This window comes from Vagococcus luciliae, assembly GCF_024637875.1.
Lineage (GTDB): Bacteria > Bacillota > Bacilli > Lactobacillales > Vagococcaceae > Vagococcus > Vagococcus luciliae.
Window position 1 is genome coordinate 1,009,387 of sequence record NZ_CP102451.1, and the last position, 230,686, is coordinate 1,240,072.

Here is a 230,686-nt window from a genome sequence, read left to right on the forward strand (position 1 = left end):
AAATGTTAAATTATTAAAAGAAGTGGTAGAGCGCTTGAATTTTTCTTATCCTGAAAAAGATGCCACTATGACGGCAAGTTATCAATCTGTTTCTGAGGTTAAACGATTATTTGAAGATCCTGACATGAAGGATGTACCAACACTTAATTTCTCAAAAGATAAACAAATAAAAGCACATAGAGAAATATTGAGCGATAGTGCTAAGCCTAAATTTATGGAAGGTGATATTCAAATTAAATCTACAGATATTGGTTCAGCAGTACATTTATTGATGCAATTGTTACCTCTTGATAAAAAGCCGACAGAACAAGATATAAAGGAACAAATAGAGATAATGGTACAAAATGGTGTTTTTACAGAAAAATTAGCAGCTATATTACCTATCAATATAATAAAGTCATTTTTCGATACAACGTTTGGTGCATACCTATTAGCACACCATGAATTTACTAGAAGAGAACAACCGTTTTCATTGCTACTACCAGCTAAAGAGTTGTATCAAGATTATGTAACTAAAGAAGAGGATACTGTATTGATTCATGGGATTATTGATGGATTTGTCTTAACAGATTCAGAGCTTATTTTATATGATTTTAAAACAGATTATGTGCCTAAAGGTGCTACTATTGAAGAATTAGAAAAATTAAAACAGCGTTATGTTGGGCAATTAACTCTTTATCAATTAGCATTGGAAGAAATCTATCAAAGAAACGTGACGTCTTCCAAATTGATTCTATTAAATAGTGGAGACATCATTGATATGATATAAATGTTGTTCATAAAAAAAAAAACATGATAAAATAAGTATCAATAAAAGGAGAGGGATGTGATATTATGTATAAATCCTCTAAAGAACTTAAAATGCAAGCAAAAGAGTCACTCAGAGGACGATGGAAAGAAGCAGTAATATTGAATTTGGTACCGTCAATTATTCAAATGATTTCAATGTTTTTTATTACAATAACAGTATTGGTGTTTGGATTATTTATTGGCACGATGGCAAGTGATCAAACAAATTACTCAAAAATAGCGGGAGACGACTATGATAGTATTCAACATGAATATACATGGGAGGAAAACTTGGATGATGAATCACCTGCTTCAGGCGTAGTAGCGGCAATTGCTTCAGCAGGATCTGCTCCATTAGCAGGACCTATATTTAGCTTTGTTATGACATTTTTAACAATTGGTATTTCATTTACTTTTTTAGATGTCATAAGGCGTGGTAAATCACAAAATATGTCATTTAAAGAATCATTTAGATTGTTTAATGGAAATGATTTTGTTCCAGTATTATTGATTAATATTTTGACATATATTTTCCAATACTTATGGACTTTATTATTTATTATTCCAGGTATTGTAAAAGGATATTCTTATTCACAAGCAAACTTTATTTACAAAGATTTATCTTCAACTCGTGACACAAGGAGTATGGGCGCTACAAGTTTTATAACTGAAAGTCGTGAATTAATGGATGGGCATAAAGGTCGATTATTTTGGTTAGATATTAGTTTTATTGGGTGGTATTTTGTGGGAATGCTAACAATGGGAATAGGATTATTATGGATTAATCCATATATTAATGCGACGAAAGCAGCGTTCTATGATGATTTATCTAAAGGAAAATTTTTAGAGCAAGAAGTAATGGAAGAGGATGAAATTTGGACAAGTTTTTAAAGAATGAGATGATTCTCATTCTTTTTTTATTATATTGATACCATAAAGTCAGATAAATTTAATGCATAAGTCGTATGATGAGTGGCATACCAATTATCCCGAATTGGTTTTTGAATTCTATTTATTTGTAAATAGAATCATTTACAACCTTCATTTCCACTAGAGCGACGGCTTTGGTGGTTTTTTTGTGTCTTCATGATATAATATAAGCGAACGTACATTCTTTTTTGGAGGTTAGTTTATGTCAAATGGTTTGAAATTTCCGTTAATTAACGATTTATCTCGAAAAATTATCCATGTTGATATGGATGCTTTTTATGCTTCTATAGAAGAAAGAGATAATCCCAGTCTAAAAGGTAAGCCATTAGTCATTGCCAAACACCCTAATGATACAAATGGACGTGGTGTTGTCACCACAGCAAATTATGAAGCAAGAAAATATGGCATTCATTCAGCAATGAGTGCAAAAAAAGCATATGAACTTTGTCCACATGCGATGTTTGTCTCAGGTAACCGGGAATATTATGCTGAAGTTTCTAAACAAATTCATGAAGTTTTTAGAGAATACACTGATGTAGTTGAACCTCTTTCTCTTGATGAGGCTTATCTTGACGTAACGCATAATAAACAAAATATTAAAAGTGCAATAAAAATAGCCCGACTTATTCAATCCAAAATTTATGAAAAAGTTGAATTAACCAGTTCAGCAGGAGTCAGCTATAATAAATTTTTAGCTAAAATTGCGTCAGACTATGATAAACCAAAAGGATTGACCGTTATATTACCAGAAGATGCGCAAGAATTTTTGTTTGAATTACCAATTGAAAAATTTTATGGTATTGGAAAAAAGACGATTCCACTTATGCACGAAATGGGTGTATACACAGGCAAAGATTTGTATGATATACCAGAAATGACGTTAATCGATTTGTTCGGTAAAAAAGGATATAGTTTATATCGTAAAGTTCGAGGTGTTCATAATGATCCTGTCGAAAATAATCGAGAGAGAAAATCAATAGGTAGAGAAAAAACGTTTGGAAAAATACTTATCCAAGAAAGGGATGTACTAAATCATTTAAGAGAATTGTCAGAAGAAGTTAGTCGAAAACTATTGAAAAATGAATTAAAAGGAAAAACAATCGTTCTAAAGGTAAGGACTAATTCTTATGAAACAGTTACAAGAAGGATGACATTAAATAAATATATTTGTCAAACGGAAGAAATTTATTTTTATGCTAATCAATTATGGGAAGAATTAAATTGGAGCAATAGCGGTATTAGATTAGTAGGAGTAACAATCACAACTTTAGAAAAGTCTGTTTACGAAGCAATAGAATTACCATTATTCATTAAAAAAGGACAGATAAATAAGTAATATTGAAAAAAATAAAAAAACTATTGACGAATTGTGACATAATTGTTATATTAGTAAATGTCCTTGAGACACAGATTTTGAAATACTTGTTTTTTAATATTAGATGATAGGATTTATTTTATTAGGAATGAATTTTCAGAAAAATTAAAAAATAAAAAACTGTTGACAAGTTATTATAAACTTGTTATGATATAAAAGTTGTTACGGCAACAAAGTTTAGACCTTTGAAAACTGAACAAAGTAAGACGAACCAAATGTGTAGGGCGTTTCTACTATGTAGAAACAAACCATATTTAGTGAATACAATTCGCTAGCAAGTTTTAAAACAAATGAGCTAAACATCGTAAGATGTTATCAACTTTTTATTGAGAGTTTGATCCTGGCTCAGGACGAACGCTGGCGGCGTGCCTAATACATGCAAGTCGAACGCACTTCTTCTCACCGGAGCTTGCTCCACCGAGAAGAAGTGAGTGGCGGACGGGTGAGTAACACGTGGGCAACCTGCCCATCAGAGGGGGATAACACTTGGAAACAGGTGCTAATACCGCATAATTGCTTTTGCCGCATGGCAAAAGTATAAAAGACGCTTCGGTGTCACTGGTGGATGGGCCCGCGGTGCATTAGTTAGTTGGTGGGGTAACAGCCTACCAAGACCATGATGCATAGCCGACCTGAGAGGGTGATCGGCCACACTGGGACTGAGACACGGCCCAGACTCCTACGGGAGGCAGCAGTAGGGAATCTTCGGCAATGGACGAAAGTCTGACCGAGCAACGCCGCGTGAGTGAAGAAGGTTTTCGGATCGTAAAACTCTGTTGTTAGAGAAGAACAAGTGATAGAGTAACTGTTATCACCTTGACGGTATCTAACCAGAAAGCCACGGCTAACTACGTGCCAGCAGCCGCGGTAATACGTAGGTGGCAAGCGTTGTCCGGATTTATTGGGCGTAAAGCGAGCGCAGGCGGTCTTTTAAGTCTGATGTGAAAGCCCTCGGCTCAACCGAGGAAGGTCATTGGAAACTGGAGGACTTGAGTGCAGAAGAGGAGAGTGGAATTCCATGTGTAGCGGTGAAATGCGTAGATATATGGAGGAACACCAGTGGCGAAGGCGACTCTCTGGTCTGTAACTGACGCTGAGGCTCGAAAGCGTGGGGAGCAAACAGGATTAGATACCCTGGTAGTCCACGCCGTAAACGATGAGTGCTAAGTGTTGGAGGGTTTCCGCCCTTCAGTGCTGCAGTTAACGCATTAAGCACTCCGCCTGGGGAGTACGGCCGCAAGGCTGAAACTCAAAGGAATTGACGGGGGCCCGCACAAGCGGTGGAGCATGTGGTTTAATTCGAAGCAACGCGAAGAACCTTACCAGGTCTTGACATCCTTTGACCACTCTAGAGATAGAGCTTTCCCTTCGGGGACAAAGTGACAGGTGGTGCATGGTTGTCGTCAGCTCGTGTCGTGAGATGTTGGGTTAAGTCCCGCAACGAGCGCAACCCTTATTGTTAGTTGCCATCATTTAGTTGGGCACTCTAGCGAGACTGCCGGTGACAAACCGGAGGAAGGTGGGGATGACGTCAAATCATCATGCCCCTTATGACCTGGGCTACACACGTGCTACAATGGACAGTACAATGAGTTGCGAGACCGCGAGGTTTAGCTAATCTCTTAAAGCTGTTCTCAGTTCGGATTGTAGGCTGCAACTCGCCTACATGAAGCCGGAATCGCTAGTAATCGTGGATCAGCATGCCACGGTGAATACGTTCCCGGGCCTTGTACACACCGCCCGTCACACCACGAGAGTTTGTAACACCCAAAGTCGGTGAGGTAACCTTTTGGAGCCAGCCGCCTAAGGTGGGATAGATGATTGGGGTGAAGTCGTAACAAGGTAGCCGTATCGGAAGGTGCGGCTGGATCACCTCCTTTCTAAGGATAATTACGGAAAACACATTACGTTTTTACTTTGTTCAGTTTTGAGAGGTTTACTCTTAATAGGGGCCTTAGCTCAGCTGGGAGAGCGCCTGCCTTGCACGCAGGAGGTCAGCGGTTCGATCCCGCTAGGCTCCATTGATGAGAAATCATCATATAGATTGTTCATTGAAAACTGGATAGTTGAAGTTAGACATCAACATAAACCGAGAACACCGCGTTGAACAGTTTCTTTTAAAGAACTGTGAAATGTATTAACTATTATCTATCGCTAGTTAATAGTTAATGAAAAAACAAGCTAACCGTAAGGTTAGAAAAGGTTAAGTGAATAAGGGCGCACGGTGGATGCCTTGGCACTAGAAGCCGATGAAGGACGGGACTAACACCGATATGCTTCGGGGAGCTGTAAGTAAGCTATGATCCGGAGATTTCCGAATGGGGGAACCCAGTATCTTTTATAGGATATTATCTAGTAGTGAATACATAGCTATTAGAAGGTAGACGCAGAGAACTGAAACATCTAAGTACCTGCAGGAAGAGAAAGAAAAATCGATTTCCTTAGTAGCGGCGAGCGAAACGGAAACAGCCCAAACCAATAAGCTTGCTTATTGGGGTTGTAGGACTCAGCTGTGGTAGCTGTTGTGGATAGTCGAATCGACCTGGAAAGGTCAGCCGTAGCGGGTAAAAGCCCCGTAGATGAAATTGACAACACACCTATGAGTATCCTGAGTACGGCGGAACACGAGAAATTCCGTCGGAATCCGGGAGGACCATCTCCCAAGGCTAAATACTCTCTAGTGACCGATAGTGAACCAGTACCGTGAGGGAAAGGTGAAAAGCACCCCGGAAGGGGAGTGAAATAGAACCTGAAACCGTGTGCCTACAAGAAGTTAGAGCCCGTTAATGGGTGATAGCGTGCCTTTTGCAGAATGAACCGGCGAGTTACGATAGCATGCGAGGTTAAGCTGAAGAAGCGGAGCCGTAGCGAAAGCGAGTCTGAATAGGGCGAATGAGTATGTTGTCGTAGACCCGAAACCATGTGACCTACCCATGTCCAGGTTGAAGGTGTGGTAAAACGCACTGGAGGACCGAACCCACGTACGTTGAAAAGTGCGGGGATGAGGTGTGGGTAGCGGAGAAATTCCAAACGAACTTGGAGATAGCTGGTTCTCTCCGAAATAGCTTTAGGGCTAGCCTCGGATTTGAGAATGATGGAGGTAGAGCACTGTTTGGACTAGGGGCCCGTCTTGGGTTACCGAATTCAGATAAACTCCGAATGCCATTCATTTATATCCGGGAGTCAGACAGTGAGTGATAAGATCCATTGTCGAAAGGGAAACAGCCCAGACCACCAGCTAAGGTCCCAAAATACATGTTAAGTGGAAAAGGATGTGAGGGTGCACAAACAACTAGGATGTTGGCTCAGAAGCAGCCACCATTTAAAGAGTGCGTAATAGCTCACTAGTCGAGTGCCCTTGCGCCGAAAATGTACCGGGGCTAAACATGTTACCGAAGCTGTGGATAGAACCTTTGGTTCTATGGTAGGAGAGCGTTCTAAGGGCGTTGAAGCTGGATCGTAAGGACTGGTGGAGCGCTTAGAAGTGAGAATGCCGGTATGAGTAGCGAAAGACAGGTGAGAATCCTGTCCACCGAATGACTAAGGTTTCCTGGGGAAGGCTCGTCCTCCCAGGGTTAGTCGGGACCTAAGCTGAGGCCGATAGGCGTAGGCGATGGACAACAGGTTGAGATTCCTGTACTCGTTTGTTTTGTTTGAACAATGGAGGGACACAGGAGGCTATGAGATCGTGCGACTGGAAGTGCACGTTCAAGCAACGAGTTTTGATAAGAGTCAAATGCTTTTATCTTTAAGAACAAGTTGTGATGAGTAGGGAAATAAAGTACCGAAGTCTCAATGTCACACTGTCAAGAAAAGCTTCTAGTTAGAAACAAATGACCCGTACCGCAAACCGACACAGGTAGTCGAGGAGAGAATCCTAAGGTGAGCGAGAGAACTCTCGTTAAGGAACTCGGCAAAATGACCCCGTAACTTCGGGAGAAGGGGTGCTGAACGCAAGTTCAGCCGCAGTGAATAGGCCCAAGCGACTGTTTATCAAAAACACAGGTCTCTGCAAAATCGAAAGATGACGTATAGGGGCTGACGCCTGCCCGGTGCTGGAAGGTTAAGAGGATGGGTTAGCAATAGCGAAGCTCAAAATTGAAGCCCCAGTAAACGGCGGCCGTAACTATAACGGTCCTAAGGTAGCGAAATTCCTTGTCGGGTAAGTTCCGACCCGCACGAAAGGCGTAACGATTTGGGCACTGTCTCAACGAGAGACTCGGTGAAATTTTAGTACCTGTGAAGATGCAGGTTACCCGCGACAGGACGGAAAGACCCCATGGAGCTTTACTGTAGTTTGATATTGAATGTTTGTGACACATGTACAGGATAGGTAGGAGCCGTAGAAATCGGAACGCTAGTTTCGATGGAGGCGCTGGTGGGATACTACCCTTGTGTTATGACCATTCTAACCCGCACCACTTATCGTGGTGGGAGACAGTGTCAGATGGACAGTTTGACTGGGGCGGTCGCCTCCCAAAAGGTAACGGAGGCGCCCAAAGGTTCCCTCAGAATGGTTGGAAATCATTCGTAGAGTGCAAAGGCAGAAGGGAGCTTGACTGCGAGAGTTACAACTCGAGCAGGGACGAAAGTCGGGCTTAGTGATCCGGTGGTTCCGCATGGAAGGGCCATCGCTCAACGGATAAAAGCTACCCTGGGGATAACAGGCTTATCTCCCCCAAGAGTTCACATCGACGGGGAGGTTTGGCACCTCGATGTCGGCTCGTCGCATCCTGGGGCTGTAGTCGGTCCCAAGGGTTGGGCTGTTCGCCCATTAAAGCGGCACGCGAGCTGGGTTCAGAACGTCGTGAGACAGTTCGGTCCCTATCCGTCGCGGGCGTTGGAAATTTGAGAGGAGCTGTCCTTAGTACGAGAGGACCGGGATGGACATACCTCTGGTGTACCAGTTGTTCTGCCAAGGGCATTGCTGGGTAGCTATGTATGGACGGGATAAACGCTGAAAGCATCTAAGCGTGAAGCCCCCCTCAAGATGAGATTTCCCATTCCTTTAAGGAAGTAAGACCCCTGAAAGATGATCAGGTAGATAGGCTAGAAGTGGAAGTACAGTGATGTATGGAGCGGACTAGTACTAATCGGTCGAGGACTTAACCAAGATAGCGGTGGACAATTATATTGATACTAACTTAACATCCAGTTTTGAGTGAATCATCACTCAATAAAAAACAGATAAGTGCGGTGACGATGGCAAGAAGGATACACCTGTAACCATGTCGAACACAGAAGTTAAGCTTCTTAGCGCCGAGGGTAGTGAAGGGTTTCCCTTTGTGAGAGTAGGACGTTGCCGTGCTTTTTGTATTAATTCAAATATAAATGAAAAAGGGAGGTACATTTAATTATGTTATCTCCTTTTTTTTGTTATAATATACATGTTTTATAATAATAAAGTGAGAATAAGTAATGAAATTACACAAATCATTATAAAATATAGTGAAAATATGATAAACTCATATATGAGGTTTTTTTAAGATTTGATTGTTATTGTTGACGTAGAATAGTATTTACAATAAACTAGTCAAAGATTTATAAGTAAAAATAGGTCTCAAGTCCTATTATAAATTCAATCATATGCTTGATATAATTTAACTTAAATGATTGTAAAATGAGTTGAAAGTAAAGGAGTGCTATGTATGGAATTAAAAAAAATTGAAGTGCCAGAAAATACGAAAAGATGGATGAGTTTCGTTGGAAGAACACTTTTTTATGCAGCCATAATACTTGTATTAATTTATTTGTATCAATATAGCCATGTGGGTGGGGGCTCTTTCATATATAATCAATTTTAAAAAGGAGCTAGTAAATAATGTTAAATGAAATTGTAGAAAAAATTAAAGATATTTCATTAAATAGTGAAGAAACTATCTTTTTTGAAGAAAATAATCGTCAATACTCTTATAAAGAGTTAGATAAATTGTCAGATTCTCTTGCTGGATTTTTAGAAGAAAGATATCCAGTGAAAACGCCTGTTATTGTTTATGGGGCTCAAGAAGCTTTAATGATTATCTCGTTTTTAGCTTGTACTAAATCGGGTCATTCATATGTACCTATTGATGATCACACACCTAAAGAACGAGTATCAATGATTGTTGAAGAAGCAAATGCTTCTTGTGTTTTATCTTTGTCTGATTGGCCATTAGATACAAAAGAAGTTTATGATAGACAAACAGTTATTTCTTTGATGAATGATGAAAAAGAATATTTAGCAAAACAAGTGGTGTGTGAAAATGATGTGTATTATATTATTTTTACATCTGGAACAACTGGGAAGCCAAAAGGGGTGCAAATCACTTATAATAATTTAATTAGTTTTACCAATTGGATGTTGAGTGATTTTTATTTGAAAAAAAATCAACGTTTTTTATGTCAAGCACCATTTTCATTTGATTTATCAGTGATGGATTTGTATCCTGCTTTATTATCAGCTGGAACGCTTATCCCAATGCCGAAAACAATGATTGAAAATTTTCCGTTATTATTCAAATCAATTCCAGAAATGGCCTTGAATGTCTGGGTGTCAACTCCTTCATTAATTGAAATGGTATTATTGAATCCAGAATTTGATTCAAAACATTTACCAACATTAGAGAACTTTGAATTTTGTGGTGAAGAATTACCAAAAAATACTGCTCAAAAATTGTTGGACCGTTTCCCTAATGCTAAAATTTATAATACATATGGTCCAACAGAAACAACTGTTGCAATTACGAATATTATAATTACGCAAGATGTTCTAGATAACTATGAACGAGTACCACTTGGAAAAGTTAAAAGTGATACAACAATTCATATTTTGAATGATAAGGGTGAAAAATTACCTAGTGGTGAAATTGGTGAAATTGTTATTTCTGGTCCAAGTGTATCTATAGGTTATTTTAATAATCCTGAAAAAACAAAAGATGTGTTTTTTGAATTTGAAGGGGTACCATCCTATCGAACTGGAGATGCAGGTCTGATCAAAGACGATTTGTTATTTTATAAAGGAAGAATGGATTTTCAAATTAAGTTAAATGGTTATAGAATGGAATTAGGTGATATTGATCACCATTTAATCACTCTTCCAGAAATTCGTTCTGCATGTTCTGTTCCAAAATATAACAAATCTGGTAAGGTACAACAATTATTAGCTTATGTAGTTTTGGAAACACCTATTGAAAAAGCAGATGAAAAAAGTTTGACTCAAAAATTAAAAGAGGACTTAAATAAAACAGTGATGGATTATATGGTACCACATCGTTTTGTCTTTGTTGAAAGTCTTCCAATGACACAAAACGGAAAAATAGATCGTAAACAATTAATAAATGAGGTGAATAGTTAATGAGTCAGCTAGCACAGTTGATCCCATACTTGACTCCTTATGAAAAACCTTTTTATTTTATTATATTAGGTGTGTTGTTTATCCCATCGATTCTTTTATCATTAAACGGTAAAAGAATGATGTGGTATCAAAACTTTTTAACTATTTTCTTTTTATGGATTAGTTTTGGTGGCCCAAATTCAAAACAGGGACTGGCTTTAATTGCTTATATGATTTGGCAAACACTATTAACAGCTATATACTTTAAATATCGACAAAAAGATAATAAAAGTAGTGTTTTTTACTTAGCAGTTTTGCTAAATTTATTGCCGATGTTTATTATTAAACTTTCACCATTTTTTGGTTCTCAATCGATTTTAGCTTTTCTAGGTTATTCTTATTTAACCTTTAAATCTGTTCAAGTCGTGATGGAAATACGTGATGGAATATTAAAGGAATTTAATATTAAATATTATATTCAATTTTTAATTTTCTTTCCAACTATTTCATCTGGACCAATTGATCGCTATCGCCGATTTTTAAAAGATTATTTAAATCCGCCAGACAAAGAAAAATATGTTGAGTTATTACAAAAAGGTATTCATTACATATTCTTAGGTTTATTATATAAATTTATTATAGGATATGTTTTAGGTAGTCAATTATTACCAACAGTTCAAGGATTTGCACTAGGTGGAACGGCTCCTGTTCTTGGAACGATTGGATATATGTATGTGTATAGTTTTTATTTATTTTTTGATTTTGCTGGTTATAGTTTGTTTGCAGTAGGGACAAGTTATTTACTTGGTTATGAAACACCTATGAACTTTAATAAACCATTTATTAGTCCCAACATTAAAGAATTTTGGAATAGATGGCACATCACTTTATCATTTTGGTTTAGAGATTATGTTTACATGAGATTGATGTTTACGTTATTAAAGAAAAAAGTATTTAAGAGTCGTGTTGTGGCATCAAATGTTGGGTATTTCGGCTTGTTCCTATTAATGGGATTATGGCACGGATTAACCTGGTATTACATTGTATATGGTATTTACCATGCTTTATTAATTTGTATTAATGATGCTTGGTTGAGATATAAAAAGAAACATAAAGACAAATTGCCAAGTAATCGTTGGACGCATGCTTTAGCAATCTTTATTACATTTAATGCAGTATGTTTTAGTTTCTTGATTTTCTCAGGATTTTTGGATACATTAATTAAACAATTTATCTTAGTATAGGAGATGGCTAAAAATGAACGTAAAAGACACAGTATTAAGCATTTTAGAAGATTTAACAGGAAGTGATTTTTCAGATCAAATGACTGTTGATTTATATGAAGAAGGTATTTTAGATTCAATGGCTACTGTTCAAATGTTAGTAGAAATTGATGGTCAATTAGGTATAACTGTTCCTGTTTCGGAATATGAAAGAAGTGAGTGGGCGACTCCTGAACAAATTATTGCACAGGTTGAAGCTTTACAATCATGACACTAAAGAAAAAAATATTTTTCGCCGTTGGCCCGTTTGCAGTAGCAGCTTTGTTCATAGTAGCTTTATTGTATTCGCCACTAGAATTTATTAAGGAACCTTCAGAAAAGAAAGTGCATGAAGCTGCATCGTCTATGTCTGTTAATGTATTAAAAGGCTCTGAAATAAAAAGAGAAGCAATGGAATCTGGAAAGTATTTACCATTCTTTGGTTCATCTGAATTAAGTCGTGTGAATCCTTTTCATCCATCTGTACTGGCAAAAAAATATGATAGATCTTATGAACCGTTCCTCTTAGGAGCGCCAGGAACGCAATCTTTAACGCACTTTTTTATGTTAAATTCTGTTAAAAAACCATTAGAAAATAAAAAGGTTGTATTTATTATTTCTCCACAATGGTTTGTTAAAAAAGGTGTATCAGATCCCATGTACTCTCTTTTTTATTCACCGATTGAAACGTATGAATGGTTAGTAGATTTAGATGAAACAGATCAAACAGATCAATATATTGCTGGTCGGTTGCTTGAATTTGAAAGTGTAAAATCTGATACTCAGTTAAAGAAAATGTTGTTAAAAGTAAAAAATGGTGAAGAACTATCAAAAGCTGATAGAAGAAAAGCTTATTATAAATATAAACGTCTTAAAAATGAAGATTTACTATTTGGTCAAATTGGAATTGTTTCTAAAAACAAACGGATTGATAAACAAGCAACATATTTACCAAATCAATATAATTTTAATGAGCTTGATGCATTAGCTTATAAAATTGGACAAGAAAAAACAAATAATAACCCATTTGAAATTTCAAATGGATTCTACTCAAATAGAATTATGCCGATGAAAGGGAAGTTAAAGGATTCTCAAAAGAAATTTAACTATATCTCTTCACCAGAATATGCTGATTTTGAAGCATTTTTGGAGTTACTTGCTAAAAATAATATTGATGCCATGTTTGTTATTCCACCTGTGAATAAGTTGTGGTCTGATTATACAGGATTATCAACTGAGATGTTAGATGATTTTTCTAAAAAGATTAATTATCAATTAACCTCACAAGGCTTTAATAATATTGTAGATTTTACTGATAAACGTGGTGAAAAATACTTCATGGAAGACACGATTCATATTGGTTGGCGTGGATGGTTAGAAATGGATACTCAGTTACAAGAGTTTTTAAAATCTGATTCCAAACCTGATTATAAAATGAATCCAGAATTATTCTTTAGTAAAGAATGGCAGACAGAACAATATAAATAAACAAAAACTCCATTTACCTAAACAGTAAGTGGAGTCTTTTTATGCTCTTTTAAGGAATCTAAAAAGAATCGTGTGGAGGCATTGATTGGTTGATTTTTATTCATCACAACATAAAAATTTTGATGTAAATCAATGTCTTCTAGATGAATTTGGCTAATAGATTGATTTATTAGTTCTAAATTGATGGATGATGCATAGATAAAACTAATTCCTCTATTGTGTAAAATCATTTGTTTAATTAAATTAATATTACCGACATATTGTTTATGAGAAAAGTAATCGAGTGATAGATTTTGTTTATCTAATAATAGCATCATAGCATCACTGATACCAGATCCTTTTTCTCTAAAAATAACGGTTTCATTTTCTAAATCTTTTAGAGAAACTTCTTGGTTTGCTAGTGGATGGGAATTTGAGCAAATACAAATAATACTATCTTTAAAAAAGATTTCTTTTGCTAGTGATTTATCTTCAATCGGACCTGAGATGAGGGCTAAATCAATTTTGTGAGCATGAATCAATTTAAGCAATCCTTTTGTATTATCAACCATTAGAGAGATAGACGATTTTGGGTAGCGGTTTGAATATTCGGTAATATATTGTGGAATCCAGTATTCACCAATGGTTTTACTAGCACCGATGCGAAGTGAGACAGTGTTTGTCAAATAAGAATTAATTTGTAATATCTCACTTTTTAGATTTTTTATTTTTTTATAGAGATAAAGACCTTCAGGGGTAATTGTTAAGGTTTTATCCTGATACTTAACAAGGGAAACCCCTAACTCTTTTTCTATATATTGTATATGCTTTGTCACAGCTGGTTGAGTAAAGTTTAAAATTTGGGCTGTTTTTGTATAATTTTTTGTTTCTACTAAAACTAAAAACGTATCGTAACGATAATCCAACATTCCTTTAACCTCCTTATACCTACCCCCCTATTATACATTATTTTTCCATAAAAAGAATTAACTATGACAATTTAGTATAGCACTATAACAAAGTGTTATTTTATTTTTGTGATAATTTGCACTAATATAGATTGTGTAATAAGTAACAAGAAGGAGGAAATAAAATGGAAAATGTCAATATCGATGAAAGGGAATCGTTTAAAAGATTTCAGCCACTCATAGCTATTATTATTGTGATTTTATTATTAATGTTTGGTAATTATCTAGGAAATCAGAAAGCGGTTTTACCCATTCAATTATTTTCGGGTGTTTTATTAGGGGCAACATTAACAAGAGCGCGTTTTGGGTTTGCCGGTGGTATCAAACGAATTTATGTTAGAGGAGAAGGCAGTTTAACGAAAGCGCTATTAATTATGTTGTTTGTTACGATGTTCTTATTTATGGGAATACAATGGTATGCAGCGCAAAATGGAGCTGTTCCAGCATTTTTAGCTGCTGAAGGTGAAGCCATTATTCCAGGTACACAAAATGTGTACATGGCTAATTTAGCAACTATACTTGGTGGAATATTATTTGGAATGGGAATGATATTTGCCGGAGGGTGTGCTTCAGGGACGTTGACTGATATGGGTGAAGGAGAAGGACGTGCGATGTTTGTCTTTTTATTCTTTATACTAGGATCAGCACCTGGAGAGTTAGCTAGATACAAATTTGACCAATCATCATTAGGTAAAGTAGGGGTACAAAGTTATTTACCTGATACATTTGGTTACATTGGAGCATTAGCCGTATCTGGTTTAATTTTATTATTTATCTATTGGTTAGTTTTAAAATACGAGAAAAAACGTAAAGAAGAAAATACTTATATGGATCCTTTAGGTGATTGGGAAGACTTTGAGAAACCTTTAGCTATTGAAACCTCTGAAGAAACATCATTGTTTAGTTACAAAACATATCATAAATTGTTTATTGAACGTTGGAGTTTTAAAACAGGTGCCGTTGTAATTGCTGTTATTTGTACATTTATATTGTTAACAACGAATAAAGCTTGGGGTGTGACAAGTGCTTTTTCAAAATTAGAAATCGCTTTATTACAGCCGCTAGGAGTTGAATTTGCTTCTCCTGCATTTGATAAATTAAATATGTCTGTCAGTGAAGGGTTATTAACAGATGGTGGAACGATTCGAAATTTAGGGATTGTTGTTGGAGCGGCTTTATCATTTTTAATGGCTGGCAGATTTAAATTTGCGATGAAATTAAATAAACGAGATATCCCTTACTTTGTTGTTGGTGGTTTATTAATGGGATTTGGCGCAAGACTTGCTAAAGGATGTAATGCTGGGGCAATGTATTCAGCCATCTCGACATTCTCAGTATCAGGTTGGGTCTTTACAATTGCAATGGTCGTTGGCGGATTAATTAGTCTAAAACTTTTTGCTGGTAAGATGTCTTTAATACCAGCAAGTAGAAAAAAATAGAAAATATAGGAGGAGTTTTATCATGAGTAAACGCGTATTAATTATCGGTGGGGTTGCAGGGGGAGCATCAACTGCAGCACGAGTTAGAAGAATAGATGAATTTGCAGAAATTATTATGTTTGAAAAAGGGCCTTTCGTTTCATTCTCAAACTGTGCTTTACCATTTCATTTAAGTGGTGTAGTAGCTGAGGCAGATGATTTAGTTTTAATGTCTCCAGAGGTTTTCCATAAACAATATAATATTACGGCAAAAGTGAATCATGAAGTGATTGCTATCCATCCAGAAGAAAAGAAAATTACAGTAAAAAATGTGTTAACTGGTGAAACAATGGATGAAGAATACGATGAATTAGTATTATCACCAGGAGCAAATCCTATTCTACCAAAAAGTATTAAAGGAATTGGATCAGATCATGTCTTTACTGTGAGAAATGTTCCTGACATTGATGCTATCAAGCATTATATTGATGACAATCATATTAAAGATGTTGCAGTTGTTGGTGCTGGATTTATTGGGATTGAAGTGGCAGAAAACTTACAAATGGCTGGAAAACATGTCACCATTATTGAAGCAGCAAATCAAGTCATGGCACCGTTTGACTATGATATGGCTCAGATTTTACATAAAGAAATTATTGATAATGAGGTTGACTTAGTATTAGAAGATGGCGTGAAAGAAATCTTCTCAGATAGAGTGGTATTAGAGTCTGGTAAAGAAATACCTGCGAAAGCAGTGATTATGGCAATTGGGGTAACACCTGAATTAACATTAGCTAAATCAGCTGGATTAGAAATAGGAGAAACTGGCGGTATTAAAGTGAACCATCATTATTTAACATCTAAACCACATATTTATGCAGTTGGTGATGTGATTGAAACAACTCACTTTATCACTCAAAAACCAACACGTTTAACTTTAGCAGGACCAGCTCAACGTCAAGCAAGAGCTGCGGCAGATCATATGTATGGTAAAACTTATCGTAATACAGGCGTTATCGGTTCATCAGTGATTCAATGTTTTGGTATGAATGCCGCGTCAACTGGTCTAAATGAAAAAGATTGTCAACGAGAAGGTATTGCTTACCAAACGGCATATGTTATCCCTAAAGATCGTGTAGGTCTTATGCCTAATGCGAAACCATTATTCTTTAAACTAATCTTTGCAGATCCTTCTGGACAAATTTTAGGCGCTCAAGCAATGGGACAAGGAAATGTTGACAAACGAATTGATGTCATCGCAGCAATGATTATGAATCATGCGAATATCGAAGATTTAAAAGAATTGGAATTATCTTATTCTCCAATGTTTGGTACAGCCAAAGATGTGGTTAATATGGCAGCACTTGTTGCGATGAACGTTCTAAATGGAGAGTACAAACAAGTTCCCGTAACCGAAATTAGAGAGTTAGTGGAAAAAGATGCCTTTATTATTGATGCACGTGAACCACATGAATATGCTGAAGGGCACATTGTAAATGCAGTAAGTATTCCATTTAGTGAATTCCGTCAACGTTTGGATGAAATTCCAAAAGACAGACCAGTTTATGTCCATTGTTTATCTAGTCAACGTAGTTATAACATGGTAAAAGCACTACAAGCACATGGTTTTGATAATGTCTTTAACTTAATGGGGTCATTCTTAGGTGTTTGTATGTACGAATATTTCAATGATCAACAAACAGGTCGTAACCCAATTGTGACAAATTATCGTTTCGACTTATTATAAAATTTATTGGGGCAAAACAGTAAGGGATTTTGCCCCAATCTTTTTAAATTAAAAAAGGTTGGTGAAGATATGAAAAAGAAACAAACCAAGAGTTATAAAGGATATACCTATGCCACATGGCTCATTATTTTAGTTGCATGGCTAATTGTGACAGAAACAAACTTGGTCTCTTCACGATTGATTCCTTCACCAATTCAAGTGGTCAAAACAGCAGGTGATATTTTTATTAATGGATACAATGGTATGTCCTTTTGGCAACATATAGGGATTAGTTTATATCGCTTAATTGTATCTAGTTTTTTAGCTGTATTAACGGCTATTCCATTGGGATTAATGAGTGGCTATTTTCCAAGATTTAGAGCAGTGGTTGATTCCCTTGTTCAATTTTATCGTCCACTACCACCACTTGCTTATTATACGTTATTAATTTTATGGTTAGGAATCGATGAGTCACCAAAGATTATGTTATTATATTTAGCTGCTTTTGCCCCAATATATCTATCATGTGTTTCAGCAGTGAGGAAAATTCCAATTGATTACATCAATAATGCTGAGTCATTGGGTGCAAGTAAGAAAGATATTTTCTTTACCGTCATTTTACCAGGGAGTTTACCTGATATATTTACTGGGTTAAGAACAGCTGTTGGAGTTGCATATACTACGCTTGTATCAGCAGAGATGGTGGCTGCAACAAGTGGTATTGGTTGGATGGTGATTGATGCATCAAAATATTTAAAAAGTGATGTCATGTTTGTCGGGATTATTTTTATGGGGTTAACTGGCATTTTGATTGATATGGGACTGCGTTTAGTTGAAAAGCGTGTGGTCTTTTGGAAGGGAAGAGATGAATCGTGACAAGAAGAAAAAAAGGTAGGCTAATATTACTACTTAGTATCATTATTTTAGTATTTACTGGATGCTCCTCTAAGTCAAAAGATGAGGAAGGTGCTTTACCAAAAGAAGTAAAAATCGGAATTATTCGTGTACCAAATGATAAGCAAGTGGCGATTTCTCAAAAGTATTTTGACGAATTTTTTAAAGATAAAGGAATTAAAACAAAATTTATGTTTTTTGATTCAGGTGTAGCGGCAAACAAAGCTCTCTCATCAAACAGCATTGATTTTGCAGAGATGGGTTATACCAATGGGGTTGTTGCTTTAGCGACAGATATCCCGGCTGAATTGATTTGGATTCATGAAGTATTGGGAACCAATGAAGCATTAGTGACACCAAAGGATTCTAGTATTACAGATATTAAACAACTTAAAGGGAAGAAAATAGCTACACCTTTTAGTTCGACATCTCATTTTAGTCTCTTACAAGCATTAAAATTAGCTGGTATTGAAAAAGAAGTGACGCTACTTGATATGGAAACGAATGATATTGTGGCAGCTTGGGAACGTGGTGACTTAGATGCTGCTTATACATGGGAGCCTACATTATCCACTTTAAAAGAGACAGGAAACGTATTGATAGATAGTGAAACATTGGCGAACAAAGGATTTATGACGGTTAATATAGATTTAGTGAATGCAGAATTTAGTAAAAAATACCCTGAACTTGTTCAAGAGTATGTTAAAGCTTTAAACAAAGGGGTAGAGTATTATAATGAAAATCCTGATGGAGCAGCAAAAGGCGCAGCGACAGAATTAGGAATTGAAACCAACGATGCTTTAACACAAATGCAAGGAACAACTTGGTTAATGATGAATGAACAAGTATCTCCAGATTACTTAGGAACAGAAGCAACACCGGGTAAATTTCATCAAGTATTTAAGGACACAGCAGAATTTTTAGCTGAGCAAAAATCTATTTCTAATGTACCAAGTGATGAAGATATTAATCATTTTATCAATACGACTTACATCGAAAAAGCGATGGAAAAATAGGGAGGAATTTATATGCCACCAATTAAAGAGCCGTTAATTGAATTAACAGAGGTAACACAAGCATTTAACTCGGTCGAATCAAAATCGAATCCAATAATTAATCATCTTAATTTATCTATGCATGACGGCGAATTTGTTAGTGTGGTGGGTCCCTCAGGGTGTGGAAAAAGCACGTTGCTTAATTTAATAGCAGGTTTTCTCATTCCAACAAGTGGAAGTATCAAGATGAGAAATCAAGTTATCGCAGGGCCAAATAAAACTAGAGGTGTAGTCTTTCAATCTCCGACATTGTACCCTTGGCTTTCAGTAGAGCAAAATATTGCGTACGGGCTTAAAAGGCAAAAACTACCGACTAATGAGATAAATGAAGCAGTTAAAGTATTAGTGGAAAAAGTTGGATTAAATGGATCGGAAAAAAAATATCCTTTTGAATTATCTGGAGGGATGAAACAGCGAGTATCTATCGCTAGAGCCATGGTCAATGAACCTGACTTATTACTAATGGATGAGCCGTTTAGTGCATTAGACGCGATTACAAGACGAAATATGCAAGGGTTATTACGAAAGTTATGGAAAGAAAATCATCAAAGTATTTTTATGATTACTCATGATATAGAAGAAGCACTTAAATTAAGTACAAGGGTATTAGTTTTTCCTAAAAATAATCCTGGTAAATTAAAAGAATATCAATTTGATTTTACAAAAAAAATAGCGCAAGATTCAACATATGAACCTGATACAGATGAGGAATTTCAAAAAAATAAACTGATGTTATTAAATGATATTATGTAATTTATTAAAATAAGCCTAAACAGTCAATCAATGACTTGATTATTAAATCATAATATGACAAAATTAATGCTACCTTGATTGTAAGGAGCAGTGCATGAGTGAGTAAAAAAATTATAAAACGTTGTCTTTTATGTCTAATCCTTTTATTTTTGATTGCGTGTAGTTGGTATGTTTGGCAGTTGAAAAAACATGTCACCCAAACTCTAAAATGGGAGCCCTTAGTGAAGACTGTTTTGGAAGAAGAAGGCATGGATCAATATGAGGATCTTGTATTAGCTATCATATTTACTGAAACAAAAGGAAATAGTGTTGATGTAATGCAAAGTAGTGAAAGTAAGTATGGAGAACAAAATAAAATAACGTCAGAAAAAGAGAGTATTACGAGTGGCGTGACACACTTGGCAGAGGCCATAAAATATGCACTTGATAATGATTGTGATACTTGGACGGGGGTTCAAGCATACAATTTTGGTACAAGTTATGTTGATTATGTGGTTAATCATGGGAAGAAGAATTCTCTAGAGTTGGCAGAAACCTATTCTAAAGAGGTGTTAGCACCAATGTTAGGCAATTCAACAGGTGCTACCTATCATTACTATGAACCAATTGCATTACTTCATAATGGTGGTAAATTATATCAAAATGGTGGAAACTTCTTTTATGCTGAACTTGTTAAACGAAATATGAAAATTATTAACATATTATCATAGAAAACTCCTAATGGCTGGTGTCCATTAGGAGTTTTCTTTATATATACACATTATAATCTACATTATTTTCTTAAATACATACGTTACGTGTTATAAATTGTTTAAATACAGTAAAAGTGCATATTATGATGATTTAATTGTTTATTATCATTTGTAATGTATTGGAAAGATTATTTAGGAGGAACATGTTAATGTATAGGGATAAATTTTACTTGGTTATTAAAAACATTAAGAATTATGCTTTTAATAATAAAAAGGTGTGTATAGGATTAGGGATTATTGTTATGTTGATTGTGGCTAATGTAGTTACATCATTAACAGCAATATCAAATATTTCAACAACTTTAGAAAAAAAGAAAGAGTATATTCAAGAAACAAAAAATATACAAAATAGAATTAGTGATATAAAAAAAGAAACAAATCAATTGACTAGAAAAAAAGTGGAAGTAGAGAATGACAATAAAAAAGGTGATGAGGAGATTCAAAAGAGTCAAAAAATTTATGAACAATTTGACTCACTTATTGAAGAGAGTAATCGTTTAGGTGAACAGAGAATTCGAGAAAGTAGTCATAAAAAGAAAAAAGAATTAACAAAAGAAGAAATCATAGAGATGATTAATTTAGCTGAAAATAAACAATTGGAAGAAAAAAATATAAACATATTTTTCTCAAAAAATAAACTTGAGGCTGTTGTAAGAAATGATAAATTAAATTTTGTTGTCGTAAAACCAGATGAAAATGATTATATATTTGTTATGAGGTTGAGCCATGACAAACAACTTGAAAAGGTAAGTGTGATTAATTTTAATGAGAAAAAAATAGAGATGGTAAAAGATTATAGTGATAGAGAGGTAGGTATTTAAATGAAGGAAGAAAAAGTATTTAAATACATGTCTATTATTTTAAAAGTATTATGTATTTGGTCACTGACGATATTTGCTTTAAGGATATTAGAGTATCAAGAAAAAAATGCTAGTAAGAAATTATCAGATATAAGAGCTCAAGAGACTGAAGAAATATCAAAATATCAGGAATTACAAAATGAAATAGAAGAATTATCAGACCAAAATAGAACGCGTAACGTGATGCATGGAACAGATGATTTATTGTATTGGTATAATGAACAAACGTATAATGAATTTAAAAACAATATAAAAGAAATGAAAAAAAACGAAAAAGTTTATTCGGCTTTACCAAAGGATACACAAATTTTTAAAGTGATGAGAGATGTATTACCAGAACATGAACAAATTGGTGGGATTCAATATCAAACGTATTTTACTAAAGATACTAGTGTGACAGACGATGTGATTTCTTTACACAAATCATTTGGATCAAAAGATGGATACGATCTTTTTATGTTTGGACCGTATGCTTTAGTTCTTAGCTTTGATGACAACTCAAATAAATTTAATAGTGAAGTGTTGATGACAGGAATTGATGATAATTTAAATATTTCCCCCAAAAAATATAATATTAATCAGATAATGATGCGAGGAGACGAATAATGAATAATCTAATAGACCACTACAAACAAAATAGCTTAGTCATTTTATTTTTTTTAGCAACTACGCTGACATGTTTAAATATATCAAGTATCTTGTTTATCTTATCATTAATCTTAACAGTATTGACTATTACGATACCTATTTGGTTTTCAAAAAAAGATGTATCATTATATGATGAAATTGCAAGTATAGTTAATAAATTATTACTTAAAATGAAAAGTTATAATGAATCATATAAACAAAAAAGAGCAAATGATTTTAAACAACAGTTGAGAGATATCGAAACAGCGCAAAAAAACAATACGATGCCTTATTAGAAATGGCTATGCTTAATATACCTCTTGAAAAACGAGATGTTGTTTTGAATATCATTGATTCTCTAGAAAATAATGAAGGGAAAAATCTTATTATAGCATTAAGTGGTGGTAATGTTGATAGAATGGCAGTTTATAAGATTTTAAATAATCTAAATAAAGCAGATAGAGATATATTACAACCCATTATTGATAAAATAAACACCGAAAAAATGCATGATAATATAATGAATCAAAATATATCGAACTCTGATGTTACATATCAAGGCTTTTCTATGCAAAAAAGTGGTGTGTGGTTAAATATTTTAATCATTTTATTAGGGACAATTTTTTTAGTATTTGCATATAAGTTTCTTTTAAGTATGGGCATAGGTATTGGGTTATCAACTTCGATGGTGGGTATTATCGCTATTGCTTTTTTCTTTAGTTTACTTCATTATTTACCTACTTTTATTTATCATGCTTCACTAGGTGGGAAAATATTAATGTTTATTGCCAATTCGTTAATATCAGTCTTTTTAATTGCAACACCTATTGCTTGGCTGATTTTATTAGTAATCGCAAATTCTCAAAATAAAAAAGAACGATACAAACAAGAAGTAAGTCATTTATTAAAGAATATGAATCAAAATAAGAGATAAAGGAAATTAGGTTTATGAAGAATTAACGTTTTTTTATTTAGGAAAAGAAAACTAGATACTAGGAAATAAGTCAAAATTAAAAACTCCTAATGGACATCTGCCATTAGGAGTTTTTATTGAATGATTTAAATAAGACTTTTCGTCCGTTTAATGGTTGCGTATGACGAGAATTGTTAGCATGGAAATGTTTTAATGTGTTGATTTGTTCAGCCGAAATTTCCACAGTTTCTTTAAAAAGATACCATTCCACATTTTCAGTTAGTGGTGGAGTAGTTAAAGATCCTAGATAATGATAATAATCAGAAATTTTAGGTAATAAGTCGTATAGATAAACATTATGAATAGATTTATTTGTGTTAACAGCATCTAATAATGTTTGTAGAGTATTATTATGGGCTCCCTCAACTAAAAAAACACCTAAAACAGCTAAACGACCATTTTGAGCCTCATGGACAAAATGAAGCTCTGCATCAGATATTTTTCCATCAATTTTATGTTCGCTATGAGTATGAAAATGGAATTGTTGTAGATTGAAAAACCGATTGTTAATATTAGCGGCTCCAGTTGCTAATCCTTGAATGGCAGATCCAGTATCAAAAATAGCATCAACAGTACGAGAATAGGTTAGTTGCAACTTTCCCATATCCATCATTGGTTCTAAAAGACTTGTGTCTATATCAATAGGTGATTGTGACATTGAATGTTCACAACACCAGTCATGCTGATTTGCATAGTTCCAATCAAGTATGGGGGCATCAAAATGTTTCATCTAAAAACTCCTTTTTCATGATTCATTAGTATTATCAAAATTTTATCTGATATTCCTTCTTTTCACCAAATCAGATGTCTTGAAAAAGAGTATTGTAAAGAATGTTTTATGTTTAATGATATAAAAATGAACAAGAAGTTTATATAACAAAAATATCACAGAATAAATAAAGTATTGACACGCATTTATGACATATCTTAGTATATAATACTAAGAGTGAGGTGATATAATGTACAAAGTAAAAAATAGTATAAAAAAATCACTCGAATTCATAAAAGATGGAGTACGTTCATCTAAAAGTGTTATATTAGCCAACGTTATTATATTGTTTATCATGACACCACTGATGGTCACATTAACTCGTTTTATTTTAAAAATGGGTGATATACCTTATTTGTCTTATGATACAGTGGGTTTAATTGTTTTTCACCATCCTATTGTACTTTGTTTACTTATTATGATGTTGTTTTTACTAGTGTTTACGATATATTTTGAGTACACTTTTCTACTATTAACAATGTATTTTATCAAGAATAAAGTAGCGATATCGTTGAGACAATTGGCTAAAGAAACCATTTTTCAGATGAAAAAATTAAAAATTAGCAACTTTTTATTTTTTTTGTGTTACTTTATTTTATTAAGTCCAATAGGGGCGATTAGATTTCATTCAGATTTGTTGTCAAAATTTAAAATTCCGATTTTTATTGTGGATTTTATTTTTGAAAATCGCATTATCTTTGTCGCACTATTTATTTTGGCTTATGTGAGTTTAATTGTGGTAGCGATACGATTAATGTTTACATTACCACTAATGATTTTTAAGGATTATACATTCAAAAAAGCAAGCAAAACAAGCTGGCATTTAACGAAAAAACATTTTAAGTCAATTAGTATTCAATTTATCATGGTGATGGGTTCGATTGCTATAATCGCCACAGTGATTAATGGGTTATTAATTGGGATACAAGAGATGGTAGACACATATGCTCAGTCATCTAGTTTTTATGTTGCGATTGTGTTATTAACACTCCTTCAATTTAATTGGGTATTTAATTTAGTTTTAACGACGATTGGAATTTTCTTTATTACGATTTCATATTTAGATAAATTAGATTATTTACCAAGTATTAGTGATATTTTTCCATCAATCAATAGAACAACTTTTAGAAAAGTAACGTGGCGGCAAAAAATGATGTTTGCTTTTGGTGGAATTTGGTTAGTAGTCAGTGTCTTGTCCTATAATTATTTATTTTTAACGCAACCAAGCATTCATCGCCCATTAACTATCTCGCATCGAGGGGTCGATAATGCCAATCATGTTCAAAACTCTATCGAGGCATTAGAGCTGACGAGCAAGAAAACACGACCTAATTTTATCGAAATGGATATACAAGAAACAAAAGATAAAGAATTTATTGTGATACATGATTTTAAATTAAATCAATTGGTTCAAGAAAAGGGTCGTCCAAATGAATTCACACTAAAAGAATTACAACACATGACAGCCAAAGAAAATGGTCGCCAAGCACATTTAGTGTCTTTTGATGATTATTTAAATCGAGCTAAGGAATTGGACCAAAAATTGTTGATAGAAATCAAAGCCACAAAGCGAGATAGTCCCGATATGATTGAGCGATTTATCGAAAAGTATTACGATATCATAAAAGAAGAGGGACATGAAATACAGTCACTGTCTTTTGATGTTGTAAAAGAGTTGAAAGAAAAGAAACCTGATTTATATGTGGGCTATATAATGCCATTTACTTTAGCAGGACCACCTGAAGGAGATATGGATTTTTATTCGGTTGAATACACAACACTTACAAAAAATTTGGTTCAGTCTATGCATAATCAAGAGAAGAAAGTTTATGTGTGGACATTAAACGATACAGATACTATTAATCGTATGATTTTTTATGGAGTAGATGGAGTAATTACTGATAATATGACGTTATTAAATACTGTACTGTCAAGGGATATTAAAGAAACGACTTATGCTGATAAGTTATTATATTTCTTGGTAGGAATTGGTTAACTCATTTGTTTCAAATAAAAATGGCGTAATAGCCATTTTTTTTATATAATGAAGTGAGAATTGATTGGAGATGGAATGAATGAGTGTTGTTGTATTTGATGTGGATGATACGTTATATGAACAGCGTATACCATTTGAGATGGCGATAAAGGCTAATTTTGGAACAAAATCTTGGTTTGATGATACGATTTTTTTACCAACATTGTATCGACTATTTAGATACCATAGTGATATAGCTTATGCTAATGTTATAGCAGGAGTATTATCATTACACGATATGCGTGTTTTACGTATTAAGCAAACATTGAAAGATATTGGTGTTGAGATAACAGACTCAGAATGCGAGTCATTTCAAGCCTGTTATTTGCATGAACAAACTAAAATAGTGGTTCATCCAGAAATGATAAAATTACTTAATATATTGAAAGACAAAAATATTTCAACAAGCATTTTAACAAACGGGCCAACTGATCATCAAGAATTGAAACTTTCACGACTAAATTTAGTAAAATGGATTGATGAAGAAGCTCATCATATTTCAGAAAGTATTGGTTACAGTAAACCAGATGCTACAGCTTTTAAAATGGTTGAAAAATCTCATCCTAATGAAACTGATTTTTTATATGTCGGAGATTCATATGATAATGACGTGGTCGGTGCTAAAAGTGCCGGTTGGAAAGTTATTTGGTTAAACAAAAATAATAAAAGGCTGACACCAGAAATGTTTGAACCTGATGTTGAATTAGATTCGTATGAAAACATTATAGAAACAGTGTTAGGCTTATTACAAGAGGAGTAAACACATGAATGTAAATCATGCTGATATTGTCATTAGCGCGGTACAACCAGAGCAATACCCGAAAACAAATTTACCTGAAATAGCGTTAGCAGGACGCTCGAACGTTGGAAAGTCATCATTTATTAATACGTTAGTAAATCGTAAAAATTTAGCTAGAACATCAGGGAAACCTGGGAAAACGCAAACGCTAAATTTTTATATCATTGAAGATAGTCTGCATTTTGTTGACGTTCCAGGATATGGTTATGCAAAAGTATCAAAAACTGAGCGTGCCAAATGGGGAAAAATGATAGAGACTTATCTAACGGAAAGAGAACAGCTAAGGGCTGTTGTGTCACTTGTTGATATGCGACACGCACCTTCTACTGAAGATATTCAAATGTATGAATTCTTGAAGTACTACGATATACCAGTTATTGTTGTAGCAACAAAATGCGATAAAATTCCTCGTGGAAAATGGAACAAGCATGAATCAATGATTAAGAAAAAATTGAATTTTGATCCATCAGATGATTTCATTATTTTCTCTTCTGAAACAAAAGAAGGAAAAGATAAGGCGTGGAAAGCCATTGAAAGTTATATGGATTAATTAAAATAAGTAGTTAAAATGGAGTATGCTCAGCATGCTTCATTTTTTTATGAAAAAAGTAACAAATTGTTAAGTAATTTCATTAATTTTAGGTTTAGAATATTCATAAAATGTCTTATCTATGTTAAAATTTAGTAGATAAGGTTTGTGAAATAATTAAGTTAATCATAAGTGGAGGAAAATAAATGGCTTTAGTTAAAATCGTATATGCTAGTATGACTGGAAATACAGAGGGTATTTCTGAAATTATAGAAGATCAGTTCAGTGATGCAGGATTAGAGGTAGAACGTGAAGAATGCACAGAAGTTGACCCGGATTTTTTTGAAGATGCAGATATTTGTATTGTCGCAACATACACTTATGGAGATGGTGAATTGCCATTTGAAATGGAAGACTTTTTTGCTGATTTAGAAGAGGAAGATTTAGAAGACAAACTATTCGGCGTTGTCGGATCTGGTGATACAGAGTACGGAGAATATTTCTGTCAATCAGCTAGAGATTTTGTGGAACAATTCAAAAAAACAGGTGCCACAGAAGGTGCTGAAATGGTTGAGATTGAAAACGAAGCAGATGGTGAAGATACTGAACGTCTTCAAGCATTTGTTGATAAATTAGTTAGTAAAGTAGAGTAGACAATTAGCAAGGGGGATACCTTGCTTTTATTTTTATCAATAGAAAAGGATGTAACGACAATGACAGAAAAAATTACCATGGATGGAAATACAGCGGCTGCTTATATATCTTATGCGTTTACTGAATTAGTGGCAGTTTATCCGATAACACCAAGTTCTACAATGGCAGAAGTGGTAGAAAATTGGTCAGTAAAACATCGTAAAAATATTTTTGGTGAACCAGTCAAGGTTGTAAATATGCAATCAGAAGCAGGAGCAGCAGGAGCAGTACATGGGTCTTTAAAAGCTGGAACATTGACATCAACCTATACAGCGTCCCAAGGGTTATTGTTGATGATACCAAATATGTATAAAATTGCAGGGGAGTTACTTCCAACTGTTTTTCATGTGGCCTCTCGCGCGGTCACAACGAACGCGTTAAGCATTTTTGGAGATCATGGAGATGTGATGGCAGCCAGACAAACAGGCTTTTGTATGTTAGCTGAGAGCTCTGTTCAAGAAGTGATGGATTTATCTGCGGTAGCTCACTTAGCTTCCATCGAAGCAAGTTTACCATTTATGAACTTTTTTGATGGGTTTAGAACCAGTCATGAAATTCAAAAAATTGATGTGATTCCATATGACGTGTTAGGAAATTTGGTGAACCAGGAAGCACTAGATGCTTTTAGAAATCGAGCAATGAATCCAAATCACCCAAGTGTGTCAGGAACAGCACAAAATCCAGATATTCATTTTCAACAAAGAGAAACAATTAACCAATACTATGAAAAAGTTCCTAGTATTGTTCAAAAATATATGCAAGACATTAATGACATACGTGGGACAAATTATGATTTGAGTACTTATTATGGTCATGAAGAAGCAACAGAAATTATCATTTCAATGGGGTCAGTTGCGCCAACTGTTAGACAAACAGTTGATTATCTAAATAATCAAGGTCGTAAAGTAGGGCATTTAAATATACATTTGTATCGCCCATTTCCAACTGAAAATATTTTACAAAATATTCCAGATACAGTAGAGCGAATTGCCGTTTTAGATAGAACCAAAGAACCAGGAGCTGATGGCGAGCCACTTTTACTAGATATTCAAAGTGCGATGTATCGTCATAAAAATCGTCCAATTGTCATTGGTGGACGATATGGGTTAGGTTCAAAAGACGTACCACCAAATCAAATCAAAGCGATTTTTGATCACCTTGGTGGGCCAGTCGATAAACTATTATATCGTTTTACAGTAGGTATTAATGATGATGTGACACATCTGTCACTACCAGTAGGGCCATTACTTGACTTGACACCAAAAGACACCTATCAAGCAAAATTTTGGGGATTTGGGTCTGATGGAACAGTAGGAGCAAATAAACAAGCCATTAAAATTATTGGAAATCATACTGATTTGTATGCACAAGGCTATTTTTCATATGATTCCAAAAAATCAGGTGGATTAACAACGTCTTATTTACGTTTTGGGAAAGAACCAATCAATTCACCTTATTTAATTGAATCAGCAGATTTTATTGGGTGTCATAATGGCTCATACATTCATCAATATGATCTATTAAAAGGGTTAAAAAAAGGTGGTACGTTCCTTTTAAACACCACTTGGGATATTGAAAGAGTCAAACGTTTATTACCTAAACGATTAAAAAAAGAACTAGCACAAAAAGAGGCAAGGTTTTATATTATTGATGCCATATCAATTGCACAACAAGTTGGCTTAGGCCGACGAATTAATCAAGTCATGTCGACTGCATTTTTTGAATTGAATCAACTCATGACAAAAGATAAATATATCAAATATTTAAAGGAAGAAGTAACTACAAATTACGGGAAAAAATCTCAAACGATTGTGGATAAGAATCATAAAGCTATTGATTTAACATTATCTGATCTTGTAAAAGTGGATATACCAAACGACTGGTCAGATATTGAACTTGATGAGACAATTATCGACAAGTCAAAGCCAAAATATGTCAGAGAAATATTAGAGCCTGTTAATGCTCAAAAAGGAGACTCCTTAAGTGTTAAAACATTAATAGATAATAATATGACAGATGGAAGTATTCCAATGGGGACAACTTCATTTGAAAAACGAGGTATTGCATTAGAAGTGCCTGAATGGATACCGGATGCTTGTACGATGTGTAATGAATGTGCCTTTATTTGTCCGCATGCTGCGATTCGACCATTTTTAGCCGATGATGATGAGATGAAAGAAGCACCAGAAGGGTTTATTGTTCGTGAGATGAAAGGTGCAGATGGCTTGAAATACCGTATTCAAGTGTCATTGGAAGATTGTACGGGTTGTGGATTATGTGTGGATGTGTGTCCGGCAAAAGAAAAAGCTCTTGTGATGAAGCCTTACGAGGAACAAAAAGAAGAAGCGATTAACTGGGCATTTGCTATGACGCTGAAACAAAAAGCTAATCCAGTGAAGAAAAAAGAATCAATTAAGGGATCACAGTTTGAACAACCCTTAATGGAATTCTCGGGTGCGTGTTCAGGTTGCGGAGAAACAACTTATATCAAACTATTAACGCAACTTTATGGTGATCGTATGTTGATGGCAAATGCGACAGGTTGCTCTTCCATTTGGGGAGCCTCATCCCCAGCAACACCTTATACAACCAATTCAGAAGGACAAGGTCCTGCTTGGAGTAATTCGTTATTCGAGGACAATGCTGAGTTTGGTTTGGGAATGTATCTAGCTAATAAAACGCAACGAGATAGCGTGAAACATTTACTTGAACAAGCCATTAAAGAAAAGGTTGGTTCTAAGTCGTTAAGAGAATTAATGGTCGACTGGATTGAACACAAAGATGAAGGAAATGGGTCAAGACAAAGGTCAACAAAACTTGAAGCAGCTTTGTTAGAAGAGATGGATGGTGTCGAATTACTCGAAGACATCTATCGAAAAAAAGATTTGTTTGTCAAACCTAGCCAATGGATTATTGGTGGTGATGGTTGGGCTTATGATATTGGCTTTGGTGGGATTGATCACTGTTTAGCTAGTGGTGAAGACGTGAATATCTTTATTATGGACAATGAAGTTTACTCAAATACTGGTGGTCAAACATCAAAAGCAACGCCAACTGGTGCGATTGCAAAATTCTCATCAGAAGGTAAGAGAACACCTAAAAAAGATTTAGGATTAATTGCCATGACATATGGTGGGGTGTATGTCGCACAAATTGCGATTAATGCCAACCCTACCCAAGCAATCAAAGCAATTGCTGAAGCAGAAAGGTATCCAGGTCCATCCCTTATTATTGGATATGTTCCTTGTATCAATCATGGGATTCAAGGTGGAATGAGCCATGCCGTTGAAGTAACTAAACGAGCTGTCGAGTCAGGTTACTGGCCGCTTTATCGTTATAATCCTGAGCTAGTGGATAAAGGAAAAGAGCCATTAAAAATAGATTATAAAAAAGCTAATTTTGATAATCTAACAGAATTCTTTAACTATCAAACTCGTTTTTCTGCATTGGAAAATGTATTAGAAGATGAAGCAGAAGTAGCAACATTACTTGAAAAATCAGCAGATGATGCGATTGAAAAGGCACAAACTTATAAGAGATTATCTGGGAAATAGAAAAAGAAGCTGACTAATCAAAATTGGATTTGTCAGCTTCTTTTTTGTTAATCAAATTAAAAATATTATCAGCTTCTTTTTCTTTTAGTAAAGAAGTTAACGAAGAAAATGAAGTGTCAATACAATTTAGTGGAAGTATCATCACATTTTCTTTTTTTAATTCTTCATGAAAATTGAATGATTTTGTAAATACTAAGATATTATTTTCGTGGTTTTTAAGCGTATTGATTGGCTCTGCACCTAACAGGAATTCTTTTATCATAAATTTATTGAAAGAAAGGTTATTATAGAGCAAATGTTTCATTAACTTATGATCAGCAATGGACTCGCTGACGATGGTTAGCGTCAAAGTAGGTGTGAGAAAACGTAGTAAATTCGTTAACAACATAGTGAAGTAATTTAGTTCACTATAGGAAACAGCTTCTATAATATTAAGTTCCTTTTCACAGTTTATTTTTACTTGAACTAATCGATTGTATATTTCTTTGTCCAGGTCAGACTTTAGAACATTGCAATCATAATTATTTATTTTTATTAGGTGATGTAAATTAAATAAATAGCGTTTATATAAATAAAAAATACCTGTTTTAAAATCTGGTAGTTTGACAATATCAGAGCCAAAATAGTGTTCAATTAAATTAATTAAATAGGTAACTCTATCTTGACTATAGACTATTTCTTTAACTTGTATTTTATCTTGTTCAGACCATTGATTTGAAAAAAGTGGATTTTTGGTGGAACAGTAAACTAAAAAAATATAATCATAATCAGACTTTGACCAGTTAAGTGGTCCAAATAATTGGTCGAGATATGATGGTAACATTTTATAAATAAAAATAGTTTTTAATTCTTCAAATTCTTCATTATCAGGTAACGAATAATCAGGGTTATATCGAATCCATGAAAGCATAATTAGATGTTCGAAAAAACCATATTCTTCTTGTGAATGTTCAAGAAAATCGAAAGAAATGAAAGAATTAGTCTCGCAAATAAATTGACGTACTTTATAAGTATCTTTGGGAGTGATCTCGTAACAATGTATCCCATAGTTAAAAGCTAATGTTGAAATAAGATAACGTATTCTGTATTCGTCACCTTTTATTTTATAGTTATGGGTTTCCAGTCCAATATAGTGTAAAAAGGATTTACAAGAATTAATGACTCTATAGGCATTTGCTTTTGAAATATAGATGGAATCAATAAAGTCATTCAACGTTTGGTTAGTATTTGTCACTAAAAATTTTAAAGCAAGTAAAACATTAGATTGTTGATAAATAATATGTTGTATCTGTCGGCAAGATAAATCGCATAATGAAGTTAGTGAGTAAACATTGGGTTTTATTTCATTAATGGAAATGTATGTATCTAGAAGTCGCTCCAGTTCTTTTATAGTATTTAATATTTTTACTTTTGAGAATTGAGTGACTTCAATTAAATCATTCATATGACTGTATTTCTTATTAAATAAAATTTTAAATATTAAAATCTCATCTTTTACTCTGTTTTCAATATGATTATCTAACAGCATAAATGCGCCCCTTCCCTAAATAGCTATAATCTATTATATTCTAATTTGTTTAAAAAAGAGAAGACCTGTTATTATATTTTTCTCAAAAAAATTTTATTTTAAAAAAAATAATGAGAAAAAAATGAAAAATAATTTGTTATTCTTTAAATTGAAATAAGTTTGGAAGGGAAATAAAGGTATGAAAATAAAGAAAATAAGCCATTTTTTAATGGCAGTTATGGTGTTACCTTATTTTAGTGGATTAAGCGTTTTAGCTGAGAAAAAGCCGATTAATGATGCTTATGATAAGCAAGAAGAGGTTGTCAAAGAAACAAAATGGTATAAGGAAAAGAAAATAACGTTAAAAGCAAAAAAAAGCCAGGAATTTGTAGAACCAACACCAATTGATTATGAAATTTTAATCGATGGTTCAGGCTCTATGCGTGATACTGGTAGTTTGGAAACAACAAAAGCTGTTTTAAAAGACTTTATTAACACGAGAAATAAAAAGACAGATAGAGTAGGATTATCGGTATTTAGAGGACCTGGTTATGATACAGTAAATAATACGATGTTATATGAAGTTATAACAGATACTATTAGTGATTATGATAATAATTTTGATGAACTAAACCAAAAAATTGATGGGTTAAAATCAGGAGGATTAACACCTTTACTTGATGGGCTTAACCATTCATTAAACAAAATGAATACTACAAGTCGAAAAGATGCGAGAAAGGTATTAATCGTTTTTTCTGATGGGCATCCTAATATTGGACCCAAGAGAGATTATGTTATTACTAAAAATGCTTTGAGAGGTGCTGAGCAATATATAAATCCCCAAGTGAATTATCCAGGAAATAAAGCAATCGAGTTAAGAAAAGAGATTGATGAATTTTATGAAAAGGGAGATATTGAGTCAGATTTATATTTACAAAAGGAAAAAGAATTAAATGAATTAGATAATAAGTTTCCATTGGGATACAAAAATGTAAATTTTGATAACCCTTCAGATAGAGTTAATAAAGATTTTGAAGGAAGACGTTATGAAAATCATATACAAGAGTTTTATGATTTAGCAGACATGATCACGAAAAAAGCAACAGATATAAAAAAACAAGGTTATGAAGTGTATACCATTTATTTAGATAACTCGAAAAGCGATTCTTACTCAAAGATTATTAATAAAAATGGTGAAGTAGAATCATTATTTAAGAATATGGCACAAGATTCTAATCATTATTTTTCTGCAAGCAATGTCAATTTATTAAGCCAATCTTTTAAAGAGTTGGATAATACCATTAAAAAATATACTTATGAAATTCATGATGACATCGAACAAGGATATACATTAATGCCAGAGACGATTAAATCAGATAAGGATAATGTGTTAGTTAATCATGATGATAAACAGATACAATGGACATCATCAGGAGTAGATTATGAAGAGTTAACTGTTTCATATCATATATATAAGGAAATTTCTGAGGGAAATGTCGTGGTGAAACACGTAGATGAATCAGGCAAAGAATTGGTGGAACCTGAAACAAAAACTGATACAGTTGGCGAAAAATATGAGACAACGTCAAAAGAAATTCCAGAATATGAGTTGGTAACAACGCCAACTAACGCCAATGGTGAATTCAAAGAGGGCACACAAGAAGTTATCTATGTGTACAAGCCAAAGGCAGATGTACCGTCTGTTGTGGAAGGCACCATTGTGGTGAAACATGTGGACGAAAGTGGCAAAGCAGTCGCAAAACCTGAAACAAAAACCGATGAAGTGGGTAAAAAATACGAGACTGAATCAAAAGAGATCCCAGGTTATGAGTTAGTGACCACACCAACTAACGCCACTGGTGAATTTAAAGAAGGCACACAAGAAGTTATCTATGTGTACAAGCCAAAGGCAGATGTACCATCTGTTGTGGAAGGCACCGTTGTGGTGAAACATGTGGACGAAAGTGGCAAAGCAGTCGCAAAACCTGAAACAAAAACCGATGAAGTGGGTAAAAAATACGAGACTGAATCAAAAGAGATCTCAGGTTATGAGTTAGTGACCACACCAACTAACGCCACTGGTGAATTTAAAGAAGGCACACAAGAAGTTATCTATGTGTACAAGCCAAAGGCAGATGTACCGTCTATTGTGGAAGGTACCGTTGTGGTGAAACATGTGGACGAAAGTGGCAAAGCAGTCGCAAAACCTGAAACAAAAACCGATGAAGTGGGTAAAAAATACGAGACTGAATCAAAAGAGATCCCAGGTTATGAGTTAGTGACCACACCAACTAACGCCACTGGTGAATTTAAAGAAGGCACACAAGAAGTTATCTATGTGTACAAGCCAAAGGCAGATGTACCATCTGTTGTGGAAGGCACCGTTGTGGTGAAACATGTGGACGAAAGTGGCAAAGCAGTCGCAAAACCTGAAACAAAAACCGATGAAGTGGGTAAAAAATACGAGACTGAATCAAAAGAGATCCCAGGTTATGAGTTGGTGATTACACCAACTAACGCCACTGGTGAATTTAAAGAAGGCACACAAGAAGTTATCTATGTGTACAAGCCAAAGGCAGATGTACCATCTGTTGTGGAAGGCACCGTTGTGGTGAAACATGTGGACGAAAGTGGCAAAGCAGTCGCAAAACCTGAAACAAAAACCGATGAAGTGGGTAAAAAATACGAGACTGAATCAAAAGAGATCCCAGGTTATGAGTTGGTGATTACACCAACTAACGCCACTGGTGAATTTAAAGAAGGCACACAAGAAGTTATCTATGTGTACAAGCCAAAGGCAGATGTACCATCTGTTGTGGAAGGCACCGTTGTGGTGAAACATGTGGACGAAAGTGGCAAAGCAGTCGCAAAACCTGAAACAAAAACCGATGAAGTGGGTAAAAAATACGAGACTGAATCAAAAGAGATCCCAGGTTATGAGTTGGTGATTACACCAACTAACGCCACTGGTGAATTTAAAGAAGGCACACAAGAAGTTATCTATGTGTACAAGCCAAAGGCAGATGTACCATCTGTTGTGGAAGGCACCGTTGTGGTGAAACATGTGGACGAAAGTGGCAAAGCAGTCGCAAAACCTGAAACAAAAACCGATGAAGTGGGTAAAAAATACGAGACTGAATCAAAAGAAATCCCAGGTTATGAGTTGGTGACCACACCAACTAACGCCACTGGTGAGTTTAAAGAAGGCACACAAGAAGTGATCTATGTGTACAAGCCAATTAAACAAATTATTACTAAAGAGGGTAATTCTAATGAAACGAATACGATAGAAAAACCATCAAGTAAGCCGATATCACAAGATGTAATAAAATATGAAAAGAAGAATAATAATGTCGTTTCAAAAAATGAACTAACGAAAACATTACCTAAAACAGGTGATATAGAAAAAATAAACTATCTATTAATGGGATTAATATCAGTAATTGGTTCTTTTGGAATGTTAATTTTAAGAAGAAAAAAATAAATGCTATAAAACCATAGAAAAACAAGTGAAATCCATTTATATTATGTATAGACATAGTATAGGTGGATTTTTTTATCCTAAAAAGGAGTTTCAATATGAATCATAAAATATTTATTGTAGAAGATGATCCGATTATTAGTCAAGGTTTAAAGACACATCTATCTCAGTGGGGGTATGAGTGTTTTAGTGTAGACAATTTTGAACGTGTGTTAGATGAAATGTCAGATTGCCAACCAGATATGGTGCTAATGGATATTTCGTTACCCTATTATAATGGTTTTTATTGGTGTGAACAAATACGACAAACATCGGAAATCCCGATTATATTTCTCTCGTCAGCCAGTGATAATATGAATATGGTCATGGCGATGAATATGGGAGCCGATGATTTTATTGCCAAACCATTCGATTTTTCTGTTTTAGTTGCAAAAACCCAAGCATTGCTCAGACGAAGCTACCAGTTTGGAAATGTAACGTCGTATCAAATGGGTGCGTATCAATTATTATTTCAAGATAATCGAGTAAAATATAAGGATGAAGTAGTTGATATATCACCAACAGAGTGCAAAATTTTATCTTTATTATTTCAATATAAAAATCAAGTAGTGACTAAAGAGATGATTATGGAAAAACTTTGGGAGGGTGACGACTTCATAGATAGCAACACACTCTCAGTTAATATGACACGTCTAAGAAAGAAATTATCTGTGATTCAACTTGATGACCATATTCAAACAGTGAAAGGGAAAGGCTACTTGTTAGATGGGTTAGATAGATGACACAATTTTTAAAACATTATATTAAGGGAAAATGGGTCATTTATGCGTTGTTTGTTATGATGAGTGGCATGTTTTTGACGACGTTCTTTTTATATGACCTAACTTTAACTCCTTTTATGGATGGGTTATTATTCGTGTTCTTTATTTTAGTGATTTGGACACTAGTGGATATGAGAAAAGTATATAAAGAACACGAGATGTTGCAAGATATCATCGAACAAGAATCAGTCGATAATGTGTTGTATCAGCAACTTGATATAGGTGAAGATATGCTAAACAAGGATTATCAAGCATTGTTGAAAAAAGTAAGTTCCGAAAATCAACACTTAGAGAACCAACTAGTTAAGGAACAACAATTACTATTAGATTATTATGCTATGTGGAGTCACCAGATAAAGACACCTCTAGCGGCCTTACAAGTTTTAGTCGAAACAGAACCAGAGTCAACGACCAAAATAAAAAATGAAATTTCAACGATTGATGGCTACTTATCTATGATGCTTCATTATTTAAAAATGACGAATTTAGAAGATGATTTAGTTTTAAAAAAAGTAGAACTATCAGGTGTTGTTAAAAAAGTAATCAAAAAATACCGCATGTTCTTTATACAAAAAGATTTGAGTGTGGAGTTGGTTCCATTTGAAAAAGAGATTGTCACAGATGAAAAATGGTTATTGTTTATTTTAGAGCAATTAATCTTTAACAGTATCAAATACACAAAAATTGGCGGAATAAAAATTGAAATGAATAATGATACTCTAACTATCACTGACAGTGGGATTGGTATCTTACCACAAGATTTACCACGGATTTTTGAATCAGGCTATACAGGATTTAATGGACGAGGACACCAAAAAGCAACAGGATTAGGACTTCATATGAGTCAAAATATTGCGACTCATTTAGGGATAATCTTAGAAATATCATCTGAAGTAGGAAAAGGAACAGTGGTTAGTATGACTTTTTCACAATTTGATAGTATGTATGATTAGCCAAACTTACTAAGTTGTAAGTTTGGTTTTTTATCTGTAAGTGTCCATGTATGGCAATGTTTTGTATCATAGAGATATCAAGTAAACAAGAAATAAGGAGAACGCAGATGAAAATTTTAGAAGTGAATAATGTCAAAAAAACATATCATACACGTTTAGGGGGAGCGAAAGTTGAGGCGTTAAAGCAAATCAATTTTTCAGTGGAAGCTGGCGAATATGTTGCCATAATGGGAGAATCAGGTTCAGGAAAAAGCACACTGTTGAATTTATTAGCAACATTAGACAAACCAACTTCAGGTGATATTTTACTAAATGGTAAAAACATGAATGACATTAAAGAAAAAGAAGCAGCTGCTTTTAGGCGAGAACACTTGGGATTTGTATTCCAACAGTTTAATTTACTGGACACTTTTTCGGTTCAGGACAATATTTTATTACCATTAGTTTTAGCTAAAACACCCCTTAAAGAGATGATGTATAGATTAGATAAACTAGCACCACAACTTGGGTTGAATAAATTGTTGGAAAAATATCCTTATGAATTATCTGGTGGACAACAACAACGTGTAGCTGCAGCAAGAGCATTGATTACACAACCGGATATTTTACTTGCAGATGAGCCGACAGGAGCACTTGACTCGAAAACTTCTACTCAACTTTTATCATTGTTTCAAGAAGTAAACAAACAAGGACAAACAATCGTTATGGTGACACATAGTGTGGTAGCAGCAAGTCATGCGAATAGAGTATTGTTTATCAAAGATGGTCAAGTATATAATCAAATATACCGTGGCTCACAAAACAATGATGATTTTTTAAATCAGATCTCTGAAACGATGACGGTTTTGTTAACAGGGGAGGCGTAAGATGTTTTATTTAAAATTAGCCTTAACAAATTTAAAGAAAAATAAGCGAGCATATGCACCATTTATCTTATCGATGATTTTTTTGGTCAACGTCAATGTAATTATGCAAATTTTATTAAAAAATGATGGAATGAATTCTTTACCAGGAGCAGATTCAGCAAAATCATTGTTTGGATTTGGTTCAATCGTCATCTTAATCTTTACAACTATTTTTTCATTGTACACCAATAGTTTTTTGCTCAAACAAAGAAAAAAAGAACTAGGGTTATACAATATATTAGGGATGGGAAAACGTGAACTTGGCAAGATTTTATTTATCGAGACTATGTTGGTGTCTTTGTTTTCAATAGTAGTTGGATTATTTACGGGGATTATTTTTTCAAAATTATCGTTTCTAATTTTGAAAAAAATGACAGGATTTGGTGAAGGATTTACTTATAATTTAACGATGACGAGCTTAGGTTATGTAGTAGTATTTTTTATCGGTATCTTTTTATTACTTTATGTGATTAATATGATTCAGTTAAAACTAGTCAATCCTTTAGAATTATTAAAAGGCACTCAAACAGGAGAAAAAGAACCAAAAGTAAAATGGTTAACAGGTATATCAGGGATTGTCTGTATTGGTGCTGGGTACTATATGTCAGTTACGATTGAGTCCCCTTTAAAAGCAATCAGTCTATTTTTTATTGCGATTTTACTCGTGATTTTTGGAACGTATGCCTTATTTATGGCAAGTAGCATCATGATTTTAAAGGGGTTAAAACGGCGTAAAAAATATTATTATCAACCAACACATTTTATTGCGATTTCAAACATGATGTATCGAATGAAGCAAAATGCGGTTGGGTTAGCAAGTATCAGTATTTTAAGTACGATGGTACTAGTAACACTTAGCACAACAGGTAGTCTATTTTTTGGAATGGATAATGTCATAAAAAATCGTAATCCATATGATATGAGTCTGATTGTGCCACAAGACAAAGTAAAAGAAGTGGAATCATTATTTAAGTCAGAGGCTAAGAAATATGATGTTACATTAAAAGAAGTTGATCATGCAGATTTATCTGATGGATTAATGGTAATAAAAGACAATAATGATTATCAGTTATTATCTAAAGAAGCTAAAAATCTAAACGACTTTAGCAAATCAGAGTCTTTAAACTTTATGACACAAGATGAGTACAATCGTTTGGAAAAAACGAATTTAAAACTATCAGACAATGAGATTGCTTTTTATAGTATGAATGGTAAATTTGATGGAAAGTCAGCGTCGTTTGGTAACAAAGAATTTAAGGTTAAACAAATTATTGATAACATTACATTTATTCCAAGAGTAAGTGGTATTTCAAATATGTTGTTTGTTGTTGTGGCAAATCAAAAAGTGATGGAAGACACAATAAAGGCTTTGGCACCAAATGACTATACAAATTATTTGGAAATCAGTCCGACAGTATACGCTAATTTTACTGGGGAAAGTGATAAACAGTTAGCTTATGCTAAAGAGATGAAAAGCAAATTGAAAGAGATGGGACTAACTGACAGTTTCTCTGCAGCTGCGATTGACAGAGAAGAATTACAAGCATTCACAGGTGGTTTCTTATTTTTAGGTATGATTTTAGGACTTAGTTTCACTTTAGCCACAGGGTTAATCATCTACTACAAACAAATATCAGAAGGTATGCAGGATGAACATCGCTATGATATTATGCAAAAGGTTGGCATGAGTCATCAAGAAGTGAAACAAAGTATTAGAGGACAAATCATTATGGTATTCTTTTTCCCGATTATCCTCGCGACACTTCACTTAGCTTTTGCGTTTCCTTTGATGAGTAATTTACTGATGTTATTTGGATTGAGTGATAAAGTGTTATTTATGATAATTTGTATCATTATGGTAGTAATCTTTTTGATGATTTACCTTGTGATGTATGCTCAAACATCTAAAGTCTATTATCGATTAGTTGAGAGAAAAGTAGTATAAGAAAAAACAGCGACGCAGAATCAAACTGTGTCGCTGTTTTTATTTATCATGTTTATCTATTTGTTTTTGTAATTTTTCTATTTTTTTCTTCTTTTGTTCAATTGATTTTTTTTGTTGCGTTTCTTTTATTTGTTTTATTCCTTCTCCTGTTTTACTTAGTATTGCAGAGGAGGTATCAACAGTTTTATTAATAGCTGTTGATGATATTTTTTTGGTTTTCTTTAATACTTTCCCGGCTGTAATAGGAATGATCCTTGACTTACAGTAGCTACATCTTTTTTGATTTGGGTTTATTTCACGACCACATTCTTTACAAGTAATCATGTTATATGTTCCTTTCTTAATTAATGAGTTTGTTCTAAAACAAGTGTTTCATTCATGGAAAGAAAATCATTTGTTTGACTTACGCTTTCCAAAACATCAGTCACAGCATGACTGAAAGGATTTGTTGCTTCTTTGAAGTACCCATCCACAGCTAGCTGGACATCTTTAGTTAATACAGTGTCCATTTCTTTATTGTACATATCAAGCGCATGGCTTAGGGCATAATGTTCTTCAAGTTCAGTATAACACTGAATCTGAATTTTAAAGCACTCATTGAATAAATATAAGTTTTGAAGTGACTGATTTGCTAAATCAATTGTTGATTTATCTTTAAAACGCGTTTTAGTATTGATTAATTTATCGACTTTATCTGTGAGTTGTTTATATAGCATGTGTTTTGTGTTTGTGACATCACTTAATATAGCGAGTAAGAATTCTTGTTTAAGTTTTTTATCTGAGAAAAGTAAAGCTTGTTCTAACTTCTCCTTTGCAGCAAAAGCTCTTGCATATCGATCGTTTTCAAAGTTTTGCAAAATATCACTAATTCCTTGATTAAGCTCCTCAATTCCTTTTTCAATTTTTTGAAGTTTAACAAATAGTCCGGCAGCTAACATAGCAGGTCCTAACATAGGGGTAGCAAGTTCAGCTTTTATTGGTAGTTGTTTTACCATTTTTTTTGTTTTAGGATCTCTCACAATGGCTAAAGCATCACCATCAGCTTTTTGTAGAAATTCAAGTGAGCCATCTGTAAGTTTTTTACCAATATCGGTAGAAATGTCTACAACATATTTTGTATCTGTTTGTAGACTTTCAACTAAACCAGGAATCATTAAAGAGATTTCTGCTAAATAATTCAATCCTTGTTTGCCTTTTGAAGGAGATGTCTTTTTGAAAAGAGGGCTTTTATTAATATTTAAATCTTTCGTAATTGTGTCTACTTCTTTTATTTCCATCGAATCACCTCAATTAAATAATTTACATATATTTTATCACTTATGTTAGATTTAATATATAATAAACAAAAAAATAAAGTAATTTAACTAAAAAACATTGACGGATGTTTTTTCTTGGAGTATATTTAGTGAGTAATCAAATTAATACAATTTAACTAAATTACTTTAGGGAGAGGTGAAGAAATGAAATTAGAAAATGTTTTAACAATTAAGTTAGGTTTAAACTTATCTCGTCAAAAAGATAAAGAAGATATCCCTATATATGCTAATAAAGATATGTTGGACGATTTAGAACAATTAGACATTAATCCGCCAGAAAAAGAGATTATTCCATTTGATGATGGGACACATACTGTTAGAACAGGTGATATTGTTTATAATTTTATTAATACAGTATGTGGCATTGTCAGTCCCAAACACGATGGAAAAACAATTAATCAAAATTTTGCTAAGATCATTATAGATGACGAAAAAATAGATGCGAAATTTTTATGCTATTTATTAAATGAATCATCCGAAATTGAGCGACAAAAATTTATATCTTTTCAAGGGACAATAATAAAAAAACTATCGCCTAGTATGATACAGGCTTTTGATGTCACGCTACCACCACTGGAAGCACAAAAAAAGATTGGACAATTATATTTTGATTCATTAAAACGGCGAGCTTTAAATAAAAGAGAGCAAGAGTTAGAAACTATTATAATAAAAAATGTATTAGATAACATGATGAAAGTTAAAAGGTGAATATAAATGGGAAAAGAATTAAATAGTAAATTATACGGAGCAGCAGATAACTTAAGAAGTAAAATGGATGCATCAGAATATAAAAACTATTTGTTAGGACTAATTTTTTATAAATACTTATCAGACAAATTATTATTAGAAGTTGTTGAACAAGCAGGAGAATCTATAGAGGACTATCCAACACAAACAGAACAAACAGAACTTTATAAGTCATTATTAGAGGATGAAGATACAAGAGATGATTTGATTGAAACATTGGAAGATATTTTGAATTATGTCATTGCACCAGAGTATTTATTTAATGTGTTAACGGCTCAAGCCAAAGCAAATACCTTTCAGTTAAATGATTTGAAAAAAGCATTTGCTAACTTGTCTAATACATATGATCAATTTATTGGTTTATTTGATGATGTGGATTTGTCTTCGAGAAAATTAGGAAATGATGAACAACAACAAAATATCACCATCACGGAAGTCTTAAAAAAATTGGATGACATTGATGTGCTTGGTCATGAGGGTGATGTGATTGGGGATGCGTATGAGTTTCTGATTGGGCAATTCGCCTCAGAAGCTGGTAAAAAAGCCGGGGAATTTTACACACCAGCTGAAGTATCAGTGATGATGGCTCGTATAGCTGCAATAGGACAAGAAGATAAAAAATTATTCAGTGTATATGACCCAACAATGGGATCTGGCTCGTTGATGTTGCATATTCGTGATTATATCAATCATCCAGATAATGTGAAATACCACGGACAAGAGTTAAATACGACTACTTTTAATTTAGCAAAAATGAATCTTATCTTACATGGTGTGGATAAAGAAGATATGAATCTTAGAAACGGTGATACTTTAAATAAAGATTGGCCTACTAATGAGCCTTACACATTTGATTCAGTTGTGATGAATCCTCCATACTCAGCAAAATGGTCAGCCGATGCAACTTTTTTAGATGATGCACGTTTTAATCGTTATGGAAAATTAGCTCCAAAATCAAAAGCCGATTTTGCCTTTTTATTACATGGTTTTTATCATTTAAAAGATACAGGAACAATGGCGATTGTGTTACCTCATGGTGTGTTATTTAGAGGAGCAGCAGAAGGTGTGATACGTAAAAAATTATTAGAAGACGGTAGTATTGATGCTGTGATTGGTATGCCGGCTAATCTATTCTTTGGGACCTCTATTCCAACGACTGTTATCATCTTGAAGAAAAATAAAACGACCAGGGATGTATTGTTTATTGATGCCAGTCGAGAGTTTGAAAAAGGAAAAAATCAAAATAAACTATCTAATGAAAACATCGATAAAATAGTCGAAACATATAAAGAGAGAAAAAATATCGATAAATACTCTCATGTAGCGACATTTGATGAAATCAAAGAAAATGACTATAACTTAAATATCCCTCGCTATGTTGACACATTTGAAGAAGAAGAGCCAGTCGATATGGAAAAAGTTGGACAAGAATTAAAAGAAATACGAGAAGAAAAGAAAAAACTTAACAGTGAACTTGAAAGCATGATACGCTCACTAACATATAGCAAGGAAGATGAAGCGTGGATAAAAGGGGCATTAGAGGTGTTTAGTGATGATAAATAAACAAGTACCTAGTATTCGTTTTAGTGGATTTACTGACGCTTGGGAACAGCGTAAAGTTGGAGATATTTTTGATGTAACTAGAGGTAAAGTATTATCCTCAGATAAAATTAGCGAAAAATGTAATATAGAAATGAAATATCCTGTATATTCTTCGCAGACTAAAAATAATGGATTGATGGGTTATTTTAATGAGTATTTATTTGATACAGCGATAACATGGACTACAGATGGAGCAAATGCAGGTACTGTAAATTTCAGAGAAGGCAAATTTTATAGTACAAATGTAAATGGAGTTCTATTATCTGATAAAGGGTTTGCAAATAATACAATTGCAGAGATATTGAATTTGGAGGCATGGAAACATGTATCTAAAGTTGGAAATCCTAAACTAATGAATAATATTATGAGTGAAATAAAGATACATATTCCCAAATGTATGCAAGAACAAACTCATATCGGCAACTTCTTCAAACAACTTGATGACACTATCGCACTTCATCAGCGTGAGCTAGATTTACTCAAAGAACAGAAAAAAGGATTTTTACAAAAAATGTTCCCTAAAAAAGATGAAACTGTACCTGAAATTCGATTTGAAGGATTTACTGACGCTTGGGAACAGCGTAAGTTAGAAGATGGTGTTACCAAAGTTGGTGATGGACTTCATGGAACCCCTAAGTATTTTGATAATGGAGGTATTTATTTTCTAAATGGTAATAACATTATAGATGGTAAAATAAAAATTACTCATGAAACTAAACAAGTCACAAAAGAAGAACAATCAGTTAATGATAAGTTGCTGAATAATAAAACTATTTTAATGTCTATAAATGGAACAATTGGTAATTTAGCATTTTATAACAATGAGCCTGTTATGCTAGGGAAAAGTGTAGCTTACATTATTGTATCTACATATGATAAATACTTTTTATATTATGTTCTACAAACAAATAACACTCTAAAATTTTTTTTAAATCATCTGACAGGCACTACAATTAAAAATTTAGGATTAAAGACAATTAGAGAAACTCCAATAAAATCACCTAAAAATGTTGAAGAACAAACCAAAATTGGTAACTTCTTCAAACAATTAGATGATACTATCGCACTTCATCAGCGTGAGTTGGAAGAGTTAAAAGAAATGAAAAAAGGATTTTTACAAAAAATGTTTGTATAAAAAGCGTCGATAGGTGTTTATCGCCTATCGACAACTTATCAAAATTGTTGGTTAAAAAGGAGTGAAAAAATGGATTATGGATTAAATGAATTAGAGGTTGAAGATAGACTGATTTCAGTTCTTGGTGAGGGACATAACCAGTGGAATTATCGTCCTGATTTAAAAACGGAACAAGATTTATGGGATAATCTACGTCAGAAAATCAGTCAAAATAATGTCGCAGAATTACAAGATGTTCCACTGACAGATGATGAGTTTGATCGTATTAAGGTTGAGCTACTAAATAAAACACGTACACCTTTTGATGCGGCAAAATGGCTGAAAGGTGAAAATGGGATAGCACGTATTTCGATTGAGCGTGATGATGATTTAGGGAGTGCCTCTTTGATTTTATTTACCAAAGATTATACTGGTGGGTTATCAAGTTATGAGGTGGTTCATCAGATAGCGACTCAACCAAGTGAAGACGGTGGACGAAATCGCCGTTTTGATGTGACACTGCTAATCAACGGGCTACCGATTGTACAGATTGAACTAAAACAAGTTGCAGCAAAAGACGGTATATTTCAAGCATTTAATCAAATAAAAAAATACGCAGAAGAAGGATTATTTCGTAATAACATTTTTTCAACGTTGCAATTATTTGTCGTATCTAATGAAACGACAACACGATATTTTGCGAATGCATTACCAAAAGATTTACATCATAAATTCATGTTTAGTTGGCGAACAAAAGACAATCAAAAAGTGGATAATATCTATGAGTTTAGTAAGCAAATGTTAAATATCCCTGATGCTCATCGACTGATTGCTGATTATATGATTGTGAGTGAAGATCAAGATAGTAAAGTGTTGATGGTATTACACCCATATCAGATACATGCGTTTGAAGCAGCTTTTAAAGCAGCAGTTAAACATCAATCTGGTTATATTTGGCACGCGACTGGTAGTGGGAAAACAATTACCAGTTTTGTCACGACAAAGTTATTAGCAAAAAAATCCGGGATAGATCGGACGATTATGTTAGTAGACAGGACAGATTTAGACAATCAGACAACCACAGAATTTACTAAATTTGCTTCTGAATACAATACTGGGATATCAAGTGGTGAAGCCAAAAGTAATGCTTTAATAGTTGGAACAGATAGTGCACGTGACTTAAGTGATGAGCTACTATCGGGAGAAAACAGCAATACAATTATCATTACCACAAGACAGAAATTAGAAGCAGCACTAAGATATGCTGAGAAACAAGAACAAAAAAAAGGAAGCAATAAATTTCAAAAACTCAAATCTCAACATATTGTATTTGTTGTAGACGAGTGTCATAGAGCGATTAGTGCTGAGGGAATGGAAAATATAAAAGAGTTCTTTCCAAATTCAACGTGGTTTGGTTTTACGGGGACCCCGATATTTGACGTTAATAAAAAACAAGCCAAAGGGCAACTTGCAAGAACAACTGATGATCAATATGGCGATTGTTTACATACTTATACCATCAAAAATGCCTTAGAAGATAAATCAGTATTAGGATTTCAAGTGGAGCATAGTGATACCATTGATCAAGATAGTCTACACTCTCATATTTTTTCTCAATTAAGACAAAAAGATGAATCAGGTAAGTTTGATGATGAGACATTATCAAAGAGGATTGATGAGATGGATGGTTTGAAAAAAGAAACATATATTAAACCATCTACCTATGAAACAGATGAGCATATAGATGAAGTGATTAAAAAGATTTTTAAACCAAATGATGCTTATACAAAATTCGATTTTCGAAATGGGCGTCCTCAAAAGTCAGCTATTTTAACCACCAGCTCAATTGAGATGGCAAAACGTTTTTATCATAAAATCAAAGAGCTAACTGCTGATAAAGATTGGATGACAGAACTTTTTGGCGAAAAAGGTTTAAGACAAGGTCGAACAATGGCTGATCCTGATTTTCCACGCATTGCAATTACGTATTCGGTTGATGAAAATGATGTGGACTCTCACGACAATCAAAAAGAAATGTCAGAAATTATTTCTGATTACAACGAATATTATGGCACGTCTTGGAGTATAGCAGATATTAAACGATACAATGGAGATATCAATAACCGTTTAGCTCGTAAAAAAGGTGAGTTTAAAGAATTTGGTAATCACTTAGATTTAGTGATAGTTGTTGATAGATTATTAACAGGATTTGATGCACCTACTATCCAAACACTGTATGTTGATCGAACACTAAGTTACGCTAATTTGATTCAAGCTTTTTCTAGAACGAATAGAACGTTTCCAGAAAAAACAAAAGGAATGATAGTGACGTTTCGTTATCCACATACAATGGAGAAGAATGTAGAGGAGGCCACAAAACTCTATTCTCATGAACAAGAAAAGACAGATTTAATCTATCCGACTTATGATGAATCTAAAGCAAAGTTTAATGAGTCATATAAAGAACTAGAGGAAATACTGTTTGATTATCCTGAGGGGATCGACGAAAAATCAGAAGTTGAAGCTAAAATAACCTATGTGAAAAGTTATCAAGCGTTTAACAATGCCTTTGAGTCCTTAGTAACATATGACGAATATAATGATGAATTAACGAATGACGGCATTAAATATGATCCGACATTACAAGAAAAAGTTAGTTTATTGGAAGAACAGTTGGGACATTATGAAACAATCAAAGGCTCTCTTATAGATGAAACAACGCCACCAATGTTACTAACAGATGTTGAATTTTTTAGCGATTATGGTTCGAAATTGTATGATATTGATACAGCATATATTAATAAACTATTAGGAACGTATGCGCCACATCGTACAGATATTCGTGAAGAGTTTGAAGAAGCCCTTTCTAAAATGAATAAATCAGATGTTGTCAAAGAAATTTATTATCAAATGTTAAATGATGTGGATAGCGGTAAAATTTCTCCGGATGAAGATTTATTTAGCGTGAAGCGGGAATACTTTACGAAAGAACGTAATCATTTAATTGAAGAATTTTCTAATGAATGGTGTGTATCATCAAATGAATTGAAAACATCAGCTATGCAATATGAGATTGGTATGAAAGAGATACCTAACATTAAAAAGGTAAATAAAAGTAGAGATTTGGATACTTACAGGTTGAAATATCCTGAAGTAAAACCATTAAAATATAATGGCATGTTAAAAAATGCTTGGCTTGAGTTACTTGATACAAGAGTTATTCCATTAACAGAAGAGTTGAGATAGAGAAATAAAGGTGTACACAAATGAAGAAATTTATTTGTGTGAAAATAAATGGTAACGGTTTAAAAAGGGGTTGTAGGTGTTGGGAAGTAGTATTATGTTTATTGGAAATGCCCATCCGGTGTATTTACCGTATTGGCAAAATAAGAGAAAAGTAAAATACATTGACAAAGAAGAGTTTTATCAAGATTTATTGACCTATTGTCAAACGGACATAAACTCAAAATCTAGTGTAATTATAAATAAATTAGAAAATAAATATAAGACAAAAAGGCTGAAAGATGAAACCATTAAACGTATTCACATGTCTTATCGTGACATATTATCCGGTCGAAAAATAAATAAGCGTTCTATTAAGTTGATATTAAATAATGAACTTGTGGCAAGTTTGGAGAAGCATGATGTGGATGCCCGTGTCATCAAAAGTATTTGCCAATATCAATTATTAAGAACATATAAACCGAAGAATAAAAATAATACTCGTGAAAAACATATTAACCAAAATACTCGGAAAAAGGAAGAAATAAGTAATCAGTTTTATTTTGATTTGAGTTTATTTGGGAAAGAACAAATAGAATTATTAAAACTAGATACTGATACACGGATACTTCATTTTAATAAGCGGGTGAAACGTTTTGTTCAAACATATCCTAATGAGTTATCTGAAAAGAGTATACGGAATATTTTAAGAGCTTATCGATTAAATTTAAGGAAAGTAAATGATCAACATGAACCATTGCTATTTATAGAAATGCTTGAAAAAGAGTTGATATATTGCGGTGTAAATAAAAAGGTACGTACACTTATTTTAAATGTTGAGCAGGAACTCTATAAAAGAAAAGAACAGGCAAGTAAAAAGAAACATAGTGAGGTAAGTAAACCTAAGAGAGAGATAAAAAATAAACATAAAGTTATTAATAAAAAAATTAGTAAAAAGCCAGCCATGACAAAAGAGTACTATACAAGAGTGACTGATATGGTAAGAGATGAAGCTGAAAAAGCCATAGATGATACTCATATTTTAAATCATAGTTGGATAATTAAAGACTTAACACGTGATTATAACACTAGTAGTTTAGAAAAAAATATGGTATTCCTAGTAGTAGCGTATCAATATTATGTATATGAATTAGAAAAAGATTTAACTAATAATATGGAAGAAAAGCTACTTATTTTACAAACTAATTTAATGGATTGTGGGGTAGAGGAAACTTTTTATAAAGGAATACTTGATGCAGAGAGAAGTCATTTAGAGAAAAAAGAAAATGAACTGCTTAAACAACATTGTAAACAAATAAATGAAACGAGAAAGTTTACATATAATGTTGTAGAAAGTGACATCTCACAGCAAGTTAGTGTAGATGATAACTTGTTAGAAAAGTACTATAAAGATTTAAGTAGGTTACTAATCAAGGCATATTGTTATGAAAAACAAGATATTATTAAAGCGTTAAAACGAAAATACAAGCAAGATATTTTAGATGAGAGTGAACTAATATTATTGATTGATACTTATAAGTATATGACAGAACCACTTAGCAATATACAAGATGATAGCAAGAGGCTTCAAATAATAACCCCTCATTTGAAACAATGCTTACAATTAGTTGGGTTAAAAGAAGATGTTATTAAAAGAGTTATGGAAAATAAGTATAATTTTTAAGTCATAGCCTATTACAACATATATTACTTTCAACGTTAGTTTTAACTTAAGTAGATGACTAACGTTGAAAGAACTCACTATAATCCCTTTTTTCCAATAAAAGGAAAGAATTTTGAAGTGTGTTGTGCATAAGATTGAAAATCTTTTCTAGTTTTATATTTATTTTCTAGTAAGGGAACACCTGACACAAATAATATTAAAAGGGTAATAGTAATGGGACCAATGATAATCCAAAGATTAGTCCAATGTGATAAAGATAAAAGAAAAATCCCCCACCAACTTGTGACTTCTCCAAAATAATTTGGGTGTCTAGTAATAGACCAAAGTCCAGTTGTTAATAATTTTCCTTTATTACTAGGATTTTCTTTAAATTTAGTCAATTGATGATCTCCAATGACTTCAAATAAAAATCCAATAATCCAAATGAATACACCAAGTATTTGCCACCAACGTAAAGTATTATATACCTGTTGATTAGTAAAAGTATGTGTAACAGGTAGTGCAACAATAAATAATAAGATGCCTTGAAGAAGAAAAACATTGATAAATGCTTTTAAGTGAACAAATTGATTTCCCCAACGTTGTTTGATTTTAACGTATCGATAATCTTCAGGAGCATTCCAATTACGTAACCCTAAATGCCAAGCAAGGCGACCTCCCCAAAGTGTAACAAAGAGTAGAACAAGTATCTGTTGAATGGTATGCGGAGAGGCCATTAAAAAGCCTACCCAAGCCACCACAACAAACCCTCCCCCCCAAGCAATATCAACTAAGGAATAGTTGGATTTAATAGTTGATATAATGAACCAAATAATAAAATAAGCAAATAATGCTAGAATAATTGTAAGATACATTTAACTTCCTCCTTTTTTTAAAATACCTGCAATGGCGATACTATCTTTTCCGGCGCTGATAGCAATAGATGTTGAACTGGCTACTGAATAGTCAATTTTATCAGTATAATCTTTTAAATAATATTTTAGTAATTCAACTTGATTTTCCGAGTAAACATATGCGATAGCTAAACGATCAATTTGATGATGTCGAAATAGTTTTTTTATTTTGTTTGCTATTTTTTTAATACTTTGTTTTTGACTAAATGAAATAGTCATTAGTTTTCCTTCGCCAAATGAATCCAGACTAACAATTGGCAAGATGTGGCAATTTTGAGCAATTTTTCCAAGAGATAAAGGAATTCGACCAGACTGTAACATCGGCGATAAATCAGCGACAGCTACGTAGATAAATAACCGATGAATAGTATCTTTTAGATTAGTTATAATGTCATTAAAGCTCAAGGATTTTTCTACTAATTCTGCGGCTTTCATAACTAATAGACCTTGCGCTACTGAGTTAGCTTTTGAATCAATAACTGTTATCCATTGAGATGCCAATTTTTTAGTTTGTATTCTTTGGTTGACTAGTTGATAAGTACCACTGAGTTTTGAAGAGACTGTAATAACAATCACATGGTCATATTTTCCTTGTAAAAAAGATAGGAGGTTATCAATTGATTGAATAGTAGGTTGCGATGTACTACATTGACTCGTTTTTATACCCTTTTCAAAAATAAGCTGTGAATCAATACTTAATTTATCGAGATAATTATTAGACTCGCTTTGAATGGGCATTGGAATGACATGTATTTGATATTTCAGTAATAAGTCACTTGGTATATCAGCAACAGAATCTGTCACAATAGCGATAGATGATACAGGTTTGGTATTAACTTCATATTGAAGAAGCATATCATCTATTTTTTGATAAGATATACGACCGTATTGGCTTAATAATGATAGAACGTCTTTAGGATTATTAGTATGGATATGAACTTTTAACTGTTGTTTATTTCCAATAACAATAACAGAGTCACCTTTATTTAATAGTTTACCTTTCAATTTTTTGTCGGAAATACTTGGTTGAGTAATAATAAACTCCGAGCAGTATCGATAAGAAGGCTTTTCAGATATGATATGATCAGATGATGTCAAGTTAGATGGATAGTTAGTTATAGAAGAAGGTATTGTTTCTTCTATCAACTCTTGTGGTAAATTTTGAGAGAAGGCTTCAGTCAAACCAGTAATAAAATAATAAAAACCTTTTGCTCCAGCATCCACCAACTTATTTTCTTTAAAAATTGTCATTTGAAATTGTGTCTCTAAAACGGCTTTTTCTGCTATCATCTGTGCTTGTGATAAAGATTCTTCCAATGATTGTGTTTTTGTATAAGTATCAACAAGTTTTTCAGACCAAGAGGAGATAACTGTTAGTATGGTTCCTTCTTTTGGATCTAGCAACGAATCATATACTTTAACAAGAGCTGTTTTAAAAGAAAAAACGAGTTGTTCTGTTGATAAATCACTTTGGGCATAATCTTCTGCTAAGGCATTTAAATACTGTCCTAAAATCATTCCAGAGTTACCACGAGCTCCAAGTAAAGCGGCTGATGCTACGTTAGTTAATAGAGAATTTACCGTGTCATGATGACTAACAAGGTTATCCGTAATTGATTGCATAAGAAAGGCCAAATTACTACCAGTATCACCATCTGCAACAGGAAAGATATTAATACGATTTAATTCGTTTTTATTCTTTATAACTAAGTTAGCACCTGATTTGATACTGTTAGCTAACTTTTTAATATCAATTTCGTCCAAATTAAATTACCCCTTCAAAAAATTAAAATTAATAAAATAAACAATTGCTGATGTAATAGCAGTAACGGATGTTCCCCATACTAAGTCAATAATTGTCATCGTTACTGGCCAATTTTTAATAGTGGCTAAATTGGTTAAATCATAGGTACTATAACAAATAAAACCAAATAGAGCCCCAGAAAAAATTGTGTAGAAAATACTTTGTTTGTCAATACCAGGTATTAGGACAAAAAATACAACCCCAACAAGGTAGACAAAATAAAAAATAATAGCGGGAGTTACCTTTACATCACCGAGTAACTCTCCTATGAAAGTTTGGTACAAATTTTTTGATACAACTAATAGCCAAAATAAATCAAAAATTAAAAAGATAACAGCACTTATACCAAACAATTTTAAAAACTGATTCATAATTACTCCTCCATTCTAATTAAATAAATAGTATCATGAAAAAAAATTTTATTAAAAGGATTTACCTTGATTAACAAAAAATATACTTTAAAAAAGTATTTTTACCACTATTAACTAAAAGTGTATAGTTTATTATAAGATAGTTGATAGGAATGAAAATATAGGAGGAAAAGATGAAGAAGAAAATGAAAAAGTGGGCGTTATCTGCTCTGTTATTGACAGGGTTAATAACTTTTGGAGGATGTGCTGCTGATAAAACAGTGGAAACAAGTGATACATCAGTATCATCAAGTGTTATAAAAGAAAGTACAGTAGACACATCAAGTAAAGAAAAAGAAGAATTAGCTAAAAAAGAAGCAGAAGAAAAAGCAAAACAAGCTGAACTGGAAAAAAAGAAAAAAGAGGAACAAGCCTCACAACTTAAAAATCAGGTCAGTGATTTGGCTAACTTAGAATATGAAGGCACCCAAACGATAAAGGTTAATGATGGTATACCAAGTTTTAGCAACGACGATTTATCGTTAAGTAATGGAGCTTGGGAAATTTATGGTGATTTAGATGGGTTAAATAGAGCAACAAGTGCAAATGCTATGTTAAATCAATCATTAATGCCAACGGGAAAAAGAGAAAGTATTGCGTCTGTTACACCAACAGGTTGGAAAAATAAAAAGATTGAAGGTGGGTATTTATTTAATCGCTCACACTTAATTGGTTGGGCATTAGCTGGTGAAAATGCTAATTGGAAAAATTTAATTACAGGAACACGGCAATTAAATAGTCCAGAGATGTTACGTCATGAGATGGACGTTAAACATTATCTTGAACAAAATCCAGATAATTATGTAAGATATCGTGTGACACCAGTTTTTAGAGGGGAAGAGTTACTGGCTCGTGGTGTTCAAATGGAAGCACAATCTATTGGAAGTGATGCTATAAAATTTAATGTTTATATTTTTAATATTCAAGATGGGATTGACTTGAATTATGCAGATGGTAGCAGTTCAATAGGAGAGAGAGCTCAAGAAAATGAACCATCACAAGAAGAACAAAATAACACGAATCATGAATCATTAGCTAATGATAATGATTCATCTGATGATATGACTCAAGTATTTGTTACACCTACTGGAAAAAAATATCATACTCATGCTCATGGGCGCGGAAATTTCACTCCTTCTACATTGGGTGAAGCCAAAAAGAAAGGGTTAGAACCATGTAACATTTGTTATTAAGTTAAAATAAAAAAGAAACGACTTTTTTGTCAGTTTCTTTTTTTTCTTGTATTTATGGATGACTTTTTAGAAATAAAACCTAAAGATATAACAGAAACGTTGGAACAATTTTCTAAACTAATTGTTGAATTAGCTGATGAGTTAGATTTTTTTATCACGAAAAAAAAAACGTTGGTTACGTGGTAAGTGGTTTATGTTTAATGTTGAATTAGATAGTCATGGAAACATTAGTAAATTTACCCGCAAAAGAAAAATATGATGTCTTATGATGATAAAAATGAGCATGATATAGAAGCAAATCCTACCTATCCGATTGAGGTCGTGTACGATTTGACAGTAAAAAATGATAATAAACTTATATTGGGAGAAGGAGATATAGCAAAATTAGTTATGGTGTTAGTTGATTATCAATATAAGAAATTAAAAAAATAAGATATTAACAAGATATTATAGTAGATAAAAACTGAATAAATTGTCAACATAAAATATGTTGATAACCATTTTAAAGACATTAATCATGCTAAAATAATGAACATAAAGAAAATAATCGTTTTTCTGGTATTAAATCCAGAAAAACGATTTTTAGAAAGAAGGAGATGCTTGAAAAATGAATCAGTTAGGGAGAGTGGTGATATAAAAATATATAAATGAGAAGAAAGAACTGCTTGGAAAGGATAAATACAATGACGATTTTTACAAAAGAAATATATCAAAAATTAGAAGATGCTGATTTATTGAAGTATGGAAGCTTTGCAGTTTATGAGTTATTAAGAGGAGATTTTAATCAAGAGTATACAAGAAAAGAGACAGCGACACGAACAACGCCAGCTGTCTTTAAAGACTTATTAAATCCAGTTGATGAACAATCAAAACAATCATTTATTGAGCAATTAAATTCAAATTATATTATTTATGGACTAAATCGGGCGGATGCTGGATCAACTGAGTATGGTGAATTAAGTGATTTTCATTATGTAAAAGAAAGAGATGTCACAACGGGCAAGTCACCTAGAGCCAATACGAAAATTGTTGGATTAGCTAAGTCTGTGTTTAGCACACCAGTTGCAAATAGCTTTATTTCTGATATTGTCAAAGGATTTCCACAGACAGACAGTTCTAAGATTAATCGAAAAAAAATCTCTGAGAATGAAGAGGTACTAAATTTTTCATTAAAAAAAATGCAACAAGAATTGGACATCATCAAACCTAAAGGATTAATTTTTTTACATAGTAGTTGTGAAGGGATTTTTAATTTATTTAAGGAAAATGGACTAGTCGTGCCAGAAAAATTAAAAACTACTACTATTTATCATTATTCTGGTTACACAAAAAACTTAATTTCTTTGAATAGAAAAAAGATTTTCCGTTTTACAGATGAAATGGAGAATCATCATTTATTAGATCCATTCGATTGCTTATACAGTGTAATGGATAAATCAAGATAATATTGGAGGAATAACAATGAAAAGATGTAGTAATTGTGGAAAAGAAATAAAGGATCATGTGAGATTTTGTAACTTTTGCGGACAAGAACAAAATCATACTATTACAGGATCTATAGAAGAAACAGTTGTCAGTCATGATGATATGTCGGAAATTCATGGAGAATCCTATTCTAATACTAACAAACAAAAAAATTCAACGGATCAATTTCAACAAACATCAAATAGTCAACAACAGTACACCAAAGAACCAATCATTAATCAACAAGCTGTCAATCAATTATCTAGAAGAAGTAAAAATTATTTTTCTTACGTAAATAAAAATATTAAAAAACCCATTATTGGAAAAGTGAACCAAGACGGTTATTTTGGGCTAATTAGTTATATCTTAATTTGTGTGTTTACAGGATTAGCTATCAGTCATGCCATTGGGAAAGTGATTGGGCTCACAGGATATTCTGAATCAAGTTTTCCAATGTTTCTACAAATTACTTTGCTATTATTATGCTCACAATTAGTTAATGTGTTTACTGTTTATTTGCTATCAGGTAAAATTTTTAACAATAAGCTATCATTTATGGATACATTTGATAGAATGTATGCGCCTATTGGATTAGCTATTTATGTTAGTTTGGCAGCACTTATTTTATCATTTATCTCAACGATTGGAATAGGGTTATTATTTTTTATTTGTTTGATTTTTACATTCTTTTTAACAGGTGTGACTTATGTGGCAAATCTTTGGGTAACGACTAATCAAACACATAAGCGAAATACTTTCTATTGGACGATTGGAGCAATTATTTTGGGAGGATTGTTACAATTATTAGTGTCTATTGTTTTAAGTGATATTTTAGGAACAAGTATGATGAGTGTCATTCAACAGATGATTGATTCATCGGTAGGTAAATTCTTTTAATGAAATCAAGGCGACTTTTGTTATTGCTTTTAGTAATAAGTCAACTCAGTGCTTGTGGGAAAAAAGTGGAACAAGAAGAAGTAAAAGCATCAGTGAGCTCATCATATGAATCAACTAGTAGAATCACCTCTACTAAAGAAAGTGTTTCTAAAGAAGGGACAAAAACCACTGAGACAAGACAATCACAAGATGAGTTAACAAACTATTTACAACAATTTATTAATCAAAAAATAGGTATATATATTGAGGATTTGACTACTGGAAATACCTATGGAGTTAATGAGAATAATATGATGTATGGTGCTAGTATTGCTAAATTACCTATTATTTATTATACGCAGTTAGAGTTATTAAAAGGGACTATTTCTATGGAAGAGACATTTCCTTATATTGATGAAGTTAATGATATACCAGGAGCAATGGTTCGAGGAGGAACCGGAATTATGCAGCAATCAGTGCAAGAACATAGTAATTATTCCTTATCGCAATTACTTGAATGGACTATTCGTTATTCTGATAATCTAGCAAGTAATATGTTAGGTTATTATGTTGCAGATAAAAATTCAGGAGATTTTTTGATGACGATTTCTCCTTTTTATCCTCAGCCTTTATCAGTTTACTCTAAAAATATTTCAGCAAAAACAGCTGGCATGTTTATGAAAGAAATTTATCAAAATAAGATAAAAACATCTGATTTTTTACAGACACAGTGGCAAAAAGAAAAAATAGGTTATTTAGATGCAGATGTTTACCATAAAATTGGTAAAAATGATAATTATAATCATGATGTCGGAATCGTTATGGCAGATAAACCATACGTCATTAGTATCATGACAGATGGATGGAGTAATTCAGAGATTGAAATGGTCGTAAAAGAAATAGATGCATTAATGAAAAAGGAGTGATTTTTGTTGAATACTTGTTCAAACTGTGGGCATGAAAATGAAAAAGATGCCCTATTTTGTGAATCATGTGGGAAAAAATTATCATTAGAAAAATCGTCAAAAGAATGTCGAATATGTCATCATTTGAATGATGAAGATGCCCTATTTTGTGAGTCATGTGGAAGCAGCTTAGATGAAGACATAGTTGAACAAGGTAAGCACTGTCCTTATTGTAATCAACTAAATGATAGTAATGCCCAATTTTGTGAAAATTGTGGGCAACCTATGACGATTAATCCAGAAATTGCAAGACAAGGAATTTATGATGAACCTATCAGTAATGTGATACCTGAGACCGTTGTGGAGACGCAAGAGGTTGTTGCACCAAAACAACCTATGTCTAAGAAAGCTAAAATAACGATGACATTATTAGGGATCCTAGTTATTGTTTTTGGAGGAACTTATGCTTTTTTGGAAAGAAAATATAGTAAAGAAAATCAAGTAGAAGCAATTATTGTGGCAATTAAAGACCAGGATGATAAATTTATTGCTAAAAATATGGTCTCTGATGATCCAAGCTTAGTAATAACATCATCAGATGTTAAACCAATGCTAAAACTGTTTGATGACAATAAAGAAAATGTCACGAATTTAAAAGCTGCGTTAGAAGCTAACAGTGAATATTTAGGATTGTCATTGAAAAAAACAGGAAAAACAGCATTATTTTTCCCTCACTATGAATTAAATGTGACACCAGTTTATACGAATGTTGTGTCCAATATGGCGGATAGTACCATTAAAATGAATGGGAAAAAGATTATCGAAACAGATAGCGATAATTATTCAAAAAAAATCGGCCCATTAATAATAGGGAAATATACATTTGATGCATCAATTAAAGGAAAAGATGAAACAATCAAGGAATCTTATACGTTGTTACCAGGAGATACCACACAAGTTGATATGGGGTTTGTGACAGTGACCATCCCTATTCGTTCCAATGTTGATGATGCTACAGTTTTGATGGATGATAAAGAAGTTGGAAAATTAACAGATGGAAAACTTGAGGTTGGGCCAATACTTTGGAATGGACATGCTACTTTTCAATTAGTAAAAAAATCAAAAGATGGTGAGTTGAAAAGTGAAGTCAAAGAATTAGCCAATGAAGATGTCAATAGAGATGGTGGAATAATTAATACTATTGAATTAAATTTTCAAACGGCTGATAAATATGAAGTGAGTGAAGGATTGAAATCATTTTATAATCGTTTCGAGCAGTCAGTTATTTCAAGTAATAACTACAATGCTGATGACTTTGCTAAAGCCTTTTACATCGATGGTAGTAAAAATTCAGCATTTAAAGGGATTAATGACTATATTTCATGGTGTCGTGACCGATCTGCTAGCGGTGAGTATAGTGGTGTTGATTTTAGTATTGTAGTGAAAAGTGTTGAGCCAATGACGAATAATCAATATAAAGTTAATTACAACGTTACATATCATACAACTTATCCTTCTAAAACAAATAAATCAAAACGTGTAGAAGGCTTTGATTATTCTAATGTAGTTGTTCAATTAGAGATGAATGACAAAAAAGATATTACAGATTTTAAATTTGTTGATATGGGTGATGGCGGACAAAAAGTTTCTGATAATCATGCCAATGAATAGTTACAAAAAATATGACTATGATAATTCATTCATTTACTTATATTTACATTCATTCTCGAAAATTTAATTAATGATAGTTTTAGAAAAGAAGAAGTTATTACGATTAAATTAATTTTGTTGACAAGATTAAAACCTGATGATAAAGTTATTAAAAACAATGAACAGAAAAAGTAACTTAAATGACGTTTTATAGAGAGCCTTTGGTTGGTGGAAAAAGGTAGACGAGTTAAGTGAATCACATCTGGGAGTTAACTTTTTGAAATTATCAGTAGAAAAGTTCGTTTGAGTAACGTTATGAGCTCGAAGTTATAAACTTCATGAGGTTATTGTTGTGAGACAATAACAAATAAAGGTGGAACCGCGAAAATTTTCGTCCTTTGGCTTCTATAAGCCAAGGGACTTTTTTTATATCAAACAATCAATGACTAGACAAGTAATGTATTAAGTTCATTTTGACAGAGAATTTTTCAATAAGCTGAGAGAAAAATCAAAATGCTTTTACATGAACACAACTAGAAAGATGTATTTCTGAACAACAAAGTAGGAAATAACGTTTTATCCGCGTTAAGGATGAGTGTTTAAAATATTATTTTAAACATCATGAGATTGTTATTGTGAAATAGCAATAAATTGAGGTGGAATCACGGTTTATCGTCCTCTTGGGTTATACCAAGGGGATTTTTTGTACCAATAATTAAAAATAAACGATAGGTAAATAAAAATTATCTTGTTTAATGATTGAAAATGGAGGGATTTACCATGGAATACATAATGAAAGTTTTACCATCACTTATTGATGGAGCAGGCATGACGTTAAAAGTCTTTTTCTTTACACTATTAGGATCTATCCCATTAGGAGTACTCGTTGCATTTGGTTTACGTGTGAAATTTAAACCATTGACCTTTATATTAAATATTTATATTTGGTTAATGCGAGGGACACCGCTATTATTACAACTCATCTTTATCTTTTTTGGTTTACCAGCAATAGGTATTGTCTTTGAACGATATGATGCTGTGATGATTGCCTTTATTTTAAATTACGGAGCTTACTTCGCTGAGATATTTAGAGGAGGGTTACAGGCTATACCAAAAGGTCAAATTGAAAGTGCACAAGTGCTTGGTTTAACACCGTTTCAAACGGCCTATAAAATCGTCTTACCACAAGTGATAAAAATTATTCTACCATCCATTGGTAATGAGGTGATTAACTTAGTAAAAGATACTTCGTTGATGTATGTGTTGGGATTAGGTGACTTGTTACGAGCAGGTAAAATCGCGACAAATCGCGATGTAACACTTGTACCACTCGTTATGGTTGGGGTGATTTATCTCTTTTTCACCGCCGTTTTAACTGGTTTAATGAAATACCTTGAAAAACGATTTAGCTATTATAAATAAGGAGTGATGAGAATGCTTGAGATAAAAAATGTATCCAAAAGTTTCGGAGGAAAGAAAATTTTAGATGAGGTATCTTACACGTTTCCAATGGGAGAAATTACTGTTATCCTAGGCCCTTCAGGTGGAGGAAAAACAACTTTATTGAGATGTATTAGTGGGTTAGAAACATTCGATAGTGGCACACTACTACTTGATGAGGAAGATTTAACAAAAAAATCCCATCAAGCCATTAATGGAAAAATTGGTGTTGTATTTCAAGATTTTCAGTTGTTTCCTCATTTAAATGTATTAGATAATATTGTATTAGCACCGACAATGGTCTTAAAACAATCAAAAGAAGAGGCTGAAAAAACCGCTAGAACATTATTAGTAACTTTAGGATTAGAGGATAAAGAAAAAGCTTATCCTTTTGAATTATCTGGTGGACAAAAACAACGTGTGGCAATTGCACGGGCATTAGCTATGAAGCCACGTGTATTATGTTATGATGAGCCAACAAGTGCTTTAGATCCAGGTCTTAGTGGTGATGTAGCAGAAGTCATTTTAAATTTAAAATCACCAGATGTGACGCAAATTGTGGTCACACATGATCCAACTTTTGCAGAACGTATTGCCGATAACACTATTAGAGTAGAACCAATAAAATAAAAGGATGGGATGACAATGAAAAAAAGAAATGTATTAATCGTGATGTTAGGAATTATGTTATTAGCCGTATCAGCTTGTGGGAGTAAAAAAAGTAGCAATGACTCAAGTTATACCAATAAAGACAAGTGGAGTGAAATCGAAAAAAACAAAAAAGTTGTGATAGGGTTGGATGATACGTTTGTGCCAATGGGATTTCGAGATGAATCAGATAATATTGTGGGATTTGATATTGATTTGGCTAAAGCAGTATTTGCAGAATATGGAATTGAGCCTGAATTTCAATCAATAGATTGGTCAATGAAAGAAAATGAATTAAACAATGGGACAATTGATTTAATTTGGAATGGGTATAATATTACGGATGAAAGAAAAGAAAAAGTCGCCTTTAGTGAGCCTTATATTACTAGTCGTCAAGAATTAGTCGTGATGAAAGATAGTGGCATAACATCATATAAAGACATGAAAGGCAAAGTCTTAGGAGCTCAAAATGCGTCAACAGGACAAGATATGATTGATAAAAATCCTGAAGTATTTACAGATGTGATCGCCGATAATGAGCCAGTTTTGTTTGATACTTTTAATGAAGCGTTTATTGATTTAAAAGCTAAACGAATTGATGGATTGATTGTAGATAATGTGTATGCTAATTATTATATAGCGCAACAAAAAAATTCAGATGATTATGCCATTGTTGAAACACCATTTGAAAGTGCAGATTTTGCTGTAGGTATTCGTAAAAGTGATAAAGAATTAAAAACAAAAATAGATGAAGCTTTTAAAAAATTAAAAGATGAAGGAAAGATGAAGGAAATTAGTGAAAAATGGTTTGGAAATGACCAAACGATTCAATAAAAAAGAGCCTATAATCGGGCTCTTTTTGTTTATTTAGTGGACAGATAACTTGTATCGATTAATGAGAAGAGTTCTGTTGTATCATGTAGAGAGGATAAATCAATGCTAATCCAGTGTTCTTTATTCATGTGATAAGCTTTATAATGGATAAGGAGTCCGATTAATTCGGTGTCTACTTTAACGTCAATAATGATTGTGTCTGATGATTAATCTAATCTTGATTTAGGAGCACTGATGTTAGTATCAGAAGATAATAAAAATATCTTTATTTTTGGGCACTTGGAATATGATGTTAATACGTTATATGAAGAATATTTATGTGATAAAGAAAAAGGATTAGAGCCTAACTTTCCTGAAAATTATGCTCGAATTGAAGATAAAAGATTTAAGCAAATATGGCGTTCAGAAGCAAGTGTATTTTTTCAAAATTGAATCAATGATGTTTATCAACAAACGCTATATGATTGGGTTTTATAATATAAGGTTTTTCTGAAAATAGTAAGTAAATTAACATGTAAAGTTGTTTGCTTTCCTATAAATATGATAAAATGTGCTATGTTTTAAATTTATCATTCGTTAATTCATAATGAAAATTTACTATAGATGAATTAACTTAAAAGGAGAGAAGTATGTCAAATAAAGAGGAATTTATAGTTGAAGATAGTAATCAGTTAAATCGAACGATGACGTTCTTTCCTGCTTTATCTACCGTTATGGGGACTGTTATAGGTGGGGGAGTGTTCTTTAAAACAGCAAGTGTGACACAATCGACAGGTTCGGCTAGTCTAACGTTACTTTCTTGGTTTTTAGGCGGTGTGATTAGTATCTGTGCAGGATTAACAGCAGCAGAACTCTCGGCTGCTATCCCAGAAACAGGTGGGATGGTTCGTTATATTGAACGAGCGTATGGAAAATTATGGAGCTTTTTACTTGGTTGGGCATTGATTATTATTTATTTTCCAGCAAACGTTGCAGCATTATCTATCGTTTTTGGCACACAATTTAAAAATTTATTTGGACTATCTAATTCAGTTGTGGTACCTATAGCTATTTTAGTTGGAGCGTCCATCATGTTAATTAACTTTTTAGGAGCCAGAGCTAGTGGGATATTTCAATCAATTACATTGGTTTGTAAGTTAATACCACTTGCCTTAATTGTGATTTTTGGATTACTGAGACAAGGTGACGTAAGTGTCAGTTTATTTCCAGTAACTGCAGGGGCACAAACATCTGGTTTTTTCCCAGCATTAGGTGCCGGCCTTCTTGCTACTATGTTTGCATATGATGGCTGGATTCATGTAGGAAATATTTCAGGGGAGTTAAAAAATCCTGAGCGAGATTTACCAAGATCAATTGCCGGTGGATTGTTTTGTGTTATGGTGATTTATTTATTAGTTAACTTTGTTTATTTAAAAAGTTTACCCATCGAATCATTAGCAGGGAATGAAAATGCTGCGATGGATGTATCAAAACAAATATTTGGTGACTTTGGTGGGAAAATTGTTACAATCGGAATCCTAATTTCTGTATACGGCGCAATTAATGGCTACACAATGACTGGTATGAGAATCCCTTATACTATGGGATTAGATAAACAATTACCATACTCAAATCAATTAGCAAAATTAAATCGTAATAAAGTGCCTTTTATTGCAGGACTTTTTGAGTTAGCAGTAGCAGTTGTCATGATGTTATTAGGTGGATTCGATATTTTAACGGATATGCTAGTATTTGTTATTTGGATTTTTTACACATTGGTTTTTTGTGCTGTGATAAAACTTCGTAAGAAAGAACCTGATTTACCAAGGCCGTATAAAGTTCCGTTATATCCATTTATCCCCATTATTTCCATCATTGGAGGAGTATTTATTTTATCCATGACGTTGATTAATCAATTATCTCTTGTCATAACAGGTTTAGGACTAACAGCTTTAGGAATTCCATTTTATTTATATGCGAATAGAAAAAAAACTAGAAAGTGAGTACTTTCTAGTTTTTATTCGTCAAATAAGATAAATTCGCGATATTTTTGAGATAAGATGGATAGAATGATATTGAGTCCAATCATGTTAGTACAGTTTTCTGATATAGGGCTTGGAACGTTGCTAATTTCGTAAAACAACTGATAATTCGAATAATCAGTTAAAAAATTCTTTCCAAAAGATGTGACAGAACAAATTGGAATTTTGTTAATATTAAGGAATTTAACAGTGTTTTGAATCGATTCTGTATTTCCACCTAGAGAAGCAATAAAAACTAGGTCATTTTGGGTTAAAGTTTGACTAATAATTTCAAAAGAAGTCTCTCCAGAAATTAAAAAGTTAGGTCTATTTGATAAAAATAATTCATTTGAGAAGTCTTTTGAATAGTTATTTTGTGTGAATCCAGTAGCATAAATTAGGATATTTTTTGCGTTTTTCATTTGAGACAATAATGGTTGAAAATTTACTTGTTCAGCATACTGAAATGTTTTATCGATATTTTGTCGAATATTATCGACAAGGTCAAAAGGTGCCACTATAGCTTTGTTTAAATCTTGTTCAATTGCATATTTCATTTCAGAAAAACCTTTATAGTTTAATTTTTGAGCTAATCTTGATATTGAACTCTTTGAAGATAAGACTTTTTCAGCAAAATCAACAGCTGATAGGTTAACGACTTCTTGTTTATGATTTTGGATATAATAAATGATTTCTTTTTCACTAACTGACAAAGATTCGAAATATACTTGTATATGTTGATCAAAGTTCAAAATAACTCCTCCTTTTGCATAATAGTATTATACAACAAAAAAAGAGGAATGCTCCTCTTTTAGTTTTTGATGTGATATATTAATGCTTCATAAGGATTTAATGTAATATTTTGAGTTAATTGATTACTCGAATCTTTATAATTGGATAAAAGTAGTTTGAATTCATCATTGTAAACATCCTCTGGACAAGTATAGTTAATTTTATAAGGAGAAAACGAGCAAATCACTAATAATGTTTCATCCTTATATTTTCGTGTGTAACTATAAATATCAGAATCATTTTCGTTGATTAACTGATAATCTCCATGAACAATAACTTTATACTCTTTTCTTAATTGAATCAATTTTTTATAGTGATAAAAGATTGAGTTTTTATCTTCTAAAGCATCTTTTACATTAATGATATCATTATCATGAGAGTAATTAATCCAAGGTTTTGCATCAGAAAAACCGTAATTTTTAGAATTATCCCAAGGCATAGGAGTTCTAGCATTATCTCTTGATTTTAAGTAGATTGCTTTATTGATGTATTCTTCTGATTCCCCATTTTCTTTCATCTCTTGATAAAAATATTTTGTTTCAATATCTTTATATTCATCGATTGAAGAAAACGGAACATTTTTCATGCCGATTTCTTCTCCTTGAAAAATATATGGAGTTCCTTTCATCATATGTAGTAAGCTTCCTAACATCTTTCCAGATTCAATTCTATATTCATTATCATTACCAAAACGTGTAACAGCACGTGGTTGATCGTGATTGCTCCAGTACAACGAGTTCCATCCATCTTTAAGTTGGTATTGCCATTCACTAAGAGTAGCTTTTAAATCACTTAATTTGAAACGAACATCCGAAAATTTACCATATTTACCATAGTCGAGATGCATGTGGTCAAAATGGAACACCATGTTTAATTCTTCTCTTTCAGGTTGTGTATATAGTTTTGCTTGCTCACTGTTTGTATTTGGAGTTTCACCAACTGTTAAAATATCATATTTGCTTAAAACTTCTTGATTCATTTCATGAAGAAATTCATGAACTCTAGGCCCATTTGATGCACCAGCATAGTATGATTTAGTATATGCTAAAGAGGGGTCTTCGGGATAGTCTTGACGTTTACTGATTAGACTGATAACATCCATTCTAAATCCATCGATACCAAATTCAAACCAGTCTTTCATCATATCATAAATATGTTCTCTAACTTTAGGATTTTCCCAATTTAAATCTGGTTGTTCTTTTGCAAAGCAGTGTAGGTAATACTGATTTCGACTTTCTACATATTCCCATGCAGGACCTCCAAAAGTAGCTCCCCAGCTATTAGGAGCAGAACCGTCTTCTTTTGGATCTTTCCAAATGTAAAAATCAGCATAGTCGTTATCTGTATTCTCTTTAGATTTTAAAAACCATTCATGTTTATCACTTGTATGATTTACAACAAGATCAAGAATAATTTTAATTCCCATATTATGAGCAGCATCTAGTAAAGATTTGAATTCATCAATTGTCCCATATGAAGATAACGTTTTTTTATAATCACTTATATCGTATCCATTATCTATAAGGGGGGATTCAAAAATCGGGTTTAACCAAATCACATCAATACCTAGATTAGATAGATAAGGTAATTTTTCTTTAATTCCGTTAAAATCACCGATACCATCATCATTTGAATCTTTAAAACTTTGTGGATATACTTGATAAACAACACTTTCTTTCCACCATTCATTACTCATTATTCATCCTCCATATCTATTTCTTGATTATTAAAATACTCATTAACATAAATGATTTGTTGTTGGCCTTCGTTAATAGCTGTATCAATTTGTTCTTTCGTAATTTTATTGTCAGTTAGACTTAGAAGAAGTGTCATGACAACTGGTACATTCATCCCAGTTATAATGTGAATATTAGGATTGTTAATAAATTTGATGAAGGCTTGATTTACTGAACCACCTAACAAATCAGTAAAAATAATAGCTTCATCATTGTCTTTTAAGGATTCTAAAGCAATATCAATTTCATCTTCTACAGGAACGTTAGATGTGTAGGCAGAGATTGCCGTGATATCTTTTATACTTGGAATAATATATTGAATAGTGTCTTTTAAGCCATCTGCTAGATTAGAATGACTAGCAAAAATTATTTTTCGCATTTTTTTCCTCCTAAACTGTTAATACACCGAAAAATGATAGTACTAGTGAGATTCCAATCACTAAGAAAATAATGGAAGTAACACTCATCTTTTTGTTGGCGATAATTTTATAAATCAATATTGTTAACGCAACAGGTAATAATGCTGGCATGATTTTATCTAGAATTTCAGTTTGTATAGGCATTTCCACATCTCCAGTTTTAAAGACAATCCCTGTATTTATTTTTACAACTGATGGGATTAGTGCACCAACCACTGTTAGTCCCATAACAGAAGCTGCTTCTGTAAATACAGACAGTTTATCACCTAGAGATGTTATCAGTTTAAGACCTGAATCGTAACCAATTGAAAATAGTTTAATACGGAAGAAGACGAAGAAAATATTAAAAAGTAACCAAATAATAGCACCTGTTGGATTTCCTTCTAACCCCATGTAAGCCGCGATTGATCCCATAATAGTAGGATATAGAACCCAAATTAAAGTGTCCCCAATCCCGGCTAAAGGCCCCATCATCCCTGTTTTAAATGCTTGGACAGTTTCCAAAGAATCGGTACCATCTTTTTCTTCCATTGCTAAACTAGCTCCAAGGATAATATTTGCCATCCATGTTGTTGTATTAAAATACTTGTAATGATTATTAAGTGATGCTACATAATCATCGTCATCTGGATATATTTTTCTTAATGATTTTTCTAATCCAAAAACAATGGCAGGTCCTTGTTGTGTTTGGTAATTAAAAATATTACAAGCACTGAACATGTATCTAATTGCCGCTTTATTGATATCTTTTTTAGTTAATACTAATTCTTCATTACTCATCAAATTCATCTCCTTCATCAAAGTCAACTGATTCATTATTGACACTAGCAACTGATTTTTTCATGTTAGTAGTGAAGAAATAGTATGCCAATGCAAATCCTAATAATGAAATACCAAATATTGGCATTTTAAGGTATGCAGAGAATATGAAACCAATAATAAGCATAGTTAAATATTTTTTGGCTGGCATTACTTGTAATAATAATGCGATACCAACAACTGGCAGCATGTTGCCTGCTATTGATAAGCCATCTGTAAACCATTGTGGCACAACGTCTAAAATAACATTTACAATTTTATCACCGAAAATGACACATAAAGCTGTTGGTATGGCTGTTGATAGACCAAAAATTAGTGGACCAACCATGAGTATGTGATTCATTTTTTTGAATTTTCTTTCGTTCAATGCTTTTTGAGCAGCTTGAGCAACGTATGAATTTAATATTTTAGCTAATACATCTAGTTGAATTCCTAACATACCAACGGGAACCCCTACAGCTAATGCCACAGCTTTTGCTTCTTCTATATTGTTAGTTGTTCTGATGGCAACATAGATACCAACTAGCGCAGCAAGCCCCCAGTTAGGAACAGAGGAACCTCCAATATTTGCAACTCCTAAAGCCATTAATTGGAATGTACCTCCAATAACCATGGCAGTTTGCATGTCTCCCATAATTAATCCAGCAAATAGTGCTACCATTATTGGGAACCAAGTAACAATAACTAATCCTTGTTGATCTATAACCATCCAGAAAGAAAGCAGGATGATTAGTAGTCCTTGTATAATCTCCATGTCAATAATCTCCTTCTAATGTTACTTAATATATTTTTCTAATGGTTCTTCATTATCACTAGGAACGAAATGGAATGTGACAGGTATTCCCATCGCTTCTAATTTTTTTAAATCTGCCACTTCTTTTTCATCGACAGAGACCATTTTTTTTACCGTTTCTTTATTTTCACCATCAAACATGATTCCTATATTTACTTTAGGAATTTTTACGCCACCTTCACTCAGCTTAATAAGTGTTTCAGGTTCTTTAACAATTAAAAATACATTATGATTATCATATTTTCCTGCATTAAAATTTGTTATGGCAGTTTGAGTGTCAATGATTGACATTCCTGTACCAGCTGGTTTACTCATTCTCATTGCCGCTTTTTGCGTTTCATCTTTACTAATCTGATCGTCAACCACCATCAATCTTTTTGCCTTAACAGCTCCGGCCCATTGTGTGACAACTATTCCATGAATTAATCTTTGATCTATTCTTGCTAATACTAATGACATATAAATCTCTCCTTTGTTTTCGTTTACAAAAAAAGTATATGTCTAGTGTTACATAGATACAACGCTTTCAAGTGAGTATGGTCAATCGTTTCAAGTATTGGTCTGCGTGCCAAAGTAATGGGCAAATTCCCATAAATAAAAAGCACTCGATTTTGAGTGCTTTTTATTTCTTTAATCTAATATGTCTAGAAAAATATAAAGCTAGTTGTAAATATAATGTATAGTCTTTTTCAGATAAAGAATGAGATAAAAAAAGTGAGTCTATTTTTTCAATTCGATATAACAGTGTATTACGATGTATAAACAATTCTCGTGATGTGCTAGCAATATTTTGATTATTAGCAAGATAGCTATCTAGTGTTTCTAGTAATTGGCTGTCTCTTTTCTTATCTACCTCAATTATTGAACCAAGATAGTGCTCTACAAATAGTTGTGCAGATAATTCATCAACTCGCTTTGTTATAAAGAGATCAAAAAAGTAATCGTCTGGATAGTAAATTGGCTGGCCTTTTTTTGTTTTGAATGCCATTAATTGTTTTGCAACATCATAACTTTTTTGAATTTCTGAAATTGATTCATTTGTTCCCACAAAAAAAGAAATACTAGTTTTTTCAATATGCATTTAAGAGATTATTTAAATCATACACACATCCAGAATACTTTGATATGGCATATATAGGGCCGAAAAAAGATTGTGATAAGCATTGGGCGATATTTCAAGAAATGAACATAGAAGATAAATAAAAACTCTATGACTTAGGAATGTTTTCTAAGTCATAGAGTTTTTACAATTCTCCTGTTAGAAACTGTGCTTTACCAAATGCAAAGCTCCAATCTTCATCAGCATTAACAACTAAGTTAATCATAATATCTTCTTTTCGAATACCTAATTCATCATTTAAAGCAGTCACCAAATTGTGGTAAAACTGTTTTTTTTGTTCAGTTGTTCTGGGGCGAGTAATAAGACTAAATAGAAGAACATCTTTTGTTCGTTCAAATCCTAAACCAGTATCTAATATTTGCATTTCATATGGTTCGTGTTGGTTGACTATTTGGTATCTATCTCCTACAGGTGCATCAAAGGCTTCTAACATTACTTTATATGAAATATCTAAAATTGCTTGAATATCTTCTGGCGCGCGACCTTTAATCATATCTATTTTCATTAATGGCATAAATTTTATTCTCCTCTTAACTTAATTAAGGAAAGTATCTCAAAAATTTACAATTAAATCAATAAAAACACCTTGAGTTAACTAAAATATAACAAATAAATAACTATATTATATTTAATAATAGTCAATTGATAAAGAATTTAAATAATATAGAGTTGATTAAATATAAAAGTAATTGTTATTTTATTATCAATTTCAGTTCGTAAATAGTGGTTTATCTAGTAAAAATAACTATACCTATTGTAAATGAGAAAAAAAATAGTCATAATGAGAAAAACTTAATAAAAAATAAACAATATTCTCATTGTATTATTGTTATTAAATAATAAAAGGGGTAGGTAAATGAAAAAGTCGGTTGTTAAAAAATCTGCAGTACTTATGAGTAGCTTATTATTGTTGTCCACGCCAATTTTAGATGCAACAATTGTATTGGCACAAGAAAATGAGAAAACTAGCGACAAGCAAACAGGGAAAAAGCAGATAGAAGAGAGTTTGAAGAAGTATTTATTGGAGGAAAATGCTTCTGCAAATAAAGCGTATTCTAAAGACTTTTACGCTAGAGTCAATGAACAATTAAAAAAAGATGGGTTAATACAGGAAAAATCATCAGAAACAACAGTCGATAATAGTCAGCGTATTAGAGTATTAATTCAACTTGATAAAGAAGTAGCTGTTGATCATGTTGATTTACCAACAGGCTCTAAGTCTTCTGTTCAATCAATTGAAAAAGCAACAGAAAAAGTAGTAAAAAAACAATCGTCTTTAAAAACTAAAATTGAAAAAATATCCGGTTCTCAAGCTAAACGATCGTTTGGTTATTTATTAAATGGTTTTTCAATTGATGTCAAAGTAGGCGATATTGAAAAAATTGAAGCGTTACAAGGTGTCATTTCAGTCACACCAGCTCAAGTCTTTTATCCAACAGATACGCATGCGAATGCTATTGCTGAAGTTCAAAAGGTCTGGGAAGAAAGAAAACTTCATGGTGAAGGAATGGTCATCTCAATTATTGATAGTGGGATTGATCCGAGTCATAAAGATTTGTTTTTGTCTCATCCAGAGAGTGGAATGTTAAAAAAGGATAGTATTAACAAAATGGATAAGGGCTCTTATTTTAGTGAAAAAGTTCCATTTGGTTATAACTACGCAGACGGTAGTGATGATATCGTCGATGTGGGTGATGCTGGGATGCACGGTCAACACGTTGCAGGAATTGCAGCATCAAATGGTGATGTAAAAGGAGTGGCACCAGAAGCACAATTACTTGCGATGAAAGTTTTTTCAAATAATAAAAACATTCGAGGCTGTTACAGTGATGATGTCATTGCTGCGATTGAGGATTCTGTCAAATTAGGGGCAGACGTTATTAACATGAGTTTGGGTTCCGTTAGTGCTAACACCGATCCAGAAGATCCACAAAATCAAGCCATTAAACGAGCGAGTGATGCGGGGGTTATTTCAGTTATTTCTGCTGGGAATAACAGTGTTAGTGGAACAAATGACATGCATGATACACCAAAAAATTTACTTGATACATCAGATATGAGTACTGTTGGAAGTCCTGGTGTAACGACAGAGGCATTAACAGTTGCTTCATCTGAAAATTCGATTGTGACAATGGAAACGCTACAGGATAAATTAGGACATGCTGTTTTCAATTCAGTACCTGAACTAACAGATGGATCTACCACTATTTTTAGTAAAGTAGAAACAAATTATGATGTGTTAAATAGTGAGCGTCAATTAGTTGACGTAGGTCTTGGACGAAAAGAAGACTACACAGACGATATTAAGAAAGTACTTAAAGGAAATATCGCTTTAATTAAACGTGGTGAAATTTCTTTTACCAATAAAGCAAGATTAGCTAAAGAAAATGGAGCTGTTGCTGCTTTTATCTATAATAATACAGATGGTGTCGTTCAAATGTCTCTAGAAGATGCTGAATACCCAACGATTGGTCTATCTGATGTAGATGGAGAGGTACTACTTCAAGTCGCTAAAGATAAAAAGCCTGTTGCTTTTACGCTTGGTAAGGCGGAAGTTGATAACAAAATGTATGGTAAAATGTCTGATTTTAGCTCATGGGGACCAACACCTGAATTGAATTTTAAACCAGAAATTTCAGCACCAGGTGGAAATATCTACTCATTAGCTAATGGTAATAAATATCAAACAATGAGCGGAACAAGTATGGCATCACCATTTGTCGCAGGGTCACAGGCATTGATTTTACAAGCAATTAAAGAGAAAAAATTAAATTTAAGTGGAAAAGAATTAGTAAAATTTGCAAAAGACTCAGCTATCAGTACTTCTGTGCCAATGCTTGATGTGGCACATACGAAAGAAATTATTTCACCTAGACGTCAAGGTGCTGGTGAAATAAATGTGGCTTCAGCTATTGAAAATGAAGTGAGTCTTCATTACGCACCAACTAAAGATTCAACCATTGCATTAAAAGAAATTGGTCGTACAACAACTATCAATGTCACATTAACAAATCATGGAAACAAAGAAAAAGAGTTTACTATTAATGATTTTGGTGGTGTATACACTCAAGCAACAGATGCTAATAAAGAAATCTATGATACAAAGATTGAAAAAGCATCTCTGTCAACAGATAAACAAACCATTAAACTTGCAGCTGGAGAAAGTAAAGAAGTAGTATTCCAGTTAAGTTTACCTTACTCTTTTGAAGAGCAACAATTCGTGGAAGGATTTATTGGTTTTGATGGAGTAGATACACCAAATCTTGTGATACCTTACATGGGATTTTTTGGTAAATACTCAACTGGACACACAATTGATCCGTTAATTTACCAAGATGGACATAGTGCTCCTACTGCGTCAGGTTTTCTAGCAAGTAATAATAACTTTATTTTAGGAATGCTTAAAGATGATCAAGGTCAATCAGTTGTTTCTCCTGATGCGATGGCCATCTCTCCTCAAAATGAAGATAACATTCAAGATTACAGTATTCCTTATCTATTTTTCAATCGTAATTTTGCTAAGGCGACTTATGATATTGTAGATGATAAAGGGGAAACGATAAAAGAGTTATATATTGCTAAAAATGGACGAAAAGATTTTTACAATACAAGTTCTGGAAAATGGACAACTCATGTCGTATCTCAAGCAAAATGGTCAGGAACTCAATACGATAAAAAATCAGGAAAAGAAGAAGTAGTTCCAGATGGTCGTTATCAATATAAAGTTACGGTATCATCACAAAATGATAACTCCGATCAAGTAACGTATATCCCTGTCACAGTCGATAACACAAAACCTAAGATAGAAAAAGTTGAGGTAACAAAATCAGGAAAACTATTAGTAGATGCAAGTGATAAGTTATCGGGGATTAAGCAAGACGTTGTAGCATTAAGCGTCAACGGTAAGAATTACAAAGTAGCACTTAGACAGATACCAAAAGGTGAGGAAAATGCAGGGAAATATGAAACGGTTCAAAAAATTTCAAGTGTCTTTTCACCAGGGAAAAATCAAATAATTCTTGCATTGAGTGATCATGCAGGTAACGTTGAGTTTTCTTCAACAATCGAAGAACAAGGGAACCAAGATAATTTATTAATTTACAACGTGTCTCCAAATCAAACCATTAGCCAAAATACAGTAGGGTATAACAAAGAGGACAGTACGTTTACTTTAATAGGAAGTTATGCAAAAGATACGTTACTTTATGTGGATGGTATAGAGGTTAAAACATCAAATAAAGGATTATTTGAAGTGAAGGTTCCAATTACTAAAGACAAGACGGATTTTAACTTTACTTTAGACAAAGAAGGAAATGAACCTTTAGGGATATTACCTATAAAAGTAGATATCGAAGCACCAATTATTCAAGTGCAGGACTTGACAGATGGTGTCATTAATACAACAAAAAATAATTATACAGTAACTGGACAGATAACAGATGCAAAAGAAGCTGTTATATATGATCCCAAAGAAGACGTTTCGATGCCACTTACATTAGATAATGGGGCATTTTCATATGATTTATCGCTTGTTTACGGGGATAATTTATACTTTGTTATTGCTGCTGACGATGCTGGTAATGAAACCGTTCAACAAGTTGTTATTCACTCATCTGGTACGATAAAATTAGATGATACTTTCATTAAATTTGATAATATCGAATCAAGTTTATCTATTATTAATACAGAGAGTCCTGGCTATGATAAGGAAAATAAAGTGTTAACCATAACAGGTAAATTAGCTTATCCAGTTAAACAGTTTACATTAAATGGAGAGAAAGTTGATTATGATCCAACGACATTAGCGTTTAGCTACCAAATGAAAAATATTTCAACAGGTTCTTATCGATTAACTGCTTATGCACAAGATGATGATTTAAATAATGGTCGACCTGTTGTTAATTATGGCTATACGATTTGGGTAGATGACAAATTACCAACGTTAACGTTAGATAATGTGGAACAAGATGAGTCAGGAAAACTTGTAGGGTTTACTAATCATAATCCATATGTAGTAAAAGCAACGATTACAGATAACTTAGCTGGGTATAACTTAAGTATCAATCATAATCACGTTCATACTGATTCAGATTATGATGTGTTTAATGAAGCATTTTTTGCTAATCGACCTGCTGTTGATGTAGCATATAAAGTAAAAATATTACCAGAAGAAACATCAAAAATGACAGCAACACTAACAGATTTAGTTGGGAATAAACAACAGTTAGATTTTGATATTAATCATCATAAAGATGAGTCTATTAGTGCGCCAGAGATTACGTCCAATGAAACATCATTAACCAATAAACCAATTATTCTAACACCAAAAAATAAAGAGTCTGTCATTAAACATGCTGGGAAATTCAGTGCGCCAGAGTTATATTATTCAACTGATCAAAACACTTGGACACTTGTGCCAGATACGATAACAGTCAGTCAAAATGGCGATTATTTCTTTAAATACAGTGACAAATATGGTAATGAATCTCCAGTGACTCAAACAGTAATTCAAAATATTCGTTCTGAAATTAAAGCTCTCCCAACTGTCTCATTAAGCTCATATGGAGGAAAAGAAAAGCAAGTAACAGTTACTTTAGGTATGACGGCAAAGGATGAGCATACAAGTATTAAGTATAGTTTGGACGAAGGAAAAACATGGGAAGATTATAAAGATGCCTTTGTTGTTACAAAAAATAGTGTGTTACAAGTGAAAACAGTTGATACAGCATCTAATGAAAGTCCAGTATTTTCTGAAAATATTATGGTAAAACCATCATCTGTCGAAACGACTGATAGTGGTACACAAACAGATTTGCCAACTAAAAAAGAAGATGAATTAACGGAGGATAATGATAAAAAGGGAACAGACTCTGATGATAAATCAAAAGAGGAAAAACCACCTTTTGAAAAAAATAAAGATAACTCAGAAAAAGATAAAGAAGATAAAAAATCTGAAAATAGCGTGATATCGCAAGCACCTATTGGATTTATTGATGGAAATGTAAATAAATATAGTGCTAAATCAAATCAATCATCAACACAAAATACGCAACAAGGATCCAAAGCAACAAAAGCATTACCTAAAACTGGAGAAGTAGAGAATAAAAAAGTATTCATTTTAGGATTGTTAATGTTGTCATTACTTGCTATTAGCTGGTTTGGTAAACATAGAAAAGATAAAAAAAATAGTTAATACATCAAAAAGAAGAAGGATGGGAATTCCTTCTTCTTTTTTAATACTTTGCAAATAATCTAGCATAAAATGAGAGTCTTATGTGTTATTGTGGTATAGTTATATCATAAAATACTATAAAAGTGGGGAAGATGTCTTTATGATAAAAGCAGTTGTTAAACAAATTGGTGAGCATTCAATGGATGCAAAAGATGAAATGATTATTTTATTTGGAGAAAAAGTAACAAATGAATTAGAAAAATTTTCTGTTATTCAAACAATTGAAACAGATGAACCGTTTAACATTGAAGTTGGTGGGACTATTTCTTTTGATGATCAAGAGTACCATGTTGTAAAAATTGGTCCTATAGCTAACAGACAATTAGACTCTATGGGCCATGTTTCATTAATGTTTAAAAGTCCAGAAGGAATGGATGAATTATCTAACGCTATCTATTTAGAACCATATACATTCCCTGTCATTAATGAAGGGACTATTATTACATATCGTTAGGGGGAAAGTAGTTGAAAGTAAAAAAAGAAGGAAATACCAAATCTTTATTTTATCGTTTATTTTTAAATAATAAACTTATCACTGGGTTAATGGTTATATTGCTTGTATTATTGATATTATTAGTGTTTACACAAGTATCAAACTTATTTACACCAGTTGCACAATTTTTAGGTATTGTTGGTGTGCCAATCATTATATCGGGATTATTATATTATTTATTAAATCCAGTCGTAAATTTTTTTGAGAGACGTGGTATTAAGCGTGTTTATACGATAAGTGCTCTTTTTATTACCATTCTAGGTTTAATTATTTGGGGAATTGTCATCTTGATTCCTAAAATTGAATATCAGACCAAAAGTTTTGTCACAGAATGGCCTCATTATTGGGATATTATTGAACAAAAGACGACAGAATTTTTAGCTCTCCCAGCTTTAAGTGAGTTTAGTGAACCATTTGAAAAATATTTTAATGAATTAACAACATCTATTAGTAGTTTAGCTAAAACTATTTCAAAAACAACGTTTAATAGTCTTGGTAATATTGTGGGAGCTGTTGCGAATGTTGTTGTTACTACAATTACTGTTCCGTTTATTTTATTTTATTTATTAAAAGATGGAAAACAACTTGTACCATACATTACACCTGTAATACCAACTAAAATGAGAAAACCAACGCTTAAAGTGTTGGAAGATATTAATAAGCAATTATCTTCTTATGTTAGAGGTCAAGTGACAGTTGCCTTTGCAGTAGCTGTTATGTTTATGATTGGTTTTAGTGTAATAGGATTGGAATATAGTGTGACGTTAGGTATCTTGGCTGGTGTACTAAATCTCATTCCTTATATTGGTTCAGCTTTAGCAACTATCCCAGCAATTGTTTTAGCGTTGGTAAATGGTCCTAAGATGTTAATAGCTGTGATTATTGTTTTTGTTTTGGAACAAACAATTGAAGGTAGAGTCGTATCGCCACTTGTTTTAGGTAGTCAATTAGATATTCATCCTATTACCATTATTTTTGTATTATTATCAGCTGGTAAACTATTTGGTGTACTGGGCGTTATCTTAGGGATTCCTGGATATGCGGCCATTAAAGTTATCGCAATCCATTTATTTACTTGGTACAAGGAAGTGTCAGGATTATATGAAGAAGAAAAAGAGGATACAACTTTAGTGTAATAAAAAAGTCACCAATTAATGATATTGGTGGCTTTTTTCTATTGTTAAAGAGATTTTAAAATTTATGACAGTATTTTTCACATTTAGTTACAAAAAGAGTCATAAATAAATGATTTAATAAGAGTGCTCTTAGCTAAGAAATATTTTAAAGAATTTTTAAACGTAATATGTCATTCATCAAATTTATATGAGTTGTTTCTTTAATTTTAATTTGTTATTAAACTAATCAAAAAGTATTTTTTAAATGATTAAATATAATTAAAATGATAACAATTCGGTCATAATTTGTGGAAAATATCGATGTTTTAGATAAATCCATTTATAAGAATAATGTAACTTTGGATGGGTAAGTTTATGGACATGAATACTTTTGGGCAATTCATTAAGTAAAAATTCTGGAACAAAACTGATACATTGTTTAGTCTTTATAAGTTGTAAAAGTAATTTAACATCTGTACAGCTTGTTATTTGTTTTTTGCTATTAGTAGTAAGATTTAACCAAATAACAAGATCCTTATAAAGTTCTTCTTCTTTATGCAATGGTAAAATGATATCTTTTGATTGATTAAGAATTTCATTCATTGTCCAATGTTTGTCATAGTTCTCAGAGTAAACGAGGTAAACAGGAACCGTTTCTTTGTGAGCTATAGTATATTCTTCTTGATCAAGAGTGTAGTGAGTCAAAGCTACATCGATTTGTCTTTCATCCAGCATTTCTTTTAATGTGAATTGATCATTTTGAAAAAAATTGAGTTTAATATCAGGATATTTTTTTAAATAGTCTTTAATGTTTGTATATAATACTGTAGATAAGAGTGAATCCACTCCGATGTTAAGGGAGCCTAGAGTTCCTACTGTACTATCGTGAATACGTTGTTTCGCTAAGTTGATTTGGGCAATAATAGATAACGCCTCGTTATACATAATACGACCACTAGGGGTAAGATGATGTTGTTTTTTGTGACGTTCAACTAAAATGGTCCCTAATTCAGTTTCTAATTGTTTAAGCATTTGACTTAATGCTGATTGAGCAATATTTAATTTTTTAGCAGCGTCGGAAATCGTATTTGCTTCGGCAATTGCAACAAAATAAGTTAGCTGTCTTATGTCCATGTGATTTCCTCCTTCCTGATTATAAAATAATTAAAAAATGAGATTATTCTAATGATATCAAAAAAAGAGATAAACGTCATTACTAAATTAAATAGAAAATAAATTTCTTTGTCATTGTACAATTAATAAATAATAATGGAGTGTTTAAAATGGAAATTAAAGAAAAAAAAGAAGAAAAAGTTATTCATAATATTGTAAAGAGTATCGAAAAAATGGATAAGCATTTAGATGATATAAAACAAGAAGGAAAATTGACACAAACAAGGTTAAAGGAATGGTTTTTTGAAAAAGAAGTATTATATGATATTAGACATATACTACATGAAATTGACAAATATGATGGCTATAATCTAAATAAAATTCAACCAATCGATGAAAATTTTTTGGAACTTGGCTTAGATTCAGAAACGGCTTCTTTTATGAGGGATTACTTTGGTTAAAATAAAAAAGATGAACTTGATGATGTAATCAAGTTCATCTTTTTTATTATAATAATTCTTTTTCTCTATACCATTGATCAGGTTCCCAAACCCATGAACGTCCATCGTTTTCAAGTAAGTCGAAGGCTTCTTTAGGTCCCATCGTCCTAGCAGGATACGTTGGGATGTTAGAATTGTCCTTGTCCCATACATGTTTAATAACATCGACAATTTTCCATGATGCTGCTACTTCATCCCAATGAGTGAAGTTAGTGGCATCTCCTTTTAGGCAGTCTAAAAGTAATTTTTCATATGCTTCAGGACTGTTTTCTAATGTTTCACTTGAGTGACGGTAATTTAGTTTAACAGGATCCATTGCAAAGCCTGATCCGATTTCTTTTCCATTTAATGTTAAAGAAAATCCTTCAGTAGGCTGGATATAAATGGTTAAAATATTTTCAGGAATATCTTCTGTTTGATCTGCTGAACGGAATACGTTAATTGGTGTTGTTTTAAAGACAATATTAATACGTGTTCCTTTTTCAGTTAGACGTTTCCCAGTACGAATATAAAAAGGAACACCTGCCCAACGAAACGTATCAATCATTAATTTTCCGGCCACAAATGTTTCAGTTGAAGAGGTAGGGTCGACATCTTTTTCTTCATGATACCCTGGGAATTGATTACTACCAAGATGACCTTTAGAATATTGTCCTCGTACAAAATTTTCTTTGACTTCTTTTTCGTTGTAGATACGAATAGATTCTAATGCACTAATCTTTTCAGTTCGAATGGCGTGATCAGAAAAGATGGTTGGTGGTTCCATAGCTAAAAGGGCGACTATTTGTAGAATATGATTTTGTACCATATCCTTTAATGCACCACTCTTATCATAATACCCTCCGCGCTCTTCTACACCTAAAGATTCTGCCAACGTGATTTGAACATTATCAATATAGTAGTGATTCCATAACGATTCAAAAATATTATTTCCAAAACGAATGGCAGAAATATTTTGAACCATCTCTTTTCCTAAGTAATGATCAATACGGAAAATCTGATCTTCAGTAAATGCGGCAGAAATAGAATCATTTAATTCTTTTGCTGTTTGATAATCTGTTCCAAATGGTTTTTCGATAATCAAACGGTTGAAACCATTCTCACTTAAAATATGCTCAGATTTAATGTGTTGAGCAATTGTTCCAAAGAAACTTGGTGCCATAGCTAGGTAAAATACACGATTACCATCCAATTGGTAAGTATCATCTAGTTCACTAGCAAGTTTTTCAAGAGTGACATACTCTTGTGTGTTGGTAACATTATGTGCTTGATAATAAAAATGTGATGTAAAAGAATCAAGTTCTTTTGGGGTAGGATTTAATTCTTGAATACTGTCTGTTACGACTTCTCTAAAGTGCTCATTTGTCCATTCGCGACGAGCTGTTCCTATAACAGCAAAATGTTTGTTGATAGCTCTTTTACGAAATAAACGAAAAAGAGACGGATAAAGTTTTCTTTTAGCTAAATCTCCAGTTCCCCCAAAGATGATGAATAATGCTTTATTGTCTTGTGTCATCTTATTTCCTACTTTCCTAACAATATATCTGAATAATCTTATTATTGGTCTTATTTTACTTGTAAAAGACGGACAAATCAATAAATTAGAGTTTTATGAGAATCTTTTTTACTTAATCGCCATGATAAGATAAACAGTATTTTTATGATATAATTGATTAAAAACATATGAGAGGTTGATAATATGATAAATACGTTTACTGAAAAGTACACAATTCCTTATTATGATTGTGATGCTGAAGGGTTATTAAAAGTTCCAACACTGATAAAGATGATGATACGTACTTCTGGTAATCAAAGTGATTCTTTAGGTGTTAATGAGATGTTACTTCAAAGTTTTAATATCAATTGGATTATTACTGAACATGATTTAACCATACATTCTTTACCAGTTTCTGGAGATGATGTTTTTATAACGACTCAAGCTGAAAGTTATAATAAATATTTTTGTTATCGAAAATTTTGGTTACACGATAAAAAAAACAATGAATTGGCTTTTATGGAGTCAACCTTTGCACTAATGGACAATACCACCAGAAAAGTTCATGCCGTTCCAGATGAGGTTATTTTACCATTTCAATCTGAAAAAACAAAACGAATAAAACGTGGAGAAAAAATTCCAACATTACAATCGGAATCAATCAATCGCTCGTTTGGTGTGAGTTTTTGGGACATTGATGATAATCATCATGTTAATAATGCCACCTACCCTGCTTGGATGATGGATAGTATGTCTTATGATTTTTTGATTAGTCATGTTCCAAGTCGAGTAATCATTAAATTTAATAAAGAAATTCGCTATGGGGAAGCAGTGGATAGCTATATTGAGGAAATAGATGATAATAAAACACTTCATCAAATAAAATCTGGTACAGATATATGTGCAGATGGTTTGATAAAGTGGGAAATACGATAGTTTTATGATCAGGATAAATGAAATTTGCATATTGAGTTAAAATCGTTCACACTTAAATAAACTAAATAAAAAGGAGTTGCAAAATTTTGATTGAATTTCAAAATGTATCGAAAATTTATAAAGGAAATAAAAAGGCAGTATCTGACATAAATTTATCATTTGGGGATGGTGAATTTATTTGTTTTATCGGAACAAGTGGTAGCGGTAAAACCACTGCAATGCGTATGGTTAATCGTATGATTGAACCAACATCAGGAAAGATTTTAATTGATGGAAAAGATATCACAAAAGAAAATCCTGTTGATTTAAGACGTAGTATTGGATATGTCATCCAAAATATTGGCTTATTACCTCATATGACAATCCGAGAAAATATTACATTGGTACCGAAATTATTAAAATGGCCAGAAGAAGAACGTGATGAAATCGCTGAAAGATTGATTACATTAGTTGAATTGCCAAAAGAAATGTTGGATAGATATCCAAGTGAATTATCTGGAGGTCAACAACAGCGTATCGGTGTTATAAGAGCTTTAGCAGCTGACCAAAATATTATCTTGATGGACGAACCATTTGGAGCACTTGACCCAATTACTCGTGATTCTTTACAAGACTTTGTTAAGGAACTTCAAGAAAAGATGGGTAAGACGATTGTCTTTGTTACTCATGATATGGATGAGGCTTTAAAATTGGCTACAAAGATTGTTGTCATGAGTCACGGTAAAGTTGTTCAATGTGATACCCCAGAAAATATTTTACGAAACCCAGCTAATGATTTCGTTCGTGAGTTGATAGGAGAAGAACGTTTGATGCATAGCCAACAAGATTTTATTACAGTTGGTGAAGTGATGATGAAACGAGCTATTTCCATTACGCCAGAAAAATCATTATCTCAAGCGATTCGTTTGATGCGTGAAAAACGAGTAGATACTTTACTTGTTGTTGACGGAAATAACGTATTAAAGGGATTTATTGATGTGGAATCAATAAATGATAAGCGTGGGTATTCAACTAGCGTTGGAGATATTATGGAACTGGATGTGTTTTACATTAAACAAACAGCTTTACTAAGAGATGCGATTCAACGTATTTTAAAACGTGGGCTTAAATATGTTCCTGTTGTTGATGACAATAAAAAATTAGTTGGCATTTTAACACGTTCTTCTCTAGTGGACATGGTTTATGATACGATTTGGGGAGAAGAGGAATCATCAGCCGATGATACTCCAGTGGAAAAGGAGGAAGCATAATGAATACCTTTTTATTGGAGAATGGAAACGAATTAGTTGTTAAGACAATTGAACATATTTATATTTCAGGCATTGCGCTATTATTAGGGATTATTGTAGCCGTTCCTCTAGGTATTGCATTGACGCGAACCAATAGACTAGCTAATATTATCATTGGCTTGGCTAGTGTATTACAAACGATACCATCTTTAGCTTTACTTACGATGTTTATTCCATTATTTGGTGTAGGAAAAGCAACGGCTGTTGTGGCTCTATTCATTTATTCCCTCTTACCTATTCTAAGAAATACGTATCTGGGCATTAAGGGAGTTGACCCAAATATGGTGGATGCAGCAAAAGGTATGGGAATGACAGATTTTGAGCAAATACGTTTAGTAGAAATTCCACTTGCTTTACCAACTATCATGCGTGGCATTCGTTTAGGGACAGTTTATGTTATCGCTTGGGCAACGCTTGCGTCTTATATTGGTGGTGGAGGACTGGGAGATTTAATTTTTAGTGGTTTGAATCTTTATAAACCAGATTTAATTATAGGTGGTACTATACCAGTTGTTTTACTCGCTTTAATCAGTGATTTTTTATTAGGTTTACTTGAGAAAAAATTGTCTCCAAAGATGAAGGAGGCAAGTAATTAAATGAAAACTAAAAGAAATAAACTAGTATTATTTTTAATTGTTGGACTATTATTTTTGACTGGATGTGAATTACCTGGTTTAGGTGGAGGAAAAGGTGATAATCAAACCATTCGTGTTGGTTCCTTAGCGACTACTGAAAACCAAATTTTAGCTAATTTGGTCAAAGAAATGATTGAACATTATACAGATGATAAGGTCGTTCTTATCAATAATTTGGGAACAAGTACAGTGGCACACAATGCGATGGTGAATGGAGATATTGATATTTCTGCAGGTCGCTATACAGGGACAGATTTAAGTGGAACATTAAATTTGCCCGCTGAAAAAGATCCAGAAAAAGCGTTTGATATTGTTTCAGAAGAATTTAACAAGCGATATCATCAAACATGGTTACCTTCTTATGGATTCGCTAATACTTATGCTTTTATGGTATCAAAAGAAACAGCTGAAAAATATAATTTGAAAAAAATTAGTGATTTGAAGAATGTAGCCGATCAATTAACAGCTGGTGTTGATACTTCTTGGATGAAGCGTGATGGAGATGGTTACAAAGCATTTTCTGATACTTATGATGTTGATTTTAAAAAAGTTTATCCTATGCAAATTGGTCTTGTGTATGATGCAGTTGCTGCTGGTAAGATGGATGTTGTCTTAGGGTACTCTACAGATGGACGTATCGCAAGTTATGATTTAGTTGTGTTAGAAGATGATTTGAGATTCTTTCCACCTTATGATGGTAGTATTGTGATTGATAATGATGTGATGAATAAAAATCCAAAATTAAAAGAAGCATTGCTTAAATTGTCTGGGAAAATAGATACAAAGACCATGCAAAGACTCAATTACGAAGCAGATAATAATCTATTAGAACCTGAAACAGTCGCAAAAAAATTTTTACGAGAAAATAACTTTTTTGAGGGGGAAAAATAATGCAAGATATGAATATAATGCAACAGTTCTTTTATTATTTACAAAACAATAGTGGTTATGTTCTCTCTCAATTTGTTAGACATTTTCTTATTTCAATTTACGGTGTCTTTTTTGCGGCAATTGTGGGTATCCCTATTGGAATTTTTATTGCAAAAAAGAAACATTTAGCTGATTGGGTGATTGGAGCTGCCAATGTTATTCAAACTGTTCCATCACTGGCAATGGTCTCTTTATTAATGCTTGCCTTTGGTTTAGGGGTGAATACGGTTATTATTACGGTATTTTTATATTCTCTCTTACCAATTATTTCTAATACTTATACAGGCATGACACAAGTCGATAAAGACATACTTGATGCAGGAAAAGGAATGGGAATGACGTCTTTCCAACGTTTATGGATGATTGAATTGCCATTGTCTATTTCTGTCTTGATGGCAGGAATTAGAAATGCCCTTGTCGTAGCAATAGGTATTACAGCAATTGGATCATTTGTTGGAGCTGGTGGTTTAGGAGATATTATTATCCGTGGAACAAACGCGACTGATGGAACGGCTATTATTTTGGTTGGGGCATTACCAACAGCTTTAATGGCGATTGTCACAGATTGGGTACTAGGATTGGTGGAAAAACGACTGGATCCAGCTGGAAAACTAGTTGGTGCGTCAACGGCAGTAGAAGGAAAAGACACACCATAAATAATTTAAAGAAAAATTAACTTGTCTTTCATTGTTTCTAGGTGTAATTTAGAAAAAATGAAGCAAGTTTTTTATTAGGGGGAAAGTCAGTGAGACAATTTAAAAAATCGTCAAAATTAGATTATGTTAGCTATGATGTAAGAGGTCCTGTATTAGAAGAGGCAGATAGAATGACAGCTAGAGGGATTGATGTATTAAAATTAAATACTGGAAATCCTGCTGCGTTTGGCTTTAAAGCTCCTGATGAAATTATTCATGATTTAATAACCAATGCTAGAGAATCTGAAGGCTATTCAGATTCAAAGGGAATTTTTTCGGCACGAAAAGCGATTCAACAATACTGCCAATTAAAAAAAATACCAAATGTTACGATTAATGACATCTATACTGGAAATGGTGTTAGTGAATTAATTACATTATCTATGCAAGCCTTGATTGATAATGGTGATGAAGTGCTTGTTCCAATGCCAGATTATCCATTATGGACAGCAGCGATTACTTTATCAGGAGGTCGAGCTGTACATTACGTATGTGATGAACAGGCTGATTGGTATCCTGATATTGATGATATAAAAAGCAAAATTACGCCAAAAACTAAAGGGATTGTGTTGATTAATCCTAATAATCCAACTGGAGCTCTTTATCCAAAAGAGTTATTATTAGAAATTGTAAAAGTAGCAAGAGAACATGAACTAATTATTTATTCAGATGAAATTTACGACCGATTAGTGATGGATGGTTTAGAGCATGTATCTATTGCTAGTTTGGCTCCTGATTTATGCGTTGTAACGTTTAATGGGTTATCTAAATCTCATCGTGTTGCTGGATTTCGATGTGGTTGGATGGTCATTAGTGGTGAGAAGAAACATGTTCAAGGATATATTGAAGGAATCAACATGTTAGCTTCCATGCGACTTTGTTCAAATGTATTATCTCAGCAAATTATTCAGACTGCTTTAGGTGGTCATCAAAGTGTGGACCAATTACTATTACCTGGTGGTCGAATTTATGAGCAACGTGAGTTTATTACGGAGGCTTTGAATGCCATTCCTGGTATAACAGTAAAAAAACCACAAGCAGCCTTTTACATTTTCCCAAAACTAGATATACAAAAATTTAATATCCGCGATGATGAAAAATTTGTGTTAGATTTTTTACATGAACATCAAATTTTATTGGTTCATGGAAAAGGATTTAATATGTCTACTCCAGATCATTTTAGAATTGTTTATTTACCGGAAATGGAAGAACTAAAAAAAGCAACGTTGAGTTTAGAAACATTTTTATCGACATACAGACAGAAATAAAAAGTAGCTAGCCTAACAGGCTAACTACTTTTTTAATCTTTATTTCTTTTTAATCTCTTTTTTACTCACGACGATTCGACCTAAATACTTATCTTTTAATTCATCATCGGGATTATTGACTTCAATTAAAACAGAATTCTCATATTCTTTTTCAATGATGCCTTCATAGCGTCCACCTTGCCATTTAAAGAACACTTTTTCTTTAGTATCCATACTAATCTCTCCCATATCATCCAAAAATAAAAAGCATAGTAATAATATTTCTGTATTATAACATTAAACTTTCTAAATGTGGAATAAAAACCCTTTTATTTTTCTTCTATTATTCATAAAAAAATATACAGTCCATTAATAAACGAAGTGTTTATGAAATATCTAGACCAATTATTGACTAATGAATTAAATAATGATAATTTTAAGATATACAAGAAAAGAAAGAAGTGTTAGCAATGAAAAAAGTAATCTACGCTGATAAATTTTTTTTGGCAAGTGGAGAAGTCGGACCAGGCTATTTGGAAATAAATGATCATGTTTTTGGAAACGTTACAAAAGAGAGCCCTAATGAGTATGATGAGTTAATTGATTTATCTGGTAAATGGGTAGCACCAGGACTGGTAGATACTCATATTCATGGTTTTAAGAACCATGATGTCATGGATAACGATGCTGACGGATTAAAAGTCATGTCAGAAGCCCTTTTATCATGCGGAGTGACTTCTTTTTTACCAACAACATTGACGTCTGATCACAAGAGATTAAAAGAAGTGGCGACAACAATTGGTAAAGTAAAAAATCAAGTCGATGGAGCTAAAATCCAAGGGATTTATTTTGAAGGTCCGTTTTTCACGGAAGAACATAAAGGAGCTCAAAATCCTGGTTACTTTTCAGACCCAAGTATTGAAGTATTTCATGAATGGCAAGACGCTTCTGGTGGCATGATTAAAAAAATAGCATTGGCTCCTGAAAGAGAAGGCGTAAAAGAATTTGTTCGACAAGTGACAAATGAAGGAGTTGTTGTGTCTCTTGGTCACAGTAATGCCACACTTGCTCAAGCTAAAGAAGTAGTTGAGTCAGGTGCAAGTGTCTTTGTTCATACTTATAATGGTATGCGCGGTTTAAATCACCGAGAGCCAGGAATGGTAGGAGCAGCCCTTAGTTTGGAACATGTTTTTTCAGAATTGATTTGTGATGGCCATCATGTTCATCCTGCAGCTGCTGAAATTTTAATGGATTCAACTGGTCGAGATCATGTGGCACTAATCACTGATTGTATGATGGCTGGAGGAATGCCTGATGGAGAATATATGTTGGGTGAATTTAAAGTGACGGTTAAAGATGGCACTGCCAGAATGCAAGAGGGAAATCTAGCTGGTAGTATTTTGAAATTAAAAGAAGCTGTTAAAAACGTGGTAGAGTGGGGGATTGCGACACCTTCTGAAGCCATTATGATGGCAAGTTATGTTCCCGCTGTTAGTTGTAAAATAGATGACGTATGTGGCATGATTAAGCCAGGTCGTGCGGCTGACTTTATTGTTTTAGACAAATCATTAAATTTAGAAGCAACTTATCTAGACGGTGAATGCCGTTATGAAGTACAATAAAATAAGTGAAACGGTAGAGTTTTCTACCGTTTTTTTATTCAAGAAAAAGGAGACGAAGTTTAATGAATAAAGAACGAATGAACCGTGTGTTACAAGAGATGGAACGACAACAGTTACCCCAATTAATCGTATCGGATCAGGCATCAATTACCTACTTGACAGGACAATCCATTGATCCAGGAGAACGTTTAGTTGCTTTAATTATTAGAGAAGATGGCCACCATGTAGCTGTGATAAACAGATTGTTTCCTGTTTCTGAAGAATCATTAGGAATGCCAATTATTTTTGTTGATGATACTGATAAAGGAATGGGTGTTTTAACATTAGCTAAAGAACTAGATTCTAACAAACCAATAGCAGTTGAAAAAAATTGGGCAGCTCATTTTTTATTAGATATTATGAAAGAATTAGATGCACCAATTAGTCAATATACGTTAAGTTCCAATGTCATTGATAAAGTGAGAGCAGTTAAAACTGAAGAAGAAATAGAAAAAATGTTAGAAGTCTCTCATGATAATGATTTGGCAATGAATCAATTAATTGGTTTAATTCCAGAAGAATTAACTGAATTAAACATGACGGAACGATTAGAAAAAATTTATCATAAATTAGGTAATGACGGCTTCTCATTTGAACCAATTGTTGCTTATGGTGCTAATGGAGCTGATCCGCATCATATGAATGACGATTCAAAGGTAAAACCTGGTGATAGCATTATTTTAGATATCGGTGGTGTGAAAAATGGCTATTGTTCTGATATGACGCGAACTGTTTTTTATAAAGAGGTATCTGATAAAAGCCGTGATGTATACGAAACGGTACTTGAAGCAAATAAGCGAGCAATTGAAACAGTTAAACCTGGCGTTCGTTTATGCGATATTGACGCAGCGGCAAGAGATTATATTGACTCAAAAGGATATGGCGAGTACTTTACTCATAGGACAGGACATTTTATCGGTACAGAGGTACATGAGGCTGGAGATGTGTCAGCAAGTAATACAGATATAGTTGAAGAAGGAATGATTTTCTCAATTGAACCTGGTATTTATATTTCTGGAGAAGTTGGTGTTCGAATTGAAGATTTAGTTGTCGTAACAAAAGATGGCTGTAAGATTTTAAATGAGTATCCAAAAGAATTAATTGTAATAGATTAAATGTGATTAAAACTATGAATTGGAGGAATAAGCTTCAGTTCATAGTTTTTATTATTATGATTAGGTGAATTGATTAGATAACGATATCATTTTTTATAAAATAAAAATGTTCTTAGTTTAATTAGTTTTTCTAATGTCATTATTTATTTTTTCGTTTATTTAATGTAATAAAAAAAGTGAGTGTCGTTTTTTGAAAAGCTTTAAGTAAGATTGTTATGAAGGATAAGTATATAGTCATAAAAGGATTGTATCAGGGAGAACAGGATGGAAAAAAGTAAAAAATATATAATAGCATATCTCAATTGAAACGCGTTATATCATTTTAATAAAAATTGTTTTTTGTTTCTTAATAGTGTTTAGCATTTCATGCTTTATATGGGATATTATGTAATACTATCATATTAGTATCATTGTATTGTTGGTTTTTGGTAATTCACTTTTTGGTTTGGGGTTATTAACAGATTTAAAAAGTATATCAATTAAACGACTGTCTTTTTTTACTTTAATTTGCGTTATGGTTTATTTTGTTTAGTATGTCACTGTAAACGATGTGTTACTACGAAAATTTAGTAAATGAAAGTATAGAGTGACATTGTTAAAATATAGTATTTTTAATGTAAAAAATAGACTAGCAGGAACCTATCCTCTAGTCTATTTTGGCGATGATTTTTGAGTGTAGTTCATTATCCTCAACAAGTGAAAAAAAGGTGAAGACAGATACATCAAATGTCTCACTATCAGATTGATAACAAGAATAAGGGATAACCAATGTTTGGTCATCTGTTGCGACAATATAATCATTGTCAATGGTTTGCGCAATAAAGGTGTAGTCTGTTAAGTCTTCTTTTGTCCAAATACCATCCTCTGCTAAAAAGTCCAATGTTTGATAAAATTGTTGGCTATTTTTTTTATTGTTAAAAATGAAATAGTCTGTCATCTCTTGTAGATTTTTTTCTTTAATGAGATTTAAAAAATGTGTTGGTGAAGTATTTGTTGTCATTAGTGCTAGTTGTTTAAACGTCTCCATTAACCTCAACTCCATTATTGTTTGTTTTCAATTGTTACATAGAAATCAATGTTTGATTGTTTACTTAAACCTTTACCTTCTATATCGACTGCAATAGGCATAGGTTCTTTTCCATTATACACCGGCTTCACTCGATATCGAATTGTTTCCCCATCATCAGCGGCTTTTCGAACCATATTTTCATATTTTGTCATGAAGGGCGTATTAACTGGATTTTGATAAAGCGTGACTAAGTTTTCTAACTTGTCTCCTGTTCCACCAAGTTGCCTTCCAATCAAATGGCCACGCGAATGATTATAAGGTTCTAAACCAGAAATAAAACCTGGAGGACGAATACTTTGATTGGCAGATGTTCCTGTATTGATCATATTGGGTTTAATAAGGGCATTCGCGGTGGTAGGTCTACCTAGTTTATCTAACTTACCATATTCTATCCATCCTTTTGAACTATTTGTCAATTCTTCTGCTGTAAACCTTGCTTTACCATGTTCAACTGGACCTGGATTATCCTTTTGAATTGAGCTATTAGTTTGTTCAGTTTTTGTGACAGAATGATTTTGCTCAAATGGTAAAAACTCCATTAATGTTTCAGGTGATTTTACACCTGCTACTACCAATATAATACAAATCACTAACCCAATGATATATTGACTAGGTGATGATTTTTTATTCTTGTTTTTCTTAGTCATGTTGTACTCCTTTTTTGTAGTCGCTTGTCATTATACGATATTACCATAAAAAGAAAAAGCGTTCTTTTTTAAATGTTATTAATGTTTAAATAATCTATCTTTTGTTATAATAATAACTGAGAAAAAGGGGGGATTAGATGAGTTATGTGGAATTAAAGAATGTGTATAAACGTTATAAAATGGGAGATAGTATCATTGTTGCGAATAATGATATTAATTTTTCAATTGAGAAAGGTGAGTTTGTTGTAATACTAGGACCAAGTGGCGCAGGAAAATCAACTGTTTTAAATATTTTAGGTGGTATGGATAGTTGTAATGAAGGACATGTTATTGTGGATGATACAGATATTGCAACATTCAATGCAAAAGAATTGACACAGTATCGTCGTGTAGATGTAGGATTTGTTTTTCAATTTTATAATTTGGTACCTAACTTAACAGCTAAAGAAAATGTTGAGTTAGCATCACAAGTCTCACCAAAGGCATTAGATGTCGATAGTGTGATTGAGATGGTTCAATTGGATCATCGTAAAGATAATTTTCCTGCCCAATTATCTGGAGGTGAACAGCAACGTGTAGCCATTGCTAGAGCACTAGCTAAAAATCCTAAATTATTGTTATGTGATGAACCCACTGGAGCTTTGGATTTTGAAACAGGTAAGCATATATTGGCTATTTTGGAAGAAACTTGCCGAAAATATGGTACAACTGTGATTGTGATTACACACAATTCAGAAATTGCAAAAATGGCTGATCGCGTTATTAGAATTAATGATGCAAAAGTAAGAAGTATTGAAAAAAATGAACATCCAGTAAAAGCCAGCGAGCTAGAATGGTAAAGGGAGGTTCAGCTAAATGAAAAAGAAAAAAGCATTATGGACATCTACTTTTCGAGAAATGTATCAATCTAAGGCGAGATTTATCTCAATCCTATTAATTATTATGTTGGGTGTTGGATTTTACGCGGGTATTAAAGCAACAGGCCCTGACATGTTAAATACAGCAGACACATATTATAAAGACTATAAATTAATGGATACAAAACTTGTGTCAACAACAGGATTAGAAGACAAAGACATTGAATTAATCAAGGAAGACAAGACTGTCAAAACAGTTGAACCTTCATATAGTTTAGATGTTCTTACAAAAGAAAATAATCATGTCTTAAAATTAATGTCCTATGAATCTGGAAAAAATGAACTTAACAAACCAGTCCTTGTAAAAGGAAAATTACCAGAAAAAGATAATGAAATTGCACTTGATACTCAAGTACAAGACAATCAATATTATAAAATCGGTGATACATTAACGATTCAATTGGACGATAAGAAAAGTGTCTCACAAACTAGTTATAAAGTTGTTGGATTTGTGAATAGCCCTATGTATATAGATAAAGTTTCCAGAGGTTATACAACAGTTGGTAAAGGAACCATTGACTATTTTGGTTACATAAAAGAAGATGTATTTACATTACCCGTTTACACAGAAGCGTATATTAAATATGTTAATACTGAAAAGACAGCAAGTTATAGTAAAGCTTATAATAACTACTATGATAAAGATGTCAAAAATTTAAAAAATACTTTGAAAAATCGTCCATCAGAACAACTAGAAGCAATGAAAAAAGAAGCAAATGAGTCATTAGCTGAAGCTAAAACACAGATAACTGATGGCAAGACACAATTAACAAATGGAAAAAAACAATTAGCTGAAAAAGAAAAAGAATTAAATGATAATAAACAGTTAATTGAAACAGCGAAACAGCAAGGATTACCTGTAGATGAAACACAGGAAAAAACATTACAAGAAGCTAGTAATACATTAAATGAAGAAAAGAAAAAAATAGAACAAGAAGAACAAAAATTAGCAGAGTCAAAAGAAGAATTAGCAAAAAATCAACAAACCATTGATGACTTAAAAGCACCAACTTATCATTATTTTTCAAGAGAAGATAATCCTTCTTATGCAGAATTTCAAGATAATGCTGATCGGATTTCTTCCATCGCCACAGTATTTCCGGTATTTTTCTTTATGATAGCTGCTCTTATTTCTTTAACAACTATGACACGTATGGTGGATGAAAAGCGTGGAGAGATAGGAACACTAAAAGCCTTAGGTTATACAAATTGGGAAATTTCACAAAAATATATTGTTTACTCTACAACAGCCAGTATTATAGGAAGTTTAATTGGATTGGCAATAGGTTATTATTTATTTCCAACAGTTATTTTTGATGCATATGGTAGTATGTATAACTTGCCATCTGTGATTATTACCTATTATCCAAGTTACACCATTCAATCAATTATAGTAGCTTTACTTTGTACGTTATTAGCATCACTTCTTGTATTAAGAGTTGATTTATTGAGTACTCCAGCTACATTGATGAGACCAAAAGCACCTAAACCAGGTAAGCGTATTTTATTAGAAAGAATATCTTGGTTATGGTCTAAATTTAGTTTTAATCAAAAAGTAACGGCTAGAAATCTATTTCGTTATAAACAACGTATGTTGATGACAGTCTTAGGGATAGCAGGCTGTACAGCAATGATTTTAACTGGATTTGGATTGAAAGATTCAATAGGTGATATTGTTAATCTTCAGTTTAATAAAATATGGCATTATGATGCAACAGTAACCATTAATGAAGATAGTACGACTCAAGAAAAAGAAAATTATGAGAAAATAAAAGCAGATGCTAGTCAGATTAAAACAAGTTTAAATTTATCTCAAAATAATATGACCGTTGTCAAAAAAGGATACACAAGTCGAGAAGTGACAGTGGATGTTCCGCAGCAAGAGAAGAGGTTAGCAGAATTTATTACATTCAATGACCGAAAATCTGGTGAAACATACACGTTATCTAATGATGGAGTCATTATTAACGAAAAGTTAGCAAACTTCTTTGATGTAAGGGATGGAGATGAATTGACCATTAGAGATACGGACAATAAAGATGTGACGGTAAAAGTTCAAGAGGTTGTTGAAAACTATGCCATGCATTTTGTGTACATGACACCAAGTTATTTTGAAAAAACATTTAATAAAAAGCCTGAATATAATGTGGAATTGCTGAAATTTGATAAGTCATTAAGTGACAAACAAGAAGATAACTTAGCTGATAAATTAATGAAAAGTAATTATGCTGCGAATGTTTCCTTTACCAGTCAAATAGGTAAAACGATGGATGATACGATGTCTAGTTTAAATATCGTGGTATGGGTATTAATTATTTCTGCAGCGTTGCTTGCGTTTGTCGTGTTGTATAATCTAACCAATATTAATATATCTGAACGTATACGTGAATTATCTACTATTAAAGTATTAGGATTTTACGATAGAGAAGTGACCATGTATGTGTATAGAGAAAATAATATTTTAACTGTTTTAGGGATTTTACTAGGATTTGTATTAGGGGTCCTTTTACATGGTTATGTTCTTAAAACAGCAGAAATTGATATGATGATGTTTCCGACAACCATTCATCCAATTAGTTATGTGTACTCAGCATTACTAACGATTCTATTTTCATTTATTGTCATGTTAATTATGCATCGAAAATTAAAACATGTGGATATGATTGAAGCACTAAAATCAACTGAATAATCTTTTTAGACAAAGGAGGAAAGTCCTTTGTCTTTTTTATACCATTTTCGAATATCGGTTGGAAAATATACGATTTTTCTGTTGTTTTGATTGAAATATTGGTAAACTAATAATAATAAGGTGGGAAGGAGAGTGGGAGAGATGTTTGGAATACAATCAATTGAACAAGTGTATTTTTATATTTTAATTTTTTGTACGATACTGTCTGTTGTTTTATTTTTAGTCGGTGACATCTTACAGTTTGATGGGCCAATTGATCCAGTATTAATTGTACCTTGGATTGCATTTGTTTCGCTTTTTGGCTATCTAGGGGAAACGCTATCATCATTAGGTAGTGGATGGGTATTAATTATCGCCATTTTACTATCATCAGTTATTGTATTTTTATTAAACTTTTACATATTAATTCCTCTAAAAAATTCTGAATCAACCCTATCTGTATCAGAAAAAACATTAGAAGGAAGAGTTGCGATAGTCATTACGCCAATACCTGTTAAGGGAATGGGAGAGATTACCATTAGCAATGTTACAGGTACGATGAGTCGTCCTGCGGCATTTTATAAGGAGCAGGAAACACCAATTAATAAGGGTGAGGAAGTTCTTATTATCGAAATTAGGGAAAGAGTATGTTATGTGGTACCATATGTTGAAAATTTTTAAAATAAAAGGAGAAATGTAAATGAATTTAGGGATTATTGCGATTGGACTTGTGGTGTTTATACTGATCATGTTATTGATTGTATTTGTATCAAAATATCAAACAGCTAAACCAGATGAGGCATTGATTATTAGTGGGAGCTATTTGGGAAATAAAAATGTTCATGCAGATAATGAAGGCAATCGTTTGAAAATTGTTCGTGGTGGAGGAGCATTTGTTTTACCAGTGTTTCAACGAAGCAATCGTTTAAGCTTACTATCTAGTAAATTAGATGTGTCAACACCTGACGTTTATACTGAACAAGGTGTACCAGTTATGGCTGATGGGACATCCATTATTAAAATCGGATCATCTGTTGAAGAAATTGCAACTGCAGCGGAACAATTTTTAGGTAAAACACGTGAAGAATTGGAAAATGAAGCTAGAGAAGTGTTAGAAGGACATTTACGTTCGATATTAGGATCAATGACAGTGGAAGAAATCTATCAAAATAGAGATAAGTTTTCTCAAAGTGTGCAAGAAGTTGCTAGTGTTGATTTAGCTAAAATGGGACTTGTGATTGTGTCATTTACTATTAAAGAAGTTCGTGATAAAAACGGCTATCTTGATTCATTAGGTAAACCTCGTATAGCTCAAGTTAAACGAGATGCAGAGATTGCTGAAGCTGAAGCAAGCAAAGAAACACGTATTAAAAAAGCTCAAGCAGAAAAAGAATCTCAAGAAGCAGAATTACAGCGCCAAACAGAAATTGCTGAAGCAACGAAAGAAAAAGAATTAAAATTAGCAGCTTACAAGCAAGAACAGGATATTGCTAAAGCCAAAGCTGATCAAGCCTATAACTTAGAAAGTGCCAAAGCACAACAACACGTTATCGAACAAGAGATGGAAGTTAAAGTCATTGAGCGTCAAAAACAAATTGAATTAGAAGAAAAAGAAATTCAACGCCGTGAACGTCAATACGACTCAGAAGTGAAGAAAAAAGCCGACGCTGATCGTTATGCTAAAGAACAAGAAGCACTAGCAGAAAAAGCAACAGAAGTAGCTGAAGCCGAAGCACAACAATTTAAAGTGGAGGCAATGGCTAAAGCAAATGCTACTCAACTTAGAATGGAAGGTCAAGCTGAAGCGGATGCTATTTTAGCTATAGGTGAAGCTGAAGCGAAAGCGAAAGAGCAAATTGCTGAAGCCTTTAAACAATACGGGGAAGCTGCTGTTATGAGTATGATTATTGAAATATTACCTGAATTAGTGAAACAAGCAGCACAGCCATTAGGAAATATAGAAAAAATCTCTGTTGTGGATACTGGACAAGGTGGAGAAAATAGTGGGGCAAATCGTGTCACAAATTATGCAACCAACCTTTTAGCGTCTACTCAAGAAACACTAAAAGAAACAACAGGATTAAATGTTAAGGATATGTTAGAATCATTTGTCGCAAAAAAAAGTGAATAAGAAAAAACACCCTTAGGTATTTTTACTAAGGGTGTTTTTTGAAAAATAAAATAGTATATTATATAATATTTTTAGTTTTTTTGCTATTTTTTTGTTTGTTATTTTTTTTAAAGCACATTTATAGAGTATATTTATAATAATTATTAGATTATATAAAAATTAGTTAGTATGAAATGCTTCTTATGTAATTTAATAATCAATTTTATTATAAATTATCTATTAAATTAAAAAATAACAAACATAATAAGTAATCCTTTCTCTTTATTAAGAGTTAGATTTTTAATAATTCTCTCATATTAATTTGTTTGTGAAAAAAATATTAATATTTGGGTCTTTTTTTACCTATAATTAAGAAAATATTGGTCTAGAGAGATACCTTGATATCTTTATAATTATATTTACATAAGTAAAGATTTAAGGGGAGAGGGAAGTATGAATTTAATAAAGGAAAAACAATTTGGTTTTTGGTTGAGCTTGATTTTGATCATACCATATTTTTTACAACCAGTTGTAGCAGTCGCTGAAGGCTTGTCGAAGAGCATAAATGAGACAAGTATTAGCTTAAGAGATTTTAAGTTTGCAGATATTGAACGATCAAATCTTTCTAAACTATCATTTAATATAACTAAAGAGAGTGAAGTGAAAGAAGAATTTATCATTAAAAGTTCTGAGCCGTTAAAAAAAATCATAACAAACAATGGTGAGGAAGGTATTTCGACAGAAATAGTTAATGAAGGGTTTAAATTAACACTGTCTAGTGAAAATAAAAGTTTACTTGATTTTCAATTAGAAACAGTAAATGAGAATGTTGATACATGGGTGATTACATTACCGAGTGGGGAAACAAAAGAAATACATAAAGAAACAGCAGAATCATCGCTTAAGAAAGAAGAAGTGGTTGAAGCTGACAATCCTTCTGAAAATGAGTTGGGTAAAACGATTAACCCGTTAAAAGAAACAAGAGAATTAAGAGAACCAGGAAACATTAAACCATTGCTTGATGAGTTGAATGGTGGGAAAAGTTTAATAGAAAGTTTATCTGTAACGCTTGATGGAAAACAGCCACTTCCCCCTGAGGGTATAAGAGCCGATCAATCATTAAGATTAGCAATTAAGTGGGCAATTCCTGAAGATGTAGCGCAAGAAATGATTGCCGGTGACTATTACGAATTTAAATTACCAGAAGAATTACAAGTGACACCAAGAACAGGTAATTTAACTGGACAAGATGGTGTGGTTTTTGGTAAGTATAAATTGACTTCAGACGGAACTGTTCGTTTTGAATTTAACGAAGAAATTTCTCAACACGGTTTTATTGAAGGAGAGTTTATTCATAACCAACAATTAAAAAATATTACTAAACCAGGTAAAGTTGAAATTCGTTTACCTCACGAACAAGGATTACCACCAGTTGAAGTCTTAGTAAAATCTAATACAGATAGTGTTATTGAAAAAAGTGGACAAGTTGATAAACAATGGGGAGCCAATAATATTGATTGGACAATTGATGTAAATAAATCATTATCAACACTTAAAGATGTTAAAGTCGAAGATGTTTTACCAGTAGGTCTATCAACAGAATCGATTAGTGTGGTTCCGATTGATGTCACATTAGATGGTGAAGTCATAGGTGAAAAAGGTCCAGCTTTAGTTGAAAATATTGATTACGAAGTGAAACAAAATACGGTTATCTTTTTAAAAGATGTGACACAAGCTTATCGTATTAAGTTAAAATCAAAGATTGGTGTTGAAGCCAAAACACCTAAAGAGAATGAAGAGAGCGTTAGTTTTACAAATAAAGCTATTTTACATATTGGAGAGAAGAAAAAAGAGACTTCTGCAACAGTAGAAGCATACTATCATAAAAATTTAACAAAAACAGGTCCCTATCGTCATGATGACGGTGGACAAGTCTATGAATGGGAAGTAAAAGCAAATTATCTTGAGAACACAATGAAAGCAGGCACAAAAATTCAAGATAGATACAAAGTACCAAAAGATGTATCTTATTCACTAGGGCTTGTTCCAAATAGCATCAAAATAGTCACTGTTACGTTTGACGAGAGTGGAGAAGAAGTATATGGTAAGACACCACTTTCATCTAATGATTATGAAATAGTAGATAAAAAAGAAGATGGTTTTGATATTGTCTTAAAAAATGATATAAAAACAGCTTTAAAAATTATTTACAAAACTAAAGTAGATGGGTATATTTCTGGATCTGAACAGATAGGAAATGACGTGTCAATTGATGGAGAATACACAGAAGGAAGTATAGGGGTCACTGAGAATCAAAATCTAATCAAATGGCCTGGAGAAGTAAATTATGACGCTAAGACGATTGATTGGGAGCTTATGGTTAATAAAGCACAATACAACATGATTGATTGGGTGCTGACAGATACTATGTCACCAGGGCAAGAATTATTAGCAGAAACAATGAAAATTCATGAAGTAGGTGGTAGTGAACTTATTGTTAATAAAGACTACAAAATTGAAGTCGATGGCCAACAGTTTAAAATTATCTTTTTAGGAGAGTTAGCTAAAGGAACAGATAAGACTTATCGAATTTTCTATACAACTAGTTTTGATTTAGAAAAAATTGATCAAGGTCATGAAAAGGAACATGAGAATACGTTTTGGAACGAATCTTCACATGATTGGATAGACAAAACTGGAAAAAAACAACATGCAGAAACAACTAAGGTGGGCCCTAGAATACAAGATCATTTTAAATACAATGGGTCTAAGCATGTTAGCTATAAAATGAAAGATAAAGCTTATGATTGGGTAGTTGATGTCAATGTAAATCGCCATAAATTAGTAGATGCTGTGGTTGAGGACGTGATAAAAGGGCAACATGAATTAATAGAAGATAGTATCAAAATTTATGAATTAAAAGTCTATTCAACTAGTGCAACAGATAGAGAAACAGATGTGACATCAAGTGTGACACATAAAGTGATTCAAGAAGGTGACCATAAAAAAATAAGAATAGAGCTACCAAAAGATAGTATGAAAGCTTACCGGATTGAATACCGTACAACACATGAAGGAAAACTCGTAAAAGATGAGAAAATATCAAATAAAGCTGTATTTGAAAATAATCATGTGAAGCACGAACTCTCAGCTGAAATTCAGCCATATTTTGCAGGTGAAACCATTCAAAAAACAGGTAAAGTTAACCCAGAAAATGGTAATGAAATTATGTGGGATGCTCTTATTAATCCTTCTCAATCACATTTAGAAAATGTTGTTATAACAGACAAACCATCTTCAAATCAAATCTTGAATAAAGAGTCTTTTAAATTGTATTCAACAACCATTGAGAATGAAAATGACTATGATATTTATCAAGATAAAGAGTTAGTTCAAGGGAAAGACTTTGAGGTAGCAATTGAAACGAATGATTTAACAGGAGAGCAAGTTGTTAAAGTAAAATTAATTGGTGATTTAGCTAAAATTGATACGTCATATATGTTAAAGTATGTCACAACGTTAAATAATACAACGGATAGTTCAGATGTAGAGGTGTTTAATAGCATTAAATTAAATGCAGATCACGTTGAAAGTATGAATACAGAAACGTCTTCTACTGTTATGGTTGTGGATAATGAAGCAACAGCTACGGGTAAAGCGGGTAAAATTCGTATTAGTAAGTATTCTTCGTTTGATAATAAACCGCTTGAAGGAGCCCATTTTGAGATTTGGAAAACCAATCGTAATAAAGAGAAGAAACAATTATTACGTTCTGGAGTGACTAATAAAGAAGGACAATGGGATTTTGGAAATATTCGTCCAGGCAGTTACTTATTAGTTGAAACAAAAGCACCAGATAATTTCTTGATTAGTCCAGAATTAAAAAATGGTCGATTAATTGAGGTTAAAGCACAAGAAAATATAACAGACATACAAGAAATTAAAGAAGTCAATGATCCAAATGAAGTGGTTGTCACAAAAGTATCTAAAGATGGCAAACCATTATCAGGTGCCACGTTTAATTTATTAGATGAATCAAAACAATTAGTTATTAATCAAACGCCTCTTGTATCTGATGAAGATGGACAAATTCGTTTAAGTGAGTTAAAAGAAGGTACATATTACTTAAAAGAGTTATCTGCTCCATCAGGATATATTAGAAATGATGAATTATTACCAATTTATGTTACAAAAGAAAAAAGCAAGCCATTAACATTTACTAATTATCAAGGTAGTGTGTCATTTGATAAAATAGATGGTCAAACAAATCAACCATTGTCAGGCGCAACGTTTGATATCTTATCATTAGATAATCCAGATTTATCTGTAAAAGGAATTACGGGGGATGAAAACGGGCATTTTAATGTGAGTGGTTTAGCTCCAGGTAAATACCAATTAGTCGAAACAAATGCACCGACTGGATATGTGCTAAATACTAAAAATATGTCATTTGACATTCCAGAGCACGCATCAACTGAACCAGAAACAATAAACTTAGGACAAGTGAAAAATGTTAAAGGGTCAGCTAAATTTAAAAAAGTATCAGAAGATGGTCATACATTAAAAGGTGCAACTTTCAGAATTAAAAATAAAGACACTCAAGATGTTGTGATAGATCAACTGACAGGTAATGACAAAGGTGAATTTGAGATAGAAGGTATTGCACCAGGTGAGTATGTGTTAGAAGAAACGAAAGCACCGATAGGCTATATCAGAAACACAGAAGAAAAAACATTCTCTATTGATAATAAGGGTAATGGAGAAATCAACTCAACCGATATTGGAAGTATCGTTAATTACAAAGGTAAAATAACATTTGACAAAGTAACGGAAACTGGCGAAAAATTAGTCGGAGCCAAATTCCAAGTAGTAAATAAAGAGACAAAAGAAGTTATCGTAAAAGATGTTGAATCAGATAATAAAGGCCATTATGTTGTAGACGGATTGGCTCCAGGAAATTATGAGTTAGAAGAAACTCAAGCACCTGAAAACTATATCCGAAACAAAGCTGTTGTTGCCTTTACTATTCCTGCAGAAACCAATGGGAAACCTGAAGAAACTCATCTATCAGATGTTGTGAACTATCAAGGGGACGTTCATTTCAAAAAAGTTGATGAGACGAATCAACCACTAAATCACGCCGAATTTAAATTAAGTGATAAAAACTCAGGAAAAGTCATTAAACAAGATATTAAAGAAGTAGCGCCAGGTGAGTTTACGATTAGTGGATTAGCACCAGGCGAGTATGTTTTAGAAGAAACAAAAGCACCCGAAAATTATATTTTAAATACAGAACCTTATGAGTTTACGATTCAAAAAGATGAGTCAGGTAAACCTGTTGTGACTAAAATAGATAACATTGTAAATTATCAAGGCAGTGTCTCATTTAAGAAAACAACAGATAAAGGTGAATTATTAGGTGGTGCAGTATTCTCATTAAGAGATGCTAAAACGAAACATGTTGTAATAGATAATATTAAAGAAACAACTAAAGGTGAATTTACACTAACTCATTTAGCACCAGGAGATTATGAGTTAATTGAAACACAAGCACCAGAAGGCTATGTGTTAAATACTAAGCCAATGACGTTTAGCATTGATGGTAAACAAAAAGGTCAACCAAAACAATTAGAATTAGATAATGTTGTAAACTATCAAGGTAGTGTGTCATTTTCTAAAGTAGATGACAAAGGTAACCCACTTTCTGGCGCAACATTTAAATTGTTTAATAAAGATTCAGGTGAAGTTGTAAATAGTGAGATTACTGAGGCAAGTAAAGGACAATTTACTATTACTGATTTAGCACCAGGTCATTACTCATTAGAAGAAGTTACAGCTCCAACTGGATTTATTAAAAATAATCAGCGTATTGATTTTACAATAGACAATCAATTAGAAGGTAAACCAAGTGTTGTTACACTAGACGCGTTTACTAATTATCAAGGTAGTTTATTAATTAAGAAAACAAACGAAGAAGGAACATTACTGCCAAATGCAGTATTTGAATTAAGTCGTATTATTGATGGCAAACCACAAGTTGTGGCGACAGATTTAACAACAGATTTATTAGGACAAGTATCTGTAACTGGACTAGTTCCAGGTGAATATGTTGTGAAAGAAGTTAAAGCACCAGTTGGTTATAAAATAAATACGCAAGAGTTTAATGTAATTATTGCAAGCAGTCATTTAGGTATGCCAGAACAGTCTGTCATATCAGTTACTGATTATCAAGGTAGTATTCAAATAACTAAAACGGATAAAGAAGCACATTTATTATCAGGTGCAGTATTTGCCATAAGAGACGCTGTTTCACACCAAATCGTAAAAAATAACTTAACAACAGATAGTACTGGTAGAGTGATGGTTGGTCAATTAATGCCAGGAAATTATGAATTAGTTGAAACCCAAGCACCAACAGGGTTTGTGAGAAATGAAAAAGCATTACCTTTTGATGTGTCATTTGAAGATAATGGGCAACCAAAAGCATTGGAATTGACTATGATTAACTATAAAGGAAGCATGTTACTAGAAAAAGTAAATGCCTCTAAAGAACCACTTTCGGGAGCTGTATTTAATTTACTTGATGGAGTGACAAAGGAAGTTCTAAGAGAAGCACTTTCAGTAGATGAAAAAGGAAAACTTTCTATTGAAGAACTAGCGCCAGGAAATTACGAGCTAGAAGAAGTCAAAGCCCCAACAGGTTATATGATTAATAAAGAAAATGTAGAATTTACTATTTCTGATAAATCAGTTGACCAACCAGAAACAATAAAAGAAACATTTGTAAACTATAAAACTCAAGTAGAATTTAAAAAGACTGATGTAGATGGCCAACCTTTAAAAGATGCGACATTTGATTTATATGATAAAGCAAATGGAACAAAAATTAAGGAAAATCTTGTGTCAGATCAAACTGGAAAAATAGCTTTAGACAACCTATCACCAGGCGAGTATGAATTAGTTGAAACCAAAGCCCCAACAGGTTACATCTTAAATACTGAAAAAGTATCTTTCAAAGTAGAAGCAACACATAAAGGTCAACCAGAAGTTCTGACACTAAAAGATGTTGTAAACTATCAAGGAACTGTGGAATTTACCAAAGTAGATGAAACAGGAAAAGGCTTAGAAGGTGCAATCTTTGAAGTAGTAGATAAAGATGGAAAAACAGTTCAAGAAAATATTACCGGAGATAAAGACGGTAAATTTGTCGTCGAGCACTTATCACCAGGCGAGTATGAATTAGTTGAAACCAAAGCCCCAACAGGTTACATCTTAAATACTGAAAAAGTATCTTTCAAAGTAGAAGCAACACATAAAGGTCAACCAGAAGTTATAACATTAAAAGATGTTGTAAACTATCAAGGAACTGTGGAATTTACCAAAGTAGATGAAACAGGAAAAGGCTTAGAAGGTGCAATCTTTGAAGTAGTAGATAAAGATGGAAAAACAGTTCAAGAAAATATTACCGGAGATAAAGACGGTAAATTTGTCGTCGAACACTTATCACCAGGCGAGTATGAATTAGTTGAAACCAAAGCCCCAACAGGTTACATCTTAAATACTGAAAAAGTATCTTTCAAAGTAGAAGCAACACATAAAGGTCAACCAGAAGGTCTAGTATTAAAAGATGTTGTAAACTATCAAGGAACTGTGGAATTTACTAAAGTCGATGAAACAGGAAAAGGCTTAGAAGGCGCAATCTTTGAAGTATTAAATAAAGAGGGTAAGACAGTTCAAGCAAATATTACGGGTGATAAAGATGGTAAATTTGTAGTCGAGCACTTATCACCAGGCGAGTATGAATTAGTTGAAACCAAAGCGCCGACAGGTTATATCTTAAATACTGAAAAAGTATCTTTCAAAGTGGCAGATAGTCAAAAAGGTCAACCAGAAGTTCTGACATTAAAAGATGTTGTAAACTATCAAGGAACTGTGGAATTTACTAAAGTCGATGAAACAGGAAAAGGCTTAGAAGGCGCAATCTTTGAAGTATTAAATAAAGAGGGTAAGACAGTTCAAGCAAATATTACGGGTGATAAAGATGGTAAATTTGTAGTCGAGCACTTATCACCAGGCGAGTATGAATTAGTTGAAACCAAAGCGCCGACAGGTTATATCTTAAATACTGAAAAAGTATCTTTCAAAGTAGAAGCAACACATAAAGGTCAACCAGAAGTTCTAACATTAAAAGATGTTGTGAACTATCAAGGAACTGTGGAATTTACTAAAGTCGATGAAACAGGTAAAGGCTTAGAAGGTGCAATCTTTGAAGTATTAAATAAAGAGGGTAAAACAGTTCAAGAGAATATTACGGGTGATAAAGACGGTAAATTTGTAGTCGAACACTTATCACCAGGCGAATATGAATTAGTTGAAACCAAAGCCCCAACAGGGTATGAAAAATTAACAACAGCCATTAAATTTACAGTAAATTCAAAAGAAGAAGGACAAGTTAAGCCAATCCAATTGGAAGATATTGTAAATAAAAAAATTGTACCTAAACCAGATATAACTGAACCAAGTACAAGAGAATCAAGTATAAATAAACCAAGTACTAGTGAAACTAGTCGTCCTAATAGTTCAGACAGTACGAAAAAATCAGATGCAACACATTTACCAAAAGCAGGTGAGGATAGGGTGAAACATTGGGTTGTTTCTATTATTGGTTTAATGCTAATCGCGAGTATGTTAGTTATTTATAAAAAACGACAAAAATAGATAGACTAGGCAAGAGATATTTTCTCTTGCCTTTTTAAAATTTTATGAAATAAAATCTATTGTTTGATATTTTATGTTATACTAGAGCGTGAATTTCTACTAAATTAGTAATATAAATACATAGAAAATTAAGAGGAGTCTATATATGGGATTTGATCAACAAAAAGAAGTCGATAGAAGAAGAACATTTGCTATTATTTCGCATCCGGATGCTGGTAAAACAACAATTACGGAACAGTTACTATTGTTTGGTGGTGCAATTAGAAATGCGGGAACTGTAAAAGGAAAAAAATCTGGAAACTATGCTAAATCAGACTGGATGGATATTGAAAAACAACGTGGGATTTCAGTTACAAGTTCTGTGATGCAATTTGATTTTCAAGGCAAACGCGTGAATATTTTAGATACACCAGGACATGAGGATTTCTCGGAAGATACTTATCGTACATTGATGGCAGTCGATAGTGCTGTCATGGTAATTGATAGTGCTAAAGGGATTGAAGCACAAACAAAAAAACTTTTCCAAGTATGTCGAATGCGTGGGATTCCTATTTTTACCTTTATCAATAAATTAGATAGAGATGGTCGTGAACCACTTGATTTATTGGAAGAATTAGAAGAAGTGTTAGAAATTGATTCTTATCCAATGAACTGGCCAATTGGTATGGGAAAAGGTTTTGAAGGATTGTATGATATTTACAACAATCGTATTGAAATCCATCGTCCTGATCGATTTGATGGCGAAAGATTTTTACCGTTGAATGATGAAAGAGAATTGGCAATGGATCATCCATTAAAAGAGCAATCTATTTTTTCTCAAGTGATGGAAGAAGTAGAGTTATTACTTGAAGCCGGAAATGAATTTTCAGAAGAAAAAATTGCTAAAGGTGAGTTAACCCCTGTGTTTTTTGGTTCTGCTTTGACGAATTTTGGTGTGGAAACATTTTTAGAAACCTTTTTACAATTTGCACCAAAACCAAACGAGCATGAAACGAAAGATGGTGGAGAAATTAGTCCTTACGATAAAGATTTTTCTGGATTTGTCTTTAAAATTCAAGCAAATATGAACCCAGCTCATAGAGACAGGATTGCATTTGTTCGTATTTGTTCAGGTAGCTTTGAAAAAGGTATGGAAGTCAAGTTAGCGCGTGAATCGAAAAAAATTAAACTAAATAATTCAACGCAATTTATGGCTGATTCACGTGAAGTGGTGGAAGAAGCTGTTGCAGGTGATATTATTGGGTTATATGATACTGGGACATATCAGATTGGTGATACTTTATTTACTGGTAAAGATAGAATCGAATTTGAAGATTTACCACAATTTACACCAGAATTATTTATGAAAGTCACAGCTAAAAACGTGATGAAACAAAAATCATTCTACAAAGGGTTATATCAATTGGTTCAAGAAGGAGCTATCCAATTATACAAAACTTATTTAACAGAAGACTTTATTATTGGAGCAGTCGGTCAACTACAGTTTGAGGTATTCAAACATCGTATGTTGAATGAGTACAATACTGAGTTAATCATGGAACCAATGGGAACAAAAATTGCTCGTTGGATTGACCCATCTCAGTTAGATGAAAAAATGAGTTCAAGTCGAAATATCTTAGCAAGAGATCGATTTGACCAACCATTATTCTTATTTGAAAACCAGTTCGCGATGCGTTGGTTTGCAGATAAGTATCCAGATGTAGAATTGAAAACATTGTTATAAAAATAATTTGTTGGAGATTTTTCCTATAGTTTAGGAAAAATCTCTTTTTTATGTTAAAAAGGTGTCACAAATTAGTTACTTGAAACGTTATATATTATGAGAGTAAATATGGAAGGAGTTTATCATGAAAAATCACAGGACAGATAAAGAATTTTTTGAGTATGTATATGATATATATGAACAGAAAATATTTTATCAAGCTTTATCTATATTGAATAATAAAGAGCAAGCAGAAGACATTACTCAAGAGGTTTTTGAACAATTATATTCAGATTTTGAAAGTATAAAAAAATTTAATGATCTACATTTAAAAAAATTTATTATCAAAACAACAAAGAATAAATCGATTGATTTGTATCGTAAAAACAATACTCGGATAAAATATCTTGAAACTTATAAAACTAAAAAAAATAACAATGAAGAAGATAATAATGTGAATGATTATGTAGATAAAATGATATCTGAACAGGAAATACTAGATATTAGTAAGCAATTAAAAGAACCATATCTTCATGTTTTTTTGTATAGAGTTTATTATGGATTATCAAATAAAGAGATAGCAAAAATAATGGATTCAAAAGAAGCAACCGTACGAAAACAATTTGAGAGGGCTAAAAATATAGTGAAAAAAGTGATTGGAGGGATTCATTATGGAAAAGAATGAAAAACATGAACAGGAGATATTAGAAGAAGTAGCAAATAGAATAGCTGAAGAAGAGTTTGATAAAGAACAAGAGATACATCATTTTTCTTCAACCTATCAATCAAATAAACAAAATTTTTTAAAAAAGGTGTCAACAAAAAAATCAAAAACCAAATTTGGATTAAAACGTGTGTTGATGATAGCCATTATATCAATAGTTTTGATTCCAACAACTATTTATGCTTCAAAAGAAATTTATCAATGGATAGTAACTAAAAATAATTATGAATTAAATCTCTCTTTATATGATAATAAGAAATATAATCATGATCATTTTTATAAACTAAAATTTGATTATATTCCAATTGATATGATAGAAGATGGGGATTCAAATAAATTTAGTTATAAAGGCAATTTAGATAGTGGAGGAATTAGTTTTGTTTTATGGCAATTATCTGGGAAAGATGATTTTAAAGAACTTTATACAAAAGACTATAAGGAATTAACGATTAATCATCATCCTAGTATTGTCATTAAAAAAAATATGATGAATTCAGGAGATATTCAATTTGATACGATTGTTTATCTATTTTTTGAGAAGGAAGGTTATGTTTTACAAGCCTATATTTCAAATGATGTTAAGGAATCAGAATGGAAAAAAATGTTAGAAAAAGTATCTTTAGGAGAAACCAATGAAAAGGATGCTACTCATTATGGTATTTTAAGTAAAGACTTATTCAAAGGTAAACAACCAGAAAAAAATTACTATTTACCTAAAAATAGTTCTAATATCCATAAGATAGGTGATGCAGTAAATACTAAAGTTTATGACACGCAAGAGGTTTTATTTACCGTTAAAAGTGCCACTGTTATGGATAATATAAAATTATTAGATAAAAATAATTTTAATAGTAATTCATATGAACAGCTTAAAGACAAACAGTTAATAGCAAATGATGGTGAATTATTGCCATTTAATCAAAAAATAATCAAAAAAGGAGATGGCATACAAACACTTGATGAAGTAGTAGGAGAAAGGAAAGTAAAAACTAAATTTGTTTATTTGACAGTTACTATAGAAAATAAAAGTAAAAAAACTATTAAAGACTTATATTTTCAAAATAGACTGTATCTTTTAGAAGATAGTAAAAAAGGGTTGAGTGTTGCTAAAGAAGAAGTTGATTTCACTCCATATTCAGGAGAAGTAGATTATTTAGATAGACATGGTGAAGGAAAAAGTTTTTATAAAATGCCAGATATTAAACCTGGAGAAAAAAGAGCAATAAAATTAGGTTATTTTGTTGACAGTACACAACCAAGTAAGATGTTTTTACCAGTTTTGTACTATGATGATATTGAAAAGTTGGATGCTAAAGGATTAGAATGGATAGACATTGGACAGTAAAAAAACAACTTCCTTCAAAAAATTTTAATTAATTGAAGGAAGTTTATATTATTCTAACATCTTCTCCAAATCAAGTGGCACGACATAATTCACGACAGTCAGTCCTTTTTTATCTCTGAAACGTTGCGTACCAGATTCAAAAATAGTGTAAAGTTTTCCATCTGATACAGAAATTTGTTCTAAGTAGGGTGGTGCTTCAATCATATTAATAGCATCTTTTTCTAGAAAAAGATCCCCATCACCTAGTTTATAAACTAGTATTTTTGAGTTATCGTCACCATAAGAACGAGATAATAGCATATAGTCTTTGTAAAAAGTAATCCCTTGAATTTGGGTTCCTACGTGCATTTTTTCTTCAGGATTTAAAGATTTATCGTCATCTATTAATTCTTTTTTTCCTTTTAATGTTGTATCAAATACACCTTTTCCATTAAATAAATATTTTTCTAAAATGGCTTTATGATCAATTGAGAAATAACCAACATAAAGGGCTTTATCGTGATAAGTGACGTAAGATGAACGTTTAATACCATCTAATGTGATTTCTTGGTCATAGACAATGGGTTCATAATGTTCTTCCATGTTGTATGCTTTTAATTTATCCATTGAAAAGGCCACGAGTTCAGCTTTATTAGAATCTGTTGAAGAACATACCCAAATATTTTTTGCAATAGGATCATAGGTAATGCCTCCTACATGGGGGTGACCTTTTAAAATAATGGTTTTAATGTATTTGTGAGTGTTTTTATCTAGAACATAGACAACAGAATGGTGGGTATCATCATGACTATAAGATGAAATTAATAAATAATCCTCTGAAATCGTCACACCTTGGGGATCCATAGACTTACTGACACTTTTTTTACCAGGTTCATCAAGTAATGGAACAATCGTTTCATTGAGCCCAGGTACAGGATAGGTATCACCATTTGATATGTCAGGAAAATAACTTAAGTTATAAAAATCTGTATAGTTTTCTTTTAACTCTTCGGCTTGTTTAGCGACATCTTTTTGTTCAGATTCTTTAGAAGAAGATTGGCAAGCACTAACAAAAAATAATGCAATCGTTAGGATAGTTAAGGATAGTTTCTTCATTAAATATCGTCCTTTTTTATATGATATTTTTAGCATAACGGATAGATATTTGAAACACAATGTATTTTTTATAGGTAAATAAAAAGGACTGGATTGATTAACAGTCCTTTTAGTTTTATTTTACTAATTCACATTGTTTATGTTTAAGTTCATAGATAGCATCACATTTTTTGGCAACATCATTTAAGTGTTCTAAAGCATACTCTTTTTTATTATCTACTTGAGTTTAAATGTACATATCAGTTAAAACTTTATCTAAGACAGACAGGTAAGGTAATAAATTGTACGATTGAAAAATGTTTGCTACATCATTTTTGGATAGTTTTTTTATTTGTCTTATCCAATTATTTTTAATCCGATTGCCGATAATAGAATGACTAAGATACACAATAATCGTTTCCAATTTTTTGATTCGTTAAAATAAATCATCCCTATAAAGGTACTCCCAATAACACCAATACCTGTCCAAATAGCATAACCAGTTCCCATGGGAATGGTTTTTAATGAAAGACTGAGTAAGAAAAAACTAAAACTAAACCCTATAATCATTAGTAAAATAGTCGAAAAAGTTCGTTTTATTGACAAGCGATTAATCATTGCGACACCAAACATTTCAAATATCCCTGCGACAATCAATATTATCCAATCCATTTTATTTTTCCTCCGTAACGTTTTTTTCTGGCGTTAAAAGTTTTAGACCAACAACACCACTAACCAATAATAAAATAAGTAATAATTTTAGCCAATTTAGTGTTGCTCCGAAAAATAGAGCGTCTGATAAAACAATTCCTACTGTTCCAAGTCCGACAAATACAGCATAAACTGTTCCAGTAGGTAGTTTAGAAGTTGCTGAAATCATCAACCCATTACTGATAATAATGAGTAAGATAGTCAATCCCCACTGAAAAAGAGTTGTTGAGTGAGTTAACCCAATGACCCAAAATATTTCTAACATTGCGGCTGTTACGACCTTTAACCATTCTTTTTTCATTTTCTTTCCTCCTAACTAAAAATAAAAAAGCCTGAAAGACACTGTAAAAAAACAGTATCTCCCAGGCTTTTGTCCTTCCGTGACATAGATAAATTATCTATGAGTTTTCTCTTGGACCAGTCTAATACAAGTGTATTACGGAACCCTAGAAAACTTAAAATATGTAATTGTTTGTCATTTTATCAAACTATGAATCACTCGTCAACTAAGGTTAAAGTAATAGAATGTATCGTTTGTTTCCTTCATTCATGGTAATATGGATTAAAAAGGAGACCTTTATGACAAAATATTTAACATCGGAGTCCTTAGAGAATCTGTTTTCTTATCATACATCAGTTTATTTACATCCTGATATGTATCAGTTTTTAGATGATGGCTCTTATAACGAAGACATGTTTTTCTTAATATATACAAAATTGAAACGTATTCTATTGGATTTGTTATCTGAAGACGATAAAGTGATTCTTCTGATTAATAAGTATCCGATAAATAGTAAAAAAAGAGTCGATAAAATCATGCATAAATGTATCAAGCATGTTAATAAAATAAAGTTATCTGAACAAACATGTAGCTATATAGAATACGGTGTAACTAAAGTTGTCCATCAATTGAAAGTAGAAACGACTTGTAACAATATAAAATGGAAACAACTAATCCTTAGTCTGATTAATCAAGATTTTCCAGATAGAAAACCACAGTTTAAAATAAAGAATTCTTTTGAAATGCCTGAAATATACATCATTAGCCCGACAAGTGACACGATGATACATATATATGATGATAGGGGTTATGACTTATATAGTCATGATAAGAAAAGAATCGAGCAATTAATCAAATAACGAGGTGACTAAAATTGAAGAAAAAAGTAATGTTAGTGTTTGGCACACGGCCAGAAGCCATAAAAATGTGCCCACTTGTTAATGAATTAGAAAAACAGGATGATTTTGAAACGGTCGTCTGTGTGACAGGACAACATAGAGAAATGCTGGATCAAGTATTGAGTGTGTTTAATGTGGTACCTCAATATGATTTGAATATTATGAAATCACAACAAGATTTATTTGATGTGACAACAAATATTTTAGAAAAAATTAAACCAATATTGTTAAAAGAAAAACCTGATATGGTATTGGTTCATGGTGATACGAGCACATCTTATGCATCATCTTTAGCATCATTTTATTTACAAATTCCTGTTGGGCATGTCGAAGCAGGACTTAGAACGCATAATATTTTTTCTCCATTTCCTGAAGAGTTTAATAGACAATCAATTAGTTTGATGTCATCAGTTGATTTTGCGCCAACCAATCAAGCAAAGGAAACGTTGCTTAAGGAAGGGAAAAAAGAAGACACTATATTTGTCACTGGTAACACGGCAATTGATGCATTGAAAACAACTGTTAAAGAAGAATACACAAGTGACATTTTAGATTGGATTGGTAATAGTCGCTTGATTGTATTGACAGCTCATAGACGAGAAAATCAAGGAAAGCCAATGAAAGAAATGTTTCAAGCCATCAAACGAGTGGTCGATAAACACGAAGACGTTAAAGTGGTGTATCCAATTCATATGAATCCATCCATTCAAACCCTTGCAAAAGAAATATTTGGTCAGACAAACCGAATCAAATTAATTCCGCCAATGGATGTGATTGATTTTCATAATTTACTTGCTAAAAGTTATTTGATTATAACCGATAGTGGTGGAATACAAGAAGAAGCCCCATCGCTTGGTAAACCTGTATTAGTCATGCGTGACACAACAGAAAGACCTGAGGGAATAAAAGCAGGGACATTAAGATTAGTTGGGACAAAAGAAGAGGTCATTTATGAAGCACTGGATGACTTACTAACAAATGAAGAGACTTATGTAAAAATGTCGACTGCGAGCAATCCGTATGGTGATGGGACAGCTTCACAACAAATTGTAAGTGTCTTAAAGAATAAACTATAACAAACAAAAGTTTTAGAGATTTCTCTAGAACTTTTTTTATGCGTTTAAGGAATTTAAGAAAAATCATTGTACTGTAAGTGAGAAACAAAAGGAGGAGATAACATGACAGATGAAGAATACCTGACTAGCTTGCTTAATAAAGATGAAGAAGCATTGAGTCAGTTGATGGATACATGCACGAAGCTATTGTGGGCAGTTGGTTCAAAATATTTAAATCATCAGCAAGGAATGGGGATTCAAGACATTGAGGAATTAGTCAGTGATGTATTTATTAGATTGTGGAAAAATCCAAAGGGGTTTGATCCAAGTAAAGGCACGTTAAAAACGTATCTATGTATGATGACACGAAGTATGGCATTAAATAAACTGAAACAAGTAGCTAAAGATGTGACAGTAGAGTTAGATGATAGTATCACAGCCACATTAACAAAAGAGGAAAGTAATATGGATTGGCAAACTTTTTATCAAGCAATTATGACACTTGGAGAACCTATGCGTGAAATTATTATTAAACGTTATTTCTATGAAATGAAACCAAAGGAGATTCAGGAAAAAACAGGTTATGACTCAAAACTAATTGATAATAAATTGTATCAAGGTAAGAAACAACTACAAAAACAGTTTAAAGAATTAGGAGGAGAAATCGGATGAATAAATACCAAAAAGAACCATTTGAAGAATTAACAGATGAGCAGTTAGATGAGTTGTTAGCACAAATGAATCAAGAGATGCCACACGATTCGAAAGAAAAAATCAAACAAACAGTGTTTGAAAACATTAACAAAGAAACAGAAAAAATCAAACCATTAAAACCTAAAAAGAAAAAATGGGCAGCTATCCTTGGGGCAGTGGCGGTGCTTAGTTTAATGGTTGGTTATACGCAGTTAGATACGATAAAAGCAGCTTATACCAAAGTTTTTGGTACAGAAGCAGATAAGATATTAGTAGAGGCAGAAAAACTTAATTATTCAGTAGAAGATCAAGGATTGAGATTAACAGCAAAAAATACCTTCAAAGATGGTAATACTACCTATGTTTTAATGGAATTAAAAGATTTAACAGGAGATAGATTATCAGAAGATACAAGTATTGAGGATTGGTCAATGTTAAATGGTGGAAACACCCGTGTCATTAATTATGATGAAAAAACAAAGACAGCGACGTTATTAGTAAGTTCTGTATCATGGGAAGAACATAAGGATACAGGGTTTATGTTGAAACGTTTTGTCTCACATCGTAAGGAGATGAAAAATACTGTTGCGATTGATTGGCAAAAAAAATTAGTAACAGATGTTAAATGGAAAAAATATGATGGAGAGAAAGGGTATGGGGGAGGATATGATGAAGACGCGTTGAAAAAGGTGAATAAAACTCTTGAGGAATTAAATTCTGAGTACTTACCTGACAATGGGTTATCTATCGGGTTAATTCCGAATGAAGATGTATTTGTTGAAAACATGGCATATAAAGATGGTCTATTACATGTATTAGCAAAATATCCAAATACGGCAGAGTTTAGTTATTTATTTTTAGAATTACAGTCAAAAGATAGTAAAAACGTGATATCTTCTGTCGCAAGTTATTCAGTTTATAGTAATGAAACCCATAATAATGAAACAGGACGAAGTGATTATGAGGAATTTGTTTTTGATATAAAAGAATCAGATCTACAAAATTATGATTTAACAGTAGAGGTTGGAAAAAATCAGACAGTTGTTTCTGGTAATTGGGCGATAAAATTAAAAGAACCAAAAGAAATAGAAAAAAAAAGCATTAAAAGATATGACACTTAAAAAAGATAATGTAGCATTATCTAATATCAACCTATCAGGTTTATCTTTAAACTTTGATGTAAAAGATTATTCTGCAGAAAAAATGCAAGAGTTGACTTTAGATGTGAAACTAGTGAAAAAAGATGGTAAGGTCATTGATGTAACGAAAGATGGAAGTGATAATATTTATATTGAAAATGTGGAAAGCCAAGTTTCTCTGATGTATGACTACACTCAATTAAGTGATATTGACTCAATTGTTATAAATGGTCAAACACTTAAAGTAAAATAAAAAATAAAACCATTCCTGTGCAAACGACAATTAAAGCATAGGAATGGCTTTATTTAACTAATTTTTTTTGTTTTTTTCGGTTTGACAGGAATTTCAACTTCTACAACACCGTGTGTTCGAATGATTTCTAACTCTGGATTATCCATTGTGGTATGTAATAGTTCTTCTAATACAGCATTTAGTTCTAAATCTTTAATATCACGTGTCTTATTAACTAAAACAACATCGATATGAGTGTTTGCTGTACTGTGAATCACTAATGTTTTACCTAATGAATAGACACTGACAAATCTAGCATCTGTGTTTTCCAATTGTTTAGAAACCAAAGTAGCATAACTGTTTGTAACGTCAATCAATTTCATTAATATCACCCCAATTTAGTTGTATCCTTTTCTATAGATTAATTATACCACACTGATTAAAAATTAAGGAGAAAACCCTCCTATATAATAGGAAGATTTTTCTCCTTAAAAAATTTATTATTTAATTTGTTCAGTTATTGTAATAGTATCATCCACTAAATCAGCAGATAATTTTTTTGCATGAGGATTATCTAAATAGCAATCAGCAATTCCATCTTCAATATACTCTTGAATGGTACGTCTTAGTGGTCTTGCCCCCATATTAGCATCATATCCAAGCTCAACTAGTTTTTCTTTTGTTTCTTCGGTTGTTTCAATATTGATACCTTGTTCTTGTAATTTTATGTTTATTTCATCAAGCATTAAGGACACAATAGACAACAGATTTTCTTTACTCAATGGTTTAAATTCGACAATGCCATCAAATCGGTTTAGAAATTCTGGCTTAAAGTAATGGGTTAATTGATTTAGGACTGATTGAGTCGTACCTTCTTTTATAGCACCAAAGCCAACACTTGCTTCAACATGTTGTGTTCCAGCGTTACTTGTCATAATAATGAGAGTGTCTTTAAAGCTGACAGTTCTACCTTGAGCATCTGTTAAACGGCCATCTTCTAGTATTTGTAAAAAGAGATGTAAAACATCAGGATGAGCCTTTTCTACCTCATCTAATAGAATCAAGCTATAAGGATTTCTTCTCACTCTTTCGGTTAGTTGACCAGCTTCGTTGTAACCAACATATCCAGGTGGTGAACCAATTAATTTTGATACACTGTGTTTTTCCATGTATTCACTCATATCAAAACGAACCATATTTGTTTCATGTCCAAATAGTTCTTTAGCAAGTTGTTTAGCTAATTCTGTTTTACCGACACCAGTTGGACCGACAAAAAGGAATGATCCAATTGGTCGATTTTTATTACCTAGACCAATACGATTTCTTCTAATAGCACGTGATACTTTATCAATAGCCTCATCTTGTCCGATGACATGTTTTTTCAAGTCACTGGCTAAGTGTTTCATCTGCTGCTGCTCGGTTTCTTTTAATTTACCTACTGGAATACCTGTCATCACTTCTACAGTTTGCTCCATATCAGCAATCGTAACAACAGGCATACTATCTTCAGAGACTTGATGGATTTTTAATTCTTCTAATTTTTTTATTTGATCTCTGTAGTAGGCTGCTTTTTCAAAATCTTCTTCTTCCGAAGCAATCTGTTTATTAGCCTCAGCTCTTGCAATTCTTGAATCAAGTATTTTAGGATCGATTGAAGGAATGGTTAAATTCTTCTTAGAACCAGTTTCATCGAGCAAATCAATTGCTTTATCAGGTAAATGTCTGTCCTGTATAAAACGATTTGACAAATGAACTGCTCCTTCAATAGCTTCTTCTGTGTATTTTACATGATGATATTGTTCATATTTTTCTTGAATTCCTTTTAAAATATGGATAGTCTCGTCAATAGTAGGCTCATCTACTGTAACAGGTTGCAAACGTCTCTCAAGAGCAGCATCTTTTTCAATGATTCGATATTCATTAAAGGTTGTTGCTCCAACTAATTGTAATTCCCCTCTAGCTAAAGCAGGTTTTAGGATATTTCCAGCATCCATTGAACCATCACTAACTGATCCTGCTCCAACGATTTCATGGATTTCATCAATAAATAAAATAATATTTTTTTGTGATTTTAATTCTGTAATCAGTTGTTTCATACGTTCTTCAAATTGACCTCTAATACCGGTACCTTGTACGAGAGAGACAACGTCAAGTCGAATAACCTCTTTATTTTCTAATTTACTTGGAACATCACCACTAATAATACTTAATGCTAATCCTTCAACGACTGCTGTTTTACCAACACCAGGCTCTCCAATTAATACAGGATTATTTTTTGTTCGTCTATTTAATATTTCTATGACGCGTTTTATTTCATCATCACGCCCGATAACGGGATCAATTTTTCCCTCACGCGCAAGTTGTGTTAAGTTTTCCCCGTATTCTGCAAGGATAGAAGAATTTCCTCCACCACCTTGTTGGGATTTCATAGTTGGTTGTTGTTTCATTGATTGTTGTGCCAATTGTTTAAAAAAGTCATTAAGTTGACCAAAGCCATAAGGATCTTGAGCAAATTTTTCTCTGTTCATTTGATCTTCTTGGGATTTTAAGTCACGATAACATTGTTGACATAGATCTATTTGTTGTTGCTCTCCATTAAGTGTAGCGTGCAAATGGATAGTTGCATCATTTTTTTTACAATTTTTACAAAGCATAGGCAAATCCTCCTTTATCAAATGATACTGCCAAAAAGGTTTGACCTGTTTTGACCTATTTTTATTATATAAGTTTTAATTGTAAGAAGCAAAAATTATGCTTAACTTTTTTAGATAAAAAATGAAAAAATCGTGATGTTTATTTTTATAAAAAACGTTTTTTAATAAAAAAGTTTAAAATAAAGAGTAAGTGGAAAAAATAGTGTCTACATCAAATTATTTCTCAAATAAACTTGCAGTATTTTCTGAAATAGAGATGAAAAGTTTATAAAAGGTTTTTAAAGTTCTTTATGGAACATGGGAAAAAAGTTGTAAGTAATAGAAAAACATGGTATTCTTTATCATTGAAAGGGTTATTTTTTTGAGTTATTATTTAATTAAATAATCCATCATAAAAATTTTTCACATGACAAAGGAGAAGATAATTATGGAAAAAAAAGAATTTCACGTAGTAGCAGATACAGGTATTCACGCTAGACCAGCAACTTTATTGGTACAAACAGCTAGTAAATTTAGTTCAGATGTAAATTTAGAATACAAAGGTAAATCTGTAAACTTAAAATCAATCATGGGTGTTATGTCATTAGGTGTTGGACAAGGTGCTGATGTGACAATTACAGCTGAAGGTGCTGATGAAGCAGACGCAATCGCAGCCATTGAAGAAACAATGAAAAAAGAAGGGTTATCTGAATAATGACAAAACAATTGAAAGGTATTGCCGTTAGTGATGGCATTGCAGTTGCTAAAGCATATCTTTTAGTTGAACCGGATTTATCATTTGAAAAACGTTCAGTTGAAAACGTCGAAGCCGAAGCAGCGCGTCTTTCAGATGCTCTTAGTCAATCAACTAAAGATTTGCAAGCAATTAGAGACAAAGCGGTAAAAAGTTTAGGTGAAGAGGAAGCACAAGTTTTTGATGCACATTTAATGGTTTTATCTGACCCTGAATTGATCAGTGCAATTGAAGGAAATATCAAAGATAACAAAGTTAATGCAGAATCTGCATTAAAAGATGTAACGGATATGTTTATCGGTATGTTTGAGGCTATGGAAGATAACCCTTACATGAAAGAAAGAGCTGCTGATATTCGTGACGTAACAAAACGTATTATGAGTCATTTACTAGGTGTCAAATTACCTGATTTATCAATGATTGATGAAGAAGTTATTATTGTTGCTGAAGACTTAACACCAAGTGACACTGCTCAATTAGATCGTCATTTTGTTCGTGCGTTTGTTACAAATATTGGGGGGCGTACATCTCATTCCGCTATCATGGCACGTTCTTTAGAGATTCCTGCTGTTGTAGGTACAAAAGAAATTACTGAGTATGTTGTTGAAGGTGATATCTTAGCTGTTGATGGTAGTGAAGGTGATGTTATTGTCAACCCTACTGATGAACAAGTTGCTGATTTTAAAGCAAAAGAAAAAGCATTTAATGAATTAAAAGCTGAATGGGATAAATTGAAACATGCTAAAACAGTAACTGCTGATGGCAAACACTTTGAATTAGCTGGAAACATTGGAACACCTAAAGATTTAGATGGTGTGTTAGGTCATGGTGGAGAAGCAGTTGGGTTATACCGTACTGAATTCTTGTACATGGATTCTCCTGATTTTCCGACTGAAGATGAGCAATTTGAAGCCTATAAAGCTGTTTTAGAAGGTATGGAAGGTAAACCGGTCGTGGTTCGTACGATGGATATTGGTGGGGATAAAGAACTACCTTACTTAAAATTCCCAGAAGAAATGAACCCATTCTTAGGTTACCGTGCTATTCGTATTTGTTTAGCAGAAGACCAAATGTTCCGTACTCAATTACGTGCATTGTTACGTGCATCTGTTTATGGAAATCTACGTATTATGTTCCCAATGATTGCTACTTTAGCGGAATTTAGAGAAGCTAAAGCTTTATTGGAAGAAGAAAAAGCTAAATTAGTTGCTGAAGGTGTGGACGTTTCTGATGATATCCAAGTAGGTATTATGATCGAAATTCCAGCCGCGGCGGTAATTGCTGACCGCTTCGCTAAAGAAGTTGATTTCTTTAGTATTGGAACAAATGATTTAATTCAATATACAATGGCAGCAGACCGTATGAACGAACGTGTTTCTTACTTATATCAACCTTATAATCCTGCAATTTTACGTTTAATTAAAAACGTTATTGATTCAGCTCATGCTGAAGGAAAATGGGCTGGTATGTGTGGGGAAATGGCTGGCGATCAAACCGCTGTGCCATTACTAGTTGGTTTAGGATTAGATGAGTTTTCTATGAGTGCAACAAGTATTTTACGTACTCGTAGCTTAATGAGTCGTCTTGATTCTAAAAAAATGGCTGAATTAGCTGCAAAAGCAATTACCGATTGTGATACAGCTGATGAAGTTGTTGCTTTAGTTGAAGAATATACTAAATAATTAATATTAAAAATCATAATTTACTGTTTTTATACAGTAAATTATGGTTTTTTTTTATTGTAACGTGTTAAGATATATACTAGTGTATACATTTCGTATTAAAAATGCGACTGTAGTATGATGTATTGTGAAATGGATTTACGTATTATAGTAGATATTAGGAGTGGATTTTTTGTTAAGGATAAATATGTTTTCATCAGCTGATAAAGTGAAAGGCCAAGGGGTTGGAAGTGCCTATATAGAATTAATTAATATGCTCAATAAACATTTTTCAACTGAATTTGATATTTCAATTAATAAATTTAAGCAATCAGATATTTCACATTATCATACTGTGGACCCACAGTTTTTTATTTCGACTTTTTTTAAAAAGAAAAGAGGAACAACGATAGGATATGTTCACTTTTTACCTGAAACGCTTGAGGGGAGTTTGACACTTTTTTCACCATTTAAAAAAGTATTTGATTGGTACCTTATACGTTTTTATGGGAGAATGGATCAATTAGTAGTTGTTAATCCAACCTTTATTCCAAAGTTAGTGGATGCAGGATTAAAAGAAAAGAGAATTACTTATATTCCAAACTTTGTATCAAATAAAAAGTTTTACGAAGCGACTATAGATGAAAAAAATAATTGGCGAAAAAATTACCATATTTCAGAAGAAAAACTGGTTATTTTAGGAACTGGACAAATTCAACAGCGAAAAGGAATTGATGATTTTGTTCAGTTAGCTATTGATAATCCAGACGTTCAATTTATTTGGGCGGGAGGATTTTCATTTGGAAAAATGACAGATGGATATGAACGTTATAAAAAAATATATGACAATCCACCTAAAAATTTATTATTTACTGGAATTGTAGACAGAGAAGAAATTATGAAATTGTATAACTTAGCGGATGTATTTTTATTACCATCATATAATGAACTATTTCCAATGAGTATTTTAGAAGCATTTAATTGTGGTACACCTGTTATGTTAAGAGATTTAGATTTATATCATGCCATTATTGATGAACAGTATATATCAACGACAAATATTTCTGACATGAATGAAGCAATTAAAAAAATCAAAGATAATCCTGAAATATTAGAAGAATATAAGGAGAAGTCGAAAAAATCAGCTTTGTATTATAGTGAAGAAAATGTTGCTAAAATTTGGTATGACTATTATAAAAGAAGTGCTAAGGAGGAGAACTAAGTGAAAATAGGTTTTTTTACAGATACATATTTCCCTCAAGTTAGTGGTGTATCAACATCTATTAAAACGCTGAAGCAAGAACTTGAAAAATTGGGGCATGACGTGTATATTTTCACCACAACAGATCCTGATGCAAAAGAAGTAGAGCCACGCATTATACGTATGCCTAGTATTCCGTTTATTTCTTTTAAAGATAGACGCGTCGTTATTAGGGGAATGTTGTATGCTTATCATGTTGCAAAAGAAATAGATTTAGATATTGTTCATACACATACAGAATTTGGTGTAGGTATTTTAGGGAAACAAACAGCAAAAGCGCTAGATATTCCAGTCGTTCATACTTATCACACTATGTATGAAGATTATCTCCATTACATTGCTAAGGGAAAAGTGTTAAAGCCAGTTCATGTTAAGCAATTATCTAAATTATACACTAATCATATGTCTGGTATTATTTGCCCAAGTCAAAGAGTTGTTAATAAATTAAAAGAGTATGGGATTGAGCGACCAATGTCTGTTATTCCTACAGGAATTGATGTATCGCAATTTAAACCTGCTGAAGAAAAGCTTATTGAGAGTATACGAGAGACTTATAAAATTGATAATGATGCATGTCTATTATTATCTGTGAGTCGGATATCTTACGAAAAGAATATTCAAACTTTGCTTAAAGGTATGCCTAAAGTAGTGAAAGAAATTCCAAATGTTAAATTATTGATAGTTGGGGATGGTCCGTTTAAGACTAAATTAGAAAAACAGGTAGATGAATTAGGATTGTTGGAACAAGTGATTTTTACTGGTGAAATACCTAATAAAGACATAGCTCCTTTTTATCAAGCAGCAGACTATTTTGTTAGTGCATCGGATTCTGAAACACAAGGATTAACTTATACAGAAGCAATGGCGGCAAAAACAAAGGTTGTTGCAAAAGGAAATGATTATTTGGATAACTTATTTGATGATGAAAGTTTAGGTGTAACATATGCTGAAAATGAAGATTTTTCACAGACGTTAATAGATTATATTAAAAAGGATGTTTCAACAAAACAATCTATTTTAGAAAATAAATTATATGATATCTCAAGTGAAGCATTTGGTAAACGAGTAGAAGAATTTTATCAAAAAGCTCTTGTATATTTTGAAGAAAATCATCAGGAGTATGAAGATGATAGCAATTTATACTCATTAAAGTTATTTAAAAAGTAGTGCGTTAGGAGGAACTCTATGACCAAAAAAAACAAATGGTATCTACTTTTAGCTGTTTTATTAGGGTTGATGGTGATTGGTACTGAAATGAAAAAGGTCAGTTTGCAAGATATGGCTACGGAGTTTTCCACAATAAATTGGTGGTGGATAGCTGCAGCAGTTGCTTGTATCTTAATATATTGGGGAATTGAAGCAAAAATTGTTCAAGTGCTGCTAAAGCGAAGTAATCCCACCTTTAGATTTACATCAAGCTATCGAATACCGTTGATTGAACACTTATTTAATGCTATCACACCATTTTCAACGGGTGGGCAACCAGCGCAAATTATTGCATTATCTAAGTCAGGTGTTGACACTGGAGTAGCAACATCTGTAAGTTTGATGAAATTTGTTGTGTATCAAGTGTGGATTGTGATTAATTTTTTAATTTGTTTGGTAGGTGGGTATGGTTATTTATCAAATAATTTATCTAAATTAAAACTATTAATACTGCTCAGTTTTATTATTCACTTTGTGATTGTTATTGCTTTATTGATGATAATGTATTGGTATAGTTTTACAAGAAAGTTAGTGAATATTGTATTTAGGGGAATTTATTTATTTAAGAAAGGTGAAAAAGTTGATCAGTTATACCAACGAACGATTGAAAAAATGGATACTTTTTATGAAGAAAGTAAATATATGAGAGATCAGCCCATTTTAATGATTAAAGTAAGTGCATTAACTGTTCTTCAATTGGTAGCTTATTATATTATTCCTTATTTTGTTTTACACGGGCTAGGTATTCATAATATCAGTATTTTTCATATTGTTGTTTTACATGCGTTTATAACAATGATTATTTCACTATTTCCTATTCCTGGTGGAACTGGTGGTGCAGAGTACAGTTTTAGTTTATTATTTGGAACGTTTACTTTATCACAAAGTAAATTAGTTTTAGCTATTTTTTTATGGCGCGGGGTGACCTATTATTTAGGTATTATCTTAGGTCTTGTTGCATTGACTTTTCATCAAAAAAGAACTCAATAATATTAAGACATTTAAGTTTCTGACTTAAATGTTTTTTTATTTAGACATACATGGAAGTGCTATGACTTTATTTAATTGTTTCCTTTTCCTATAATAAGAGTATCAAAATTATTTATATGAGGTGAATGGCATGGAAAAAATAGGATTTATTGGAACAGGTGTGATGGGTGCATCAATAGTTAAACATTTATTAACATCTGGTTATACAGTAAATGTGTATAATCGTACGAAATCTAAGACAGATGAATTAGTCAAAGAAGGAGCTATTTGGCAAGATACACCAAAAGATGTGACTAATAAAAGTGATATTATTTTTTCAATGGTTGGTTATCCAAAAGATGTTGAAGAAATATATTATGGAAAAAATGGTATATTTTCTGCAGATATAATAGGAAAAATACTAATTGATATGACAACAAGTACGCCATCTTTAGCACAAAAAATTTCACAAACAGCTAGAGAAAAAGGAGCATATAGTTTCGATGCTCCAGTATCTGGTGGTGATTTAGGAGCTAAAAATGGTACGTTAACTACAATGGTAGGTGGGGATGATGCCATTTTCGATAAAGTGAAACCAATTTTAAATGTGTTTAGTAGTAAAGTGAATTTACAAGGAAAAGCTGGTAGTGGGCAACATACTAAGATGGCTAATCAAATCATGATTGCAGGCACTATGACAGGAATGACTGAGTTACTTGTTTATGCTAAATCAGCAGATTTAGACTTAGAAAAAGTTATTGATACAGTCGGTGGAGGAAGTGCAGCAAATTGGTCACTCACCAATTATGCTCCAAGAATTTTGAAAGAGGATTTTACGCCTGGCTTTTTTGTTAAACATTTTTTAAAGGATTTAAACATTGCATTAGAAGAAGCTGAGAAAATGTCCATTGACTTACCCGCAACTAAAGAAGCAAGAAATCTTTACCAAGCATTAGTAGACAAAGGGTTTGAGGATGATGGAACGCAAGCTTTGATTAAACTTTGGTGGGATATTTAAAAAAGTTAAAAAAAGACACAGTTTTTCAATGCATGTTAGGAGTGTTTCTGTTACAATATAACAGAAGAAATGCGAAGGAGGCTAGCTCTATGAAAAGTTCACAGTTAGCAGCAATTATTAAACGATTAAATGCAATGGTGGAATCTAGCGACAATGAAGTACAAGTTCGTCGATTTGAAAGAGAAGGACAAGAGCGATGCATCGTGACGTTTGATGGGAACAATGAGATGTTTGAATTAACTGAAACAGGTTCTCAAGAAGTCTATCAATTTGATGACATTGATTTAGTCACTCTAGAGATTTTTGAATTATTACAAGACTAACGATTAAAAAGTGCGCACTGATGTGTGACGCTTTTTTTTTATAGTGTCAACAGAATGATAAGAATATGTGATGGAGGAAAGATGATGGGAGAGATGATAGAATTTCCAGCTAATGAAAATAGATCGCTTTATTTAGGAAAAAAGAGTAGTGAACAGGGTGATTATTTAAAAGCAATACAGTATTTTAACGATAGTTATGAAACTAGTCAGTCTTTAGAAGTGAATTATTTGTTAGTTAAAGCATTAATCGATGTTGGTCGGTTAGAAGAAGCTTATATATATATGAAAGAATATGAAGATGATTATCAAGAACAGTCGGAATTACAGCCACTTTATTTTGATATTTTATTAAAAAGGAAGCAGTTTCTGATTCTAGAAAAATGGCTAATGAAGTTTGATAGAGCATCTCATTTAAGCGAGGAATTCAAACAGATATTGAATCAAACCCAAAAGTATTGGACGCTTGTTGATAAAACGGATTATACGAATAGATTATTAAGAATAAAGTCAATAGAAAAAGCTTCTTTTATGAAGCAAAGGGAATTATTGCAAGAAATGAATTATTTAACTAAGGTAGATTTTTTTAGGTTATCATCTGAACTATTTTTGATTAGTAAAAATATTTCACCACTTATACGTTCTCAAGTCATTGATGAATTGGTGCAATTAAAGTATGAAGGAACAGTCAGTATTTTAGATGTATTTGGTCAACTACATCATCATGCTAAACTTAATGAAACGAATCGACTAATGCCTAGTGTCAAAAATAATTCTTTATATAAGGATTTGTCAGAATACATGGAAAATAATCAACCAAGTCAAGAGACTCTAGTTTTAAATATTGTTAAGACGCATTTAGGTATAATGTATCCTTATATTGATGATATAGTAACTGACATAAAAAGTTGGAATAAAGCCTATCTAACTTATTTTGGGTTTGATATAATTGAGAATCAGGAAGTTAAAAAAATCAACCAACAAATTCAATTACTCGATCATATCATGATGAATACGATGACAAAATAGTGAGTTGTTAGTGAAAAATGTTTACAATTAAAAGTGTTTAGTGTAAGATTGTATGGTATGAAATAGTATAAAAACTATTAATGAATAGATAACTTGGAGGTACATTATATGTCTACAAAATGGGAAAAAAAGGGAACAAACGATGGTGTTTTAACGTTTGAAGTTTCTACAGAACATATTGAAAAAGGGTTAAAAACTGCGTTTGATCGCGTGAAGAAAGATTTAAACGTGCCAGGATTCCGTAAAGGGAAAGTACCTCGCCAAATGTTTAACCAAATGTATGGTGAAGAAGCATTATATGAGGATGCTTTAAACGTTGTTTTACCTGAACTTTATGAAGCAGCAATTGAAGAAGCTGGAATTGAGCCAGTTGCTCAACCAAAAATCAATGTTGAATCAATGGAAAAAGGTCAGCCATGGGTTATCACAGCTGAAGTTGTTGTAAAACCTGAAGTTAAATTAGGAGATTATAAAAACTTAACAGTTCCTAAGCAAGACCGCTCAGTCACTGATGAAGAAGTTGAAGAAAATTTAGCTCAAAAACAACAATCTCAAGCTGAATTAGTGATTAAAGAATCAGCAGCTGAAAATGGTGACACAGTTGTTATTGACTTTGAAGGTTTCAAAGATGATGTGGCCTTTGAAGGTGGAAAAGGTGAGAACTATTCATTAGAATTAGGTTCTAACTCATTCATTCCAGGCTTTGAAGAACAACTAGTGGGAACTAAAGCTGGAGACGAAGTGGAAGTTAAAGTAACTTTCCCAGAAGAATACCAAGCAGAAGATTTAGCTGGTCAAGAAGCAGTTTTCAAAGTAACTGTTCATGAAGTAAAAGCAAAAGAATTACCTGAATTAGATGATGAATTTGCTAAAGATGTTGATGATGAAGTTGAAACATTAGCAGAATTAAAAGAAAAAATCAAAGCTGAATTAGTAGCTTCTAAAGAAGCAGCAGCTGAAGCTGCAATCGAGGAAGCAGCAATTTCTCAAGCAGTTGAAAATGCTGAAATCGTTGAATTACCAGAAGTAATGGTTCATGATGAAGTTCACCGTGGTATGAATGAATTCTTATCAAACATGCAAAACCAAGGTATTTCACCTGAATTATATTATCAAATCAGTGGAACAACTGAGGAAGACTTACATAAACAATTTGAAGGCGAAGCAGAATCACGTGTTAAAACTAACTTAGTGATTGAAGCAATTGTTGAAGCTGAAAACTTTGAAGTAACAGATGAAGACATTCAAGCTGAGATTGATGATTTAGCATCTCAATACAACATGGAAGCTTCAGCTGTAAGAAATGCTTTATCTGATGTTATGCTAACTCATGATATCAAAATGAAACGTGCAGTTGATGCTATCGTTAAAACAGTTAAAGAAGAAGCATAAGAAAGACTAGAAAGACAAGGTAATATAGCCTTGTCTTTTGTTTTCTTTTTTAATGCATTGTCTAGTATAGTATGTTATTATAAACGAGATGATTAGACTTTTGGTGAATTAGGCCGTATAGGTCTTTTTTCAATTAGGAGGGAAAACATGTACGACAATACAGGTGAAAATAATGAAGTTCGCTGTTCATTTTGTGGAAAGTCACAAGATGAAGTGAAAAAATTAGTCGCAGGACCTGGAGTATATATATGTAACGAATGTATCGATTTATGTAAAGAAATTATTGATGAAGAGATGCAAGATGAGATGGTATCTGATTTAATTAATGTATTAAAACCAAAAGAAATTTTAGATGTGTTAAATGAATATGTTATAGGACAAGAAAGAGCCAAAATCGTCTTATCTGTTGCAGTATATAATCATTATAAGCGAGTGCAACAAATGGCAATCGACGAAGAAAATGAAGAAGTTGATGAAGTAGAACTTCAAAAAAGTAATATTTGTTTGATTGGACCAACAGGATCTGGGAAAACATTTTTAGCCCAAACTCTTGCTAGAACATTAAACGTTCCATTTGCGATTGCAGATGCAACTAGTTTAACTGAAGCTGGATATGTTGGGGAAGATGTTGAAAATATTCTTTTAAAACTATTACAAGCAGCTGACTTTAATGTTGAAAAAGCACAACGTGGGATTATCTATATTGATGAGATTGATAAAATTGCTAGAAAAAGTGAAAATGTATCTATTACTCGTGATGTGTCGGGTGAAGGGGTTCAACAGGCTCTTCTTAAAATATTAGAGGGAACAGTAGCCAGTGTGCCACCTCAAGGAGGTCGTAAACACCCACAACAAGAATTGATTCAAATCGATACATCTGAAATTTTATTCATCGTAGGTGGAGCGTTTGACGGTATTGAAACAATCGTTAAAGAACGTCTAGGTGAAAAAGTAATCGGATTTAGTTCAACAAATAAAAATAAACGTGACGAAGAAAAAAGTATTATGGCACAGATTATTCCGGAAGATTTATTAAAATTCGGATTGATTCCAGAGTTTATCGGACGATTACCAGTGACAGCATCTCTTGAAAAATTAACCCGAGAAGATTTGGTAAGAATTTTAACTGAACCTAAAAATGCATTAGTGAAACAGTATAAGAAACTCCTATCTCTAGATAATGTGGAGCTTGAATTCACACCCGGAGCATTAGATGCTATTGCTAATCAAGCAATTGAACGCGATACAGGTGCTCGTGGTCTTCGTTCAATCATCGAACACGTGATGATGGGAATTATGTATGAAATCCCAACCCGAGAAGATGTTGAAAAAGTTATTATTACTAAAGAGGCTGTTGAAGGCAATGGAGAACCAGAATTGAAATTGCAAGAAAGTAAATAATTAAAAGAGAGTAGAATTATTCTACTCTCTTTTTTGTTATATTTGTTTTAATTGATGTATATCTGTTATAAAGTTTACATTGTTTTGAAAAATGAACCAAGATAATCTTATGTTTAGATGATTTACGTTCATTTTACATTTATAAGACTATAAATTTTACAAAAACTTGATACACTCTGTGTGTAATAAATAAATCAAACAAATAACTTTTAAGGAGTTTTGAAAAAATGAAAAAGAAATTATTATCTGTCATTACAGTAGGCGTATTATTTACATTAGTGGGCTGTGGTGGTAGTGGTTCAACTAATAGTAGCAGTGGGTCAAGTGGTTCTGAAAAAGCAAAATCTACTGAAAAAGTAGATATTACATCTGTTGGATCAACAGCTTTACAACCATTAGTAGAAAAAGTGGCAGAAATTTATATGACTGATAATCCGAACTATACTATTACAGTTCAAGGTGGTGGTAGTGGAACAGGGTTAACGCAAGTATCAACAGGTGCTGTTGATATTGGAAACTCAGATGTTTACGCCGAAGAAAAAGATGGAATTGATGCGTCGAAAATCGAAGACCATAAAGTAGCAGTTGTAGGAGTGGCTCCTGTTGTTAATCAAGAAGTAGGTGTTAAAAACCTTACTTCTGAGCAGTTAAAAGATATTTTCACTGGTAAAGTAACCAACTGGAAAGAAGTAGGTGGAAAAGATCAGAAAATTGAATTAATTAATCGTGCATCAGGAAGCGGAACTCGTGCAACTTTTGAAAAATGGGGAATTGGAGGTGCAAAAGCGGCTAAAGGACAGGAACAAGATTCATCTGGTACTGTCAGAAAAATCGTTTCTGAAACGCCAGGAGCTATTAGTTACTTAGCCTTTTCTTATATTGATGATAGTATTATCGGCCTTTCTATTGATAATGTGGAACCAAAAGATAAAAATGTATTAGATAATTCTTGGAAAATTTGGGCATATGAGCATATGTATACAAAAAAAGATGCAAATGCTAATGTTACAGCTTTTCTTGATTATATAAAATCTGATGATGTACAAAAAAATGTAGTGAACAAGTTAGGCTATATTGCTATTTCTGATATGAAGGTTGAACGTGACTTAGATGGAACTATTAAATAATTGACTCCACGCTCATTGTTATTCTGTGTTCATCTATTTATATTAACTTGTGGTATAATGGAACAAACTAAACAGGATAGGGAAGGGACATTTAGCTATTATGAAGCGAATTTTAGTAGTTGATGATGAGCAATCTATTACAACACTCTTAAAATATAATCTAGAAAAAGAAAACTTTGAAGTTGATGTTGTACATGATGGTGAAGCTGCTATTGATTACGCTATGTCTAATCAATACAGTTTCATTATTTTGGACTTAATGTTACCTAAAATTAACGGATTTGATGTCACAAAAAAATTGCGTAAAGAGAAAATTAGTACACCAATTATTATGTTGACAGCAAAAGATGAAACGATTGATAAAATCGTTGGTCTGGAGATAGGAGCAGATGATTATGTGACTAAACCATTTAGTCCACGAGAACTCATTGCAAGACTTAGGGCAGTGGAGAGGCGTTTGGATATTCAAACAACAGATGAAACTGAAGGTAGTGTTGGAAGTAATCATTTAAATGTAGGTAATATCACAGCTTATCCAAATGATTACAAAGTATTTAAAAGAGGAATGGAAATCTCTCTGACGAAAAAAGAGTTTGAATTACTTATTTATTTTATGAAACGACAAAATCGTATCATCGGACGTGATGAATTAATGTTATCAATTTGGAAAGACGATATGTATCATTTATCTCGAACAGTTGATATTCATGTTAGTCATTTAAGAGAAAAAATAGAAGACGATACAAAAAATCCTAGATATATAAAAACAGTCAGAGGGTTTGGTTATAAATTTCAGGAGCCAGAGGAATGAAAAAGTTACAAAAAATAGTTAATCCTGTTTGGATTGTTGTGATAATCATTATATTAGTATTAATAGGTGGGTATTATACCACCTATTTTTTTAAGAAAGATGTTATTGATCAACAAACAAAACAATTATCAAAGGAAATTGATTTGCTAATACCTTTTGTTGTACAAGACAATGGATTAGTATTGGATGAAGAAAAACTTGATAGAAGTGTTGGAGAACATGAACGATTAACCGTTTTAGATGAATCAGGCATGATTTTATATGATTCATCTAAAGAGTCATTGGCAAAAGGTTCTAGAAAAAATCGACCGGAAGTTAAACAGGTATTAGAAGAAGGGAAAACTGAGGGAGTTTCTATTAGGGACAGTCAAACAGTTGATGAGAAGTTAATTTATGTTGCTAAATTAGTGTACCAAAATAATCAGTTAATAGGGGTTATTCGTCTGTCAGAAACATATCAAGGTATTTCACAATATGTTGAGAATTTTCAGCGAATTGTGATAACAATCATGGCATTATTATTTGTCGCAATCTTTATTATGGGATATTACATTCATCGTCAGTCAAAAAAACCAATTCAATTTATGCTACCAATTTTAAGACAAGCAATTCAAAACCCTGAGAAAAAACAAAAGGTTATAGATGCGCCTGGAGAATGGCGTGAACTCTATCAAACGGTGTATAAATTAATGGAAGAAACGAATTTACTTTATTATAAGCAGTTAAAGAATGAGGAGACACTTCAATTTTTATTTGAGAACTTAGATATCGGTATTTTTATATTGAATGATCGTCTAGAATTGACATTAGCTAATCAGACGATAGAAGAAATATTCCGTAAAAAATGGACGATTACCCCGTATGATGAATGGTTTACTGAGCCAACATTAAATGTGTTAATTAAACAAGCTGTTGAAACAAAAGAAGCAGTTCAAGGGGAAATTCGTATAGAAAAACCAAGAACGCAAGATTTAAAAATTGTTATTCGACAATTATCAATAGACAATAATGAATACGTTGGGATTATTTATGATGTTACGGAAGTCCGACAAATTGAACAAGTACATGAGGATTTTATTAGTAATATATCACATGAGTTAAAAACGCCAACGACATCTATTATTGGTTTTTCTGAAACCTTATTAGCAGGAGCAAAAGATGATCCAGAGGCTAGTAAAGAATTTTTAACGATTATTGAGCGTGAAGCACAACGGTTGATGAGTTTAATTCAAACAATCTTAATGTTATTAAAAACAGAAAAAGATATTTATATGATGGATTCTTTTGTTGTTCATCCTAATCTAGTGATAGAGGATGAAATTGATCGTTATCGATACAAAGCTTTTGATAAAGATATATCTGTTACTTTTGAAAGTGCAGTAGGAGAAGATTTAGTTATTCCTAATGATTCATTTCAAATAATTGTTAAAAATTTGTTAGAAAATGCTATTGAATACTCTGAAGAGCATGGTAAAATATTTATTTATTTAACACAACAGAATAATGAGGTAACGTTAAAAGTTGAAGACACTGGTATTGGTATTTCTGAAGAAGATCAAAAATGGATATTTGAGAGGTTTTATCGTGTGAGTCATTCAAGACAGAGAAATAATGGAGGCTCTGGGTTAGGGTTGTCACTTGTTAAACATTATGCAGAAATACTTGGTGGACGGGTTAAATTAGTAAGTGAATTAGGAGAAGGAACCACTGTTATTGTTAAAATAAATTTAGATATTCTGTCTTCAAACTATGAGAATAAACAATTAAAAGAGTAGCTAATCGCGAGCTATTCTTTTTTTGTTTTGTCGTTGACAAATGTAGACGATGAAGTTATAGTAAATTTATCAATGAAGGAAGAGGTGTGACTGAATGATTCAAAAAGAGAAGTCTTTTTCTATTACGCAAGCAGAGTTTGAGATAATGAAAGTTATTTGGGCAAATGATGTTGTAACGAGTCGGCAAGTGTTGGAGATATTGAGTGATAAAATGGATTGGAGTATGTCAACAGTTAAGACGTTACTGGCTAGATTAGTTGATAAGCATTTTTTATCAACAGAAAAACAAGGAAAACAGTTTATCTATCAAGCACTCGTGGATGAAGAGATAGCTGTAAATTATATATTAGTAGATGGTTTGAATAAAATCTGTCAAAAAAAGAAGGGGCAAGCTTTGTATCAATTGATTGAAAAAGAAGAATTTTCTCAAAATGATATCGATCAGTTAATCTATTTATTAAAAGAAAAAAAGATAAATGCTCCGAAAATAGTTGACTGTAATTGTACTGTCGGTCAATGTAATTGTCATAAGTGAGGTGGAAATATGGAAAAAAGAGTGATTTTACCAGTAGAAGGAATGAGTTGTGCATCTTGTTCTAGTACGGTTGAAAAAGTTGTGTCAAAATTAAGTGGGGTTGAAAAGGCCACTGTTAATTTAGCGACAGAAAAATTAGATGTGACTTATGACACAACTATGTTGACTGAAGAAGATATTACAAAAGCGGTAAGTGATGCTGGATATGAGGTGAGGGAACAGCTTATTACTGAGCAATTTAATATAGAAGGAATGAGTTGTGCTTCCTGCTCTAGTACGGTTGAAAAAGTTGTCGGAAGATTAGATGGTGTTAAAAAAGTATCCGTTAATTTGGCGACAGAAGAAATGAGTGTATCATACAATTCTGATGTTGTGACGAAATCAGCTATTACTCAATCAGTAGGGGATGCTGGATATAAAGCGATTGACAAACAGATAAACACCGAAGAAGAAATGACGAAAGAAGAGAATAAAGAAAAACATATCGAAGTTATGTGGAAACGATTTGTTTATTCAGCTATTTTTACAGTTCCATTATTGTATGTATCAATGGGACATATGATAGGTTTACCTTTGCCATCAGTCATTAATCCAATGCATTTTCCACAAAATTTTGCTCTTACTCAATTTATATTGACTATCCCAGTGATAGCAATAGGATGGCCATTTTTTACAGTCGGATTTAAAGCACTTGTCAAAAGACATCCTAATATGGATTCTTTAGTGGCATTAGGAACGAGCGCGGCAACTATTTATAGTTTGTATGGAACCATTCAAGTATTTATGGGAGACAAAAGTTTTGCTATGAATCTTTATTATGAATCAGCTGCGACTATTTTAACTTTGATTACTCTTGGAAAATATTTTGAAGCAGTATCTAAAGGAAAAACTTCAGAAGCCATTAAAACGTTGATTAATTTGGCACCAAAGACAGCATCAGTTATTCGAAATGATGCGGAAATCAGTATTCCAGTTGAAGAAGTTGTTTTAGGAGATGTATTAATTGTTCGTCCTGGTGAGAAAATACCGGTTGATGGAGAAATTATTTCAGGCAATAGTGCGATTGATGAATCAATGATTACAGGTGAAAGTATTCCAGTTGAGAAAAAAACTGGGGATAGTGTTGTAAGTGCTAGTTTAAACAAAACAGGAAGTTTTAAATTTAGAGCGACTAAAGTTGGACAAGATACCACATTATCACAAATTATCAAACTAGTTGAAGAAGCACAGGGATCTAAAGCACCTATCGCTCAATTAGCTGATAAAGTTTCAGGCGTCTTTGTTCCGATTGTCATTGGACTAGCAATTATTTCAGGTTTGTTGTGGTATTTTTTAGGACAGGAATCCTGGATATTTGCTTTAACCATTACGATTTCCGTTTTAGTTATTGCATGTCCATGTGCATTGGGATTAGCAACGCCAACAGCTATTATGGTTGGAACAGGTAAGGGTGCCGAAAATGGTATCTTGATAAAAAGTGGTGAAGCATTAGAAACAGCTCATCAGCTTGATACGATTGTGTTTGATAAGACAGGGACAATCACACAAGGCAAACCGATTGTGACAGATGTATTAGTATTTAATCAATTAAGTCAAGAGGAGTTGCTCATTCTTGTGGCCTCAGCAGAAACTCATTCAGAACATCCTTTGGGAGTAGCAATTGTTGAAAAAGCCAAAGAACAATATTTAGAGTTTATAACAATTGATGATTTTTTAGCAGTACCAGGCAAAGGAATAAAGGTAAGTGTTAATAATCAGATTTATTATATTGGAAACAAACGATTGATGTTAGCACAATCCATTTCATTAGACGAAAAAAATGACATTGTTAATGAGTTAGCGACACAAGGGAAAACCCCTATGTATGTAGCGAATGAGCAACATATTATTGGGATTATTGCTGTAGCGGATCCAATAAAAGAAAGCAGTATTAAGGCTGTGAGCACATTAAAAAAATTGGGAAAACAAGTCGTTATGTTAACAGGGGATAATGAATTGACAGCCCATGCGATAGCAAAACAAGTGGGAATTGATACTGTTATTAGTGAGGTGTTGCCTGAAGATAAAGCGAAACAAATTGAAAATCTACAACAAAAAGGCAGGAAAGTTGGAATGGTAGGTGATGGTATTAATGATGCACCCGCTCTAGCACAAGCTGATATAGGGTTAGCCATTGGTAATGGAACAGACGTTGCCATTGAATCTGCAGATATTGTTTTAATGAATGAGGATTTAAAAACTGTTGCAACAGCGATAGAATTATCTGATGCAACCATGAGAAATATTAAAGAAAATCTATTTTGGGCATTTGGCTATAATATATTAGGTATTCCAGTAGCTATGGGAATTTTACATATTTTTGGTGGTCCATTACTTAATCCGATGATTGCTGGAGCAGCAATGAGTTTTAGCTCTGTATCCGTATTATTAAATGCTCTACGTTTAAAACGATTTAAAACGATTTAAAACTAAGCAAAAATAAAAAGAAGGAACGCAAAATTATTTTAACTTTGCGTTCCTTCTTTTTTTAATCTTTATTTTAGTATGATTCTAGAGGCTATTTTTTAGTACCAACCGTTGTTCATCCAAAATGCTTGAGCATTTTCCCATGAACCATAACGACCAGCAACATATTCATCTGCAACTTTTTCTTGATTTGCTGGAGAATAGTCACCGTTTAAGTAACTTGGGTCTAATTGATAACGTCCAATATGGTAACCGTTTGTTGCGTTATAGTCTCCACCAGATTCTTTTTGAGCAATCCATTCTTTTGCGCTAGATGTTGTAGCAGAAGTAGATGTAGATGCTTCTTGTTGAACTTCTTGTTGAACTTCTTGTTGTTCTTGTACTGGTTGGCTTGTTTCTTTAGTTGTTTCAGCAGGAGCAACTGTTGCTCTCCCATCTGTTTTAATTGTTAACTCTTGACCTGGGTGAATCAAGTTAATGTTACTGATATTATTATCTTTAGCAATTTGGTCAATATTATTGTTTGAACCAAAGAATTCAGTCGAAATTGATGAAAGTGTGTCTCCAGGTTTTACTGTATATACAGAATCTGCAAGTACTGTTGTACTGAATAATAAGCCTAAGGCAAAGGTACTACCAAATATAATTGTTTTTAGTGATTTCATAAAATTAAAAATCTCCTTTAAATGTTTGTTTTTATTTCGTTGTTATCCAACGACAAGATATACTTTACCATTGAATAATATTTCTTAGGTGAAAGAATGTGTTTAATTTGGTAACAAAATAAAGCAAAATATTACAAAAGTTGATACATAGAAATATTTTGATGTTCGTTATTAGCTAAATAAATTAGTTATGATTCCAATAGATTTATTTAACTAATTGTTTGTTAAAAGTTTTATAACATAAAGATAATCATATTTATAAGCATAATGTATGTGTATAGTTTATGAAATATATTTTATTATTAGATTAATTAATAAAAGGAATTATATTACATATGTTACTAATGAAAAAGAAGATGTTACATTAATGACTTTTAAAAAAACCATCGAAAAAATAAAAAAATAGGAAAAATCCTTTTTTTTCTACAAAATCTTTTGTAAAACCGGTTTTTTTTGAATATACTGTAAGTAATAGATATTTAAGGAGGATTGTTTATTATGTTAGTGGATTCTAATTTACCAGTAGAACGTGATAAATTACAAAATAGATTTGCTAGATTAGTAAAAGAAGACAGTGATATTATTGGTGCTTACTACAGTGGTTCAATAGGAGATAAAACAGAAGATTATTATTCAGATATTAATGCTCGAATTATTTTAAAACCAGGAATATTATTAGAAGAAAAACAACGTGATATTATTAGTGCGATTGGTGATTTTTTATTTGTTGAATTATTTGATTATAATCATTCGATTATTCATTATGCAACATTTATCAAGTTAGATTTAATGGTTTATACTTTAGAAATGTTAGAGCCAAGTATTGAATATAAATACATTGAAATTATAAAAGATGATGGCACATTAACTGATTTACATCATTTATCTCAATCAATGAATTATGTTGTGACACAAGAAGTATTTGATGTTGTCTTAAATCAGTATTATGCTGATTATTTTAATTTATATCGTGCATGGAGAAGAAATGAAAGAAATCATATTGAGTCAATCATATTATCAATTAAACAACATTTAGTTTCAATGTGGTATTTATCAAAAGGAGCAAAACCGAATGAATCAGATGATTGGAGACAGTATGAAGGAGATAAATCTCATTTATCACATTTAGAAAAAGAGTTCCTACTATCTTATACACCATTTGACATCGAAGAATTAGAAAGCTTTACAAGAGAAATTTCAATTTTAATGTTAGAAGCAAGTGAAAAAATAGCTGTATATGATGGACTACATTTTTCTAGACCTAACTTTATGAAAGTTCACGATCGTATTTCTTTTTCTGAAGAAGTGTAAAAAATAACCCTTAACTCATACTAGATGACTTAAGGGTTATTTTTATTTGATATAATAGTAGAAAATTTAATCCATTGCTGCTTGTGCTAATAAATTTAAATAGTTCCACGGACGATCAAAATGAGGTTGGAAGAAGAAGTCTGATAATGCTAAATCTTCAACTGTCATCTCATTTTGAACGGCTAAAGACAATGTGTTAGCTGACTGAGTGATATCATATTTAGACATTAATTGACCACCTAATATACGCTTAGTATCTTTATCAAATACCAGTTGCATCATAACTTTTTCTGTTGTAGGCATGAATTCTGGACGGTAGTTATCTTCTAAATATGCCATATCAGCATTAATCCCTTGAGTCAAAGCATTTTCTATTGTTAAACCAGTAGACCCAATTTTCCAACCAAATAAATACAAACCTGATGTTCCTTGAGTGCCTCGATAAGCTAGGGTTGGTTTTTTAATGTTTTTTCCAACTAATAAACCTTGTCTCACAGCGTTTGTTGCTAAAGGAATATAGTTATCTGACTGTGTTGGGTTATAGTGAACAATTGCACTATCACCTGCAGCAAAAATATCTGGCTGACTTGTTTGCATATACTCGTTCACTTTAATTGCACCATTAGGTAGTTTATCCACTTGATCACCTAATAATTCTGTCGAAGGTTTAAATCCAACACAAAGAATCACCATGTCTGCATCAAAAGATTTAGAAGCCGTATGTACTTTTTTCACATTAGATTGCTCATCAGACTCAAAGCGTGCAACATTTTCTCCTAATGCCAGTGTGACCCCTTGACTAAGTAATTCTTGTTCTAGTTTATCTGTAAAAGGTTTATCTAAATATTTATTTAAAATACGCTCCAGCCCATCTATCAAGGTGACTTCTTTACCTGATTCGACAAACGCTTCAACTAGTTCAATACCTATATATCCACCACCCACAACAACGATTTTTTTGGCATCTTTAGCAGAGTCGATGATTTTATTTGCTTGATTATAATTTTTACATAATAAAATATTATTGGCTTTAATTCCTGGAATAGGAGGGACAATAGGCCATGATCCTGTCGTCATTACTAATTTATCATATGACGTAATGCTTGTTTCATTTGTTTTCAAGTTGACAGCTGTCACTTGTTTAAGTTCAGTATCGATGGATGTCACATTATGCTCCATGTTTACTGTAGCACCTAGAGAAGCTAGCTCCTCAGGATTTGAGTAGAATAAGTCTTGCGCATTTTTGACAACGCCACCAACATAGAGTGCGATTCCACATGATAGGAACGACACATTATCGTTTCTTTCATAGACAATCACTTCTGCTTCTGGTGATTCTTTTAAAATACTTTTTACTGCTGATGTCCCTGCATGAGTACATCCTATAACAACAACTTTCATTGTATCCATCCTTATATGTATGATTTATCACAAATATATCTATATGTGACATGTGCAAAATATAACAGAAAGTAAAATCAATGTATAACATTATGCTTGTGAATGACAAAGTATAAAAAGGGGTGTTAATAAAATTTCATGCTCATTAAATATCAAGTGTTTTGTTTTATATAGAGTTAGTTATGTAACATGAATGAACAGGTATTAAAAAAGATGTCTATTCTCTTTTTTTATAAAAAATTCACAATATTATATGATATATCAAATATTTTTTTTAATGTTTTACTTTATAAAAGATATATCTTATTTTATAATGGATAGTAAAGATAATGAGATAAGGAGTGGGTATCATGTTAAAATTTCCAGCTAATTTTTTATGGGGATCAGCAGCATCAGCACCTCAAACAGAAGGGCATTCATTAGGTAATGGAAAAAGTGCGACAACGTGGGATAAATGGTTTGAGTTAAATCCTGAGAAATTTCATGCAAATGAAGGACCAGAAAACACGTCTAATGTGTATGAGGAATACATTAATGATATTAAACGAATGAAAGAGATTGGATTAAATTCTTATCGTACCTCTATTTCATGGGCAAGATTGCTACCGGATGGGAAAAAGATTAATCAAGAAGCTGTGATGTTTTATCGAGATTACTTTCAAAAAATGTTAGATGAAGGGATTCATCCAATCGTTAATTTGTTTCATTTTGATATGCCTTGGTGGCTAATGGAAAAAGGTGGTTGGGAGACAAGGGAATCAGTCGAAGCATTTCATTTTTATGCTAAAACAGCCTTTGAGTTATTTGGTGATTTGGTGAGTGATTGGGTAACATTCAATGAACCACTCGTTCATATTGAATGTGGGTATTTATATGGTTATCATTACCCAGCTATTGTTGATTTTAAAAAAGCGATTCAGGTTGGCTTTCATACACTGATGGCACATGTTTATGCAGTTAAAGCATTTCGTGATACTCAAAATAATGGAAGAATTGGTATTGTATTAAACGTGACACCTACATATGCTAAAAGTGATAGAAAACAAGATCAAGAAGCAAAAAGAAAAGCAGATTTATTAATAATAAAAAGTTTTTTAGATCCATGTGTATTAGGAATTATTCCAGCTGAATTAAGTGAATTATTATTAGAAAATGATTTAACTCCAGATAGTTTACCAGATGATAAAAAAGTTATTTCTCGTAACCTTGTTGATTTTATTGGGATAAATTATTATCAACCAATGAGAGTTCAAGCACCTAGAGAAATTCGACACCCAGCGATTTTCCCAACAAATTTTTATGAGTCGTACGATTGGCCTGAGAAGAGGGTTAACCCTTATCGTGGATGGGAAATTTATCCAGAAGCGATGTATGATGTGGCTATAATGATGAAAGACGATTATGGCAATATTCCTTGGTATGTATCAGAAAATGGGATGGGAGTCGCAGATGAAGAGCGTTTCATGGATGAATCTGGTATGATAATAGATGATTATCGAATTGAGTTTATGAAAGAGCATTTAGAATACCTACATCGAGGAATTGAAGAAGGTAGCAATTGTTTTGGTTATCATACATGGACATTTGTAGATTGTTGGTCATGGCTAAATGGTTATAAAAATCGTTATGGTTTTTATCGTATTGATTTAGAAAACAATTATAAACGTTCATTGAAGAAAAGTGGGCTATGGTTTAAAGAATTATCAAAAAGTAATGGATTTTGAGGTGATGACATGACAAATTTAGCCGTATTTGATATAGGAGGTACAGCTGTAAAATGTGGATTATGGGAAAATGATCAATTATCTTACCAATCTAAATTTATAACATCTAAAACATTGGATGATTTAGTAATAAATATGAAAAAAGTAATAAATCACTATCCTGTTGATATAGAAGGAATTGCCATTAGTGCACCTGGTGCTGTAAATGCCAGTACAAGAAAGATTGAAGGGATTAGCGCAGTGAAATACCTGCATAATTGTTCTATTTTTGATATTTTTGAGAAGGCATTTCGTCTACCTGTTAGAATTGAAAACGATGCAAATTGTGCAGGAATCGCAGAAATGAGTTTAGGCGTAGGAAAAGATATAGAAAATGCTTTATTTGTTGTTTTGGGAACAGGTGTAGGTGGAGCTGTATTTATCAATGGCTCGTTGTATAAAGGATCCCATTTATTTGGTGGAGAATTCGGATTGATGAAAAATCATACTAATCAGATATTAAGTGAAACAGGAACAATAGTCCGAGTAGCAGAAGCTTACTATAAAAAAACTGGTGAAAAAGTGGATGGAAAACAATTATTTGAATTAGCAAAGAAGAAAGACTCATTAGTCTTAGCATTATTAGACACTATGTATGAAAATATTGCACAAATACTTTATGATTTACAGGTTGCACTTGATCCAGAAATGATTATTATTGGCGGTGGTATTTCTGAACGTAAAGAAGTAATTGATGAACTTGAAAAACGATTGTATCATAATCTAGCAAGTGTTCATTTACCAAATATTATGCCGCAAATAGCAGCATGTCAATTTAGAAATGATGCCAATTTAATTGGCGCTGCGACAAATTATCTAAATACTATATAAAAAAACCACATAGAGTGGTTTTTTTATATAACAGAAAACGCGTATGTTGTTTTCCATGTTTTAATTTGTTGCTTTTCTAAATCAATGCTTCCTAAGTTTGGGTGATTAACGATATCTGGAAGCTCCTGTGTTTCAATGGCAATCCCTAATTCAGAACGCATTTTTTTGCCAGAAACAGATTGATTCATTTCAAAACCTGTTGTGGAAAAAATAACGACAGCTTGACGATTAGAAGAGATGCTAATGGTTCTTCCGTTACTTGGCTCACTTAATATAATTTGTGGTTGATTATCTTGTAATAAAAAAGCATCATCAAGACCAAGTGAAAGCTCTCTTAAAGCGTGACTTAATAATCGTGGGTTTCTAAAATCATAACCGCTATTATCAACATTTAGTAGCTGTCCTGTTGGGATACTTTCATGGTCAGTTTCTAAGCGTTTATCTGATTGGATTTGTAGCATATGATTTGTAATGTCTTTTTTTGCTTGACCGTTTAAATTAAAATAAATATGATTTGTTGGATTAACAATAGTATTACTATCTGAATGAACACTTGTTGTCATTTCAATCGAATCACTTGTTACTTTATAAGAATTTTTGACATAAATTGGTCCAGGGTAGTCAGTTAAGGTATCCTTTAACATAAAATGAACAGTGATTGAATCTTTTGCTACTTCAACATCAAACAACCAAAATTGATGCCACCAACCGTTACTCCCACCGTGTAAATGATGATTTCCATTATTTTTTTCAAATTGTTTATGGTTCCATATACCATTTTTGATTCGTCCGGCAACAGGTCCTACAAGTGCTCCAAATTGAGCTGTGTCAGTTAGTATTTCTTGTGGTGTATCTGGAGAAAGTAGGATATTTTCTTTTTTTCCTTGTTTATCAGGAATAATCCATTCTTGAATTCGAGCTCCAAAGTCAACAAACGTTACAGTATGATCTTTTACGGATACTGTGACATAATGAATATCCGTCGCTTCATCATGTTTAATAGTATAATTCATCTTTGTTCCTCCCAAATTTTTTTAAATAATCCATTGTAATCTCTTCTGTATTTTGAATGCAGTGTACTCTTTTGTTATTAGAGTAGTCTTGTGTTAAAAAAAGTAGCAGAGAAGAGTTATGGTTTAAGTCAGTTTTATGATCGACTATCATGATATCACTAGATTGATTGCTTAAATCATCTAAAGTAAGAATATTGGTTTCATAATTTAGACCCAATTTTTTTAATACGTCTTTTGCAAGAGGATTGTTTGAATAACAATTTATTTTAATCGATAAATGTTCCATCTCATTAAACAAATTTTCAATTCCTGGATAAAGGTCTTCAAAATTAAGTTTAGTTAAACAAGTTGAATAATAGTCATTTTTCTTTTTAATAATGTCCTCTTTTTGATTTATATTTAAATATAAAAGTGAGTGTAACCAATCATTTTTTCTAAAAATAATTTGTTCCTCATAAGATAGATTATCTGGCAAAAAAATATTAAAAAAATTAAAAGCGTATAAAAAGCTTTCATAGTGAATATGTGTCGTATCTGTGATGATACCATCTAATGCGAGTGTGACAGTAGAAAACACTTGTTAGCACCTCTTTATCATATAGTTGTAAAACTTACTATTATAATAGCTATTTTAACGAAAAAAAAGACAATTGTCACTTGGATAGTAAAAGGATAATTAGATTAACTATAATTATGTTTTATGTATTATATGTATTGTTTGATATTGACAGTCAGTTGTTTTAGGTTATATTTGACTTGTATATATCCTTAGATTATAATTATTATAAATAAGGTTTTAGTTAATCTAGAATCAAAAATTAAATGGAGGGTATTATTATGTCATTAATTGGAAAAGAAGTTGAAGAGTTTAAAGCACAAGCTTACCATAAGGGAGAATTTATTTCTGTTTCTAATGAGGATTTTAAAGGGAAATGGAGTATTTTGTGTTTTTATCCAGCTGATTTTACATTTGTTTGTCCTACAGAACTTGAAGATTTACAAGACCAATATGCAACATTAAAAAGTTTAGGGGTAGAAGTTTATTCTTGTTCAACAGATACACATTTTACGCACAAAGCATGGCATGATACATCTGATGCTATTGGTAAAATTGAATATATTATGATCGGAGATCCCTCACATGTTATTTCACGTCAATTTGATGTATTAGATGAAGCGGCAGGGGCAGCACAACGTGGTACATTTATTATTGATCCTGATGGTGTGGTTCAAACCATTGAAATTAATGCTGATGGTATAGGTCGTGAAGCAAGTATCTTAGTAGATAAAATTCGTGCAGCTCAATATGTTAGAGAAAATCCGGGAGAAGTATGTCCTGCTAAATGGAAAGAAAATGGTGAAACATTAAAACCAAGTTTTGATTTAGTTGGAAAAATATAAGGAGAAAAACATGTTAGATAATGAAACAAAAGTACAATTAAAACAGTATTTAGAATTACTTGAATCAGATATTGAGTTTAAAGCTAGTTTAGATGAGAGTGAGTCATCTAATAAAGTACGAGAATTTTTGACTAGTGTTTGTGAATTATCGCCACGTCTAACTCTTGTAGAAAGTAGCCTGAAAAGAACGCCAAGTTTTGAAGTCAATCACCCCGGTCAAACAAGTGGTATATCGTTTGCTGGACTTCCGCTAGGACATGAATTTTCTTCTTTTATATTGGCTTTATTACAAGTTAGTGGGCGAGCACCTAAAGTAGAAGAATCTGTCATTAAAACCATCAAAAAAATAGATCAACCATTATCATTTGAAACGTTTGTGAGTCTAACTTGCCATAATTGTCCAGATGTGGTTCAAGCACTAAACATTATGAGTGTTGTTAATCCAAACATTTCTCACACGATGATTGAAGGCGGTATGTATCAAGACGAAGTTGATGATAAAAAAGTCATGGCTGTACCTACTGTTTTTCTAAATGATGAAGAATTCTCAAGTGGACGTATGGAATTAAGTACTATTTTAGAAAAAATTCTTGGTAGTGTTGATATCAGTGATATTGATCAAGAAAATTCGTACGATGTGCTTGTTATTGGTGGGGGTCCTGCCGGTGGAGCAGCTGCCATTTACGCAGCAAGAAAAGGTATTCGTACAGGAATGGTAGTTGATACATTTGGTGGACAAGTGATGGATACATTAGGCATTGAAAATGTCATCGGAACTCCTTATATAGAAGGTCCACAACTGATGAATAAAGTGGAAGAACATGTTAATCAATACAATGTAGATATCATGAAAAATCAACAAGCAACTGACATTCAAAAAAATGAGTTTGTCGAAGTATCTCTGAAAAGTGGCGCAGTGATAAAAACAAAATCATTGGTTATCTCAACTGGTGCTAGATGGCGAAACATCAACGTACCTGGTGAAAAAGAATTTAAAAATAAAGGGATTGCCTATTGCCCTCATTGTGATGGACCGCTTTTTGCTGGAAAAGACATTGCAGTTATTGGTGGAGGAAATTCTGGTATTGAAGCGGCAATTGATTTAGCAGGCATGGGAAAACATGTGTATGTTTTAGAATTTTTACCTGAGTTAAAAGCCGATAAAGTATTACAAGATAAATTATATTCATTACCCAATGTTACGGTAATAACGAATGCTGCCACAAAATCAATCGAAGGAACCGATAGTGTAGAGTCACTGGTTTATGAAGATGTTGTAACAAAAGAAGAACATCGTTTAGATGTTAAGGGAGTCTTTATTTTAATTGGATTAATCCCTAATACTGAATGGTTACCAGAAATGATTGATACTACAAATCGTGGTGAAATTATCGTTGATGATCATGGTATGACTAATATACCAGGAATATTTGCTGCAGGAGATTGCACAAACAGTGCCTATAAGCAAATAGTTATTTCAATGGGGAGTGGAGCAACCGCTGCTTTAGGAGCGTTTGATTATTTAATTCGTCAATAAAGCAAATAAAACTGATTTCTATTGTGAAATCAGTTTTTTGTATCTGCTATTATGTTTTACATAGTAGCTGGACTATGATATACTATTTTTAGTAGTTGGTATAACATACTAGTGGAGGAGCAAATGAAACAAACGCAATTATTAAAGGGAATATTAGAAGGCTGTGTGTTATCAGTATTGAAAGAAAACACGACCTATGGCTATGAGTTAGTTCAACAATTAATTCAATTTGGGTTTACTGATTTAAGTGCGGGAACAGTGTATCCTTTACTACAAAAATTAGAAAAACAAAACATGATTTCTGGAGAATTAAGGGCCTCACCAGATGGTCCTAATCGTAAATATTATTCACTCACTGAATATGGAGTAAGCAGACTAGACGAGTTTAATGATCAATGGGAAAATCTCAGTGATATTGTGAATGTCATACTAAAAAGGGGATAAGTTAATGATAGAAAAAATGATTGAAAAGAATAATGAGTTAAGGGATAAATTAACACCTGAAAATAAAAAATATTATGAAAAAATATTATTATACACACGGTTTAAAGGATTATTTGGAGATGATGAGCTAATCGAAACGGTATTATTAAATATGTTGTATGACTTAATCGATGCACAAGAATCAGGTATTTCGGCTGAAGATTATTTTGGTAGAAAGCCTAAACAATATTTAGACGAATTATTTAAAGAGATGCCACAAGTACCTTTAAGTAAAAAGTTGTCTATATTTTATATGGTATTTGGAATTAGTTCAGGTTTTTCATTATTTAGTACTCTCACACAAAAAAATCCTTCAATAAATATTTTGACAATTATATTGAATGGATTACTGAGTATATTATTAGTGTTTAGTGTATTTAAATATTTGGAAAAAATGACGTTTAAAGTCAGTAAGCAATCAAAAATTCTAGAATATATCGGTACTTTTGTTATTGGCGGATTATTAACAGTAGGCTTCATTGGTTCTGTTATGATAGGCAATAAGTTTTTATCTCTTCCAGTTCCCTTATATGTATCGATGGTTGTTATAGTGTTAATAATGATAGTTGTGTCATATTATATTATCAAGAGAAAAAACAAGCCTTATTATAGTTATTTAATTTTTGGATGGGGAATTACTTTTTTTACTACAGTAAGTAGATTGCCACAGACACAAAAATGGTTTGAATCAGAGCCTGTCATGATAGGAAGTATCATAGTGATATTATTAAGTAGTTTTTTAACAGCTAGATTTTCTCAAAAAGCTATTTTAAATGAGGATAAATAAAAAAACTCGCCATAAATTTGGCGAGTTTTTTTGTTGTTCTATTTTAACCAACTATTTACTTTATCTTGATTATTATCAACCCATTCTTTAGCAGCTACTTCAGGGCTTTCACCTTCATTAATTGCTAACATGACTTTACCCATGTCTTCGGTTGTCCAGTTGAAGTTTTTTAGGATTTTATAAGCTTCTGGCGAATCATCTTTCAACCCTAAACGAGTAAATGTATTGATTTGTTCAGGAGCACCCATCGCTTCTTTAGGATCTTCTAAATATTTTAAATCATATTTAGAGAACATCCAATGAGGAGTCCAACCTGTAATAATAATTGGTTCTTTATTTTTGATCGCTTGATCAAGAGCAACTACCATTGCTCCAGAAGAAGATGTCTCAACTTTCCAATCATTTAAGTTTGGATAAGCTTTAATTGTATTATTAGCAGCTGTTACGACTCCAGCTCCAGGTTCAATTCCTGTGATAGTTTTATCAGCTTGGTTTGATAAATCTTCAATAGAAGAAACATCCATATAACTAGGAACAACTAAACCAACTTTTGCTCCGTCTAAATTTGGACCAAGAATATCGATTTTGTCTTTATATTGATCAGCTTGAGCTTTATGAGTGCTAGGCAACCAAGCAGACACACTAGCATCAGCTTTTCCTGTTGCAACAGATTCCCACATAATAGCATTATCTAGTGGCGTTGTTTCAACGTCAAATCCTTGACGTTTCAATACTTCTGCTAATACATGTGTTGAGGCAACTTCTGAATCCCATTCAACATAAGCCAAGTTAATTTTTTTATCACTTGATTTATTTGAAGATAGGAACATAGATGACCCAATGGCAGCAACTAAAACTGCAACAGCTGCAATAATTGTTACTTTTTTCTGCTTAGGATTTGTGGCTTTTGCTTTTTTAGCACGTGGTTTATTAACATATTGTGTGAATCGATCGATGATAATCGCTAAAATAACTAAAGCTAAACCATTAACGAATCCATTCCCAACTTGAGCTCTTTGTAAAGCAGATAATACGCCACGACCTAAACCAGGAGCACCAATCATTGATGCAATAACAACCATTGATAGAGCAAGCATCGTTGTTTGATTAATACCGGCTAAAATAGTACTTTTTGCTAGTGGCAATTCTAATTTAAATAATTTTTGCTTCCCTGTACTACCAAATGAATCGGCCGCTTCGACTAATTCCTCTGGTACTTGGCGAATACCTAAATTCGTGAAACGAACAGTTGGTGGTAATGCGAAGATAACTGACGCAAAAACCCCTGGAACCATCCCAATACCAAAGAATGCAACAGCTGGAATTAAGTAAACAAAACCAGGCATTGTCTGCATAAAGTCTAAGATAGGAGTTAAAATGGCTTGAGCTTTATCACTTTTAGCCATTAAAATTCCAAGCGGCACACCAATAATAATAGAGAGAACACTTGAAATCAAAACTAGTGTCACTGTATTCATTAAATCAGCCCAGAGACCTTGGTTTAAAATAAACAATAGACCAAGGAATGTGAAAACAGTTAGCCCTTTTTTCTTATCCGAAATATAGAAAGCTAGAGCAGTCATTAAGATAATGAAAATCAGTGGTGGAATGGCAGTTAATAAATTTGTCATGCCTCCCATTACTTGTTTCCCTAGATTTTCAATTAAAGCAAATAATCCTGAAAAGGTATTTGTAAACCAATCTGTGATATTTTCTACCCAGTCTGCAACTGGTAAAGCATTCATAAGTATACTATTCATTATCCATCACCTCATTTTCATCAGTTGTTTCAGCTAGTGCTTCAATCACGCTTCCTCGAATCACAACACCTAACAAGCGATCGTTATCTTCATTGTCAACAACAGCTAGTGGTGTTGGAGAATCATAGATGAGAGGGAAGATATCACTAATTAGCATATCTTTTTCCACTGTAATAATATTTTTATCTAAGACATCATGTAGTGTTTGTTTGTTTTTTCTAGCCTCTGCAGCAGCATCTGCTGTAATTGTTCCAAGTAATTCACGTTTTTTATTTACAGCAACTAACATACTGACTTCTTCACTTCTCATACGTTGTAAGGCAACGTTTGGTCCGTCAATATCAAGATTAGTTGTTATTGCAGGCACCATGATATTTTGTGCTGTTAAGACTTTTGAGCGGTCAACATCTTCAACGAATTCACGGACATAATCATTAGCTGGATTTGTTAGGATTTCTTCACCAGTACCAATTTGCATAATTTGACCATCTTTCATTAAAGCAATTCTATCACCAATTCTTAAAGCTTCATTTAAATCATGGGTGATAAAGATGATGGTTTTTTTCACTTTATCTTGCAATTCAATTAACTCATCTTGCATTTCACGACGAATTAATGGATCAAGAGCTGAAAAGGCTTCGTCCATTAATAAAATCTCTGGATCATTTGCTAAGGCACGTGCTAATCCTACACGTTGTTGCATTCCGCCAGATAATTGATCAGGGTATTGATCTTTAAAAGTAAGTAAACCAGAATTTTCTAATGCTTTTTCGGCACGTTGTTGTCGTTCTTCTTTTTCAACACCACGAATTTCTAAACCATATTCTGTATTTTCTAAAATAGTACGATGAGGAAACAGTCCAAAGTTTTGGAATACCATGCTCATTTTATGACGACGAACTTCTCTTAATTCTTCCTTATCAAGTTTGGCAATATCTTGTCCGTCAATATAAATATCACCAGAAGTTGGTTCAATAATTCGATTGATTAGACGAATTAAGGTTGACTTTCCACTACCAGAAAGCCCCATGATAACGAAAATTTCGCCTTCTTTGACATCAAAATTAACATCATATACACCAACAGTTGCCCCAGTTTCTTTGACAATATCTGTTTTAGATTTTTTTTCTTTTACCATTTGTAAAGCAACCTGTTGTTGTTGTTTTTTACCAAATATTTTGGTTAAATTTTCAACTTTTACTTTAGTCATTATAAATCTCCTTTATATAAATTCTCTCTCTAACGAAAGTGACCACATAATATTATAATAGAATGGTCACTTTGTCAAAGGTAAAAAAGCCTTATTATCATATTTTCTGAAAATGAAATGATAATAAGGCTTGATATAACTAGGATTCAGATGGATAAAAAAAATTTGAGAGACGTTGTTTTGAAAATTCATCTCCGATGAAATATAAAATGTCACCAGCAGTTATTTTTGCATATGGACCAGGTGATATGAGAAGCTGTTGGTCATGTAATATAGCGACAACTGTTGCGGATGTTTCTTGCCATAGATTTAAGTCTTTGATGGTTTGATTGAGATACTTTGCTTCTTTTGTTAAAAGTAGCTCAGATGGAAGAAGTGGATTGGCATGATTGATTTTTTTTGTTTGAGAAACAAGTAAATTTGCTAAATCAGTCAATTCATCCAATTCTTTCTTTTGTTTTTGAATGTGTGTTAATAAATCTTGTTTAATCTCTTCAATATTTTGGACATCTTTATATTGAGATAAGAAAGAGGTAGCTTTATCTTTTGACGCAACAATAACACCACTGCCATGTTTTGCCTCCATAATCCCGACATCAACTAAAATATTAACTGCTTTTCTAGCTGTTTCAGGAGAGACGCTAAATGTATTTGCTAGTGTTGATCTAGCATGTACTTTATCTCCAACTTTATAATAATTTGAGTCAATTCGTTCAGCAATTTCAATTGCAACCTGTTGGTATTTTGGTAAAATGATTTTTTTATGTCTTGCCATATATTTCGATCCTTTCTGAGTGAACTATTAGGGCTATCGTACTAAAAATAGAATAAAAAAGCAAAAGTAGTAAGAAAGTAAATTTACTTAAATAGCCATATAAATTCTTTTCTTTGTTAAGCAAATGTATTCTTTGTATATGTTGGATAAATTAATTAAAATCATGTGTCTACTATAGAATGAGATAGCGTTCTGATATAATAATTTAATCATAATGTTGTCATTTTTAATGAATGTTTCTTTCTTTTTAAGTGAGAGAAATTTCTTTATCTTGTTAAACAAAAAAAATGATGATATGGTTATTCTTTAATAGTGAAGTTCCAAGTGAAAGGAATGAAAAAAGTATGTCTGAACAAAAAAGACAAGAAGAAAAATATTTAAAAATGACCTATCAACAATTACTGCATACTCAAAAAACATTAAGTGAATGGTTAGAAGAGACAAAGCATTCTGGTCAGAGTATGATGAGTAAAATTACGGAAGATATTAAGCTAAATGTTGATGGTATATCGGATAAATTAGATAGTTTTTCTCAAATTGAAATGAAAAATCGCGAAATTGATCAATATAATATAAAAATAAGAAATGGAGAAATAACTTTAGATAAAGTTGAACGTTTGTTAGAAAAACCTTACTTTGGGAAGATAAAAGTTGATTTTTTAGATGAAGAAGAACCAGAGTCATTTTATATAGGCATGCATGGCTTTTCTGATGAAAATAATGATAATTTGATTTATGATTGGCGTTCTCCTATTGCAGAATTGTTTTATAATAATGAGTTAGGTTCATCATCTTATCAAGTAAGAGGAAATACGATTGAAACATCTATTGAAGAAAGACGTCAGTTTGTGATAGAAAAAGATAAATTGTTAACGTATTTTGATACGATGGTTTCTATTCAAGATGATGTATTGTTAAGTGCTTTAGCTAAAGATGATACACAAAAAATGCAAGATATCACTGCTACTATTCAAAAAGAACAAAATGTGATTATTCGTGACACAAGTACGCCTTATATGTTAGTTAATGGAGTAGCTGGTAGTGGGAAAACATCAGCTATCATGCAACGGATCGCGTACTTACTATATAATATGCAAGATGAAATTACCTCTGATGATGTGTTGATACTGTCTCCAAACAAAGCATTTATACAATATGTATCAGATGTTTTGCCATCATTAGGTGAAAAAAATCCAAGAAATATGACATTACTACAATTTGCTCAAAATTATATGGGGAGACAAATCGAATCAGAAGAAACGTATTTTAAACGTATCTCAAAAGAATCGGTTTCAAAAGAAACAACCTATTTAAGAGATGATCAATTTATCCATTATATAAAGAATAATGTGTACCATGAATTTAAGAAAGATCGCTTATTCAAAGATATTATGTATCGAGATAAGGATATTATTTCAAAGGAACAGATTAGACAATTGTTTGATGAAACACCACAAAATAGTCCACATGTAGATAGAATACAAGGAGTAAAGCAGAGGTTATTGAGTGGATGGAATCAGCGACTCATTCAACAATCTCGTACTAAAAAAATTCATGATCAAGTTATTTCGTTGACAGAAGATCAACAAGAAAAATATTTTGGTCACCTGATTCAAGACGATTCAGAAAAAAGTTTAACACGTTATGCAGAACAATTGTTACGAAAAAAATATAAAAAAGTGACACAGCAAATTAATCGCTATCGTTGGTTAAATCAAGAGGTCTTATTTCATGAATTATTTGAAGGATTTTCAGGGAGTATATATAAAAGACAAATGTCACCAATTACATTGGATGAGGCTATTGTATTATTAACTATTAAGCACTTTTATGTGGAAAGATTAACTATGCCAAATATGCGATTTGTTTTGGTAGACGAGGTGCAAGATTATACACCAGCGCAACTCCAGTTTTTATTATTGCTTTTTCCAAAAAGCGACTTCACCATGGTAGGAGACGAAAACCAAGCTATTTTTAACACTAGTACACCTTTTAAACAAATTAAGACACTTTTTTCAGTTGATGATAAAGAGGTAACAACCTATCAATTGTTAACGAGTTACCGTTCTACAGGAGCGATTACTAAAGCGTTTAATGAATTGTCACTATCAAAAAATGCGACGATTGTCCCAATTCGTCCACAAGGAGTTGCACCGCAATTAATCAAATATAATCAACCATCAGAGATTAAAGAAGTAGTGGCTAACGTATTGAGTCAGTTAGATGGTGAAAAATTGACGGTATTAGTGAAAACAGAGCATGAAAAAGAGATCATAGAAACATTCTTTGATGAAGAAACACAGGTTCATGTCACTAGTATTAATCTAGCGAAAGGGCTAGAATTTGATAATGTATTATTATTAAATGCTTCGGCGGCTCATTTTACCACTATTCGAGATCAAAAAATATTATATACTGCTTTCTCTCGCGCGATGAATCATTTATTTATTGGCTATGAAAAATCATTAACACCTTTATTGGCTTATTTAGAAAAATAAAGATAGACAGGCTACTTTTTTCCCACTAGACTGGGAAGTAAGTAGTCTTTTTTGAGGAGGAAAAATAAATGGTGGGCTGGATTTATTTTTTTATTATCATCTTTGCCAATAGTATTGGTGCTATATCTGGTATGGGTGGGGGAGTGATTATAAAACCTTTATTTGATACATTAGGATTTCATGACATTTTAAGTATTTCATTTTACTCAACGGTAGCTGTTTTAAGTATGTCGATTGTCTCAACAATCAGGCAAGCACAAAATGGAATTAAAATAAATTGGTCGTTTGCTCTATGGTTATCATTTGGCTCTGTCTTAGGAGGTATTCTTGGAAGTTTAGGGTTAGATAAATTAGTTAGTCTCTTGTCATCAGAAAAGATAGTTTCACTGATACAAATTATTCTTATTATGGCAACATTGATATTTTCATATTTATATAGTAAAAATCAGTGGAAAGGACAGCATTTCACGGGAGTATTCACAATTTTAATATGTGGGTTATTTTTAGGAGCCATTGCTAGTTTTTTGGGAATAGGTGGCGGACCTTTAAATGTTGCTATGTTAATGTTGTTATTTGGTATTCCGATAAAAAATGCCACAGTGTACTCAATTGTGACTATTCTATTTTCTCAGTTATCCAAAATAGTAACTATTCAATTTAGTACAGGTTTTTCACACTTTGATTTAAACTTGTTAATTTATATTATACCAGCTGGAATTATTGGTGGATTTTTAGGTGCTTATTTAAGTCAAAGCGTATCATCAGAAAAAGTGACGACAATTTATCAATTTGTGATAATTGGTGTCCTTCTTGTCAATTGTTATAATGCTTATAAATTGTTTTTATAAAAAAATTAACCTTTATCATATAATTGTTCTTTTTTGTCAGTTGAAATGCATTAAATAAAAGTTTGTGGACTTGTATGTGCGTTAGAATAACTCTTATAAAGAAGTTTTATAACACTGGGGGTTATGATAATGTATACAAGTAATGGAAATTATGAAGCGTTTGCTCGACCAAAGAAACCAGAAAGAACAGATAACATTTCAGCTGTCTATTTAGTAGGATCAGGATTAGCCTCATTATCTGCAGCAGCTTTTTTAATCAGAGATGCTCAATTACCAGGTAATAAAATTACGATTTTAGAAGAGTTACCACTTCCAGGTGGATCTCTTGATGGGATTGACAAAGATCATTATGGCTTTGTTATACGTGGCGGTCGTGAGATGGAAAATCACTTTGAATGTTTATGGGATTTATATCGTTCAGTTCCATCGTTAGAGGTAGAAAATGCCTCAGTATTAGATGAATTTTATTGGTTAAATAAAGAAGACCCAAACTCATCAGAATGTCGCTTGATTCATAGTCAAGGTGTTCAATCAGATACCGATGGAAAATTCACATTGACTGAAAAAGGGCTTAAAGAAATTATCTCACTGTGTTTAACTAAGGAAGATGATTTACAAGATAAAAGAATTGATGAAGTCTTTTCACAAGAATTTTTTGACTCAAACTTTTGGAAATACTGGTGTACAATGTTTGCTTTTGAAAACTGGCATTCAGCAATGGAAATGCGACGCTATTTAATGCGTTTTGTTCATCATATTGATGGCTTAGCGGATTTTAGTGCATTGAAATTCACCAAATACAATCAGTATGAGTCTCTAGTGATGCCATTAGTTGACTATTTAACTGAGCAAGGTGTGACAGTCCAATACAATACAAAAGTTGATAATATCATTGTGAATTGTGCTAACAATCAAAAAATAGCTGAAAAATTAGAATTGATCGTAGATGGGAAAGAACAAACAATTGAGTTAAAAGAAGACGATTTAGTGTTTGTAACAAATGGTTCAATCACTGAAAGTTCAACATATGGTACACAAACAACACCAGCACCAATTCCAAGTAAAGAAGATCTTGGAGGTAGTTGGAATCTATGGAAAAAATTAGCAGAACAATGTGACGAGTTTGGTCATCCAGAAAAATTCTGTGAAAATTTACCAAGTGAGAGCTGGGTAGTGTCTGCTACAATCACAACATTAGATAAAAAAATAGCACCATATCTTGAAAATATCAGTAAAAGAGATCCTTATTCAGGTCGAGTTGTAACAGGTGGGATTGTGTATTCTGAAGATTCAAATTGGCGTCAAAGTTACACTATTAATCGTCAACCACACTTTAAAAAACAACCTAAAGATGAGTTAGTTATCTGGTTTTATGCATTGTGTTCAAACAAAGATGGAAATTATGTAAAAAAACCAATTACTTCATGTACTGGTGAAGAAATAGCGAAAGAATGGTTGTATCATATTGGGGTACCCGTTGAAAAAATTGATGATTTAGCTAAAAATTCTGTCAATGTGGTCCCAACTTATATGCCATTTATTACGTCTTACTTTATGCCAAGAGCAAATGGGGATAGACCATTAGTTGTACCAAATGGGTCTAAGAATTTAGCATTCATTGGGAATTTCGCAGAAACTAAACGAGACACAGTCTTTACGACAGAGTATTCTGTTAGAACAGCAATGGAAGCTGTGTATGAATTAATGGATGTGGATAGAGGAGTACCAGAAGTGTTTGCTTCAGCATTTGACATCCGTACGTTACTTCGTGCGACTTATTACTTAACAGATAAGAAAACTCTCCCTGAAATAAAAGTTCCTTGGTTAATGAGCAAAGTTGAAAAACATGAACTTAAAAAAATTCAAGGTACATTTGTCGAAGAGCTATTAAAAGATAACCATTTATTATAAATAAAAAAGCAACTCCGTTTTAATTTGGAGTTGCTTTTTCTATATTTCTCTTAGTTGCTTTAAAATATCTGTAGCAGTTTGAGTATTCATGTGAGATGCTTGTCTTAATTTTTCAGTGACCTGTTCTATTTCATCCCCAACAGCCCCAACTTGGATAGCAAGAGAACTAGCATGTAGTTTCATATGTCCTTTTTGGATGCCGTCACTAACAAGAGCTTTTAAGGCAGCCAAATTCTGTGCTAAACCAACTGATACTATCACTCTAGCCAGTTCTTGTGAATCTGTAATACCCAACATATCAAGATTAGCTTTAGCCATAGGAAGGACAGAGATTGCCCCCCCGACAGTCCCGATAGACACAGGTAACGTTAATTCACCAATAAGAGAATCATCGTTTACGTGCCAATCTGCCATACTTTGGTAACGTCCATTACGACAAGCATAAGCATGAGCAGCGGCAGATACAGCACGTGGGTCATTTCCAGTTGCGATGACAACAGAATCAATCCCATTCATAATGCCTTTATTATGTGTGACTGCACGATACGTATCAAGATTAGCATATCTAGTAGCTTGTACAATCCGGTGAGCAATTTCTTTTCCGTTTGTCGTTTTACTATCCAAGTGACTAAAAGGAATCGAGCATGTTGCAGTGACCAATGATTCGGTATTATAGTTACTTAAAATAGACATTAGAGCTTCTCCATCAATTAATTCTGAGATAAAAGGTGTGACGCCTTCTAATATCGTGTTGATAATATTAGCTCCCATAGCATTTCCAACATTAATCAGTAGATAGACAGTGAAAAAAGTTTCGTCATTTTCATCTTTAAATATTGAGCATTCAATGTTCTGTAAGCCACCACCACGTTTCACGATGGAAGGGTGAGAGAGATTAGCGACTTTTTTAATTTCTTCTAAATGTGATAGTAGCATTTTTTGAGCAGTTTCAAGATTTTCAACACCGGTGAAAATAATTTGCCCTCTTTTTAAGTAACTTGTGATAGATGTTTCAAAGCCATTTGGACGAGTCATTTTAGCAGCATAACTACAAGCAGCGATAACAGAAGGCTCTTCAACTACCATGGGGACGGTTTTTTCTTTTCCATCAATGATAAAATTTAGTGCTACTCCTAAAGGTATAGGAAATTGAGTCAACTGATTTTCTATTAGAGAATTAGCAACATCTTCATCTAATGGCATATTTTTTTTAAACAAAGAATAATCTTCTTGACTTAAGAGCTGTGCATTTAATAAAGTTGCTAATCGTTCATCTCGTGTTTTTTTATAAAATTTATCAAATGATTTGTCCACTAAAGATTCTCCTTATTCTTTATTTTTCCCATATAAACGCTGATGATTTTCAACACCTTTAAAGAAGAAAACGCCATTATCTGTTTTGTCTTGTTTAAATAAATGGTTTCCTTCAGAATCAATGGCTAACTCATCATTAAACATGTCTGTATAGCTATCAATAGATAAAGAAATTCTATCATTTAATAGTGTGTCATGTTGTTTGGTTAACAGAGCATCTTTGAAACCTGGAACAAGTTTACCAGAAAAAATTTCAGCGACAGCACCACTACCATAACTAAAGAAACCAATACGCTGATTTTCTTTAAGTGATGATAAAGTTGATTCTAGTAAAGACATTAGGCTTAGATAAAGAGAACCAGTATAAATATTTCCAATATCACGAGAGTAGGTAGTGCTAAGTTGGTAATGTTCTAACAGTAAGTCTTTATTGTTAGGTGCTTCTGCATCAAGCAAGGGCATAAGTGCTTTTTTACCCATTTTTGTATAAGGTAAATGAAAACAAAACGCAGAAAAATCTTCAAATGACCGAGCGGTACGATTCTTGTATTCATGCCATAGCTCACTGAAAAAAGAAATGTAGGCTTCATTTGAAAATTTACCATCGACGATTGCTGTTTTAGAATAATTTGGTCGCCAAAAATCAAAAATACTTTTTGTCATAGAAACGGATACTTCCTCAATTTCTAAAATACTAGGTGAAGAGCTGATAATCATTGCAATAGCACCAGCTCCTTGTGTAACTTCGCCAGAACTATTTAGTCCATATCTTGAAATATCTGATCCGATTACTAATGCTTTTTTATCAGGATGTAGTCTAACAAAATCAACAGCCATCATTAAACCAGCTGTCGCACCATAGCAAGCCTGTTTTAAATCAACTGATTTTGCAAAAGGATGGATGTCTAGCAGTTGATGAATAAATGAAGCAACTGATTTTGATTCATCGACACCTGTTTCAGTTCCAACAACAATTAAATCTATGTTATTTAAATCATTTTTCGTAAGTAGAGGATAGGCGGCATTTGCAGCCATGCTGACTGTATCTTGACTTATAGGAGGAACAGACATTTTTGATTGTCCAATGCCTATAGTAAATTTATCAGGATCTACCCCACGATAATTTGCTAGTTCTTCTAATTTAATATATGTGTTTGGGGTGTAAAAATTTATTTTATCTATACCAACCATACATTTAACCTACTTTCTTTTAGAATAAGAGTAATTCATAAGTATTCTATCATAGAAAGAGATAAAGAGTGGAACTTCTTCAGTGATTTTAGTAATCTCTTAAAGTATAAAAAAACAGAACTCTTAAAAAGAGTTCTGTTTAGTGTATTTTCTAATTAAGCTTCTTCAGGTTTAGCATTAACTAATTCAGGTTCTGCAGCAATATCGTTAGCTTCATCTTCAACAGGAGCAGCCATTTCAACTACGGCACAAATTTGTTCTTCTGCATCTGTAATGATTGTAAACTCATCATGTTTAGGAATATCAGCAACTACTAAAGAATCTCCAATTTCTAAATCTTCAATGTTTACTTCAACACGTTCTGGTAATTTATCTGGAGTAGCTGATACAATAACACTGTATAAGTTTTGTTCAAGAACACCACCAGCTTTAACCCCTTTAGGAGTACCAACAAGTGATAATTCTGCTTCAACTTCAGTTTCTTGAGACATATCTACTGCTAAGAATTCTACATGAATCCATGATTTAGTAAATGTATCTAATTCGTAAGTGTGTAATAATGTACTTATTTTTTTACCGTTTAAATCTAATACATAAACGGCATTTAATCCATTTTCACGAATATCTTTTTCAAGTTGACGTGCATCAACAGAAATTGATAGATTTTGTATTCCGTTACCATTCACAGCACCGGGTACACGACCTTCTTCTCTAAGTTTTCTTCTGATAGATCTTGGTCTAGTTGCTCTTTCTTCTACTTTTAACACTACTGACATAAATAATTTCCTCCTTTAGAATATAACATCTTAATTAGTTCGTTATTTAGTTCATGTAGATGTAATCGTTGTGATGAGCTAATCGATTAATCTAGGTGATATTGATAAGAGTGTTAAACTTATCAATAACGAACGATAAGACTATATTATACCTTTTGAGGCAATCTTAATAATTAAATATTAATTAATAAGTTAAATATGGTGACTAAGGACTTAAGCAATCCATATATTGCCTGCTCATCATGGTTTTAAACCACACTATAATATAAGCTTATGAACTAACCATACGACGAAAAGCAGAAAAGGTCAAGCAATATAGTTTTAAATAAAAAAACAAACTCATTGAGTTTGTTTTTTTATTATGATAAAGAACTAAACAAATATTCTTTTACCAACTGTTCAGTAGATTCAATTGAATCTTTATGTGTTCTTTCATAAGCATGACTAGATTCGATACCAGCTCCTATCAATCCATGTTTGACATCTGCACCAGCTCTCATAGCAGCTGAAGCGTCACTTCCATAATAAGGATAAATATCTAATTGATAAGGAATATTTTTTTCTTTACATAGGGAAACAAAATGATTCCGAAGTCCTAAATGATAAGGTCCACTAGCATCTTTGACACAGATTGATACAGTGTATTCATCTGTTTGTTGATCGTCTCCCATGGCACCCATATCAACCGCAACATATTCAACAACTTGAGAATCAATATTTGAATTTCCACCATACCCAATTTCTTCATTATTTGAAAAGAAGAAGTGGGTTGTATAAGGAAGTGTTTCACCTGTTTTTTTAAGGTTTATTAAAAAATTAATTAAAATAGCTGCACTAACTTTATCATCTAGATGACGAGATTTTATGAAACCTGAAGATGTAATAATAGTTCTTGGATCAAAACTAATAAAATCTCCAACTTGGATACCTAATTTTTCAGTTTCTTCTTTAGAAGAAACTTTTTCATCAATTCTGACTTCCATATTTTGCTGATCACGTTTAGCGGTACCAGCATCTTTATAGACATGAACACTAGTTTGATGCATTAAAATGGTACCAGTATAGTCTTTATTTTCTTGAGTATGGATCGTACAATATTCGCCCTCGATAGCATTAAAATTAAAACCACCAATTAGATCAAGTTTTAATCGGCCATCTGGTTTAATCGCACGCACCATAGCTCCTAAAGTATCAATATGTGCAGTAATAAATCGTTGTTTCTCTTGATTTGTTCCAGGAACAGTGATTATTAAACTTCCTTTATTATTAATACAAGGCTTATAACCAGATTTATTTAATAGGTTACTAATAAATGCAATAATTTTTTTAGTATCTCCTGTTGGAGAAGGAATATTAGTTAATTCCTTTGTTAATTCAATAGTATCTTTATACAAATGACTCATCCTTTCTTTTTAATTAAGGGTAGATGAATCATTCATAAAAAGCAATGCTTATTTTTTATAGGATAGATGGTTATGTTTTTGTTGAGAGCGACGATAACTTTTTTCATCCCAAAGCATTAACCACAATAATACAAGTGGGGTCAATATAATTAATGCAACATCTAATCCCATGTTACCTAAAATGACACCAATAATTAAGACAATTAAAATTAGAGCATATCTTCTAATAGCAAACATAAAACCACTCCTTAAACTATTCGATAGAACGTATGTTCTTATCTGTAAACATATTATACAAACATCTGTTCTCTTTGTAAAGAAAAAAATAAAGCATAACGTTATGCTTTATTAAATATGATTTCTATAAAGTCCAACCACTTTACCTAAAATAGCGACACTGTTTAAGATAATTGGTTCTAATGTATCATTTTCCGGTTGTAATCTAATATGATTTTTTTCTTTAAAAAACCTTTTACATGTTGCTTCATTTTCATCTGTCATAGCAATAACAATTTCACCATTAATAGCAGATGACTGTTTTCTTACAATGACATGATCACCATCAAATATCCCAGCATTTATCATACTATCTCCTCGAATGGTTAACATGAATAAACTATTCTCTTCATATTTTAAGTCAGGAGGTAATGGGAAAAAATCTGATGCTTCTTCAACAGCTAAGATTGGCTCACCTGCAGTTACAACACCAAGCATTGGAATAAAAGGAGAGTTAACTCCAATCATTTTTAACCCTTCATTTGTTAATTCGATTGCTCTGGGCTTAGTTGGATCACGAGTAATCAATCCTTTTTTTTCCAAACGTGATAAGTGACCATGAACAGTAGACGTTGATGAAAGGTTAACAGCTGTTCCAATTTCTCTTACAGTTGGAGGATACCCTTTTTTTTCAACTTGTTCATGAATATATTTTAAAACGTCTAATTGCCTAGAAGAACGTTTAGTTGACATGATGATACCTCATTTCCTTTTTTTTGAGTGTAACATAATTTTTTCTTAAAATCAAACGCATGTTCGTACGTTTGAACGATATATAATTGTTTTTTTATCTTTTTTAAGCTACTATTTAGGTAGAACTTTAAGGAGGTCGTGACTTATGTTAAGTGAAAAAAAATTAGCAAGAATTAATGAGCTAGCAAAGAAAGCAAAAACAACTGAGGGACTAACTGACGTTGAAAAAAAAGAACAACAATTATTGAGGGAAGAATATTTACATAGTTTTAGAAAAGGTATGAGAAATCACATTGAGGGAATGAAAGTAGTCGATGAAGAGGGGACAGATGTTACTCCTGAGAAATTAAAACAAATCCAAAAAGAAAAAGGATTACATGATCGATAAAATTTCATGTGTTATTTCTATAAAAACGCTTGTAAATTAATATTATTAGATGTAAAATATAATAAAGGTAAAAAAAACCTAAATAGGAGGGCGTTATATGTTATTTGATCAAACTGATCAACTAGGTGTGAATGCAATTCGTACGCTTAGTTTAGACATGGTTCAACAAGCAAATTCAGGACATCCAGGATTACCAATGGGGGCAGCTCCAATGGCTTACACTCTTTGGACAAAATTTTTAAAGGTCAATCCTAAAACATCAAGACAATGGGCAGACCGTGACCGTTTTGTGTTATCGGCAGGACATGGTTCCGCAATGCTTTATAGTTTACTTCATTTGTCAGGTTATAACTTACCAATGGAGGAATTAAAAAAATTCCGTCAATGGGATAGTTTAACACCAGGACATCCTGAAGTTCATCATACAGATGGGGTAGAAGCAACAACTGGTCCATTAGGTCAAGGAATTGCGATGAGTGTTGGATTTGCGATGGCAGAAGCGCACCTCGCTGCAACATATAACAAAGATCAATTTAATATCGTTGACCATTACACGTATGCTTTATGTGGTGATGGTGATTTAATGGAAGGTATTTCTCAAGAAGCAATCAGTTTAGCTGGTCATTTAAAACTTGGTAAATTAATTGTGTTATATGATTCAAATGGTATTTCATTAGACGGACCATTAGATAAGTCATTTACGGAAGACGTTAAAGGTCGTGTTGAATCATCAGGATGGCAACACATTTTAGTCAAAGACGGCAACGATTTAGAAGAAATTGCGAATGCTATTGAAGCCGCACAAAAAGAAACTACAAAACCAACCATGATTGAAGTCAAAACAGTGATTGGATTTGGTGCTGAAAACGAAGGAACAAACAAAGTTCATGGTGCACCACTTGGAGTTGACGGTGTGGCGTTTGCTAAAAAATCTTACGGTTGGGATTACCCAGCATTTACTGTACCAGAAGAAGTGGCAACACGTTTCCACGCTGATATGGTAGAAAAAGGTGAAAAAGCAGAAGCAGAGTGGCAAAAACTATTTGCTGATTATAAAGCTACTTATCCAGAACTAGCGAAACAATTTGAAGAAGCCTTCAAAGATGACGTGACAGTTGATTTGGAATCTGTTTTACCAACATATGAACTTGGTGAAAGTGCTGCGAGTCGTGTGACAAGTAAAGAAGCCATTCAAGTCTTATCAAAAGAAATCCCATCATTCTGGGGAGGATCAGCCGATTTATCATCATCAAACAATACAATGGTGGCAGCTGAAAAAGATTTTGAACCAGGACAATATGAAGGCCGTAATATTTGGTTTGGTGTTCGTGAATTTGGTATGGCAGCAGCAATGAATGGGATTGCTTTGCATGGTGGAACCCGTGTGTATGGTGGAACATTCTTCGTATTTGTCGACTACTTACGTCCAGCATTGCGTTTATCAGCGATTCAAAAAGCACCTGTAACATTTGTGTTAACACATGACTCTATTGCAGTTGGTGAAGATGGTCCAACGCATGAGCCAATCGAACAGTTATCAAGCTTACGTGGGATACCAAATGTAAACTTAATTCGTCCAGCTGATGGCAATGAAGTATCAGCAGCATGGAAATTGGCTGCAACATCAACAGAAACACCAACTGTTTTAGCTTTATCAAGACAAAACTTACCAGTTCTTGAAGGAACAAAAGAAAAAGCCTATGAAGGGGTTGCACGTGGAGCCTACGTATTATCTCCATCAAAACGTGACACACCAGACGGAATCTTGATCGCGACTGGATCAGAAGTGAAATTAGCGATGGATGCACAAAAAGCGTTGTATGAAAAAGAAGGCGTGGATGTGTCAGTCGTTTCAATGCCATCGACTACTTTATTTGACGCACAAGATACAGCTTATAAAGAAAGTGTGTTACCTTCATCAGTGAGCAAACGCGTGTCAATCGAAATGGGCGCAACATTTGGTTGGGAACGTTATGTTGGCTTGTCTGGAAAAGCGATGGGCACTGATCGCTTTGGTGCCAGTGCGCCTGGCAATAAAGTGATTGAAGAATACGGATTTACAGTAGAAAATGTTGTAAAAACATTTAATTCTTTATAATAAAAAACCCGGTAGTTTTTAAACTATCGGGATTTTTTTGTTTATTATGGTATAATTTATAATTAGTTAGTAGTGTGAATAGATATTGTTGTATAATAGTAAAAAATAAAAAAAAGCGCCGAAACAGCGCCACAAAAGTTGATTACGGACTAAGCCTTATTTTAACTCGCTATGTTGTGTTGAATGCTACCAACAAGTTCATTATAGATTGTTTTAAAATAAAAATCAACAAAAATTAGGAGGAGTTTAAATGATAAAAGAGTATTCTATTGGATTAGACATAGGGACAAATTCTGTTGGGTGGAGTGTTATTAGAGATAATAATGATTTAATAAAAAAGAAAATGTTAATAAAAGGAAATGGTAATAAAAAGTATATTAAGAGAAATTTATGGGGTGTGCGTTTATTTGAAGAAGGGGATACAGCCAAAGATACACGTTTAAAAAGAACGACTCGTAGACGATATACTAGAAGGAAAAACAGATTGGATTACTTAAAAGAGATATTTATTAGTCCTATATCTCAAGTGGATAAATATTTTTTTGATAGATTGGGAGAGACGTTTTTAAAATTAGAAGATAAAACCTATCAACAGTACCCAATTTTCGGAACGGAAGAATTGGATCAAGATTACCATAAAAAATATCCTACTATTTATCATTTGAGAAAAGAGTTAGCAGACTCAACTGAACAAGTTGATTTACGTTTAGTTTATTTAGCTTGTTCACACATTATAAAATATAGAGGACACTTCCTCATTGAAGGAAAGTTTTCAACACAGAACATTTCAGTAGATGAGAGTTTTAAAAAATTTATTCATACATACAACCAAAGTGATTTTGTTTATAACAGTAATGATGCCATATTGAATAATAGCATTGAAATTAGTTCAATCATTAACCAGCACGAATCTAAAAGTAAAAAAGTTGAATTAATATTGAAAAACTATCCAAATGAAAAATCGAATTCTTTATTCGGACAGTTGATTAAAATGATTGTTGGAAATCAAGGAAATTTTACTAAGATATTTAATCTTGAAGAAGCAATAAAATTGCAGTTCTCTAAAGAAGAATACGATCAAGAATTAGAAACGTTATTAGAACTGGTTGGAGATGAATTTTCAGACTTATTTGAGGCGGCAAAAAATGTCTATGAATCAATCGAATTATCCAATATTCTCTCTGATACAGATGAGACTAGTCATGCTAAACTATCTGCCAGTATGATTAATAGATATGAAAACCATAAAGTTGAACTAAAAAAATTGAAACATTATGTTAAACAATATATACCTGATCAATATAACGAGATATTTAAAGATAAAACTAAAAAAGGATATGCAGGTTATATTGATAATGGAGTTAGTGAAGAGGAATTCTATAAATATATGAAAAAAACATTATCTAGTACACCTAATAATGAGGAATTTTTGAAACGAATAGACAATGAAGAGTTCTTAAGAAAACAACGTACTTATGACAATGGGATTATTCCACATCAGATTCATCTGGAAGAATTACGTGCTATTTTAAAAAATCAAAGTGAACACTACCCGTTTTTAAAAGAAAATAGTGAAAAGATTGAACAGATTTTAACATTTAGAATACCTTATTATGTTGGTCCACTTGCTAATGGAAGTAGTAAATTTTCGTGGTTGGTACGAAAAGAAACCGGTAATATCACACCTTGGAATCTGGAAGAGAAAGTTGACTTACCAAAATCAGCTACCAATTTCATTGAAAGAATGACCAATTATGACCTTTATTTACCAAATGAAAAAGTCTTACCTAAAAATAGTTTGATTTATCAAAAATATATGGTATTTAACGAACTAACAAAAGTTAGATACAAGGATGAAAGAAATCGATTTATGAATTTTTCAAGTGATGAGAAAATTGCTATATTTGAAGAGTTATTTAAAAATAAGAGAAGAGTAACTAAAAAAGATATTATTAATTACTTAAGCAATTGTTACTTCATCACAACAGCATCAATTGAGGGGATAGAAGAATCTTTTAATGCATCCTTTAGTACGTATCACGATTTGATAAAACAAGGAATACCAAAAGAATTTTTAGATGATATATTGAATGAAGAAATAATTGAAGATATTATTAAAACGTTGACTATTTTTGAAGACAAGAAAATGATTAGAGAACAACTTTCACAGTACAAAGATATATTACCCCAGAAAGCTTTAAAAAATTTGGAAAGACGACACTATACTGGATGGGGGAGATTGTCTAAGAAATTATTAGTGGGTATAAAGGATAAAGAAAGTAATAAAACAATTCTTGATTTTTTAATTAATGATGATGGTGTTTCAATTAATACTAATCGTAATTTTATGCAATTAATTAATGATCCATCATTATCATTTAAAGACACTATTTTAGCAGAACAGCGTGCAAAAGAATTTGATAGTCAAGATGACGTGGTAACTAGTTTACCTGGTAGTCCAGCTTTGAAAAAAGGAATACTACAAAGTTTAAAAATAGTTGATGAGCTTGTCGAAATTATGGGAACACCTCCTAAAAATATAGTAGTTGAGATGGCTCGAGAAAATCAGCGAACAAATAGAAGTAATACTAGATTATCTCAAATTGAAAAAAGTTTAAAAGAGTTAGATAGTGAGCTGTTAAAGAGAGAATTGCCATCAAATGACGCATTGAAAAGTAACCGATTGTTATTATATTATTTGCAAAATGGAATTGATTTATACACAGGTAAACCATTAGACTTGGATAAACTATCGTATTATGATATCGACCATATTATTCCTCAAAGTTTTATTACGGATAATTCATTGGATAATTTAGTCCTTGTTTCATCAAAAGAAAATCGTGGGAAAAAAGATGATGTACCTAGTGAAAAAGTGGTTAAACGAAACAAAGCATATTGGCAAAAATTATTAAAATGTGGGGCTATATCACAACGAAAATTTGATAATCTGACTAAAAATGAAAGAGGTGGATTAACTGAAGCGGATAAAGCAGGATTTATTCATCGACAATTAGTTGAGACAAGACAAATTACTAAACATGTTGCTAGATTATTAGATGAAAAATTTAATATAGAAAAAGATGAAAAAGGAAATATCAAACGAACAGTGAATGTCTTAACATTGAAATCTTCACTGACTAGTCAATTTAGAAAGATGTTTAATCTTTATAAATTACGAGATTTAAATGATTATCATCATGCTCATGATGCTTATTTAAATGCTGTGGTAGGAACGACACTGTTAAAAGTGTATCCCAATTTACGTGGTGAATTTGTCTATGGCGAATTCCCAACACAAAGTTTAAAAAAACGATTGTCTGCAACAGATAAATTAAAAATGTATACTAATATCATGAAATGTTTTGAGGCAAAGAAACCAGTAGTTGATGGTAATGGTGAGATAGTTTGGTCGAGTAAAGATATTTCAACGGTAAAAAAAGTATTAGAGTATAAACAAATGAATATTGTTAAAAAAGTGGAACAACAAAAGGGACGTTTTTATAAAGAAACGATATACCCTCATAGTAACTCTAATAAATTGATACCAATTAAATCTCATCTAGACACGAAAAAATATGGAGGTTATAAGGAACCTATAATTGCACTTAGTGTGTTTATTAGACATAAAAAAGGAAAAAAACTTGTTTTAACAAACGAAGTAGTAGGGATACCATTAATCAAATTATCGGATTACCAGAAAAATAAAGGAGATTACTTGCTAAAAATGGGGTATGTTGAGCCTGTGATCTTATTAGAACTTTCAAAATATAGTCTATTTGAAACGAAAACTGGTAAAAGACGTATGTTAGCAAGTGCAACAGAATTACAAAAAGGCAACCAATTTGTTTTATCAAATGATTTAGTGAAGTTGCTGTATCATTCACAAAAAGCAATAGAAGGAAATAAAGAAAGTTTTGAATATATCACTAAAAACAGAGAGAAATATGATGAGTTGATGACACATGTCAATCTTTATGCTGAAATGTACGTAGGAGCTGAATCTAACTTAAATAAAATAAATACATTATATAATGATAATAAGGAAACTGATTTGCTAAAATTGGCTTCATCTACTATTAACTTATTAAAATTTACTCGATTTGGTGTGGCAATGGACTTTGATTATTTTGGAGTAAAAATATCTAGGTATAGATATATGAGAACATTGGATATTCAAGAATTGTTTGAAAGTACACTTATTTATCAATCAATTACTGGTTTATATGAAACACGCATAGACTTAGGACAATTATAATGGGGTGGCGTGTAGTGGTCATTAACACACATTCTAAAATTAGTTATAAAAACAATCACTTGATTTATCGTTCCACACAACAAAGTGAGATGATTCATTTATCAGAGATAGACATTCTATTGTTGGAAACGACGGATATTACTTTGACGACTATGTTAATCAAGAGATTAGTAGATGAAAATATTTTGATATTATTTTGTGACGATCATCGTTTACCAATTGGAAAACTCTTACCTTTCTATGGTAAACATGATAGTAGTTTGCAACTATCTAAACAAATTAATTGGGGTGAGGAAACAAAAATAGAGGTGTGGACAAGTATTATTTCGCAAAAAATTTTAAATCAGAGTGCTTTTTTAAAAGATCATCATTATTATGATAAGTCGGACTCCATTTTATATTTGCATGATGGATTACTTCCTCACGATCCATCCAATCGAGAAGGTCATGCGGCAAGAATCTACTTCAATACACTATTTGGTAATGGTTTTTCTAGACATGATGAGTCAAATATCAATAGTGGTTTAAACTATGGGTACACTTTACTTATGAGCATGTTTGCTAGAGAAATTGTCAAAAATGGTTGCATGACACAATTAGGATTGAAACATAATAATCAGTTTAATAGTTATAATTTAGCTAGTGATATCATGGAACCTTTTCGCTGTCTTGTAGACGAGTTAGTTTACGAGTACCAAGAAGAAGAGTTTATAAAAATTAAGAGACACTTATTTGAATTGTTTAGTAATACATATCAATTTAATAATAAAAATATGTATTTAACGAATATTGTCAGTGATTATACTAAAAAAGTTATAAAAAAATTAAATGGAGAAGTGGAAGGCATTCCTAGTTTTAGGATATGAGTTATCGATATATGAGAATGTTAGTAATGTTTGATTTACCGACAGAGACGGCAGAAAACAGAAAAACCTATCGTAAGTTTAGAAAATTTTTAATTGAGGAAGGGTTTCTCATGCATCAATTTTCTGTATATAGTAAGATACTGTTGAATGATACAGCATCAAAAGCGATGATTGCCAGATTACGAAAAAATAACCCAGAGGATGGAATTGTGACAGTGCTTAATATAACAGAAAAGCAATTTTCTCGTATGCTTTTTTTATCAGGTGAAAGTGATACGAGTGTTAGTAATACAGATAGTCGAGTAGTCTTTTTAGGTGACGATTATGATTAATATGAATTTATCTATTTTAGATTCTCCAATTAAGATAAATGGATTACTGTATTTAGTTATACAAGATCAAGGATACTATGCTGAAATAGTAAAAGAGATGCATCAATTAGATATGGCAACTAAATTAAAATTATTTGATTCCAAGTTTCAATCATTAAAAGAAAATGAATTGTTAGTGATTACCGATGTTTTAGGTTTTGATATTAATTCATCTCCTATTATTAGATTAATATATTCTGATTTAGAGTCACAACTTAATATGAATATTGAAACAAAAACAAAAATAGACTATTATACTGATCAGATTACAAGCCTTATAAGTCATGAAATGTTGGAACATGAGTTGAGCTTAACGATGGATGAGATAACTACTCAGGAATTATTTAAGTCTTTAGGTATAAAAATACAAGTCAATCAGGAATCAATTTTTCTTAAAATGTTAGACATTATTGAAACTTTTAGATATCTATCTAAAAAGAAGTGTCTGGTATTTATTAATGTTAGTTCTTATTTATCTACTGAAGACATGCTCTCTCTAAATGAATATATTCAGTTATGCCAGGTTAGTGTATTATTTTTAGAACGACATAAAATGATGGGAATGACTAATTATGTTTTAGATGACGATTTCTATTTTTATAAAGAAAATATGATATAATGGAGTAAACGAAGTTCTTTGAAAAAATGACAAGCATTCAAAACAAATACTTTGCTATGAGTATATAGTGCGATTACGAAATCTTTTACTATGAGGTTTTAGAGCTATGTTGTTTTGAATGCTTCCAAAACGTTATGAAGTTAAGAGATATTTGAAAGAGTGTTTTAGAGCTATGTTGTTTTGAATGCTTCCAAAACGCGTGCCAAGTTGATGTTAAATGCAGCTTAGTTTTAGAGCTATGTTGTTTTGAATGCTTCCAAAACAAGTAAATTACGCTTATCTGCCGGAAAAGAGGTTTTAGAGCTATGTTGTTTTGAATGCTTCCAAAACAAAGTCTAACATCTCATTCAAAGACATAGTTGTTTTAGAGCTATGTTGTTTTGAATGCTTCCAAAACATCAGAAGATGGTGTGAAATCAATGGCTCAGTTTTAGAGCTATGTTGTTTTGAATGCTTCCAAAACCCAATTCAAATGGTTATGAAACGTACTTTAAGTTTTAGAGCTATGTTGTTTTGAATGCTTCCAAAACAACGACCACCACCAATATTTTCATCAGTTTCTGTTTTAGAGCTATGTTGTTTTGAATGCTTCCAAAACCATATCATTAGCTGAAAATCTAGGTGTTATGTTTTAGAGCTATGTTGTTTTGAATGCTTCCAAAACAATGTGGAATCGTTATGCTAATAAAAATAGGTTTTAGAGCTATGTTGTTTTGAATGCTTCCAAAACAACATACTAAAGTTCGTTTCAATGCATACACGTTTTAGAAATATGAAACTAATAATTATTTATAAAAATCTATGTCAATGTTATTTTATTGGCATAGATTTTTATTTTATTTATTCAAAGATTTGTTCATGCCCATAAAAATGGCTTGCGCTAGACCCATCGCACAAAATAGTGTTGCGACGATAAAGGCAATATTGTAACCATGTAAGGTAGCAGATAACACATCTGATTTGTAAGTAATAGGAGAACTTAACAGAAGTGATTTATGTGGCATATCTTTTAGGGTTGCTTGAGATAGGAAACTAATTAAGATGGCTGTCCCAATAGAGCTGAATAATTGTTTTGCTGTATTATTTGCAGCAGAACCATGACTAATGAGAGTATCAGGTAGTGAATTCATACCGGCTGTGGTTACTGGCATCATAACCATACTGACACCTAGCATTCTGACACCGTAAATAATGGTGATAAAATGCATAGGTGTTTTTTCATTTAGAGTACATAAACAAGCAGTCCCAATTGTTAATAAACTCATCCCAATAATTGATAAATATTTTGCTCCATACTTATCAAATAATTTACCAGTAATGGGCATCATAATTCCTAAGATTAAAGCACCTGGAAATAAAACTAATCCAGAATGAAAGGGATTATACCCACGAACATTTTGGATATAGAGAGGGAGTACCATTTCAGCACCAACCATAGCCATATTCACAATACCACTTAAAATGGTTGTGTTAATAAATAACTTTGATTTAAAGACATCCATACGCAAAAAAGGGTTATTAATTTTAAGTTGTCTTTTGCAAAAAATCACCACAAGAGTAGTCCCTAAAATAAGTAATAAAAGAACAAGAGGATCTGTCCAGCCATGATCTCCGACAAGAGAAAACCCATAAAGTAAACTACCAAAACCAAGGGTGGATAGGATAGGTGAGGGAATATCTATTTTTGAAGGATGCAGGGGAAGCACATTCTGCATAAAAATAATAGATAGAACGATAACAAAAAGAATGATGGGAATAAGTAAGCCAAATAAGTAACGCCAGTTGAAAGTATCAATAACCCAACCAGAAAGCGTCGGACCAATCGCTGGTGCAAGACCGATAACAATTCCTGCAATACCTAGTGCTTTACCACGCTCATTTTCAGGATAGATGCTTAACATAATGGTTTGTAAAAGAGGAAGTGAGATACCAACTCCCATGGCTTGAATGATTCGACCAAATAACAAGAGGTTAAAAGACGTTGAGACAAAGCAAATAATGGTTCCTATTAAAAAAAGAGTGATTGCCCCAATGTATAATTTTTTAGTGGGGATATTATTCATAAAATAAGCACTAACTGGAATCATAATACCATTGACTAATAAAAATCCAGTTGTCAGCCATTGAATCGTTGAGGTAGAGACAGAAAATTGACGCATTAAATCAGGATAAGCAGTTGTTAGAAGCATTTGGTTTAAAACGGTGCAAAAACTTCCAATAATAATTGTAATGACTAATATATTACGATGTTTGAGTTTGACAATTGGTTGTTCCATAAAAACCCCTCCTTAACTAATATAATGTCGATATTACGCTACTTTTTTGAAAAACTAATGAAAATGTTTATGATTTATTGTCATTTTTCATAGAATATCTTATTTTGTCATGTTGACTAGTTGTCGTAGGATAAAAAAACTAAGAAGATTTGTAAAAATAACATTATTTTTTCTTTTGTGTGAGGCAAACTAATATTATGACAAAATTGAATGAAAGTAGATGGTGGATAATGAATCAAAAGGAATTAGAACAATTGGTGATAAAAAATAAATCATATTGTAGTGAAGGCCAAAACGCTCATTATATCCCAGCTCTAGCAAAAGTGAATCCCAACCAGCTAGGGATAACTTTGTATAATATAAAAACAAGGGATATGTTATCAGCGGGAGAGTCTTCTGTTAAATTTGCTATTGAGAGTATCTCAAAAGTGCCAGCGTTATTGTTAGCCATTGAGGACAATGGTTTGTCTAATGTATTAAATCATATAAATACTGAAGCCACTGGTTTTTCTTTTAATTCACCTCTTAATATGGAAATAAATCACGATAAACACCCACTTAATCCTTTTGTTAATATAGGGGCTATTGAAACAACATCGTTAATTCAGGGAAGTTCTCCTGATGACTGTTATAGTAGATTGCTAAGCTTTATTAAAGAAATCTGTCATGATAATACCATTTCTTTAAATGAGGAAATCTATCAGTCAGAGGCAAAAACTGGAGATATTAATCGTTCACTAGCTTATTATTTAAAAGGGAATAACATGCTCTCAAAAGAGGTTGAAGGCGTATTGGAAGTTTATTTTAAGCAGTGTTCTTTGAATGTAACCACTGAAAATATCGCCATGATGGCAAGTGTTTTAGCCAATAAAGGAATTAAACCATGGGATAATAAGCGACTTATTTCAGAGGAATCTGCCACACTGGTTAAATCTGTTATGACAACTGCTGGATTGTATGATGAGTCGGGTGAGTTTTCTGCACATGTTGGTATACCAGGTAAGAGTGGTGTTGGTGGGGGATTGATGGGTGTTTCGCCCAATCAATTTGGGATTGGAGTATTTAGTCCACCACTAGATAAGTCAGGAAATAGTTTGGCAGGGGTGAGATTATTAAAAGACGTAGTAACTAAATTACATTTAAATATCTTTGATTAAATAACTTAAATCATATTAATGTATTCAAAGTGGTTAAAAAATTAATTTGAAAATGTTTTTATGAGATAAAACTATAATTTGTTTAGATAAAACTATAATTTGTTTCTTAAAAAAATGAGACCTCAGTATTATACTGTATCTATAAGTTATGAGGGAGGGAAACAAATGGGCAATAAATTAAAAAAAACATGGTCTGACATTGTTCGGTACAAGGCATTAATTTTGATGGCTTTACCAGGCATGATTTGGTTTATTTTTTTCTTCTATATTCCAGTAATGGCTAATGTCGTTGCCTTTAAAGACTTTAGAATATCTCCAGATGGTTTTTTTGCTAGTTTAAAACAGAGTCCTTGGGTCGGATTTGAAAATTTTAAATTTTTATTTTCCTCAAGTGATGCATGGTTAATTACTAGAAATACATTGGTTTATAATATTGTATTTTTAGCATTTAATTTGTTTTTTGCTATAGCGTTTGCCATTATCATGAGTGAGTTGAGAAATAAACGAGCAGTAAAAGTTTATCATACGATGTCTTTACTGCCATATTTCTTGTCTTGGGTAGTTATTTCCTATTTTGTATACGCATTCTTAAGTCCAGATAAAGGTATCATTAATCATTTGCTATTATCAAATGGAAAAACACCAATTAATTGGTATGCTGATCCAAAATGGTGGCCATTGATTTTTGTTATCTTAAATGTATGGAAGAGTTTGGGATACAACAGTATTATCTACTATGCATCAGTTATGGGGATTGATCCAACGTATTATGAAGCAGCAATGGTGGACGGTGCAAGTAAGTGGCAACAAATCAAAAATGTAACCATTCCACAAATTATCCCAATGATGAGTGTGTTATTAATTTTAAACATTGGTGGTATTTTTAGAGCAGACTTTGGTATGTTCTACTCTGTTCCAATGAATTCTGGTGCATTGTATCAAGTGACATCTGTGCTGGATACTTATATTTATAATGGTATGACGGCAACAGGGGACATTGGGATGTCAGCTGCAGCAAGTTTATATCAATCAGTTGTAGGAAGTACCTTATTATTAGGGACCAATGCAATTGTTAGAAAATTAGATCCAGATGCAGCATTATTCTAATGGAGGTGAGTAATATTGAGAGAAAAAAAGAAAGTCAAAAAAGTTGAAATACGTGCTTTTAGTCCAAAAGTGGATTTGTTTTTCAGTATTTTAATCGCGTTATTTGCTATTTCTTGTTTAATCCCATTTATTTTTGTCATTATTATTTCACTGACAGGTGAATCGGCATTAACAGCAAATGGATATAGCTTTTTCCCAAAAGAGTGGTCATTTGAAGCATACAAATATATTTTCTCTGGAAACATGTCAGCTAAAATTGTACGCTCGTTTGGAGTGACTATCTTCGTCACAGTTGTGGGAACAATTGTAAATGCTACCATAACCAGTTTATATGCTTATGCGATTTCAAGAAATAATTTTCCGTTTAAACGATTTTTTACACTGTTTGCTTTAATTACGATGTTATTTGTACCTGGTATGGTGGCAAATTACTTAGTAATGAGTAACTTACTTCAATTAAAAGATACCATATGGGCATTGATTTTACCGTTAGCCCTTGGACCATTTAATATTTTAGTTATGCGGACTTTCTTTAGAAAAAATGTTCCAGATAGTATTATCGAATCAGCTAGAATTGATGGCGCGAGTGAATTAAAGATTTTTGTTCGTATTGTATTACCACTTGCAGTACCAGGTATTGCAACGATTAGTTTATTTGCAGCTCTTGGGTATTGGAATGACTGGTTTAATGCATTACTTTATATCCAAAATGATAATTTAATTCCATTACAGTATTTATTAATGAAGATTCAAAATAACTTAGACTATCTAGCACAAAATGCAGGAATGAGTGCTCAAGTATCAGGAGGTCTAGCAGCCTTACCAAGCGAGTCAGCTCGTATGGCGATTGTTGTTATTTCAACATTACCTATAGCAATAACCTACCCGTTTTTCCAAAAATATTTTGTTGGCGGATTAACAATTGGTGGAGTAAAAGAATAACTATTTAGGAGGAATTATTAGTGAAACATGTAAAGAAATTTTTATTTGCGTCGACTGCGATTGTGGCAACCCTTGCGTTAACAGCTTGTGGTGGAGATAAAAAAGCAGATGATAAAAAAAGTAGCGGAAAAGATGGTGATGTCACCACTTTATTGATGTATCAAATTGGCGATAAACCAGAAAATTATGATGAGTTGATGTCAATTGCTAATAAGCAAATTGAAGAAGCCATTAATGTAAAAGTTGATTTACAATATATTGGTTGGGGTGATTGGGACAAGAAAATGAGTACCATCATTGCTTCAGGTGAAAACTATGACATCTCTTTTGCTTCAAATTATGTGGCAAATGCACAAAAAGGAGCTTATGCTGATTTAACTGAATTAGCGCCTAAATACGCTAAAGATGCTTATGAGCAGTTGGATGAAGCTTATATTAAAGGGAATACGATTGATGGAAAATTATATGCTTTTCCAGTAAACGGTAATGTATATGGTCAACAAGTTCTAACATTTAATAAAGAATATTTAGATAAATACAATTTAAACATTGATGATGTTAAATCATATGCAGATGCTGAAAAAGTATTAAAGGAATTTCATGAAAAAGAACCTAATATAGCGCCATTTGCTATTGGACAATCGTTCCAATTATCAGGAGATTATGATTATCCATTAGGAAAAGAGTACCCATTTGCTGTTAAAAATGATAGTAAAGATGGTATCAAAATTATCAACCAATATGATGATTCTGAATTTGTATCAAACTTAGAATTAATGCATAAATGGTATGAAGACAAATTAATTCCAACAGACGCATCAACAAACACAACAGGCTATCCTTTAGAAGGTAATACTTGGTTTATGCGTGAAGAAACACAAGGACCTATGGATTATGGTGATACAATTTTAAGTAATGCTGCTGGTCATCCATTGGTGTCAAAAGCAATTACGAAACCATTGAAAACAACAGCACAAGCTCAAATGGCAAACTTTGTTGTATCAAATGTTTCTAAAAACAAAGAAAAATCAGTCGAATTTTTAGGATTATTAAATAGTGACCCAACTTTATTAAATGGATTAGTTTGGGGTGTTGAAGGCGAAGCGTGGGAAAAAGTTGGTGACAATCGTATTAAATTATTAGACGGTTATAAACCAAATATGCACATGGCTGCTTGGAATACAGGGAACAACATGATTTTATACACACAAGATACATTACCAGAAGAAAAAATTAAAGAACGTGATGAAAGCATAAAAAATGCAGAAGTTTCTCCAATTTTAGGGTTCAACTTTAATACAGCACCTGTAAAAACTGAAATTACTAACATCGCAAATGTGATGAATCGTTATAAAGCCAGTTTAAATACAGGAACAGTTGATCCAAAAGAAACATTACCAAAATTAAATAAAGATTTGGAAACTGCAGGATGGGATAAAGTACAAAAAGAAATGCAATCTCAATTGGATGACTTTTTAAAGACAAGTAAATAACAATGAAAGACTGAAACGAGCAAAAAGAGTTTCAGTCTTTTCACATTATGGTCATTAATCCTATCATAAAAAAATGATATGATAAGTGAGAAAATAGAAGAGGTGAAAGTGATGATTGACAAAGGATTTAAAGGCGTATGGTTAATAGTTAAATTAAATTTATTGTTTGTACTATTTAGTTTATGTGGACTAGTTGTGTTTGGTGTGGGTCCAGCACTTCAAATGATGAATGATTTATTTGTTGAGTCTGAATTTGATTACAAAGAAATAACCTTTCATAAAGCGTGGATATCATTTAAAAGTCATTTTGTGCGGAGTAACCAATTGTTTTGGTTATACAATGGCTGTTTAGCTATTTTATTTTATAATTTATACTTATCTGTCCAGCTTAAGGGTTTGTTATGGTTAATCATCGACTTTTTATTATTAACCATGAGTTTACTCATTTTCGTGTCTTATCAATATGTATTAGTGTATGAATCAGAGTATGAGTTACCGATATTACAGTTAATTAAATTATCGTGCATTAGTGTCTTTTTAAGTTTTTCTTCTTTTTTAAAATTATTAATTGGGATTGCTATTATTTTAGGATTTAGTTGGGGAATGAAAGGTTTATTGCTTTTTGCTACATTTGCACTGTGGACAGCATGGAATAATATTGCAACAAAACATAACCGAGAGTTTGTTGAAAAAAGGTTAGTGGGAAATGAAAGCTAGATTGCAACGTTTATTTTCAAAAAATATTTTAATGAATCAATTAATGACAATTTATAGTTTGTTATTAGTTGGGTCAATTGGAATTATCTTAATTGGTTACACGATTTTGACTATTAATTTTGCAAAAGACGATTCTAAAAAGGTGTTAGATACGGTCTCTAGAGAATTAACAGCGTCTATTCAAGTGAAAGATGCAACGTTGTCTGGGATTTTATGGGATATTGCGTTAACCCCAAATCAATTTGATAATTTAAATCAATTTATGACGTTACCCATTAGTGAATACGTAGAATATTCATTGGATAACTGGCGTGAGACGAATAATAATGATTTTTTCCCAAATGTGTTAAATAATTTGTTTTATAGTTTTCCATCAATTCAAACAATTGACATTGTGTGGGATGGAAGAGATGATTATTTACATGCTGATACTAGAAAAACAAATGGTGTGTTTTTACAAGGAAGACCAGTAATATCAAAGGACTTCACTTTATCACGACCAATTCCTATACCAAATACACGTGAAATGGTTGGACATATTTATGTGACGTTTGATGACATGTTTTTATCAAAAGACTTAGCTAATGATTATGCTATAAGAACGTTTGTATTTGATACTGGGCATCAAGTAGTATACGAGCATGGTACTTCACTTCATAACCCCAAAATAAAAAAAATAGTAGAAAATTTTCAAAAAACAGGTGACCTAGATAAGACAACATTACAAAAAGAAGCAGTCTTTAATGATGAGGTAGTTAAGGGCTTGACTGTGTTAACTATTTTAGATAAATCAAACGTGACGAAAGATATATTACGCTCGCTAGTTCCAGTATGGATGGTAGGGTTCTTTGTCATTGCCTTTTTATTAGTCAGTTTAAAAAGGGTCTTTAGTAACTATGCGAAAAAAGTAAACAGTATTGTATCAGTTACTAAAGAAGTTAGTCAGGGGAATTTGTCAGCGCAAATTGATACAACAGATATGAAAATGGAATTATGTGATTTATCAGATGCGGTGAATGATATGATTGTGAGCTTAAATCAATATATTCAAGATGTTTATGTTCTAGAAGTTAAACAGCGAGATGCTCATTTGCGTGCATTACAGTCACAAATTAACCCTCATTTTATGTATAATACATTAGAATATATTCGCATGTATGCGATTAGCAAAGATCAAATGGAGTTGGCGGATGTTGTTTTTGCTTTTTCATCGTTGTTACGAAACAATATCGATCAAGCTAAAACCATTGACTTAGAATCAGAATTACGTTTTTGTGAAAAATACGTGTACCTGTACCAAATGCGTTTTCCAGACAGTATTGCGTATCATTTTATTATTGATGAATCACTTAAAAATTTTACGATTCCAAAATTTATGATTCAACCATTGATTGAAAATTATTTTATTCATGGAATGGATCATTCGCGTATTGATAATGCTATTAGTGTCAGAGCAACGATACATGACTCTTATGTTGAAATTTTAGTGGAAGATAATGGAAAAGGAATAACGCCAGAAAGATTAAAAGAAGTCACGGAAAAACTAGAAGGTAGTGATACATTATTATCTGGATCGATTGGACTGGAGAATGTGTATCAACGTATGCAAAACTACTTTTCAAATGGAGTTGAATTAGTAATTGAATCACAAATTGGTGTGGGAACTAAAATACAAATCATTATTTATCAATCAAAGGATGTGAGTGTAGATGTATAGCGTTTTGTTAGTTGATGATGAGTACATGATTTTAGAGGGGTTAAAAAAAATCATCCCATGGAATGACTTAGGATTTGAGGTGGTCTCTACTTGTCGTAGAACAGAGGATGCGATTCGTTATCTGGAGAATCATTCTGTTGATTTAGTTATTACCGATGTTAATATGCCTGAAAAATCAGGGATTGATTTGATTCGTTACATGAAAGAAAAAGGCATGGCCTCAGAAATACTGATTTTATCTGGGTATCAAGAATTTATGTATGTAAAGCAAGGGCTCGAGCTTGGTATTAAAGGCTATTTGTTAAAGCCGGTGGACAAAAATGAACTAACTGAAAAAGTAATGATGATAAAAGAAGAGCTAAATCATGATAGACAAGAAAAACAAAAAGAACGTTTATATAATGAAATGTTATTAATTAGATGGTTAAATGATGAGTTAAATGAATCAGAATACCGTAATTTTATTCAGCATTTTGATGTAGATAAACTGGATGATTATGCTGTTATTATCTGTGCCAATGACGTTTATACGGATACTATAAGGCAATATAGTTTGGCGATGGGACAAAAATTATGTGTAATCCAAGAAAACGAAGATACGTTTTATACGATTATTGTTTATCATGGCTCTAAAAATGGATTATCAACTTTTTTATTACAGATGGATCAGACAATAGAAGAAGATTATCAATTAAGTGTGGGTGAATTGGTACAGGAGTGGGAAAATGTTTATGAAAGTTATGAACAGGCTTTAGCTATGATGACTTTTTCTGTGTTTTATGATAATAAACAAGTTTTGAGTAACTCATCAAAAAACGTGTTGAATCTACTTGATGATGAGACATTTGAGTTTATGTCTTTTAATAAAGCATTAATGGTTGGTGACATGAATGAAACGATTATAAAATTAAAAGGGATATTCTCTCAAATGAGACAACTTGCTTTTTTACCTGATAACGTCCGTCATGTCACGTTTTTATTATTTACGGATATTTATCGCCGATTTCCTTCATTAAGTGTGGCTATTTATAATGAAACATTAGAAAAAATAAAGCAGTCTCATAGTATTAAAGAGTTAGAAGATTGGCTGATTTATTTACTTGAACTAACTGAAAGTATGGATGGGAATATGCAACGTTACTCAGAATTGGTTCAAAAGAGTATGGATATTATCGATAAAGAGTACAAAGAGGATTTGACTTTGAAGCGACTATCTGAAGAACTTCATGTTAATTCAGTTTATCTAGGGCAACTTGTCAAAAAAGAAACTGGACGTAGTTTTGCTCAGGTGTTAAACCAATTACGTATTGAGAAAGCTCAGGATATGTTATTACATACTGATTTAACAATTAATGAGATATCTTTTGAAATTGGGTATAATAATATGACGTATTTTTTAAAAATGTTTCGTAAATTAAATGGTATGACGCCAAAAGAATTCAGAGAAAAATATAAAAAGTAATACATAATAATGGTAAAATTAATAAAATAGTACACGAAAAGTGGTGAGCTGATGGAAAAGCAAATGTTTCGATTACTAAATTCGACAAACCAACAATTATTAACTATATTGGAACTGATTTCTGAAAATAAACGATGGTATACAACAAAAGAGATTGGATTACATATCAATGTTACTGAAAGAACAGCTCAAAGGTATATACACCAAATACGTGACTTGACGGTAGCATTTAATGATTACTCAACAAAAAATGTTATGATTTATTTTGAAAAATATCGTGGCATTTATCTTGAGAGTGATTCTGGATACATTGAATTAAAGAATTATATTTTTGAGCAAGACGAGACCATTCAACTTTTAAAGCACCTTATTGTAGAAGATGGTGTAATAATTGATCAATATGTAGTAGACCGTTATATTAGCGTTAATTCTGTTAAATCATCGCTTAAAAAAATTAAAGTTTTGTTTGAATTGTATGACTTGACTTTGTCTAGACAAACATACGCTATTATTGGCAATGAAAAACAAATCAGATTAATTATTTATATTATGATGTGGACATTATATAAAGGAATGAAGTGGCCATTTGAAACAATTAATGAGCATATTATGTATCAAACGGTTGATTTGTTTTCTGAAACGAACCACTTAACTTTTTCTGTTATTCAGAGAAAACAGTTAGCTTACGTGCTATCAACAAATTTAATTCGTCTTAGAAAAAAACATTTTATAGAGATGGAAGAAGATTGGCGAAATTATGTTAATATGGATGTTTTACTTGAAAAATTATCCTTTTTGAAAAATTTAATGCAAGAATTTAATATTTATTCTGAGTCAGAAGTTTATTTTTATGCTGTTGTCTCACAAATTAAAACTAAATTTTATGAGTCTTCCATTTTTAAAGACGAAATATTGTCTTACCATAAACGTCAACAATCAGACGTTTATTTGGCTACACAAGAATTTATGGAATTGTTTCAAAAAACGTTTGGTAAGATTCCAACTGATTTGCTAGATCGGTTTTTTATTACCAGTTTTTGTGCACATATGTTTTCACGGTTATTTAAACGAGTTCATGTTGACGTGGACGGTCATTATGTTATTAATGAACTAAATGATCGGTATCCAGTTTTAAAACGTAAGATGTTAGAGATGATTCATCAGTTATATAAAGATACAGGAAATGATTTATTTCTGATGGAAGACTTTTTGTTACAAAAATATATTTTACTTTTTTCATCAGTTAAGCCATTAACATATTATGAGGCAGAAATTACAATTTATCTCGATACAGATTTACCCTATTTTGTGATACGAGATATAGAAGAAAGAATTAGGCATCGTTATAAGTATGATTATCACATAGTATTCAAGACACTTAATGAAACAAAACGAATAGATTTAGTTTTAACTAATATTCCAAATACATTAGAAGAAATGAATCGCTATTCTCCACATGTCCAATTATTTGATTATCCAATTAAAGAACGTGATTTAATAGACATTGGAAAAAAATTACAACTTTTGGTACAAGAGAAAAGTGAAATGATTCAGCTTTAAGAAATATACGTTTCTTAAAGCCTTTTTTATCGCTTTATTGTTGTATTCTTAATAAAATATTAAGAGATTTGTAGGGTTATCTTATTTTAATTTGAAACTATCTATTATATACTTTAATTTACAGGTGATTTGAAGTATACTTGATAGTTGAAGAATCATGAGTTACTTGTGATTGAAAGTTTTATTTATAAAAATTGGAGGACGAAAACATGTGTGGATTTGTCGGATATATGAACCAACCAGGTATTGATCCAACAGTCATCAAAAAAATGGCGGATCGTATTGTACATAGAGGACCAGATGATGAAGGATTTTACCAAGATGACGTTATCTCAATGGGATTTAGACGCCTATCAATTATTGATTTAAATCATGGACAACAACCAATGACTAACCAAACCAATACAAAAGTATTAACGTTTAATGGTGAAATATATAATTACGTAGAATTAAGAGAAGAATTGCAAGAATTAGGTTACGAATTTAAAACAGAAGTGGATTCTGAAGTATTGATTCATGGCTATGATGCTTGGCAAGAGGGATTATTAGACCGTATTCGTGGAATGTACGCGTTTGTTATTTATGATTCTGAAAACGGTGAAGTCTTTGGAGCACGTGATCACTTTGGTATTAAACCTCTTTACTACTTTAAAAATGAGGATACCTTTATGTGGGGATCAGAAATAAAAGCCTTTTTAGATCACCCTTCATTTGTTAAAGAATTAAATGAAGAATTATTACCTGTTCATTTAAGTTTTGAATACATCCCAAGTGATGAAACACTTTTTAAAAATGTTTTTAAAGTAAATCCAGGTCATTATTTTAAATTTAAAGATAACAATCTAGAGGTTAATGAATATTACCACTTTACATTTGAAGAAGAACAAAAAATGACCATGGATGAAGCAAAACGTGACATTATCGATACAGTAGACGAATCAGTGAAAAAACACATGATTGCAGACGTTGAAGTGGGAAGTTTCTTATCAAGTGGGATTGATTCAAGCTACATTTTAAATGAAGCATCACAAGATAGAGATATCCAATCATTTTCATTAGGATTTGACGATAAAAATATTAGTGAATTAGAGTGGGCACAAGAATTTGCAAAAGAAATTGATCAAAAAAATACGGCTATCATGATTAATGATGAAGATTTCTTTGGTATTATTCCTAAGGCAATGTATCACATGGATGAGCCTTTATCTAATCCTTCTGCGATTCAATTGTATTTCTTATCAAAAGAAACAAGTAAGCATGTAAAAGTTGCGTTGTCTGGAGAAGGAGCCGATGAATTTTTCGGTGGCTATAATACCTATTTAGAAGCAGGAACATTTAAAAAATATGAAAAGTTTACGACACGAAATATGCGTCAATTGTTTGCTCAAACAGCGAAACGTTTGCCACATTTTCATGGTCGTCGTTTCTTAATTCGTGGGGCACAAGATATTAGTGAACGTTATTATCGTGTAAATTATGTATTTAATGAAGCAGAAAGAAATGACTTACTAAAAGATACGCGTTTTAACAAATCTTCATCGTTATATGTAAAAGATTTATTTGATGAAGCAAAAAGCAAAGATGATGTCACTAAAATGCAACATTTTGATATTCATGGGTGGTTAGCTTATGATATTTTACATAAAGCAGACCGTATGAGTATGGCGAATTCATTAGAGGTTAGAACACCTTTAGTGGATAAAGAAGTGGCTGAAATTGCAAAACGTATGCCAACTGATACGCGTGTTGACATGAAAAATGGTGTGACAAAAATTGCTTGGCGTGAAGCTTCTGAAGCTAAATTACCCGATCGCATTGTAAACCGTGAAAAATTAGGATTCCCGTCACCACTTGCTTCATGGTTAAAAGAAGATAAATACCAAGAAATGTTAAAAGACGCATTTAATTCAGATATTGCAAAAGAATTCTTTAATGTTGATTATTTAAATCGTTTATTGGAAGAACAAAAACAAGGAATAGCAAATATGCAAAAAATATTTACTATTTATACATTTATTGTTTGGTACCGAGTTTATTTTATTGAAAATTAATTAGAAGAAGGGAACCGATTATATTGACTCAAAAACAAGATTTTATCCCAGTGTTGTTAGGGGGAGATTTGAATCTGTATGGGATGGCCCGCTCATTTTATGACATTACAAATAAACCAGTCCGGACAATCGCCAGCGCCTCTATTGCACCAACAAAACATACGAAAATATTAGCTATCGAAGTTGTACCAAGTTTTGATACAGATCCAACGTTTATCGAAACCATGAGAGAAGTCGCAAAAGAGTATAAAGATTCTGATGTGCCAGTTATTTTGATGGGAATGGGAGATTGGTATACAGAACTTATCTCAAAACATTTGGAGGAATTATCTGAAACGTTTGTTTGCCCATACATCAATAAAGAGTTAGAAAAACAATTAGTTAATAAGCAAGATTTTTATGACATCTGCGAAAAGTATGATTTACCCTATCCAAAAACGAAAATTATCACTCGTCGTATGGTGGAAAATTCTGAAGCTACACAACCTTTTGATTTTCCAATCGCTTTAAAACCTGCTAATAGTGTGTCATGGAATGATTTTACCGATCCGATTAAGGAAAAAGTTTATATTATTGACAATATGACAGAATATAATCGTGTTATTCATGGCATCTATGGAGCTGGATACAAAGACAATTTAATCTTACAAGAATTTGTGGAGGGCAATGAAAGTCCAATGCGTGTATTAAATTGTTATGTTGATAAAAATCATCAAGTAAAAATGATGTGTTTAGGTCACCCATTACTTGAAGATCCGACTCCACTAGGTATTGGAAATTACTTGGCTATCATGCCTGATTATAATGAAGCGATTTATAAACAAGTAAAAGACTTTTTGGAAGATATTAAATACACAGGATTTGCAAACTTTGATTTGAAATATGACATTAAAGACAATACGTTTAAATTCTTTGAAATTAATTTACGACAAGGAAGAAGTAGTTTCTTTGTCACACTTAACGGATTAAACTTAGCTGAGTGGGTTGTGAGAGATTATATTTATGATGATTTAAAAGATAGTGACACAGTTTATGCCAATATTCCAGATGATAAGGGGAAACTATGGCTAAATGTACCAATCGATATTTTCGATAAATACGTTCCTGAAACACAATACAAAGATATTGCTAGAGAGATGATAGCCGATAAACGCTATGGTTATACTTTCTATTATGATGGAGATCGTAGTTTAGGTCGTTATTTATTACTTCAGCGTATGTTTAGGTATTATCGAAAAGCGTTTAAAAAATATGGTAAGTAAGGTGGGATGATATGGAAAATTTCTTTACCGTCATTGGAGGTATGGGAACTAAAGCAACAGAATTATATGTCAAGATGGTGAATGATAAAACACCAGCTGAAAAAGACCAAGATTATTTAAATTATGTTTTAGTTAATTATGCCACTATTCCTGATAGAAGTTCTTATATAATGGATAAAGAAAATAATGAAAATCCATTACCATACTTACTTGATGTGATTAAAACATATGATAAGTTATCGCCAGATTTCTTTGTTTTAACCTGTAATACAGCTCATTATTTTTTTGACGAGTTAGAAAAAGCAACAGACAAACCACTTCTTCATATGCCAAAATTGGCTATTTCAAGAGTCAGTGATGCGTATGCAAAAAATGCACGTGTCGGGATTATTGGGACAGAAGGAACGATAAAAAATAAGATTTATGATCCTTTTATTGAAGAAGCTGGTTTCAACGTCGTTCATCCAACAAAAGATATCCAAGATAAAGTGAGTACGTTAATTTTTGATAAAATTAAACACTTAGATCAATTAGATCATGACTTATATCATGAAATACTTGATGATATGTTTAATGAACTAAACTGTGATGTCATAGTGTTAGGTTGTACAGAATTATCTATGATGGAAGACGCTGAAAATCAGATGAATGAGCATGTCATTGATCCACAAAATGTCTTAGCAGAAGAAACAGTGGCACTAGCTTTACAAAATAGAAAATAATAAAAAGATGACCTTATCTGCGGATGATGTCATCTTTTTTTGTGTAAAACTAGTATATTTTTAAGGGTTGATTTACAATGAGACTAATAAAGAAAGGAATGAGTCTATGAAAACAATAACGAAAGAAAGTTTATTTGAACTAAATAGTTTATCCCAACCTATTTCAGTGGGAAATATCATCTTTTTTATGGAGCATTCGATTAATAAAGAGAGTAATCAATACGAATCTCGTATTTATAGTGTAAATAAACAGACAAAAGAGCGTCGATTATGGAGTGGTGAGGAGACTTCAATTAGTCAGTTGAAAGTATCACCAAATAAAAAATGGCTAAGCTATGTGAGTAAAGTTGGCAAAAACCAACATTTAAAAATCCAATCACTAGATGGAGGTAGTGCCTATAGTTTGATGCAAAAAGATTCTTTTTCGGATTACATTTGGAATGAATCAAGTAGTGCGATTTATTTTATCCAAACGAAATCAACTGATGAAAAGAAAGAAGAAAAGACTTTAGTGCAACCAAAAAGATGGAATAAATTGATTTATAAATTAGATGGAGCTGGATTATTAGACTTAAACGCGACGTATCAATTAAGTAAAATAATGCTAGCAACGAAAGAAGAAAGCATCTTATTTGAAACCACTGATGAAATCAATTTAACCTATGTTTCTAAAGATGAAAGCTATGTGTTACTTGGACGAGATAAAGAACCACAAGATGAGTGGGATTATGGTAGTACATTGTATAAATATGATTTATCAACAAAATCTCTGATGAATTTAACAGAGTCATTGCCTAAAGGAAGTTTTTATTATGGTAAAATGAATCCTACTGAAGAAGATTTATTATTAGTTGGAAATACCTTTGAATATGGTTTTGTTACCCAAAATAAATTGTACCACTATAACATGAAAAGTGGTTGCTTAACCTGTTTAACTGAAAGCTTAGATGAAGAAGTAGGTGACGCTATTGTTGGAGATTTTCAACAACAAGTAAGGGGAGTCGATATTGACTTTTTAACTTCTGATACTTTTATTTTCCCCGTAACTCATCATGGAAAAATTGTGTTATACAAGGGTGATTTTGATGGTAATTTCAAAAAAATATATGATGAACAAAATCATCTAACAGATGCGTATTTAACAGGTAATGAACTAATTGTGACGTATTCAACGTTAATAGAGCCATCAGTTTTAGCGACTTTATCTTTAGAAGATGTCACATTAAAAACAGTATACAATCCAAATGAGTTAATTTTAAAAGATATGATATTATCAACACCACAAGAATTTTGGTACGAATCTGAGGAGGATGTATCCGTTCAGGGATGGTATGTGCCACCTGTATCAAGTGAAAAACAGCATCCAGCCGTTCTATATATTCATGGTGGTCCTCAAGTATGTTATGGTGAAACGTTCTTCCATGAAATGCAATACCATGCGGCAAATGGTTATGGCGTGATTATGTTAAACCCAAGAGGTGGACAAGGTTACGGCCAGGAATTTGTTAGTGCGATATTAGGAGATTATGGCAATAAAGACTATACGGATTTGATGATAGGATTAGATGCTGTGTTAACAGAACATCCTGAAATTGATGAGAAAAAATTAGTGGTTGCTGGTGGAAGTTATGGAGGCTTTATGACAAATTGGATTGTTGGCCATTCTAAACGATTTCAAGCGGCAGTGACACAACGTTCTATTTCTAACTGGATTAGTTTTTATGGGACAAGTGATATTGGAGCATTCTTTGTTAAGTATCAGTTATTGACGGACTTACCTAATATGGATGCTATGTGGAAATTATCACCATTAGCTTACGTAGAACATGCGCAAACACCTTTACTTGTTTTACATGGAGAAGACGATTTACGTTGTCCAAAAGAGCAAGGTGAACAAATGTATACAGCGATGAAACGTTTTAACGTGCCTACTGAAATGGTTGTGTATCCGAAATCGAGTCATGGTTTATCAAGAGGAGGATTACCTCATTTACGTTTAGCTCGTCTGACAGATATTTCATCATGGTTTGATAAGTATTTAAACAATGGAGAGACAATAAAATGAGTGTAAAAGACAAAACATTAGCAATGTTAGAAAATCATCGGGGAGAGTTTTTCTCCGGTGAAAAACTAGCTGAAACAATAGGGGTATCTAGAAATGCCGTATGGAAAGCCATCAAGCACTTAGAAAGTGAAGGCTATCCAATTAAAGCCGTAAAAAGTAAAGGTTATTCGTTAGAGGAATCTAGTGATAAGTTATCTCTGCAGGGAATGTTACCTTTTCTTGATGAAACCATTGATTCTAGTTTGATTCAAGTTTGTGAGTCGATTGATTCGACAAACAACTTAGCAAAAGAATTAGCTGTGTCAGGAGCTGAAAATGGGACAGTGATTATTGCAAATGAACAAACAAAGGGTCGTGGAAGATACGGGAAAACATTTGAATCGCCAAAAGATTCAGGTATTTATATGAGTATCATACTAAGACCTGAAGAGATGCCACAGATTGATCCATCTCTTATGACAGCCTATTCAGCGGTTGTTGTCTCAGAAGTATTAGAACAATTATCCGGTGAAAAAATAGGTATAAAATGGGTTAATGATTTGTTTTTAAATGGAAAAAAAGTATGTGGTATCTTAACAGAGGCTGTTAGTAATTTAGAAACTGGACGTTTAGATTGGATTGTAGTCGGTATTGGTATTAATGTATCAACTAAATCTGAGCTATTTTCAAAAAACGTTCAATCTATTGCAACAGCCCTGTTTAATAATAAAAATACGATAAGAAATGAAATTGCTGCTAACGTTATCAATCAATTTTTCTTACAAGCTTCTAACATGACGCAAAAAAATATGATGCAACAGTATCGTGAAAAATCTATTGTAGTTGGTCAACTGGTTTCCATTGTGTCAGGAGCAGATTCTTATGTTGCTCAAGTGGAAGATATTAAAGATAATGGCTCTTTGATGATTAAATTGTCTAATGGGGAAACAAGAGAGTTGAGATTTGGTGAAGTGTCGTTAAAAATAAAATAGTCACCTTTTATTTTTTTTTAGTTGACTATCCTTTTCTTTTTGTTATAATAAAAAAAGAAAAGGGGAGAAATGATGACAAAATTTAAACCATCTGATTTAACAAAAATCGCTTTATTTACTGCTGTGATAGTTGTTTTATCACAAATTAGTATTCCGATGCCGTATGGTGTTCCAATGACGTTGCAAACATTTATTATTCCATTAACGGGCATATTACTGGGAAAAAAATCAGGAACTATATCCACAATATTATATATTTTATTAGGATTAATTGGCTTGCCTGTTTTTGCGGGATTTTCTGGAGGAGTTGCTATTGTATTTGGTCCGACAGGAGGTTTTATTTTAAGTTTTCCAATTATGGCATATATTGCAGGTTGGTTTGCAGAACGAAATAATAAAGCATTTCTATATATAGGATTATTTTTAGGAGCTGTGATTAATTTCTTAGTAGGCTTTATTGTGTTTCATTTTGTGACGGGAAGTAGTTTATCTGTGGCTTTTGCAGCAACAGTGTTACCATTTATTCCAACGACTATTATAAAAGTTGTAGTCATTGGTTTAATATCACAAAAATTGAGACCATTAGTAAAAAATAAAGTATTAGTATAGAAAAAAAGGCTGACTAAAAAGTATTAAAATAGAAAAAATCCCATGAAATCCGTTAATTTCAACGTTGATTTCATGGGATTTCTGTTTTATTAGTTAAGTGATTTTTATTTAAAAAATCATTTTTTAGTCAGCTTTTTTTGTATTATTGAGCTGATAGTAAGTAGTTTCCAAAGGCTTCTTTGTCATATCCGGGAGAAATTCTAACACGTTTTAAGGCAAATAAGCCATCATTCTTACTAGCATATCCAGGTTCGGTAGTCAGTGCTAATTTATACCCCACATTTTCTGCTTCTTTTTCAACTCGTTCATCATATCGACCAGCTGGATAACACACGACTGATGTATTCTGATTTAGAGTAGTATCCATCCAAGTTTTAGAATCTGCTAGCTCTGTATGAATTTGTTCATCACTTAATGTGTTTAAATCCAAATGGCTTACAGTATGACTTTCGATTGAAATAAAGCCACTATCAGTCATTTTTTTCATATCATCTTCATGAAAATAATATTGATTATCTAGTTTTGAGGTGATGTAATTAATAGTCGCATTCATTTTTAAATCTTCTAATATTGGAAATCCTTCGGTAAAATTATTTAAGTAACCATCATCTAAAGTAACCCAAACGATATTTTCTTTTGGCTTTTTATTTTCTGTTAATACAATGTAGGCTTCTTCAGGAGTTAACGTATAATAATCATGTTCTTTCAACCATTCCATATGCTGTTTAAATTCTTCAGGTGGGAGTTTCAAGGTATTACCATCATCACTTTTAGTTAAACTATGATACATTAAAATTGGAAAAGAAATAGTTGTATCGCTGGTTATCCAATTAGACGTATCAATGTCATCAGAATGTTTGTTCTTTTCAGATGTCTGAGTTGTTTCTTGGCTTGCTACATCAACTAAACTAGAAGATGTGGTTGTTTTAGTAGTTTTTAGTTGATTATGTGGTTGAAATAATTTTACACCCAAAATAATAAGTTCAACAGATAATAGGATAACTAAAAACCATAGTATTTTTTTCTTCATTTGTTGCCTCCTTATCTTGTCTATAGTATCAAAGCCCTCTTTAGATTGGCAAGTATTTGTTGAAAGAATTGAGCTATGTTAAACTGTTTAAGGTGAGTTAAGCAGAATTAATAGATAAAATAGAATGGAAGTGTTTGGGTGAAACAATCTCAATTTAAATGGGAAGAGCAATCATTATCTGAAGACCAACAACAACTTATGGAAGTGTTTAAAGAAAATAAATTATCTCCAATTATGAGTGAATTATTAGTAAAACGTGGTGTATCAAGTTTAGAAGAAGCACAATCTTTTTTGACCCCTACATTAGCAGCTACACATGACCCTTTTTTGTTATACGATATGGACAAAGCGGTTAATCGTATGCAACAAGCTATCGAACAAGGTGAAAAAATCTTAATATATGGTGATTATGATGCAGATGGTATTACCAGTACAACAGTGTTAAAAGAAGCCATTGAATTGATTGGTGGAGAAGTAGAGTATTATTTACCAGATCGATTTGTTGATGGGTATGGACCTAATACAGAAGTCTATCAATATTATATTAATCAAGGAATTAATTTAATTGTGACAGTCGATAATGGTGTGAGTGGCCATGAAGCGTTGATGTTTGCAAAAGAGCAAGGAGTAGATGTGATTGTCACAGATCATCATGAGTTGCCAGCTGAATTACCTGAAGCATATGCGATTATTCATCCAAGACATCCGTTGGGAGAGTATCCATTTAAAGATTTAGCAGGAGTTGGTGTAGCATTTAAAGTTGCAACAGCCCTTTTAGGTGAAATCCCTATGGAAAGCTTAGATTTAGTGGCAATTGGAACAGTAGCTGATTTAGTTTCTTTAACTGGAGAAAATAGAATATTAGTTAGTTCCGGATTGAAAATATTAAAACAAACTGAGCGAGTTGGCTTGCATGCTTTAGCAGAAATTGGGAACTTAGATTTAGCTAATGCAAATGAAGAAACGATTGGATTTGGTATTGCCCCTAGATTAAATGCAATGGGACGATTAAAAAGTGCTATGCCAGCTGTAGAGTTAATGACAACATTTGATGATGAGGAGGCAATGAGTATTGCAACAGATATTCAAGAAACCAATGCTGAACGTCAAGCTTTAGTTAAAGCTATTACAAAAGATGCTTTAGAAATGGTTGACGCTATGGGCGAGTTGCCTATTTATATTTTGTATAAAGAAGAATGGCATGAAGGGGTACTAGGTATTGTTGCAAGCCACATTGTCAGACAAACACAACGACCAACCATTGTTTTAACGAAAAACAATGATACACAATTATTAAAAGGATCTGGAAGAAGTATTGCTAACATTGATTTATTTCAAGTTTTATCACAAATAAAAGAACAATTTGTGTCTTTTGGTGGACATCATATGGCAGCAGGACTATCATTTGAACCGGATAAATTAGATAAAATTAAGAATGATTTGATTAAGATAGTGTCTCCTTTAATAACGGATGAAACCAAAGAAACTTTAACAATTGATGCGAGACTTGAACTCTCAGATATTTCAGTTGAACTGATTGAGGAATTAAATCAGTTATCTCCTTTTGGAACAGATAACCCATCACCACATTTTTTATTTGAAAAAAATCAAGTGGATGGAATGAAAAAAATTGGGGCAGATAACAATCATCTAAAGGGACAGTTAGTTCAAACTACTAGTCAAATTGATTGTATTGCATTTGGAAAAGGGGATGCAATAGATGAACTAGTGACAGGTGAATCGGTTGATGTAGTAGGAAAGTTATCCATTAATGAGTGGAATGGATTTAGGAAAGTTCAATTAATGATGGAAGATTATCAGGTATCAGGCATTCAAATTTTTGATATGCGTGGTGGAAAAACCAATGATTTTGATCAGTTATCAATTAATCCTACCTATGTCATTTTTAATGATGAGACATCTGCAGCTAATATACCAACAGAACGTTTGTATCATGTTAAAACTAAAAAAGATATTGAGGCTTTAACACAAATTAAAGAAATGGTGTTTGTTGATTGTCCTTATGATTTAGAAGTAGTTTCATCTTTGGTTTCACTGTGTGACATTCATCGTTTGTACTTGTGGATAAATGTCTCGACAGAACATTATTTATCAGGCGTTCCAACACGAGAACAGTTTAGTAAAGTATTTAAATTGGTTCAAACGCAAGGAAGTCTAGATGTGCGTTATAAATTAACAGAGTTATCCAATTATCTACAAATATCTAAAAATCATTTAATTTTTATCATAAAAGTGTTTTTTGATTTAGGATTTGTTACAATAGAAGATGGTTTGATGAGTAAAGTTGCCAATCCTAGTGCTAAAGCTTTAGAAGAAAGCGACGTTTATCAAGCTTACTTACATAAAATTGACATGGAAAAACTATTTTTATATAGTAATGTAGCAGATATTCGTCATTGGATATCGCAACAGGAGGAAGACAGATGAACTTAAAAGATTATATTGCTAGTATCCCTAATTACCCTCAAGAAGGTGTTATCTTTAGAGATATTTCACCGTTAATGGGAGACGGAGCAGCTTATCAAGAAGCCACAAATCAAATCGTTAAGTATGCTAAAGAACGTGGAGCTGAAATGGTTGTTGGACCAGAAGCTCGTGGTTTTATTATTGGTTGTCCAGTTGCTTATGAACTAGGTATAGGGTTTGCACCAGCTCGTAAAAAAGGGAAATTACCTCGTGAAACCATTGAAGTAGACTATGGTTTAGAATACGGTAAAGCAACATTAACACTTCATAAAGATGCCATTAAACCTGGTCAAAAAGTGATTATTTGTGATGATTTATTGGCAACAGGTGGTACAATTGCAGCAACAATTGAATTAGTTGAGCAATTAGGTGGAGAAGTAGTTGGATGTGCTTTCTTAGTAGAATTAAACGAGTTAAATGGTAGAGAAAAAATTAAAGGTTATGATATTCTAGCATTAATGGATTTCTAGATATAGAAAAAAACGATAAGAAAATTATTTCTTATCGTTTTTTTTCTTGTTTTCAGAGTATAAATATTGCCTCATTTCTCTGTGAACGCGTTTTACATCTTCGGGAGACTCTAAAATTAACAATTTACCGCGGTCAGTAGTTAAATTTTTTTTAATATCTGGTAGACGTTTTTTGAAACGACGGTTCCATTTATAAAGTTTGAACATACGCTTAATGTTTTTTTTTCGTTGAGTAAATGTTTTCTTTTTAGTAAAACATTGAGTAAAAGCTCTCTTAGTAACACGATACTGTGTAAGATATATAGGATAATCAAGAATGATAATTAAATCTGCTTCTTTTGTAGTTTTTTCTGTCCAGTGGCTAACTTGAACGCCTTCTACAATCCAATTAGGTAGTTCAGAAAGACGAGTATTGAGTTGATGATAACGCTTGTTTTTATCTTTTATCTTTAAATAGTCATCTAAAGAGATTCCTTGTATGTGATACTTTTCTTGAAGCTTAATAGCTAAAGATGTTTTACCACTACCTGCATACCCAATAATTCGTATTTTCATTCTAATTTGATTCTCCAGTCAATCTTTCTGTACATATCGTACAATAAATGTTGGTCTTTTTCAATAAAATACACTAATAAAAAGAAGTGGTGATATTATTAAATTGTTTGTTGACAATTTTTAGTATCATCGGTATGATATGGAGTGTAATTTAATTGCCGCCTTAGCTCAGTCGGTAGAGCACCACCATGGTAAGGTGGGGGTCGTCGGTTCAAGTCCGACAGGTGGCTTACGAAGAAAAAATATCACTAGGATGACTTCCTAGTGATATTTTTTATAGTTTTTTAACAAATTCAGATTTTAATTTCATTGGTCCAAATCCATCAACTTTACAATCAATGTCATGATCGCCTTCTACTAAGCGAATATTTTTAACTTTAGTTCCTTGTTTGATTGGTTGACTAGCGCCTTTTACTTTTAAGTCTTTGATAACTGTGACTGAATCACCATCTACTAACGGATTTCCGAAAGCATCTTTTTTTACAATTTCTGTTATTTTTTCTTCTTCTTTAGACCATTCATGTGCACATTCAGGACATACGTACATTAGTCCGTCATCGTATGTGTAAGTTGATTGGCATTCTGGGCAATTTGGCAATGTTTCCACTGTCTTACCCTCCTTTCGACAATTTATTTTATTGTATCTTATTTGTTATAAAAAAGAAAGTTGCATTTAAAAAGTTAAAGATTCATGTTTAAATATAATAAGGTATTTGGATTTTCATTATAATCATGTATAATGATAGAAGCAAATTTAAATAAAAGGAGGCCCCTTTTTTGACTGATAAAAATGATGACTTTAATCGTGAAGATGAACATAAGACGGGAAAAGAGTTGAAGGATTATGTTCTTGACTCAATGCAGTCAGAGGATGCAGAAAAAGAAGAACCAACCAATCACACAACAAATGATACCTATAAACGTAGTAGAGAAAGAAGTTCTAGTAGAAGGCAAGAACAAAGCTATAATGGACGTAAAAAAGAAAATAATATGGTAAAAAAAATTGTACTAATTATTGTAGCTGTTCTTATTTTGACATTATCTATTGCTGGATTTTATGCGTATCAATATTTTACATCTAGCCTAAAGCCTTTAGATAGTAGTAATCAAAAATTAGTCCAAGTGGAGATTCCTCAAGGTAGTAGTAGCAAGCAAATTGGTCAAATATTAGAAAAAAATAAAATCATTAAAAGTGGTTTAGTTTTCTCGTATTATGTCAAGATGAATAATAAAGCAAACTTCCAAGCAGGTTATTATCAAATGTCTCCAAGTATGACATTAGAAGCAATTACCAATAGTCTAGAAGAAGGTGGAACGGATGAGCCAGTATCGTTAGCAGATGCTAAAATCACAGTTCCTGAAGGATATTCTGTTGATCAAATTGCTGAATTATTTAGTAAAGAAACGAAATTACCTAAAGATGATTTCCTAAATGTCATGAAAGATGAGGATTTCTTTAATGAATTAGTTAAAAAATACCCTGATCTACTAACTAGTGCAAAAGAAGCTAAAGATGTCAGGTATCGTTTGGAGGGTTATTTATATCCTGCTACCTACTACTACTATAAAGATGTCCCGATTAAAGATATGGTAACGCAAATGGTTGATAAAACAAATCAAGTGTTAGCTCCGTATTATGATCAAATTAAAGAGAAAAAAATGACAGTACAAGAAGTATTAACACTTGCCTCTTTAGTTGAAAAAGAAGGTGTAACACCTGATGACCGACGTAAAATTGCTCAAGTCTTTTTAAATCGATTGGCAATCGATATGCCGATTCAATCTGATATATCGATTCTTTACGCGATGGATGAGCATAAAGTTCATCTATCTGAAAAAGATACACAAGTTGATTCACCATATAACTTGTATACTAATAAAGGGACTGGACCTGGGCCATTTAATAACCCTAGTCAACAAGCCATTGAATCTGTTCTAAATCCAGAAGCAACGGATGCTCTATATTTCTTAGCTGATGTATCAACGGGTAAAGTGTACTACGCTAAAACATATGATGAACATTTAGCGAATAAAAAAGAGTATATTGATGACAAAAATAATTAATTTTTATGATATTAAACGTTTCATAAAATAAAGAGTTTACATTTTTCAAACAACGTGGTATTGTGTTGTGTATATTAAATAGGGTAAGCTTTTCTGATACGAATTTATCAGGAAAGCTATTCCTTTATTAGAAAATAAGCTAATATAAATTAGTTAAGGAGAAGTGAGAGTATTATGGAAAAAGTCTATCCTGTGACTTTAGAAGGTAAATTAAAATTAGAAGAAGAATTAGAAATGCTAAAAACAGTCAAACGTAAAGAGATTGTTGAACGTATCAAAATTGCAAGAAGTTTTGGTGATTTATCTGAAAACTCTGAATATGAATCAGCTAAAGATGAACAAGCCTTTGTAGAAGGCCGTATTACAACTTTAGAAAACATGATTCGCTTTGCACAAATTATTGATAGTGACAGTGCTGATAAAGATACAGTATCTTTAGGTAGAACTATAACGTTTGTTGAATTACCAGATGGTGAAGAAGAAGAATATACAATTGTTGGTAGTGCAGAAGCAGATCCATTTGAAGGAAAAATTTCAAATGATTCTCCAATTGCTAAAGCGTTATTAGGACATAAGTTAAATGATATTGTTAAAATTGAAACACCAGGTGGAAGTATGGATGTTAAAATACAAAAAATCTCTTAAAAGTTATGCTTTAGCATAACTTTTTCTTTTGAATCTAAGACTTAAGTCTGATGAAAGATTCAATCTTTTGAAGTTGTGTGACCTATTTAAGAAACGTTATAATAAATGAAAAGAAAAATAAAAGGAGCCGATTTATTATGCGTAGCTCATGGAGAGTATTTATTGTGATTGAGTCATTATTATTATTATGGGCTCTTTATCAGATGTTTGGAAACGTTCCAGCTATTATTTTCTTAACGTTTGCGTTAATTAATTTGTTTTATGCAGTAAAGAAAAAAAGAAAAACCTCCTTTAATCAATTTCAACTGATAGCCTCTATTATTATTATCGTGTTGTCTCTACTTAGTAGTCCAGCTATTTGGTTAGCTCTAGTGTTGGCTATTATTTATTTTGGTCTTATAATGGGAGAAATATCAGAAGTTAGATTATTTAATTTTGCTCCTTGGAAGAAGAAGCAGATTAAAATGATTCAAACAACTAGTCGTAATGTTAGATCAGGCAAACGATTTAAACGCCCTTGGATTGGCAGTCAGCGTCTTGGAAGTGATACGTATGAGTGGGATGATATTAATTTTTCAGTTGTTATTGGGGATACGATTATTGATTTGGGAAATACATTGCTACCTAAAGAAGACAATGTAGTTATTATCAGAAAAGGTTTTGGTCGTACTCGTATTTTAGTTCCAACTGGGATAGGTGTGATGTTAGAACATTCAAGTATGCGTGGGGCCGTTCATTTTGATCAAGAAGTCTATCATTTAAATAATGAATCCCTCAAGTTATATAGTGAAGACTATGATGAATCTACACGACGTTTAAAAATAATTACCAATACACTATTTGGAGATTTAGAGGTGATTCGTGTATGATGTCTAAAAAGAGTCGCCCTCTTATCTTTTTTTATTCGTTTTTATTAACGTTTATTGTATTAATAGTGACGCTTTACACGTATTTTTATGCGAATAATCAACGTAAATGGATGCTTGAATTGATCACGACTCGTCTATTTAAAGTGCCAATTATTGTATATATTGTGTTGATAGCCATTGCAGTTAGTGGAATTGTATTCTCAATTCTATATTTAGTTAATCGACATACATATGGTAAAATTGAAGAACAATTACACTTTCTAAGTGTTGGCAACTATGATCATAGTATTTTTTCAAATAAGGAGAAACAATATCAAGAAGATGGTTTGATTGATGAATTGGAGCAAGATGTTCAAAATATCCGTTCAAAAATGTTATCTATGTCAAAAGAACTACAAGAGTTGAGTGCCATACCTAAACAGGTGAATGGTGAGTCGAAAGAAGATATTATTAAATCTGAAAGACAACGAATTGCAAGAGAACTTCATGATTCTGTTAGTCAGCAGTTATTTGCAGCGACGATGATGTTGTCAGCTTTAAATGAAGTGGTTGAAGAAATGGATATTCCAGACATTGTTGAATCTCAACTACAAGTTGTTGCTTCAATTATTAATACATCTCAATCAGAAATGCGCGCGCTATTATTACATTTAAGGCCTATTAATTTAGAAGAGAAAACATTGCAACAAGGAATTGAAATGTTATTGAAAGAATTACAAACAAAGATTAATATAGAGCTAAAGTGGCAAATAGAAAATGTATCCTTACCTAGTTCAATAGAAGATAATTTATTTAGAATCACACAAGAGCTTTTGTCCAACACCTTGCGTCATGCTAAAGCTAATTTACTAGAAGTTTACTTAAAAAAAATCGATCAAACGGTTTTATTGCGATTGGTAGATGATGGAGTTGGATTTGATGTGAAAGAAGAAAAAGTAGGTAGCTATGGTTTACGAAATATTCGTGAGCGCGTTCAAGGTATGGGAGGAACGTGTCGGATAGTGAGTTTTAAAGGACAAGGAACAAGTATTGAAATTAAAGTCCCGATTCTAAAGGAGGAACGTGATGATTAAAGTACTGTTAGTAGATGATCATGAGATGGTTCGTTTAGGGGTATCGTCTTATTTATCCATCCAATCTGATATTGAGGTGGTAGGAGAAGCTGAGAATGGTTTGGTAGGTTATGAAAAAGCATTAGAAAAAAGGCCAGATGTGATTTTAATGGATTTAGTGATGGAAGTAATGGATGGGATTGAAGCCACAAAAAAAATTTTATTAGAGTGGCCAGAAGCAAAAGTGATTATCGTGACGAGCTTCATTGATGATGAGAAGGTTTATCCAGCTATTGAAGCAGGTGCTGCTGGTTATTTATTAAAAACATCGTCGGCTAAAGATATAGCCAATGCTATTAGATCAGCATATAATGGTGAAAAAGTACTAGAACCTGAAGTAACTAGTAAAATGATGGAGCGATTATCTAAACCAAAAGTTCATGTTTTACATGAGGATTTAACTAATAGGGAGAAAGAAATATTACTACTAATCTCTGAAGGGAAAAGTAACCAAGAAATAGCAGATGAGTTATTTATCACATTAAAGACAGTGAAAACACATGTATCGAATATCTTATCAAAACTAGATGTAGATGATAGAACACAGGCAGCTATTTATGCGTTTAAACATGGAATTGTAAAATAATTAAGTCATTAAGGAGACAAAATACATGAGGAAAACATTTGCAGTTATCGGATTAGGGCGTTTTGGTGGTAGTGTGTGTAGAGAATTAGTAGAATCAAACCAAGAAGTATTAGCAATTGATAATTGCGAAGATCGTGTTAACGAATACATGAATATTGCCACTCATACCGTTTTGGCTAATGCTCAAGATGAAGCAACGTTACGTTCATTAGGTTTAAGAAATTTTGACCATGTGATTGTGACAATTGGGGAAGATATTCAAGCAAGTATTTTAGTGACATTGATGGCAAAAGAAATGGGTGTACCACATATTACTGCTAAAGCTCAAAATGAGTATCATGGACGAGTATTAGAAAAAGTTGGGGCAGACTTAGTTGTTCATCCTGAACGAGATATGGGTTTCCGATTGGGGCATAAATTAACGTCGAATAATATGATTGATTTCATTGAGTTATCCGATGACTATTCTTTAGCTGAAATTCGTGTTAATTATAAACAATTCTTTAATAAAACAATTCAAGAAATTAATTTCAGAAAGCATTACAATGTCACTATTGTAGCAATTCGTCGGGGAAAAAATGATTTGATTGTTTCACCTCCTGCTGAACAAGTTATTTTAGAAGGAGATGTTTTACTTGTCGTTGGGCATAATGATGATGTCGATTATCTAGATGCAAAAATGAAATAAAGATAAGCATGAAGTTAAAAGGTTCTCAATGTTTATGTTACAATAAGTGCGACATCCAAATAGTTGGGGGAAGATAAAATGAAACTTATAGTAACTGATGATGCACACAAATGGTTTGTAGAAGAACTAGGAATAGAATCTGGAGATTTTGTCCGCTTTTTTGGGAAATATGGCGGTAGTACTAATGTTCATGTTGGGTTTTCAACCGGTATTCAATTAGTTGAGCCAGAAAATCCATTAATAACGACGGTAATTGATGGTATCACTTATTTTGTAGAACAGTCAGATGATTGGTTTTTTACCGATTATACATTGACTATTGATAGAGATGACTTATTAAATGAACCGAATTTTACCTATGCCTAAATAGAGTATTCAGGAACAATATTGTTTAAAAAGAGAGAGTTTGCTTCTCTCTTTTTTTTATTATAAAAATAATGTGATAAATCATTCATTAATTAAAAGATGAAAAAAATATACCTGATTTTTTAATTAAATAAACTATTAGGTTATTTTATCTACACAGTAAAAGAAAAAGCCATCAATTCTGATGGCTAAATTTATAGTTAGAGAGAGTTATCTCTGTCTTTCTATTTTTTTATACGTTTTGGTAGAGCATTGAAATAAATTAAAAGGGTCAAGGCTACTCCAACGGAACCAAATGAAACACTTGGCCAAATGAATTGAAGAACAGCTGTTAAAACACTCGGTAAGGTGGCAGCATATACAATGATTTTGAAAACATCCTTATATCTAAATCCAATCAGCCTAAATTTAGTAAATAAATTGGCAAAAAAGGTAAGAATGACGATATCGACAAACAGATTAAAAAACACCATAAACCAAGTTACTAGGGAAATAACACTAAACCACATTGATTGACTACTATTACTAGTAAAAAGTTGCTCTAGTATTTGTTTGTTCAATCCATTTGCTTGATACATTGAATATGGAATACTAAGAACGTTATTATCCATAATATCTGTTGTTGTACTGACTCTAGGTAAAATCATGATAACTTCTTTTTTTAATAATCCAACAACGAGTACGTTTCCGGTTGCATCTGATTCAATTTCTTTTTTTGTTCGCTTATCTGTGGGATCAAATGTAAAAATAATAGAATCTGTTTGGTAGATAAAGCCATCTGTTTTTTCTTTTGTCACTAATGTGTTATCTTCAATAGAAAAATCAGGTAGTTTTTGAATGATTTTTTCTCCATCATCTTGAATAGTCTTTGTGATTAAGGTTGCCTGATAAATAACAGGAAGTGACAGTACAATAGCTAGTAATAATAGATATAAAAAAACGTGAAATCCTTTTTTATTTCGACCTTCTAATAACAAAGTAGGTTGTTTAAAACTAGCCTTAATTAAGTCAAATGTTCGCATAATTACTCCTTTGCAATATAAATTAATTAATACTCATTGTAACGCTTTTATCTACTGAATACAAGAAAGCAAAAATTGTGAGTTTTCGGTTTTATTTTTTGCTTTTTCTATTGTTTCAATGGTATATTGAAATTGTTCATAATTATCAAAAAATTTAGGGGGCTTTATTATTATGACTTATACTTTACCAGATTTACCATATGCATATGATGCGTTAGAACCACATATTGATGAATTAACAATGAAATTACATCATGACAAACATCACAATACATATGTGACTAATTTAAATGCGGCAATTGAAAAACATCCAGAATTGGGTGAGCAATCAATTGAAGAATTAATTACTAATTTAAACGATGTCCCTGAAGATATCCGTATGGCTGTTAGAAACAATGGTGGCGGACACGCAAATCATGCATTCTTCTGGGAAATTATGGGACCTAATGGTGGTGGAGAACCTACTGGGGCAATTAAAGGTGCAATTGAAAGTGCATTTGGTAGCTATGATAACTTTAAAGATCAATTTTTAGCAGCTGCCACTGGTCGTTTTGGTTCAGGTTGGGCCTGGTTAGTTGATAACAATGGGAAATTAGAAATTATGTCAACCCCAAACCAAGATTCTCCATTAACTGAAGGAAAGACTCCTTTATTAGGTATAGATGTTTGGGAACATGCTTACTATAAAAAATATAGCAATGTTAGACCTGACTATGTGAAAGCATTTTTCAATGTGATTAACTGGGATGAAGTAAACAACCGTTATAAAGCAGTTCAAAAATAATTAGTTTAGGGGGAGCAAAACGCTTTCCCTTTTTTTTGTAAAAATTCGCATGTATCCTGTAAAAGTTAAACATATGAATGAAAAGAATATGGTATAATGAACGAAAATAAAAGGGAGGGCAAGTCCGTATGTTAGAACTATCTAAAGAATCGGTATTAAGTGCATTAAAACATGAAGCTGATAAAATTAAACACTTGCTAACGAATCAAAGAAATCATCAATGTATTGCCCAGTGTAAAGCCTTTGAAGAAGTCGTTGATACACAAATGTTTGGTTTTTCAAAACAGGTAGAATTCGCTCAATCCATTGGTTTAATTGACAGACAAGAAGGGCTTGATATGGTTATCGAATTAGAAAAAGAGTTAAATAGAGTCTATAACACGGTATATCAAGAAGTAAAAGAGTCAGAGAGTTAAAGGATTTGGGGGTTGTTTAATCGGTGCATAAAAAAATAAATAAAAAATTTTTTCTAGACTATCTCATTTTAGTTCCTTATTTGATATTATCAGTTGTTGGAATATTAATGGTATATAGTGCAAGCTCTGTTAATTCACAAGGTTTAGCTTTAGAAGCAATTAAACAAGGTGGATTTTTTATTGTGGGGTTAATTGCTATTTTCTTTATTTATAAAATGAAAACACAAGTATTTCAGAATAAACAGTTTATTATGACTGCTATTATCACAATAGGAGCTTTGCTTATTTTGACGAAATTCACTAGTTTAGGTGTTAAAGGAGGAGGCGCTGATGGCTGGTTGAAGATTGGTGCTATCACATTACAACCTGTTGAATTTTTAAAAATTATTGTCATATGGTATTTAGCTTATATTTTGTCGCGTAGACAAGGTACAATTTTATCTCATTTTAAAGATGCCTTACTAAAACCTATGATGTTAATTGGTTTATTAATTTTTCTAGTATTAATTCAACCAGATACTGGAGGAGCAGCTATTTTAATTTTGATTACATTAATTATGGTTTTAGCTAGCGGGATACCGTATTTATATAGTCTAGTAGCGATTGGTGGAGGGGTAGTTGTATCCACCTTTTTAATTCAATTTATAGCATTATTTGGAGGGGCATTATTTCCAAAACGTATGATGTACGTATATAAACGATTTAAAACATTTACTAATCCATTTGAAGACCCATTAGGCGATGGACATCAGATGATTAATTCATATTTTGCTCTGAATAATGGTGGTTGGTTTGGTTTAGGTCTTGGTAAGAGTATTCAAAAAAAAGGTTTTTTAACGAATGCTCAGACAGATTTTATGTTTTCAATTGTGGTTGAAGAATTAGGGTTAATTCTGTCATTGATTTTACTTGTGTTATTATTCTTTTTGATTTTAAGAATATTTGCCATTGGCATTCGTTCAACGGATAGTTTTAATTCGTTAATGTGTATAGGAGTTGCTGGCATGATACTAATACAAGTATTTGTTAATTTAGGAGGTGTCACTGGGTTGATTCCATTAACGGGTGTGACGTTTCCTTTCTTAAGTCAAGGAGGATCGAGTTTAGTTACTTTATCAATCGGTGTTGGCTTTGCATTAAATATTAGTGCAGATGAAAAACGTAAAAAATATGAAAGCAACGAGTATGAAGAGACTCGTTTGCTATTAATGTTAAATGATTAATAAAAAAATGTGGGGGATATAAATATGAAGAAAGTATTAGTAGCTAACCGCGGGGAAATAGCTATCAGAGTGTTTCGAGCGTGTACGGAGTTAAACTTACAAACAGTAGCAGTATATGCAACAGAAGATGATCGTTCGATTCATCGTTTTAAAGCAGATGAGGCCTACTTAGTAGGAAAAGGAAAAAAACCAATTGATGCTTATTTAGATATAGAAGATATCATTCGTATTGCAAAAAAATGTGGAGCAGATGCTATCCATCCGGGATATGGCTTTTTATCTGAAAATATTCACTTTGCAAGACGTTGTGAAGAAGAAGGTATCAAATTTATTGGACCAAGTTTACATCACTTAGATATTTTTGGAGATAAAATTAAAGCAAAATTAGCAGCTCAAGAAGCAGGTATTTCTTCTATTCCAGGAACAGATGGCCCTGTCAGTGGAGTGGATGATGTTGTTGCATTTGGGGAAGAATTTGGGTATCCAATTATGATTAAAGCCGCTTTAGGTGGAGGCGGACGTGGTATGCGTGTGGCCCATAATAACGAAGAAGCACGCGATGGATATGAACGGGCTAAGAGTGAAGCTAAAGCAGCATTTGGTAGTGATGAAATTTATGTTGAAAAATACATTGTGAATCCAAAACATATTGAAGTACAGATTTTAGGGGATGAACATGGTAATGTTATTCACTTATTTGAACGTGACTGCTCTGTTCAACGACGTCATCAAAAAGTAGTTGAAGTTGCACCTTGTGTGTCTATGTCTGATGAAAAACGTGAAGAAATTTGTCAAGCAGCAGTAAAATTAATGTCACACGTTGGTTATATTAATGCTGGAACAGTTGAGTTTTTAGTTGATAAAGATAGTTTCTATTTCATCGAAGTGAACCCACGTGTCCAAGTAGAACATACGATTACAGAGTTAATTACAGATGTTGATATTGTGACCAGTCAATTACAAATTGCAATGGGAAAAGATTTACATAAAGAAATTGGCTTACCAGAGCAAAAAGATATTCATATTCACGGATATGCGATTCAATGTCGAATTACAACAGAAGACCCATTGAATAATTTTTTACCTGATATTGGTAAAATTGACACGTATCGTTCTCCAGGTGGCTATGGTATTCGTCTAGACGTAGGGAATGCTTTTGCAGGTGCAATGGTAACGCCATTTTTTGATTCATTATTAGTTAAAGTCTGTACACATGGTATTACATTTGAGCAAACAGTCCAAAAAATGTTACGTGCACTAAAAGAATTTAGAATTCGTGGTGTTAAAACCAATATTCCGTTTCTTTATAATGTACTATCTCACGAAGTTTTTACGAGTGGAGAAGCAACGACAACGTTTATTGATACAACAGACGAATTATTTAATTTCCCTAAAATGCGTGACCGTGGAAATAAAACAATGAAATATATTGGAGAAGTCACAGTCAATGGGTTCCCAGGAATTGGAAAACATGAGAAGAAATACCATTCTTCCCCAAGAATCCCTGAGATTATGACAACAACAGATAAACGAATTGAAACGCCCAAAATGATTTTAGATGCCAAAGGACCTGATGCTGTCGTTGATTGGGTAAAAAATCAGTCATCTGTTTTAGTGACAGACACCACTTTTAGAGATGCTCATCAGAGTTTACTTGCAACACGTGTCAGAACAAATGATTTAAAACGGATTGCAAAAGAAACAGGTGAACTTATCCCAGAATTATTTTCACTTGAAATGTGGGGTGGGGCAACGTTTGACGTAGCGTATCGCTTCTTAAATGAAGACCCTTGGATGAGATTGAAGAAATTACGTAAGTTAATGCCAAATACTTTGTTCCAAATGTTATTTAGAGGATCAAATGCTGTGGGTTATCAAAATTATCCAGACAATGTGATTAAAGAATTTATTACGGTTGCAGCTAGAGAAGGCATTGATGTGTTCCGTATCTTTGATAGTTTAAACTGGTTGCCACAGATGGAACAAAGTATTCAGTATGTAAGAGATGCCAATAAAATTGCTGAAGCGACTATTTGTTATACTGGAGATGTATTAGATCCTCGTCGTCCAAAATACAATATGACATATTATAAACAAATGGCACGTGATTTAGAAAATATGGGAGCTCATATTATTGCGATTAAAGACATGGCTGGTTTATTACAACCGCAAGCGGCGTATCATTTGATTTCTGAATTAAAAGCAACCGTTGATGTGCCAATTCATTTACATACACATGATACAGCAGGTAATGGAATCATTACTTATTCTGCAGCCGCTAAAGCAGGCGTTGATATTGTTGATGTGGCGATGAGTGCTATGAGTGGTTCAACAAGTCAACCAAGTATGAGTAGTTTATATTATGCGTTAGAAAATGGTGATCGTGATTTAGATATTAATATTGAATCTGTTCAAAAAATTAATCACTACTGGGAAGATGTACGAGCTTTCTATGCCCCATTTGGCAATGGTATTAATGCGCCTCAAACAGAAGTTTACCAACATGAAATGCCAGGTGGACAATATTCTAATTTACAACAACAAGCTAAAGCAGTTGGGCTTGGCGATCGTTGGGAAGACATCAAAAAAATGTATGAACGTGTGAACTATTTATTTGGCGATATTGTTAAAGTAACCCCATCTTCAAAAGTAGTGGGAGATATGGCACTATTTATGGTTCAAAATAATTTAACTGAAGAAGATGTGGAAGAAAGAGGTAGTGAGTTAAACTTCCCAGAGTCAGTGATTAGTTTCTTCCAAGGTGATTTGGGTCAACCAACTGGTGGTTTCCCTAAAAAGTTAAAAGAAACCATTTTAAATGGTCGTCCGTCAATCGAAGTGCGTCCTGGTAGTTTAGCAGAACCTGTTGATTTTGATAAAGTAAAAACAGAATTAGCAACTAAAATTGACCGTGAACCAACAGATAAAGAAGTCATTAGTTATATCATGTACCCACAAGTATTTCTAGATTATATGACAATGTATAATACTTATGGCGATGTGGAATTACTTGATACACCAACTTTCTTCCAAGGAATGCGTGTGGGAGAAACAGTTGAAGTGCGTATTGAAAAAGGAAAAACACTGATTATCACATTAGATGAAATCGGTGAGCCTAACCTTGAAGGAAATCGCGTCTTATTCTTTAATTTAAATGGTCAACGTCGTGAAATTGTGATTAAAGATAGTAATATCAAATCAACTGTTATGGCAAAAGAAAAGGCTGAGCCAACAAATGGTGCACACGTTGCCGCAACAATGCCAGGTTCTGTCTTGAAGGTGTTAGTAACACCAGGAGATTCTTTGCAAAAAGGTGATCCTATTATGATTACTGAAGCTATGAAGATGGAAACAACTATTTACGCAAAACGCAATGGGATTGTAAAACGTGTCCTGGTGTCAGATGAGGAAGCCATTCAAGCAGGTGATTTATTAGTTGAATTAACGATTTAATAATACTTTTAGGAGAGGTGACAAGATGCGACGTATAGGAGAATTTATTTTAGTGTTTTTAATAGTGCTGACATTTTTTTATATGAAACCAGTCGTCTTGTCACAAAGGTCTCCAAAGTCAGTAGAGGAACTAGTTGTTAATGAGGTAAAACCTCAAACAAAATCTAATCAACAAAATGAACTAAATGCTACTGGATTAGCAACAATTATCGGGTTATCAGAAAAGCAACTAAAAGAAAAGATGCCTAATCCTAAAAATGAATGGGTTGTGGGTGTTGATAGAAAATGGTTGGTTTACGGAGATAATAAAATCGATTATTATCAAGTTGAGTTGACAGATGGTAAAGTATCAAGTGTGTTTGTTTTAGGGACAAAAGTTGACGTTTCTCCTTTTAGTATGGATATGACGTTAGGTGATATTTCAGAAATCACAACAATTTATCCTAATTTCGAGTTTGACTATCGTGATAAAAAATATGAAATAGAGCTCACAGAAGACGATATGAATTATCGACCACTCATAGCTTTTGATAACGGGACGTTTGCTTTATTACATTTTAATTATGATACAGGACAACTATTAGGGGTTCGCTATGTTAGTAAGAGCGCTTTGGTGGAAATGATTCCCTATCAATTAAACGAAGAAGTCTCTCTTCAACCAGTTGAGTTAACAGATGAGCAGTGGAATCAATTTAATCAAGCAAATACAGAACAAATGTTTACGATTTTAAATATTATGCGTGAAAGGGTCAATCGTAAACCTTATAAGTTAGATGCTGAATTAGCTTTAGAAAGTAAAAAAGCTCTAGAAGAGTTTAATGCAGATCCCAAACTAGTTATAAAAAAAGAAGAAAGATTAGACCAATGGCAAGAAAAAGTGGATTCAAGTAATCCCAGTGATAGTTTTATTTTAGTTGATGAAGAGTTAGAACGTCTATTAAAACTAGGAAAGCCTATTGATAAAGGAACACATGGTTTATTCGCCCAAAGTATGGGTGATGTGCCATTTATTGTGTCAAATTGGTTTGTTAATCGATTTGATCAACAAGAAATTAATGATGCGAAGGATGAGTATATAGGAATTGCCTTTAATAAAAATCAAGTATTGGTCTTATTTAATCAAAAGGCAGTAAATACTTCACTAACCACTGAAAGTAGTGATAAAAAATGATTTATAATGATGAATTATTTGATTTAGAAGATAAAGTGAATCAATTAGCTAAAGATGTATTAAATAGTCAAACTGTGATAGATTATCTCCATGACTATCAAGCGATTGACAAAAGTAGCGAGGTATCTGATTTAGTGTCAGATTTTTTAACTAAAAAAGAAGCGTTTGAAAAAATAGAACCTTATGGGAAGTATGCCCCTGACTTTAAGGAAACAAGACGTGCACTAAGAAAATCCAAACGGGCACTAGATACGAACGAATTAGTTGCAACGTTTAAAATAAGTGAAACAACTGTTCAAAATGTGTTAGACTATATTAGTCTAGATATTGCTCAAACCATATCTGATACGATAAAAGTTGATGCAGGAAATCCCTTTTTTGAATTTGCTAAAAAAGGATGTGGAGGGACATGTCATGTTAACAAATGAATTGGAATTAACGCCAAGACGTGGTTTAATCGTTTGGGTATATAGTTTAAAACAATTGAGAAATTTGAAGCGATTTGGTTATATTCATTATGTATCAAAAAAGATGAAATATGCGGTTCTCTATGTTAATGAAGATTCTCTTGAAGAGACAATTGAAAAATTGAATAAACAATTTTTTGTTAGAAGTGTAGACAAGTCTTTTAGACCAGATATTAACATGAATTTTACTAATAGGTTAGGAAATCAAGACTGTCATGATGAACCATTAGATTTTGAAGAGCAAAAAACAGAAATTCGCTTAGCAGAATTTGATGATTAAAGTATTTGTCTGGCATAAGGCAAATACTTTTTTTATCTAGATTTATAGATAGAAAGGAAGAAACAAATGCGAGTTATTGCAGGTGAATTTAAAGGAAGAAAATTACAATCTTTAAAAGGGGATAATACTAGACCAACTTCTGATAAAATAAAGGGATCTATTTTTAATATGATTGGTCCTTATTTTGATGGTGGTATTTGTTTGGATTTATATAGTGGTAGTGGAAATCTTGCTATTGAAAGTATTTCTAGAGGAATGGATAAAGCCTATTGTTTTGATATGTTTTTTCCTGCTGTAAAAGTGATTCAAGAGAACGTGACAATGACTAAAAAAAAAGAGGCATTTATTGTAAAAAAATTAGAGGCAAAAAAAGCATTAGAGTTTTTAGCTAGCCAAGAAATATTATGTGACTATGTGTTTTTAGATCCGCCTTATGCTAAAGAAGATTTAGAGAAAAATATGGTCATGTTACAATCTTTAAATTTATTAAAAAAACAGGCAAAAATCATTTGTGAGATGGATAAACATGTTATATTACCAGATATAATTGGTCAATTAGTCTTACAACGAGAACAGCAATATGGTGTGACAAAAGTCAGAATTTATCAATTGAAGGAGGAAAAAGATGGTTAAAAAAAGGATTGCTCTTTTTCCGGGAAGTTTTGATCCAGTAACCAAAGGGCATTTAAATACTATTAAAAAAGCCAGTAGGTTATTTGATGAGTTAGTTGTAGGAGTTTTTACTAATACGACCAAAAAAACATTATTCACCCCAATTGAAAGGCAAAATTTTATTGCTGAAGAAGTAAAAGAGTTAGAAAATGTTTCAGTTAGATTATGCGATAATGACTTAACTATTCGAATTGCTGATGAGTTAGGGGCAGATTATTTAGTACGTGGTATTCGTAATCAATTAGATTATGAATATGAAAAAAGTATAGCCGTTTTAAATAAGCATCTTTCTTCTCATATTGAAACCATTTTTTTGATTTCTGATGAAGAATATAATCATATCAGTTCTAGTATGGTGAAAGAAATTGCTAAATTTCAAGGAAATATCACCGATTTTGTTCCAGAAAAGGTCAATGATGCACTCAAATTAAAATTTAAATAATAAGAAGGTTATAGTCATGAACAAGGAGCTTTTTAAAAAGAAATCATTTTATCTAAAAGTGTTAGGTGTTTTAGTGATTTTATTGGTTTTAATTTTTCCATTACCCTATTATATTGAATCGCCAGGTAGTGCTGATAAATTAAATCAAATTATTACTGTAGATGGTAAAAAGGATACGCAAGAAGGCTCGTTCATGATGACGACAGTTCAAGTCCAAAAAGCCAATGTTTTAACGGTTTTATTAAGTAAATTTGATCGTAATGCAGAGCTAATTCCCCAACAAGATATATTAGGTGAATCCAATTCAGCTGAGTATGAACGTATTCAAGAATATAATATGGAAGACTCAAAAAATGAAGCCATCCAGATTGCATTGGAATTAGCTAATATTCCTTATAAGCGGGTATATAAAGGGATTTATGTATTATCTGTTGCTGACTATTCTAGTTTTTATAAAAAATTAGAAGTGGGTGATTTAATTCAAAAATTAAATGGAAAGACAATGCTACAATCGGATGATTTTATTCAAGCCTTACAAAAGATGCCAATCGCTGAATCTCTTTCTATTGGTTATGAGCGAAATGGAAACAAAGAAGTGGCTGATGGAAAAATTATTAAGTTACCTAAATTAGAGCGGCCGGGAATTGGCGTGACTGTTGTGGATCAAACATCTATTGATACTAAAAAAGACATTCAATTTAATACAGAAGGTGTAAGTGGTCCTTCAGCGGGATTAATGTTTAGTTTGGAACTTTATAGCATGTTAAGTCAGAAAGATTTAAAACAAGGACGAAATATCGCAGGGACAGGAACGATTAACGATAAAGGAAAAGTAGGAGATATTGGCGGAATCGAGAAAAAGGTAGTGGCAGCTGAAAAAGCTGGAGCAACGATATTTTTCGCCCCGAATAATGAAACAGAAGGAAAAACGAATTATGAATTAGCCAAGGAATCAGCAGATAAAAATCATCTTTCACTAAAAGTGGTACCTGTTAAAACGATTCAAGATGCAATAGATTACTTAGAAAAACACACGCCTTAGGAATAAGACGTGTGTTTTTTCGTATCTATTAATGAAAGGAGAGGTAAGATGAATCGTTTTAAAAAAGTAGAAGATAAAAAATGGCTTGTACTTGGTGTTGTAAGTATTATTTTAGTGAGTGTTTTTGTGCTGATAAGAATGTTTTCTACAAATAAGATAATAGTTGAGGAGACCACCACTATCACAACGAATAGTACACTAAGAGAAAATATTGAAAAAAATGTGATGTCAACTGATGAGATGTATGTAGATATTAAGGGTGCGGTTATAAATCCAGGTATTTATCAAGTAACTGGTAATATGAGAGTATTGAATGTTGTGGAATTAGCAGGTGGATTTTTATCTGATGCTGATGATAAGCAGGTGAATCTATCCGAGCGGGTAAGTGATCAAATGGTTATTTACATCCCAAAAGAGGGCGAAGCACTAGATGACATACCAATGCTACAAAGTAATGGAAAAGACAAGCAAGACTCAAGTAAGTCAGATTTAATTAATCTTAATACAGCAACCATAGATGAGTTAAAAACATTAAATGGTATTGGTGAGAAAAAAGCAGAAAGTATTATTAAATACCGTGAAGAAAAAGGATTATTTAAAAAAATAGAAGATCTAAAAAATGTTGATGGTATTGGGGAAAAAACTTTTGAAAGTTTAAAATCATTAATTATAGTGTAGAAAAATAGAAAAGGAGAAGATGTTATAGTTGAATAAATAAAATAACTAGTTAAAACATTAAAAATCAATTACAATAAACTTAAGTTAAAGAAAAAGAGGTTTAAAGATGAGAAGAGAAAGAATTCCTTGGGATCAATATTTTATGGCTCAAAGTCTATTGTTGTCTTTACGTAGCACATGTAAAAGATTATCAGTTGGAGCAACAATTGTCCGAGATAGACGAATAATAGCTGGAGGATATAATGGATCTGTAACGGGAGATGTTCATTGTATAGATGAAGGATGTTACCTTGTTGATGGACATTGTGTACGGACCATCCATGCAGAGATGAATGCCATTTTGCAATGTGCAAAATTTGGTGTCGAAACAGATGGGGCGGAAATTTATGTGACACACTTTCCCTGTTTACAATGCACTAAAATGATTTTACAAGCGGGGATTAAAACGATTCACTATTTGAAAGATTATCGAAATGATGATTATGCAATGAAATTGATTAAACAAGCTGGAGCGACAATTGATAAAGTCACGTTATCTCAAGAATATTTTGATACACTTGCTTTTGGTGAAGACAATGATTAATGAAAATACCTCTATAAAGGGGTATTTTTTTTATCCTTTGATGATATTTGTGATATGGCTATTATATTTATTAAATCAATCGTGGATAGGGCTTTTTTTAGTATTATTTTGTACCGTTCATGTATGGCGTTTAAACAATTCTAGGCTATTCATGCTGAGTATTATTTGCTTTATTTTATCAAATGGTTATTTTTTTCTAACAGTCCCTTATAGACACGATGTATTTATTAATGAAAATAAAGAAACATGGACAGTACTGCCTGACACATTACAAGTAGATGGTGATTTTGTTAAAGCTAAAGTGAAAAAGAATCATCATCGTTATTTTTTACGATATAAACTGACTTCAAAAGAAGAAAAAGAGGCCTTATTATCAGTTAATCACCCATTGGTTATAACGAGTAGTCAAGAAAAAGTTTCAGCACAATCAAAACGCAATTTAAATGGTTTTGATTATAGCAACTATTTATTTTCTCAACAAGTCGTTGGAATTTATCAGCTAAAAGATATTGTGGAAGTTAAAGAAAAATCACTATCTATTATTCATCCAATTGAGTTGATATCAAGTTTTCGAGCATCTTCTTATCAGTCGATTAATCAAACTTTTTTACCTTATACGTCATTTTATATGACTAGTTTACTATTAGGAATCAATGACGGAGAAAATAGGGAGGTATGGAATAAATTAAGTTTGTCGCACTTATTTGCTTTGTCTGGTTTACATGTTACTTTTTTAGTGATGATGATACGATCAGTGTTACTAAGAGCAGGTATTACAAAAGAAGTCACGTCAATCATAGAATGTTTGTTTTTATTGCTATTCGTTGGTCTCTCAGGTTATAGTGTTGGAGTGATTCGAGCAAGTTTGCAACATATTATAAAAAAGAGTTCAACTCATTATCAGTGGTATTTGAGTTCACTGGATTGTTGGAGTGTGACATTATTTATCCATACGTTTTTATTTCCAACCGTTTTACTGACTATTGGGGGAAAGCTTAGCTATTATTTAAGTTTTTTAATTATATTTATCCAACCAATTATATCCACCTATAAAAAATATCAACAGACAATATTTTTTCAATTATTGTTAACGTTTTTTTCTCTTCCATTAATTTGCTATTACTTTTTTGAGTTCAATATTTTATCTGGTTTATTTAGTTTATTATTCACACCTATTTTATTCCAAGTATTACTACCACTATTAGTCATTAGTTTCATAACATTAGCATTCTTACCCAACTTTATTATCATTTCGATAGAAAGTATTGTGAGAATGATTCATTTATTTGCTATATGGTGTCAAAAGTGGACGATGTTTCAAGTCACAACTGGAACATTTTCTAAAGTATTACTTATTCTTATCATCATTGGCCAATTTGGTTGTTTAATTTACTGGGAGAAAGTAAAAAAAATATCAGCAAAACAGGTATCCTTTATTTTGCTAAGTCCATTTATGATACTGAGTATTAAATACATTAATCCTTTTGGTATGATTGCTTTTGTTGATGTAGGACAAGGAGATGCGATTTTTATTCAGCTTCCATTTCATCAAGGAAATTATTTAATTGATACAGGCGGAAGTTTATCTTTTGAGCAGGAGGCTTGGAAGCAAAAAATAAACAGTAAGCGAAATGCTGACTACACTTTACTGCCATTTTTAAAAAGTAAGGGGGTATCAAAACTAGATGCTCTTTTTATTACACATGCTCATGAAGATCATTTTGGTGATATGGACCGATTGAGTGAAGAGGTAACGATTAAACAGATTATTACCACACCAGGGGCATATGAACAAGAGAATTTCCAACGAAAATTAGAGAAAATGAATGTATCATCTGTTCATCAAGTAACTCAGAAAAATCAATTAACGCTATCTAATTTACAACTGGATGTATTATCTCCTTTAGGTGTAGGCGATGGTCAAAATAATGATTCACTTGTATTAAAGGTTACGATTCATCAAAAAGCATTTTTATTAATGGGTGACTTAGAAAAAGAAGGAGAATTGCGTTTAATAGATCAATACAAACAAGATGATCTAAAGGCAGACTGTATCAAAGTTGGGCATCATGGTAGTAAAACATCTAGTTATCATGACTTCATAGAAAAAGTAGATCCCAGCCAAGCTATAATACTTGTCGGAGAAAATAATCGATTTAAACATCCTTCACCAGAAACATTAGAGACCCTAACAAATCACGATATTGCTATTTTTAGGACAGATGAAGATGGGATGATTTATCAAAAATGGTTACCTTTTAAAAAAGAGATGTTGAAAATGACGTCAATAAAATAAAAATCTGTTAGAATAGTGAAGAGAAGACAAGAAGGATGTGTCATAATAAGTGAGTTTTCAAAAAGAAATCGCAAAAATTAAAGAAAAAAAATTTGATTCTGTTTATATCCTATTGGGAAAAGAGCGGTATCTTACTAATCAATTTAAACAACAATTAATCGCATCTGGCATGGAAGAAGAAGAGCAATCTTTTAACTTGATGACTTTTGATATGAAGCAAGACTTGTTAGATAACGTTATGATAGAAGCGCAAACGATTCCTTTTTTTGGAGAAAGAAAGATTATCTTCATTCAAGAGCCATACTTTTTGACAGGTGAAAAGAAAAAGATAGATGTCGATCATAATTTAAATACATTATTAGACTATCTAGATGATCCCTCCCAATCAACGATATTAGTGTTTTTAGCGCCTTATGATAAGCTGGACGAACGTAAGAAAATAGTAAAAAAATTAAAAAAAGAAGCAACACTGATTGATGTTTCGGATATGACTAATCGTTTGGCACAACAATATGTTTCCGATACGATAAAAAATGAAGGTTACGAGATAAGTAAAGAGGCGTTTGAAGAATTTATTTATTTGACGAATGCTAATCTTAGCCAAATGATGAATGAATTAGATAAATTGTTTTTGGTAGCAACTGAATCAAAAAAAATAACCAAAGAGATAGTTAAAGACCTCATCCCAAGGTCATTAGAACATAGTATTTTTGACTTACTGAAATACATTTTAGCCAATCAAAAAGAGCAATCATTGGCTTTATATAATGAGTTGTTGTTACAAGGGGAAGAGCCTATTAAAATTAATGCTATTCTAATTAGTCAGTTTCGTTTGTTGTTACAAGTGAAAATAATGGCAGAAAGACATTACCAACAAAGTAATATGATTGATGTCCTAAAGATTCACCCGTATCGTATTAAATTATCCTTACAGGAAGCAAAGCGATTCGAGTTGAAGACATTGGGAGTAATTTTTGATTATCTAGTGGAAAATGATTATAAGATGAAGTCTGGATACATGGATGCTAATTTATTGTTTGAATTATTTTTGATGAAACAATTTAAATAAAAGAAAAAACTTGATGACTAGAAATCAAAAGATTCAGTCAATCAAGTTTTTTTATTTTGCGATTTTTTTAGCTAAACGTGATTTTTCACGATTTGCTTTATTTTGATGGATTAATCCTTTTGCACTAACCATATCAATTTCACGTGTAGCAGCAACTAATAATTCTTGTTGATTATCAGCATTTTCTTCTACAGCTTTTTCAAATTTCTTCATAGCAGTACGCATTTTGCTTAATTTTGCAGAGTTAGACTCGTTTGCAATTTTGCTAGTGCGAGCACGTTTGATAGCAGATTCGATATTTGGCATTTGTTTTCACCTCCGACATAGAGTTTACATTGATAAATCATATGTAATCAACATTCTCATTATACAGAAACCATAATCAGTTTGCAATAAATTAATTGCAATGTTTCTTAATTTAAATCTAAAATGGTGACACCGATGACATCTGGTCCAGTATGAACACCTAATACAGGACTAACGTCATTAAAATAAATGACGGTTGCATGTGGTAATTTTTCTTCAATTGTTTTTTTGACAAGTTCAGCTTCCTCTTTACATGTTCCATAAGCAATGGCTATTTGATAATCGGTGCTATTTTCACCAAAAGCGACTAATTGATCAATCATTTTTTGTAGACTTTTTTTCCGTCCACGAGCTTTTGCTACGGTATAATATATTCCTTCACTATTACATGAAATCACTGGGTTTAAATTTAATGCTGTTCCAAGAATGGAAGTAACTAAACCAATTCTTCCACCCTTTTTTAAATATTCAAGGGTTGGAATACTAAAAAAGATACGTCCCTTTTTAGGTAATAATTCTCCAATTTCAACAAGAGAATCAAATGTATAGTGTTTATCAATTAATTCTTTTAAATAAGCGGCTTGTATTCCACCACCAACACCAATGCTTTTGGTATCGATAATATGAGATGTTATATCTTTATGATCATTTAGTAATAATCTTAATGCATTAAACGTTCCACTCAAACCACTAGAAATTGTCATCGCTAAAATATGCGTATACCCATCATTTTTTATTTGTTGAATAGTATTTTCAATGATTTCAAGTGAGGGAAGGGATGTTGTTGGGATTTCTTGATCAAGTCGGTCATAAATTTCAGCGGCTGTGATATCGATTTTATCCAAGAAGCTTCCATTTGAATAATTAATACTTAAAGGAACAATAAATACACCATCTAGTGTTGCGATTTCTGGTGGTAAGTCCATTCCAGAATCAACAAATAATGCGATTTTTTCAGTCATGTTGTGATGCCATCTCCTTATTGTTTATCATATTTAGCGTAGATGTGAGAGCAGATTCTGTAAATAATTTACTCACAATTGTAATACATGCCCAACGAATAGGGGCGATATCTGTTTCGGGATTATTAAATATAATCGTTTCTCCCTGTGTTGAAAAAGCATGAAGTGATTCATGAAGGTACTGACAAAATAAATTGTAAGCATCTTTTGAATTAGTATTTTCAGTTTGTAAATCAATGCTTTGTTGAATAGAAGGAATATCAAATACTTGTTTTAAAATAGTAATTACAATAATCCTTGCAATATGTTTTCGACTATATCTTTTTTTGATTGGTTTAGGAATTAACTTTAATTTAACGTAATTATTTACCATTGAGGGGGTTAATGGCTTAAAAGGTATGCCATTTTCAGATAAAGGTTGTAAATATCGATCAATAATAGTAACTAATTGGTCCATATAAACATCAATATCTGGTAATTCATCCCATACAGGTAGAGAAAAATCTGTTAAATTATCCGTAATGGAATTATTCAATATCAAAAACTCCTTTATCTAGTTTTTAAAACTATATCATAAAGTTTGATGAATGACAATAAAAAAATCTTGGACAATTTGTCCAAGATTTTAGTTAGCTGTCTTTGTTTTTGATTGAGTATAGAAAGGTTTTTTTTCTTTTTTGATTGGTTTTAACATTCTCAAACCATTTAATATTACTAAAATGGTACTACCTTCATGCCCAATAACACCTAAAGGAAGATTTATAACTTGTAAAAAGTTTGAAATAATCAGCAAAACAATGACAGAAATAGAAAAGATGATATTTTCTGTTACAATTTTTTTCAGTTTTATAGACATTTTATGACTCATTGCTAATTTATTTAAATCATTTTGCATTAATACAATATCAGCAACATCAATAGCAATGTCAGTTCCTTGCCCCATAGCTACACCAATTGTAGCATTTGCTAATGCTGGAGCATCATTTATCCCATCACCAATCATAGCGTTAGTTCCAACTTTTTCTTTTTGTTCTTTAATAAAAATTGTTTTATCTTCGGGTAGGCAGTCAGCTATTACATGATCCACACCAACTATTTTAGCAACAGCATTGGCTGTTTGATGATGATCGCCTGTTAACATAGTAGTTGTAATACCAGCTTCTTTAAAATATTTAACACATTCAATCGCTTCAGGTTTTGGTACATCAAGTAATCCGAAGAACGCTACTACTTGATTATTTTTAGATAGATAAATGACTGTCTTTCCTTCTTGCTGTAATTGCAATGTTTTTTCCATCGTTTTATTATCAAGGTGTTTATTTGTCACAAAATCACTGTTTCCAACTTTCCATAAAGTATCTTCTTCAGTTGCTTGCATACCTGATCCTGCAATTTCTTCTACAATAAGTGTGTCGTTAATCGATACCTTTGAATCTTGATAGAATCTCACAATGGCATTGGCTAAAGGATGAGTAGAATTTTTTTCAATGGTCACTAAAGCTGAAATGGCTTTATCACATTGGGTTTCAATAAATATTTCATCTGTTACAATAGGAATTCCTTTTGTAAGAGTTCCTGTTTTATCAAAGGTAATAGCTTTTAAATCAGATAATGATTCTAAGAAGACGCCACCTTTAAACAAGACACCGTTCTTAGCCCCATTTGAAATAGCAGCTAGAGTAGCAGGTGTAGCTGAGGCAACAAGAGCGCAAGGAGAGGCGACAACTAATAGAACCATCCCACGATAGAAACTCTCACTCCAAGTCCAACCTAAAACGAAATAAGGAAGGAAAATCATTAGTGGGACAATAACCAATACAGCTTTAACGTAGACATTTTCAAATCGATCTAAGAAACTTGCTGTTTTTGAAGGCGTATTTTGTGCTTCATCAACTAATTGAATGATTTTACTAAACAAGGTATCTTTAGCTTCTTTGGTTACTATCATCGAGATAGCATTTCCTACATTAATTGTTCCAGCGAATAAAGAATCATGGCTTAATTTTTCGACAGGAATCGATTCGCCTGTAATGGCAGCTTCGTCAATAGAAGAGTAATCACTTAGTAATTCACCATCAATTGGGACACTCGCCCCTTTTGGAACAAGTAATGTGTCACCAATTTTTAGTTCTGCAACTGGCACTTCTTTTGTTGTGTTATCAGATAATAATAAAAAAGCATTTTCTGGTTGGATAGCCATTAAGTTTTCAATTTCTTTTTTGCTTTTACTTGTAGTGTATTCTTCTAGTGAACCACTTAATGAAAAAATAAAAGTTAACATAATTCCTTCAAAATAAAATTGAATCGTACAGGCACCGATAGCAGCTAGAGCCATTAATAAATCGACACTTAAATGTTTATTCTCAATTGTGTCTTCAATTCCTTCTTTTGTCTGTGAGAATCCTCCAATAATCATTCCGATAATATAAATAATAGGAGCAAAAGTCATGTTATTTTTTTCTACAATAAAACCTAGTAACATAAGGACACCACAGACGATTGTAGCAAGCATTTGTTTGTTTTCTTTAAGATAAGTCATTTGTATTACCTCCTTATGAAGCAAGTGTAACACAAAAAAAGTTAGATTAGAATAGTTATAATCTAGATGGGATTGATAGTCGTTATCAATGATAATGATTATAAAATAAGAAGCGATAAATCGCTTCTTTAAAAGGTTTTTTTATTATAGAGTTGTTAGCCAGTAAATGAGAATGATCGTTCCCAAAATAATTCGATACCAACCAAATACTTTGAAGTCATGTTTTTTAATGTAACCCATCAAGAATTTGATTGCTAGGATAGAAACAATAAATGCAACTAAAGAACCCACTGATAATAAAATAATTTCAGAAGAACCAAATGAGTTTCCTTTTAAAACAAATTTAATCATTTTTAAGCCACTAGCACCAAACATTACTGGAATACCTAAAAAGAAAGTGAACTCAGCAGCAACATAACGAGAGCAGCCGATAATCATCGCACCGATAATGGTTGCACCAGAACGAGAAGTACCTGGAATTAAAGCTAGTACTTGAAATAGACCTATAATAAATGCTGTTTTATAAGTTAACTGATTGAGTGTTGTTGTAGTGGGTTTGATTGTTTTGTTTCTATTTTCAACGATAATAAATAAAATACCATATAATATCAACATCATAGCAACAGGAACAAACTTGTGGAAATGTTCTTCTAAAAAGTCATCAAATAGAAAGCCAAATATAACAGCTGGGATACAAGCAACTACGACTTTAAACCATAAAGACCAAGTATCTTTTTTTTCAATATCTGATTTATTTCTAGCAAATGGGTTTAATTTGTTAAAATAAAGAACGACTACTGCAAGAATTGCCCCTAATTGAATGACAACATTAAACATCTCTTTAAAATCATTTGAAGCATCAAGTTTTAAAAATTGATCGACTAAAATCAAATGACCAGTGCTACTGATCGGTAGCCACTCTGTAATCCCTTCAACAATCCCCAAAAAGATTACTTTTAATATATTATAAAAATCCATTCCTATTATTCCCCTTTTTTCCTTTTTATCTCAATTAAGTATACAGTATCTTTTTTTAAAACCAAATCTTTTTTTGAGAATAGAAATACCCTTAGAAAAATTTAATTATCTAAGGGTAGGAATGCTATTTAATTAAAAAACGGGTTTTCTCTTTTTTCACGACCAATACTTGTTACAGGACCATGACCAGAATAGGCTTTGAAGTCGTCTGGTAAAGTAAATAATTCGGCTTTGATACCAGATAAAAGAACTTGTGAATCACCAAAAGGTAAATCAGTTCGACCGACACTACCTCTAAATAATGCGTCACCACAAACAACAAAATCATCAAATATAAAGCTAACACTTCCAGGTGAATGTCCTGGAGTAGGAACAACTTTAAAAGTGATATCACCAATAGTGTAGGTATCATAGTTTTTAAATTCGAATTCCGCTTCTCTTGCTGTAACGTCAGCCATATCATCATGACGAGCTAGACCTGACAAGTTTAATTGTGGGTCAGTTAACCAAGATTGTTCAATTGGACTGATATAGACAGGAATGTTGTAACGATCGCGAATCGCGTCAACGGCACCAATATGATCATAGTGAGCATGAGTAATTAAAATCGCTTCAGGTTTTACGTTAAGCTCATCAATGGTAGATTCAATTTTTTTTGCCTCATCACCTGGATCAACAATTAATAGCGACTGTTCATTATAAATCAGGTAGCAATTTTCTTGGATTGTACCTGTTGGAATTTGTTTAATAGTTAACACATCAATTCCTCCTTTGAGTATAAATGTATTATAACGAAAAAAAGGATATTTCTAAAGTATAAAGAATTTTGTTAAGAAGGAAAAAATATTGTAAACTAAGTAGGGAAAGAGAGGTGCTGTGGTGGAGAGCGTGAAAAAGAAGTTTGAATCATTACAGTTTATTCCTTTTGTATTGGTTAATGGAATGAACTTATTTCCAATATTTATTTTGGTACATATTTTTTTACAAAATAATCGTGAATTTCATTATTTATTACCCTTACTATTCTTTTATTGCTTTAAATCAACTATTTTGTTTTTAATTCGTTTAAAAACATTGCCTATGCGACGCTTATTATTTGTAGCAATTGGACTAGGTATTTTAGGTTGTGGATTTGGTTTATTACTTAATCAATCGATTGCGTTTGGTTGGATTGCTGGAGGATTATTGGGTATTTGTTCAGGTTTAATGTTTCCAAGCTATATGACAGTTATGTTTCATGAGAGAACACTGAATGATTTTAATAATAAAAAAAGCAATCAATTATATTCATTAGGTTTTGCCATTGTTTTTTCAACTATATTGTTTAAGTTGATTGATGTATCAATAGTAGGAACCTTTTTATTTTTAGGATTAAATTTATTGTTGTTAGCTAGCATTTTATCAACTTATCCAACCTATACAATAGATGAAACTATTCCTTATCCAAATTATTCAACTATTGAAACACTTGTTTTATTTTTTGTTGGATTTTTTAGTGTGTTTATCATAAAAGGGGATAAAAAATTAGGTGTGAGTCATTTTTTATTAACACTGATGATTATAATGGCTATACTGTTGGTTATTTACTTTATTTACTATAAAAAAATTACGCGTCAACGTCAATTTAGACCGCTAGAGAGTGCTATGATGTTATATAAAGGTATGTTGACTAATTTTATTTTAGTGTTTTGCACATTGTATCAAATGATTAATCATGGAAAATCTTCATTAATGATAATATATAGTTTGTATTTAACTTCCATTATTATCTCTCCAATGATGGCAAAAAAAATACAGAATAAAGAGAGAACTATTTTTTATGGATTGATGTTTAGTTTTTTATTATTGATAATGCACGAATTATTTTATGTAGGAGTGTTTACTTTAAGTGTGATTACCTCTATTTATAATCAACAATTAAATCAAGCAGTTTATCATTATCCAGTTTTGCCAAGAGATTTTCGGTTAATTGCCAAATATCGTTTAGGAAATATTGGAAGCATTTTACATCAATTACTTATGATGGCAACGTTATTTATCGTAACAAAGTGTGCACATAATGTATCGTTAGATAATATTCTTCGAAGTTATACTTTTAAACAAATTGATACAAATGCTATATCAGTATTAGATATGAGTAAATATGCCTTATTAGGATGGTTTGCCATTATTTTGATAATATTGCAAAATAGACAAAAAAAAGAAGCTGTCTTTTCAAAATAAAAGATTAGCTTCTTTTTTTTATAATTTGATAATTTTCCCAAAGAAGAATTCCCCCAGAGAGAAAATAATAGACGATGGCAAACATTAAAGGATTAATGAATGGAATAAACGATTGGAATATTAATATAACTCCACATAAGATGGAGATCCCTTGTATGATCCTAAAAGTGATAAGAAGTTGTGATTCATTGATAAATTCCAATTCACTCAAAATAATTTGTGGGATATAATCCCAAATAAACCAAAGACCACAAATGACACAAAGTGCATTATTTGTTGCTGAAAAATTAAAGATAATAGAAAGACCAACAATGACACTGACAATTCCTGAGATGAGATAAATAATATGCCATGTTTCTTTTGGCTCCAATCGAATGTTTGTCGAATAATAATTAAAGTTTAAAAAACCTTTTAAAATAGCGACAAGTCCCATGATAATACTAAATTGTTTGATTTGTGAATCAAGATGGAAAACCATAATAAACCCAAAAATCATCATCAATCCACCCATTAAAAATGAATGCCACTCTATTTTCTTTGCATACTTTAAAAGTGTGTTGCTAAATTGCTTCATTTTTATAACACTCCTTAATCTAATCGAACTTTTTCATTTTACCATGAAATAAAGGAGCTGAGTAGATAAAAAGATTAAAGAGTATGAGTTAAATCATTATAGCGTGTCACGGAAAACTCTTCAGCATTTTTTGCTTCAATAATAGAAATACTTGTATTTCCTAAAAGTTCACCGTTTCTAATGTCACTAATGGGTAACCCTTGAAAATGCTTAAGCAGTGTTTGGAGCGTTAATCCGTGAGAGACAACTAAAATAGTTTCATTGGGATATTTAGTAGCATATTCTTTAAAAACAGATTTTGTTCGATTTAATAGTGTCTCAAAATCTTCTCCACCAAATTCACTTGGATCATAAAGATGAGGGCGATATTTTAAATGCTCAAATTGAGTCTGACCTTCATAGTTTTTTTCAAGGGTACCATCCCAAGTACCAAATCTCATTTCCCGTATATCTTCAACAGTTTCTTTTATTGGATTTGAGGAGTGAGTAGATAAAAAGGCTCTCGCGGTATCTTGTGCGCGTTTTTGTGGAGAGATAATCACACGATCAAAAGACACATCTTGCAAATAGTTTCCAGCTTTTTTAGCTGTTTCAATCCCTTCATCAAGCAGTGGTGAATCAACTAGTCCCCCTTGAAAAATACCCGCTTGATTAAATTCAGTTTTCCCATGTCTCATGCAGTAAAAAGTTGTCATGTAGTAAATTTCCTCCTATATAATAGTAATTTAAGTATACAAGAAAAGTAGAGTATAGTAAAAAAGAAAAATAAAAAGTCTCCGATATAAAAAATTAGTGAAAAATGTTTGATTTTCTTATATGGCTGTTATATACTAACAAAGGTGCTACTTTAGAGTAGTATCAAATCCACATTTTCAGCTGATTTTTTGTGAGGTGCTTAAATACTTTAAGTCCACAAGAAAAGTGAGGCTGTTAAGAGGGAAAAATAAAAACCACATTGGAGGAAACAAAAAATGGCAGTAATTAGTATGAAACAGTTACTTGAAGCTGGTGTACATTTTGGTCACCAAACTCGTCGCTGGAACCCAAAAATGAAGAAATATATCTTCACAGAAAGAAATGGTATTTATATCATTGACTTACAAAAAACAGTTCGCTTAGTAGATGATGCTTATAACTATATGAGAAACATCGCTGAAGAAGGCGGAATTGCTTTATTTGTAGGAACTAAAAAACAAGCTCAAGAAGCGATTAAAGACGAAGCAATTCGTTCAGGTCAATTCTACGTTAACCATCGTTGGTTAGGTGGAACATTGACTAACTGGGATACAATCCAAAAACGTATCGCACGTTTGAAACAAATCACAACTATGGAAGAAGACGGTGTTTTTGAAGTCTTACCTAAAAAAGAGGTTGCTGGTTTAATGAAAGAACGTGAAAGATTAGAAAAATTCTTAGGTGGTATCGCTGATATGCCAAGAATTCCTGATGTTATGTTTATCGTTGACCCACGTAAAGAACGTATTGCCGTTCAAGAAGCTCATAAATTAAATATTCCAATCGTTGCTATGGTTGATACTAACTGTGATCCAGATGAGATCGATGTTGTTATTCCATCAAACGATGACGCAATTCGTGCGGTTAAATTAATTTCTGGAAAAATGGCTGATGCATTCATTGAAGGTCGTCAAGGCGAAGATGAAATTGTAGAAGAAGTCTTTACAGAAGAAGTTGTTTCTGAAGAAGCTCCATCAATCGAAGAAATCGTTGAAGTTGTTGAAGGAAGTAACGCTGAATAATAAATAAATTGAAGCTGTCTAGGGCTGCTGGCAAAGGTGAACGAAGTAGCCAATGGTTTTGTCAATTGTCTTAGATGGCTTTTTCATTAAAAACAAACACTTGGGAGGAAACAATAAATGGGTAAAATTAGTGCTTCTATGGTAAAAGAATTACGCGAACGTACAGGTGTCGGCATGATGGATGCTAAACGTGCGTTAGTGGAAGTTGAAGGAAAAATGGAAGAAGCTATCGACTTATTAAGAGAAAAAGGAATGGCAAAAGCTGGTAAGAAAAATGATCGTATCGCTGCTGAAGGTTTAGCAAATGTATACGTTGATGGAAACACAGCTGCCATCGTTGAAGTTAACTCTGAAACAGATTTCGTTGCTAAAAACGAAAAATTCCAAGAATTAGTAAAAAATATTGCTAAATTAGTTGCTGAAAACAAACCAGCTACTATGGAAGAAGCTTTAAAAATCAAAACAGAAACAGGAACAATTGATTCTGATGTAATTGAAGCAACTCAAGTTATTGGAGAAAAAATCAGTTTCCGTCGTTTTGAAGTCTTAGAAAAAGACGATAACGCTGCTTTTGGTGGATACTTACATATGGGTGGACGTATTGCCGTATTAACAGTTATTGACGGAACAACAGATGAAGTCGTAGCTAAAGATGTTGCAATGCATGTTGCAGCTATTAATCCTCGTTACGTATCTCAAGACCAAGTATCTCAAGATGAACTAAATCATGAGAAAAAAGTATTAACAGAGCAAGCTTTAAATGAAGGTAAACCAGAAAAAATCGTTGAAAAAATGGTTATTGGCCGTATGAATAAATTCTTAGCTGAAATTTGTTTAGTAGACCAACCGTTTGTTAAAGATCCAGATATGACTGTTGAAAAATTTGTTGCATCTAAAGGTGGAACAGTGAAAGAATTCGTACGTTTTGAAGTTGGAGAAGGTATGGAAAAACGTGAAGAAAACTTTGCTGATGAAGTTGCAAGTCAAATGGGTAAATAGTTAATCATCGGGAACGCATTTATTGTTGTTATGATATATGCGCTCCTTTTTTTTGAAAAAATTACTGTATAAAGTGGTTTGTATAGTAAGACTAAAGGATAAAAGCGGAGGCATAAAAATGGTAGAACCTACATATCGTAGAGTATTATTAAAAGTTAGTGGCGAAGCATTAGCTGGAGAAAAAGGATTTGGCATTAATCCAAGTGTTGTCAATGGTTTAGTGAAAGAAATTAAAGAAATTCACGATCTTGGAATAGAAGTTGCTATAGTTGTTGGTGGCGGAAATATTTGGCGCGGTAATATTGGCGCTGAAATGGGAATGGAACGTTCTCAAGCAGATTATATGGGAATGCTTGCTACTGTAATGAATGGACTAGCACTACAAGATACACTTGAAAACTTAGGTGTACCAACCCGTGTCCAAACATCAATCGAAATGAGACAAATTGCTGAGCCATATATTAGACGTCGTGCTATTCGTCATTTAGAAAAACGTCGTGTTGTTATTTTTGCTGGTGGAACTGGTAATCCATATTTCACTACAGATACTACAGCAGCACTTAGAGCAGTTGAAATAGGTGCAGATGTTATTTTAATGGCTAAAAACAACGTGGATGGTGTATACTCTGCAGATCCTAAGTTAGATATGAATGCCACAAAATTTGAAGAATTAACTCATATGGAAGTTATTTCAAAAGGCTTATCAGTAATGGATTCAACAGCAAGTAGTTTAAGTATGGATAATGATATACCTTTAGTAGTTTTCAATATGAATGAACCAGGAAATATTAAACGAGTTTGCTTAGGTGAACAAATCGGAACAACCGTAAGGGGGAAATAAATTATGAGTCAAACGATTTTAAATGATGCAAAAGAAAAGATGAAAAAATCTGAGGAAAGTTTACGTCGTGAACTAGGGCAAATTAGAGCAGGTCGTGCTAACGCTAGTTTGTTAGAACGTATTACAGTAGACTACTACGGAGCGCCAACACCACTAAATCAACTGTCTTCTATTACCATTCCAGAAGCACGTGTTTTAATGATTACGCCTTTTGATAAATCTGCAATGGAAAACATTGAAAAAGCTATTCTAGCAAGTGATATTGGTATTTCACCAACTAATGATGGAACAGTTATTCGTTTGGTTATTCCTCAATTAACAGAAGAACGTCGTAAAGATATTGCGAAAGAAGTGGGCAAACAAGGTGAAAATGCTAAGATTGCTATTCGTAATATCCGTCGTGATGCGATTGATGAATTGAAAAAATTAGAAAAAAACAAAGAAATTTCTGAAGATGAGTTACGTGGATTTGAAAAAGATGTTCAAACATTGACTGATGCTAGTGCAAAAAATATTGAAGCAATTGTTAGTGAAAAAGAAAAAGAAATTTTAGATGTTTAACGAATAAAATAAAGCCACGAAGAGATTCGTGGCTTATTTTTTTATAATTTCTTTTAAAAAAAGTAGGATTATCCTTTTTTTTATAGGTTTTTCTAGTCCCATTTGCTACAATAAGGTGAGTGCATGTTTATGCTCAAGTCTTTTGAGGGGGCTTTTTTATGTTTAATATATTTACAAAGCAAACGAAGAAAAAATTAGGAGAAGAAAAAACGATAAACTTTTCCAAAGATGGAGATATTCCCAAGCATATAGCAATTATTATGGACGGCAATGGACGGTGGGCACAAAAAAGACGACTTCCACGTATTGCTGGGCATAAGGAAGGGATGAATAATGTTAAAAAAATAACGACTTATGCAAGCAAGTTAGGAGTTAAAGTATTAACATTATACGCTTTCTCGACGGAAAATTGGAAACGTCCGTCAAATGAAGTCGATTTTTTAATGAAACTACCAGTTGATTTCTTTGGTGTCTTTGTACCAGAGTTGGTCAAAGAAAATGTCAAGGTCAATGTGATGGGCTATACAGAACATTTGCCAAAACACACGCAAAAAGCAGTAGAAAATGCTATTAAGGAAACAAAAAATAACACAGGCATGATATTAAACTTTGCGTTAAACTATGGTAGTCGGGCAGAAATATTAACAGCAGTAAATGACTTGTTAAATGAAGTAAAACAAGGAAACTTCACAGAAGAAGTTGATGAGGATATGTTTTCTAATTATTTAATGACAGCAAGTCTAGGAAAAGAGTTACAAGACCCAGATTTATTGATTCGAACAAGTGGGGAAGAGAGAATCAGTAATTTTTTATTATGGCAAATTGCTTATAGTGAATTATATTTTACTGAGAGCTATTGGCCGGATTTTAGTTTGGCGCACTTAGAAGAGGCCATTGGGTCTTACCAAAAACGTCAACGTCGTTTTGGGGGATTGAAAATAGAAGGAGAGGCAAGTAAATGAGACAAAGAGTGATTACAGCAGTTGTGGCATTAATTTTATTTATTCCACTAATAGTTATTGGACAAATGCCACTGCAAGTCGTGATGGCTATGTTAGGTGGGATTGCGGTTTATGAGTTATTTAGAATGAAAGGGTTAGACATTAAAACACCAGAGGGGATTTTAGCAATAGTTGGCTCTATTGTGTTGATTTTACCGCGCTCAACGTGGTATGATTTTTTACCTAAAACGGTGAATGGTAACACATTGTTTTATTTAGTCGTGATGGCATTATTAGTTCTACCTGTTTTTCTTAAAAATGCGTTAACTTTTGATAATATTGGTTTTCCAGTATTGGTGAGTTTATATGTGGGGACTGGTTTTCAAAACTTTATTTCTGCTAGAGAAACAGGATTACATGTATTGATGTATGCATTATTTATTGTTTGGTCTACAGATATTGGGGCTTACATGATTGGTAGAAAATATGGTAAAAGAAAATTAGCACCAGATATTTCTCCAAATAAAACCGTTGAAGGGTCTCTTGG

The 230,686-nt window shown here is 32.5% G+C and carries 195 protein-coding genes, 2 tRNA genes, 3 rRNA genes, 1 pseudogene, 1 CRISPR repeat array, 1 riboswitch and 1 other annotated feature (2 of these 204 running past the window's edge); of the genes and pseudogenes, 149 read left to right on the top strand and 52 right to left on the bottom strand.

Features of this window, described 5'->3' with window-relative positions:
- The 12 genes from addA to dltD all read left to right on the top strand — a co-directional run.
- Positions 1 to 769, top strand: partial view of a helicase-exonuclease AddAB subunit AddA gene (gene addA, locus G314FT_RS05085; protein WP_257702389.1) — the 3' end only. It extends 2,978 nt beyond the left edge of the window; only the last 769 of its 3,747 coding nucleotides appear in the window; its start codon lies beyond the left edge, outside the window; the stop codon is at positions 767 to 769.
- Positions 770 to 834: 65 nt separating this feature from the next.
- Positions 835 to 1,680, top strand: a complete 846-nt coding sequence (locus G314FT_RS05090; RefSeq protein ID WP_257702391.1) for a DUF975 family protein — start codon at positions 835 to 837, stop codon at positions 1,678 to 1,680.
- A gap of 241 nt (positions 1,681 to 1,921) precedes the next feature.
- Positions 1,922 to 3,055 carry a DNA polymerase IV gene (gene dinB / locus G314FT_RS05095; protein WP_257702393.1) on the top strand — a complete coding sequence of 378 codons (1,134 nt, stop codon included), beginning with the start codon at positions 1,922 to 1,924 and terminating at the stop codon, positions 3,053 to 3,055.
- Positions 3,056 to 3,416: 361 nt separating this feature from the next.
- Positions 3,417 to 4,974, top strand: a 16S ribosomal RNA gene (locus G314FT_RS05100).
- 68 nt (positions 4,975 to 5,042) lie between these two features.
- Positions 5,043 to 5,115, top strand: a tRNA-Ala gene (locus G314FT_RS05105).
- Between the two features lie 180 nt (positions 5,116 to 5,295).
- Positions 5,296 to 8,207 (top strand): 23S ribosomal RNA (locus G314FT_RS05110).
- 79 nt (positions 8,208 to 8,286) lie between these two features.
- A 5S ribosomal RNA gene (gene rrf / locus G314FT_RS05115) occupies positions 8,287 to 8,402 on the top strand.
- The 16S, 23S and 5S rRNA genes sit together here with 1 tRNA gene alongside, the layout of an rRNA operon.
- 340 nt (positions 8,403 to 8,742) lie before the next feature.
- The gene (locus tag G314FT_RS05120; protein WP_257702395.1) at positions 8,743 to 8,898 is read left to right on the top strand and encodes a teichoic acid D-Ala incorporation-associated protein DltX; all 156 of its coding nucleotides are present in this window, start codon (positions 8,743 to 8,745) and stop codon (positions 8,896 to 8,898) included.
- Positions 8,899 to 8,915: 17 nt separating this feature from the next.
- The gene (gene dltA / locus G314FT_RS05125) at positions 8,916 to 10,427 is read left to right on the top strand and encodes a D-alanine--poly(phosphoribitol) ligase subunit DltA (protein ID WP_257702398.1); all 1,512 of its coding nucleotides are present in this window, start codon (positions 8,916 to 8,918) and stop codon (positions 10,425 to 10,427) included.
- On the top strand, positions 10,427 to 11,650 hold the full coding sequence (dltB, locus tag G314FT_RS05130) for a D-alanyl-lipoteichoic acid biosynthesis protein DltB (RefSeq protein ID WP_257702400.1): 1,224 nt from the start codon (positions 10,427 to 10,429) through the stop codon (positions 11,648 to 11,650). The genes dltA and dltB overlap by 1 nt, the downstream gene beginning before the upstream one ends.
- A gap of 13 nt (positions 11,651 to 11,663) precedes the next feature.
- Positions 11,664 to 11,900 carry a D-alanine--poly(phosphoribitol) ligase subunit DltC gene (gene dltC, locus G314FT_RS05135; protein ID WP_257702401.1) on the top strand — a complete coding sequence of 79 codons (237 nt, stop codon included), beginning with the start codon at positions 11,664 to 11,666 and terminating at the stop codon, positions 11,898 to 11,900.
- Positions 11,897 to 13,156, top strand: a complete 1,260-nt coding sequence (gene dltD, locus G314FT_RS05140) for a D-alanyl-lipoteichoic acid biosynthesis protein DltD (protein WP_257702403.1) — start codon at positions 11,897 to 11,899, stop codon at positions 13,154 to 13,156. Before dltC ends, dltD begins: the two co-directional genes overlap by 4 nt.
- A gap of 17 nt (positions 13,157 to 13,173) precedes the next feature.
- Here dltD and G314FT_RS05145 read toward each other — a convergent pair whose 3' ends face one another.
- Entirely contained in the window at positions 13,174 to 14,064 is an 891-nt protein-coding gene (locus tag G314FT_RS05145) for a LysR family transcriptional regulator (RefSeq protein WP_257702405.1), read from the bottom strand.
- Between the two features lie 164 nt (positions 14,065 to 14,228).
- Here G314FT_RS05145 and G314FT_RS05150 point away from each other — a divergent pair, with 164 nt between their 5' ends.
- The 10 genes from G314FT_RS05150 (at position 14,229) to G314FT_RS05195 (ending at position 23,122) form a co-directional block, all read left to right on the top strand.
- Complete coding sequence (locus G314FT_RS05150; protein ID WP_257702407.1) at positions 14,229 to 15,542, top strand: YeeE/YedE family protein; 1,314 nt, start codon at positions 14,229 to 14,231, stop codon at positions 15,540 to 15,542.
- A 22-nt stretch (positions 15,543 to 15,564) separates the two neighbouring features.
- Positions 15,565 to 17,268: an FAD-dependent oxidoreductase gene (locus tag G314FT_RS05155; RefSeq protein ID WP_257702408.1), complete on the top strand. Its 1,704-nt coding sequence runs from the start codon at positions 15,565 to 15,567 to the stop codon at positions 17,266 to 17,268.
- 69 nt (positions 17,269 to 17,337) lie between these two features.
- A complete protein-coding gene (locus tag G314FT_RS05160) occupies positions 17,338 to 18,123 on the top strand; it encodes an ABC transporter permease (RefSeq protein WP_257702409.1) in 786 nt (261 codons plus the stop codon).
- A complete protein-coding gene (locus G314FT_RS05165; RefSeq protein ID WP_257702410.1) occupies positions 18,120 to 19,157 on the top strand; it encodes a taurine ABC transporter substrate-binding protein in 1,038 nt (345 codons plus the stop codon). The genes G314FT_RS05160 and G314FT_RS05165 overlap by 4 nt, the downstream gene beginning before the upstream one ends.
- Positions 19,158 to 19,169: 12 nt before the next feature.
- The gene (locus G314FT_RS05170; protein ID WP_257702411.1) at positions 19,170 to 19,949 is read left to right on the top strand and encodes an ABC transporter ATP-binding protein; all 780 of its coding nucleotides are present in this window, start codon (positions 19,170 to 19,172) and stop codon (positions 19,947 to 19,949) included.
- A gap of 221 nt (positions 19,950 to 20,170) precedes the next feature.
- Positions 20,171 to 20,659 (top strand): lysozyme family protein, encoded by a 489-nt coding sequence (locus tag G314FT_RS05175; protein WP_257702412.1) that lies wholly within the window; start codon positions 20,171 to 20,173, stop codon positions 20,657 to 20,659.
- A 191-nt stretch (positions 20,660 to 20,850) separates the two neighbouring features.
- On the top strand, positions 20,851 to 21,522 hold the full coding sequence (locus tag G314FT_RS05180; protein WP_257702413.1) for a coiled-coil domain-containing protein: 672 nt from the start codon (positions 20,851 to 20,853) through the stop codon (positions 21,520 to 21,522).
- The gene (locus tag G314FT_RS05185; protein ID WP_257702414.1) at positions 21,523 to 22,167 is read left to right on the top strand and encodes a hypothetical protein; all 645 of its coding nucleotides are present in this window, start codon (positions 21,523 to 21,525) and stop codon (positions 22,165 to 22,167) included.
- The gene (locus tag G314FT_RS05190; RefSeq protein ID WP_257702415.1) at positions 22,167 to 22,484 is read left to right on the top strand and encodes a hypothetical protein; all 318 of its coding nucleotides are present in this window, start codon (positions 22,167 to 22,169) and stop codon (positions 22,482 to 22,484) included. Before G314FT_RS05185 ends, G314FT_RS05190 begins: the two co-directional genes overlap by 1 nt.
- Positions 22,485 to 22,492: 8 nt before the next feature.
- The gene (locus G314FT_RS05195; RefSeq protein ID WP_257702416.1) at positions 22,493 to 23,122 is read left to right on the top strand and encodes a hypothetical protein; all 630 of its coding nucleotides are present in this window, start codon (positions 22,493 to 22,495) and stop codon (positions 23,120 to 23,122) included.
- A 103-nt stretch (positions 23,123 to 23,225) separates the two neighbouring features.
- Here the strand turns inward: G314FT_RS05195 and G314FT_RS05200 are convergent, their stop codons facing one another.
- On the bottom strand, positions 23,226 to 23,891 hold the full coding sequence (locus G314FT_RS05200; protein ID WP_257702417.1) for a carbonic anhydrase family protein: 666 nt from the start codon (positions 23,889 to 23,891) through the stop codon (positions 23,226 to 23,228).
- A 229-nt stretch (positions 23,892 to 24,120) separates the two neighbouring features.
- Here G314FT_RS05200 and G314FT_RS05205 point away from each other — a divergent pair, with 229 nt between their 5' ends.
- The 5 genes from G314FT_RS05205 to nifJ all read left to right on the top strand — a co-directional run bounded on the left by G314FT_RS05205 (position 24,121) and on the right by nifJ (position 31,540).
- Positions 24,121 to 25,926 (top strand): glycerophosphodiester phosphodiesterase, encoded by a 1,806-nt coding sequence (locus tag G314FT_RS05205; protein WP_257702418.1) that lies wholly within the window; start codon positions 24,121 to 24,123, stop codon positions 25,924 to 25,926.
- 79 nt (positions 25,927 to 26,005) lie between these two features.
- Complete coding sequence (locus tag G314FT_RS05210; protein WP_257702420.1) at positions 26,006 to 26,725, top strand: HAD family hydrolase; 720 nt, start codon at positions 26,006 to 26,008, stop codon at positions 26,723 to 26,725.
- A 4-nt stretch (positions 26,726 to 26,729) separates the two neighbouring features.
- Positions 26,730 to 27,314 carry a ribosome biogenesis GTP-binding protein YihA/YsxC gene (gene yihA / locus G314FT_RS05215; RefSeq protein WP_257702422.1) on the top strand — a complete coding sequence of 195 codons (585 nt, stop codon included), beginning with the start codon at positions 26,730 to 26,732 and terminating at the stop codon, positions 27,312 to 27,314.
- Between the two features lie 185 nt (positions 27,315 to 27,499).
- Positions 27,500 to 27,946, top strand: coding sequence for a flavodoxin (locus tag G314FT_RS05220; protein ID WP_257702424.1), 447 nt, complete (start codon positions 27,500 to 27,502; stop codon positions 27,944 to 27,946).
- Positions 27,947 to 28,006: 60 nt separating this feature from the next.
- Positions 28,007 to 31,540 (top strand): pyruvate:ferredoxin (flavodoxin) oxidoreductase, encoded by a 3,534-nt coding sequence (gene nifJ / locus G314FT_RS05225; RefSeq protein ID WP_257702426.1) that lies wholly within the window; start codon positions 28,007 to 28,009, stop codon positions 31,538 to 31,540.
- 13 nt (positions 31,541 to 31,553) lie between these two features.
- On the opposite strand, the gene G314FT_RS05230 is transcribed toward nifJ, so the two are convergent.
- Complete coding sequence (locus G314FT_RS05230; protein ID WP_257702428.1) at positions 31,554 to 33,068, bottom strand: helix-turn-helix domain-containing protein; 1,515 nt, start codon at positions 33,066 to 33,068, stop codon at positions 31,554 to 31,556.
- 178 nt (positions 33,069 to 33,246) lie between these two features.
- Here G314FT_RS05230 and G314FT_RS05235 point away from each other — a divergent pair, with 178 nt between their 5' ends.
- The 5 genes from G314FT_RS05235 (at position 33,247) to G314FT_RS05255 (ending at position 41,152) form a co-directional block, all read left to right on the top strand.
- The gene (locus tag G314FT_RS05235) at positions 33,247 to 36,531 is read left to right on the top strand and encodes a MucBP domain-containing protein (RefSeq protein WP_257702430.1); all 3,285 of its coding nucleotides are present in this window, start codon (positions 33,247 to 33,249) and stop codon (positions 36,529 to 36,531) included.
- Positions 36,532 to 36,626: 95 nt separating this feature from the next.
- On the top strand, positions 36,627 to 37,310 hold the full coding sequence (locus G314FT_RS05240) for a response regulator transcription factor (protein ID WP_257702432.1): 684 nt from the start codon (positions 36,627 to 36,629) through the stop codon (positions 37,308 to 37,310).
- Complete coding sequence (locus tag G314FT_RS05245; protein WP_257702434.1) at positions 37,307 to 38,302, top strand: sensor histidine kinase; 996 nt, start codon at positions 37,307 to 37,309, stop codon at positions 38,300 to 38,302. Before G314FT_RS05240 ends, G314FT_RS05245 begins: the two co-directional genes overlap by 4 nt.
- Positions 38,303 to 38,409: 107 nt before the next feature.
- Positions 38,410 to 39,168, top strand: coding sequence for an ABC transporter ATP-binding protein (locus G314FT_RS05250; protein WP_257702436.1), 759 nt, complete (start codon positions 38,410 to 38,412; stop codon positions 39,166 to 39,168).
- 1 nt (position 39,169) lies between these two features.
- Positions 39,170 to 41,152: an FtsX-like permease family protein gene (locus G314FT_RS05255; RefSeq protein ID WP_257702437.1), complete on the top strand. Its 1,983-nt coding sequence runs from the start codon at positions 39,170 to 39,172 to the stop codon at positions 41,150 to 41,152.
- A 39-nt stretch (positions 41,153 to 41,191) separates the two neighbouring features.
- Here G314FT_RS05255 and G314FT_RS05260 read toward each other — a convergent pair whose 3' ends face one another.
- A complete protein-coding gene (locus G314FT_RS05260) occupies positions 41,192 to 41,476 on the bottom strand; it encodes a hypothetical protein (RefSeq protein ID WP_257702438.1) in 285 nt (94 codons plus the stop codon).
- Positions 41,477 to 41,496: 20 nt separating this feature from the next.
- A complete protein-coding gene (locus G314FT_RS05265) occupies positions 41,497 to 42,429 on the bottom strand; it encodes a hypothetical protein (protein WP_257702440.1) in 933 nt (310 codons plus the stop codon).
- A 183-nt stretch (positions 42,430 to 42,612) separates the two neighbouring features.
- On the opposite strand from G314FT_RS05265, the gene G314FT_RS05270 reads away from it, so the two are divergent.
- The 5 genes from G314FT_RS05270 to G314FT_RS05290 all read left to right on the top strand — a co-directional run bounded on the left by G314FT_RS05270 (position 42,613) and on the right by G314FT_RS05290 (position 50,837).
- On the top strand, positions 42,613 to 43,176 hold the full coding sequence (locus G314FT_RS05270; protein WP_257702441.1) for a restriction endonuclease subunit S: 564 nt from the start codon (positions 42,613 to 42,615) through the stop codon (positions 43,174 to 43,176).
- Between the two features lie 6 nt (positions 43,177 to 43,182).
- Positions 43,183 to 44,778, top strand: a complete 1,596-nt coding sequence (locus G314FT_RS05275; RefSeq protein WP_257702447.1) for a type I restriction-modification system subunit M — start codon at positions 43,183 to 43,185, stop codon at positions 44,776 to 44,778.
- Positions 44,768 to 45,952, top strand: a complete 1,185-nt coding sequence (locus G314FT_RS05280) for a restriction endonuclease subunit S (RefSeq protein WP_257702448.1) — start codon at positions 44,768 to 44,770, stop codon at positions 45,950 to 45,952. The genes G314FT_RS05275 and G314FT_RS05280 overlap by 11 nt, the downstream gene beginning before the upstream one ends.
- 69 nt (positions 45,953 to 46,021) lie before the next feature.
- Positions 46,022 to 49,177, top strand: coding sequence for a type I restriction endonuclease subunit R (locus tag G314FT_RS05285; protein ID WP_257702449.1), 3,156 nt, complete (start codon positions 46,022 to 46,024; stop codon positions 49,175 to 49,177).
- 94 nt (positions 49,178 to 49,271) lie between these two features.
- Entirely contained in the window at positions 49,272 to 50,837 is a 1,566-nt protein-coding gene (locus G314FT_RS05290) for a hypothetical protein (RefSeq protein WP_257702451.1), read from the top strand.
- Between the two features lie 77 nt (positions 50,838 to 50,914).
- Here the strand turns inward: G314FT_RS05290 and G314FT_RS05295 are convergent, their stop codons facing one another.
- Genes G314FT_RS05295 through G314FT_RS05305 form a run of 3 tightly spaced genes read right to left on the bottom strand, consistent with a single transcriptional unit; the run spans position 50,915 to position 53,905 of the window.
- Entirely contained in the window at positions 50,915 to 51,691 is a 777-nt protein-coding gene (locus G314FT_RS05295; RefSeq protein WP_257702453.1) for a DUF1295 domain-containing protein, read from the bottom strand.
- Positions 51,692 to 53,494: a DegV family protein gene (locus G314FT_RS05300; protein ID WP_257702455.1), complete on the bottom strand. Its 1,803-nt coding sequence runs from the start codon at positions 53,492 to 53,494 to the stop codon at positions 51,692 to 51,694.
- A 6-nt stretch (positions 53,495 to 53,500) separates the two neighbouring features.
- Complete coding sequence (locus G314FT_RS05305) at positions 53,501 to 53,905, bottom strand: DUF2177 family protein (RefSeq protein ID WP_257702457.1); 405 nt, start codon at positions 53,903 to 53,905, stop codon at positions 53,501 to 53,503.
- Between the two features lie 173 nt (positions 53,906 to 54,078).
- Between G314FT_RS05305 and G314FT_RS05310 the strand changes: the two genes are divergently transcribed.
- The 11 genes from G314FT_RS05310 to G314FT_RS05360 all read left to right on the top strand — a co-directional run bounded on the left by G314FT_RS05310 (position 54,079) and on the right by G314FT_RS05360 (position 64,936).
- On the top strand, positions 54,079 to 55,137 hold the full coding sequence (locus G314FT_RS05310; protein WP_257702459.1) for a DNA/RNA non-specific endonuclease: 1,059 nt from the start codon (positions 54,079 to 54,081) through the stop codon (positions 55,135 to 55,137).
- 258 nt (positions 55,138 to 55,395) lie between these two features.
- Positions 55,396 to 55,569 (top strand): hypothetical protein, encoded by a 174-nt coding sequence (locus G314FT_RS05315; RefSeq protein ID WP_257702460.1) that lies wholly within the window; start codon positions 55,396 to 55,398, stop codon positions 55,567 to 55,569.
- 251 nt (positions 55,570 to 55,820) lie between these two features.
- Entirely contained in the window at positions 55,821 to 56,582 is a 762-nt protein-coding gene (locus G314FT_RS05320; RefSeq protein ID WP_257702462.1) for a hypothetical protein, read from the top strand.
- Between the two features lie 16 nt (positions 56,583 to 56,598).
- The gene (locus tag G314FT_RS05325) at positions 56,599 to 57,498 is read left to right on the top strand and encodes a zinc ribbon domain-containing protein (protein ID WP_257702464.1); all 900 of its coding nucleotides are present in this window, start codon (positions 56,599 to 56,601) and stop codon (positions 57,496 to 57,498) included.
- Positions 57,498 to 58,403, top strand: a complete 906-nt coding sequence (locus G314FT_RS05330; protein ID WP_257702465.1) for a serine hydrolase — start codon at positions 57,498 to 57,500, stop codon at positions 58,401 to 58,403. Before G314FT_RS05325 ends, G314FT_RS05330 begins: the two co-directional genes overlap by 1 nt.
- Positions 58,404 to 58,409: 6 nt before the next feature.
- Positions 58,410 to 60,053: a zinc ribbon domain-containing protein gene (locus G314FT_RS05335; protein WP_257702467.1), complete on the top strand. Its 1,644-nt coding sequence runs from the start codon at positions 58,410 to 58,412 to the stop codon at positions 60,051 to 60,053.
- Between the two features lie 148 nt (positions 60,054 to 60,201).
- Positions 60,202 to 60,434 (top strand) — a binding site (T-box leader).
- 378 nt (positions 60,435 to 60,812) lie between these two features.
- A complete protein-coding gene (locus G314FT_RS05340) occupies positions 60,813 to 61,454 on the top strand; it encodes an amino acid ABC transporter permease (protein WP_257699255.1) in 642 nt (213 codons plus the stop codon).
- Positions 61,455 to 61,466: 12 nt separating this feature from the next.
- Positions 61,467 to 62,102, top strand: coding sequence for an amino acid ABC transporter ATP-binding protein (locus G314FT_RS05345; RefSeq protein ID WP_257699256.1), 636 nt, complete (start codon positions 61,467 to 61,469; stop codon positions 62,100 to 62,102).
- 15 nt (positions 62,103 to 62,117) lie between these two features.
- The gene (locus tag G314FT_RS05350) at positions 62,118 to 62,954 is read left to right on the top strand and encodes an amino acid ABC transporter substrate-binding protein (protein ID WP_257699258.1); all 837 of its coding nucleotides are present in this window, start codon (positions 62,118 to 62,120) and stop codon (positions 62,952 to 62,954) included.
- Between the two features lie 234 nt (positions 62,955 to 63,188).
- A complete protein-coding gene (locus tag G314FT_RS05355; protein WP_257699260.1) occupies positions 63,189 to 63,386 on the top strand; it encodes a homoserine O-succinyltransferase in 198 nt (65 codons plus the stop codon).
- A gap of 197 nt (positions 63,387 to 63,583) precedes the next feature.
- The gene (locus tag G314FT_RS05360; protein WP_257699262.1) at positions 63,584 to 64,936 is read left to right on the top strand and encodes an APC family permease; all 1,353 of its coding nucleotides are present in this window, start codon (positions 63,584 to 63,586) and stop codon (positions 64,934 to 64,936) included.
- Between the two features lie 14 nt (positions 64,937 to 64,950).
- On the opposite strand, the gene G314FT_RS05365 is transcribed toward G314FT_RS05360, so the two are convergent.
- From G314FT_RS05365 to G314FT_RS05400, 8 genes are all read right to left on the bottom strand, one after another.
- Positions 64,951 to 65,706, bottom strand: a complete 756-nt coding sequence (locus G314FT_RS05365; RefSeq protein WP_257699264.1) for a MurR/RpiR family transcriptional regulator — start codon at positions 65,704 to 65,706, stop codon at positions 64,951 to 64,953.
- Between the two features lie 59 nt (positions 65,707 to 65,765).
- The gene (locus G314FT_RS05370; RefSeq protein WP_257699266.1) at positions 65,766 to 67,442 is read right to left on the bottom strand and encodes a glycoside hydrolase family 13 protein; all 1,677 of its coding nucleotides are present in this window, start codon (positions 67,440 to 67,442) and stop codon (positions 65,766 to 65,768) included.
- Complete coding sequence (locus tag G314FT_RS05375; RefSeq protein ID WP_257699268.1) at positions 67,442 to 67,861, bottom strand: PTS sugar transporter subunit IIA; 420 nt, start codon at positions 67,859 to 67,861, stop codon at positions 67,442 to 67,444. Before G314FT_RS05375 ends, G314FT_RS05370 begins: the two co-directional genes overlap by 1 nt.
- Before the next feature lie 10 nt (positions 67,862 to 67,871).
- The gene (locus G314FT_RS05380; protein WP_257699270.1) at positions 67,872 to 68,681 is read right to left on the bottom strand and encodes a PTS system mannose/fructose/sorbose family transporter subunit IID; all 810 of its coding nucleotides are present in this window, start codon (positions 68,679 to 68,681) and stop codon (positions 67,872 to 67,874) included.
- Positions 68,674 to 69,474 carry a PTS mannose/fructose/sorbose/N-acetylgalactosamine transporter subunit IIC gene (locus G314FT_RS05385; protein ID WP_257699272.1) on the bottom strand — a complete coding sequence of 267 codons (801 nt, stop codon included), beginning with the start codon at positions 69,472 to 69,474 and terminating at the stop codon, positions 68,674 to 68,676. Before G314FT_RS05385 ends, G314FT_RS05380 begins: the two co-directional genes overlap by 8 nt.
- A gap of 21 nt (positions 69,475 to 69,495) precedes the next feature.
- A complete protein-coding gene (locus tag G314FT_RS05390; RefSeq protein WP_257699273.1) occupies positions 69,496 to 69,972 on the bottom strand; it encodes a PTS sugar transporter subunit IIB in 477 nt (158 codons plus the stop codon).
- Positions 69,973 to 70,135: 163 nt separating this feature from the next.
- Positions 70,136 to 70,594: a helix-turn-helix domain-containing protein gene (locus tag G314FT_RS05395; RefSeq protein ID WP_257699274.1), complete on the bottom strand. Its 459-nt coding sequence runs from the start codon at positions 70,592 to 70,594 to the stop codon at positions 70,136 to 70,138.
- Between the two features lie 163 nt (positions 70,595 to 70,757).
- Entirely contained in the window at positions 70,758 to 71,147 is a 390-nt protein-coding gene (locus G314FT_RS05400; RefSeq protein WP_257699276.1) for a tautomerase family protein, read from the bottom strand.
- Between the two features lie 342 nt (positions 71,148 to 71,489).
- On the opposite strand from G314FT_RS05400, the gene G314FT_RS05405 reads away from it, so the two are divergent.
- From G314FT_RS05405 to G314FT_RS05415, 3 genes are all read left to right on the top strand, one after another.
- A complete protein-coding gene (locus G314FT_RS05405; protein ID WP_257699278.1) occupies positions 71,490 to 76,826 on the top strand; it encodes a S8 family serine peptidase in 5,337 nt (1,778 codons plus the stop codon).
- A 139-nt stretch (positions 76,827 to 76,965) separates the two neighbouring features.
- The gene (locus tag G314FT_RS05410) at positions 76,966 to 77,319 is read left to right on the top strand and encodes a PTS glucitol/sorbitol transporter subunit IIA (RefSeq protein ID WP_117973158.1); all 354 of its coding nucleotides are present in this window, start codon (positions 76,966 to 76,968) and stop codon (positions 77,317 to 77,319) included.
- Between the two features lie 11 nt (positions 77,320 to 77,330).
- Positions 77,331 to 78,494 (top strand): AI-2E family transporter, encoded by a 1,164-nt coding sequence (locus tag G314FT_RS05415; RefSeq protein WP_257699283.1) that lies wholly within the window; start codon positions 77,331 to 77,333, stop codon positions 78,492 to 78,494.
- A gap of 258 nt (positions 78,495 to 78,752) precedes the next feature.
- Here the strand turns inward: G314FT_RS05415 and G314FT_RS05420 are convergent, their stop codons facing one another.
- Positions 78,753 to 79,607, bottom strand: a complete 855-nt coding sequence (locus G314FT_RS05420; RefSeq protein ID WP_257699285.1) for a LysR family transcriptional regulator — start codon at positions 79,605 to 79,607, stop codon at positions 78,753 to 78,755.
- Positions 79,608 to 79,756: 149 nt separating this feature from the next.
- On the opposite strand from G314FT_RS05420, the gene G314FT_RS05425 reads away from it, so the two are divergent.
- Positions 79,757 to 80,047 (top strand): hypothetical protein, encoded by a 291-nt coding sequence (locus tag G314FT_RS05425; RefSeq protein ID WP_257699286.1) that lies wholly within the window; start codon positions 79,757 to 79,759, stop codon positions 80,045 to 80,047.
- Between the two features lie 46 nt (positions 80,048 to 80,093).
- Here G314FT_RS05425 and zwf read toward each other — a convergent pair whose 3' ends face one another.
- Positions 80,094 to 81,602, bottom strand: coding sequence for a glucose-6-phosphate dehydrogenase (gene zwf / locus G314FT_RS05430; protein WP_257699288.1), 1,509 nt, complete (start codon positions 81,600 to 81,602; stop codon positions 80,094 to 80,096).
- A gap of 183 nt (positions 81,603 to 81,785) precedes the next feature.
- Between zwf and G314FT_RS05435 the strand changes: the two genes are divergently transcribed.
- The 6 genes from G314FT_RS05435 (at position 81,786) to G314FT_RS05460 (ending at position 87,334) form a co-directional block, all read left to right on the top strand.
- Positions 81,786 to 82,517 (top strand): acyl-[acyl-carrier-protein] thioesterase, encoded by a 732-nt coding sequence (locus tag G314FT_RS05435; RefSeq protein ID WP_257699290.1) that lies wholly within the window; start codon positions 81,786 to 81,788, stop codon positions 82,515 to 82,517.
- 86 nt (positions 82,518 to 82,603) lie between these two features.
- The gene (locus G314FT_RS05440) at positions 82,604 to 83,767 is read left to right on the top strand and encodes a betaine/proline/choline family ABC transporter ATP-binding protein (protein WP_257699291.1); all 1,164 of its coding nucleotides are present in this window, start codon (positions 82,604 to 82,606) and stop codon (positions 83,765 to 83,767) included.
- Positions 83,767 to 84,402, top strand: a complete 636-nt coding sequence (locus G314FT_RS05445) for an ABC transporter permease (RefSeq protein ID WP_257699292.1) — start codon at positions 83,767 to 83,769, stop codon at positions 84,400 to 84,402. The genes G314FT_RS05440 and G314FT_RS05445 overlap by 1 nt, the downstream gene beginning before the upstream one ends.
- Positions 84,403 to 85,332, top strand: coding sequence for an osmoprotectant ABC transporter substrate-binding protein (locus tag G314FT_RS05450; protein ID WP_257699293.1), 930 nt, complete (start codon positions 84,403 to 84,405; stop codon positions 85,330 to 85,332).
- Entirely contained in the window at positions 85,332 to 86,027 is a 696-nt protein-coding gene (locus G314FT_RS05455; RefSeq protein WP_279348150.1) for an ABC transporter permease, read from the top strand. Before G314FT_RS05450 ends, G314FT_RS05455 begins: the two co-directional genes overlap by 1 nt.
- Before the next feature lie 89 nt (positions 86,028 to 86,116).
- Entirely contained in the window at positions 86,117 to 87,334 is a 1,218-nt protein-coding gene (locus G314FT_RS05460) for a pyridoxal phosphate-dependent aminotransferase (RefSeq protein WP_257699295.1), read from the top strand.
- A gap of 39 nt (positions 87,335 to 87,373) precedes the next feature.
- Here G314FT_RS05460 and G314FT_RS05465 read toward each other — a convergent pair whose 3' ends face one another.
- A complete protein-coding gene (locus G314FT_RS05465) occupies positions 87,374 to 87,547 on the bottom strand; it encodes a DUF2187 domain-containing protein (RefSeq protein ID WP_257699296.1) in 174 nt (57 codons plus the stop codon).
- A gap of 236 nt (positions 87,548 to 87,783) precedes the next feature.
- Here G314FT_RS05465 and nagA point away from each other — a divergent pair, with 236 nt between their 5' ends.
- Complete coding sequence (nagA, locus tag G314FT_RS05470; protein ID WP_257699298.1) at positions 87,784 to 88,935, top strand: N-acetylglucosamine-6-phosphate deacetylase; 1,152 nt, start codon at positions 87,784 to 87,786, stop codon at positions 88,933 to 88,935.
- Between the two features lie 62 nt (positions 88,936 to 88,997).
- The gene (locus tag G314FT_RS05475) at positions 88,998 to 90,089 is read left to right on the top strand and encodes a M24 family metallopeptidase (RefSeq protein WP_257699299.1); all 1,092 of its coding nucleotides are present in this window, start codon (positions 88,998 to 89,000) and stop codon (positions 90,087 to 90,089) included.
- A gap of 646 nt (positions 90,090 to 90,735) precedes the next feature.
- Here the strand turns inward: G314FT_RS05475 and G314FT_RS05480 are convergent.
- Both G314FT_RS05480 and G314FT_RS05485 read right to left on the bottom strand, forming a co-directional pair.
- Positions 90,736 to 91,116, bottom strand: a complete 381-nt coding sequence (locus G314FT_RS05480) for a hypothetical protein (RefSeq protein WP_257699301.1) — start codon at positions 91,114 to 91,116, stop codon at positions 90,736 to 90,738.
- A 14-nt stretch (positions 91,117 to 91,130) separates the two neighbouring features.
- Positions 91,131 to 91,805: a DNA/RNA non-specific endonuclease gene (locus G314FT_RS05485; protein ID WP_257699303.1), complete on the bottom strand. Its 675-nt coding sequence runs from the start codon at positions 91,803 to 91,805 to the stop codon at positions 91,131 to 91,133.
- 137 nt (positions 91,806 to 91,942) lie between these two features.
- On the opposite strand from G314FT_RS05485, the gene G314FT_RS05490 reads away from it, so the two are divergent.
- The 8 genes from G314FT_RS05490 (at position 91,943) to G314FT_RS05525 (ending at position 109,989) form a co-directional block, all read left to right on the top strand.
- Positions 91,943 to 92,644, top strand: a complete 702-nt coding sequence (locus G314FT_RS05490; RefSeq protein ID WP_257699305.1) for an ABC transporter ATP-binding protein — start codon at positions 91,943 to 91,945, stop codon at positions 92,642 to 92,644.
- A 16-nt stretch (positions 92,645 to 92,660) separates the two neighbouring features.
- Positions 92,661 to 95,411, top strand: coding sequence for an FtsX-like permease family protein (locus G314FT_RS05495; RefSeq protein ID WP_257699306.1), 2,751 nt, complete (start codon positions 92,661 to 92,663; stop codon positions 95,409 to 95,411).
- 141 nt (positions 95,412 to 95,552) lie between these two features.
- The gene (locus G314FT_RS05500; protein WP_257699307.1) at positions 95,553 to 96,071 is read left to right on the top strand and encodes an NfeD family membrane protein; all 519 of its coding nucleotides are present in this window, start codon (positions 95,553 to 95,555) and stop codon (positions 96,069 to 96,071) included.
- 19 nt (positions 96,072 to 96,090) lie between these two features.
- Positions 96,091 to 97,521 (top strand): flotillin family protein, encoded by a 1,431-nt coding sequence (locus G314FT_RS05505; protein WP_257699308.1) that lies wholly within the window; start codon positions 96,091 to 96,093, stop codon positions 97,519 to 97,521.
- A 432-nt stretch (positions 97,522 to 97,953) separates the two neighbouring features.
- On the top strand, positions 97,954 to 106,218 hold the full coding sequence (locus tag G314FT_RS05510; RefSeq protein WP_257699310.1) for a SpaA isopeptide-forming pilin-related protein: 8,265 nt from the start codon (positions 97,954 to 97,956) through the stop codon (positions 106,216 to 106,218).
- A gap of 145 nt (positions 106,219 to 106,363) precedes the next feature.
- Positions 106,364 to 107,941 (top strand): peptide chain release factor 3, encoded by a 1,578-nt coding sequence (locus G314FT_RS05515; protein ID WP_257699312.1) that lies wholly within the window; start codon positions 106,364 to 106,366, stop codon positions 107,939 to 107,941.
- A 124-nt stretch (positions 107,942 to 108,065) separates the two neighbouring features.
- Complete coding sequence (locus G314FT_RS05520) at positions 108,066 to 108,605, top strand: sigma-70 family RNA polymerase sigma factor (protein WP_257699313.1); 540 nt, start codon at positions 108,066 to 108,068, stop codon at positions 108,603 to 108,605.
- Positions 108,592 to 109,989 carry a hypothetical protein gene (locus G314FT_RS05525; RefSeq protein WP_257699314.1) on the top strand — a complete coding sequence of 466 codons (1,398 nt, stop codon included), beginning with the start codon at positions 108,592 to 108,594 and terminating at the stop codon, positions 109,987 to 109,989. The genes G314FT_RS05520 and G314FT_RS05525 overlap by 14 nt, the downstream gene beginning before the upstream one ends.
- Positions 109,990 to 110,037: 48 nt before the next feature.
- Here G314FT_RS05525 and G314FT_RS05530 read toward each other — a convergent pair whose 3' ends face one another.
- The 3 genes from G314FT_RS05530 to G314FT_RS05540 all read right to left on the bottom strand — a co-directional run bounded on the left by G314FT_RS05530 (position 110,038) and on the right by G314FT_RS05540 (position 112,075).
- Positions 110,038 to 111,084 (bottom strand): YncE family protein, encoded by a 1,047-nt coding sequence (locus G314FT_RS05530; protein WP_257699316.1) that lies wholly within the window; start codon positions 111,082 to 111,084, stop codon positions 110,038 to 110,040.
- A 336-nt stretch (positions 111,085 to 111,420) separates the two neighbouring features.
- Positions 111,421 to 111,735, bottom strand: coding sequence for a DMT family transporter (locus G314FT_RS05535; RefSeq protein ID WP_257699318.1), 315 nt, complete (start codon positions 111,733 to 111,735; stop codon positions 111,421 to 111,423).
- Position 111,736: 1 nt separating this feature from the next.
- Positions 111,737 to 112,075: a DMT family transporter gene (locus tag G314FT_RS05540; RefSeq protein ID WP_257699320.1), complete on the bottom strand. Its 339-nt coding sequence runs from the start codon at positions 112,073 to 112,075 to the stop codon at positions 111,737 to 111,739.
- Positions 112,076 to 112,131: 56 nt separating this feature from the next.
- Positions 112,132 to 112,235: riboswitch (guanidine-I (ykkC/yxkD leader) on the bottom strand.
- Positions 112,236 to 112,353: 118 nt separating this feature from the next.
- On the opposite strand from G314FT_RS05540, the gene G314FT_RS05545 reads away from it, so the two are divergent.
- From G314FT_RS05545 to G314FT_RS05565, 5 genes are all read left to right on the top strand, one after another.
- Entirely contained in the window at positions 112,354 to 112,914 is a 561-nt protein-coding gene (locus tag G314FT_RS05545) for a DUF3885 domain-containing protein (protein WP_257699323.1), read from the top strand.
- Between the two features lie 29 nt (positions 112,915 to 112,943).
- Complete coding sequence (gene wecB, locus G314FT_RS05550) at positions 112,944 to 114,029, top strand: non-hydrolyzing UDP-N-acetylglucosamine 2-epimerase (RefSeq protein WP_257702520.1); 1,086 nt, start codon at positions 112,944 to 112,946, stop codon at positions 114,027 to 114,029.
- Between the two features lie 102 nt (positions 114,030 to 114,131).
- Positions 114,132 to 114,680 carry an RNA polymerase sigma factor gene (locus tag G314FT_RS05555; RefSeq protein ID WP_257699325.1) on the top strand — a complete coding sequence of 183 codons (549 nt, stop codon included), beginning with the start codon at positions 114,132 to 114,134 and terminating at the stop codon, positions 114,678 to 114,680.
- A complete protein-coding gene (locus G314FT_RS05560) occupies positions 114,677 to 115,822 on the top strand; it encodes a DUF4179 domain-containing protein (protein WP_257699327.1) in 1,146 nt (381 codons plus the stop codon). Before G314FT_RS05555 ends, G314FT_RS05560 begins: the two co-directional genes overlap by 4 nt.
- On the top strand, positions 115,812 to 116,093 hold the full coding sequence (locus G314FT_RS05565) for a hypothetical protein (protein WP_257699329.1): 282 nt from the start codon (positions 115,812 to 115,814) through the stop codon (positions 116,091 to 116,093). Before G314FT_RS05560 ends, G314FT_RS05565 begins: the two co-directional genes overlap by 11 nt.
- A 53-nt stretch (positions 116,094 to 116,146) precedes the next feature.
- Here the strand turns inward: G314FT_RS05565 and G314FT_RS05570 are convergent, their stop codons facing one another.
- Both G314FT_RS05570 and G314FT_RS05575 read right to left on the bottom strand, forming a co-directional pair.
- Positions 116,147 to 116,455: a DUF1827 family protein gene (locus tag G314FT_RS05570; RefSeq protein WP_257699331.1), complete on the bottom strand. Its 309-nt coding sequence runs from the start codon at positions 116,453 to 116,455 to the stop codon at positions 116,147 to 116,149.
- Positions 116,456 to 116,572: 117 nt separating this feature from the next.
- Positions 116,573 to 118,726, bottom strand: coding sequence for an ATP-dependent Clp protease ATP-binding subunit (locus G314FT_RS05575; protein ID WP_257699333.1), 2,154 nt, complete (start codon positions 118,724 to 118,726; stop codon positions 116,573 to 116,575).
- 427 nt (positions 118,727 to 119,153) lie between these two features.
- Between G314FT_RS05575 and G314FT_RS05580 the strand changes: the two genes are divergently transcribed.
- The 15 genes from G314FT_RS05580 to G314FT_RS05650 all read left to right on the top strand — a co-directional run bounded on the left by G314FT_RS05580 (position 119,154) and on the right by G314FT_RS05650 (position 136,430).
- Positions 119,154 to 119,420, top strand: a complete 267-nt coding sequence (locus tag G314FT_RS05580) for a phosphocarrier protein HPr (RefSeq protein ID WP_071456474.1) — start codon at positions 119,154 to 119,156, stop codon at positions 119,418 to 119,420.
- On the top strand, positions 119,420 to 121,141 hold the full coding sequence (gene ptsP, locus G314FT_RS05585; protein WP_257699336.1) for a phosphoenolpyruvate--protein phosphotransferase: 1,722 nt from the start codon (positions 119,420 to 119,422) through the stop codon (positions 121,139 to 121,141). Before G314FT_RS05580 ends, ptsP begins: the two co-directional genes overlap by 1 nt.
- A gap of 172 nt (positions 121,142 to 121,313) precedes the next feature.
- A complete protein-coding gene (locus G314FT_RS05590; protein ID WP_257699338.1) occupies positions 121,314 to 122,342 on the top strand; it encodes a glycosyltransferase family 4 protein in 1,029 nt (342 codons plus the stop codon).
- Positions 122,343 to 123,548 (top strand): glycosyltransferase family 4 protein, encoded by a 1,206-nt coding sequence (locus tag G314FT_RS05595; protein WP_257699340.1) that lies wholly within the window; start codon positions 122,343 to 122,345, stop codon positions 123,546 to 123,548. It abuts the gene before it with no gap.
- Positions 123,549 to 123,566: 18 nt separating this feature from the next.
- The gene (locus G314FT_RS05600) at positions 123,567 to 124,577 is read left to right on the top strand and encodes a lysylphosphatidylglycerol synthase transmembrane domain-containing protein (RefSeq protein WP_257699341.1); all 1,011 of its coding nucleotides are present in this window, start codon (positions 123,567 to 123,569) and stop codon (positions 124,575 to 124,577) included.
- 130 nt (positions 124,578 to 124,707) lie between these two features.
- Positions 124,708 to 125,574, top strand: a complete 867-nt coding sequence (locus G314FT_RS05605) for an NAD(P)-dependent oxidoreductase (RefSeq protein ID WP_257699343.1) — start codon at positions 124,708 to 124,710, stop codon at positions 125,572 to 125,574.
- Positions 125,575 to 125,663: 89 nt separating this feature from the next.
- Positions 125,664 to 125,897, top strand: a complete 234-nt coding sequence (locus tag G314FT_RS05610; protein ID WP_117973124.1) for a YkuJ family protein — start codon at positions 125,664 to 125,666, stop codon at positions 125,895 to 125,897.
- 84 nt (positions 125,898 to 125,981) lie between these two features.
- Positions 125,982 to 126,923 (top strand): tetratricopeptide repeat protein, encoded by a 942-nt coding sequence (locus G314FT_RS05615; RefSeq protein ID WP_257699344.1) that lies wholly within the window; start codon positions 125,982 to 125,984, stop codon positions 126,921 to 126,923.
- 108 nt (positions 126,924 to 127,031) lie between these two features.
- Positions 127,032 to 128,315, top strand: coding sequence for a trigger factor (tig, locus tag G314FT_RS05620; protein WP_257699346.1), 1,284 nt, complete (start codon positions 127,032 to 127,034; stop codon positions 128,313 to 128,315).
- A gap of 147 nt (positions 128,316 to 128,462) precedes the next feature.
- Positions 128,463 to 129,716, top strand: coding sequence for an ATP-dependent Clp protease ATP-binding subunit ClpX (gene clpX / locus G314FT_RS05625; protein WP_257699348.1), 1,254 nt, complete (start codon positions 128,463 to 128,465; stop codon positions 129,714 to 129,716).
- A gap of 227 nt (positions 129,717 to 129,943) precedes the next feature.
- Positions 129,944 to 130,843, top strand: a complete 900-nt coding sequence (locus tag G314FT_RS05630) for a phosphate ABC transporter substrate-binding protein PstS family protein (protein ID WP_257699350.1) — start codon at positions 129,944 to 129,946, stop codon at positions 130,841 to 130,843.
- A 100-nt stretch (positions 130,844 to 130,943) separates the two neighbouring features.
- Positions 130,944 to 131,654, top strand: coding sequence for a response regulator transcription factor (locus tag G314FT_RS05635; protein ID WP_257699352.1), 711 nt, complete (start codon positions 130,944 to 130,946; stop codon positions 131,652 to 131,654).
- Positions 131,651 to 133,429, top strand: coding sequence for a sensor histidine kinase (locus tag G314FT_RS05640; RefSeq protein ID WP_257699353.1), 1,779 nt, complete (start codon positions 131,651 to 131,653; stop codon positions 133,427 to 133,429). The genes G314FT_RS05635 and G314FT_RS05640 overlap by 4 nt, the downstream gene beginning before the upstream one ends.
- A gap of 94 nt (positions 133,430 to 133,523) precedes the next feature.
- Complete coding sequence (locus tag G314FT_RS05645; protein WP_257699355.1) at positions 133,524 to 133,964, top strand: CopY/TcrY family copper transport repressor; 441 nt, start codon at positions 133,524 to 133,526, stop codon at positions 133,962 to 133,964.
- 9 nt (positions 133,965 to 133,973) lie between these two features.
- Complete coding sequence (locus G314FT_RS05650; RefSeq protein ID WP_257699357.1) at positions 133,974 to 136,430, top strand: heavy metal translocating P-type ATPase; 2,457 nt, start codon at positions 133,974 to 133,976, stop codon at positions 136,428 to 136,430.
- 98 nt (positions 136,431 to 136,528) lie between these two features.
- Here the strand turns inward: G314FT_RS05650 and apf are convergent, their stop codons facing one another.
- Positions 136,529 to 137,095 (bottom strand): aggregation-promoting factor, encoded by a 567-nt coding sequence (gene apf, locus G314FT_RS05655; RefSeq protein ID WP_257699358.1) that lies wholly within the window; start codon positions 137,093 to 137,095, stop codon positions 136,529 to 136,531.
- A gap of 498 nt (positions 137,096 to 137,593) precedes the next feature.
- Here apf and G314FT_RS05660 point away from each other — a divergent pair, with 498 nt between their 5' ends.
- Positions 137,594 to 138,406, top strand: coding sequence for a hypothetical protein (locus G314FT_RS05660; protein ID WP_257699360.1), 813 nt, complete (start codon positions 137,594 to 137,596; stop codon positions 138,404 to 138,406).
- 66 nt (positions 138,407 to 138,472) lie between these two features.
- On the opposite strand, the gene G314FT_RS05665 is transcribed toward G314FT_RS05660, so the two are convergent.
- Positions 138,473 to 139,807 (bottom strand): FAD-dependent oxidoreductase, encoded by a 1,335-nt coding sequence (locus tag G314FT_RS05665; protein ID WP_257699362.1) that lies wholly within the window; start codon positions 139,805 to 139,807, stop codon positions 138,473 to 138,475.
- A 350-nt stretch (positions 139,808 to 140,157) separates the two neighbouring features.
- Here G314FT_RS05665 and G314FT_RS05670 point away from each other — a divergent pair, with 350 nt between their 5' ends.
- Together G314FT_RS05670 and G314FT_RS05675 are read left to right on the top strand one after the other, a co-directional pair.
- A complete protein-coding gene (locus tag G314FT_RS05670) occupies positions 140,158 to 141,531 on the top strand; it encodes a glycoside hydrolase family 1 protein (RefSeq protein WP_257699363.1) in 1,374 nt (457 codons plus the stop codon).
- Between the two features lie 9 nt (positions 141,532 to 141,540).
- Positions 141,541 to 142,401: an ROK family protein gene (locus G314FT_RS05675; RefSeq protein ID WP_257699364.1), complete on the top strand. Its 861-nt coding sequence runs from the start codon at positions 141,541 to 141,543 to the stop codon at positions 142,399 to 142,401.
- 23 nt (positions 142,402 to 142,424) lie between these two features.
- On the opposite strand, the gene G314FT_RS05680 is transcribed toward G314FT_RS05675, so the two are convergent.
- Complete coding sequence (locus G314FT_RS05680; protein ID WP_257699365.1) at positions 142,425 to 143,414, bottom strand: aldose epimerase family protein; 990 nt, start codon at positions 143,412 to 143,414, stop codon at positions 142,425 to 142,427.
- Positions 143,398 to 143,991 (bottom strand): HAD hydrolase-like protein, encoded by a 594-nt coding sequence (locus tag G314FT_RS05685; RefSeq protein ID WP_257699367.1) that lies wholly within the window; start codon positions 143,989 to 143,991, stop codon positions 143,398 to 143,400. The genes G314FT_RS05680 and G314FT_RS05685 overlap by 17 nt, the downstream gene beginning before the upstream one ends.
- A 260-nt stretch (positions 143,992 to 144,251) precedes the next feature.
- Here G314FT_RS05685 and ahpC point away from each other — a divergent pair, with 260 nt between their 5' ends.
- From ahpC to G314FT_RS05705, 4 genes are all read left to right on the top strand, one after another.
- Complete coding sequence (gene ahpC, locus G314FT_RS05690) at positions 144,252 to 144,815, top strand: alkyl hydroperoxide reductase subunit C (RefSeq protein ID WP_257699369.1); 564 nt, start codon at positions 144,252 to 144,254, stop codon at positions 144,813 to 144,815.
- Between the two features lie 10 nt (positions 144,816 to 144,825).
- Complete coding sequence (gene ahpF / locus G314FT_RS05695; RefSeq protein ID WP_257699371.1) at positions 144,826 to 146,352, top strand: alkyl hydroperoxide reductase subunit F; 1,527 nt, start codon at positions 144,826 to 144,828, stop codon at positions 146,350 to 146,352.
- Positions 146,353 to 146,475: 123 nt separating this feature from the next.
- Positions 146,476 to 146,796, top strand: a complete 321-nt coding sequence (locus G314FT_RS05700; protein ID WP_257699372.1) for a PadR family transcriptional regulator — start codon at positions 146,476 to 146,478, stop codon at positions 146,794 to 146,796.
- A 4-nt stretch (positions 146,797 to 146,800) separates the two neighbouring features.
- Positions 146,801 to 147,622: a DUF1129 domain-containing protein gene (locus G314FT_RS05705; RefSeq protein ID WP_257699374.1), complete on the top strand. Its 822-nt coding sequence runs from the start codon at positions 146,801 to 146,803 to the stop codon at positions 147,620 to 147,622.
- A gap of 38 nt (positions 147,623 to 147,660) precedes the next feature.
- On the opposite strand, the gene G314FT_RS05710 is transcribed toward G314FT_RS05705, so the two are convergent.
- The 3 genes from G314FT_RS05710 to G314FT_RS05720 all read right to left on the bottom strand — a co-directional run bounded on the left by G314FT_RS05710 (position 147,661) and on the right by G314FT_RS05720 (position 151,367).
- Complete coding sequence (locus tag G314FT_RS05710; protein ID WP_257699376.1) at positions 147,661 to 149,382, bottom strand: ABC transporter permease/substrate binding protein; 1,722 nt, start codon at positions 149,380 to 149,382, stop codon at positions 147,661 to 147,663.
- Entirely contained in the window at positions 149,375 to 150,592 is a 1,218-nt protein-coding gene (locus G314FT_RS05715) for a quaternary amine ABC transporter ATP-binding protein (RefSeq protein WP_257699379.1), read from the bottom strand. Before G314FT_RS05715 ends, G314FT_RS05710 begins: the two co-directional genes overlap by 8 nt.
- 139 nt (positions 150,593 to 150,731) lie before the next feature.
- A complete protein-coding gene (locus G314FT_RS05720) occupies positions 150,732 to 151,367 on the bottom strand; it encodes a GntR family transcriptional regulator (RefSeq protein WP_257699380.1) in 636 nt (211 codons plus the stop codon).
- A gap of 344 nt (positions 151,368 to 151,711) precedes the next feature.
- Between G314FT_RS05720 and G314FT_RS05725 the strand changes: the two genes are divergently transcribed.
- The 3 genes from G314FT_RS05725 to G314FT_RS05735 all read left to right on the top strand — a co-directional run bounded on the left by G314FT_RS05725 (position 151,712) and on the right by G314FT_RS05735 (position 156,624).
- Positions 151,712 to 153,865, top strand: a complete 2,154-nt coding sequence (locus G314FT_RS05725) for a HelD family protein (RefSeq protein ID WP_257699382.1) — start codon at positions 151,712 to 151,714, stop codon at positions 153,863 to 153,865.
- A 68-nt stretch (positions 153,866 to 153,933) separates the two neighbouring features.
- Entirely contained in the window at positions 153,934 to 154,713 is a 780-nt protein-coding gene (locus G314FT_RS05730) for a sulfite exporter TauE/SafE family protein (protein ID WP_257699384.1), read from the top strand.
- 129 nt (positions 154,714 to 154,842) lie between these two features.
- The gene (locus tag G314FT_RS05735; protein WP_257699386.1) at positions 154,843 to 156,624 is read left to right on the top strand and encodes an oleate hydratase; all 1,782 of its coding nucleotides are present in this window, start codon (positions 154,843 to 154,845) and stop codon (positions 156,622 to 156,624) included.
- Positions 156,625 to 156,663: 39 nt separating this feature from the next.
- Here the strand turns inward: G314FT_RS05735 and G314FT_RS05740 are convergent, their stop codons facing one another.
- From G314FT_RS05740 to lexA, 6 genes are all read right to left on the bottom strand, one after another.
- Positions 156,664 to 157,938, bottom strand: a complete 1,275-nt coding sequence (locus tag G314FT_RS05740; RefSeq protein ID WP_257699388.1) for a hydroxymethylglutaryl-CoA reductase, degradative — start codon at positions 157,936 to 157,938, stop codon at positions 156,664 to 156,666.
- Between the two features lie 12 nt (positions 157,939 to 157,950).
- Entirely contained in the window at positions 157,951 to 159,129 is a 1,179-nt protein-coding gene (locus tag G314FT_RS05745; RefSeq protein WP_257699390.1) for a hydroxymethylglutaryl-CoA synthase, read from the bottom strand.
- Positions 159,130 to 159,284: 155 nt separating this feature from the next.
- Positions 159,285 to 159,905, bottom strand: coding sequence for a 50S ribosomal protein L25/general stress protein Ctc (locus G314FT_RS05750; protein ID WP_257699391.1), 621 nt, complete (start codon positions 159,903 to 159,905; stop codon positions 159,285 to 159,287).
- 359 nt (positions 159,906 to 160,264) lie between these two features.
- Complete coding sequence (locus G314FT_RS05755; protein ID WP_423837489.1) at positions 160,265 to 161,299, bottom strand: M42 family metallopeptidase; 1,035 nt, start codon at positions 161,297 to 161,299, stop codon at positions 160,265 to 160,267.
- A 57-nt stretch (positions 161,300 to 161,356) separates the two neighbouring features.
- The gene (locus tag G314FT_RS05760) at positions 161,357 to 161,545 is read right to left on the bottom strand and encodes a hypothetical protein (RefSeq protein ID WP_117973095.1); all 189 of its coding nucleotides are present in this window, start codon (positions 161,543 to 161,545) and stop codon (positions 161,357 to 161,359) included.
- Between the two features lie 111 nt (positions 161,546 to 161,656).
- Entirely contained in the window at positions 161,657 to 162,277 is a 621-nt protein-coding gene (lexA, locus tag G314FT_RS05765; RefSeq protein WP_257699397.1) for a transcriptional repressor LexA, read from the bottom strand.
- A 145-nt stretch (positions 162,278 to 162,422) separates the two neighbouring features.
- On the opposite strand from lexA, the gene G314FT_RS05770 reads away from it, so the two are divergent.
- From G314FT_RS05770 to csn2, 6 genes are all read left to right on the top strand, one after another.
- The gene (locus G314FT_RS05770) at positions 162,423 to 162,665 is read left to right on the top strand and encodes a DUF896 family protein (protein ID WP_117973093.1); all 243 of its coding nucleotides are present in this window, start codon (positions 162,423 to 162,425) and stop codon (positions 162,663 to 162,665) included.
- A 97-nt stretch (positions 162,666 to 162,762) separates the two neighbouring features.
- Positions 162,763 to 164,763, top strand: a complete 2,001-nt coding sequence (gene tkt, locus G314FT_RS05775) for a transketolase (RefSeq protein ID WP_257699399.1) — start codon at positions 162,763 to 162,765, stop codon at positions 164,761 to 164,763.
- A 250-nt stretch (positions 164,764 to 165,013) separates the two neighbouring features.
- A complete protein-coding gene (cas9, locus tag G314FT_RS05780; RefSeq protein ID WP_257699401.1) occupies positions 165,014 to 169,021 on the top strand; it encodes a type II CRISPR RNA-guided endonuclease Cas9 in 4,008 nt (1,335 codons plus the stop codon).
- Complete coding sequence (cas1, locus tag G314FT_RS05785) at positions 169,018 to 169,887, top strand: type II CRISPR-associated endonuclease Cas1 (protein WP_257702521.1); 870 nt, start codon at positions 169,018 to 169,020, stop codon at positions 169,885 to 169,887. The genes cas9 and cas1 overlap by 4 nt, the downstream gene beginning before the upstream one ends.
- Positions 169,884 to 170,219 carry a CRISPR-associated endonuclease Cas2 gene (gene cas2 / locus G314FT_RS05790; protein ID WP_257699402.1) on the top strand — a complete coding sequence of 112 codons (336 nt, stop codon included), beginning with the start codon at positions 169,884 to 169,886 and terminating at the stop codon, positions 170,217 to 170,219. The genes cas1 and cas2 overlap by 4 nt, the downstream gene beginning before the upstream one ends.
- Positions 170,212 to 170,877: a type II-A CRISPR-associated protein Csn2 gene (gene csn2, locus G314FT_RS05795; RefSeq protein ID WP_257699405.1), complete on the top strand. Its 666-nt coding sequence runs from the start codon at positions 170,212 to 170,214 to the stop codon at positions 170,875 to 170,877. Before cas2 ends, csn2 begins: the two co-directional genes overlap by 8 nt.
- 95 nt (positions 170,878 to 170,972) lie before the next feature.
- Positions 170,973 to 171,607: a CRISPR direct-repeat array (repeat unit 36 nt; unit sequence GTTTTAGAGCTATGTTGTTTTGAATGCTTCCAAAAC).
- Between the two features lie 106 nt (positions 171,608 to 171,713).
- Here the strand turns inward: csn2 and G314FT_RS05800 are convergent.
- Positions 171,714 to 173,153 carry an MDR family MFS transporter gene (locus G314FT_RS05800; RefSeq protein WP_257699407.1) on the bottom strand — a complete coding sequence of 480 codons (1,440 nt, stop codon included), beginning with the start codon at positions 173,151 to 173,153 and terminating at the stop codon, positions 171,714 to 171,716.
- Between the two features lie 230 nt (positions 173,154 to 173,383).
- Between G314FT_RS05800 and glsA the strand changes: the two genes are divergently transcribed.
- The 14 genes from glsA to G314FT_RS05870 all read left to right on the top strand — a co-directional run bounded on the left by glsA (position 173,384) and on the right by G314FT_RS05870 (position 190,988).
- Positions 173,384 to 174,310, top strand: a complete 927-nt coding sequence (glsA, locus tag G314FT_RS05805) for a glutaminase A (RefSeq protein ID WP_257702522.1) — start codon at positions 173,384 to 173,386, stop codon at positions 174,308 to 174,310.
- 165 nt (positions 174,311 to 174,475) lie between these two features.
- Positions 174,476 to 175,417 (top strand): ABC transporter permease, encoded by a 942-nt coding sequence (locus tag G314FT_RS05810; RefSeq protein WP_257699409.1) that lies wholly within the window; start codon positions 174,476 to 174,478, stop codon positions 175,415 to 175,417.
- Positions 175,418 to 175,432: 15 nt separating this feature from the next.
- Positions 175,433 to 176,359 carry a carbohydrate ABC transporter permease gene (locus G314FT_RS05815; RefSeq protein ID WP_117973088.1) on the top strand — a complete coding sequence of 309 codons (927 nt, stop codon included), beginning with the start codon at positions 175,433 to 175,435 and terminating at the stop codon, positions 176,357 to 176,359.
- Between the two features lie 20 nt (positions 176,360 to 176,379).
- Positions 176,380 to 177,852 carry an ABC transporter substrate-binding protein gene (locus tag G314FT_RS05820; protein ID WP_423837490.1) on the top strand — a complete coding sequence of 491 codons (1,473 nt, stop codon included), beginning with the start codon at positions 176,380 to 176,382 and terminating at the stop codon, positions 177,850 to 177,852.
- Between the two features lie 111 nt (positions 177,853 to 177,963).
- Positions 177,964 to 178,569 (top strand): YesL family protein, encoded by a 606-nt coding sequence (locus G314FT_RS05825; RefSeq protein WP_257699412.1) that lies wholly within the window; start codon positions 177,964 to 177,966, stop codon positions 178,567 to 178,569.
- Positions 178,559 to 180,286 carry a sensor histidine kinase gene (locus tag G314FT_RS05830; RefSeq protein ID WP_257699414.1) on the top strand — a complete coding sequence of 576 codons (1,728 nt, stop codon included), beginning with the start codon at positions 178,559 to 178,561 and terminating at the stop codon, positions 180,284 to 180,286. The genes G314FT_RS05825 and G314FT_RS05830 overlap by 11 nt, the downstream gene beginning before the upstream one ends.
- On the top strand, positions 180,279 to 181,748 hold the full coding sequence (locus tag G314FT_RS05835) for a response regulator transcription factor (RefSeq protein WP_257699416.1): 1,470 nt from the start codon (positions 180,279 to 180,281) through the stop codon (positions 181,746 to 181,748). Before G314FT_RS05830 ends, G314FT_RS05835 begins: the two co-directional genes overlap by 8 nt.
- A gap of 51 nt (positions 181,749 to 181,799) precedes the next feature.
- Positions 181,800 to 183,308: an AcpB/EbpR/MafR family transcriptional regulator gene (locus G314FT_RS05840; RefSeq protein ID WP_257699418.1), complete on the top strand. Its 1,509-nt coding sequence runs from the start codon at positions 181,800 to 181,802 to the stop codon at positions 183,306 to 183,308.
- 209 nt (positions 183,309 to 183,517) lie between these two features.
- Positions 183,518 to 185,359, top strand: a complete 1,842-nt coding sequence (asnB, locus tag G314FT_RS05845) for an asparagine synthase (glutamine-hydrolyzing) (protein ID WP_257699420.1) — start codon at positions 183,518 to 183,520, stop codon at positions 185,357 to 185,359.
- A gap of 20 nt (positions 185,360 to 185,379) precedes the next feature.
- The gene (locus tag G314FT_RS05850; protein WP_423837527.1) at positions 185,380 to 186,621 is read left to right on the top strand and encodes a carboxylate--amine ligase; all 1,242 of its coding nucleotides are present in this window, start codon (positions 185,380 to 185,382) and stop codon (positions 186,619 to 186,621) included.
- Between the two features lie 11 nt (positions 186,622 to 186,632).
- Positions 186,633 to 187,343, top strand: a complete 711-nt coding sequence (locus G314FT_RS05855; RefSeq protein WP_257699421.1) for an aspartate/glutamate racemase family protein — start codon at positions 186,633 to 186,635, stop codon at positions 187,341 to 187,343.
- Positions 187,344 to 187,449: 106 nt separating this feature from the next.
- Entirely contained in the window at positions 187,450 to 189,408 is a 1,959-nt protein-coding gene (locus G314FT_RS05860) for an alpha/beta hydrolase family protein (RefSeq protein WP_257699424.1), read from the top strand.
- Positions 189,405 to 190,379 carry a biotin--[acetyl-CoA-carboxylase] ligase gene (locus G314FT_RS05865; RefSeq protein ID WP_257699426.1) on the top strand — a complete coding sequence of 325 codons (975 nt, stop codon included), beginning with the start codon at positions 189,405 to 189,407 and terminating at the stop codon, positions 190,377 to 190,379. The genes G314FT_RS05860 and G314FT_RS05865 overlap by 4 nt, the downstream gene beginning before the upstream one ends.
- A 72-nt stretch (positions 190,380 to 190,451) precedes the next feature.
- Positions 190,452 to 190,988, top strand: coding sequence for a biotin transporter BioY (locus G314FT_RS05870; protein WP_257699427.1), 537 nt, complete (start codon positions 190,452 to 190,454; stop codon positions 190,986 to 190,988).
- Between the two features lie 142 nt (positions 190,989 to 191,130).
- Here the strand turns inward: G314FT_RS05870 and G314FT_RS05875 are convergent, their stop codons facing one another.
- A complete protein-coding gene (locus tag G314FT_RS05875) occupies positions 191,131 to 192,018 on the bottom strand; it encodes a polysaccharide deacetylase family protein (protein ID WP_257699428.1) in 888 nt (295 codons plus the stop codon).
- A gap of 138 nt (positions 192,019 to 192,156) precedes the next feature.
- On the opposite strand from G314FT_RS05875, the gene recJ reads away from it, so the two are divergent.
- Positions 192,157 to 194,466 carry a single-stranded-DNA-specific exonuclease RecJ gene (gene recJ / locus G314FT_RS05880; protein ID WP_257699430.1) on the top strand — a complete coding sequence of 770 codons (2,310 nt, stop codon included), beginning with the start codon at positions 192,157 to 192,159 and terminating at the stop codon, positions 194,464 to 194,466.
- The gene (locus G314FT_RS05885) at positions 194,463 to 194,975 is read left to right on the top strand and encodes an adenine phosphoribosyltransferase (RefSeq protein WP_257699431.1); all 513 of its coding nucleotides are present in this window, start codon (positions 194,463 to 194,465) and stop codon (positions 194,973 to 194,975) included. The genes recJ and G314FT_RS05885 overlap by 4 nt, the downstream gene beginning before the upstream one ends.
- A 24-nt stretch (positions 194,976 to 194,999) precedes the next feature.
- On the opposite strand, the gene G314FT_RS05890 is transcribed toward G314FT_RS05885, so the two are convergent.
- A complete protein-coding gene (locus G314FT_RS05890; RefSeq protein ID WP_257699432.1) occupies positions 195,000 to 195,530 on the bottom strand; it encodes a P-loop NTPase family protein in 531 nt (176 codons plus the stop codon).
- A 157-nt stretch (positions 195,531 to 195,687) separates the two neighbouring features.
- Between G314FT_RS05890 and G314FT_RS05895 the strand changes: the two genes are divergently transcribed.
- A tRNA-Thr gene (locus G314FT_RS05895) sits at positions 195,688 to 195,760 on the top strand.
- A gap of 44 nt (positions 195,761 to 195,804) precedes the next feature.
- Here the strand turns inward: G314FT_RS05895 and G314FT_RS05900 are convergent.
- A complete protein-coding gene (locus tag G314FT_RS05900) occupies positions 195,805 to 196,137 on the bottom strand; it encodes a zinc ribbon domain-containing protein YjdM (protein ID WP_257699433.1) in 333 nt (110 codons plus the stop codon).
- Positions 196,138 to 196,388: 251 nt separating this feature from the next.
- Here G314FT_RS05900 and mltG point away from each other — a divergent pair, with 251 nt between their 5' ends.
- From mltG to G314FT_RS05935, 7 genes are all read left to right on the top strand, one after another.
- Positions 196,389 to 197,594: an endolytic transglycosylase MltG gene (mltG, locus tag G314FT_RS05905; protein WP_423837528.1), complete on the top strand. Its 1,206-nt coding sequence runs from the start codon at positions 196,389 to 196,391 to the stop codon at positions 197,592 to 197,594.
- Positions 197,595 to 197,765: 171 nt separating this feature from the next.
- Positions 197,766 to 198,239 carry a transcription elongation factor GreA gene (greA, locus tag G314FT_RS05910; protein ID WP_279348168.1) on the top strand — a complete coding sequence of 158 codons (474 nt, stop codon included), beginning with the start codon at positions 197,766 to 197,768 and terminating at the stop codon, positions 198,237 to 198,239.
- A gap of 137 nt (positions 198,240 to 198,376) precedes the next feature.
- Positions 198,377 to 199,108: a cell wall-active antibiotics response protein LiaF gene (liaF, locus tag G314FT_RS05915; RefSeq protein ID WP_257699439.1), complete on the top strand. Its 732-nt coding sequence runs from the start codon at positions 198,377 to 198,379 to the stop codon at positions 199,106 to 199,108.
- On the top strand, positions 199,105 to 200,181 hold the full coding sequence (locus G314FT_RS05920; RefSeq protein ID WP_257699441.1) for a sensor histidine kinase: 1,077 nt from the start codon (positions 199,105 to 199,107) through the stop codon (positions 200,179 to 200,181). The genes liaF and G314FT_RS05920 overlap by 4 nt, the downstream gene beginning before the upstream one ends.
- Positions 200,174 to 200,806 (top strand): response regulator transcription factor, encoded by a 633-nt coding sequence (locus G314FT_RS05925; RefSeq protein ID WP_257699443.1) that lies wholly within the window; start codon positions 200,174 to 200,176, stop codon positions 200,804 to 200,806. The genes G314FT_RS05920 and G314FT_RS05925 overlap by 8 nt, the downstream gene beginning before the upstream one ends.
- A gap of 25 nt (positions 200,807 to 200,831) precedes the next feature.
- Positions 200,832 to 201,494, top strand: coding sequence for a potassium channel family protein (locus tag G314FT_RS05930; RefSeq protein ID WP_257699446.1), 663 nt, complete (start codon positions 200,832 to 200,834; stop codon positions 201,492 to 201,494).
- Positions 201,495 to 201,572: 78 nt separating this feature from the next.
- Complete coding sequence (locus G314FT_RS05935; protein WP_257699449.1) at positions 201,573 to 201,860, top strand: HesB/YadR/YfhF family protein; 288 nt, start codon at positions 201,573 to 201,575, stop codon at positions 201,858 to 201,860.
- Positions 201,861 to 202,084: 224 nt separating this feature from the next.
- Here G314FT_RS05935 and G314FT_RS05940 read toward each other — a convergent pair whose 3' ends face one another.
- The gene (locus G314FT_RS05940; protein ID WP_257699451.1) at positions 202,085 to 202,882 is read right to left on the bottom strand and encodes a DUF1189 domain-containing protein; all 798 of its coding nucleotides are present in this window, start codon (positions 202,880 to 202,882) and stop codon (positions 202,085 to 202,087) included.
- A 172-nt stretch (positions 202,883 to 203,054) separates the two neighbouring features.
- On the opposite strand from G314FT_RS05940, the gene G314FT_RS05945 reads away from it, so the two are divergent.
- From G314FT_RS05945 to holA, 14 genes are all read left to right on the top strand, one after another.
- Positions 203,055 to 203,666, top strand: a complete 612-nt coding sequence (locus G314FT_RS05945; protein WP_257699453.1) for a superoxide dismutase — start codon at positions 203,055 to 203,057, stop codon at positions 203,664 to 203,666.
- A 128-nt stretch (positions 203,667 to 203,794) separates the two neighbouring features.
- A complete protein-coding gene (locus G314FT_RS05950) occupies positions 203,795 to 204,082 on the top strand; it encodes a DUF1507 family protein (RefSeq protein ID WP_125956165.1) in 288 nt (95 codons plus the stop codon).
- A gap of 23 nt (positions 204,083 to 204,105) precedes the next feature.
- Positions 204,106 to 205,305: an FtsW/RodA/SpoVE family cell cycle protein gene (locus G314FT_RS05955; protein WP_257699457.1), complete on the top strand. Its 1,200-nt coding sequence runs from the start codon at positions 204,106 to 204,108 to the stop codon at positions 205,303 to 205,305.
- A gap of 24 nt (positions 205,306 to 205,329) precedes the next feature.
- Positions 205,330 to 208,758 carry a pyruvate carboxylase gene (locus G314FT_RS05960; RefSeq protein ID WP_257699458.1) on the top strand — a complete coding sequence of 1,143 codons (3,429 nt, stop codon included), beginning with the start codon at positions 205,330 to 205,332 and terminating at the stop codon, positions 208,756 to 208,758.
- 25 nt (positions 208,759 to 208,783) lie between these two features.
- Positions 208,784 to 209,929, top strand: coding sequence for a CAP-associated domain-containing protein (locus G314FT_RS05965; RefSeq protein WP_257699459.1), 1,146 nt, complete (start codon positions 208,784 to 208,786; stop codon positions 209,927 to 209,929).
- Positions 209,926 to 210,357 (top strand): YlbF/YmcA family competence regulator, encoded by a 432-nt coding sequence (locus G314FT_RS05970; RefSeq protein WP_257699460.1) that lies wholly within the window; start codon positions 209,926 to 209,928, stop codon positions 210,355 to 210,357. The genes G314FT_RS05965 and G314FT_RS05970 overlap by 4 nt, the downstream gene beginning before the upstream one ends.
- Complete coding sequence (locus G314FT_RS05975) at positions 210,344 to 210,676, top strand: YlbG family protein (protein ID WP_257699463.1); 333 nt, start codon at positions 210,344 to 210,346, stop codon at positions 210,674 to 210,676. Before G314FT_RS05970 ends, G314FT_RS05975 begins: the two co-directional genes overlap by 14 nt.
- 66 nt (positions 210,677 to 210,742) lie before the next feature.
- A complete protein-coding gene (gene rsmD / locus G314FT_RS05980) occupies positions 210,743 to 211,309 on the top strand; it encodes a 16S rRNA (guanine(966)-N(2))-methyltransferase RsmD (protein ID WP_257699465.1) in 567 nt (188 codons plus the stop codon).
- Positions 211,302 to 211,790: a pantetheine-phosphate adenylyltransferase gene (gene coaD, locus G314FT_RS05985; RefSeq protein ID WP_257699466.1), complete on the top strand. Its 489-nt coding sequence runs from the start codon at positions 211,302 to 211,304 to the stop codon at positions 211,788 to 211,790. Before rsmD ends, coaD begins: the two co-directional genes overlap by 8 nt.
- Positions 211,791 to 211,806: 16 nt before the next feature.
- Positions 211,807 to 212,832 carry a SepM family pheromone-processing serine protease gene (locus tag G314FT_RS05990; RefSeq protein ID WP_257699468.1) on the top strand — a complete coding sequence of 342 codons (1,026 nt, stop codon included), beginning with the start codon at positions 211,807 to 211,809 and terminating at the stop codon, positions 212,830 to 212,832.
- A gap of 48 nt (positions 212,833 to 212,880) precedes the next feature.
- The gene (locus tag G314FT_RS05995) at positions 212,881 to 213,510 is read left to right on the top strand and encodes a helix-hairpin-helix domain-containing protein (protein ID WP_257699469.1); all 630 of its coding nucleotides are present in this window, start codon (positions 212,881 to 212,883) and stop codon (positions 213,508 to 213,510) included.
- A 106-nt stretch (positions 213,511 to 213,616) separates the two neighbouring features.
- Positions 213,617 to 214,093, top strand: a complete 477-nt coding sequence (locus G314FT_RS06000; protein ID WP_257699471.1) for a ComE operon protein 2 — start codon at positions 213,617 to 213,619, stop codon at positions 214,091 to 214,093.
- A 49-nt stretch (positions 214,094 to 214,142) separates the two neighbouring features.
- A complete protein-coding gene (locus G314FT_RS06005) occupies positions 214,143 to 216,389 on the top strand; it encodes a DNA internalization-related competence protein ComEC/Rec2 (RefSeq protein ID WP_257699473.1) in 2,247 nt (748 codons plus the stop codon).
- A gap of 49 nt (positions 216,390 to 216,438) precedes the next feature.
- Positions 216,439 to 217,458, top strand: coding sequence for a DNA polymerase III subunit delta (gene holA / locus G314FT_RS06010; protein ID WP_257699475.1), 1,020 nt, complete (start codon positions 216,439 to 216,441; stop codon positions 217,456 to 217,458).
- Between the two features lie 51 nt (positions 217,459 to 217,509).
- Here holA and rpsT read toward each other — a convergent pair whose 3' ends face one another.
- The 6 genes from rpsT to G314FT_RS06040 all read right to left on the bottom strand — a co-directional run bounded on the left by rpsT (position 217,510) and on the right by G314FT_RS06040 (position 223,001).
- Complete coding sequence (gene rpsT, locus G314FT_RS06015) at positions 217,510 to 217,764, bottom strand: 30S ribosomal protein S20 (protein WP_117973051.1); 255 nt, start codon at positions 217,762 to 217,764, stop codon at positions 217,510 to 217,512.
- Between the two features lie 107 nt (positions 217,765 to 217,871).
- A complete protein-coding gene (locus G314FT_RS06020) occupies positions 217,872 to 218,726 on the bottom strand; it encodes a DegV family protein (RefSeq protein WP_257699479.1) in 855 nt (284 codons plus the stop codon).
- A complete protein-coding gene (locus tag G314FT_RS06025; RefSeq protein WP_257699480.1) occupies positions 218,719 to 219,261 on the bottom strand; it encodes a DUF1836 domain-containing protein in 543 nt (180 codons plus the stop codon). The genes G314FT_RS06020 and G314FT_RS06025 overlap by 8 nt, the downstream gene beginning before the upstream one ends.
- Positions 219,262 to 219,351: 90 nt before the next feature.
- Complete coding sequence (locus G314FT_RS06030; protein ID WP_257699481.1) at positions 219,352 to 221,265, bottom strand: heavy metal translocating P-type ATPase; 1,914 nt, start codon at positions 221,263 to 221,265, stop codon at positions 219,352 to 219,354.
- Positions 221,266 to 221,409: 144 nt separating this feature from the next.
- Positions 221,410 to 222,243, bottom strand: coding sequence for an undecaprenyl-diphosphate phosphatase (locus G314FT_RS06035; protein ID WP_257699482.1), 834 nt, complete (start codon positions 222,241 to 222,243; stop codon positions 221,410 to 221,412).
- Between the two features lie 128 nt (positions 222,244 to 222,371).
- On the bottom strand, positions 222,372 to 223,001 hold the full coding sequence (locus tag G314FT_RS06040; protein ID WP_257699483.1) for an MBL fold metallo-hydrolase: 630 nt from the start codon (positions 222,999 to 223,001) through the stop codon (positions 222,372 to 222,374).
- Positions 223,002 to 223,131: 130 nt separating this feature from the next.
- Between G314FT_RS06040 and G314FT_RS06045 the strand changes: the two genes are divergently transcribed.
- Positions 223,132 to 224,466 (top strand): hypothetical protein, encoded by a 1,335-nt coding sequence (locus G314FT_RS06045; protein ID WP_257699485.1) that lies wholly within the window; start codon positions 223,132 to 223,134, stop codon positions 224,464 to 224,466.
- A 4-nt stretch (positions 224,467 to 224,470) separates the two neighbouring features.
- On the opposite strand, the gene G314FT_RS06050 is transcribed toward G314FT_RS06045, so the two are convergent.
- Both G314FT_RS06050 and G314FT_RS06055 read right to left on the bottom strand, forming a co-directional pair.
- Positions 224,471 to 225,040: a DUF308 domain-containing protein gene (locus G314FT_RS06050; protein WP_257699486.1), complete on the bottom strand. Its 570-nt coding sequence runs from the start codon at positions 225,038 to 225,040 to the stop codon at positions 224,471 to 224,473.
- A 74-nt stretch (positions 225,041 to 225,114) separates the two neighbouring features.
- The gene (locus G314FT_RS06055) at positions 225,115 to 225,735 is read right to left on the bottom strand and encodes a histidine phosphatase family protein (protein ID WP_257699487.1); all 621 of its coding nucleotides are present in this window, start codon (positions 225,733 to 225,735) and stop codon (positions 225,115 to 225,117) included.
- A gap of 276 nt (positions 225,736 to 226,011) precedes the next feature.
- Here G314FT_RS06055 and rpsB point away from each other — a divergent pair, with 276 nt between their 5' ends.
- The 6 genes and pseudogenes from rpsB to G314FT_RS06085 all read left to right on the top strand — a co-directional run.
- Positions 226,012 to 226,797, top strand: coding sequence for a 30S ribosomal protein S2 (rpsB, locus tag G314FT_RS06060; RefSeq protein ID WP_117973042.1), 786 nt, complete (start codon positions 226,012 to 226,014; stop codon positions 226,795 to 226,797).
- Between the two features lie 117 nt (positions 226,798 to 226,914).
- Entirely contained in the window at positions 226,915 to 227,796 is an 882-nt protein-coding gene (gene tsf / locus G314FT_RS06065) for a translation elongation factor Ts (RefSeq protein ID WP_257699489.1), read from the top strand.
- A 118-nt stretch (positions 227,797 to 227,914) separates the two neighbouring features.
- Positions 227,915 to 228,637 (top strand): UMP kinase, encoded by a 723-nt coding sequence (gene pyrH / locus G314FT_RS06070; RefSeq protein WP_117973040.1) that lies wholly within the window; start codon positions 227,915 to 227,917, stop codon positions 228,635 to 228,637.
- 3 nt (positions 228,638 to 228,640) lie between these two features.
- Entirely contained in the window at positions 228,641 to 229,198 is a 558-nt protein-coding gene (gene frr / locus G314FT_RS06075) for a ribosome recycling factor (RefSeq protein WP_257699490.1), read from the top strand.
- Positions 229,199 to 229,434: 236 nt separating this feature from the next.
- Positions 229,435 to 230,160, top strand: a pseudogene (locus G314FT_RS06080) (isoprenyl transferase); the annotation flags it as partial.
- Positions 230,157 to 230,686, top strand: the 5' portion of a protein-coding gene (locus G314FT_RS06085; protein WP_257699493.1) for a phosphatidate cytidylyltransferase. Its footprint extends 259 nt past the window's final position; 530 of the gene's 789 nt are visible here — the first part of the coding sequence; it begins with the start codon at positions 230,157 to 230,159; its stop codon lies beyond the right edge, outside the window. The pseudogene G314FT_RS06080 and the gene G314FT_RS06085, both read left to right, overlap by 4 nt.

Coding starts and splice junctions, on each gene's coding strand:
- G314FT_RS05155 (WP_257702408.1), top strand. CDS start 15,565: ATGAGTAAACGCGTATTAATTATCGGTGGGGTTGCAGGGGGAGCATCA.
- G314FT_RS05670 (WP_257699363.1), top strand. CDS start 140,158: ATGTTAAAATTTCCAGCTAATTTTTTATGGGGATCAGCAGCATCAGCA.
- G314FT_RS05700 (WP_257699372.1), top strand. CDS start 146,476: ATGAAACAAACGCAATTATTAAAGGGAATATTAGAAGGCTGTGTGTTA.
- G314FT_RS05240 (WP_257702432.1), top strand. CDS start 36,627: ATGAATCATAAAATATTTATTGTAGAAGATGATCCGATTATTAGTCAA.
- dltB (WP_257702400.1), top strand. CDS start 10,427: ATGAGTCAGCTAGCACAGTTGATCCCATACTTGACTCCTTATGAAAAA.
- G314FT_RS05560 (WP_257699327.1), top strand. CDS start 114,677: ATGAATAAATACCAAAAAGAACCATTTGAAGAATTAACAGATGAGCAG.
- G314FT_RS05495 (WP_257699306.1), top strand. CDS start 92,661: ATGAAAAAGAAAAAAGCATTATGGACATCTACTTTTCGAGAAATGTAT.
- G314FT_RS05325 (WP_257702464.1), top strand. CDS start 56,599: ATGAAAAGATGTAGTAATTGTGGAAAAGAAATAAAGGATCATGTGAGA.
- dltA (WP_257702398.1), top strand. CDS start 8,916: ATGTTAAATGAAATTGTAGAAAAAATTAAAGATATTTCATTAAATAGT.
- G314FT_RS05405 (WP_257699278.1), top strand. CDS start 71,490: ATGAAAAAGTCGGTTGTTAAAAAATCTGCAGTACTTATGAGTAGCTTA.
- G314FT_RS05380 (WP_257699270.1), bottom strand. CDS start 68,681: ATGAGTAATGAAGAATTAGTATTAACTAAAAAAGATATCAATAAAGCG.
- rpsT (WP_117973051.1), bottom strand. CDS start 217,764: ATGCCAAATATCGAATCTGCTATCAAACGTGCTCGCACTAGCAAAATT.
- G314FT_RS05400 (WP_257699276.1), bottom strand. CDS start 71,147: ATGCCATTAATGAAAATAGATATGATTAAAGGTCGCGCGCCAGAAGAT.
- ahpF (WP_257699371.1), top strand. CDS start 144,826: ATGTTAGATAATGAAACAAAAGTACAATTAAAACAGTATTTAGAATTA.
- G314FT_RS06055 (WP_257699487.1), bottom strand. CDS start 225,735: ATGACAACTTTTTACTGCATGAGACATGGGAAAACTGAATTTAATCAA.
- G314FT_RS05370 (WP_257699266.1), bottom strand. CDS start 67,442: ATGAGTAATGAATGGTGGAAAGAAAGTGTTGTTTATCAAGTATATCCA.
- rsmD (WP_257699465.1), top strand. CDS start 210,743: ATGCGAGTTATTGCAGGTGAATTTAAAGGAAGAAAATTACAATCTTTA.
- G314FT_RS05275 (WP_257702447.1), top strand. CDS start 43,183: ATGGGAAAAGAATTAAATAGTAAATTATACGGAGCAGCAGATAACTTA.
- G314FT_RS05675 (WP_257699364.1), top strand. CDS start 141,541: ATGACAAATTTAGCCGTATTTGATATAGGAGGTACAGCTGTAAAATGT.
- G314FT_RS05990 (WP_257699468.1), top strand. CDS start 211,807: ATGAACAAGGAGCTTTTTAAAAAGAAATCATTTTATCTAAAAGTGTTA.
- G314FT_RS06020 (WP_257699479.1), bottom strand. CDS start 218,726: ATGACTGAAAAAATCGCATTATTTGTTGATTCTGGAATGGACTTACCA.
- G314FT_RS05120 (WP_257702395.1), top strand. CDS start 8,743: ATGGAATTAAAAAAAATTGAAGTGCCAGAAAATACGAAAAGATGGATG.
- G314FT_RS06030 (WP_257699481.1), bottom strand. CDS start 221,265: ATGACTTATCTTAAAGAAAACAAACAAATGCTTGCTACAATCGTCTGT.
- G314FT_RS05195 (WP_257702416.1), top strand. CDS start 22,493: ATGCTTAATATACCTCTTGAAAAACGAGATGTTGTTTTGAATATCATT.
- pyrH (WP_117973040.1), top strand. CDS start 227,915: ATGGTAGAACCTACATATCGTAGAGTATTATTAAAAGTTAGTGGCGAA.
- G314FT_RS05145 (WP_257702405.1), bottom strand. CDS start 14,064: ATGTTGGATTATCGTTACGATACGTTTTTAGTTTTAGTAGAAACAAAA.
- rpsB (WP_117973042.1), top strand. CDS start 226,012: ATGGCAGTAATTAGTATGAAACAGTTACTTGAAGCTGGTGTACATTTT.
- G314FT_RS05520 (WP_257699313.1), top strand. CDS start 108,066: ATGAAAAATCACAGGACAGATAAAGAATTTTTTGAGTATGTATATGAT.
- G314FT_RS05170 (WP_257702411.1), top strand. CDS start 19,170: ATGCCACCAATTAAAGAGCCGTTAATTGAATTAACAGAGGTAACACAA.
- G314FT_RS05580 (WP_071456474.1), top strand. CDS start 119,154: ATGGAAAAAAAAGAATTTCACGTAGTAGCAGATACAGGTATTCACGCT.
- G314FT_RS05610 (WP_117973124.1), top strand. CDS start 125,664: ATGAAAAGTTCACAGTTAGCAGCAATTATTAAACGATTAAATGCAATG.
- G314FT_RS05465 (WP_257699296.1), bottom strand. CDS start 87,547: ATGGATACTAAAGAAAAAGTGTTCTTTAAATGGCAAGGTGGACGCTAT.
- G314FT_RS05710 (WP_257699376.1), bottom strand. CDS start 149,382: ATGAATAGTATACTTATGAATGCTTTACCAGTTGCAGACTGGGTAGAA.
- G314FT_RS05360 (WP_257699262.1), top strand. CDS start 63,584: ATGTCAAATAAAGAGGAATTTATAGTTGAAGATAGTAATCAGTTAAAT.
- G314FT_RS05840 (WP_257699418.1), top strand. CDS start 181,800: ATGGAAAAGCAAATGTTTCGATTACTAAATTCGACAAACCAACAATTA.
- G314FT_RS05480 (WP_257699301.1), bottom strand. CDS start 91,116: ATGGAGACGTTTAAACAACTAGCACTAATGACAACAAATACTTCACCA.
- G314FT_RS05940 (WP_257699451.1), bottom strand. CDS start 202,882: ATGCGAACATTTGACTTAATTAAGGCTAGTTTTAAACAACCTACTTTG.
- G314FT_RS05270 (WP_257702441.1), top strand. CDS start 42,613: ATGAAATTAGAAAATGTTTTAACAATTAAGTTAGGTTTAAACTTATCT.
- G314FT_RS05255 (WP_257702437.1), top strand. CDS start 39,170: ATGTTTTATTTAAAATTAGCCTTAACAAATTTAAAGAAAAATAAGCGA.
- apf (WP_257699358.1), bottom strand. CDS start 137,095: ATGAAATCACTAAAAACAATTATATTTGGTAGTACCTTTGCCTTAGGC.
- G314FT_RS05760 (WP_117973095.1), bottom strand. CDS start 161,545: ATGTTTGCTATTAGAAGATATGCTCTAATTTTAATTGTCTTAATTATT.
- lexA (WP_257699397.1), bottom strand. CDS start 162,277: ATGTCAACTAAACGTTCTTCTAGGCAATTAGACGTTTTAAAATATATT.
- asnB (WP_257699420.1), top strand. CDS start 183,518: ATGTGTGGATTTGTCGGATATATGAACCAACCAGGTATTGATCCAACA.
- G314FT_RS05925 (WP_257699443.1), top strand. CDS start 200,174: ATGATTAAAGTACTGTTAGTAGATGATCATGAGATGGTTCGTTTAGGG.
- csn2 (WP_257699405.1), top strand. CDS start 170,212: ATGATTAATATGAATTTATCTATTTTAGATTCTCCAATTAAGATAAAT.
- G314FT_RS05350 (WP_257699258.1), top strand. CDS start 62,118: ATGAAAAAAAGAAATGTATTAATCGTGATGTTAGGAATTATGTTATTA.
- G314FT_RS05090 (WP_257702391.1), top strand. CDS start 835: ATGTATAAATCCTCTAAAGAACTTAAAATGCAAGCAAAAGAGTCACTC.
- G314FT_RS05235 (WP_257702430.1), top strand. CDS start 33,247: ATGAAAATAAAGAAAATAAGCCATTTTTTAATGGCAGTTATGGTGTTA.
- G314FT_RS05555 (WP_257699325.1), top strand. CDS start 114,132: ATGACAGATGAAGAATACCTGACTAGCTTGCTTAATAAAGATGAAGAA.
- G314FT_RS05260 (WP_257702438.1), bottom strand. CDS start 41,476: ATGATTACTTGTAAAGAATGTGGTCGTGAAATAAACCCAAATCAAAAA.
- cas9 (WP_257699401.1), top strand. CDS start 165,014: ATGATAAAAGAGTATTCTATTGGATTAGACATAGGGACAAATTCTGTT.
- dltC (WP_257702401.1), top strand. CDS start 11,664: ATGAACGTAAAAGACACAGTATTAAGCATTTTAGAAGATTTAACAGGA.
- G314FT_RS05705 (WP_257699374.1), top strand. CDS start 146,801: ATGATAGAAAAAATGATTGAAAAGAATAATGAGTTAAGGGATAAATTA.
- G314FT_RS05545 (WP_257699323.1), top strand. CDS start 112,354: ATGACAAAATATTTAACATCGGAGTCCTTAGAGAATCTGTTTTCTTAT.
- cas2 (WP_257699402.1), top strand. CDS start 169,884: ATGAGTTATCGATATATGAGAATGTTAGTAATGTTTGATTTACCGACA.
- wecB (WP_257702520.1), top strand. CDS start 112,944: ATGTTAGTGTTTGGCACACGGCCAGAAGCCATAAAAATGTGCCCACTT.
- G314FT_RS05720 (WP_257699380.1), bottom strand. CDS start 151,367: ATGGCAAGACATAAAAAAATCATTTTACCAAAATACCAACAGGTTGCA.
- G314FT_RS05945 (WP_257699453.1), top strand. CDS start 203,055: ATGACTTATACTTTACCAGATTTACCATATGCATATGATGCGTTAGAA.
- G314FT_RS05295 (WP_257702453.1), bottom strand. CDS start 51,691: ATGTATCTTACAATTATTCTAGCATTATTTGCTTATTTTATTATTTGG.
- G314FT_RS05750 (WP_257699391.1), bottom strand. CDS start 159,905: ATGTCAGTAGTGTTAAAAGTAGAAGAAAGAGCAACTAGACCAAGATCT.
- dinB (WP_257702393.1), top strand. CDS start 1,922: ATGTCAAATGGTTTGAAATTTCCGTTAATTAACGATTTATCTCGAAAA.
- G314FT_RS05745 (WP_257699390.1), bottom strand. CDS start 159,129: ATGGTTGGTATAGATAAAATAAATTTTTACACCCCAAACACATATATT.
- G314FT_RS05660 (WP_257699360.1), top strand. CDS start 137,594: ATGTTAGTGGATTCTAATTTACCAGTAGAACGTGATAAATTACAAAAT.
- G314FT_RS05320 (WP_257702462.1), top strand. CDS start 55,821: ATGACGATTTTTACAAAAGAAATATATCAAAAATTAGAAGATGCTGAT.
- G314FT_RS05510 (WP_257699310.1), top strand. CDS start 97,954: ATGAATTTAATAAAGGAAAAACAATTTGGTTTTTGGTTGAGCTTGATT.
- G314FT_RS05330 (WP_257702465.1), top strand. CDS start 57,498: ATGAAATCAAGGCGACTTTTGTTATTGCTTTTAGTAATAAGTCAACTC.
- G314FT_RS05575 (WP_257699333.1), bottom strand. CDS start 118,726: ATGCTTTGTAAAAATTGTAAAAAAAATGATGCAACTATCCATTTGCAC.
- G314FT_RS05310 (WP_257702459.1), top strand. CDS start 54,079: ATGAAGAAGAAAATGAAAAAGTGGGCGTTATCTGCTCTGTTATTGACA.
- G314FT_RS05800 (WP_257699407.1), bottom strand. CDS start 173,153: ATGGAACAACCAATTGTCAAACTCAAACATCGTAATATATTAGTCATT.
- G314FT_RS05375 (WP_257699268.1), bottom strand. CDS start 67,861: ATGCGAAAAATAATTTTTGCTAGTCATTCTAATCTAGCAGATGGCTTA.
- G314FT_RS05960 (WP_257699458.1), top strand. CDS start 205,330: ATGAAGAAAGTATTAGTAGCTAACCGCGGGGAAATAGCTATCAGAGTG.
- liaF (WP_257699439.1), top strand. CDS start 198,377: ATGCGTAGCTCATGGAGAGTATTTATTGTGATTGAGTCATTATTATTA.
- G314FT_RS05605 (WP_257699343.1), top strand. CDS start 124,708: ATGGAAAAAATAGGATTTATTGGAACAGGTGTGATGGGTGCATCAATA.
- G314FT_RS05220 (WP_257702424.1), top strand. CDS start 27,500: ATGGCTTTAGTTAAAATCGTATATGCTAGTATGACTGGAAATACAGAG.
- nifJ (WP_257702426.1), top strand. CDS start 28,007: ATGACAGAAAAAATTACCATGGATGGAAATACAGCGGCTGCTTATATA.
- G314FT_RS05305 (WP_257702457.1), bottom strand. CDS start 53,905: ATGAATCAGTTTTTAAAATTGTTTGGTATAAGTGCTGTTATCTTTTTA.
- G314FT_RS05245 (WP_257702434.1), top strand. CDS start 37,307: ATGACACAATTTTTAAAACATTATATTAAGGGAAAATGGGTCATTTAT.
- zwf (WP_257699288.1), bottom strand. CDS start 81,602: ATGACACAAGACAATAAAGCATTATTCATCATCTTTGGGGGAACTGGA.
- G314FT_RS05190 (WP_257702415.1), top strand. CDS start 22,167: ATGAATAATCTAATAGACCACTACAAACAAAATAGCTTAGTCATTTTA.
- G314FT_RS05870 (WP_257699427.1), top strand. CDS start 190,452: ATGACAAAATTTAAACCATCTGATTTAACAAAAATCGCTTTATTTACT.
- G314FT_RS05475 (WP_257699299.1), top strand. CDS start 88,998: ATGAATAAAGAACGAATGAACCGTGTGTTACAAGAGATGGAACGACAA.
- G314FT_RS05920 (WP_257699441.1), top strand. CDS start 199,105: ATGATGTCTAAAAAGAGTCGCCCTCTTATCTTTTTTTATTCGTTTTTA.
- G314FT_RS05930 (WP_257699446.1), top strand. CDS start 200,832: ATGAGGAAAACATTTGCAGTTATCGGATTAGGGCGTTTTGGTGGTAGT.
- G314FT_RS05185 (WP_257702414.1), top strand. CDS start 21,523: ATGAAGGAAGAAAAAGTATTTAAATACATGTCTATTATTTTAAAAGTA.
- G314FT_RS05725 (WP_257699382.1), top strand. CDS start 151,712: ATGTCTGAACAAAAAAGACAAGAAGAAAAATATTTAAAAATGACCTAT.
- G314FT_RS05410 (WP_117973158.1), top strand. CDS start 76,966: ATGATAAAAGCAGTTGTTAAACAAATTGGTGAGCATTCAATGGATGCA.
- G314FT_RS05565 (WP_257699329.1), top strand. CDS start 115,812: ATGACACTTAAAAAAGATAATGTAGCATTATCTAATATCAACCTATCA.
- G314FT_RS05205 (WP_257702418.1), top strand. CDS start 24,121: ATGTACAAAGTAAAAAATAGTATAAAAAAATCACTCGAATTCATAAAA.
- G314FT_RS05340 (WP_257699255.1), top strand. CDS start 60,813: ATGGAATACATAATGAAAGTTTTACCATCACTTATTGATGGAGCAGGC.
- G314FT_RS05345 (WP_257699256.1), top strand. CDS start 61,467: ATGCTTGAGATAAAAAATGTATCCAAAAGTTTCGGAGGAAAGAAAATT.
- yihA (WP_257702422.1), top strand. CDS start 26,730: ATGAATGTAAATCATGCTGATATTGTCATTAGCGCGGTACAACCAGAG.
- glsA (WP_257702522.1), top strand. CDS start 173,384: ATGAATCAAAAGGAATTAGAACAATTGGTGATAAAAAATAAATCATAT.
- tkt (WP_257699399.1), top strand. CDS start 162,763: ATGTTATTTGATCAAACTGATCAACTAGGTGTGAATGCAATTCGTACG.
- mltG (WP_423837528.1), top strand. CDS start 196,389: ATGCAGTCAGAGGATGCAGAAAAAGAAGAACCAACCAATCACACAACA.
- G314FT_RS05885 (WP_257699431.1), top strand. CDS start 194,463: ATGAACTTAAAAGATTATATTGCTAGTATCCCTAATTACCCTCAAGAA.
- G314FT_RS05160 (WP_257702409.1), top strand. CDS start 17,338: ATGAAAAAGAAACAAACCAAGAGTTATAAAGGATATACCTATGCCACA.
- G314FT_RS05570 (WP_257699331.1), bottom strand. CDS start 116,455: ATGAAATTGATTGACGTTACAAACAGTTATGCTACTTTGGTTTCTAAA.
- G314FT_RS05530 (WP_257699316.1), bottom strand. CDS start 111,084: ATGAAGAAACTATCCTTAACTATCCTAACGATTGCATTATTTTTTGTT.
- G314FT_RS05455 (WP_279348150.1), top strand. CDS start 85,332: ATGCAAGATATGAATATAATGCAACAGTTCTTTTATTATTTACAAAAC.
- G314FT_RS05355 (WP_257699260.1), top strand. CDS start 63,189: ATGTTAGTATCAGAAGATAATAAAAATATCTTTATTTTTGGGCACTTG.
- G314FT_RS05500 (WP_257699307.1), top strand. CDS start 95,553: ATGTTTGGAATACAATCAATTGAACAAGTGTATTTTTATATTTTAATT.
- G314FT_RS05535 (WP_257699318.1), bottom strand. CDS start 111,735: ATGGATTGGATAATATTGATTGTCGCAGGGATATTTGAAATGTTTGGT.
- G314FT_RS05515 (WP_257699312.1), top strand. CDS start 106,364: ATGGGATTTGATCAACAAAAAGAAGTCGATAGAAGAAGAACATTTGCT.
- dltD (WP_257702403.1), top strand. CDS start 11,897: ATGACACTAAAGAAAAAAATATTTTTCGCCGTTGGCCCGTTTGCAGTA.
- G314FT_RS05995 (WP_257699469.1), top strand. CDS start 212,881: ATGAATCGTTTTAAAAAAGTAGAAGATAAAAAATGGCTTGTACTTGGT.
- G314FT_RS05865 (WP_257699426.1), top strand. CDS start 189,405: ATGAGTGTAAAAGACAAAACATTAGCAATGTTAGAAAATCATCGGGGA.
- G314FT_RS05935 (WP_257699449.1), top strand. CDS start 201,573: ATGAAACTTATAGTAACTGATGATGCACACAAATGGTTTGTAGAAGAA.
- G314FT_RS05615 (WP_257699344.1), top strand. CDS start 125,982: ATGGGAGAGATGATAGAATTTCCAGCTAATGAAAATAGATCGCTTTAT.
- G314FT_RS05635 (WP_257699352.1), top strand. CDS start 130,944: ATGAAGCGAATTTTAGTAGTTGATGATGAGCAATCTATTACAACACTC.
- G314FT_RS05875 (WP_257699428.1), bottom strand. CDS start 192,018: ATGAAGAAAAAAATACTATGGTTTTTAGTTATCCTATTATCTGTTGAA.
- tsf (WP_257699489.1), top strand. CDS start 226,915: ATGGGTAAAATTAGTGCTTCTATGGTAAAAGAATTACGCGAACGTACA.
- G314FT_RS05250 (WP_257702436.1), top strand. CDS start 38,410: ATGAAAATTTTAGAAGTGAATAATGTCAAAAAAACATATCATACACGT.
- G314FT_RS05600 (WP_257699341.1), top strand. CDS start 123,567: ATGACCAAAAAAAACAAATGGTATCTACTTTTAGCTGTTTTATTAGGG.
- G314FT_RS05230 (WP_257702428.1), bottom strand. CDS start 33,068: ATGCTGTTAGATAATCATATTGAAAACAGAGTAAAAGATGAGATTTTA.
- G314FT_RS05490 (WP_257699305.1), top strand. CDS start 91,943: ATGAGTTATGTGGAATTAAAGAATGTGTATAAACGTTATAAAATGGGA.
- G314FT_RS05680 (WP_257699365.1), bottom strand. CDS start 143,414: ATGAATTATACTATTAAACATGATGAAGCGACGGATATTCATTATGTC.
- G314FT_RS06050 (WP_257699486.1), bottom strand. CDS start 225,040: ATGAAGCAATTTAGCAACACACTTTTAAAGTATGCAAAGAAAATAGAG.
- G314FT_RS05200 (WP_257702417.1), bottom strand. CDS start 23,891: ATGAAACATTTTGATGCCCCCATACTTGATTGGAACTATGCAAATCAG.
- tig (WP_257699346.1), top strand. CDS start 127,032: ATGTCTACAAAATGGGAAAAAAAGGGAACAAACGATGGTGTTTTAACG.
- G314FT_RS05890 (WP_257699432.1), bottom strand. CDS start 195,530: ATGAAAATACGAATTATTGGGTATGCAGGTAGTGGTAAAACATCTTTA.
- G314FT_RS05290 (WP_257702451.1), top strand. CDS start 49,272: ATGTTTATTGGAAATGCCCATCCGGTGTATTTACCGTATTGGCAAAAT.
- nagA (WP_257699298.1), top strand. CDS start 87,784: ATGAAAAAAGTAATCTACGCTGATAAATTTTTTTTGGCAAGTGGAGAA.
- G314FT_RS05395 (WP_257699274.1), bottom strand. CDS start 70,594: ATGCATATTGAAAAAACTAGTATTTCTTTTTTTGTGGGAACAAATGAA.
- G314FT_RS05265 (WP_257702440.1), bottom strand. CDS start 42,429: ATGGAAATAAAAGAAGTAGACACAATTACGAAAGATTTAAATATTAAT.
- G314FT_RS05835 (WP_257699416.1), top strand. CDS start 180,279: ATGTATAGCGTTTTGTTAGTTGATGATGAGTACATGATTTTAGAGGGG.
- G314FT_RS05485 (WP_257699303.1), bottom strand. CDS start 91,805: ATGACTAAGAAAAACAAGAATAAAAAATCATCACCTAGTCAATATATC.
- G314FT_RS06000 (WP_257699471.1), top strand. CDS start 213,617: ATGAGAAGAGAAAGAATTCCTTGGGATCAATATTTTATGGCTCAAAGT.
- G314FT_RS05855 (WP_257699421.1), top strand. CDS start 186,633: ATGGAAAATTTCTTTACCGTCATTGGAGGTATGGGAACTAAAGCAACA.
- G314FT_RS05315 (WP_257702460.1), top strand. CDS start 55,396: ATGTCTTATGATGATAAAAATGAGCATGATATAGAAGCAAATCCTACC.
- G314FT_RS05505 (WP_257699308.1), top strand. CDS start 96,091: ATGAATTTAGGGATTATTGCGATTGGACTTGTGGTGTTTATACTGATC.
- G314FT_RS05180 (WP_257702413.1), top strand. CDS start 20,851: ATGTATAGGGATAAATTTTACTTGGTTATTAAAAACATTAAGAATTAT.
- clpX (WP_257699348.1), top strand. CDS start 128,463: ATGTACGACAATACAGGTGAAAATAATGAAGTTCGCTGTTCATTTTGT.
- G314FT_RS05435 (WP_257699290.1), top strand. CDS start 81,786: ATGATAAATACGTTTACTGAAAAGTACACAATTCCTTATTATGATTGT.
- G314FT_RS05210 (WP_257702420.1), top strand. CDS start 26,006: ATGAGTGTTGTTGTATTTGATGTGGATGATACGTTATATGAACAGCGT.
- G314FT_RS05830 (WP_257699414.1), top strand. CDS start 178,559: ATGAAAGCTAGATTGCAACGTTTATTTTCAAAAAATATTTTAATGAAT.
- G314FT_RS05965 (WP_257699459.1), top strand. CDS start 208,784: ATGCGACGTATAGGAGAATTTATTTTAGTGTTTTTAATAGTGCTGACA.
- G314FT_RS05825 (WP_257699412.1), top strand. CDS start 177,964: ATGATTGACAAAGGATTTAAAGGCGTATGGTTAATAGTTAAATTAAAT.
- G314FT_RS05665 (WP_257699362.1), bottom strand. CDS start 139,807: ATGAAAGTTGTTGTTATAGGATGTACTCATGCAGGGACATCAGCAGTA.
- G314FT_RS05385 (WP_257699272.1), bottom strand. CDS start 69,474: ATGGAGATTATACAAGGACTACTAATCATCCTGCTTTCTTTCTGGATG.
- G314FT_RS05640 (WP_257699353.1), top strand. CDS start 131,651: ATGAAAAAGTTACAAAAAATAGTTAATCCTGTTTGGATTGTTGTGATA.
- G314FT_RS05630 (WP_257699350.1), top strand. CDS start 129,944: ATGAAAAAGAAATTATTATCTGTCATTACAGTAGGCGTATTATTTACA.
- G314FT_RS05970 (WP_257699460.1), top strand. CDS start 209,926: ATGATTTATAATGATGAATTATTTGATTTAGAAGATAAAGTGAATCAA.
- G314FT_RS05810 (WP_257699409.1), top strand. CDS start 174,476: ATGGGCAATAAATTAAAAAAAACATGGTCTGACATTGTTCGGTACAAG.
- G314FT_RS06035 (WP_257699482.1), bottom strand. CDS start 222,243: ATGGATTTTTATAATATATTAAAAGTAATCTTTTTGGGGATTGTTGAA.
- G314FT_RS05975 (WP_257699463.1), top strand. CDS start 210,344: ATGTTAACAAATGAATTGGAATTAACGCCAAGACGTGGTTTAATCGTT.
- frr (WP_257699490.1), top strand. CDS start 228,641: ATGAGTCAAACGATTTTAAATGATGCAAAAGAAAAGATGAAAAAATCT.
- G314FT_RS05525 (WP_257699314.1), top strand. CDS start 108,592: ATGGAAAAGAATGAAAAACATGAACAGGAGATATTAGAAGAAGTAGCA.
- G314FT_RS05860 (WP_257699424.1), top strand. CDS start 187,450: ATGAAAACAATAACGAAAGAAAGTTTATTTGAACTAAATAGTTTATCC.
- G314FT_RS05390 (WP_257699273.1), bottom strand. CDS start 69,972: ATGTCATTAGTATTAGCAAGAATAGATCAAAGATTAATTCATGGAATA.
- G314FT_RS05730 (WP_257699384.1), top strand. CDS start 153,934: ATGGTGGGCTGGATTTATTTTTTTATTATCATCTTTGCCAATAGTATT.
- ptsP (WP_257699336.1), top strand. CDS start 119,420: ATGACAAAACAATTGAAAGGTATTGCCGTTAGTGATGGCATTGCAGTT.
- G314FT_RS05285 (WP_257702449.1), top strand. CDS start 46,022: ATGGATTATGGATTAAATGAATTAGAGGTTGAAGATAGACTGATTTCA.
- G314FT_RS05770 (WP_117973093.1), top strand. CDS start 162,423: ATGTTAAGTGAAAAAAAATTAGCAAGAATTAATGAGCTAGCAAAGAAA.
- G314FT_RS05150 (WP_257702407.1), top strand. CDS start 14,229: ATGGAAAATGTCAATATCGATGAAAGGGAATCGTTTAAAAGATTTCAG.
- G314FT_RS05445 (WP_257699292.1), top strand. CDS start 83,767: ATGAATACCTTTTTATTGGAGAATGGAAACGAATTAGTTGTTAAGACA.
- coaD (WP_257699466.1), top strand. CDS start 211,302: ATGGTTAAAAAAAGGATTGCTCTTTTTCCGGGAAGTTTTGATCCAGTA.
- G314FT_RS05540 (WP_257699320.1), bottom strand. CDS start 112,075: ATGAAAAAAGAATGGTTAAAGGTCGTAACAGCCGCAATGTTAGAAATA.
- G314FT_RS05280 (WP_257702448.1), top strand. CDS start 44,768: ATGATAAATAAACAAGTACCTAGTATTCGTTTTAGTGGATTTACTGAC.
- G314FT_RS05650 (WP_257699357.1), top strand. CDS start 133,974: ATGGAAAAAAGAGTGATTTTACCAGTAGAAGGAATGAGTTGTGCATCT.
- G314FT_RS05950 (WP_125956165.1), top strand. CDS start 203,795: ATGTTAGAACTATCTAAAGAATCGGTATTAAGTGCATTAAAACATGAA.
- G314FT_RS05735 (WP_257699386.1), top strand. CDS start 154,843: ATGTATACAAGTAATGGAAATTATGAAGCGTTTGCTCGACCAAAGAAA.
- G314FT_RS05425 (WP_257699286.1), top strand. CDS start 79,757: ATGGAAATTAAAGAAAAAAAAGAAGAAAAAGTTATTCATAATATTGTA.
- G314FT_RS05420 (WP_257699285.1), bottom strand. CDS start 79,607: ATGGACATAAGACAGCTAACTTATTTTGTTGCAATTGCCGAAGCAAAT.
- G314FT_RS05645 (WP_257699355.1), top strand. CDS start 133,524: ATGATTCAAAAAGAGAAGTCTTTTTCTATTACGCAAGCAGAGTTTGAG.
- G314FT_RS05715 (WP_257699379.1), bottom strand. CDS start 150,592: ATGACTAAAGTAAAAGTTGAAAATTTAACCAAAATATTTGGTAAAAAA.
- G314FT_RS05450 (WP_257699293.1), top strand. CDS start 84,403: ATGAAAACTAAAAGAAATAAACTAGTATTATTTTTAATTGTTGGACTA.
- ahpC (WP_257699369.1), top strand. CDS start 144,252: ATGTCATTAATTGGAAAAGAAGTTGAAGAGTTTAAAGCACAAGCTTAC.